Consider the following 230686-nt stretch of genomic DNA (forward strand, 5'->3'; position numbering starts at 1 on the left):
CGTCCGGTCCGCAGGGACCGGACGACCCTTTCGCAATTCGAAGAACTCATGAGGATATAGACTGACGAACGCACGTCACCCCTCACCACCGAGCCACACCAAGGAGCACAGCAGTGTCGGACACCATTCATCTCGACGGAGCCGATCACCCGTTCGAGGAGGGGATGACCGGCGCTGACGTCTTCGCTGACCGGCCTGAAGTGATCGCCATCGAGCTCAACGGAGAGCCGGCGGACCTCGATCGGCAGCTGGCGGCCGGCGATGCCGTGTCGGCGATCACGCTGCAGGACCAGGCGGGGCTCGACATCCTGCGCCACTCGACCGGCCACGTCGTCGCGCAGGCCGTGCAGGAGCTGTTCCCGGGCACCAAGCTCGGGATCGGGCCCTACATCACCGACGGCTTCTACTTCGACTTCAAGGTGGCGGAGCCGTTCACCCCGGACGACCTCAAGGCCATCGAGAAGAAGGCCCAGCGGATCGTCAAGGAGGGGCAGACTTTCCACCGGGTAGTGGTCTCCGATGACGAGGCCCGGGAGCGCATGGGAGCTGAGCCCTTCAAACTCGAGCTCATCTCAGACAAGGGCAGCGCCGGTGATGACGCCGAGGCCTCCGTCGAGGTCGGGGCCGGTGAGCTCACTGTCTACGAGAACCGCAATCGCAAGGGCGACGTTGTCTGGCAGGACCTGTGCCGGGGCCCCCATCTGCCGAGCACCAAGCTGATCGGCAACGGCTTCGCCGTGACCAAGTCTTCAGCCGCGTACTGGCGCGGCGACCAGGCGCGGGACACCCTGCAGCGGGTGTACGGCACCGCGTGGGCGACCAAGGACGATCTCAAGGCCTACCAGCACCGCCTGGCCGAGGCGGAGAAGCGCGACCACCGCAAGCTCGGCATCGAACTGGATCTCTTCTCCTTCCCGGACGAGATCGGCTCAGGCCTGCCGGTGTTCCATCCCAAGGGCGGGATCGTCAAGCGGGAGATGGAGGACTACGTCCGGCAGCGGCATGTGGAGGAGGGCTTCGAGTACGTCGGGACTCCCCACATCTCGAAGGAGGGCCTCTTCCACACCTCGGGCCACCTTCCCTACTACGCCGACACGATGTTCCCGCCGATGAATGTCGATGAGGTCGTCGACGCCGACGGCGAGGTCGTCAAGCAGGGCATGCCGTACTACCTCAAGGCGATGAACTGCCCGATGCACAACCTCATCTACCGCTCGCGGGGGCGTTCGTACCGAGAGCTGCCGATGCGCCTGTTCGAGTTCGGACATGTCTACCGGTACGAGAAGTCGGGTGTCATCCACGGGCTGACCCGGGTTCGCGGGTTCGCGCAGGATGACTCCCACTCCTACGTCACCGAGGAGCAGGCGCCGGCCGAGATCCGGCACCTGCTCAACTTCATCCTCGATCTGCTGCGCGACTTCGGTCTCGACGACTTCTACCTCGAGCTGTCGACGCGTGATGACAGCGACAAGTTCATCGGCTCCGAAGAGCAGTGGGAGAAGGCCACCGCCGTGCTCGCCGAGGTGTGCGCCGAGACCGGGCTCGAGCTCGTCCCCGATCCGGGCGGCGCCGCCTACTACGGGCCCAAGGTCTCCGTGCAGGCCCGGGACGCGATCGGCCGGACCTGGCAGATGTCGACGATCCAGTACGACTTCAACCAGCCGGAGAGGTTCGGGCTCGAGTACCAGGCCGCCGACGGCTCTCGGAAGCAGCCGGTGATGATCCACTCCGCCAAGTTCGGCTCCATCGAACGCTTCATGGGTGTGCTCGTGGAGCACTACGCGGGTGCATTCCCGGTGTGGCTTGCACCGGTCCAGGTGGTGGGAGTGCCCGTCGCGGAGCCCTTCGTGCCCTATCTCCGGGAGATCGCCGATCAGCTGCGCACCGCCGGAGTCCGGGTCGAGATCGACGACTCCGATGAGCGGATGCCGAAGAAGATCCGCACCGCCACCAAGCAGAAGGTGCCCTTCATCCTGATCGCCGGCGGGGAGGATCAGGACGCCGGCGCGGTGTCCTTCCGCTACCGTGACGGACGGCAGGAGAACGGAGTGCCGATCGCCGAGGCGATCTCCAAGATCACCGAGGCGATTGCGGCGAAGGCTCAGGTGTGAGCGTGCACGAGATCCCCGAGCCGGAGTCCGCTGCCGGTTTTCCGGGCGAGCCGGACGGCCTGCAGCGGCTGTGGACTCCGCACCGGATGGTCTACATCGGGGGAGAGGACAGGCCGAAGGACGCCTCCGCGGCCGAGTGCCCGTTCTGCGCCGCTCCCCAGAAGACGGATGAGGAGGGCCTCATCGTCGCGCGCGGCGAGAAGGTCTACGCCGTTCTCAACCTCTACCCCTACAACCCGGGCCACCTGCTGATCTGCCCCTATCGGCACGTCGCCGACTTCACCGACCTGACTCTGGAGGAGGTGTCGGAGCTGTCCGCGTTCACCAAGCAGGCGATGCGCGTCGTGCGGGCAGTCTCGAACGCCGACGGCTTCAACATCGGCATGAACCAGGGCGCTGTCGCAGGCGCCGGCATCGCCGCCCACCTGCACCAGCACGTCGTGCCCCGCTGGAGCGGAGACGCCAACTTCCTGCCGATCATCGCCCGCACGAAGGCGCTGCCACAGGTCCACGGGCAGATTCAGGAGCTCTACTCCGAGGCCTGGAAGACCGAATGAGGCACGCGGAACGCCGCAGGGCCTCAGAGGTCCTCGCTGAGATGGCTGTCCCTTCCGCCCCTGACGCTGCTTTCGAGCGCGGCCGGGGGCGGCGCTGAGTCATGCTCAACAGCATCGCCCGGGTTGCATTCACCCGCCTGTTCACGCCGCTGGGCAGATTTCTGCTGCGCCTCGGCCTGACCCCTGATGCCGTCACCGTCATCGGCACGCTGGGAGTGTGTGCCGGCGCACTGATCGGCTATCCGCTCGGTCACCTGTTCTGGGGAACCGTCGTCATCACCTTCTTCGTGTTCGGCGACATGCTCGACGGGATCATGGCCCGCCTGATCGGGCGGAAGTCGACCTGGGGAGCATTCCTCGACTCGACTCTCGACCGAGTCGCCGATTCGGCGGTGTTCGTCGGCCTGGCCCTCTGGTACTTCCTGGGCGCCGATGATCCCCTCACCGCCCTGCTGGCGCTCGGCTGCCTGGTCACAGGATCGATCGTGTCCTATGTCCGCGCCCGGGCCGAAGGACTCGGGGTCCACGCGGAGGGGGGCATCGCCGAGCGTGCCGATCGCCTGCTCGTGACCTTGGTCGTCACGGGCCTGGTCGGACTCGGAGTCCCCGACATCGCCCTCACGATAGCGCTGGCCGCGCTGGTGGTGGCATGCTGTGTCACGATCGCCCAGCGCGTCGTCGCCGTCTATCGCCAGCTCAGAGCGCAGGAGGAACTGTGAAGGTCAGAACAGCGGCGCGGGTCGTCCTGCTGAACGGCTCGGGCGAGGTGTTCCTGCTGCATGCCCGGGACCTGCACGACGAATCCCGGCATTGGTGGCTGACCTGCGGCGGGGGAGCCGAGCTGGGAGAGACCCCGCAGCAGACGGCAGCCCGCGAACTCGCAGAGGAGACCGGCCTGGTGTGCGAGCCGGACGAGCTGCTCGGCCCGCTTGCGACCAGGCGCGCGGTCATGGAATTCACGGAGAAGACCCTGCACCAGGACGAGGTGTACTTCGGACTGGTGTCGGAGGACGAGTTCGACCTGGCCGACGCCGTCTGGACCGAGGTCGAGAAGCGCTCGATCGTCGAAGGCCGGTGGTGGTCGAAGGACGACATCCTCGCGACCGATGCCACCGTCTATCCCCGGAGTCTGCCGCTGCTGATGGACATCGTCTGGTCCGGACGAGTGCCGGAGACTCCGCTCGAGCTCGACTGATATCGCTAGACTGGTCCTCTGTACTCGGAACCGATTCGACAGGAGCGTGACGTGGCAGGCCACTCCAAATGGGCCACAACCAAGCACAAGAAGGCGGCCATCGACGCCAAGCGGGGCAAGCTGTTCGCCAAGCTCGTCAAGAACATCGAGGTCGCCGCGCGCAACGGCGGCGCCGATGTCGACGGCAACCCCACGCTGTACGACGCGATCCAGAAGGCCAAGAAGTCCTCGGTGCCCAACGACAACATCGATCGCGCCGTCAAGCGCGGCGCCGGACTCGACGGCGGGGGAGTGGACTATCAGACGATCATGTACGAGGGCTACGGCCCGGGCGGTGTCGCCCTGCTGATCGAATGCCTCACCGACAACAGGAACCGCGCTGCCTCCGAGGTGCGTGTCGCCGTCACCCGCAATGGCGGCTCGATGGCCGATCCCGGCTCGGTGATGTACAACTTCGGCATGAAGGGCGTCGTCGAAGTGCCCGCGGAGGGGACCGATGAGGACGCGGTTCTGGAAGCCACTCTCGACGCCGGTGCCGAGGAGGTCAAGGACAACGGCCCATCCCTCGAAGTGATCTCCGAGCCCACCGACCTGGTCGAGGTGCGGACTGCCCTGCAGGAGGCCGGCATCGACTACGACAGCGCCGAAACGTCCTACGTGCCCAATCTCGAGGTTCCTCTCGATGCTGATACCGCGCGCAAGGTCTTCTCCCTCATCGACGCCCTCGAAGACCTTGACGACGTGCAGAACGTGTACTCGAATGCCGACGTCACCGACGAGGTGCTCGCACAGCTCGACGAGGGCTGATGCGCATCCTCGGCGTCGACCCCGGTCTCACGAGGTGCGGTCTCGGAGTCATCGATTCCGGTCCGGCACGGACCGCCTCGCTGGTCGCGGTGGATGTGCTCCGCACGCCCTCTGCCGACTCCGTCGACGTCCGCCTCGGGGCGCTCGCCGAGGCGTTCGACCAGTGGCTCGACACCTATCGCCCCGATGTCGTCAGCATCGAGCGGGTCTTCGCCCGCAACGATGTCTCGACCATCATGGGCACCGCGCAGGTCTCGGGCCTGACGATGGGACTGGCCGCGCGGCGGGGGCTGCCCGTGGCGATGCACACCCCATCGGAGGTCAAGGCAGCGGTCACCGGCAGCGGACGCGCCGACAAGAAGCAGATGACCCACATGGTCACCCGCATCCTCCGCCTCCAGTCCCCGCCGAAGCCGGCTGACGCCGCCGACGCGCTGGCCCTGGCCATCTGCCACCTGTGGCGCGGTGCCGGAGCGGCCACTTCCACCCCGGGTCCGAGCAAGGACCTGCTGGCGAGGCAGGCGACGACCCGCCAGGGGTCGGGGCTCACCCGGGCCCAGCAGCAATGGGCGGCGGCCCTGCGCGGCGCTCGGAAGTGACGAACCCAGCGGCCGAGCGTGCAGTCGCAGTCGTGGGCGACGCGGCCGTGAGGGCGCGGCCGCAGTCGCGCCGACACCGCCGTGAGTGCGCGGCCGCAAGCGCGCGGAAGTCGGGACCGAGGGGGCGAGCGGGTCGGCAGCGACGGCGGGACTCGCCGAACCGGATGCGGACACGGATGAGTGTCTGCGGGTCCGGCTAGGATGCTATTAGTACATTCGTTCCCACAGGAGCAGTTCCCACAGGAGTTCGTGTGATCACCCTTCTCTCCGGCCGCGTGCACAGTGCGCGCGCGGACAGCCTTGTCGTCATCACCGGCGGGATCGGCCGCAAGGTCTTCGTCACCCCTGCCGCTGCGGCCGAAGCGCGGTCGGGACAGGACGTCGAGCTCCACACCGTGCTCGTGGTCCGGGAGGATTCGCTCACGCTCTACGGCTTCGCCTCCGAGGACGAGCGGGATCTGTTCGAGACTCTTCAGACGATCTCGGGAATCGGTCCGCGGCTGGCGCTCGCCGTGCTCAGCGTCCTCACTCCTGGTGAGCTGCGCAGTGCAGTCGCCGGCAATGACCAGGCCGTGCTGACCCGGGTGCCGGGAGTGGGCAAGAAGGTTGCCGCCCGCCTGATGCTCGAACTCGCCGGCAAGCTCGACAGCATTCCCGCTCCTGCCGACAGCACCTCGGCCGCGCCGGCGCAGCGGTCCGCCGCGACAGTTCAGGTCGTCGAGGCGCTCACCGGTCTGGGCTGGCGTGAGGCCCAGGCCGAACGCGCAGTCGAGGACACGTTGGAGCAGCTGGAGGACCCGAGTGTGCCCGAACTCCTCAAGGCCACGCTGCGCGGTCTGGGGGCCCGCACATGACAGAGCGCAGCTTCGAGGTCGAGTTCGGGTCGGACGAGCCCACCGGTGCAGAGCTGGAGCGGCTCACCCGCTCGACCGCCGACGACGTCGAGCGTGCGGCCGAAGCCGCGCTGCGTCCCAAGGGCCTGGCGGATTTCGTCGGCCAGCCGCAGGTCCGGGAGCAGCTCTCACTGGTGCTCGACGCAGCCGCGGCACGCAACCGCGCGCCGGACCACGTGCTGCTGTCCGGACCACCGGGACTCGGGAAGACGACGCTGGCGATGATCATCGCCCATGAGATGAACAGCCAGATCCGCGTCACTTCCGGTCCGGCCGTCCAGCACGCCGGGGATCTGGCTGCGATCCTGTCTTCACTGGAGGACGGTGAGGTTCTCTTCATCGACGAGATCCATCGGATGGCTCGGGCTGCGGAGGAGATGCTCTATCTGGCGATGGAGGACTACCGCGTGGACGTCATCGTCGGGAAGGGCCCCGGCGCGACCGCGATTCCGCTCGAGCTGCCGCCCTTCACCCTGGTCGGGGCGACCACGCGATCCGGACTGCTGCCGGCGCCCCTGCGCGATCGCTTCGGCTTCACGGGCCACCTCGACTTCTATTCGATCGAGGATCTGCAGATCGTGCTCCGCCGGTCCGTCAGGATGCTCGGCATGGAGGCCACCGAAACGGGCCTCCGAGAGATCGCCGGACGTTCGCGCGGCACACCCCGCATCGCGAACCGACTGCTGCGCCGGGTCAGGGACTGGGCACAGGTCCGCGGCAGCGGGATCGTCGACCTGACCGCGGCACGGGCGGCGCTGGAAGTGTACGAAGTCGACGAGAAGGGGCTCGACCGCCTCGACCGCTCCGTGCTCGAGATGCTGTGCCGCCGTTTCAACGGCGGCCCGGTCGGTCTCAACACCCTGGCCGTCTCTGTCGCGGAGGAGCCCGAGACCGTCGAGGAGGTCGCCGAACCGTTCCTCGTCCGCGAGGGCCTGATGTCGCGCACACCGCGCGGGCGCATCGCCACCCGGGACGCATGGCTGCACCTCGGACTGACGCCGGTCGACGAGGACCGCGGCCTGTTCTGACTGCGACCGCCCTCCCGCCCGGAGTCGGATGGGTGCGATTGGGATGATCAGGAATCGCGACTACACTGGGCTAGCGGTCCCCTCATCGGTGGGCCCCGTACACGCTCGCAGCGCGAAAGGCTGGCTCTCTCAGTGGACATCATTCTTCTCGTCGCACTCGGTGCGCTCCTGATCTTCTTCATGTTCAATTCGCGGAAGAAGCAGAAGGCCCGGATGCAGGAGATCTCGGACAACCTCGTGCCCGGTGCCAAGGTCATGACCAGCTTCGGTGTGTACGGCACCGTGCTCGCGGTCGACCAGGAGAACCTTGAGGTCACCCTGGAGAGCGGACCCGGCACTGTGCTGCGAGTGCACCGGCAGGCGATCGGACAGATCCAGACACCAGCGGTCGAATCGGCGGCGGAGCTCACCGATCCCGCCCTGGGCACCGGCGTCGACCCGATCACCGGCACCGAACCGGTCGTGGATCGCGCTGATCCGGTCGACGACGGCGCTGTGCCGGAGGCAGATCGCAGTGAGCCGCTGGTTGACGAGAGCGACGAGGGCCGGATCACCGACGCGGAGCTGGACGCGATCAACGAGGCCAGACGCGCGCAGGATGCCGACGGCGGCGGAGCTGAGGCGGCGTCGGCCGAGGGGCCGGCTGACTCCGAGGACCCGTCAACCCGGGATGACAAGCGCTGAGTAGGCCCTTCATCTTCTGATTCGAACTGGAAGTCAATCTGTGTCAGCACCCGTGAACAAACCACGCCCGGGACTGCGCTTCACCTGGCTGGGGATCCTCACGGCCTTTCTGGTGGCGCTGATCGCCGGCGGGACGATCTGGTCCTCCGCGACGTGGGCGCCCAAGCTCGCCCTCGATCTCGAGGGGGGCACCTCGATCATCCTCGAACCTCAGGTCGAGGACGCCGCGATCACCCAGGAGCAGCTGCAGCAGGCGGTTGCGATCATCCGCCAGCGCGTGGATGCCACCGGTGTCTCCGAAGCGGAGATCACCACGCAGGGCAACCGCAACATCGTGGTGAACCTGCCCGGCAACCCCGACGAGGAGACCCGCGATCTGGTGCGCTCCTCGGCGCAGCTGACCTTCCGGCGTGTGGCAGCCGTGTCGGGTCCTGAACCGCAGTCGGAGCAGGAGCCCACGCAGGAGGAGACTCCCGCCGGCCCGGAGCTGTCGGAAGAGGACCAGCAACGGCTCGATGAGCTGCTGGGCGGCGGCGACGAAGCGCCGCCGGCGGAACAGCCTCCCGCGGACGGCGAGGCGCCGCCGGCGGGTCAGGCCCCTGCAGGCGATGACCCTGCCCAAGGGGGAGAGGACGCCGCGAACGCGGGCGGCGCTGTTGCAGGTCCGACGGTTCCGGGCCCGGCCGGTCAGAACGGCGAGCAGCAGCAGGAGGACGCCGAGGCGCCGGCTGAGGACGGCGAGGCGCCGGCTGAGGACGGCGAGGCGCCCGCCGAAGACGCGTCGGAGACGGAGACCTTCCCGCGCTTCGATCCGATGACCGACATGTCCTGGATGACCGAAGAGCTCATCACCGCATTCGCCGAGCTCGACTGCACGGATCCGGAGAACCGGACCGGTGGCGATTCCGGTCCCGACGACGAGCCGATCGTGGCCTGTGCCCAGGACGGTTCGGCGAAGTTCGTGCTCGGACCGGTCGAGCTCGACGGCTCGCACGTCACGGACGCCAGCTTCGGCTACGAGATGTCCTCGACGGGCACGCAGACCAACAACATGGCAGTCACACTGGAGTTCGACGACTACGGCGCAGACGTGTTCGGCCAGATCACCGGTGCGATCACCGGTCAGCAGCCTCCGTACAACCAGTTCGCGATCGTGCTCGACGGTCTGGTGCTCTCGGCTCCGCAGTCGCAGACACCGGTGACCGACGGCAAGGCGCAGATCACCGGTGATTTCACGCAGGAAGAGGCCGAGACGCTGGCCAACCAGCTCAAGAACGGCGCACTTCCGATCAGCTTCCAGGTGCAGAGCGAGCAGCAGATCTCGCCGACCCTCGGCTCCGACTACCTCGCGATGGGCCTTCTCGCGGGCGGCATCGGTCTGCTCCTGGTGGTGGTCTACTCGCTGATCCAGTACCGGGCGCTGGGCCTGGTCACCGTCTCCGGTCTCCTCGTCGTCGGGGTGCTGACGTATCTGCTGCTGCTGCTGGTGTCGTGGCGCTACGGCTACCGGCTGTCCCTGGCCGGCGTCGCCGGCATCATCATCGGCATCGGAATGGCCGCGGACTCCAACATCGTGTACTTCGAGCGCGTGCGCGACGAGCTGCGCTCCGGACGGAAGCTGGTATCCGCGGTGGAGATCGGCTGGCAGCGAGCTCGGCGCACGATCTTCGCCTCGAAGGCAGTGAATATGCTCGCCGCTGTCATCCTTTACGTCCTTGCCGTCGGCAGCGTTCGCGGATTCGCGTTCACGCTCGGCCTGACGGTGATCGTCGACCTCCTGATGATCGTGCTGTTCGTGCATCCCATGCTCCAGGTTCTCGCCCGCACCCGGTTCTTCGGCCACGGGCACCCGATGTCGGGGATGGACCCGAGGCAGCTCGGAGTCAAACCCGAGGCATACCGGGGAGCTCTCGGGCTCGATCTGGAGAAGGCCAAGGAGAAGTCGGCCAAGCGCGGATCCTTCAAGGAGGCGAAGAAGCGGCAGGCGGTCGCGGAGCGCAGATCGGCGGCCCAGTCGGGCACTTCGATCGCCGAGCGCAAGGCTGCGCGAACCGCAGCGGGAAGCACCTCCACGGCGGTGCTCGAAGTCGACGATGCTCTCGACTCGGAGAGCGTCCCCGGGAACAGCGAATCCGGTAACAGCGCAGCGGCGACCGACGGTCCATCATCGGACGTCGCGGGAGCCGAGCACGGCGGGGTTCGCTCGTCCGGGGACCATGAGGAGCGGGAGCTGTCGCTTGCGGAGCGCAAGGCCCGCCGCAGGAGAGGGCAGCAGCAGACGGAGACCGGGGGAGTGGACGAGTCGTGAAGAGGTTCTTTTCCTGGGGAAATGACCTGCACAGCGGGAAGACATCGATCCCGTTCGTCGGCAGGGCCAAGCTGTGGCTGCTCATCGCCGGTGGTTTCGTCATCGTCTCCCTGCTGATTCCTGTGTTCAACGGCTTCAACCTCGGAATCGCATTCACCGGCGGGTCGGAGTTCCAGGTCACGAACACCGAGGACGTCAGCAAGAGCACCGGTGTCGAGGCAGTCACAGAAGTCGTCCCGACAGCGGAGCCGTCGGTGGTGCCGACATCGGACACCTCGGTGCGGGTCTCCACAGCCCAGCTCACGGATGAGCAGATGCAGCTGGTCCGCGAGGCGCTCATCGGTGCCTACGGAGTGTCGAACGAGGACGTGACGTCGACGTTCATCGGGCCGACCTGGGGCCAGGACGTCACGGAGAAGATGCTGCGCGCGCTGGTGATCTTCGTGGCGATCGCCATGGTCGTGATGGCGCTCTACTTCAGAACCTGGAAGATGTCGCTGGCCGCCATCGTCGGGCTGTTCGTCGTGATGATCGTGACGATGGGCATCTACGCGGCGACGGGCTTCGAGGTGACGCCGGAGGCGATCATCGGATTCCTCACAGTGTTGAGCTTCTCGCTCTACGACACGGTGGTGGTCTTCGACAAGATTCGGGAGAACACGGAGAACTTCCAGGAGAATCGGCGCATGAAGTTCTCCGAACTCGTCAACCTCGGCATCAACCAGACGGTGGTGCGATCGATCAACACCTCGATCATCTCGGTGCTTCCGATCGCCGCGATCCTCTTCATCGCCGTCTTCCTGCTCGGAGCGGGCACGCTGCTGGACATCTCGCTGGCACTCTTCGTCGGCACGATCGTCGCCGCGGTTTCGACGCTGTTCGTCGCTTCACCCATGTACGCGCTGCTGCGCGGCCGCGAGCCCGACGTGCAGGAGCAGGAGGCCGCCGTCGAGGAGTATCGCTCCAGCCACGGGCTGCCCGATCGCGCCCCGGTGCTGTTCGAAGAGTTCGAGCCCGGGAAGGTCTGACCGGCGAGTACGATGGTCTGACCGAGCAGAGGGGGAAGGAGATCCGCCATGGCGCAATCGGTCGATGACACCGCCGGACCGGCGAAGAAGTCCCGCGGTTTCTCTCGCCTGGCCTGGTGGACCGCGCGGAGTCAGCAGACACCGCAGTATCCGAAGACGCTCGCACCCCTGCTGCAGGCCGTCGAGCACAATCACCCGAAGGCGGACGTCGACGTCATCCTCCGCGCGTACCGCGTGGCGGAGAAGGCGCATCAGGGGCAGATGCGCAAGAGCGGCGACCCGTACATCACGCATCCCGTCGCCGTGGCGACGATCCTCGCCGAGATCGGCATGACGCCGACCACGCTGGCCGCAGCGCTGCTTCACGACACCGTCGAGGACACCGAATACGGGCTGGAACAGCTCCGCTCCGAGTTCGGCGACGAGATCGCCCAGATGGTCGATGGGGTCACCAAGCTCGACAAGATCGAATACGGAGCCGCCGCCCAGTCGGAGACCGTGCGCAAGATGATCGTGGCGATGTCGCGCGACATCCGGGTGCTCGTCATCAAACTCGCCGATCGGCTCCACAATGCGCGGACATGGAAGTACGTTCCTCCCGCCTCGAGCCGCAAGAAGGCGACCGAGACGCTGGAGATCTTCGCGCCGCTGGCTCACCGCCTCGGCATGAACACCATCAAGTGGGAGCTGGAGGATCTGTCCTTCCAGGTGCTCTATCCCAAGGTGTACTCCGAGATCGTCCGGCTGGTCGCTGAGCGGGCGCCCGAGCGGGAGAAGTATCTCGCGATCGTTTCGAAGGAGCTCGCCGAAGGTCTCAAGGAATCGAAGATCGACTACACGATCTCCGGACGGCCGAAGCACTACTACTCGATCTACCAGAAGATGGTCGTGCGCGGCCATGACTTCGCCGAGATCTACGACCTGGTCGGCGTCCGGGTGCTCGTGGAGACGGTCCGGGAATGCTATGCCGTGCTCGGGCTCGTGCACGCGCGGTGGTCGCCGGTCCCGGGCCGGTTCAAGGATTACATCGCAATGCCGAAGTTCAACATGTACCAGAGCCTGCACACCACTGTGATCGGGCCGTACGGCAAGCCCGTGGAGATCCAGATCCGCACCCACGAGATGCATCGGCGGGCGGAGTTCGGCGTCGCCGCGCACTGGAAGTACAAGGACCAGCGGAAGGTCGACCCGGCCGCCATCAACGCCGCCGGAGGCAGGATGGCCAAGGTCGCCGACTCCGGTGCGGTCGACCAGGTGGCATGGCTGCGGCAGCTGCTCGACTGGCAGCGCGAGACCGCCGATCCGGACGAGTTCCTCGACAATCTGAGGTTCGAGGTCAACTCGAAAGAGGTCTACGTCTTCACGCCGAAGGGCGACATCATCTCGCTTCCGGCCGGATCCACGCCCGTCGACTTCGCCTATGCGGTCCACACGGAAGTCGGGCACAAGACGATGGGCGCCCGCGTCAACGGCCGGCTCCTCGCCCTGGACTCGAAGCTGGAGAACGGCGACGTCGTGGAGATCTTCACCTCCAAGGACGAGAACGCCGGTCCGAGTCGTGATTGGCTGGCGTTCGTCACCAGCCCACGGGCGCGGAACAAGATCCGCCAGTGGTTCTCGAAGGAGCGCCGGGAGGAGGCGATCGAGAGCGGCCGGGACCAGCTGGCTCGAGCGATGCGCAGGCACCAGCTGCCGGCAGAGAAGCTCATGAGTCAGCATGCGCTCGTGGTCGTCGCCAACGAGCAGCAGCTGCCGGACGTGTCCGCGCTCTATGCGGCGATCGGCAACGGCAACATCTCCGCGGCGCATGTCGTGGACCTGCTGGCCAAGGAGGTGGGCCGCGACGACGAGGTCGAGGAGGTCCTCACCCCGACCAATCGCCGCGGCTCATCGCGCGGGCACCATTCCTCGACGGACGGGGTCCGTGTCAAGGGCGCGGACGACATCCTCGTCAAGCTCGCTCGATGTTGCACGCCTGTCCCCGGTGATGAGATCGTCGGGTTCGTGACTCGTGGGACGGGCGTCTCGGTTCACCGCTCGGACTGCGCGAACGTGGAGAACCTACGCCGAGAGCCGGACCGCATGGTCGATGTCGAATGGGCGGCCAACACCTCCGGGGTGTACCTCGTCCAGATCCAAGTCGAGGCACTGGACCGTTCCGGCCTGCTCTCCGACCTGACGCGGGTGCTGTCGGAGAATCACGTCAACATCCTCTCGGCATCCGTTGCGACCTCCAAAGCGCGGGTTGCACAGTCGCGCTTCGTGTTCGAGATGGGCGACGCCAGCCACCTTGACACCGTGCTGTCTGCGGCGCGCAAAGTCGAAGGCGTGTTCGACGCTTACCGGATCACCGGCGGCTGACCGGCCCATCCGGTGGTGGCCTGCTGCTCGATCGCCGACGGCTGATCGGGCTCGCCCGTGGTGGCCACTCCGATCACCGGCGACCGACCCGGCCGACTGGCAACGGCTCACCCGATCGTCGGCGGCTGTCGCTGCGGTGCGATCGCCGCCGCGGCGAGGCTGCGAAGGCATCTCAGGTGGGGCCGCCGGTACTGTGCTTCCAGGTACGAACAGAAGTTCTCCTTCTCTCGATCCGAGACCTGTGCAAGGATCCGGTGGAGCTGCTTCACCGCGACCGACTGATCCCCGAAGGTCTCGTGAATGAGCAGGGTCAGGTCGTAGAGCGTCCGATTGGGCGCAGTGACCGCCAGACCGGCGACGCACGCGAGATCAGGCCCTTCGACCCAGCGCTCATAGGTGATCCACGGCTGGGCTGCGCTGCGCAGCCGCCGCCGTCTGCGCGTGGTGTACTCGGGCGTCGTGGGCCCCGTGCCGACACCCCACCAGATCCAGTGCGCCGAGTGATGAGACGCGACCAGACCGGTCTGCCGGGGAGCTCCCAGGGCCCGGGCCCGCAGTTCCGCGTCGACCCGAGTGCCGACCGGCACCCAGCAGCTGTGGCTGAGCCTGAAGACCAGCCCGTCGAGCGTCAGGTCCATCAGCTCGGCGTAGCTCAGCGGTTCCCCGACGCGCAGGAGATCATCCATGATCCCATGCTCCCCGGGCGGGTGGCTCGCCGACAACGTCTGCCCGCGACCTGTGGACAGCACCACGACGGCTGCGCCGTTCCCTGTGGACGACGCAGCCGTCGACTACTCCCGCGAGCCCAATTCGCTCGCGCGGAAGCCGGACCCGCTCATGAGAGCTCCGCGGCAGTCTTCGACAGCTGCTCGTACCATGCACGGCGAGCGTCCAGGGCCGCCTGCGCCTTCTCGATCGCAGCGGCGTTCCCGCCCGCCTGCGCCGCCGCGAGCTTCGATTCGAGCTCGGCGATCGCATCCTCCAGCTGCGCCAGGGCGCCCGAGGTGCGGGCCCGGGTCTCCGGGTTCGTCCGGTCCCACTCGGCCGCCTCCGCCTCGGCAAGTGCCCGCTCGACTGCGCGCAGTCCGCCTTCCATCCGGGACACGTCGGCGCGCGGCACCTTGCCCGCGGCCTCCCATTCGTCCTGGATAGCTCGCAGCTTGTCCTTCGTCGCCTGGATATCGGTCACCGGCAGCAGGGCCTGAGCGCGCTTGAGCAGCTCCTCCTTGGCAGCGAGGTTCTCGCTGTACTCGGCATCGATGGCATCGTTGGCGTGGTTGCGGGCGGCGAAGAAGACATCCTGTGCGGCACGGAATCGAGCCCACAGCGCATCGTCCTCGCGCCGGCCGGCGCGCGGGGCCGCCTTCCACCGGTCCATCAGCTCGCGGTACTTCTGCGAGGTCCCGCGCCAGTCCGTCGACTCGGAGAGCGCCTCGGCCTCGGTGACGAGCTCCTCCTTAATCCGCTTGCCCTCGGCATTGCGCTTGTCGAGATCAGAGAAGAACTCCCGACGTCGCTTGTCGAAGATGTTGCGCGCCTTGGAGAATCGACCCCACAGCTCCTGATCCTGCGAACGCGGCAGCCGGGGTGAGGTCGACTGGATCTGCTTCCATTCGCCGAAGAGGTCATTGAGCCGAGCACCCGACTGCTTCCACTGCATCCGCGCCGGATCGGTTGCGGCGATCGCCTCGGCCTCCTCGACGACTGCGGTTCGGGCGGCGAGCCCGGCGGACTTGGCGGCCTCGCGCTCCTTCGCCTGCTCCGCGGCTCGCTCGGCGGCGCTGCCCTCGATCTCGCGCAGCTTCGCCTCGACGGCCGACAGGTCACCCACTGCCTTGGCCTCGCCCAGGGCCTCGCGCTGGCTGACAGCGGATGCCCGGATCGAGTCTCCCGAGGCGCCGGCGGTGAGCCGCTCCTGCAGGAGAGCTGCGGCATCCACGACTTCGAGGTACTTGCGCGCGAAGTACTCCAGCGCCTGCTCGGCGGTCGCGTCCGGGTACTGGCCGACGGGCCGCTCGCCGGCATCGGTGCGGACGTACACCGTCGAGTCCTCGGCGACGCGTCCGAATGACACGGCCTCGGCGATCTCCGCGCTGCGATCCTGCGGAGGCACAGGCGCCGGTGCCGCGGTCTTCGTCCCGGCCAGTTTCGCCGGGGAGGGTGCGCCGGCTCCGGCCGGCGGGCGTGGAACCGGCTTCGGTTTCGGCGTGGGCTGGTTCTGGGCTGCGTCGTCGGTCATTTCCGTACCTTGTCGTTGCGTCGGTCGAATCACGTGTGATCACTCGACGATGGGTTGAACGTCACCAGCATAGCGAGCACAGCCGTCGGGCACCGTGAGGCGGCGGAGGAGGACGCTCACGGATACCGGAGGAGGACGCTCACGGATACCGGAGGAGGACGCTCACGGATACCGGAGGAGGACGCTCACGGATACCGGAGGAGGCGCCTCACGGATCCCGGAGCCGGGGTCGCGCCGGTACTGCGCGGGCGCGCAGGGTCGGTCGCGCACCGGGCGTTAGACTGACCGCCATGGAGATCACCGGAGTCCGCGCAGAGCTGCTCGAGGTCAACTGCTACGCGGTCGCGGCCGAGTCCGTGCCCGGGCACGGGACGGATTCCGACGTCGGCGGCGAGCGTGAGTGCATCCTGGTCGACGCCGGATTCGACTGCGCGCCGGACCTGGAGCGGACGCTCCGGGAGTTCGGCTGGCGGCCCGTCGCGGTGCTGCTCACCCACGGTCATCCGGACCATATCCTCGGTCTGCCGAACCTGCTGGCCGCCTTCGACCTCGAGGTGTACATCGGGGCCCCCGACCTCTACCGTCTGCAGGATCCGGCAGCAACGGTCTCCGCGCAGCTGGCGGCGCTGGTCGGACCGCTCGCCGACGGCTGGCAGGCCCCCGCCGCGACGGTCGTCGACGGCACGGAGTCCCTGAGACTCGCCGGGCTCACGATCACCCCGCAGCCGGCGCCCGGGCACACCGAGGGCTCGACCCTGTGGCGGGTGAGGGATCCCGCCGGAGAGGGCGATGCCGCCGAGGTGCTGTTCACCGGTGACGTGCTGTTCGCCGGCTCCATCGGCCGCACCGACCTCGCGGGCGGGGACGCGGCGGCCATGCAGCGGACGCTCGAGCACCTGAAGACGCTGCCCGACACCCCGGTGCTGCCCGGACATGGCCCCGCGAGTCGCATCTCCCATGAGCTGCGCACCAACCCGTTCCTCTGACTCCTCCGGCGCGCGCGCCCACGACCATCCGGCACTCCGCGTCGCGGCCACTCAGCGCCTCAGCGCCGCCGAGAATCACCTGACCAGCCAGCAGTCGCTGAAGACCATCCAGCAGTCGCTGAAGACCATCCAGCAGTCTCTGAAGGAGAGCACCACCCATGGCACAAGCCGCACGTCTGTCGGGATTTCCCGAATGGCTGCCCGCAGATCGAATCGTCGAGGAGCGGGTCATCGATCTGCTCAAGCACACGTTCGAGCTCAACGGCTTTGCGGCGCTGCACACGCGCGCGGTCGAGCCGATCGCCGCGCTCGCCAAGGAAGGCGAGATCGACAAGGAGGTGTTCGCGGTCTCCCGCCTCCACGAGGAGCCCGGGGACGCGAAGACCCCACTCGGCCTGCACTTCGACCTGACCGTGCCGTTCGCCCGGTACGTGGTCGAGAACGCCGGCCACCTGGCGTTCCCGTTCAAGCGCTACCAGATCCAGCCGGTCTGGCGCGGCGAACGCCCGCAGGACGGCCGCTACCGCGAATTCATCCAGGCCGACATCGACATCGTCGCCGAGGACACGCTTCCGGACCACTTCGAGGTCGAAGTCCCGCTCGTGATGGCGCAGGCATTCGGCGAACTCGCCGAGCTGGGGGTGCCGCCGGTGCGGATCCTGGCGAACAACCGCCGACTTCTCGAAGGCTTCACCCGCGGACTCGGCCTCGAGGACGTCACCCCGGTGCTGCGCTGCATCGACAAGCTCGACAAGATCGGTCCGGACAGGGTCGGTGAGCTCCTCGCCGCCGAAGCCGGGGCCGATGCCGCCCAGCAGCGGCTGCTGCTCGACCTGGCGGCGATCGAGAGCACCACCGGGGAGTTCGCCGAGGCGGTCACCGCGCTCGGAATCACTGATCCGCTCCTCGACGAGGGCCTCGAATCGCTCACCCGGCTGCTCGATGCCGCCAATCGTCAGCAGCCCGGCATCGTCGTCGCCCAGCTCAAGATCGCCCGCGGCCTCGACTACTACACCGGCTCCGTCTACGAGACGCAGCTCGTCGGCCACGAGTCCATCGGCTCGGTCGCCTCCGGCGGCCGCTACGACGCCCTGGCGACCACCGGTAAGAAGACTTACCCCGGGGTCGGCATGTCGATCGGGGTATCGCGCCTGATGTCGCGCCTCGTGGGCAGGAATCGGATGGTGCAGGCCAGTCGCTCGGTGCCCTCGGCAGTGCTCGTCGCCGTGAGCGACGAATCTCACCGGGACGATGCGGCAGCGGTGGCCAACCTGCTCCGGCGGCGCGGCATTCCCGTCGATGTCTCCCCGTCGGCCAGCAAGTTCGGCAAGCAGATCAAGTACGCCGACCGCCGGGGCATCCCGTTCGTCTGGTTCCTCGACGGCGAGACCGGCCATGAAGTCAAGGACATCCGCTCCGGAGAGCAGATCAGCGCGGACCCGGAACTGTGGGCTCCGCCCGTCGAGGATCTGTGGCCGTCGGTGAGCAAGGTCACCGCAGCGGACTGAGCTCTATTCCATCGCGCGCAGGGGACCCGCAGGGCGCGGCTCCGGGTCGGGCGCCAGCGAGCCGTCGGGCGCGATGTGGTCGAAGATCTCGCTGACCATCGTGACCACGTGCGGGTCGTCGACCATGTAGAAGATCCTGCGGCCCTCGCGGCGGGACGACACCAGGCCCGCCAGCCGGAGCTTCGCCAAGTGCTGCGAGACCGCCTGCACACTGGCGCCCGACGCCTCGGCGAGGCCGGTGACATCCGACTCCTCGTGGACGAGGAACCACACGATGAGCAGCCGAGTGGACGAGGACAGCATGCGGAAGGTCTCCGCCGCCACCTCGATCTGCGCGGTCGTCGGAGTCTCGATTCCCGAGGGAGTGGTGTCCACAATCGTCCTTTCCGGCCCGTGAGCAGGTCCCGGTCCGTCGGCTCATCCGAGCTGCTGAGCGTTCCGGACTCGAACCGCCCAACGTCTATCATTGACGGCAGGCGTACGGCCCATTCAACCCTAAGGAGCTACCTGAAGTGCTGAGAACCCACGAGGCGGGCACCCTGCGTGTCTCGGACATCGATTCCACCGTCACCCTCACCGGCTGGGTGGACCGTCGACGAGACCATGGCGGAGTCGCCTTCATCGACCTGCGCGACGCCTCGGGGATCGTCCAGGTCGTCGTCCGCGAACAGGACGCCGATCTGCTGCGCAACGAGACCGTGGTGAAGATCGCCGGCACGGTCGCGGCCCGGCCGGAGGGCAACACCAATCCCAGTCTGCCGACCGGCGAGATCGAGATCGTCGACACCGAGGTCGAGGTGCTGGCACCTGCGGCGCCGCTGCCGTTCCAGGTGTCCGACCACGCCGAGGACTCCGGCGTGGTCGGTGAGGAGGTGCGCCTGAAGTACCGCTACCTCGATCTGCGCCGCTCGGGTCCCGCCGCGGCGCTGCGCCTGCGCTCGGAGGTCAACCGAGCTGCTCGCTCGGTGCTGGAGGACCACCGGTTCATCGAGATCGAGACGCCGACGCTGACCCGCTCGACGCCGGAGGGCGCACGCGACTTCCTGGTCCCGGCTCGGCTGCGGCCGGGCAGCTGGTACGCGCTGCCGCAGTCGCCCCAGCTGTTCAAGCAGCTGCTGCAGGTGGCGGGCATGGAACGCTACTACCAGATCGCCCGGTGCTACCGCGACGAGGACTTCCGCGCCGACCGGCAGCCGGAGTTCACGCAGCTCGACATCGAAGCCTCGTTCGTGGAGCAGGACGACGTGATCGCGCTGGCCGAGGAGATCCTGGCTGCGCTGTGGAAGCTCATCGGCCACGAGCTCGACCAGCCGATCCCGCGCATCACCTACCACGAGGCGATGGAGCGCTACGGCACGGACAAGCCCGACCTGCGCTTCGAGATCGAGCTCACCGAGCTCACCGAGTACTTCGCCGACACCCCCTTCCGCGTGTTCCAGGCCCCGTACGTCGGCGCCGTGGTCTACCCCGGCGGCGGTTCGCTTCCGCGCCGCCAGCTCGACGGCTGGCAGGAGTGGGCCAAGCAGCGCGGCGCGAAGGGGCTGGCCTACGTCCTGATCCAGGAAGACGGCACGCTGACCGGTCCGGTGGCCAAGAACATCTCCGATGCGGAGAAGGCCGGCCTGGCCGAGAAGGTCGGCGCCCGACCCGGGGACGCGGTGTTCTTCGCCGCCGACAAGCCCGGGGCTGCGCGCGGTCTGCTGGGCGCAGCCCGTAAGGAGATCGCAGTCCGCGAGGGCCTGATCGACGAGTCGGCGTGGTCGTTCGTGTGGGTGGTCGACGCGCCCCTGTTCGAATCCGCGGAAGAGGCGGCCGCCGCCGGTGAGGTGGCGGTCGGCGCCGGCTCCTGGGCCGCCGTCCACCACGCCTTCACCGCACCGAAGCCGGAGTTCCTCGACACCTTCGACACCGATCCCGGCTCCGCCCTCGCCTACGCGTACGACATCGTCTGCAACGGCAACGAGATCGGCGGCGGCTCGATCCGCATCCACCGCCCGGACGTGCAGGAGCGGGTCTTCAAGGTCATGGGCATCAGCGAGGAGGACGCGCGCGAGAAGTTCGGATTCCTGCTCGACGCCTTCAGCTACGGTGCGCCGCCGCATGGCGGCATCGCCTTCGGGTGGGACCGGATCGTGTCCCTGCTGGCGGGCGCGGACTCGATCCGCGAGGTCATCGCCTTCCCCAAGACCGGCGGCGGCTACGATCCGCTGACCGATGCGCCGGCACCGATCACCGAGCAGCAGCGCGCCGAGGCCGGAGTCGACTACACGCCCGAGGACGAGGACTGATTGCGGTTCTGCTCTGATGTCTGATCTGTTCTCGGCGGCGACCGGCCCGGGGGAGCCCGGCCCGGTCGCCGGCTCCGCGCTCGACCCGCTCGCCGTGCGGATGCGGCCGCGCACGATCGAGGAGATCGTCGGCCAGGACCACCTGACCTTCCCCGGCTCCCCGCTGCATCAGCTCGTCACCGCACAGGCCGGCGACAAGGCCGGGGCGAGCTCGATCATCCTGTGGGGCCCACCGGGGGTGGGCAAGACGACGATCGCGCACGTGGTCTCCCATGCCGAGGACCGTCGGTTCGTCGAGCTGTCGGCGATCACCGCCGGGGTCAAGGATGTGCGCCGGGTCATCGAGGATGCGCGCAACGACCGCGATCTCTACGGCCGCACCACAGTCCTGTTCCTCGATGAGATCCACCGGTTCTCCAAGGCCCAGCAGGATGCGCTGCTGCCCGCAGTGGAGAACCGGCTGGTCGTCCTCATCGCCGCCACCACGGAGAACCCCTCGTTCTCCGTGATCGCCCCGCTCGTCTCCCGGTCGCTGGTGCTCTCGCTCAGGCCGCTGGCCGATGACGACATCCGGATGCTGCTGGAGCGAGCGGTGCACGCGGATCGAGGACTGGCAGACACGTTCGAGCTCTCGGCGGAGGCCCGCGACTACATCGTCGCGGTCGCCGCTGGAGACGCCCGCCGCTCGCTCACAGTGCTCGAGGCCGCGGCCGCCAGCGCCAAGGCCACGTCGGCAGCCGCCGAGGCGCCGGTCATCACCGCCGAGCACGCCGCCGACGCTGCCGATCAGGCTGTCGTCCGCTACGACCGCAACGGCGACCAGCACTACGACGTGGTGTCGGCGTTCATCAAGTCCATCCGCGGCTCTGACCCGGATGCGGCCGTGCACTACCTCGCCCGCATGATCGAGGCAGGGGAGGACCCCCGCTTCATCTGCCGGCGGGTCGTGATCTCGGCGGCCGAGGACATCGGCATGGCCGACCCGCAGGCGCTGCAGCTGGCGGTGGCCACGCAGACCGCCGTCGAGCGGATCGGAATGCCGGAGGGTCGCATCCCGCTCGCGCAGGCGGTCGTCTACCTGGCGTGCGCCCCGAAGTCGAACGCCTCCTACAACGCGATCAACCAGGCGCTCGCCGACGTCAGGGCCGGCAAGTCGGGGGAGGTGCCGATGCACCTGCGGGATGCCCACTACCCGGGAGCGAAGGCCCTCGGTCACGGTGCCGGCTACAGGTATGCCCATGACTATCCGCACGGCGTGGCCGGTCAGCAGTATCTGCCCGATCCGCTCGTCGGCACGCGCTACTACGAGCCCACCGCCAACGGCGCCGAGCACGGGATGGCCGAGCGGCTGGCGGTGCTGCGGCGGATTCTCGACCAGCGCTGAGCAGGTTCGATCTCGGAGGAAAACCGAGGCGATCCTGGAGGAGCAGCGAGGCGACATCGGAGGAGCAGTGAGGCGCCGCAGGCGCCGATTTTGCGCCGGGGACCGTCCTCCCATAGACTTGTGTGTCGCTGTGCCTGCTCATAAAGGCGGTCGGCCGAGGACGTGCTCGCGTCCTTGAGCCCTCTTTCCCATCCGGGGAAACAGCTGTTCCGGACACGGACGAGCGCTCGCCTGCGGGGGAGCTCCGGCCGGGACAGAAGAATCGAACCGAAAGGTTGCACCGCTGATGACCGCTCCCGCACGGGATCGCCGCCAGGTCCGCCTGTCGCGCGCACTGGGTCTGCCCCTGACCCCCAAAGCAGAGAAGTACTTCGAACGCCGCCCGTACCCGCCGGGCGAGCACGGCCGCGCTCGCCGTCGCAATGACAGCGACTACTCGGTCCGACTCAAGGAGAAGCAGCGCCTGCGCGCGCAGTACGGCATCCGCGAGGCCCAGATGCTCAAGGCCTACAAGGAGGCCAAGCGGCTTCCCGGTCTGACCGGTGAGAACCTGGTCGAGCTCCTCGAGATGCGCCTGGACGCCCTCGTCCTCCGCTCCGGCTTCGCCCGCACCATCGCCCAGGCCCGCCAGTTCGTGGTGCACCGCCACATCATGGTCGACGGTCAGCGCGTGGACCGTCCGTCCTTCCGCGTCAAGGAGGGCCAGATGATCCACGTGCACCAGAAGTCGGCGCAGATGGATCCCTTCCAGGTCTCCGCGCTCGGCGCTCATCGTGACGTGCTGCCGGCCACCCCGGGCTACCTCAAGGTGGATCTGGAGGCTCTGCAGGCAACGCTGCTGCGTCGGCCCAAGCGCGAGGAAGTCCCGGTCACCTGTGACGTTCAGCTCGTGGTCGAGCACTACTCGCGCTGATCCGCTCCCGGAGCCGATCGATGTGCACACGCGCTGATCGGCTCTCGCCGACGCGATGGGCGCGCAGATCTGCTCTGCGGCATCCGCCCGGATCCTGATGGATCCGGGCGGTTCGCCATTCACTACGGGGTCGTGCGCGCAGAGGTCCACCGAGAGCCGCCCGGCTGTGCCGAACCGGCCGATCCACTACACTTGCGTGGGGCGCAGACCGCTGGGCATCACGCCTGGTCCGACGCCGGGAGACGCCGCAGCACGGCAGGTCCGGCACCATGGCGGCTCCCGCACCCCGGCAGCACCCGTAAACCGCGGCGGATGAAAGGTCACGAATGAAGACGGCAGAGATCAGACGACGGTGGCTGGATTACTTCGAGGCGAACGGCCATGTCGTCGTGCCCTCGGCCTCGGTGATCAGCTCCGATCCGTCGATCCTGTTCAACATCGCCGGCATGGTGCAGTTCATCCCGTATCTCTCCGGGCGCGAGCCGGCCCCGTTCCCGCGGGCGACCAGCGTGCAGAAGTGCGTGCGCACCGGCGACATCGAAGAGGTCGGCAAGACGACCCGGCACGGCACGTTCTTCCAGATGAACGGCAACTTCTCCTTCGGCGACTACTTCAAGGAGGACGCGATCCGCTTCGCCTGGGAGCTGCTCACCACTCCCGAGAGCGCCGGCGGTCTGGGCTTCGAACCGGACCGGCTGTGGGCCACCGTGCACGCCGAAGACGCCGAGACGATCGACCTGTGGCTGAAGAACACGGCGATTCCCGCCGAACGGATCCAGACGCGCGGCAACGAGGACAACTTCTGGCACACGGGGCAGCCCGGGCCGGGCGGCTACTGCTCGGAGATCTACTACGACCGCGGTCCGGCCTACGGCGCCGAGGGCGGGCCGATCGCGGACGAGGACCGCTACATCGAGATCTGGAATCTCGTGTTCATGGAGTTCGAGCTGTCGGCGGTCCGCTCCAAGGTCGACTTCGACATCAAGGGCGAGCTGCCGGCCAAGAACATCGACACCGGGATGGGCCTCGAGCGCGTGGCCTTCCTCAAGCAGGGTGTCGAGAACATGTACGAGATCGACGAGGTCTATCCCGTCATCGCCGCCGCCAGCGAGCTCTCCGGCCGCAGGTACGGAGCCGATGAAGGCGACGACGTGCGGATGCGCGTCGTGGCCGATCACGTCCGCTCGGCGCTCATCATCATCGGCGACGGCGTCCGTCCCGCCAACGAGGGCCGCGGCTACATCCTGCGCCGCCTGCTGCGCCGTGCCGTCCGTGCGATGCGCCTGCTCGGCGTCACCGAACCCGTGATGCCGGTGCTGCTGCCGGTGTCCATGGACGCCATGAAGGCCTCCTACCCCGAGCTGGAGACGGACTTCGACCGCATCTCCCGCATCGCCTACGCCGAGGAGCGCGCCTTCCTGCGCACTCTCGAATCCGGCACCGAGCTGCTGACCCGCGCTGTCGAGCAGGTCGGCCGAGGCGGCACGATCGGCGGCGACATCGCCTTCGCCCTCCACGACACCCACGGCTTCCCGATCGACATGACTCTGGAGATGGCTGCCGAGCAGGGTGTGGAGGTCGACGAGACCGGGTTCACCGAGCTCATGGCCGAACAGCGCCGGCGCGCCAAGGAGGACGCGAAGGCCAAGAAGGGCAGCCTGCAGGCCGATCTGTCCGCCTACTCCGCCCTGCTCGATGAAGGGGCGACCGAGTTCGTCGGCTACGACAACCTCACCGCCGACTCCAGGATCCGCGGGCTCGTCGCCGAGGGGCAGAACGTCGACGTCGCTCTCCCGGGCGAGACGGTCGATCTCGTGCTCGACGTCACCCCGTTCTACGCGGAGGCAGGCGGGCAGCAGGCCGATGTCGGAATCATCCGCGGCGACGGCTTCGTCGCGCGCGTCCTCGATGTCCAGAACGCCCTCAAGGGACTTCCCGCCCACCGGATCGAGGTCCTCGAGGGCGAGATCACCCCCGACACGAACGTCCACGCCGAAGTCGACGGGAGCCACCGGTTCGCCGCGGAGCAGGCGCACTCGGCGACCCACCTCGTCCACGCCGCGCTGCGCGAGATCCTGGGCTCCAACGCCGTGCAGGCCGGTTCGCTCAACCACCCCGGATACCTCCGCTTCGACTACTCGTTCCCCGACGCGCTCAGCGCGCAGACCCGGGCAGAGATCGAGGACGCGGCCAATGTCGCCGTCCGCGACAACCTCGAGGTCAACTACGAGCACCTGCCGTTCGACGAGGCCCGCAAGTCGGGCGCGATCGCACTGTTCGGTGAGAAGTATCCGCCCGTCGTCCGGGTCGTCGACATCGGTGGACCGTGGTCGCGCGAGCTGTGCGGCGGCACCCACGTGGAGCGCACCACCGAGGTCGGGCCGATCTCCGTGATCTCCGAGGCGTCGATCGGCTCCGGCACTCGGCGCATCGAGGCCGCCGTCGGACTCTCGGCGTTCCGTTCGCTCGCCAAGGAGCGCACCATCGTGCAGGCGGTGTCCGACCTGCTCAAGGTGCCCGGCGAGAACGTGCCGGAAAGGGTGGCCGCGCTGCTGGCCCGGATCAAGGAGGCCGAGCGCACCATCGCCGCTCTCAACCAGCAGAAGGTGCTCGCCGCCGCAGGCGAGGCGGCCTCCTCCGCGCAGCGGGTCGGCGACATCCTGTTCGCCGGAACAGCGCTCGGCGAGGTCTCGGCCGCAGGCGACGTCCGGTCCTTCGTCATGGATGTGCGCAACCGCCTCGGCAGCGAACCGGCGGTGACGGCCGCCGTCGGCATCGCCTCCGGAAAGCCCAGCGTCGTGGTCGCGGTCAACGATGCAGCCCAGCAGCAGGGCCTGCGAGCCGGGGACCTGGTCAAGACGGCCTGCCGGGAGCTCGGCGGCGGAGGCGGCGGCAAGCCTGACCTCGCGCAGGGCGGAGGCGCCGATCCCACCAAGGCCGAAGCCGCGCTGACAGCACTGCGGCAGGCGCTGGAAGACCGCTGATGGCATTCCGCCGCGGCCGACGCCTCGGAATCGATGTCGGATCGGTGCGCATCGGCATCGCCCAGTGCGATCCCGACGGCATCCTCGCAACACCGGTCGGGACGGTCTACCGACGCGACGGCGATGAGCAGGCCCTGCGCCGAATCGCCGAGATCGTCACCGAGCACGAGCCGATCGAACTCATCACCGGCCTCCCTCGGTCGCTCGACGGCACCGAGCGGGCATCGGCCGCCACCGCGCTCGACTTCACCCGGCAGATCGCGGATGCGACCGGGCTGCCCGTGCGCCTGGTCGACGAGCGCTTCAGCACCACCCAGGCGCACGCGGTGCTCCAGTCGGTGGGGAAGAGCTCACGGAAGCGGCGCGAGATCGTCGACGCGGTCGCCGCGGTCGTCATCCTGCAGAGCGCCATCGATCAGGAGAAGCAGACCGGTGCGCCCGCCGGCGAGCTGCTCGAGGACCGCGGGGAGCCCGAACCATGAGCACGCAGCACGACCTCGATCCCGCCGAGGGCTTGACCCGTGCCGAGCTGAAGGCGCGTGCCCGCCGCCGGATGATGCGCCGCCGCCGCACCACCGTCATCACCCTCGTCGCGATCCTCGTGCTCGGGGGAGGCGGACTGCTCGCCGTGAACACGATCGGCGGCGCCGTGGGCGAAGTCCTCGGTGAGAGCGGCGACTACGAGGGCGAGGGCGGCGAAGAGGTCGTGGTGACGGTGCTGCCGGGCTCCTCGGCGACGCAGGTCGCCAACCAGCTGGTGGAGGAGGACGTCATCAAGTCGACCGGCCCCTTCCTCGACGAGATCGAGCGCCAAGGGGCGACGATCAACGCCGGTGACTTCACGATGCGCCGCCAGATGAGCGCTGCCGCGGCAGTCGAGGCGCTCGTCGACCCGGCAGCGTCGCAGCGCCTCACCATTCCCGAGGGCTTCCGCCTCGACCAGATCCAGGCCCGCATGATCGAGCTGGGCATGAGTGAGGAGGAGACGCTCAAGGCCATCGAGGACAAGACCCCGCGGGACTACGGGCTCGACGTCGATGCGCCGAGCCTGGAGGGCTACCTCTACCCGGCCACCTACGAGATCAAGCCCGGCATCACCGCCGAGGCGATGGTCCAGGAGATGGTCGACCGCACGCAGACCGAGATCGATGACCTCGGGATCGCGCTGGAGGAGGTGCACGAGGTCTTCACGCTCGCCAGCCTCGTCGAGATCGAGGCGCCCGGCGATGAGGAGGTGCGGCGGAAAGTCGCGCGGGTCTTCATCAACCGGATCGGGGAGGAGTCGAGGACGAACAACCTCCTGCAGTCGGACGCCACCGTGCACTACATCCACGGCTCCCGACCCGACGCCAGCACGACCGCCGAGGAGCGCGCCAGCGACAACCCCTACAACACCTACAAGCACCCCGGCCTGCCGCCCGGCCCGATCAACTCACCCAGCCGGAGCTCGGTCGACGCCGCGCAGGACCCGGCGGACGGAGACTGGCAGTACTTCGTGGCCGTCAACCCGGAATCCGGCGAGACCCTGTTCGCCGAGAGCTATGACGAACACCTCGAGAACGTCGAGAAGTACCGCGAGTGGCTGCGGAACCAGGAGGACTGAACCGTGCCCGCCTTTGCCGTTCTCGGCTCCCCGATCGACCATTCCCTCTCACCTGTCCTGCATGCCGCGGGCTACGCGGCCCTCGGGCTCAGCGACTTCCACTATGAGCGCTTCGAGGTCCCGGCCGGTGCGCTGGCCTCCTTCCTGGAAGCCCATCCCGATCACCTGGGCTTCTCCGTCACGATGCCGCTCAAGGCCGAGCTCATCGAGCTGGCCGCCGCCCACGGGTGGCCCGTCGACCGCACCGCCGCTCTGACCGGTTCCGGGAACACCCTCGTGCGGTCGCGGGAGCGGGCCGCGCGAGTGCTCAACACCGATGTCGCAGGCATCGTGGCCGCGCTGTCGGAAGCCCGTCCCGAGGCGCCCCGCACGGGAGCCGTCCTGGGCAACGGGGCGACTGCCGCCTCGGCGGTGGTGGCACTGAGCGAGCTCGGAGTCGGCAGCGTCGACTTCGCGGTCCGCCGCCCGGAGCGGGCTGCCGAGGTGGTGGCGCTGGCCCAGCGCCTGGAGCTGGACACCTCCGTCACGCGGCTGGCGGAGTGGCGCCCCGGCGGGCACGATCTCACGGTCTCGACGCTGCCGGCGGGTTCCCTCGACGGACGTCCCCTCAGCTGGCCGCAGACCTTCGCAGGCCGGCCGGTGGTGCTCGACGCCGCCTACGCCCCGGCAGAGGTCGACCTCCTCCATGAGTTCGCGGTCCGGGGCGGAGTCGGCGTGCCCGGCGTGAGGATGCTCGTGCACCAGGCGGTCGAGCAGTTCCTGGCGTTCGCCGCGACCGCCGGCGTCGCACTCGACGCCGACGCCCCGCGCGCCGTGGAGCAGGCGATGACGGCGGCGGTGGCTGCGCACGGATGAGGCGGCCGGCGAACTCGGCCGGGCCCGCGAGGGGCGTCCCGGTCGCCGCCAGCGGTTAGGCTGAGACCGAAGCTGAACCGACAGGAGGAACAGTGACCGACCAGATGCCGCTCGGAGTCAGCCTGGGCGTGACCGTGCTCGCATCGCTGGTGGTCAGCGCCTGGATCTGGTGGCGATTCGCCCGGCTCATCGACGACGAGGCGGGCATGCGCCTGCTTCCCGGACTGGCCGGCAGCGGCAGGCCCAGCGGGTTCGTCACCTCGGTGCTCACGTCAGCAGGGGCGGTGCTGGCCTGGCTGGCCGCCTTCGTGACCCCCGCGCTGCTGAGCCGCACGTGGGCCGACCTGCCGGTGATGATCGCCTTCGGCCTGGTCGCCGGTGCCACCGGCTGGCTGTTCTGGATCGACACCTCGATCCACCGGCTGCCCAACCGCATCGTCCTGCCGATCACCGGTGCGGTGGTGCTGCTGTTCCTCGTCGGGGTCGTCGTCGGCGTCTTCCAGGAGAACTCCGCGACCGATCACCAGTGGGCAGGCGCTGGGACCACCGCGCTCAACGGCCTGATCGGCGGACTTGTGCTGCTGCTGGTCTTCCTGGTGCTCAACGTGCTCGGCGCGGTGCTCGGGCGCAGGGGGATGGGCGGCGGTGATGTGAAGCTCGCCGTGGTCGTCGGCATGCTGCCGGCCGCGCTCAGTCCATTCGGGTTGGTCGTCGCGCTCGTCGTCATGAACCTCTCCGCCCTCGCCCAGGTGCTGTACGCGGTGGCCGGACAGGGCCGGGGAATGCGGGAGGCGATCGCGTACGGGCCGCACATGCTGGTCGGCACGTGGACCGCCGTCATCATCGGGCCGGTCTTTTTGTAGACTCTGAAGAATGTTGAGATGGCTTACTGCAGGCGAGTCCCATGGTGAGGCGCTCGTCGGCATCCTCGAAGGTCTGCCGGCCCACGTCCCGCTGACCCGCGCGAACATATCGGCGGCGCTGGCACGAAGGCGCCTCGGCTACGGCCGGGGCGCGCGCATGAAGTTCGAAGCCGACGAGGTGAGGATCCTCGGCGGGGTCCGGCACGGGCGCACCCTCGGGTCGCCGATCGCCATCGAGGTCGGCAACTCCGAGTGGCCCAAGTGGGAGTCGGTGATGAATGCGGATCCGGTGGATCCCGAGGTGCTCGCCGACCAGGCGCGCAACGCCCCGCTGACCCGTCCCCGGCCGGGCCACGCCGACTTCGTCGGGATGCAGAAGTACGACTGGGACGAGGCGCGGCCGATCCTCGAGCGCGCCTCGGCCCGGGAGACCGCGACCCGGGTGGCGCTCGGGGCGGTCGCCGCGAACTTCCTCGCCGAGCTGGGGATCACGGTGCTCTCGCACACCGTGGCGATCGGCCCGGTCAAGGGCACCGGCGAGGAGGCGCTGCCCTCGATCGAGGACGTTCCCGCACTCGATGCCGACCCGATGAGGTGCTTCGATCGTGACCTCTCGGCGCGGATGGTCGAGGAGGTCGACGACGCCAGGAAGTCCGGCGACACGCTGGGCGGAGTCGTCGAGGTCATCGTCGACAGCGTCCCGCCCGGGCTGGGCTCGCACGTGCACTGGGACCGCCGGCTCGATTCGCGCCTGGCGGGCGCGCTCATGGGCATCCAGGCGATCAAAGGCGTTGAGGTCGGTGACGGGTTCCTCACCGCAGAGCGCCGCGGTTCGGCCGCCCACGACGAGATCGAGCGCGTCGAGGGCTCCGTGCGCCGCCGCAGCAACCGCGCCGGCGGCACCGAAGGCGGCATGTCGACGGGTGAGGCGCTCCGCGTGCGCGCCGCGATGAAGCCGATCGCGACGGTGCCGCGCGCACTGGCCACCATCGACGTCTCCACCGGCGAGGCGGCGAAGGCCCATCACCAGCGTTCGGACGTCTGCGCGGTCCCGGCTGCCGGGGTGGTCGCCGAGGCGATGGTCACCCTGGTGGTGGCCCAGGCAGTCCTCGAGAAGTTCGGCGGGGATTCCGTCGCTGAGACGAAGCGCAATCTGGAGTCCTACCTCGAGGCGATCCCGGCGGCGCTCCGCTCGGGACGATGAACCCGCCGGACCAGCCGCTGCCCAGACCTGTTCCGCCGCTCGACCCGGTGCCGGCTGCCGGCGCACGAGTCGTCCTCATCGGACCTCCCGCTGCGGGCAAGTCGACGATCGGACGGCTGCTCGCCGACCGCCTCGGCCTGCCGCTGACGGACACCGATGCGCTCATCGTCAACGACAACGGCCCGATCTCGGAGATCTTCGCCGACCGCGGAGAGGCCCGGTTCCGGGAGATCGAGCGGGCTGTGGTGAGACGCAGCCTGCGGCGACTGCTGGATCGACCGGGAGTGGTGTCCCTGGGCGGGGGAGCGATCCTGAACTCGGGCACCCGGGCTCAGCTCAAGCACCCCGCGATCAAGGTCATCAACATCGAGATCGACGAGGAGACGGCCGGCAGGCGCCTCCACGGATCGCATCGGCCGCTGCTGGCCGGCGACGAGGATCCGATCACCCGGTGGTCGGCGCTGCTCGAGGAGCGCAGAGCGCTGTACGAGTCGGTGGCGACGATCTCCGTGTCGGCGTCCAACGCGCCGCCGTCGACGATCGTCAATCGCATCGTCGACATCCTGACGGGTCTCCAGCGAGCCGAGGAGTACGCCAGATTCTGGCACTCGGAAGCCGACGGCGAGGACGAGCACGGAGAGCGGACCGAAGACTGATTCGGGTGGTGCTCGGTCCGCCTCGGTAGAGTCAGCAGTGATATGAGCGAAGAAAGCAGGCACGCATTGAATGAGACCACCCGCATCGACGTCAGCGCCGGAGGCGACTACCCCGTTCTCGTCGGGACCGGTCTGCTGTCTCATCTGCCGGAGCTGATCGGGCCGCGCGCGCAGAAGGTCCTCGTCATCCATCCGCGGGCGCTGCGCGCCACGGGGGAGGCGGTGCGCGAGGACCTGCTGTCAGCCGGCTATGAGGCGCTGGCAGCGGAGATCCCCGATGCCGAGGAGGCCAAGCACGTGCAGGTCGCCGCGTTCTGCTGGCAGATCCTGGGCCAGAGCGACTTCACCCGATCCGACGCGATCGTGGCAGTGGGCGGGGGAGCGGTGACGGATCTGGCCGGCTTCGTCGCCGCGACCTGGCTGCGCGGGATCCGCTTCGTCAACATCCCCACCACCGTGCTCGGCATGGTGGATGCGGCGATCGGCGGCAAGACCGGGATCAACACTGCCGAGGGGAAGAACCTCGTGGGCGCGTTCCATGCACCCGCCGGAGTCCTGGTGGACACCGACTCCTTGGCGACGCTTCCCGAGAACGAGCTGTTCACCGGCCTGGCCGAGTCCGTGAAATGCGGGTTCATCGCCGACGAGCAGATCGTCTCCCTCATCGAGAACACCCCCAAGAGCGAGCTCGCCCAGCACGACTCGCCCGCGCTGCGGGAGATCATCGAGCGGTCCATCAGGGTCAAGGCGGATGTCGTCAGCGCGGACTTCACGGAGTCGGGCCGGCGGGAGATCCTCAACTACGGCCATACGCTCGGCCACGCCATCGAGCGCACCGAGCGGTACCAGTGGCGCCATGGGGCTGCAGTGGCGGTCGGGATGATGTTCGCGGCGGAGCTGTCGGTGATGACGAAGAACCTGCCGATCGATGTCGCCGAACGACAGCGGAGCGTGCTGGAGCACCTGGGCCTGCCCACCGGATACCGCGGAGACAAGTGGCCGCAGCTGCTCGACACCATGAAGCGGGACAAGAAGGCCCGCGGATCGCTCATGCGCTTCATCGTGCTCGAGGACATGTGCCGGCCGGTCGTGCTGGAAGGGGCGGAGAGCGCGCTGCTCTACACGGCCTATCAGGAGATCGCCGTCGAGTCGCCGACGAAGACGCTCTGAACACACCCAGCAGGAAGCCGGACGAACCGCGATGATGCCACGCGCCGGCTGTGGCAGTTGAGCGGCGTGGGCGCACCGGCTCGCGCTCCATGCCGCGCTGACGGGAGTGCTGGGCAGGCACGCTGATAGAATCGATCCTCGGCGCGCCGGACCGGGCGCGATTTTGACCCGAGCTGAAGGGAACCACGTGGCAACGACCAACGATCTCAAGAACGGCATGGTCCTCGTACTCGAAGGCCAGCTGTGGCAGGTTCTCGAGTTCCAGCATGTGAAGCCGGGCAAGGGACCGGCCTTCGTCCGCACCAAGATCAAGAACGTCCTGAGCGGGAAGATCATCGACAAGACCTTCAACGCCGGCACCAAGGTGGAGACCGCGACCGTCGATCGACGCGACATGCAGTACCTGTACAACGACGGCACGGACTACGTGTTCATGGACTCCGCCGACTACGACCAGGTCACCATCAGCCCCGAGCTGGTGGGCGATGCGGCCAACTTCATGCTGGAGAACCAGGACGTGCAGATCGCGTTCCACGAGGGCACCGCGCTCTACATCGAGCTCCCTGCGAGCGTCGAGCTGGTGATCGCCCATACCGAGCCGGGGCTGCAGGGCGACCGCTCGACCGGTGGTTCGAAGCCGGCCACACTTGAGACCGGCTACGAGATCCAGGTTCCGCTCTTCCTCGAAGAAGGCACGCGGGTCAAGGTCGACACCCGGTCCGGCGATTACCTCGGCCGCGTCAAGGAGTGAGCTCCCGCACCCGCGCGCGGCGGCGCGCACTGGAGATCCTGTTCGAGGCCGAGCAGCGGCAGCTGTCCGAGAGCGAACTGCTCACCATGCGCTCGGGCGACCCCGAATACCCGATGAAGCCGTACGCGGTGGAGATCGTCAACGGTGTCATCTCGCATCGGGAGGAGATCGACGAGCTCATCGAGACCTACGCCCGCGGCTGGGCGCTCAACCGGATGCCCGCAGTCGACCGCGCGCTGCTGCGGATCTCGATCTGGGAGATCCTGCACAACTCGGAGGTCGACGATCCGGTCGCCATCGCCGAGGTGCTCGACTTGGCCCGGAAGTACTCCACCGATGATTCGCCCAAGTTCATCAACGGCGTGCTCGACCAGATCCGGAAGATCAAGCCGACTCTGAGCTGACGGGCCGGGCGCTCGCGCCCGCGCCTGCGTCGCGCTGACTCTCCCTCCAACTGGCCCCGCGCTTCAACTGGCCCCGCAGCGGACCGGTTGCCTCTCCCCTTCTGCTGCTCCGCCGGGAGCCGTCACGCCTTCCGCTGTTCCCTGAACCTGCGTCGGGAGGCTGCGGGAACGCATGGGCTCTTCCCGCGGTTGGGCTTCGAGCCTCCTGGTCGGAAAGGCGCGTCCGGCGCGATCTGCAGGTCGGTGAAGTCCGCTCCGACGCCTGTTCTCACATTTCTGTGATCAGCAGATCCATGTCGCTGGAACCGTTCCGACCCCCGGACCATGACGTGCGAGGACGCTCTCCTGATCGCGGTCCCGCATTGGGTCTTGACGGCGCGTGATCTCTGACACATACTCAAGTCGTAACCTGAACCGGGTTTCAGGTGGCCGTTCGGACACCGCTGTCCCTGAGGCCACCTGCCCGGCGGGAGCACGACCCCGCACCTCCTCACATGACCGCATCTCGGATCCTCAAGGGAAAGGCCGAAGTTGTGAAGAACCCAGCCCGTATCACCGCCGCCGGCATGCTCGTCGCCGGACTTGCCCTCACTGCCTGTGCCCCCACCGTCGAGTCCGGCAGTGCTGCCGAATCTCCGGACAGCGTCGACGTCGGGATCGTCTACTCGAAGACCGGTCCGCTCGCGGCCTACGGCGAAGAGTACTTCGCCGGCCTGCAGGCCGGAATCGACTACGCCACCGACGGCACCGGGGCGGTCGGGGAGACTCAGATCAATCTCACCTATCACGACGACGGAGGCGACCCCGACAAGGGCGTGTCGATCGCCAAGCAGCTCATCGGCGAGGGCTACCAGATCCTCGCCGGCACCACCGTCTCCGGCATCGCCCTGAAGCTGGCCGAGCAGGCCGAGCAGAACAAGGTCCTCTACATCTCCGGTCCCGCGGCGACCGATGCCGTCACCGGCATCAACGACTACACCTTCCGCTCCGGTCGGCAGTCCGTGCAGGACGTCGCCACGGCCGGCCAGTTCGTCGATGACCTGGACGGCTCCAAGGTCACGGTCTTCGCGCAGGACAACGCCTTCGGACAGGGGAACGTCGCCGCAGTCGAGGCGGTCCTCGGCGCCGAAGGGGCGGAGGTCTCCGAGATCCTGGTGCCCGAGGACGTCACCGAGTTCACCCCGTTCGCGCGCCAGGTCGTCGACGCCGACCCCGACCTGGTCTTCGTCGCCTGGGCGGGTGCCAACGCCGGCTCCATGTGGCAGGCACTCAACCAGCAGGGCGCTTTCGACGCCGCACCGATCGTGACAGGACTGGCGAACGAATCGACCTTCGGCGCCTATGGCGCTGCCGGTGAGAAGATCTCCTTCCTGTCGCACTACTTCCCGGGGGCCGGCCAGAACGACGTCGAGAATTTCATGATGGACCACGTCGAGGAGCAGGGTGCTTCACCCGACCTGTTCACTCCGGACGGCTTCGTTGCCGGGCAGATGATCGTGCAGGCCGTCGGGGAAGGCGGCGGCACCGATGTCGACGCGATGATCGACGCGCTCGAGGGCTGGGAGTTCGAGGGGCCGAAGGGCACGACTGCGGTGCGCGCCGAGGATCACGCGCTGATCCAGGACATGTACCAGGCCAAACTCGTCCAGGACGGCGACGAGTGGAAGCCGGAGCTGGTCAAGACCGTGGACGCCGCCGACGCCGCCCCGCCGGTGCAGGGTCAGTGAGCGGACCATGACGACCAATGGAACGCCGGCCCTCGCAATCCGTGACGTCGGCATGCAGATCGGCGGAGCCCGCATCCTCGAGAACATCGACCTGGAGGTCGCCGCCGGTGAGATGGTCGGGGTGATCGGCCCCAACGGCGCCGGCAAGACCACGCTGTTCAACCTGGTGTCGGGTCTGCTTCGTCCTACGGAAGGCAGCATCTCCATGAATGGCGTGGACATCACGCGCATGCCGGTGGACAGAAGGGCGCGGTCCGGACTGGGCCGGACGTTCCAGACCTCCTCCCTGTTCCCGGGCCTGAGCGTGCTGGAGAACGTCCGGCTAGCGGCCCAGGCCAAGCGGGGCGGCTCGCTCTCGCTGTTCCGCTTCCCCCGCTCGGCCGACGCGGCGACCACCACGGCGCGCGGGTGCCTCGAGCAGGTGGGGCTGCAGGACCGCGCAGGAGCCGCCGCCGGGGGACTGTCACATGGTGACAAGCGCAAGGTCGAGATCGCCATGATCCTGGCGACCGATCCGGAGCTCATCCTGCTCGACGAGCCCATGGCGGGCGTCGGCTCCGGCGACGTCCCCGGTCTGGTCGAGACCATCCGGCGCATCCACCTCGAGTCCGGCCGCACCATCATGATGGTCGAGCACCACATGGATGTCGTGCTCGGTCTGGCGGAGCGGGTCGCCGTGATGCATCACGGCACACTCCTCGCCGTCGACGAACCCGAGACGATCATGGCCGATCCCGAGGTCCAGGCGGCATACCTCGGCACAACCGGAAAGGCTGCCTGAGCGATGAGCACCGCACCCGAACCCACCACCGCGACCGGCGCCGACACCGAGGTGCCCGTCCTCGCGGTCAGCCGACTGCGGGCCTCGATCGACGGCCAGCAAGTCGTGGAGGATGTGTCCTTCGCCGTGCCCGCCATGGGTATCACGGCCCTGCTGGGTCGCAACGGCGTGGGAAAGACATCCTCCATCAAAGCGATCCTCGGTCTGATCCGACGCGACGGGGGCACCGTGGAACTGGGCGGCGAGCCCATCCACGGCCTCCCCACTCACCGGATCGTCCAGCGCGGGATCGGCTATGTCCCGGAGGACCGTGAGGTCTTCGCCGGGCTCAGCGTGGCGGAGAACCTGAGGCTGGCCGAACGGGACGACTCCCCACGGCGCGAACTCGTCGAATCCCTGTTCCCCGACCTCGTCAAGCGCGCACACCAGGCCGCCGGCACCCTGTCCGGAGGTCAGCAGCAGATGGTCTCCCTGGCGCGCGCGCTGCTCAACGACAATCGGGTGCTGCTGGTGGACGAGCCGACGAAGGGACTCGCGCCGAAGATCGTCTCCGAGGTCGCCGAAGCCCTTGCCGAAGCCGCCACGACGGTGCCGATCCTGCTGGTCGAGCAGAATCTCTCCGTCGTGCGCCGGCTTGCGGCCGGCGCCATCATCCTGTCCGACGGCAAGGTCGTCCACACTGCGGAATCCGCGGAATCGTTCCTGGACGACGAGGATCTCGTCACCCGCCACCTCGGCGTCGGCACAGAAGGAGGGCGCGCCTCATGAGCACGGTCGTGCTGCTGCTGGTGACCGGACTCGGCCTCGGAGCCGTGTACTTCCTGGTGTCCTCCGGGCTGTCCCTCATCTACGGCCTGATGGGTGTGCTGAACTTCGCTCACGGAGCATTCCTCACCCTCGGCGCCCTGATCGGCTGGCAGACCGCGAGTCTGATCGGAGCCGGCACCTGGGCCGGCTTCCTGCTCTCCCTGCTGATCGGCTGCCTCGTCGGCGCCCTGCTGGCATCGCTGACGGAATTCGTCCTCATCCGTCCCCTGTACGAGCGTCACATCGAGCAGGTCCTCGTGACGGTGGGCCTGAACCTCGCCGCGATCGCCCTGTTCGAGGGCATCTGGGGCACCGATCCCGTCTACATCGACGGGCCGGCCTGGATGGGCATGACCACCGACATCCTCGGTGCCCAGACCCCGAACCACCTGTTCATCACGATCCTGATCGCTGTGCTGGTGCTCGTCGGCATGGTCGTCTTCCTCAAGAAGACCCGCTACGGCATGATCATCCGCGCCGGCGTGGAGAACCGGTCCATGGTCACCGCCCTGGGCATCGACGTTCGCCGGGCATTCACGCTGGTGTTCATGATCGGTGGTGCCGCGGCGGGGCTGGGCGGCGTCCTCGCCAGCCACTACTTCGGCTATGTGTCGCCCATGCTCGGCGGCTCGCTGCTGATCTTCGCCTTCATCGTGACTGTCATCGGAGGCCTGGGTTCACTGCCCGGTGCGGCCGTGGCCTCCCTCTTGGTCGGGGTCCTCCAGCAGTTCACCAACTACTACTGGGGCTTCGGCGACTTCGTGGTCATCATCCTGCTTGCCGTCGTGCTGCTGACCCGACCTGCCGGACTCCTGGGACGAAAGGCGGTGGCCACCGCATGAGCACCACGGCTTCGAAACGACAGGAACAGCTCAACACGCGGGAGCGGGTGAAGGCTTCCTTCGCTCCGCCGCCTGCGGGCACGGGCCCGTCTGCCGGCCGGTCTTCCGCCGATCGCACCGGCACCGGACGACGCGAGCTGCTCGGCGGAGCGCTCGCCGTCGCCGGCGTGATCCTGCTGGCCCTGCTCCCGCTGCTGAATATCCACCTGCCGGGCGTCCTGCCCAGCCCCACCTACGAACCCGGCGCCCTTCAGCTCATGGCACTGTGCCTGCTCATGGGCGCGGCTGCTCTGACGTACCACCTCCTCATCGGAGTCGTCGGCCTGCTGTCCTTCGGGCATGCGCTGTACGTCGGCGCCGGTGCGTACGTCCTGGGAATCCTGCTGGAGCGCACCGGCATGGGCCTGCTCCCGGCCATGCTCGTCACGCTCGCAGTCGTCGTCATCCTTGCCAACCTCACCGGCGCAGTAGCGCTCAGGGTCAGCGGCATTCCGTTCGCGATGGTGACCCTGGCCTTCGCGCAGGCCGGGTCCGTCCTGGTCCGCCGCAATCCCCGGGGCGCCACCGGCGGCGAGGAAGGCCTCAGCCTGAACACAGATCAGGTTCCCGCGCTCCTCGTGGGAGTGTCGAACAGCCGCAACCTCTACTGGCTGGCACTCGCCGTGCTCGTCGTCATCTACTTGGTGGTGCGCTGGATCCAGAGCTCCAGGGCCGGTCACCTCGCCGCAGCCGTCCGCGAGAACGAGAATCGCGTCAGAGTGCTCGGGCTGAAGCCCTACCTGGCGAAGCTGCTGATCTTTGTGGTCAGCGGCACGCTGGCCGGCTGCGTGGGCATGGCCCACCTGCTGCTGCAGTCCGGCGCCGTGCCGAAGACCGTCTCCGCCGACTTCACCATCTCTCTGCTCGTCATGGTCGTGCTGGGCGGTGTCGGCTCCCGGTGGGGCGCCGTGCTCGGCGGTGTCCTCTACACCCTGCTCGATCAGCGACTCACCGTGCTCGCCCAGTCCGAGGTGATCGGCGCCCTGCCCGCCGTCCTGCGGGTGCCGCTGTCCGAACCGCTCTTCATCCTCGGAACGCTCTTCGTGCTGGTGGTGCTCTTCATGCCCGGCGGATTGGCGGGCTGGGTCAGACGGCTGTCGACCCGGTTCGGGAGCGGCAGGGGCCGGACCGAGGACCCCGTCAGAGTGCTGGAGCAGGCGGCATGAAGGACGGGCTGCATACGCTGGGACGCTGGACCACTGATCGGGCGGTCGCAACCCCGGGACGCACTGCGATCCTCGACGCCGGGGTCGCACTGACCTACCGCGACCTCGAGGACCGAGCCGCCGGGCTCGCCGCGCGCTTCGTCGCCGCCGGCTACCGGCCCGGGGACAGGATCGCCACACTGACCGGCAACAGCTCGGACCACGTGGTGCTGTTCTTCGCGTGCGCCAAAGCCGGGCTGGTGCTGACTCCTCTGTCGTGGCGCCTGCGCCCTGCGGAGGTCGCCGCTCAGCTCGGTACCGCCGATCCTGCGCTGCTCGTGGTCGAAGAGGGGTTCGGGTCGCTGGCAGTCGAAGCCTGTGCCCTGCTGGCCGAACCCCCGCAGCGCATCGCGCCGGGGCGGGACGGCATCGAGCAGGAGGTCCCCGCACCGCTCCGCTCGCCGGCTGTCGACCCCGTCGGGAGCCTGGACCCCGCTGGGAGCCGCGACCGCGTCGATCGCCTCGGTCCCGCTGGGAACCGCGCCGGACAGCGGATGCCCGGCAGTCCCGTGCTCGACGACGACCCGGTCCTGATGCCGTTCACCTCCGGAACAGCCGGCGTCGCCAAGGCCGTGGTGCTCACGCACGCCAACTGCTTCTGGAACAACCTGGCTCTGTCGCGGACCCTGGAGGTCACCTCGTCGGATGTCGTGCTGGCGGTGCTGCCGCAGTTCCACACCGGGGGCTGGAACATCCAACCGCTGCTGGCCTGGTGGACGGGCGCCACGGTGGTGATGGAGCGCAGCTTCGATGCCGGCCGGGTGCTGTCCCTCATCGAGGACCGGCGGATCACCACGCTCATGGCAGTGCCGGCGCAGTATCTGATGCTCGCCGAGCATCCCGACTTCGAGTCCACCGACCTGTCGAGCCTGCGCCTGGCAGTCGTGGGCGGGGCAGCGATGCCGCCGGCCCTCCTGCGGACGTGGCACGCGCGGGATGTTCCCCTCGTCCAGGGGTACGGGCTGACCGAGGCCGGACCCAACGTCCTCTCGCTGCCTGCCGAGGACGCCCGGGAATGCGTCGGCTGGATGGGGCTGCCCTACCCGCATGTCGACGTCGCTGTCGCCGACCCGGTGACCGGCCAGCTGCTGGACGGTCCGGCCACCGGCGAGCTGCTCGTGTCCGGGCCCAGCGTCTTCGCCGGGTACTTCCGGGATCCCGAGGCGACCGCCCGAGCGCTCATCGGTGGCTGGCTGCACACCGGGGACTTGGTGGAACGCGACGCCGGGGGGTGCTTCCGGATCGTTGACCGACTGAAGGACATCTTCATCTCCGGCGGCGAGAACGTCGTCCCCGCCGAGGTCGAGCAGGTCCTGACGTCCCATCCCGGAGTCGCGGCGGCGGCTGTCGTCGGTGTTCCCCACGACCGCTGGGGCGAGACGGGTCACGCGTACGTGGTCCGACGACGCGGCGTCCCGGTCGACGAGACTTCCCTGCGCGAGCACTGCAGCGCGCTGCTTGCGGGCTACAAGCAACCCACCGTCTACACCTTCGTGCAGGACCTGCCTCGGACAGGACTGGACAAGATCGCGCGCGGCCGCCTCAGGCACGGCGAGCGAGAGAGGAACCACCATGGCGATTGAGCCGCTGCATTCGGACTCCACGGCCTTCGGGGGCGGCGAGGCACCGACGACCACCAAGGGCACGGTCCTGAGCGCGCGAGGTCTGCGGACCCGCCGCCGGCTGCTCGACGCGGCGGAGAAGGTCTTCGCCGAGCTGGGCTACCCGACTGCCTCGATCGTCAAGATCACGGAGGAGGCCGGCTGCGGTCTGGGAACCTTCTACCTCTACTTCGAGGGCAAGCAGGAGATCTTCAACGAGGTCGTCGTCGACCTCAATCGCCGCGTCCGCCACGCCATGACTGAAGCCGCCCGGGCGAAGGCGGCGGAAGGACGAATCGCCTCCGAGCGGGCGGGTTTCAAGGCGTTCTTCCGGTTCACCGCGGAGCACCCCGCGCTGTATCGGATCATCCGCCAGGCGGAGTCCGCATCGCCGGAGGCCCTGCGCCTGCATTACTCGCGGATCGTGGACGGGTACGTCGCAGGCCTCGAACAGGGGCAGCAGGCAGGCGAGGTCCACCGAATGGACCCCGAGGTCATCGCCTGGGCTCTGATGGGCATCGGGGAGATCATCGGCATGCGGTGGGTGCTGTGGCCGGATGAGCAGGCGTGGGACGGACACCTGGCGAGCAGTGCTGACGTGCCTTCCGGACGTGACTCGGACCGCGCTGCGGCAGGCATTCCTGCCGGAGGTGATCCCACCCGGGCGCCCGTCGGCGTCCCCGATCACGTCTTCGATACCATGATGGAGTTCATCGAACGGGCGCTTGCACCGGACCCCAGGACCGGGCAGGCATCGGAGAGGACCGAACCATGACGCAGCTGGATCCGCAGAATCCCTCAGTCCCCGTAGTCGAGACTGCTGGGCAGAACCGGCTCCTCTTGGACGCCCACCGTCGCAGCGATCTCGGTCCGGGTCACCGTCAGACGACTGTCGCGGTCCGCGGCGGTGCGATGACCGTCGGGATCTGGGGGCCGGAGGAGAACTCCGCCCCCACCGTCCTGGCGATCCACGGCGTCTCGGCCTCCCACCGGTGCTTCGGCCTGCTGGCCGCGGCGCTGCCCGGCGTGCGCATCATCGCCCCGGACCTGCGCGGGCGGGGCCGCTCCAGCGTCCTGCCGGGCCCGTACGGAATGCCGGCGCATGCCGAGGACCTCGCCGCTGTCCTGGCTGTCCTGGCGGCCGGTCCCGTGGATGTCGTGGGGCACTCGATGGGCGCGTTCGTCGCCGTGGTGCTCGCCCACCGGCATCCCGAGCTCGTGCGTTCGCTCGTGCTGGTGGACGGCGGGATCCCGCTCCGGGTCCCAGCAGGCTTGTCAGCGGACGAGGTGGTGCAGGCAGTCCTCGGCCCTGTCACCGAACGGCTGGAGATGCGCTTCGGCTCCGTCGACGACTATCGGCGGTACTGGCAGCGGCACCCCGCTTTCGCCGGCGCCTGGACGGACCCGGGCGGCACTGCGGCACTGCTCGAGGACTACATCGCCTACGATCTGGAACCCGGTGCCGACGGGCTGCGGCCGGCCACCCGGTACGAGGCGATTGCGCAGGACACCGCTGACCTGCATGGGGGAGAGGCCCTGCCGGCGGCCATCGACGGCCTGTCCGTGTCGGCCCACCTGCTGTGGACGCGGCAGGGACTGCAGGGCGAGGAACCGGGCCTGTTCGAGCGGGAGTACATCGCTGAGTGGCAGTCGCGGGTGCCCGCCCTGGAATCGCAGCTGACCGTCCGGGAGATCCCGGAGACGAACCACTACACGATCCTGATGTCCCCGACCGGCGCGGCCGCCGTTGCCGGTTGCATCAGCGCGCCAGGCCGAGCGACCGCAGCCAGCGGCTGAGCACGGCCACGAGCTCGGCCGGCTTCTCCTGCGCCACCCAGTGGCCCGCATCGACGACCGCCTCGTCGAGATCGTCGGCCGCCCGACGCATCGGCTCGGGCAGGGACGTCGTGAGGGTGGTGCACACGATGTCGTAGCGCGCATGCACGAACAGCGCCGGCACCGTGAGACGTCCGCCGGTGGCGTTCGCGGCAGCGTACTCGGCATTGGCCCGATTGTTGCGGTACCAGGCGTTCGCCGCCGCGAAGCCGGTGTGCTGCAGGGACGCGACGAGCGCCTCGTACTCGGTGTCGTCGAGCACTCGGGGATCGGGCTCCCTGCGCGGCGGTCCGTCCGGGAACCAGCCGCCGCGCGAGCGCACCGAGGCGTTCGGCGCCCGCCGCTCCAGGTGCCTGGGCGAGCCGGCTCGCATGATCGAGGCGATGACTCCGGGCACATCGGCGTCGAACTCCTCGGCGATCTTCTCGGCCAGCGACAGGTGGGCGATGAGGTAGTCCCATTGGCCGTACGGGTACTCGGCGGCCGGATAGAGCTCGCGATCGATGTGGTCCGTCAGCGCGGCCCCGGGCGGCATGTACGGCACGCACACTCCTGCGACTCCGGCGAGCAGCTCCGGGTGGTGGGTGGCGATGTTCCACGCGATCGGCGCTCCGTGGTCATGGCCGACCACCACGCAGCGCGACTGCTCCGAGACTCCGAGGTGCGCGAGCAGCTCGATCATGTCGGTGACGATCTCCTCGGTCGAATAGTCGCCGACCTGCGGATGCACGGTGGAGGTGCCGTAGCCGCGCATGTCCGGCGCGACCACGTGGAAGCCGGCCGACGCCAGCGGCTCGAGCACCCGGACCCAGCTGCGCGCGAACTCGGGCCAGCCGTGGATGAGGAGGAGGACAGGGTCCCCCGATCGTCCGGCGCTCAGGTAGCCGGTCGTGTGCCGGGCGGTGGAGAACGTCCCCGTCCCGACTCCGGAGGGAAGACCTGCGTGCAGCTCGGGCGGGAATGCGGACCCGACGGGCGGGGTGTCAACGGGTGCGGCGGTGGCGTCCATTCTGCTCCTTTGCCGGTGGACGGCGATCCCGGTCCGATCCGGCGATCTTCCGCACAATCTACTGGGCGGGTGAGCCCGGCGCCAGGATCAGGTAAGTCGACCGCCGGGTGGGTCCCGCGCCAGGATCAGGTGAGTCGGGGGCCGGGTGGGTCCGGCGCCAGGATCAGCGCAGTGTCTGCCACATCACGCCGGGGCCGCGCGCCTGCGCTGCTGCCGGGGAGTATGCTTGCCAAGGCACATTCGCCTCCGGAGGGCCACCGCTGCGCCGGAAGCACATTCACTCCTTTAACAGGCCGTCCAGTGAGGCGGAGAAGGAGAAGGGAACCAGATTGAGACATCGCACCGTACTCGACTCGGCAGAGATCTCACGGGCGATCTCGCGGATCGCCCACGAGGTCATCGAGAGCAACAAGGGCGCACAGGGTCTCGTGATCCTCGGAATTCCCACTCGCGGCGTCCCGCTGGCCCGCCGCCTGGCGGAGAAGATCGCGCAGATCGAGCCGGACGCAGATGCAGACGCGATCACCGGCAGCCTCGACATCACCATGTATCGGGATGATCTCCGCCGTGGCAAGCTCCGCTCTCCCGAACCCACTCGCATTCCGCCGACTGGCATCGACGGGAGGACCGTCGTGCTCGTCGACGATGTCCTCTTCTCCGGCCGCACGATCCGCGCGGCTCTCGACGCGCTGGCCGACATCGGCCGCCCCGACGCCGTGCGCCTGGCAGTCCTCGTCGACCGGGGACACCGCAGCCTGCCGATCCGAGCTGACCACGTCGGCAAGAACCTGCCCACCGCGATCGACGAACGCGTCTCGGTCACCGTGGCGGAGATCGACGGTGAGGACGCCGTGACGATCTCCGCTCCCGAGGCGGCATGATGCGCCACCTGCTGTCCACCACGGACCTCACCCGCGACGACGCCGTCGATCTCCTCGACGTGGCCGAGGAGATGGCTCAGGTCTCCGAGCGCGAGGTCAAGAAGCTGCCGGTGCTGCGCGGCCGCACCGTCGTCAACCTCTTCTTCGAGGACTCCACCCGCACCCGACTCTCCTTCGAAGCCGCCGCCAAGCGCCTCTCGGCCGACGTCATCAACTTCTCCGCCAAGGGCTCGAGCGTGTCCAAGGGCGAGAGCCTGCAGGACACGATGCAGACCCTGGCAGCGATGGGCGCAGACGCCGTCGTGGTCCGCCACGCCGGCTCCGGCACGCCTCACCGGCTTGCCACCAGCGGGTGGATCGATGTGCCGATCCTCAACGCCGGCGACGGAACCCACGAGCATCCCACCCAGGCCCTGCTGGACTCCTTCACCCTGCGCCGGGTGCGCGGCGGCCTGCCCGCCTCGGGCCCGGCCGAAGGCGCGCGCGGCACCGACCTGGCCGGCTCCACCGTGGCGATCGTGGGTGACATCCTCCACTCCCGGGTCGCCCGCTCCAACGTCCACCTCCTCAACACCCTCGGCGCGCAGGTCGTGCTCATCGGCCCTCCGACGCTCATGCCGTGGGGTGTGGAAGAGTGGCCCGCAGAGGTGTTCTACGACTACGACGACGCATTGGCCGCCCACGAGTTCGACGCGGTCATGATGCTGCGGGTGCAATTGGAGCGCATGCACCAGTCGTTCTTCCCGAATCCTCGGGAGTACACCCGGCTCTGGGGCCTCACTCCGCAGCGCTACCGCGCCCTGCCCGGACACACCGCGATCATGCACCCCGGACCGATGAACCGCGGCTTCGAGATCTGCGCCGAGGCCGCCGACTCGCCGCGCGCCGTCGTCCTCAGCCAGGTCGCCAATGGAGTGGCCGTGCGGATGGCCGCCCTGTACCGACTGCTCATGGGAACCGAATCGGAAGGACGCTCGTGACCTCACTGCTCATCAGGAACGCCTCGGTGCTCGGCGGGGAGGTGCGCGACCTCGCGATCGCCGACGGCCGCTTCGTCGAGGTCGAGGCGCTGGCCGATCCGGGCCGGGTGATCGACGCGGAGGGGCTGATCGCGCTGCCCGGCTTCGTCGATCTGCACACGCACCTGCGCGAACCCGGCCGGGAGGATGCCGAGACCGTGCTCACCGGCTCGCAGTCAGCAGCGCGCGGCGGCTACACTGCCGTCCACGCGATGGCCAACACCGCCCCGGTCGCCGACACCGCCGGAGTCGTCGAACAGGTGTGGAACCTGGGCCGCGAAGCCGGGTGGACGGAGGTCGTGCCGATCGGCGCCGTGACCGTCGGCCAGCAGGGCGAGCAGCTCGCCGAACTCGGTGCCATGGCGCGCAGCGCCGCCGACGTGCGGATCTTCTCCGACGACGGCCACTGTGTCGCCGATCCGCTGCTCATGCGGAGGGCGCTGGAGTATGTCAAGACCTTCGACGGCATCATCGCTCAGCACTCGCAGGAGCCCCGACTCACCGAAGGCGCCCAGATGAACGAGGGCATCGTCTCCTCGGAGCTCGGCCTGCCCGGCTGGCCGGCGGTGGCGGAGGAGGCCATCATCGCCCGCGACATCCTGCTGGCCGAGCACGTCGGCTCACGCCTGCACGTCTGCCATCTGTCCACCCGCGGCAGCGTCGAGCTCGTGCGCTGGGCGAAGAGCCGGGGCGTGGCCGTGACCGCCGAGGTCACCCCGCACCATCTCATGCTCACCGACGAGCTCGTGCGCAGCTACGACCCGCTCTACAAGGTCAACCCGCCGCTGCGCACCCGGGCCGACGTCGACGCCGTGCGCGCCGGGCTCGCCGACGGCACCATCGACGTGATCGGCACCGACCACGCACCCCACACCGCCGAGCACAAGTGCTGCGAGTGGACGGCCGCGGCGATGGGCATGGTCGGCATGGAGACCGCCCTGGCCATCGTCGTCGAGGCGATGCGCGACCACGACTTCGGCTGGTCCGACGTCGCCCGCGTCATGAGCTCGCGCCCTGCCGAGATCTCCGGCCTGCCCGAGCAGGGCAGCCTGGCACCCGGCCGTGGCGCCAACCTCGTGCTCGTCGACCCGGACGCCGCGGTGCGCGTGGATCCGAACGAGCACGCAACGCTCGGCCGGAACAATCCCTTCGCCGGGTTCGAGGTGTCGACCCGGATCGTCCACACCGTCCTCTACGGCCACCAGGTCGTCGCCGACGGCAGCCTGACCACCGCCCATCCGATCACGGAAGGCGGCTCATGGATCGTCTGATGCCCACTCTGCTGACGGTCGCCATCGTCATCGGCGTCTTCGCGCTGCTGTGGTGGGGCTGGCGGTCCCGGCGGGACTCCCAGGCCGCGGTGCTGCCCCGGCCCGCTCGCCCGGCCGAAGGCACCACCGTGATCGGCGATCCGATCGACGGCACGTACGTGGTGACCACCCTGTCCGGCCAGCATCTGGAGCGCGTCGCCGCCCACGGCCTGGGGATCCGCACGTCGGCGCGGCTGTCCTTCAGCGACGCGGGCGTCATCCTCGACCGGGACGGCGGCGACGACCTGCTGATCCCCGTCGACGCGATCCTCGACGTCTCGACCACCTCCGGCATGATCGGCAAGTTCGTCGAGCGGGACGGGATCGTGGTGATCACCTGGAAGCTCGGTGACACTCCCGTCGACACCGGCTTCCGCACCCGGGCCGCAGCCGACCGGCAGCCCACCATCGACCATATCCGCCAGCTCATCGGGGAGGCCTCGTGAACCTGCTGAATCAAACACCTGCCGTGCTCGTCCTGGAGGACGGCCGCACCCTGCGCGGGAACGCCTACGCCGCCACCGGACAGACCGTCGGCGAAGCCGTCTTCGTCACCGCCATGACCGGCTACCAGGAGACGCTGACCGACCCGTCCTACCACCGTCAGATCGTCGTCCAGACGGCGCCCCACATCGGCAACACCGGCGTCAACGACACCGACGACGAATCGCTGAAGTACTGGATCGCGGGCTACGTCGTGCGCGACGCGTCCCGCGTCTCCTCGAACTGGCGCGCCACCGAAGACCTCGAGGACCGACTGTCCCGCCTCGGAGTCGTCGGCATCAAGGACGTCGACACCCGTGCGCTCACCCGGCATCTGCGCGATCGCGGAGCGATGCGGATGGGCATCTTCTCCGGGGACGCCGCCGACCGGCCGGAGTCCGAGCTGGTCGCCGAGGTCAACGCCGCCCCGGAGATGACCGGCCTGCAGCTCGCCGACGAGGTCACCACCGAGAAGGCCTATGTCGTGCCCGCACAGGGAGAGAAGAAGTTCACCGTCGCCGCCTACGACCTCGGCATCAAGTCGATGACTCCGGAGCAGCTGGCCGCCCGCGGCATCGAAGTCCACGTGGTGCCGGCCTCGACGACCTTCGACGAGGTCCGGGAGCTCGGCGTCGACGGCGTCTTCTACTCCAACGGACCCGGCGATCCCGCCGCGGCCGACCACCAGGTGGACGTGCTGCGCCAGGTGCTCGCGGCCCGGATCCCGTTCTTCGGCATCTGCTTCGGCAACCAGCTCCTCGGGCGGGCCCTCGGCTTCGGCACCTACAAGCTCAAGTTCGGCCACCGCGGGATGAACCAGCCGGTGCTCGACAAGTCCACCGGACGCGTCGAGATCACGTCGCAGAATCACGGCTTCGCCGTCGACGCGCCGCTCGAAGGGGTCGTCACCGCTCCCGCCGACGCCTCCTTCGGGCGCGTCGAGGTCAGTCATATCGGGCTCAACGATCAGGTCGTGGAAGGCATCCGCTGCCTGGACATCCCGGCCTACTCCGTGCAGTTCCATCCGGAATCGGCTGCCGGACCGCACGACTCCAGAGGCCTGTTCGACCGCTTCGCCGAGCTCATGACCGCCAACCGCTCCGCCGAAAACTGAGGAGAGACACCACAGTGCCCATCAGACAAGACCTGTCCTCCGTCCTGGTCATCGGCTCCGGCCCCATCGTGATCGGCCAGGCCAGCGAGTTCGACTACTCCGGCACCCAGGCCTGCCGCGTGCTCAAGGAGGAGGGCCTGCGGGTCATCCTCGTCAACTCCAACCCGGCGACGATCATGACCGATCCCGAGGTCGCCGACGCCACCTACGTGGAGCCGATCGAGCCGGGCATCATCGAGACCATCATCGCCAAGGAGAGGCCCGATGCGCTGCTGCCCACCCTGGGCGGGCAGACGGCGCTCAACGCGGCGATCAACCTGGACGAATCCGGCGTGCTCGACAAGTACGGCGTCGAGCTCATCGGCGCCAGCGTCGAGGCCATCCAGCGCGGCGAGGACCGCCTGCAGTTCAAGCAGGTCGTCGAACGCTGCGGAGCCGGCGTCGCCCGGTCCGCGATCGCGCACTCGATCGAGGACTGCCTGGCCGCCGCCGAGGAGCTCGGCTACCCGATGGTCGTGCGCCCGTCCTTCACCATGGGCGGACTCGGCTCCGGCATGGCCTTCAACGAGCAGGACCTGCGCCGGATCGCCGGCGCCGGCCTGCAGGACTCCCTCACCACCGAGGTGCTGCTCGAGGAGAGCATCCTGGGCTGGAAGGAGTACGAGCTCGAGCTCATGCGGGATCGCAACGACAACGTCGTGGTGATCTGCTCGATCGAGAACATCGACCCGGTCGGGGTCCACACCGGCGACTCCATTACGGTGGCGCCTGCGATGACGCTGACCGACGTCGAATACCAGAACCTGCGCAACATCGGCATCGACGTGATCCGTGCGGTCGGCGTGGAGACCGGCGGTTGCAACATCCAGTTCGCGATCGACCCGGATGACGGTCGGGTCGTCGTCATCGAGATGAATCCCCGCGTGTCGCGGTCCTCGGCGCTGGCATCGAAGGCGACCGGATTCCCGATCGCGAAGATCGCCGCGAAACTCGCGATCGGCTACACCCTCGATGAGATCCCCAACGACATCACCGGGGTCACCCCCGCCTCGTTCGAGCCGGCGCTCGACTACGTGGCCGTGAAGATCCCGCGCTTCGCGTTCGAGAAGTTCCCGGCCGCCGACCCGACGCTGACGACCACCATGAAGTCCGTCGGCGAGGTGATGGCCCTCGGGCGCAACTTCACCACCGCCCTCCAGAAGGCCATGCGCTCCCTGGAGCAGAGGGACTCGGCCTTCTCCTGGACCGAGCGCTACGACCTCTCCGATTCCGAGGTCAGGCAGGACGTGCTGGCCCGGATCGGGCACGCCACCGCGGACCGGCTCCACACCGTGCAGCGGGGACTGGCGTCGGGCCTGACCGTCGAGGAGGTGCACGACGCCTGCGACATCGACCCGTGGTACCTCGACCAGATCGCGCTCATCAACGAGGTCGCCCGGCTCGTCGCCGACGCGCCTGAGCTGTCGGCTCGGATCTTCGAGCTCGCCAAGCGCCACGGCTTCTCCGACGCGCAGATCGGCGAGCTGCGCCATCTGGACGAGCAGGTCGTCACCGGCGTCCGCCACGCCCTGGGCATCCGCCCGGTGTTCAAGACCGTCGACACCTGTGCCGGCGAGTTCGCCGCCCGCACCCCCTACCACTACTCGAGCTATGACGACGAGACCGAGGTCATGCCGCGGGAGCGCGAAGCGGTCATCATCCTCGGCTCCGGGCCCAACCGGATCGGGCAGGGCATCGAATTCGACTACTCCTGCGTGCACGCCACGCTGGCACTGTCGGAGGCCGGCTACGAGACCGTGATGATCAACTGCAATCCGGAGACCGTCTCCACCGACTACGACACCGCCGACCGCCTGTACTTCGAGCCGCTGAGCTTCGAGGACGTGATGGAGGTCTACCGCGCGGAGCTGGCCGCCGGGCCCGTCGCCGGGGTCGTGTGCACGCTCGGCGGCCAGACCCCGCTGGGACTGGCCGACCGCCTCAAGGCCGCAGGAGTTCCCGTGCTCGGCACCCAGCCCGAGGCGATCGACCTCGCCGAGGACCGCGGCGAATTCGGCCGGGTGCTCGCCCAGGCCGGCCTGCTGGCACCCAAGCACGGCACCGCCACAACCTACGCCGAGGCGAAGACGATCGCCACCGAGATCGGCTACCCGGTGCTGGTCCGCCCCTCCTATGTGCTCGGCGGCCGCGGCATGCAGATCGTGTACGACACCGAGCAGCTGTTCGACTACATGGCGACCGCGACCGAGGTCTCGATCGACCGGCCGGTGCTCGTCGACCGGTTCCTCGAGGATGCCGTCGAGATCGATGTCGACGCGCTCTACGACGGCGAGGAGATCTACCTCGGCGGGATCATGGAGCACATCGAGGAGGCGGGCATCCACTCCGGCGACTCCGCCTGCGTGCTGCCGTCGATCACCCTGGGCGAGAACGTGCTGCAGCGAGTCCGCGAGGCGACCCTGCAGATCGCCCGCGGCACCAACGTGCGCGGCCTGCTCAACATCCAGTTCGCGATCGCCGCCGATGTCCTCTACGTCATCGAGGCCAATCCGCGTGCCTCCCGCACGGTCCCGTTCGTGTCGAAGGCCACGGGCCACCCGCTGGCCAAGGCTGCCGCGCTGATCGCGGTCGGCCGGACCATCAAGGACCTGCGCGGCTCGCTCCTGGCCGCCGAGTCCGACGGCTCCCACCTCGGGCTCGAGCACCCGATCGCGGTCAAGGAGGCGGTGCTGCCGTTCCGCCGCTTCCGGACGGTCGACGGGAAGATCGTCGACTCGATCCTCGGCCCCGAGATGCGCTCGACCGGCGAGGTCATGGGCATCGATGTGAACTTCCCCATCGCCTTCGGCAAGGCCGAGCTCGGGGCGGGAGCCGCTCTGCCCACCTCGGGCACGGTGTTCGTCTCCGTGGCCGACCGGGAGAAGCGCTCCTCGGTGCTGCCGGTCAAGCAGCTGGCCGACATGGGGTTCGAGATCCTGGCAACGGCCGGCACCGCCTCGGTGCTCGCCCGCTACGGCATCGAGGCGACGCAGCTGCCCAAGCACTACGAGACCGCCGAGGACGAGCGCACCATCCTCGACGACATCACCGAAGGCCGCATCGATCTCGTCATCAACGTGCCGTCCGGCCGCCAGGAGCGCGCCGACGGCTACGAGATCCGCGCCTCGGCCGTGGCCGCCGGGGTGCCCCTGATGACCACGGTCGCGGAGTTCGCCGCCGCGGTGACTGCGATCGAGTCGATCCGGAACCAGCCCTACGGGGTCCGGTCCCTGCAGGACTGGGCATGAGGGACTACAGCCGCAGCTGGGTGGCGGCGGCGCGCACCTCGGCCCTGGTCGTGGGCATCGACCCCAGCGCCGGAATGCTCCACCACTGGGGTCTGCCCGACACCGCCGCCGGCGCCCGCGAGCTGTCCCTGCGGGTGCTCGAGGCGGCGGCCGGCCGGGTGGGCACCGTCAAGCCGCAGTCGGCATTCTTCGAGCGCTTCGGCTCCGCCGGGATCGCGGTGCTCGAAGAGGTGCTGGCCGAGGCCCGGCAGACCGGACTGCTGACGATCCTCGACATCAAGCGCGGGGACATCGGATCCACGATGGCCGGCTACGCCGACGCGTACATGAATCCCTCCTCCCCGCTGTGCGCCGACGCCGTCACGCTGTCGCCCTACCTGGGCTTCGGGTCATTGGCACCCGCGCTGGAGGCCGCCCGCAGGTGGGGGACGGGCTGCTTCGTGCTGGCCCTGACCTCCAATCCGGAGGGGGCACAGGTCCAGCACGCCACCACCTCCGGTGGCAGTGCGGTGGCCGCCGAGGTGGTCGCCGGGGTCGAGGCCTTCAACGCCGAGGTCGGCTCGCCGCTGGCCGGGGTCGTCATCGGCGCCACGGCCGGGGAGACAGCCAAGTACCTCGGCATGGATCCCGCCGGCCTGCAGTGCCCCATCCTGGCGCCCGGCTTCGGTGCGCAGGGCGCCACCGTGGACGATCTCGAACGGGTGTTCGGCGACTCGTTCCGGTCGGGTCGAGTGCTGGTGAACGCTTCGCGCTCCGTGCTCTCCCACGGGCCGGATCGAACTGCGCTCCAGGTCACGATGGATGAAATCAGCCGTGTGCTCGGTCAGCGGTTGCGTCTAGACTGAGGAGAACTTCCCAGGACAGAGCGCACTTTCTTGATGAGGAGACGACGTGGCACTCGAACCATTGACGCCTGAGCAGAGGTCCGCCGCCTTGGACAAGGCCTTCAAGGCCCGGCAGGCACGGGCAGAGGTCAAGACCGCACTGAAGTCGGGGCGGACCACGCTGTCCCAGGTGCTCTCGGACGCCGCCGAGGACGAGGCACTGAGCAAGATGAAGGTGCACGACCTGCTGCGTTCGCTGCCCGGAGTCGGCGACCGCCGCGCCACTGCGCTCATGGAGGAGATCGGAATCGCCTCCTCCCGCAGGCTCAAGGGACTGGGAGTCCATCAGACCGCCGCATTGCTGGAGAAGTTCGACGCCAAGTGAATACCCTGACTGTACTGGCCGGCCCCACCGCTGTCGGAAAGGGCACGGTCAGTGCCTACATCCGCGAGCACTTCCCTGCGATCTGGTTCTCCGTGTCGGCGACGACGCGCCCGCCGCGACCCGGCGAGATCGACGGGGTGCATTACCTGTTCACCTCGGAGGAGGAGTTCGATCGGATGCTCGCCGCCGGCGAGCTGCTCGAGAGCGCCACCGTGCACGGTCGGTTCCGCTACGGGACTCCCGCCCTGCCGGTGCGCCACGCGCTGGCGGCGGGGAAGCCCGCGCTGCTGGAGATCGACCTGCAGGGAGCACGACAGGTCAAGGAGCGGATGCCCGAGGCGCGATTCGTCTTCCTCGCCCCTCCCACCTGGGAGGAGCTCGTCCGGCGGCTGATCGGCCGCGGCACGGAGACGCCCGAGGAGCAGGAGCGCCGGCTGGAGACCGCAAAGCTCGAACTGGCCGCGGAGTCCGAGTTCGACCACACCGTCGTCAACAGCGACGTTCGAACTGCCGCGCAAGACCTAGTACGATTGATGGGGCTGTCGGTCGACAGCACCGAAACTGATTGATGGAGTCTGAGTGTCAGTACAACCCGAAGGCATCACCTATCCGCCGATCGACGACCTGCTGGCGGTGACGGACTCGAAGTACGAGCTCGTCATCGAGTCCTCGCGTCGTGCCCGGCAGATCAACGCCTACTACGCGCAGCTGCAGGAGGGACTGCTGGAGAACGTCGGCCCGCTGGTCACGCCTGAGCCGAACGAGAAGCCGCTGTCGATCGCGCTGCGCGAGATCAACGAGGGCAAGATCCTCATCCGCGAGCCGCGCGAATCCGACTTCGGCCAGCCGATCGCCGAGGACTTCGGCGTCGCCGACGAGGAGTTCCCCGAGCAGTGAACGTCGTCCTCGGGGTCGCGGGCGGCATCGCGGCTTACAAAGCCTGTCATGTGGTCCGCGAACTGAGGGAACTCGGACACAGCGTCCGCGTCGTGCCCACCCGCGCCGCGCTGGAGTTCGTCGGCGCGGCCACCTGGGAGGCGCTCAGCGGTCAACCCGTGTCGACGTCGGTGTTCACGCGCATCGACGAGGTCGAGCACGTCAATATCGGCCAGCACGCAGACCTCGTGATCATCGCTCCGGCCACCGCGGACCTGCTGGCCCGCGCCCGAGCGGGGATCGCCGATGATCTGCTCACCGCCACGCTGCTCACGGCGACCGCCCCGGTGGTGATGGCGCCGGCCATGCACACCGAGATGTGGCACCACCCGGCGACGGTCGACAACGTGGAGACGCTGCGCGACCGCGGCGTCCACGTCATCGAACCCGATTCCGGCCGCCTCACCGGCGCCGACTCGGGTCCCGGCAGGTTGCCGGAACCCGATCGTATCGTCTCCGCCGCGCTGGAGTTCGCCGCCGGCGCCGCGCCCGGAGGCGCCCTCGCCGGAAACCGCATCCTCGTCACCGCGGGAGGGACCCGGGAACCGCTGGATCCCGTGCGCTACCTGGGCAACCGATCCTCCGGCAAGCAGGGCACCGCCCTCGCCCGGGCCGCCGCCGCGGCGGGCGGCAGCGTCCACCTCGTGGCCGCGAATGTGGGCGCCGAGGTGCTCGCCGGATTGCCGCCGACGGTGACCGTGACCGAGGTGGAGACCACCGCCGAGCTCGCCGAGGCGTGCGCAGCCGCGCAGCCGGAGTCGGACGTCATCATCATGAGCGCGGCGGTGTCCGACTACCGGGCTGCCGAGACCGCCGCCCACAAGATGAAGAAGTCCGGGGACGAGGGGCTGCGCATCGAGCTCGTGCAGAACCCGGACATCCTCGCCGGACTGGTCAGGACCCGAGCAGGGGACCAGCTCATCGTCGGGTTCGCCGCGGAGACGGGTTCACCGGAGGCCGGACCCGAGCAGCTGGCGCGCGAGAAGCTGCTCCGCAAGGGCTGCGACCTGCTGGTGCTCAACGACGTCTCCGCCGGGAAGGCCTTCGGCACCGACACCAACGCGATCGTCCTCTACGCCCGGGACGGCGACGCCGTCTCGGAGGTCCTGCGGACCGAGGGGACCAAGGACGAGGTGTCCGAGAAGGTCGTCGCCGGAGTGGCGTCCGTCCTTCATGGTTAGGATGGTCGGGTGACTTCTTCGAATCTGCGCCATTTCACGTCCGAATCCGTGACCGAGGGCCACCCCGACAAGATCTGCGATCAGATCAGCGACGCGGTCCTCGACTCCCTGCTCGCCCAGGACCCGACGGCCCGGGTCGCGGTGGAGACACTCGTGACCACCGGCCTCGTCCACGTCGCCGGTGAGGTGACCACCAGCGGGTACTCGAACATCGCCGACATCGTCCGCAAGACGATCATCGGGATCGGCTACGACTCCTCGGAGAAGGGCTTCGACGGTCACTCCTGCGGTGTGTCAGTGTCGATCGGCTCGCAGTCGGAGAACATCAGCACCGGCGTCACCACCTCGCTGGAGCGCCGCTCCGGAGACCACGACGACGAGGACTTCGGCAGCTCCCTGGGCGCTGGCGACCAGGGGCTGATGTTCGGCTACGCCGACAGCTCCACCGACGTGCTCATGCCGCTGCCGATCTTCCTGGCCCACCGCCTGTCGGAGCGGCTCACCGAGGTCCGCAAGACCGGACTGCTCGACTACCTGCGGCCGGACGGCAAGACCCAGGTCACCATCGGCTATGACGGCGACACCCCCGTGACCATCGAGGCGATCGTGCTGTCCACCCAGCACGATGCCGCAGTCGGACTGCACCAGCTCGAGGCCGAGATCAAGGAGACCGTGATCGCCCCGGTCCTCGCTGACCGCGGGCTGGACATGTCGGCCACCACCTACTACATCAACCCCGCCGGCAAGTTCGTCGTCGGGGGACCGATGGGTGACGCCGGTCTGACCGGACGCAAGATCATCGTCGACACCTACGGCGGTTTCGCACGCCATGGCGGCGGCGCCTTCTCCGGCAAGGACCCGTCGAAGGTCGACCGCTCCGGCGCCTACGCGATGCGGTTGGTCGCCAAGAACGTGGTGGCAGCCGGACTCGCGGACCGGGTGGAGGTGCAGGTCGCCTACGCCATCGGCTCGAGCCGGCCCGTCGGCCTCTACCTGGAGACCTTCGGCACGGAGAAGGTCGACCCCGCACGGATCACCGCCGCGATCAACGAGGTCTTCGACCTCCGCCCCGCGATGATCATCCGGGACCTCGACCTGCAGCGCCCGATCTTCCAGGACACCGCGAGCTACGGGCACTTCGGCCGCACTGGAGCCAACTTCACCTGGGAGAACACCGAGCGCGCGAACGAGCTGGCCCGGCTGGTGAGCTGAGCCGACGGCATGGTGGTCCAGCCCAGTCTGCTCGGGGACGAGCCCGGGGACGAGGACCATGGGACGACGGCGGGCGGACTCCGCGTCCGGGGCGGCGTGGCCCCCGCCGCGGAAGACCCGGTCGCCGTCGTCCTCGTCGAGACCCAGCTGCCGCACCTGGCCCGCCCCTTCGACTACGCGGTCCCGGCGACGATGGACGCGGACGCACGTCCCGGCGTCCGCGTCCGCGTGCGGTTCGCCGGGCGTCTGACGTCCGGCTTCATCCTTGAGCGCAGATCAGACACCGAGCATGTGGGCGAGCTGTCGACACTGTCGCGGGTCGTCTCCCCGCTGCCGGTGCTGACACCGCAGCTGCTGAGACTGTGTCGGAGCGTCGCCGACCGCTATGCGGGGACCCTGCCCGACGTGCTGCGGCTGGCCATTCCGCCGCGCCACGCGCGGGCGGAGAAGGCCGTCCTGGCCTCGCCTTCGGCTCGGATGTCCGAGGTCGCGCTGCAGCAGGCTGCGGCGGAGCTCGACCCCGCACCGGATGAACCGGCCGACTTCACCTCCTTCCTGACCGCCCTGCGGTCCTGGGCGGACAACGTCGGAGAAGCACATCCGGCGACCGGCACAGCGCCGCCGGCGGAGGAGGCCGCACTCCCGGAACAGCTGCCGGCCCCCGGCCCGGCGCCTGTTCCACGGGGCCCGCGGGCAGCCCTCGGGGTGCTGCCGGGACAGGATCCGGGTACCGGCTGGATCCACCTCGGGATGAGGGCAGCCGCACAGGCGCTGGAAGCGGGTCGCTCGGTGCTGTGGCTGGTGCCCGACTACCGTGAGATCGCCGCAGTCGAGGCGCGCCTCGGCGACCTGGAGCCGGCGAGTGCGCGCCTGTCGGCGGACCAGGGTCAGGAGGAGCGGTGGGCCGCCTGGGTCTCGGTGCTCACCGGACGGGCGCGGCTGGTCATCGGGACGCGGGCCGCTGCGTTCGCCCCGCTGTCCGAGCCCGCTCTGGTGATCTGCTTCGACGACGACAACGACAGCTACCTCGAGCAGCGGGCACCCTACCCCCATGCCCGTCAGGTGCTCCTCAATCGCGTCCAGCAGAGCGGATCGGCGCTGCTGCTGCTCGGGTACGACCGCAGCGTGGAGGTCCAGCACCTGGTGGCGACGGGATGGGTCGGCGAGATCACGATCCCGCGGGAGTCCCGCCGGGCCGCCTCGCCCCTCGTCTTCGTCCCCGACCCGGACGGGGACCCTGCACAGGCCGGCAGGCTGCCGCCTCGGGCCTTCGAGCTGGTGCGCGAGGCGCTGGGCCGGACGCGGAAGCCCACGGCCACCGGCCCCGTGCTCGTCCAAGTGCCCCGCAGCGGTTACCTGCCGGTGATCGCGTGCGCCCGCTGCCGGACCGTGGTGCGCTGCCCGCAGTGCGAATCGAAGGTCTCCGCCGCCTCGATCCTCGGGCCCTTCGCATGCAGGACCTGCGGATACCGCGCCGACAGCATGAGCTGCCGTGAGTGCGGCGCCACGTCGGTGCGCTCGGTGGTCAGCGGGGTCGACAAGGTGTACGAGGAGCTCGGGCGTGCTTTCCCCGGCACCCGCGTGATCCGCTCCGGCGGTGACCGCGTCCTGCTCGACGTGGACAGCGAACCGAGCATCGTGGTGGCGACGACCGGTGCGGAGCCTTATACGCAAGGCGGCTACGCAGTGGCACTGCTGCTGGACACCCTGTGGCCCGGGCCCGGGATGAGGGGAACGGATCACGCGATCTCCCGCCGGCTGCGGGCCGCCTCGCTGGTCCGCTCCCGGGAGCACGGGGGGCGGATCCTCCTGCTCGACGAGGACGAATCCGTGCGCCGGGTCCTGACCCGCTTCGAACCGGTGCCGTGGGCCGCTGAGCAGTGGGCCGACCGGGTGGGGCTCGGGCTGCCTCCCGGCGCGCGGACGATCACCCTGGACGGTCCCCGCTCGGCGGTCGATGAGGTGCTCCAGGTGCTGCGCGAGGTCGCCGAGGTGCGGGTCCTCCTCGAGGAGGACGATCCGCACCGCGTGGTCGCCGCGTGCGACATCCCGGCCGGCCGGGCCGTGACGACCCGGTTGGCCGCAGAGATCGCGTCGCGGTCCATGCGCGGCGCCGAGCAGGTGTCCGCGCGCGTCGACGACCCGGCGGCGCTGTGAGGGCCATTCCGGATACCCCGTAGACTGGTCGACCGTGAGACTGCTCTTCGCCGGCACCCCGGAGGTCGCCGTACCCTCCCTCGACGCGCTGCTGTCCTCGGATCACGAGGTGGTCGCGGTGCTCACGCGACCCGACGCGCCGGTGGGACGCAAGCGCCGACTCACCCCCAGTCCTGTGAAGGCCAGGGCCCAGGAGTCCGAGCTGCCCGTGCTCGAGGCGGACCGCCTGCGCGGCGAGATCCTCGACCGGATCGAAGCCCTCGACATCGATGCCGTGGCGGTCGTCGCCTACGGCGCGCTGGCCGGCCCGCGCGCTCTGGCCGCCGCCCGCCACGGCTGGTTCAACCTCCACTTCTCCCTGCTGCCGCAGTGGCGCGGTGCCGCACCCGTCCAGCGCGCCGTGATGGCGGGCCAGGCCGAATCGGGTGTGACCGTCTTCCGGCTCGACACGGGGATGGACACCGGTGACATCGTCACCGCGCTGCCGCTGGCGCTGCCCGAGCTCGACGCCGGCGAGATCCTCGACTCCTACGCCCACCGCGGCGCCCCCGTGCTCGTGGAGGCCCTCGCCGCCGTCGCCGCCGGCACCGCCGAATTCCGGCCGCAGTCCGGTGAGGCCTGCCACGCGGCGAAGATCACCCCGGAGGAGGCGCGCATCGACTTCCGGGTCCCGGCCGCCGAGGTGTCCGCCCGTGCCCGCGGTGTGTCGCCGCAGCCCGGAGCCTGGGCGACGATCGACGGAGCGCGGACCAAGATCTTCGGCACGCGCACCGCCGCGCACCTGCCGGCACCCGCACCCGGACAGCTCCGGCTGGTGGACGGGCACGCCGTGATCGGCACCGGATCGGGCGCGGTGACGATCGCGGCGATCCAGCCGTTCGGCAAGCAGCGCATGAGCGCACTGGACTACCTGCGCGGCCATGGCGGCGCGGACTTCGACCTGGAGGAGAGCTGATGGCCGACGACCGATCCGACGACAGGCACCACGGCCGGAGCCACGGCGGCGGCAGGGGACGGCAGCACGGCCAGGACTCGCAGCGTCATGACTCGCGGGGTGGGCGAGGGGAAACTCCGGGCCGGCACCTGCAGCAGGGGGGCCGGCACCCGCAGCACCGGGACCGGGACTCGCAGCCGCGGGGCCGGGACTCCGGGCGGCGGGCGCCGCGGGCCAATCTGCCCCGCACACTCGCCTGGGAGGTGCTGCGCGATGTCGAGGTCAACGACGCCTACGCCAACCTGCTGCTGCCCAGCAAGCTCGCTCGCACCCACCTGAACGGGCTCGACGCAGGGCTCGCGACGGAGCTGACCTACGGCACGCTGCGCGGCATCGGCTTCTACGACGCCGTGATCGACGCCGCCGCCCAGCGTCCCGCCGCAGAGATCGACCCCCCAGTGCTCGCCGCTCTGCGGATGGGCGCCCATCAGCTCCTGTCCATGCGGGTGGCCGACCATGCCGCCGTGTCCGAGACCGTCGGGGTCATCAAAGCCCATCACGAGCAGCGGGTGGGCGGATTCGTCAACGCCGTCCTCCGGCGGATCTCCGAACGCTCACGGGACGAATGGGTCGAACTCGTCGTCGGCGACGCCGACGAGGCGCGGCGCCTGGAGATCACCACCTCCCACCCGGGCTGGATCATCCGGGCCCTGCGCCAGGCCCTCGTCGCCCACGGCCGGAGTGCCGAGGAGCTGCCGCAGCTCCTCGACGCCGACAACACCCCCGCTGCCGTGTGCCTGAGCGTGCTGCCGGGCCTCGCCGACCGCGAGGCCGTCGCCGCCGACTGGGGAACCCCCACGCCGCTGTCGCCGCTCGGGGTGCACCTCGACCACGGCTCCCCGCTCGAAGTCCCCGAGGTCCGCGCCGGCACCGCCCGGGTGCAGGACGAGGGCTCCCAGCTGGTCGCCCTGGCGCTCACCGCTGTCGAGGCGCCCGCCGGGGCATGGCTCGACATGTGCGCCGGCCCGGGCGGGAAGACCGCGGTCCTCGGCGCCCGCGCCCGGCAGACCGGCGACCGGGTGATAGCCGCCGACGTCTCCGACCATCGAGCCGACCTCGTCGAGGACTCGACCCGGCAGCTCGCCGACGTCGTCGAGGTGTTCACCGCCGACGGCCGGGAGTTCGGCCACCAGCACGCCGAGCAGTTCTCCCGCGTGCTCGTCGACGCGCCCTGCTCCGGGCTCGGGGCGCTGCGCCGCCGTCCGGAGGCCCGGTGGCGGCGCCGCCCGAGCGACGTCAACGAGCTCGGGCCGGTGCAGCGCGAACTGCTCGCCTCGGCGATCGCCGCGGTGATGCCCGGCGGCGTCGTGGCCTACACCACCTGCTCTCCGCACCACGCGGAGACGCTCCTCGTCGTCGAGGACGCGCTGCGCGCGGCCGGCATCGGCGTGGAGCTGCTCGACGCCGCGGCCGTGCTGGCGGAGATCGCCGGGCGGGAGGCGGAGCACTTCGCCTCGGCCGAGGTGGCCGGCGGCCGGTGCGCTCAGCTGTGGCCCGACGTGCACGGCACCGATGGCATGTTCCTGGCGCTGCTGCGGAAGAAGCCGACGGACGACGCAGACCCGGCGCAGCACGCCGGAGCGAGCCAGCACGCAGGAGCGGGCGAGGGCACGGACACAGGTGAGGCCGCAGGACCGGGCCAGGACGCAGGAGCAGGGGAAGACGTAGGATCAGCTTCGTGAGCATCCACATCAATCCGAGCATCCTGTCCTGCGATTTCGCGGACCTGCGCGGCGAGCTCGCCGCCATCGCGAATGCCGACATGGCCCACGTCGACGTGATGGACAACCATTTCGTCCCGAACCTCACCTTCGGGCCCCCGGTCGTCGAGCGGATCCGGGACGTGTCCCCGATCCCGCTGGACGCCCACCTGATGATCGCCGACGCGGACCGCCACGCTCCCGTCTACGCGGAGCTCGGCTGCGCCTCGGTGTCCTTCCACGTCGAGGCCTCGGCCGCGCCCGTGCGGCTGGCCCGCGAGATCCGCCGGCTCGGCGCCAGGGCCAGCCTCGCGCTGCGCCCGGCCACCCCGATCGAGCCCTACATCGACCTGCTCGGTGAGTTCGACCAGATCCTCATCATGACGGTGGAGCCGGGATTCGGCGGCCAGTCCTTCCTCGACGTGTGCCTGCCCAAGATCACCCGCACCCGGAAGGCGATCAGCGCCTCGGGGCTGGACATCCAGCTGCAGGTCGACGGGGGAGTGTCGGCCAAGACCGTCGAACGCGTCGTCGAGGCGGGCGCGAACGTGCTCGTCGCCGGCTCGGCCGTCTACGGCGCGGAGAGCCCGGGTGCTGCGATCGACGAGCTGCGCGCACTGGCCACGGCCCACACCCACTGAGTCGGACGATGACCGGACGCACCGCCTGAGCGGGGTGTGTACTAACCTTGGAGACCGTGAAGACCTTCGATGAGCTGTTCGCAGAACTGACCGAGAAAGCCCGCTCCCGCCCGGAGGGATCGGGGACCGTGGCTCAGCTGGACGCGGGAGTCCACGCGATCGGGAAGAAGGTCGTCGAGGAAGCGGCCGAGGTCTGGATGGCAGCCGAATACCAGTCCGACGAGGAGCTGGCCGAGGAGATCTCGCAGGCGCTCTACCACCTGCAGGTCATGATGATCGCCCGAGGACTGACCCTCGAGGACGTCTACCGCAAGCTCTAGCCCGCCACCCGGATCCGAAGACCTTCGGGAGCCCGGAACACTCGAAAGGACATCATGCTCCGTGTCGCCGTGCCCAACAAGGGCGCACTGTCGGAATCGGCCACCACCATGCTGCGCGAGGCCGGCTACTCGCTGCGGTCGAGCACGAAGACACTCGTGCACCGCGACCCGGAGAACGAGATCGAGTTCTTCTACCTCCGGCCCCGCGACATCGCCGTCTACATCGGCCGCGGCATCCTCGACATCGGAATCACCGGCCGGGATCTGCTGCTCGAATCCGAGGCGCCGGCCACCGAGATCCTGCCGCTGGGCTTCGGCCGCTCGCGCTTCCACTACGCCGGAGTGATCGGCGCGTTCTCCGATCCCGCGGAGCTCGCCGGCAAGACGATCGCGACCAGCTACCCGGTGCTCGTCGACGCGGACCTGCGCAAACGGGGCATCGAGGCGACGACCGTCAAGCTCGACGGCGCCGTGGAGGTCTCGATCGAACTCGGGGTGGCCGACGCGATCGCCGATGTCGTGGAGACCGGCACGACCCTGCGGATGGCCGGCCTGGAGACCTTCGGCGAGCCGATCATCCACTCCGAGGGCGTGCTGATCGCCCGGGACGAGGCGGCCGTGCCCGGCGCCGACGTGTTCCTGCGCCGCGTGCAGTCGGTGATGGTCGCCCGCGACTACGTCCTGATCGACTACGACATCCACTCCGACGATCTCGACGCCGCCGTCGAGCTGACCCCCGGCTTCGCCAGCCCCACGGTGTCGACGCTGCGGGATCCCGAATGGTTCGCGGTGCGGGCGATGGTCGCCGCGCAGGACTCCCACCGCATCATGGACCGGCTCTACGACGTCGGTGCTCGCGCGATTCTGGTGACTCCCATTGGCGCCTGCCGAATGTGAGACCTTCCGGCCGTACGTGCTGCGCCCGCTCACCCAGGTGTCGGCGGTCGCGGTGCTGGTCGGGTTCGCCGTGCTGTCCTATGCGCTCACGGCAGGCGACTGGCGGGCGTGGCACCCCCTCGACGCGATCTGGATGAACCTCATCGGCGTGCTGCTGGCGCTGGGGTTCTGGCGCCTCGGCGCGGTCGCCGCCTTCGCCGCACCCGACGGACTGACGGTGCGCAACGTGGTGCACACTCGGAAGTTCGAGTGGGCCGAGATCGTCGGTGTGACCTTCTCCCCGCGCGGTGACCAGGCCTGGCCGCTGCTGGACCTCTCGGACGGGGAGACCTACGCCGTGATGGCGATCCAGTCCGCCGACGGCAAGCGCGGATTCGCCGCCTGTGAGCGATTGCGTAGACTCGTGGACATCCACGGAACACCAGACGTCGACGACCGCTGAGCACACGCGCGCCGACGTGGAGAGGAGCAGCCAATGAGCCGTCCCACGGAGAATCCCCGCGCAGCAGGGCCGCTGGCGGGTTACACCGTCGTCGACCTGTCCCGGGCGCTGGCCGGACCCCATGCCGGGCAGATGCTCGGCGATCTCGGGGCTCGGGTGATCAAGGTCGAGAACCCGGTCTCCGGTGACGACTCCCGCTCGTGGGGACCGCCGTTCGTCGGCCCCGAGGACAATCCGCAGGCCACCTACTTCTTCTCCTGCAACCGCAACAAGGAGTCCATCGGCCTCGACCTCAAGAGCGATGACGGCAGGGCCACGCTCGAGGCGCTGATCACGCGCGCCGACGTGCTGGTGGAGAACTTCCGCGGCGGCGTCCTCGACCGCCTCGGCTTCTCCACGTCCACCTGCCTGGAGCTCAACCCGCGGCTGGTGATCCTGTCGATCACCGGCTTCGGCCACGACGGGCCCGAGGCCTCGCGCGCCGGCTACGACCAGATCGCCCAGGGCGAGGCGGGCCTGATGTCGCTGACCGGCTCCGGCCCGGACGACCTGCAGAAGGTGGGCGTGCCGATCGCGGACCTGCTCGCCGGGATGTACGGCTCCTACGGAGTGCTCGCCGCCCTGCTGGAGCGCGAGCGCACCGGCCGGGGCAAGGTCGTGCGGACCTCGCTCATCGCTGGCGTCGTCGGGGTCCACGCCTTCCAGGGCACGCGCACGACTGTCGCCGGCCAGGATCCGGTGCCGGGCGGCAACCACCACCCGTCCCTGTCCCCGTACGGCCTCTTCCACTGCAGGAACGGCGCGGTGCAGATCTCGGTGGGCAACGAGAACCTGTGGCAGAAGTTCTGTGCGGCCTTCGGCCTGGACCCGGCCGCACCCGGCATGGCGACCAACGCCGAGCGCGTCGACAACCGGCCGGCGGTGACCGCCGCTGTCGAGGACGCCTTCGCCGCCTATGAGCCCGACGAGCTGCTCGAGAAGCTGTCGAGTGCCGGCATCCCGTCGGGCATCGTGCGCACCCTGCAGGAGGTCTACGAGTGGGAGCAGGCGCTGTCGCAGGGCCTCAAGGTCGCAGTCGATCACCCGGTGGTCGGCCGGATGGAGCTGCCCGGCCCGCCGCTGCGCTTCTTCGACGTCGACGCGGACGGGGAGACGGAGACGACTGTCACCGAGCACACCGCCCCGCCGCTGCTCGGCGAGCACGAGGCGACCATCCGCGCCTGGCTCGAGGACTGAGCCATGGCTTCTCGGCTCGACTCGCGCGGCCTCATCGACCTCGTCATCGATGACAGCACATTCGTCTCCTGGGACACCGCTCCCGTGACCCCTGCCGGCGGCATCTCCGAGGACTATGCCGCCGAGCTCGCCGCAGCCCGGGAGAAGTCCGGCGTCGACGAGGCGGTGATCACCGGCGAGGGCCTGGTGCGTGGCCGCCGGGTCGCCATCGTCGCCTGCGAGTTCCGCTTCCTCGCCGGCTCCATCGGCGTCGCCGCCGCCGAGCGGCTGGTCAACGCGATCGAGCGTGCGACCGCGGAAGGCCTGCCGCTGCTGGCCGGACCGGCTTCCGGCGGCACCCGGATGCAGGAGGGGACCGTCGCGTTCCTCTCGATGGTCAAGATCACCGCCGCGGTGATGGCCCACCGCAGGGCCGGGCTGCCGTTCCTCGTCTACCTGCGCCACCCCACCACCGGCGGCGTCTTCGCCTCCTGGGGCTCGCTCGGCCACTTCACCGTGGCCGAACCGGGCGCGCTCATCGGCTTCCTCGGGCCCCGGGTGTACGAGCAGCTCTACGGCACCGAGTTCCCGTCCGGGGTGCAGACGGGGGAGAACCTCCACCGCCTCGGCATCATCGACGCCGTGATCGGCCCGGAGCGGATCGCGGAGACGGTGTGCAAGGTGCTCGACGTGCTCATGGGCGCCCGTGAGGTGCCCGCGCCGGTCGCGAATCCGGCCACCGAACCGGACCCGCTGCCCACCGGCACGCGGGCCTGGGACATCATCGAGGCCTCGCGCAACCCTGCTCGCCCCGGTGTGCGTGAGCTGCTGCGCCACGGCGCGACCCACGTGCTGCCGCTCAACGGCACCGGGCAGGGGGAGAAGGACCCCGGACTGCTGCTGGCGATCGCCCGCTTCGGCACCGCGCCGTGCATCGTCCTCGGCCAGGACCGCTACCGCCAGCGCACCCACGAGCTGGGCCCGGCCGCGCTGCGGGAGGCCCGCCGCGGCATGGCTCTGGCCGACGAGCTGCGGATCCCGCTGGTCACCGTCATTGACACCCCCGGCGCGGCACTGTCGAAGTCCGCGGAGGAGGGTGGCCTGGCCGGGGAGATCGCGCGCAGCCTCGCCGACCTCATCACCCTCAAGGCCCCGACCGTTTCACTGATCCTGGGGGAGGGCTCGGGCGGCGGGGCGCTGGCGCTGATCCCGGCCGACCGCGTGCTGAGTGCGGCCAACGGGTGGCTGTCGCCGCTGCCGCCGGAGGGCGCCTCGGCGATCGTGCACCGCGACGTCGACCACGCCCCGGAGATGGCGCAGGCCCAGGAGGTGCAGGCGGAGAAGCTCGCAGCGAACGGGATCGTCGACCGGATCATCGACGAGCAGCCCGACGCCGCGCTGGAGCCGGAGGCATTCGTCGCCCGGGTGTCCGCTACTCTCGAATACGAAATCATCACGCTCATGCGCAAGCCCGCCGACAGGCGCAGGCACCAGCGGATCGAGCGCTACCGGAACCTCGGACTCTGAGGTCCGTACGCGGCCCGGCCGGGAGGCCGTGACCGCACGCGGAGCCGCAGGAGTCGGGACTGTGAGGAGAACATGGCAGTAGCCGTACGCGTCATCCCGTGCCTGGATGTCGACGCGGGCCGCGTCGTCAAGGGCGTGAAGTTCGAAGGCCTGCGCGACGCCGGCGATCCGGTGGAGCTGGCCCACCGCTACGACGCCGAGGGCGCCGACGAGCTGACCTTCCTCGATGTCACCGCCTCCAGCGGCGACCGGGAGACCACCTACGAGGTGGTCCGCACCTGCGCCGAGCAGGTGTTCATCCCGCTCACGGTCGGTGGGGGAATCCGCACCGTGGCCGACGTCGACCGGCTGCTGCGCGCCGGCGCGGACAAGGTCAGCATCAACACCGCCGCGGTCGCCCGACCGGAGCTGATCGCGGAGATCGCCCGCACCTTCGGCAATCAGGTCCTCGTGCTCTCCCTCGATGCCCGGCGCGTTCCTGCCGGCCGGCCGCCCACCGCCTCGGGCTTCGAGGTCACCACCCACGGCGGCCGTGAGGGCACCGGGATCGATGCGATCGAGTGGATCATCCGCGCGGCCGAGCTCGGCGCCGGGGAGATCCTGCTCAACAGCATGGACGCCGACGGCACGAAGGAGGGCTTCGACCTCGAGCTCATCGCCGCCGCCCGGAAGGCGGTGTCGGTGCCGCTCATCGCCTCCGGCGGTGCCGGCCGGGTCGAGCACTTCGCGCCCGCCGTGCGCGCCGGTGCCGACGCCGTGCTCGCGGCCAGCGTGTTCCACTTCGGCGAGCTCACCGTCGGGGCTGTCAAGGACGCGCTGCGTGCCGAGGGGATCGAGGTCCGCTGATGCTCGACCCCGCAGTCGCGGACCGGCTCCGGACCAATGCCGACGGCCTGCTGCCGGTCGTCGTCCAGGAGCACACCACCCGTGAGGTGCTCATGCTCGCCTGGATGAATGCCGAGGCGCTCGGGCGCACCCTCGACACCGGTCGTGCCACGTACTGGTCCCGCTCGCGCAACGAGTACTGGGTCAAGGGCGAGACCTCCGGCCACGTCCAGCACGTCCGGCGGGTCTCCCTCGACTGCGACGGGGACACCGTGCTGCTCGAGGTCGACCAGACCGGACCCGCCTGCCACACGAACACGGAGACCTGCTTCACCGGGAGGGAGATCCATGCCCGTCACCCCCAGCCGTGAGGAGTTCCGGGCGCTCGGCTCCGGCCGCCGCCTGGTGCCGGTCTTCACCACCGTGCTCGCCGACTCGGAGACGCCGCTGAGCATCTACCGCCGCCTGGCCGCGGGCACCCCCGGGGGGTTCCTGCTGGAGTCGGCGTCCGGAGGCGCATGGTCGCGCTACTCCTTCATCGGTCGCAGTCCGGTGGCCACCCTCACGGAACGTGACGGCGAGGTCGCCTGGCTCGGCACCCCGCCGGCCGGGCTTCCCACCTCGGGGGACCCGCTCGCAGCCGTCCAGGCGACCCTCGACCTGCTGGCGATCGACGCGCCGCACCCCGGGCTGCCGCCCATGATCTCGTCGCTGGTGGGATACCTGGGCTGGGATGTCGTGCGGCGCTTCGAGCGCCTCGGGCACGGGCCCCTGCCGGAGGACGCCGTCCCGGAGCTCAGCCTGTCGATCCCCGGTGACGTGGCGATCTACGACCACTACACCTCGCAGCTGACCCTGGTCGCCAATGTCGTCAACGTCAACGGGCTGGAATCCGGCATCGACGGGGCCTATGACGACGGCCTCGCGCGGCTCGATCGGATGATCGCCGATCTGCGCGCTCCCGCGGAGTCGACCGTCGCGGTGCGGTCGCATGCGGAGCCGGTGATCAAAGCGCGCACCCCGCGCGAGGAGTACCTCGAAGCGGTGCGGACTGCCAAGGAGCTGATCGTCGAGGGGGAGATCTTCCAGGTGGTGCTCGGGCAGCGCTTCGACTCGCCGTGCGATGCCAGCCCCCTGGATGTCTATCGGATGCTGCGGACCACCAACCCCAGCCCGTACATGTACCTGCTCGACATCCCGACCTTCGACGGTCGTCCGATGGCCGTCGTCGGCTCCTCGCCCGAGGCGCTGGTCACCGTCAAGCAGGGGGAGGTCGTCACCCATCCGATCGCCGGCTCGCGTCCGCGCGGCGCCACCCCGGAGGAGGACCAGGAGCTCGGCCGGGAGCTGCTGGCCGACCAGAAGGAGCGGTCCGAGCACCTGATGCTCGTCGACCTCGCGCGCAACGATCTGGCCAAGATCTGCCGGCCGGGCAGCGTCGACGTCGTCGAATTCATGGAGATCGAGCGCTACAGCCACATCATGCACATCGTGTCCACGGTGACCGGCGATCTCGACCCGGCATTCGACGGGATCGACGTGCTGCGGGCGACCTTCCCCGCCGGGACCCTGTCCGGGGCTCCCAAGCCGCGCGCGCTGCAGATCATCGACAGGCTGGAGCCGGTCGCCCGCGGGGTCTACGGTGGAGTGGTCGGCTACCTGTCCTTCACCGGAGACCTCGACATGGCGATCGCGATCCGCACCGGCATCATGCGCCCGGGCACCATCAGCGTGTCCGCCGGCGCCGGCATCGTCGCCGACTCGGTCCCGGAGACCGAATACATCGAGACCCAGAACAAGGCGGCTGCAGTGCTGCGCGCGGCGGCAGCCGCCCATACCCTGCAGGTGCCCGCGGTCGAGCGATGACCGCGGATGCGGCAATGATCACGGGGTGCGAGTCGTGACGACGGAGGCCGAGCTCATGGAGGCCCGAAAATGACGAAGGCGCGCTTCATCTTCTCGCTGCTGCTGGCGGCGGGGGTGCTGTGGATCATCGGCAATCAGCCGTGGGCGAGCGCCGCCGGGGATCCGACCGCGACCGTGCCCGGTGTCGCGGAGACTGCGGCCGAGGCGCCCGCCGGCTCGCCGCTGCTCGTCGCCTGTGCTGCGGTGGTGGCGGTGTGTGCACTGCTGCTGGCGCTGCTGGGCCGGGGCGGGCGCTGGGTCGTCAGCGTCGTCGCGGCGCTGGCGGCGCTCGGCTATGCGGCCAACGGCATCGTGGTCCTGCTGTCCGACCGCGAGAGCAGCCACTGGCCCCTCATCGGCCTGCTCGCCGGCCTGCTCACGGCCGCGCTGGCCGCGTGGACGGCGGTGGCCTCCGGCACCTGGACGACATCGTCCCGCTTCGACAGGGATGCCGCCGACGAGGGCGAATCCGACGACGCCCTCGACCCGACGCAGGCGTGGGACCGACTGTCCCGCGGCGAGGACATCGGCTGAGGGGTCGTCACCTCGGCTGATCCGGTCCTGCGAGGTGAGTCGGTTGAACCGGCACCCGCAGGACATGAGACAATGACAGCACAACAGACCGCAGTGAGGAGCAGCATGTCCAAGATTGTCGCCCGCAACGGAGCCATCGACCTCGACAAGTCGGCCATCGACTACGAGACGGTGCAGGATCCCGGCCACGGCAACACGCTCGCCGCCTGGATGACCGTGTTCATCATGCTGCTCGGCGCCGTGGTCGCCACGGTCGGCAACATCTTCGGCAGCTGGATGATCTTCTGGGTCGGCATCGTGATCGCACTCATTGTCGGGCCGGGCGTCGGCCTCGTGCTGCGTGCGATGGGCAAGGGCAAGCCCAAGGACTCGGGTCGCAGCAAGTGAGCGTGCTCGACGAGATCGTCGCCGGAGTGCTGGAGGACCTCGCCCCGCGGCAGTCGTCGACCCCGCTGGCGGAGATGCGCTCTCGGGCGGCGGACGCCGCCCCGGCGATTCCGCTGCTGCCCCGCCCCGCCGGCGACTTCGGTCTCATCGCGGAGGTCAAGCGCTCGTCCCCGTCCAAGGGGGCGCTGTCGGACATTCCCGACCCCGCCGAACTCGCCGCCGCCTATCAGGCAGGCGGTGCCGCGGCGATCAGCGTGCTGACCGAGGGACGCCGGTTCAACGGCAGCCTCGCAGATCTCGATGCGGTCCGCGCGGCTGTGAGCATTCCGGTCCTGCGCAAGGACTTCGTGGTCACCGAGTACCAGATCCACGAGGCACGAGCGCATGGCGCGGACATCGTGCTGCTGATCGTGGCGTCGCTGAGTGCCGGGCAGCTCGCGGAATTCCACGGACTGGTCACCGAACTGGGCATGACCGCTCTGGTCGAGGCGCACACTGCGGAGGAGATCGCCGCCGCCGCTGCCATCAGCGCCCAGCTGATCGGCGTCAACACCCGCAACCTCAAGGATCTCTCGGTCGACCTCGCCCGCTTCGGCCCGCTGTCGGAGCTGTGCCCCGACGACGCCGTGCTGGTCGGGGAGTCCGGCGTCCGCAACGCCCAGGATGTCGCCGACTACGCCCGGCAGGGCGCCGATCTGGCGCTCGTGGGCGAAGCGCTGGTCACCGGCGGCAGGCCGCAGGAGGCCGTGGGCGAATTCGTCGCCGCCGGCCGCGCGGCCAAGCCGTGATTCCCGCATTACTCTCGAAGGAACTCCATGGACAGTGAGCTTTTCTCGTCCCCTGCCGCCGAGCTGCCGCAGGGGCCTTATTTCGGTCGCTTCGGGGGCCGGTTCATCCCGGAAGCGCTGGTCGCCGCACTCGACGAGATCGAGGAGGCCTTCGGCAAGGCGGTGGTCGATCCCGAGTTCACCGCGGATCTCCAGCGCCTGCACCGGGAGTACACCGGGCGGCCGAGCCTGCTGACGGAGGCTCCGCGATTCGCCGAGCATGCCGGGGGCGCCCGGGTGTTCCTCAAGCGCGAGGATCTCAACCACACCGGCAGCCACAAGATCAACAACGTCCTCGGCCAGGCCCTGCTGACCAAGCGCATGGGCAAGACCCGGGTGATCGCAGAGACCGGCGCCGGACAGCACGGGGTGGCCACCGCCACGGCCGCCGCCCTCATGGGCCTCGAGTGCACCGTGTACATGGGTGCCGAGGACACCGAGCGCCAGTCACTCAACGTCGCCCGGATGCGGCTGCTCGGGGCCGAGGTGGTCGCCGTCGACGCCGGTACCCGTACCCTCAAGGACGCGATCAACGAGGCCTTCCGCGACTGGGTCGCCTCGGTCGACTCGACCCACTACATGTTCGGCACGGTCGCCGGGCCGCACCCCTTCCCGATGCTCGTGCGCGAGCTCCAGCGCATTATCGGCCTCGAGTCGCGCGAGCAGATCCAGCAGCGGATCGGACGCCTGCCCGACGTCGTCACCGCCTGCGTCGGGGGCGGTTCGAACGCGATCGGCATGTTCCACGCCTTCATCCCGGACTCCGAGGTCCGCCTCGTCGGCTGCGAGGCCGGGGGAGTCGGCGCTGATTCGAACCTCCATGCCGCGTCCCTGACCAAGGGCACGCTCGGAGTCCTGCACGGCGCACGCTCGCTCATGCTGCAGGACGAGGACGGCCAGACGGTGGCGAGCCACTCGATCTCCGCCGGGCTCGACTACCCGGGCGTCGGTCCCGAGCACGCCTGGCTGCACGACACCGGGCGCGCCGAGTACCGCGCGGTCACCGACGCGGAGGCGATGGAAGCCTTCCGGATCCTGTGCCGCACTGAGGGCATCATCCCCGCGATCGAGAGCTCGCACGCCCTGGCCGGCGCCCTGCAGCTCGGCCGCGAGCTCGGCCCGGAGGCAGTCATCCTTGTGTCCCTGTCCGGACGCGGGGACAAGGACGTGACCACCGCCGGCACCTATTTCGGCTACCTCGACGCGAACGCCCAGGAGGCCTGATGAGCACTGCGACTGTCCTGTCCTCCTGCGCGGCGGAGAACCGCTCCGCCTTCATCGGCTATCTGCCCGTGGGATTCCCCGACGTGGCCCGGTCCGTGGACGCCATGCGTGCGCTCGTGGCCGGCGGCGCCGACATCGTCGAGGTGGGCATGCCGTACTCGGACCCCACCATGGACGGTCCGACGATCCAAGCCGCGGGCGTCCAGGCCCTGGCCGGTGGCGTGCGCACCCGCGACATCTTCACCGCCGTCGAGGCGGTGGCAGAGGCGGGAGCGACGCCGGTGGTGATGAGCTACTGGAATATCGTCGAGCAGTATGGGGTGGACGCCTTCGCCCGCGACCTGGCCGGCGTCGGCGGAGTCGGCGTCGTCACGCCGGATCTGATCCCCGACGAGGCCGCCGAGTGGATCGCGGCCTCCGACGCCCACGGACTCGATCGGATCTTCCTGGTCGCCCCGTCGTCCACACCGGAGCGCCTGGCCTACGTCGCGGCGAGCACGCGCGGCTTCGTCTACGCGGCATCCACGATGGGCGTGACCGGCACCCGGACGCAGGTCGGGGACGCTGCCGAGCAGCTCGTCGCCGACACCCGCGCGGCCGGAGCGGAGCACGTGTGCGTCGGGCTGGGTGTGTCCACCCGTGAGCAGGCCTCCGAGGTCGGCGCCTACGCGGACGGCGTGATCGTCGGCTCAGCGCTGGTCAACGCGCTCGACAGCGGAGGTCCCAGCGCGCTCGAGGCACGGGTAGCGGAGTTCTCGGCGGGTGTCCGCGATCGTGGCTGACATCCTCGCAGCGATCCCGTCGCCCGGCTGGCGGGGATTCGACCTCGGCCCGGTGACGATCCACGCCTACGCCCTGTGCATCCTGCTGGGCATCGTGCTGGCGCTGTGGGTGACCAACCGGCGCTGGGCGGCACGGGGCGGGTCGGAGGACGACCTGTGGAACATCGCGATCTGGGCGATTCCCGCCGGCATCATCGGCGGGCGGCTCTACCACATCTTCTCCACCCCTGATCCGTACTTCGGGCCCGGCGGGAACCCGGTCGCCGCCCTCTACATCTGGAACGGCGGGCTGGGGATCTGGGGCGCCGTCGCCCTGGGCGTGCTCACCGTCTTCCTGGTCTGCCGCTATTACGGGATCCGCTTCACCGCGTTCCTCGACGCCGCCGCGCCAGGGCTCATCCTCGCGCAGGCGGTGGGCCGGTGGGGCAACTGGTTCAATCAGGAGCTGTTCGGCTCTCCCACGACTCTGCCGTGGGGACTGCAGATCGACAAGACCATCGGCGGGGCGCCCAACCCCAACTGGCCCGATCCCGCGCTGCCTGCCGACACCCTGTTCCACCCCACATTCCTCTACGAGTCGATCTGGAACTTCATCGGCTTCGCACTCCTGATCTGGGCGGGCCGGGCGTTCCGGCTGGGATACGGCCAGGTGTTCTTCCTCTATATCTGCTATTACACCGCCGGTCGGGTGTGGATCGAAGCGCTGCGCATCGACACCGCCGAGCTCATCTTCGGGGTCCGCCTCAACGTCTGGGTGTCGATCCTGATCTTCCTGCTCGGCGCAGTCCTGTTCATCGTGTCCCGATCCCGGCACAAGACGCCCGAGCCGGAGATCTACACCGAACGCCATCGGCGCTTCGAGAGCGAGGCTTCCGGCAGCGGTGAAGGCTCCGGTCCCGGCTCCGCGGAAGACTCCGGCTCCGGTGATTCAGGGGCAGGTCATCCCGGCGCCGGCAAGTTAGGCGGCGAAGCCTCGTCAGCCGCAACCGGGTCCTCCGCAGACCGCTCCGCAGCTCCGAGGAAGCGAGGTGCGGAACCCGACTCCGACGCGCTGAATGGCGACGGGCAGGACAGCGGCGATGACCAGGGGCCGAGCAGCTCCATGACCAAGCGCAGCTTCGGCTTCTTCGGCGCGGTCACCTCGGCGATCTCGATCGTTCCGCAGGTCGGTCCGCGTGCGCGGGCCGAGCGGCGGCGCGCCCGGGACTGAGTCCGAGGCACCGCGCCCAGGACTGAGTCCGAGGCGGCACGCCCAGGACTGAGCCCGAGCCAGTCCGACCAGTTCGACCCGGTATCCGCCCGACCGCGGGGATGATGCGCACTCCGCGCAGCATCCCCGCTGCTGTCGATTCCTTCGCGCACTCCTCATCGTGTACACTGCAAACCCGCGATCCGTGACTCGGATCACGGGGTGTGGTGTACGCGGTGCTGCCGCGTCTTCCCCTCACAGTGCTGACAGCGCCGTCTGCACGCAGGAATGTTGTCCGATTCGACGCGAAGGACGGTGCCATGAGCCCATCCCGCATGTCCATGAACCACGTGCCTTTCAGCGCGCGTCCGGCCGAGTACGCCCTGTACGACCCCGGATCGGAACATGATGCATGCGGTCTGGCGATGATCGTCCGGTACCGGGGCGAGGCCGATCACGACATCGTGGTCCAGGCGCTCACCGCGCTGCGGAACATGGAGCACCGGGGCGCGGTCGGCGGTGACGAGGGAACCGGGGACGGCGCCGGGATCACAGTTCAGGTGCCCGACCGCTTCTTCCGCGAGGTTGTGGACTTCACCCTGCCGGAGCCCGGTGCCTATGCCGTCGGCACCGCTTTCCTCGACCCGGCTGATCCGGCCGCCGGGCAGCGGATCGTCGGCGAGCTCGCCGCCGAGGAGGGGCTGCGCGTCCTCGGTTGGCGGGGCGTCCCGGTGGTGCCCGATGTGGTCGGCAGCTCCGCGCGGGCGGTGATGCCGCAGTTCTGCCAGGTGTTCCTGGCCCTTGACTCGCAGATCCCGGTGGAGGCCGACGAGACCGGCCGACCGCTGCAGGTCGAGCTCGAGCGCCGCGCCTTCGCGACCCGCAAGCGCAGTGAGCACGCGGGCGTCTACTTCCCGTCGCTGTCGTCCCGGACGCTCGTCTACAAGGGAATGCTGACCACGGCGCAGCTGGAGCCCTTCTATCCCGATCTGCAGGACGAGCGCTTCGCCTCGCGGATCGCGCTGGTCCACTCCCGCTTCTCGACGAACACGTTCCCGTCCTGGCCGCTGGCACAGCCGTTCAGGCTGATCGCCCACAACGGGGAGATCAACACCGTGCGCGGCAATCGCAACTGGATGCGGGCGCGCGAGAGCCGGCTGGCGGCCGGAGAGCTCGCCTCGCCGTGGGCCGACGGATCGACCCGTGATCTCAGCCGTCTGTTCCCGATCAACACGCCGGGCGCCTCGGATTCGGCGTCCTTCGACGAAGTGCTCGAGCTGCTCGTGATGAGCGGGCGGACCCTGCCCCACGCGGTGATGATGATGATCCCGGAGGCGTGGCAGAACGACACGCAGATGGATCCTCAGCTGCGAGCCTTCTACGAGTACCACTCGCTGCTCATGGAACCGTGGGACGGGCCGGCCTGCGTCTCCTTCACCGACGGCACGCTGGCCGGTGCGGTGCTCGACCGCAACGGGCTGCGGCCGGCGCGCTACGTCATGACCGACGACACGGTCGTCCTCGCCAGTGAGGTCGGCGTGATCGACCTGCCGGCAGAGCGGATCATCCGCCGGGGCCGGCTCAAGCCCGGGCGGATGCTCCTCGTGGACACCGCGGGCGGGCGCATCGTGCCCGACTCCGAGGTCAAGGCGGAGCTGGCGACCGCCCAGCCGTACCTCGAGTGGCTGCAGGAGGAGACGGTCCGCTTCGAGGACCTGCCCGAGCGCGAGCACGTGGTGCACCCGCAGTCGTCCGTCGACCGGCGCCAGCGGACCTTCGGCTACAACGACGAGGACCTGCTGTTCATCATCGGACCGATGGCGCAGACCGGCCAGGAGCCGATCGGCGCGATGGGCTCCGACACCGCGATCGCCGCCTACTCGCAGCAGTCGCGCATGCTCTTCGACTACTTCGCACAGAGCTTCGCCCAGGTCACCAATCCGCCGTTGGACGCGATCCGGGAGCAGCTCGTGACGAGCCTGAGCACGGGGATCGGCAGCGAGGCCAATCTGCTCGCCGCCGGGCCCGAGCACGCGCGCCAGATCATGCTGCCGCACCCGGTGATCGACAATGACGACCTGGCCAAGCTCGTCAACCTGTCCGGGCGACGGCTGGGAACCCCCGGACGCAGGCCCGCGCATGTGCTGCGGGGCCTCTACCGCCTCGAAGGCGGAGGGGTGAGCATGGCCCGCCGGATCGAGCAGCTGTGCACCGAGGCCGACGAGGCGATCGCCGCCGGAGCCGGTCTGCTGGTGATCTCCGACCGCGATTCGACCGCAGAGCTCGCGCCGATCCCCTCCCTGCTGCTGACCTCGGCAGTGCACCACCACCTGATCCGGGAGAAGACCCGCACCCGGGTGTCGATCCTGGTCGAGGCCGGCGACGTCCGCGAGGTGCATCACGTCGCGACGCTGGTGGCCTACGGCGCCTCGGCGGTCAACCCCTATCTCGCGATGGAGACCGCCGAGCTCATGGTCCGGGAGGGCCGGATTCCCGGCGCCAGCGAGGAGCAGGCGGTGCAGAACCTGCTGCTCGCGCTGAACAAGGGCCTGCTCAAGATCATGTCGAAGATGGGGATCTCGACCGTGCAGTCCTATCACGGTGCGCAGACCTTCGAGGCGCTCGGCCTGGAGCGCGGGTTCGTCGACCGGTACTTCACCGGCACCGCATCCCGGCTGCAGGGGATCGGCATCGAGGGCGTGGCCGCCGAGGTGGCCGTCCGCCACGCCAACGCCTATCCGACCGACCATCCGCCGCTGCCGCACCGCCGACTCGAGATCGGCGGCGAGTACCAGTGGCGGCGCGAAGGACCGCCGCACTTGTTCAATCCGGAGACCGTGTTCAAGCTCCAGCACTCGACCCGGACGCGCCGCTTCGACATCTTCCGGCAGTACACGAAGCTCGTCGACGATCAGGCCGAGCAGCTCATGACGCTGCGCGGGCTGTTCGACCTCACGCCGCTGCCGAGCGGTCCGGTGCCGCTGGCCGAGGTCGAGCCGGTCAGTGCGATCGTCAAGCGCTTCTCCACGGGCGCGATGAGCTACGGCTCGCTGTCGCAGGAGGCGCACGAGACGCTGGCGATCGCGATGAACCGGCTGGGCGCGAAATCCAACACCGGCGAGGGCGGTGAGGACGTCGACCGGCTGCTCGACCCCGAGCGCAGGTCGGCGATCAAGCAGGTCGCCAGCGGCCGCTTCGGCGTCACCAGCCTGTACCTCACGCAGGCTGATGACATCCAGATCAAGATGGCCCAGGGAGCCAAGCCCGGCGAGGGCGGTCAGCTGCCGCCCTCGAAGGTCTACCCGTGGGTGGCCAGGACCCGGCACTCGACGCCCGGCGTCGGTCTGATCTCCCCGCCGCCGCACCACGACATCTACTCGATCGAGGACCTCGCCCAGCTGATCCACGATCTCAAGCGCGCGAACCCGGACGCCCGCGTTCACGTCAAGCTCGTGGCCGGGATGGGCATCGGGACGGTCGCCTCGGGGGCGGCGAAGGCCAGCGCCGACGTGGTGCTGGTGTCCGGACACGACGGCGGAACGGGCGCCAGCCCGCTCAACTCGCTCAAGCACGCAGGCGCACCGTGGGAGCTGGGACTGGCCGAGACCCAGCAGACCCTGCTGCTCAACAATCTGCGCGAGCGGATCAGCGTGCAGGTCGACGGGCAGCTCAAGACCGGCCGCGATGTCGTGATCGCCGCGCTCCTGGGCGCCGAGGAGTTCGGCTTCGCCACCGCCCCGCTGGTGGTCTCCGGCTGCGTGATGATGCGGGTGTGCCACAAGGACACATGCCCGGTCGGCGTCGCGACGCAGAACCCGGAGCTGCGCCGGCGGTTCACCGGGAAGCCGGAGTTCGTCGTCAACTTCTTCGAATTCATCGCCCAGGAGGTGCGGGAGCACCTGGCCGAGCTCGGCTTCCGCAGCCTGGACGAGGCGATCGGGCAGGTCGAGCGCATCGACACCCGCAAGGCCGTGGGCCACTGGAAGGCGCAGGGCCTGGACGTCAGCCCGATCCTGGCCGTTCCCCGGCTCGCCGACGGTTCCACCGCCCAGGTCCGGAAGCGAACCACCCACCAGCAGCACGGGATCGAGCAGCACTTCGACCAGCGACTCATCACCAGGGCGCGATCCGCGCTCGAGGAGCGCACTCCGGTCACCGTCGAAGCGGCCGTCACGAACGTCGATCGCAGCGTCGGCACGCTGCTCGGCCACACTGTGACCAAGACCTTCGGCGCCGAGGAGCTGCCCGTCGACACCATCCGGGTGCAGCTCACCGGCACCGCCGGACAGTCGCTCGGAGCGTTCCTGCCCGCCGGCGTCAGCATCCACCTGCGCGGTGACGCCAACGACTACGTGGGCAAGGGGCTGTCCGGGGGGCGCATCTCGGTCCGGACCGCCGACGGAGTCGGGGGCCGCCCGGAGGACAACGTCATCGCCGGCAATGTGATCGGTTACGGTGCCACCGGCGGGGAGCTCTTCATCTCCGGCCAGGTGGGCGAGCGGTTCCTGGTCCGCAACTCCGGAGCACGCGCGGTCGTCGAGGGGATCGGCGACCACGGACTGGAGTACATGACCGGGGGAGTGGCGGTGATCCTCGGACCGGTCGGCCGGAACTTCGCCGCCGGCATGTCGGGCGGCACCGCCCATCTCCTCGACTTCGACGCGACGCGCGTGAACCAGGCCGAGCTGCAAGCCGGTCGTTTCGTGCTCGGCACTCTGACTCCCGCCGACTTCGCCGAGCTCCACGATCTGCTGTCGGCCCATGTCGAGCACACGGGCTCGCCGCTGGCGGCCGAACTCATCACCGGGCTCAGGCACGGCACCGACGTGCTCGCCCGATTCACCAAGCTCACGCCCGCGGACTATGCCGCGGTGCTCGAGATCCAGGCACTGTGCAGCGATTCCGGGATCGATCCGGACGGCGACGAGGCCTGGACCAGGATTCTGGAGGCTACCCATGGCTGATCCGCGCGGATTCCTCAAGGTCCGGCAGCGGGAGCTGCCGCCCAAGCGCCCCGTCCCCGTCCGTCTCCTCGACTACCGCGAGATCGGCACCCGGATGGACAAGGACGCGTTCATCAAGCAGGCGGGACGCTGCATGGACTGCGGCATCCCGTTCTGCCACCAGGGATGCCCGCTGGGCAACTACATCCCGGAGTGGAACGACGCGATGTGGCGCGACGAGCTCGAGCGCGCCGTCGAGCTGCTGCACAGCACCAACAACTTCCCCGAGTTCACCGGGCGGGTGTGCCCGGCGCCCTGCGAGAGCGCCTGCGTGCTCGGTATCAGCCAGCCGGCCGTGACCATCAAGAACATCGAGGTCACGATCATCGACCGGGCCTTCGACGAGGGCCTGGTGCAGCCCTTCGTGCCGGAGCGGATCTCGGGCAGAACGGTGGCGGTCGTCGGGTCCGGGCCCGCGGGCCTGGCCGCTGCCCAGCAGCTCACCCGGGCCGGGCACACGACAGTGGTCTACGAGCGGGAGGACAGGATCGGCGGTCTGCTCCGCTACGGCATCCCCGACTTCAAGCTCGAGAAGCACCACATCGATCGCCGCCTGGCGCAGATGCGCACCGAGGGCACCCGGTTCCGCACCGGCGTCGAGGTGGGCGTCGACATCGGCTGGGCGGAGCTGCGGGAGCGCTTCGATGCCGTGATCGTCTGCACCGGGGCCGAGGCGCCTCGGGACCTGCCGATACCCGGCCGAGAGTTCGAGGGTGTGGAGTTCGCGATGGACTACCTGGTGGCCGTGAACCGGCAGCAGGCCGGCGATGATGTCGAACCCATCGACGCCGCCGGCAGGCACGTCGTCATCATCGGCGGCGGCGACACCGGCTCCGACTGCCTCGGCACGGCGCTGCGGCAGAATGCCGCCTCGGTGACGACGCTTGCGATCGGGAAGCGGCCTCCGGTCGACCGTCCCGCCGACGGACCCTGGCCGACGGTGCCGCGCATCTTCGAGGTGTCGACCAGCCATGAGGAGGGCGGAGAGCGGGCATTCCTCGCCTCGACGGTGGAATTCGTCGGGGACGACTCCGGCCGCGTCCGGGCGCTGAAGGTGGCGGACACCGGATTCGTCGACGGAACGCGCGTGCCGCTGCCGGGCACCGAGCGGGAGATGCCGGCCGACCTGGTGCTCATCGCACTCGGCTTCACCGGTCCGCACGCCGCCGGGCTGGAGGACTGGGGCCTCGGCTTCAGCCGGGGCCGCCTGGAACGGCGCAGCGACTACTCCACGGACCTGCCCGGCGTCTACGTCGCAGGCGACGCCGGGCGCGGGCAGTCGCTCATCGTCTGGGCGATCGCCGAGGGCAGGGCCGCGGCTGCCCGGATCGACGCCGATCTCACCGGCTCCACGCTCCTGCCGAGCCCGGTGAAGGCCAGTGATGTCGCGCTGAGCGTGTGAGCCGGAACGCACCGCAGAGTGAGCGGGAGCTTGCGGGTGCCTGAATTCTCGCACTCGAAGGGGAACCGGGCACCCGCAGTGACTAGGGTGGACGTTATGAGGCATGCAAAGATCGTGGCCACTCTCGGTCCAGCACAGAGCACCTACGACGACATCAGGGCGCTGATCGAGGAAGGTGTGGACGTCGCCAGGTTCAACCTCAGCCATGGCGACCGGCGTCAGCACGAGGAGAAGTACGAGTGGGTGCGGCAGGCGGCCCAGGACACAGGCAGGGCCGTCGGCGTGCTCATCGATCTGCAGGGTCCCAAGATCCGGGTGGGAGAGTTCGCCGACGGGCTCCGCCCGGAGCTGAACAAGGGCGATCGATTCATCATCACCACGCGTGACGTCGTCGGCTCGGCGACCGAGGTGGGCACGACCTACCCCGGCCTGCCGCGCGACGTCGAGGTGGGAGATCCCCTGCTCGTCGACGACGGCCGGATCCGCCTGCGCGCCGTCGAGGTGACCGACACGGATGTCACCTGTGAGGTGGAGGTCGGCGGCGTGATCTCGGACCACAAGGGCATCAACCTGCCCGGCGTGCCGGTGTCCGTGCCGGCGATGTCGGACAAGGACATCGCCGATCTGCGATGGGGCCTGCACCTCGGCGCCGACTGGGTCGCGCTGTCGTTCGTGCGTGAGCCGGAGGACGCCGAGCTCGTCCGCGAGGTCATGCGCGAGGAGGGGATCCTCATCCCCGTGCTGGCGAAGCTGGAGAAGCCACAGGCCGTCGAGTCGCTCACGGAGATCGTGCGCGCCTTCGACGGGATCATGGTCGCGCGCGGCGACCTCGGCGTCGAACTGCCGTTGGAGCAGGTGCCCATCGTCCAGAAGCGCGCCGTCGAACTGTGCCGCCGCCAGGCCAAGCCCGTCATCGTGGCGACCCAGATGCTCGAGTCGATGATCGAGGAGCCCAGGCCCACCCGCGCCGAGGTTAGCGACTGCGCCAACGCGGTGATCGACGGCGCCGACGCGCTGATGCTCTCGGGGGAGACCTCGGTGGGCAAGCACTGGCTCGAGTCGGTGCGGACGATGAGCCGCATCATCAAGTCCACCGAGGAGCACGGTCTGGACCGGATCCCGCCGCTCGGCACCGATCCGCACACCCGCGGCGGCGCGATCACCGCGGCTGCCGTGCGGATCGCGGATCAGCTCGACATCAAGCTGCTGTGCACCTTCTCCCAGTCGGGTGATTCGGTGCGGCGGATGTCGCGGCTCCGCACCGAATCACCGGTCCTGGCATTCACGCCCGATCCGAAGGTCCGCCACCAGCTGACGCTGACCTGGGGGGCGCAGATGTTCCTCGTCAAGGAGGTGCGCCACACCGATCAGATGGCCCGGCAGGTCGACGCGGTGCTCCTGGGCAATGGAATGGCGCAGGAAGGCGAGCTGTGCATCATCGTGGCCGGCTCCCCTCCGGGAATCGCCGGATCGACGAATGCCCTGCGGGTGCACCGCATCGGCGATGCGGCGAAAGGCCTGGCGGCCGCCTACCGCGACGAATCGGATGACGGGGAGGACCCGCTGGCCGGCTACGGCGAGATCCGCGACTACAGCTGACTGTCATGGCCGCGTCAGTCGCGCCGACCGGCTGTGATGTCGGCGACAGCAGGGCGGCGCCGGCCGCGTCGGTCGGCCGACCGAGCCGGCCGCTCAGTCGCGCTGACGTTCGGCGCGGTCCGGGAGCAGCGTCTCCGCCACTGCGGAGACGACGGTGACGATGATCGCGGCGAGCAGGGCCGTCCAGAAGAACGTGTCGATCTGCAGGACGATGGGCGTGAACCCGCTGAGCCACGCCGTGAGCAGGAGCATCGCCGCGTTGATCACGAATCCGAACAGCCCCAGCGTCAGGCAGGTGATGGGTATCGAGACGAATGCGACGATCGGGCGGACCACGGCGTTGACCAGTCCGAAGATCAGGCCGATGACGAGGTAGGCGACCACCGCCGAGCCCGTCTCCCCGAGAGACCCGGCCAGCCATTCGCTGCCGGTGATCGTCATGCCGGGCAGGAGCCAGACTGCGATCCAGATGGCGAGCGCGTTGATGATGATGCGCAGCAGGAAGTTCATGGCGTCATTGTGCCCGAGCCCGGTGAACGGCGGATGAGAGCAGCGTCTCTGACGCAGGACCCATGAGAGAAGTACCGGATGCGGGACTCGAACCCGCACGTCTTTCGACAGCGCATTTTGAGTGCGCCGCGTCTACCAATTCCGCCAATCCGGCATACCAGACACATCGTAGAGCACCCGGCCTCGGATCCGCACCCCAGGGCCGGGGAGCCCCAAACGTGGGCAATCCCACGCCGCCCGACAGCTTTCGAGGCGCGGTCGGGATGATTCCGGCTCCGCCTGCGGTCTAAGATTGTCGCGTGCCTACTTCAGACAATTCCACCACCGACCAGGGTCCCGTTCGTCGCGTCGTCGTTGCCGAGGACGAAGCGGTCATCCGACTCGACATCGTCGAGATGCTTCGCGAGATCGGCTATGACGTCGTCGGCGAAGCCGCGGACGGCGAGTCGGCGATCCGCCTGGCGGAAGAGCTGCGCCCGGATCTCGTGGTCATGGACATCAAGATGCCCGTCCTCGATGGGATATCCGCCGCCGAGCGGATCGCCCGCGCCCGGATCGCGCCGGTCGTGCTGCTGACGGCCTTCTCGCAGAAGGAGCTGGTGGAGCGAGCACGCGACGCCGGCGCGATGGCCTACGTCGTCAAGCCCTTCTCCGCCGCCGACCTCGGTCCGGCGCTGGAGATCGCGCTGTCGCGGCACTCCGAGATCGCGGCGCTCGAGACGGAGATCGCCGATCTCACCGATCGCTTCGAGACCCGCAAGCTCGTCGAGCGCGCCAAGAGCCTCCTGATCTCCAACATGGGCCTGACCGAGCCCGAGGCGTTCCGCTGGATTCAGAAGACCTCCATGGATCGTCGCCTGACGATGCGCGAGGTCGCTGAGACCGTGCTCAGCCAGATCGGCAACAAGTAGGGATCGGAACGAAGCAGAGCAGGATCCGATCGGGAGCGGATCCCACCCGCCCGTGCGCCCTCCGGCGCACGGGCGCTGTGCTGCCTGCCGTCAGTCCTGGCTGCGCTGGGCGAGGATGAAGTTCGTGATTCTCACGATCGACAGCAGTCGTCCCTCGCCGTCGGTCATCTTGACCTCGTGGCTGATGAGGGTGCGTCCGTGGTGCAGCACCTCGGCCCGACCGTGCACCCAGCCCTCCCGGATCGGGCGCAGGTGAGTCGCGTTGAGGTCGACTCCGACCACATTGTGACCATTCGCCAGCAGGAACGCGTGCATCGACCCTAGGGTCTCCGCCATGACGACATGAGCGCCGCCGTGGAACAGTCCGGCCGGCTGCTTGTTGCCCTCCACCGGCATCCGGGCCTCGAACCAGTCGTAGCCCATCCGGAGGAACTCGATCCCGCATCGCTCGACCAGCGTGCCGACCGTCCGACCCTGGTTGTAGTGCATGAGCTGCGTGTACTGCTCCTGGCTGAGGCCGGGTTCCATCCGCGGCAGATCCTGTCGTCTCATCTGAGTGTCCTTTCCTGCTGACCTCCACGACAATAGCCGAGCACAGGCGACGCTCGGGGGCCGCCCGCCGACGGCTCCCGAGCAGCGACCGCAGCGCCCGCGAGCAGGCCGCGCTCCGCCCTCGGCTGGGCAGGGAATGTCCGGTTCGCGCTAGGCTTGCGGGGTGAGCACCGATACCCAGAGACTGCTGCTGATCGACGGCCATTCCCTTGCCTACCGCGCGTTCTACGCTCTGCCGGCCGAGAACTTCTCGACGAGCACGGGCCAGACGACGAACGCCGTCTACGGCTTCGTGTCGATGCTCATCAACGTGCTGGCGGACGAGGAGCCCACTCACATCGCCGTGGCATTCGACCTCGGGCGGCAGACCTTCCGGTTGGCGGAGTACCCCGAGTACAAGGCGGGCCGGGCGAAGACTCCCGACGAATTCCATGGCCAGGTCGAGCTCATCAAGGACGTGCTGAAGGCGCTGGCGATCCCGGTGGTCGTCAAGGAGGGCTTCGAAGCCGACGACGTCCTGGCCACGCTCGCGTGCCAGGGTGCCGCTGCCGGCATGGAGGCCGGCATCGTGACAGGAGACAAGGACGCCTATCAGCTGGCCTCCGACTCCATCACGATCCTGTATCCGAAGCGCGGGGTCAGCGACCTCACGCGGATGACGCCCGCCGCCGTCGAGGAGAAGTACGGCGTGACCCCGGCCAACTACCGCGGCATCGCCGCCCTGGTGGGGGAGAAGGCGGACAACCTGCCGGGAGTGCCCGGAGTGGGGGAGAAGACCGCCGCGAAGTGGCTCACGAAGTACGGCGACCTGCCGAACGTGATCGAAGCGGCCGACGAGATCGGCGGCAAGGTCGGCGGCAGTCTGCGTGAGCACCTCGGCGAGGTGGAGCGCAACTACCGCCTCAATCAGCTCATCACCGATCTCGAACTCGACGTCTCGGTCGCGGACACCCGCCGCGGTGAGGTCGACCGCGAGGCGCTCGACGACCTCTTCGACCAGCTGGAGTTCCAGGTGCTGGGCCGCCGCCTCGAGGCGCTGCTGGGCTCGACCACCGAGGAGCGGCCGTCGGCCGACATCCCGGAACCGCGGCTCCTCTCCGCTGCGGAATTCACGTCCTGGCTGCAGGCGGTGGACGCCGAGGCGCCCGTCGGCATCGCCACCGACGCTCAGTTCGCGCTGGGGCTGGGAACTGTCGACAGCATCGGTCTGGCCCAGCACGACGACGTGGTGGCGACCGACCTCAGCCGCCTCGACGAGTCCGGCGTGGACGCGCTGAGCCGACTGCTGGCCGAGCATGCGCATCTGACCTTCCACGGCGCCAAGGCGCAGCTCAAGGCGCTGGTGCAGGCGGGTTACCCGATGCCGTGGCTGGAGACGGACACCGAGATCGCCGCCTACCTCGTGGTGCCCGATCAGCGCGCCTATGAGCTGACCGACCTGTGCACCCGCTACTGCGGATTCTCACCCGGTCAGACGGAGCCGGAGGAGGGCACCCTCGATCTCGCGCTGGGCGGGGCAGACGCGGCACTGCGCGCGCTGGGGCGGAACGCATGGTCGACGGTGCAGCTGGCGGCAGCGCTGCGCGCGATCCTGGCAGACGCGAAGATGGTCGGGGTGCTCGACGAGATCGACATGCCGATGGTGACGATCCTCGCGCAGATGGAGCTTTCCGGCATCGCGGTGGACCTCACCGCGCTGCAGGGGCTCATCGACGAGTTCGGTGCGCAGGCCGCCGACAGCGCCGAGGCCGCATACGCGGCGATCGGCCACGAGGTCAACCTCGGCTCTCCGAAGCAGCTCCAGGCAGTGCTGTTCGACGAGCTGCAGATGCCGAAGACCAAGCGGACGAAGACGGGCTACACGACGGATGCAGACGCGCTGGCAGATCTGCTCGTCAAGACCGGTCATCCGTTCCTCGAGCACCTGCTGGCCCACCGGGACTCGATCAAGCTCAAGCAGACGGTCGTCGGCCTGCACCGCATGGTCGCCGACGACGGGCGCATCCACACGTCCTACCTGCAGACAGTCGCCGCCACCGGGCGGCTGTCCTCGGTCGATCCGAATCTGCAGAACATCCCGGTGCGCACCGACGCAGGCCGGCGCATCCGCGACGTGTTCGTCCCCGAGCAGGGGGCGGGGTTCAGTGAGCTGCTGACGGCTGACTACTCGCAGATCGAGATGCGGATCATGGCCCATCTGTCCGGAGACGAGAGCCTGATCGCTGCGTTCCGCGCCGGCGAGGATCTGCACTCCTATGTCGGCGCCCGGGTATTCGGCGTCGGCGTGGACGAGGTGACCGCGGAGATGCGGTCCAAGGTCAAGGCGATGTCCTACGGCCTGGTCTACGGACTGTCGGCCTACGGCCTGTCGCGCCAGCTCCAGATCGGCGTCGATGAGGCACGCGAGCTCATGGACGGCTACTTCGAGCGCTTCGGCGCTGTCAAGGCGTACCTGGACTCCAGCGTCGAGAACGCCCGCAGCGTGGGCTACACGGAGACGATGTACGGTCGCCGCCGCTACCTGCCGCAGCTCACCAGCGACCGACGTCAGGTTCGGGAGATGGCCGAGCGGGCGGCTCTCAATGCCCCGATCCAGGGCTCTGCCGCCGACATCATGAAGATCGCGATGATCCGGGTCGACGCCGCGCTGCGAGAAGCGCAGCTGAAGAGCCGGGTGCTGCTCCAGGTGCACGACGAGATCGTCGTCGAGCTCGCCGCGGAGGAATACGCGCAGGTGGCGGCGCTGATCCGCTCGACGATGGGCGGAGCCGCGGCGCTCTCGGTGCCGCTGGACGTCAACATCGGCCACGGCCCGACCTGGCAGCAGGCCGGGCACTGAACCGTCCGGTTGCCGAGGCGCTGGCGTTCCGTGAGCCTGCCGTCCGGTGGCCCCGCCCGCGCGAGCTGGGACGCGGGCAGCGCCTCGGCGGCGGTCAGTCGGGGAGGCGGGTGGAGAAGATCGCGGTGCCCGGCATGAGCTGTCCGCGCAGGGGCGACCAGCCGCCCCATGCCGTCCGATTGTGCTCCGGCCACTCGGGCTCGGTGAGGCCGGTGATGATGAAGCCGGCGGCGACGAGCAGCGAGATCCAGTCGCTCATCGTGCGGTGATGCTCGGCGTACACGGGATTGCCGTCGCCGTCGAGCTCCACGTAGGGCGTCCGGTCGAAGTAGGAGTACTCCACGGTGAGACCGGCCTCACCCGGGACGTCGGGGAACATCCAGCGCACCGGGTGCGTGACCGAGAAGACCCAGCGACCTCCGGGACGCAGGGCCCGGGCGACCTCGGCCAGCACGATGTCGGCGTCCTTGACGAACGGCAGCGCACCATAGGACGAGAAGGCGATGTCGAAGCTGTTCGATGCGAAGGGCAGGTCGCGCGCATCGGCCTGCAGGAACGTGGGAGGAGTCGCGTCCGGATCGAGCGGGTGCTCGCGCTGCAGTCGGGATGCCTCCTCCAGCATGCCGGAGGACACGTCGACCCCGGTCGCCAGCGCGCCCTGCTCGGCCAGCCACCGCGAGCACTGGCCGGCCCCGCACCCGACCTCGAGGATCTGCCTGCGGCCGACATCCCCGAGGAGGCGCACATCGGATTCGTGGATCCCCTCGGGACACCAGATGAACTCGCTGGCACCCAGGAAGCTGCCGTGCTCGGCCAGGTACTCCTTCGCGGAGTTGTCCCAGTAGCTGCGATTGGCCCTGACCGACGCTTCCTCATCGATGGCGAAATACCCGCCGCTGATGATCTCGGGGGAGTAGTCGCTTTCGCTCATCGGTCTTCTCCGTTCCGGCGCCGCCGAACAGCTTCGGAATCCGGCGTGCGCGAGGGTGTCCTGTGGTGTTACGATTGACAACTGTATGCGCATTGTGCGTGCGGCCAGCCCGTGCCATCTGTGGTACCACGGCACAGGATCACGGCAGTCATGCGAACTCTGCGCAATCGCACCATAGCAATTGTCCATCAAGCATACCGAGACCGGCCGTCCCTGCGGCCGGGCATCAGTCCATTACGGAGTCCCTACCTTTATGACCACAACCACGCCGGGCACGGCGCAGAACGAGCAGATCGCTGTCAACGACATCGGATCTGCAGACGATTTCCTTGCGGCAGTCGATGAGACCATCAAGTACTTCAACGACGGAGACATTGTCGAAGGTACCGTGGTCAAGGTTGATCGCGACGAAGTTCTGGTCGACATCGGATACAAGACGGAAGGCGTCATCCTTTCGCGCGAGCTGTCGATCAAGCACGACGTAGACCCCGCCGAGGTCGTAGAGGTCGGAGACGACATCGAAGCCCTGGTCCTCACCAAGGAGGACAAGGACGGCCGGCTGATGCTGTCGAAGAAGCGCGCGCAGTACGAGCGCGCTTGGGGCGACATCGAGAAGATCAAGGACGAAGAGGGCGTCGTCACCGGCACCGTCATCGAGGTCGTCAAGGGCGGCCTCATCGTCGACATCGGACTGCGCGGCTTCCTGCCGGCGTCCCTGGTCGAGATGCGCCGCGTCCGCGACCTCGCCCCGTACATCGGGCAGCAGGTCGAGGCCAAGATCATCGAGCTCGACAAGAACCGCAACAACGTGGTGCTGTCGCGCCGCGCATGGCTCGAGGAGACCCAGTCCGCGGTCCGCCACGACTTCCTGCAGACCCTGCAGAAGGGCCAGGTCCGCCCCGGTGTGGTCTCGTCCATCGTCAACTTCGGTGCATTCGTGGACCTCGGCGGAGTCGACGGCCTCGTGCACGTCTCCGAGCTGTCCTGGAAGCACATCGACCACCCGAGCGAGGTCGTCTCGGTGGGCGACGAGGTCACCGTCGAGGTGCTCGACGTCGACATGGACCGCGAGCGCGTGTCCCTGTCGCTCAAGGCGACCCAGGAGGATCCGTGGCAGCACTTCGCCCGGACCCACGTCATCGGACAGATCGTGCCCGGCCGCGTCACCAAGCTCGTGCCCTTCGGTGCATTCGTCCGCGTCGAGGACGGCATCGAGGGTCTGGTGCACATCTCGGAGCTGGCGGTTCGGCACATCGATCTGCCGGAGCAGGTCGTCAATGTCGAAGACGTCATCTACGTCAAGGTCATCGACATCGACCTCGACCGTCGTCGGATCTCGCTGTCCCTCAAGCAGGCCAATGAGGGCGTGGACCCGGAGGCTGAGGAGTTCCTCGACCCCGCGCTCTACGGCATGACCCAGGAGTACGACGAAGAGGGCAACTACAAGTACCCCGAGGGCTTCGATCCGGAGACCCAGGAGTGGATGGAAGGCTACGAGACCCAGCGCGAGGAATGGGAGCAGCAGTACGCCGCCGCCCAGGCTCGCTGGGAGGAGCACAAGAAGCAGGTCGCACGCGCGATCGCCGCGGACGCAGAGGCCGGCTCGGAGCCGGTTGCGGACGTGCCCTCGCAGCCGTCCTACAGCTCGGACGACCGCGCCGACGAAGGCACACTCGCGAGCGACGAGGCCCTCGCCGCGCTGCGGGAGAAGCTGGCCGGCAACTGAGTCGGGCAACACTGTCCCCGAAGGGCTCCCGGACCGCGGTCCGGGAGCCCTTCGGCCGTGTGCTGTCCGTTCCGCGAGGTCCGCGACGGGCATGGTCGGGCTATCTGCTCGTCCTGGTGCTGGCCAGCCTCATCGTGTTCGGCGGCCTCATCGCACACCCCGGAACCCGCGTCTTCGCCGAGAACGACGACACCTCGCTCTTCATCTGGTGGTTCGCACACGCCGCCGATGTGGTGGCCGGCTGGTTCGGACTGGGGTCGGGGGAGCGGAACCTCCTGTACTCGACCTCGATGAACCATCCCGGGGGCGTCAACGGAGCGTGGAACACCTCGGTGCTGGGGCTGGCCCTGCCGATGGTTCCGGTCACCTGGCTGGCCGGTCCCGTCGTCGCCTACAACCTGTGCATCATCGCGGCTCCCGTGGTCTCCGCACTGGCGGCGGCCCGGTTCATCCGATCCTTCCTGCCGCGGCCGCCCGCGTTCCTCGGGGGCTTCGCCTATGGCTTCTCCACCTATCTGATCTCCCAGGCCGCCGGACACCTGAATCTCGCCTTCGCGCCGTTCCCGCCGCTGGTGGCGCTCGGCATCGTCCAGCTGCTGCGCTCCGAGGGACGGGGCGCGACCCTGCGCACGGCCGTGTGGCTCGGCCTCGTCATCGGCTGGCAGTTCTACGTCTCGACGGAGCTGCTGGCCGGCACCTTCCTGGCGGCGGTCACGCTGGTGCTGTGCTGGGCGCTGCTCTCATGGCGGACCTTTCGCTCCGGTCTGCCCTCGCTGGTCGGCGGCGGCGTGATGGCCAGCGCGCTCGGGCTGCTCATCGGCACCCCGCTGCTGGCGGCGATGTTCGGTCTGCCCGGGGCCCCACGCGCTGCGATCCGGCCGCACGGGGTCTGGAACAACGACGTCTTCGACCCCGTGGTGCCGGGTCCCTTCACTCTGCTCGGGGGCGGTCCCTCGCCGATCCCTCGCCGGGTGCCGATCGACCCCTCCGAGGTCGGGGGCTACGTGGGCATCGTGTGGCTGCTGTTCGCGGCTGCTGTCGTGATCTGCCACTGGCGGTCGGCCCGGTACGGGCGGATGGTCCGCGTCGCCGCGACGACGGGCATCCTGGTGTGGCTCCTGTCGATGGGATCGCCCTGGTACTTCTGGGGCCGCGAATTCGTCGCGTCGACGCCGTTCCGAATCGTCGAGAGCATGCCGGTGCTGGCGAATGTTCTTCCGATGCGGCTTGCGGTGCACTCGACTCTCGTGCTGTCGCTGCTGCTGGCGCTCGGCGCCTGGACCGGGCTGCGCAGCCGGCGGTTCGCGGTGCGGCGGGGAACGATCCTCGCCGTGATCGCCTCGCTGATCCTCGTGACGCCCGGAGCGGTCCACACCCGACCGATCATCATTCCCGAGTTCTACCAGGGTGCATACGCCGAAGCCATCGAACCGGGGGCGGTCGTGAAGACGCTGCCGCGGCCGATCGCGCTGGCCAGTCCCCACGCGGACGAGGCGATGACCTGGCAGGCTCTCACCGGGATGCACTATCGAGAGACCGGTGGCTACTTCATCGGCTCCACCGACATCAGCCCAGTGATCTACTCGGCGCCCCAGGACGAGCTCGATCGGCTGCTCCAGGACTATGCGGGCAGGTCACTTCCGAGGGGATCCTCCGCAGCCGGGACAGCGGTCGCCGAGGATCTGCAGGAACGGGGAATCGACCACGTCGTCATCGCCCTCGACGGCCGGCACCTGTCGCATTCGCCGTCCGAGATCGCCCGATTCGTCTCCGGGGCCACCGGGGCGCCGTACCTGGAGAACGGCGGGGTGTACATCATCGATCTGCCGTAACCTGAGGTCATGCTTCGCATCGGACTCACCGGCGGAATCGGCGCCGGCAAATCGACAGTGGCTCAGCTGTTCCGCGACCACGGGGCGGCGGTGATCGACGCCGACGTGATCGCCCGTGAAGTCGTGGAACCGGGATCGCCGGCTCTGTCCCAGCTTGCCGAGGCGTTCGGCGTCGACGTGGTCGCACCCGACGGCACCCTCCAGCGCACCAGACTCGCCGAGATCGCCTTCGCGGACCCGGATTCGACCGCTCGGCTCAACGGGATCATGCATCCCGCCATCCGGCAGCGCACGGAGTACTGGTACGAGCGCTATGCCGACCGTCAGGTGGTGGTTCACGATGTTCCGCTGCTGGTCGAGAACGGGATGAGCCGCATCTATCATCTCGCCGTCCTCGTCGACGTCTCCGCCGAGACCCGGATCGAGCGCCTGACCACCAGCAGAGGGATGGACGAGGCCGACGCGCGGCGCCGCATCGCTGCGCAGGCCTCGGACCAGCAGCGCTACGAGGCCTGCGACGTCGTGCTCGACAACCACGGGTCGCCGGCAGACCTGGCGGCGGCATTCGAGCAGGTGTGGAGCGGCCGCATCTCCCCCTTCGCCGAGAACCTGGACGGCCGGTGCCCGGCAGCAGCGGGCGGATGCGGTCTGCCCGAGCACCCCGTCTCCGCCGTGCATCGAGCCGGCCGGACGCGGGAGCGCATCGAGACCTGGCTGCGGCTCGGCGGCTGCGAGCAGGTGCCCGTCGAGCTGCTCCCCGCCGCGCCCGCGCCCGACCGCTCGGTTCGGGGATCCGCTGAGCCGACCGGAGCGGAGCAGGCACCGGGTGCCGAGGCGCCGACGGTGATCTGCGTCAGAGCCGAACGGGACCAGCTGCCCGCCGTGCAGGGCGCGCTGAGCGCTGCCGGGTTTCCGGCTGCCGACCGCTCCGCATCCGGAGCGGATCCTGCGCCCGGGGATTCCGGACACCGGGCCGAGGGGGCGGAGCACCGGTCGGCGGACCCGTGCAATCCCGCTCGAGTGCTGGTCACCGTGGGCTGAACCTCGGTCCGCGGCCGGTCCCTGTCCCGTGTCCGCGCTCGGGAGTATGGTGCTCGTATGACTGCTCAGGACCTGACCACCCCGGACGACACGAGCCCGCAGGACCCGCCGGTCAGACCTGTTCCCAAGGTCGGCCATCGTCCCGAGGTGATCCGCTCGGTCGCGCCGTTCGAGGTGGTCAGCGAGTACCAGCCCGCCGGTGACCAGCCGGCGGCGATCGCGGATATCACCCGTCGTCTGCACGCGGGAGAGAAGGACATCGTGCTGCTCGGCGCCACCGGCACCGGCAAGTCGGCCACCACGGCCTGGCTCATCGAGCAGGTGCAGAGACCGACACTGGTGATGGCCCCCAACAAGACCCTGGCCGCGCAGCTGGCCAACGAGTTCCGCCAGCTGCTCCCGAACAACGCAGTCGAGTACTTCGTCTCCTACTACGACTACTACCAGCCGGAAGCCTACGTCCCGCAGACTGACACCTTCATCGAGAAGGACTCGTCGATCAACGACGAAGTCGAACGGCTCAGACACTCCGCGACCAACTCGCTGCTGACCCGCCGCGATGTCGTGGTGGTCTCGACCGTTTCGTGCATCTACGGCCTCGGAACCCCGGAGGAGTACGTCGACCGCATGGTCTCGTTGGAGGTCGGGGAGGAGTGCGACCGTGACGAGCTGCTCAAGCGGTTCGTCTCCATGCAGTACGCCCGCAACGACCTCGCATTCACTCGCGGCACCTTCAGAGTCCGCGGTGACACCGTGGAGATCATCCCGCAGTACGAGGAGCTCGCCCTGCGGATCGAGTTCTTCGGCGATGAGATCGAGGCCCTGTACACCCTCCACCCGCTGACGGGTGAGATCGTGCGGGAGGAGGAGGTCATCCACATCTTCCCGGCCAGCCACTACGTCGCCGGTGAGAGCCGGATGAGCAGGGCGGTCGCGGACATCGAGGACGAACTCCAGCAGCGCCTGGCAGAACTGGAGTCGCAGAACAAGATGCTGGAGGCGCAGCGACTCAAGATGCGCACCAGCTACGACCTCGAGATGATGCAGTCCATGGGGTTCACCTCGGGAATCGAGAACTACTCGCGGCATATCGATGGCAGAGCACCCGGCTCGGCGCCCAACTGCCTGCTCGACTACTTCCCCGAGGACTTCCTGCTCGTGATCGACGAGAGCCACGTGACCGTGCCGCAGATCGGCGGGATGTACGAGGGAGACATGTCACGGAAGCGCACCCTCGTCGAGCACGGCTTCCGGCTTCCCAGCGCGCTCGACAACCGCCCGCTGAGGTTCTCGGAGTTCCGCGACCGCGTCGGCCAGACCGTGTACCTGTCGGCCACCCCGGGCGACTTCGAGCTCGAACGAGCCAGCGGTGTGGTCGAGCAGATCATCCGACCCACCGGCCTCGTCGATCCGCAGGTCCACGTGAAGCCCACGAAGGGCCAGATCGACGACCTGCTGGGCGAGATCCGGGACCGCGTGGACCGCAATGAGCGCGTCCTCGTCACCACGCTGACCAAGAAGATGGCCGAAGACCTCACCGACTATCTCCTCGATCACGAGGTGGCAGTGCGCTACCTGCACTCGGACGTGGACACCCTGCGGCGCGTCGAGCTGCTGACAGAGCTGCGCGCCGGCGAGTTCGACGTCCTCGTCGGCATCAACCTGCTTCGCGAGGGGCTGGACCTGCCCGAGGTCTCCCTGGTGTCCATCCTCGACGCAGACAAGGAAGGGTTCCTGCGGTCGGGCACATCACTCATCCAGACGATCGGCCGTGCCGCCCGCAACATCAGCGGCGAGGTCCACATGTACGCGGACACCATCACCCCTTCGATGAGGTACGCCATCGACGAGACCAACCGCAGGCGCGAGATCCAGGTCGCCTACAACGCCGAGCACGGAATCGATCCGAAGCCCCTGGTCAAGAAGATCGCCGACATCACCGAAAGACTGCAGCGCGAAGACGAGGACACCCGCGAGCTGCTCACCCAGTTCGACTACGGAAAGGGGAAGCGCGGCTACAACGCGACGATCACCGAGGACCAGAAGGCCGCAGCGGCCACCGGCGGCAGCGCGCTGCGGCCGCCGGCCGCGGATCTCGCGGAGCTCATCGCGGGCCTGACCGACCAGATGCACACCGCTGCGGCCGAGCTGCAGTTCGAACTTGCGGCCCGCCTCCGCGACGAGCTCGCCGACCTCAAGAAGGAGCTGCGCCAGATGCAGCGGGAGGGACACGCCTGAGCGGCGGGACGGAAATCGCGTTAGTATGACCTGTCAGCGAAGGGGAGTATCCCTCACGCTCCTCGACCGTCATCACGATGACGTGGCGTTGATACGCCTGATCGTCCGGTCGCGGAGGCACGGCGAGTCGCCGTGCGGGAGAGACTTTCGATCGATGCCCTGCCCGGACCTGCTCCCGGGACAATGACGAAAGGCTGCAATGGATACCGCTCTGCCCGTGTGGTTCGAAATCGGATCGCTCGTAGTCCTCGTGGCGATCCTGATCTTCGACCTCCTGCTGGTGATCAGACGCCCTCACGTTCCCTCCATGAAGGAGTCGAGCCTGTGGGTCGGCTTCTACGTGGCGCTGGCGCTGATCTTCGCCGCGATCATGTTCATCTTCGGCGACGCTCAGCACGGGACGGAGTTCCTCGCCGGCTGGGTCACCGAGTACTCGCTGAGCATCGACAACCTGTTCGTGTTCGTCATCATCATGACCCGCTTCAAGGTGCCACGCGAACAGCAGCAGAAGGTGCTGATGATCGGCATCATCATCGCCCTGGTCGCACGCGGCATCTTCATCCTCCTGGGCGCCGCCCTGATCCAGAACTTCTCCTGGGTCTTCTACATCTTCGGCGCCTTCCTGCTCTACACAGCGTGGACGCAGGCTTTCGGCGGCGAGGAGGACACCTCCGAGGAGAACTTCGTCACCCGGATGCTGAAGAAGCGGGTGAACCTCACCGACCAGTGGGACGGCAGCAAGTTCAGGACGACCATCGAGGGCCAGCGGTTCTTCACCCCGATGCTGCTCGTGGTGCTGGCACTGGGCACCACCGACGTGATGTTCGCCCTCGACTCGATCCCTGCGATCTTCGGCATCACGCAGAGCCCGTTCATCGTGTTCACGGCGAATATCTTCGCGCTCATGGGTCTGCGCCAGCTGTACTTCATGCTCGGTGGTCTGCTTGACCGCCTCGTCTACCTCAAGTACGGGATCGCCGCGATTCTCGCCTTCATCGGTGTGAAGCTCTTCTTCCACGCCATGCACGAGAATGAGCTTCCCTTCATCAACGGCGGGGAGCCGATCGAGTGGGCACCGGAGATCTCCACCTGGACCTCGCTCGGCGTCATCGTCGCCTGCATGGTGGTCGCCACCGTCGCCAGCCTCGTCAAGATGCGCCGAGGCCCCGCTGACGCGCCGCTCGGTCCCATCGAGCACCAGACCTCGGCCCGCGAGTTCTCGGCTGACTCACCGGCCGCTGCCGAGGAGAAGAACCGGAACGGCTCCGCAGGTCATGACCCGGAGGACAGTGACGGCGGCGACAGCGCTCGCGGCAGCAGTGTGCGCTGAGTTCGCACTCATCTCACAGCCGGACCCGCCTGGATCGAGCCAGATCAGGCGGGCGGGTTCGGTAGACTGCCTCGGGTAGGGGAGTATCCGAAACACTGCGCCCGTCAGCACGCTGACCAGAAGTCAGCCGGACGCAGGGCTCGGCCGGTTCAGCCGGCGGGCGGAGAGACTTGCGAGTCTCATTCCCCTACCCGGAAGGCAGCAGCGTGACCGTTTCTCCGCTCATCTGGACCATCACCGTCGTCGCGATCGCGGCGCTTCTGTTGTTCGACTACATCTTCCACGTTCGCAAGGCCCATATACCGACACTCAAAGAGGCCGCTGTCTGGTCCGGTCTCTACGTGGGCATCGCGCTGCTCTTCGGCGTCCTGGTGCTCGTCTTCGGAGGCATGCAGGCGGGAACCGAGTACTTCGCCGGCTACATCACTGAGAAGGCGCTGTCGGTCGACAACCTCTTCGTCTTCCTGATCATCATCTCCAGCTTCAGGGTCCCGCGCGAGAACCAGCAGAAGGTCCTGCTGTTCGGCATCACCTTCTCCCTCATCGCCCGCACCGCGCTGATCTTCGTGGGTGCCGGCCTGATCAACCAGTTCGCCTGGGTCTTCTACATCTTCGGTCTGATCCTCATCATCACCGCCGGCAACATGCTGAAGCCGGAGAGCACGGACAAGGGCGAGGCCGACAACTTCATCGTCCGGATCACCAAGAAGATCCTGCCCACATCGGAGCACTACGACGGTGACAAGATGACGACCACCGTGGACGGCAAGCGGATGGTGACTCCGATGCTCCTGGTGATGATCGCCATTGCGGGAACAGATCTGCTGTTCGCGCTCGACTCGATCCCAGCGATCTTCGGCCTGACGCAGGACGTCTACCTCGTCTTCACCGCCACCGCATTCTCACTGCTGGGGCTGCGCCAGCTCTACTTCCTGCTCGACGGACTGCTCGATCGCCTTGTCTACCTCTCCTACGGGCTGTCGGCGATCCTGGCCTTCATCGGCATCAAGCTCATCCTCCACGCTCTGCACGAGAACAACCTGCCGTTCATCAACGACGGGGAACCCGTGCCGGTGATCGAGATCAGCACCGGCACCTCGCTGCTCGTGATCGTCGGAGTTCTCGTCATCACGGTCTTCGCATCGATTCGCAGCCCGCGGGGCCGCGCGCAGGCAGCCATCTCCGGCGCCCGACGCGATGCCAGGAACTATCTGGAGCTGGATTACACCGCGGATGATGCCGAACGCCGGCGGGTCTATCAGGAGATGGTCGAGAACGAGCGGACCGTCTCCGAACTCCCGGGGAAGTACCGAGCGATGATCAAGGAGGAGTACAAGTTCCGGGATCTGCTCTCGCGCGCCCACGCTCGCTATGCGGAAGTGTCGGAAGAGCCGTCGGCGAGGTGAGCGGCCAGTCAGCTCAGCCGGTATTCGGCCCACGGGCCGAATACCGGGTTCCACTGCCGGATCGTCGTGGCCGTGATGACCCCTTCGGCCGCGTAGGGATCCTGCGCCAGGATATCCTCGATGTTGGACCGCTCGTCCGCTTGGAGGATGAGCAGTCCGCCGGGGACTCCTGCGTCCTCCAGCGGACCTGACGAGAGCAGGACTCCGGTCTCGTTCAGATGAGCCTGCCATTTCCGGTGGGCGGGTCGTGCGGCCATGCGCCGCTCGGTGTCGGGTCCGTACTCGTAGGTGACAGCGAAGATGGCCATGACGCTCCTTCGATTGCAGGGGGAATAAACCGGCCGGATACCCGGTTATCCTCCGGGTGCCCGAAAAGACCAGTCTAGATCCAGTGCGAAAGGAACAATACGTGCCACGCCTGCCGGAGATTCCCGAGGAGTTCGCGGATCCCGACACCGTGTTCGAAGCCTTCGCCGACTACTGCGCCGAACTCGGCATCTCGCTGTACCCAGCTCAGGAGGAGGCGGTGCTGGCGATCCTGACCGGTGACAACACCATCGTGGCCACGCCGACGGGATCGGGCAAGAGCATGGTGGCGCTGGCCGCTCTCTTCGCGGGAATCAGCACGGGCAGGCGCTCCTTCTATACCGCCCCCATCAAGGCTCTGGTCAGCGAGAAGTTCTTCGCGCTCACCGATGCGCTCGGCCCCGAGCGCGTCGGCATGGTGACCGGCGACTCCGCCGTCAACCCGGACGCGCCGATCATCTGCGCGACAGCCGAGATCCTGGCCAACCAGGCGCTCCGGGAGGGCGGGCTGCTGGACGTCGGCATGGTGGTGATGGATGAATTCCACTACTTCGCCGACCCGCAGCGCGGGTGGGCGTGGCAGGTGCCGCTGCTGTCGATGCCGCAGGCGCAGTTCGTCCTGATGTCAGCGACTCTGGGCGATGTCTCACGGATCACGGAAGATCTCGAGGAGCTCACCGGCCGCCCGACGACCGAGGTGACCTCCGTGGATCGACCCGTGCCGCTGGAGTTCGCCTACTCCGAGGAGCCGCTGCACGAGCAGCTGGCCGCTCTCGTGCGGAAGGACCGGGCCCCGGTGTACGTGGTCTCGTTCGCGCAGGCTCAGGCGATCGAGCTGGCTTCGTCGATCACCAGCGCGAACCTCACCACGCGCGAAGAACGCGAGGCGATCGCGGCCGCGATCGCCGGATTCCGGTTCGGCAAGGGATTCGGCGCCGTTCTCAAACGCCTGCTCAATCATGGGGTCGGAGTGCACCATGCGGGCATGCTTCCCAAGTACCGGCGCCTCGTCGAGCAGCTGGCAGGGGCGGGCCTGCTCAAGGTGATCTCCGGCACCGACACCCTCGGGGTGGGGATCAACGTGCCGATTCGGACGGTGCTGTTCACCGCGCTGACGAAGTTCGATGGCCGACGCGTGCGCCGCCTGCAGGTGCGCGAGTTCCAGCAGATCGCCGGACGCGCAGGCAGAGCCGGCTACGATTCCGTCGGCTACGTCGTCGTCCAGGCTCCCGAGCACGTGATCGAGAACAAGAAGGCGCTGGCGAAGGCCGGCGACGACCCGAAGAAGCGCCGCAAGGTGTCCAAGAAGCAGCCGCCCACGGGTTTCGTCTCCTGGTCGGAGAAGACCTTCGAGCACCTGACAGGAAGCCGGCCCGAAGAGCTGACGTCACGGATGAGGATCACCCATTCCACGGTCATCAATCTGCTGTCGCGGCCTGGAGCAGGCGTGCACACGGTGCGCGCGTTCATCGACTCCACGCATGAGTCGGAGGCGGCGAAGCTCGACATGTACCTGCGGGCTCTGCACATCGGGCGAGCTCTGCTGACCGCCGGGGTGATCGAACGGATCGAGGAGTCCGACGGTGCTGTGCGCTATCGGCCCAAGACCGACCTCGGCCCCCACTTCGCGCTGAATCAGCCGCTGTCGCCGTTCGTGCTCGCCGCCCTCGAGCTGTTCGATCCCGAATCGGAGTCCTACGCCCGGGACCTGCTCAGCATCGTCGAAGCCGCGACTCCCGTGCAGTTCGCCGTGCTCAAGGGTCAGCTCGACAGGATCAAGCGCGACGAGCTCGGTGCTCTCAAAGCCGAGGGAGTCGAATACGAGGAGCGGATGGCTGTGCTCGACGAGCTCAGCTACCCGCAGCCCAATGCGGAGATCCTCGAGGAGGCATTCGCCGCCTACGCTTCGGGTGCGCCGTGGGTCCGTGAGATCGGGCTCGAACCCAAGTCGGTGGTCGGGGACATGCTCGACCAGGCCATGAACTTCTCGCAGTTCGTCGCCTACTACGGTCTCGCCAGAGTCGAGGGAGGTCTGCTGCGCTACCTCACCGACGTCTACCGCACGCTGGTCCAGACCATTCCGATCGAGGCGATGAACTCGGAGCTCGAGCAGATCGTCGCGTGGTTGGGCGACCTCATCGCTCGCGTCGACTCGAGCCTGATCGAGGAGTGGGAAGCTCTGCGCAATCCGCAGGACGATGATGAGGAGAGCCTGCTGCCGCCCGTCGATACCCGTCTCAGCGCAGACCGCAGGCGGTTCACCGCGCTCATCCGGAACACCATGTTCCATCGTGTGCTGCTGGCGGAGCGGGCCGATTACTCCCGCCTCGGCGAGCTCGACGGCGATTCCGGCTGGGGCGAGCGCGCCTGGGAGAACGCGATCGAGGAATTCTATGAGGAGTACGGCGAACTCGGAATCGATGCCGACGCCCGCAGCAGCGCGTTCATCAGCATCGAGCCGGGCACCGACTATTGGTCGGTGCGGCAGGTGCTCGACGATCCGCGAGGCGACCGCGACTGGGCGATCAGGGCTCGGGTGGACGTCGCGGCCAGTGACGAGTCGGAAGAGGTCGTCGTCGAGATCCTCGGCGTCGGTCCGATGAACGCCCGATGAGCGGTCCTGCACCTGTGCCCGAGGAGAGGACCGGCGGTGAAAGGGGGAGCGGGGTCGACGCGCTCCCTGCACCCGTGTCCGTGGAGAGGAATAGAGTGTTCGACGTGACGTCAGAACAGACAGCAGTCGCCGCCAGGCGCGGGGTGTCCCACCTGGACACCGTCCTGGTCAAGGGCGCGCGAGCGCACAACCTCAAGAACATCGACATCACGATCCCGCGGGATTCGCTTGTGGTGTTCACAGGGCTGTCCGGCTCGGGCAAGTCCTCGCTGGCCTTCGACACGATCTTCGCCGAGGGGCAGCGCCGCTATGTGGAATCGCTGTCCTCCTACGCGCGCATGTTCCTGGGGCAGATGGACAAGCCGGACGTCGATCTCATCGAGGGCCTGTCGCCGGCGGTGTCGATCGACCAGAAGTCGACCTCGCGCAACCCGCGCTCGACAGTCGGAACCATCACCGAGGTCTACGACTTCCTGCGCCTGCTCTGGGCCCGGGTCGGTGTGCCGTACTGCCCCGTCTGCGGTGAGCACATCACCCGGCAGACTCCGCAGCAGATCGTCGACCAGCTGCTGGAGCTCCCCGAACGGTCGAAGTTCATCGTGCTCGCCCCCCTGGTGCGCGGCCGGAAGGGCGAGTTCGCGGATCTGTTCGGAGAGCTGCAGTCCAAGGGCTTCTCCCGCGCGATGGTCGACGGCGAGCAGATCCAGCTGACCGACCCTCCCGCACTTGCCAAGCAGGTCAAGCACCACATCTCGGTCGTGGTCGACCGCCTCGTCGTCAAGGAGGGAATGCGGCAGCGGCTGACGGACTCCGTGGAGACCGGCCTCGCGCTGGCGGACGGTCGTCTCGACATCCAATTCGTCGACGACGGCAGCATCCGGACCTTTTCGGAGCACATGTCCTGTCCCAACGAGCATCCGCTGACCATCGACGAGATCGAACCGCGGACCTTCTCGTTCAACTCGCCGTTCGGCGCCTGCCCCACCTGCGACGGCATCGGATCCAAGCTGCAGGTCGACGAGACCCTCGTGGTGCCCGATGACGACCTCACCCTGGAGGAGGGTGCGATCGCGCCGTGGTCGACGGGCAAGAGCACCGCCACCTACTTCAACCGGCTGCTCAGGGGACTCGGCGATGAGCTCGGCTTCGACCTCGGGACGCCCTGGGGCAAGCTGACCGCCGCTCAGCGCTCGGCGATTCTCAAGGGCAAGGACTACAAGGTCCATGTCAAGTACAAGAACAGGTTCGGCCGCGAACGGACCTACTCCACGGGTTTCGAAGGCGTGTTCCAGTACGTCCTGCGCAAGCACGGGGAGACGGAATCCGACCAGGCCAGGGAGCGGTACGAGTCCTACATGCGACAGGTGCCCTGTGCTGCGTGCAAGGGCACCCGCCTCAAGCCGGAGGCACTGAGCGTGCGCGTGGGGGAGAAGTCGATCGCCGAGGTGTCGGCCCTGCCGCTCGACGAGGCCGCGGACTTCCTGCGCGGACTTCAGCTCAGCAGCCGTGACGCGGCCGTCGCCAATCAGGTGATGAAGGAGATCCGGGCGCGCCTCGGATTCCTTCTCGACGTCGGGCTGGAATACCTCAGCCTCGATCGGACGGCCGGCACGCTGTCCGGCGGCGAAGCGCAGCGCATCAGGCTCGCAACCCAGATCGGGTCCGGCCTGGTCGGCGTGCTCTATGTGCTCGACGAGCCCTCGATCGGGCTGCACCAGCGGGACAACCGACGCCTCATCGAGACGCTGCTCAAGCTGCGCGACCTGGGCAACACCCTGATCGTGGTGGAGCATGACGAGGAGACCATCGAATCGGCCGACTGGATCGTGGACATCGGCCCGGGAGCCGGCGAGCACGGGGGAGAGGTCATCTACTCGGGTCCGCCGGCCGGACTCGCCGAGGCGGACCGCTCCGTCACCGGCGCATATCTCAGCGGTCGGCGCAGCATCGAGATCCCCTCCGTGCGACGACCCCTGGACCCCGATCGGATGCTCACCGTCGAGCGCGCCCGTGAGAACAACCTGCGCGATGTCACGGTGAAGTTCCCGCTCGGCGTCCTCACCGCTGTCACCGGAGTCTCCGGATCCGGCAAGTCGACCCTGGTCAACGACATCCTGTACACGGAGATGGCCAACAAGCTCAACAACGCCAAGCGGGTACCGGGTCGGCACAAGCGGGTGACCGGCCTGGAGCACCTCGACAAGGTCATCCACGTCGACCAGAGCCCCATCGGCCGCACCCCACGGTCCAATCCCGCCACCTACTCCGGCGTCTTCGATCACATCCGACGCCTGTTCTCGGAGACGGAGGTCTCCAAGATCCGCGGATACCTGCCGGGCCGCTTCTCATTCAACGTCAAGGGCGGTCGCTGCGAGAACTGCCATGGTGACGGCACGATCAAGATCGAGATGAATTTCCTGCCCGACGTCTATGTGCCGTGCGAGGTGTGCCAGGGAGCGCGCTACAACCGGGAGACACTGGAGGCGCGCTTCAAGGGCAAGAACATCGCCGAGGTGCTCGACATGCCGATCGAGGAGGCGTCGGACTTCTTCGCCGCAGTGCCGGCGATCGCCCGGCACTTGAATACTCTTGTCGAAGTCGGCCTCGGGTATGTTCGCCTCGGTCAGCCCGCCACCACCCTGTCCGGTGGCGAAGCCCAGCGCGTCAAGCTCGCGGCAGAGCTGCAGAAGCGGTCGAAGGGACGGACGATCTACGTGCTCGACGAGCCGACCACCGGTCTGCACTTCGAGGACATCCGGAAACTGCTGGACGTGCTCCAAGGCCTCGTCGACAAGGGCAACAGCGTGGTGGTGATCGAGCACAACCTCGACGTCATCGCCTCGGCGGACCACATCATCGATATGGGACCGGAAGGCGGCCGCGGCGGCGGGACCGTCGTCGCGGAGGGCACCCCGGAGGAGGTCGCCGACGACCCCGACTCCTATACCGGGCGCTTCCTGGCGTCGCTCCTGAGCAGACGGAAGATTCTCAGTGGATCCCAGTGAGTATCGGCCCGCGGCCGGTGAGATCCCCACCGATCCGGGCGTGTACAAGTTCCGCGACGCCGACCGCCGCGTCATCTACGTCGGCAAGGCGAAGAACCTCCGGGCACGACTGAACTCGTACTTCACCAATCCGGCCGGCCTCCACCCGCGGACGTTCACGATGGTGCACACCGGAGCCTCGGTGGAGTGGACGGTCGTCAACAACGAGGTGGAGGCGCTCCAGCTCGAGTGGACGTGGATCAACGAGTTCAACCCGCGATTCAACGTCATGTTCCGGGACGACAAGTCCTACCCCTATCTCGCGCTGACTCTCAAGGACGAGTTCCCGCGGGCATTCGTCACCCGCGGCAAGCGCAAGCCGGGCGTCAAGTACTTCGGCCCCTTCGCGCAGGTCTGGGCGATCCGGGAGACACTCGACCTGCTCCTCAAGGCCTTCCCGGTCCGCACCTGCTCCACAGGAGTGTTCCGGCGCGCCGAGCAGTCGGGCCGGCCGTGCCTGCTCGGCTACATCGACAAGTGCGCCGCGCCGTGCGTCGGCTGGATCTCCCCGGAGGACCACAAGGCACTCGCGCGCAATGTCGCCGACTTCATGAGCGGCAACACCGGCCGATTCATCTCCGCGCGCAAGGAGGCGATGGCCGCGGCGGCCGGCGAGCTCGACTACGAGCGCGCAGCGAAGCTGCGCGATGAGATCGCGGCCCTGGAGAAGGCCCTGAGCAAGAGCACGGTCGTGCTCTCGGTCAGCGCCGACGTCGACATCTTCGCCATGGTGACGGAGGAGCTCGAGGCTTCGGTCCAGGTGTTCCATGTGCGCGGCGGCAGGATCCGGGGCCAGCGGGGCTGGATCATCGAGCGCATGCAGGAGCTGGACGCGCCGGAGCTCACCGCCGACTACCTGCGCCAGGCCTACAGCGGCGTCGACCCGGAGGCGGTGCCGCGCGAGGTGCTCGTCGACACCCTGCCGGAGGACGTGGAGACCGTCACCGAGTGGCTCTCGGGAATCCGCGGGTCCCGCGTCACCATCAGAATTCCGCAGCGGGGCGAGAAGAAGGCGGCCCTGGAGACCGTGGCCAAGAACGCGCAGCAGGCTCTTGACCTCCACAAGACCCGCCGCGCGTCCGACCTCACCACCCGCAGCGCCGCGCTCAACGAGATCCAGCAGGCGCTGCAGCTGCCCGAGCCGCCGCTGCGGATCGAGTGCATCGACAACTCGCACACGGGCGGCAGGAACGTCGTCGGCTCGCTCGTGGTGTTCGAGGACGGACTGCCCAAGAAGCGCGACTACCGGCACTTCGCGGTCAACGGGGACGCCGCCCGTGACGACACCTCGGCGATGTACGACGTCGTCTCCCGCCGATTCTCCCGCTACCTGGAGAGTCTGGCCGGCGACGAGCCCGACGAGCGGTTCGGCTACCGCCCGTCCCTGCTCGTCGTCGACGGCGCGCTGCCCCAGGTCAGCGCCGCCGTGCAGGCGCTTCAGGACCTCGGCATCACCGACATCTCCGTGGTCGGCCTGGCCAAGCGCCTCGAGGAGGTCTGGGTGCCCTGGGACGAGTTCCCGGTGATCCTCCCGCGCAATTCCGAGGGCCTGTTCATGCTGCAGCGCATCCGCGATGAGGCCCACCGATTCGCGATCACCTACCACCGGAAGAAGCGCGGCGCGAGCATGAGGACCTCGGTCCTCGACGGGATCGAGGGCCTCGGAGCCGCCAAGCGGACTGCGGTGCTCAAGCACTTCGGCTCCGTGAAGCGGATGCGGGAGGCGAGCCCCGAACAGCTGGCCGAGGTCAAGGGGATCGGACCGGCGCTGGCCGCCCGGATCCACGCCGCTCTGGGCGGCAGCGGGGCATCGGATACCGTAGGGGAAGACCTGGAACCAGGGGAAGGACTGCCAGATGACCGAGCTGACCGAGCCGAGCACCGGTAGCACGTCGACCGCTCTCGAAGTCCTGGTGCTCACCGGGATGTCCGGGGCCGGACGATCGACGGCGGCCAACGCGCTGGAGGACATGGACTGGTACGTCGTCGACAACCTGCCGCCGCAGATGATCCCGCCGCTGGTCGAGCTCGTCGCCCGTGCCGACGGCTCGCTGCCCAAGGTCGCCGTCGTCGCGGACGTCCGAGCTCGCTCGATGTTCTCGGAGCTGGAGCAGGTCATCGGCGACTACATGGACCAGGGAATGGGCATCAAGGTGCTCTACCTCGACGCCTCCGACGAAGTCCTCGTCCGGAGGTTCGAATCCGTTCGCCGTCCCCACCCGCTGCAGGGCGACGGCACGCTGATCGATGGCATCGAGGCGGAACGGCGGGCGCTCGGCCCACTGCGCAATCGCGCCGACATCATCATCGACACCTCCGACCTCAATGTGCACCAGCTCAGCGCTGAAGTCCGCGCGGCCTTCGGTCACGAAGGCTCGTCCGCGCTCAAGCTGACGGTCATGAGCTTCGGATTCAAGTACGGCACCCCGAAGGACGCGGATCACCTGGTCGACGTCCGCTTCCTGCCCAACCCGCACTGGATTCCGCACCTGCGCGGGCATACCGGGCTGGAGGCGCCGGTCTCCGACTTCGTGCTCTCCCAGCCGGGGGCGCTGACCTTCGTCGACCGCTACCTCAGCATGCTCGACATCGTGATCGAGGGCTACCGGAGCGAGAACCGCTCCTTCGCCACCGTGGCCATCGGATGCACGGGCGGCAAGCACCGGTCCGTGGCCATCGCGGAGCAGCTGTCCCGGAGGCTTGCCGACAGGACCGAGGCGACGGTGAGCGTCCGCCATCGAGACCTCGGACGTGAGTGAGATGCCGGCGCCGCGGATCGGGATCCGCACCGACGAGCTGCCCCTGTACCTCACCCACGCCACTCCGCACCGAGGCGGTGGACCGCGCATCGTGTCCTTCGGCGGCGGACACGGGCTCTATGCGGCGCTGCGCGCTTTCCGGCTGCTGACCGAGAACCTCACCGCGGTCGTGACCGTCGCTGACGACGGCGGCTCCTCCGGACGGCTGCGGGAGGAGCTCGGGGGACTGCCGCCGGGAGATCTCCGGATGGCGCTGGCCGCGCTGTGCGACGACGGCGAGTGGGGCCGCATCTGGCGCGACGTGATCCAGCATCGGTTCCACTCGAAAGGCCCCCTCGACCAGCACTCGGTCGGCAATCTGCTGATCTCCGCGCTCTGGCAGCTGCTGGGCGACCCGGTCGAGGGACTGGACTGGATGGCCCGCCTGCTGCGCGCCCATGGCAGGGTGCTGCCGATGTCCTCGGTGCCATTGACCATCGAGGCCGACGTCGAGCTGCGTCCGGGAGGCCCCACCACGGTGATCCGCGGACAGTCGCTGCTGGCCAGCACCCCGGGCCGCGTGGGCGAGGTCCGTCTGGCTCCCTCCGGCCCCCCGGCGCGGCAGGAGACCATCGAAGCCGTCGCCGAGGCCGAAGTGCTCAACCTCGGACCCGGCTCCTGGTACACGTCGGTGATGCCGCACCTGCTCGTCCCCGATCTCGCCGCCGCGATCATCGACTCCGACGCGCTGCGCTGCCTGACCCTCAACCTGCCCGGCGCCAAGGCGGAGACCGCCGATCTCAGCCTTGTCGACCACCTGGAGTCCCTGCACGCCCATTCGCCGCGGCTGCGCTTCGACTACGTCCTCGTCGACAGCGAGGCCGCTGCCGCGGAGCCGGATCTGGAGCGGATCGCCGGCAGCCTCTTCGAGGCCCGGCTGTGGACCCGTCCGCTGGTCTCGCGGCGTCCGCGTCAGCACGACAGCCTGAAGCTGGCCTCGTGCTACCGTGACATGTTGCTCGACGCCGGGATCTCGGTCGATGAGCAGTGGTGAGAAGGGACCGGTTGAATGGCACTGACAGCACAGGTGAAGGACGAGCTCGCTCGTCTGCAGATCACGCGCACATCGGCCCGGAAAGCCGAGGTGTCGGCCATCCTGCGCTTCGCCGGTGCGCTCCACATCGTCGCCGGCTCGATCGTCATCGAGGCGGAGCTCGACACGGGCGCGGTGGCCAGGCGCCTGCGCTCGGAGATCAAGGCCCTCTTCGGTCACACGGCTGAGGTCGTCGTGGTCGGCGCCTCAGGACTCCGCAAGGGCAACCGGTACATCGTGCGGGTGAGCGAGGACGGGCCGGCGCTGGCCCGGCAGACGGGCCTGATCGACGGCCGCGGTCGCCCCGTGCGTGGGCTGCCGGCCGCGATCGTCAACGGCTCGCTCGCGGACTCCAAGGCCGCCTGGCGAGGCGCCTTCGCCGCGCACGGTTCTCTCACCGAACCCGGACGGTCGGCGGCGCTCGAGATCACCTGCCCGGGCCCGGAGGCAGCTCTGGCGCTGGTCGGCGCCGCCCGGCGCCTCGGGATCTCAGCCAAGGCTCGGGAGGTGCGCGGTGTCGATCGCGTCGTCATCCGCGACGGCGAAGCCATCGGGGACATGCTGACGAACATGGGTGCCGAAGGCACCCGCCTCGTGTGGGAGGAGCGCAGGCTGCGCCGCGAGGTGCGCGCGACCGCCAATCGGCTCGCGAATTTCGATGATGCGAACCTCCGCCGCTCGGCGCGGGCGGCAGTCGCCGCCGGGGCGCGCGTGGAGCGGGCTCTGGAGATCCTCGGCGATGAGGTGCCGGAGCATCTGCGGTATGCAGGTCTGCTGCGCCTGCAGCACAAGCAGTCCTCCCTCGAAGAACTGGGCCAGCTCGCGGATCCGCCGATGACGAAGGATGCCATCGCCGGCCGGATCCGGCGGCTGCTCGCCACCGCCGACAAGCGTGCCGAAGAGCTGGGCGTGCCGAACACCGAGGCCAGTCTCACCCAGGAGATGATCGAGGACTCCTGAGACGGCAGGGAATCCTGTCAGTATTCATGTGATCTTCACGCGGATTCGGCCCTGCCCTCGTACTGCCTTCGGCGAGCTGACTAGGATGGATCACGGAAGCGCCCCAACCGATTTTCAGGAGGCACTGGCATGACCATTCGCGTGGGAATCAACGGGTTCGGCCGCATCGGCCGTTCGTTCTTCCGGCAGGCCGACGAGGTCGAGACCGACGTCCGGATCGTGGCGATCAACGATCTGACCGACAACGAGCATCTGGCTCATCTGCTCAAATACGACTCCGTGTGGCGGAAGTTCGACGGCGACATCCAGTGCGATGACGAATCGCTCACCGTGCGCGGTCAGCGCATCCGGGCGACAGCCGTCGCGGACCCGAAGGACCTCGACTGGGCCGACCTCGACGTCGACATCGTGGTCGAGGCGACCGGCAAGTTCCGTTCCCGCGAAGACGCTGCCGCCCACCTCGAAGCCGGCGCGAAGAAGGTCGTGCTCTCGGCGCCGGGCAAGGGCATCGACGGGTCGTTCGTGATGGGCGTCAACGACCACGAGTACGACCCGGCGCAGCAGCACATCATCTCGAATGCCTCCTGCACCACCAACTGCCTCGCCCCGCTGGCAAAAGTGCTCGACGAGGCGTTCGGCATCGAGTCCGGTCTGATGACGACGATCCACGCCTACACCGGCGACCAGAACCTCGTCGACGGTCCTCACAAGGACCTCCGCCGGGCACGTGCGGCGGCCATCAACCTGGTTCCGACCACCACGGGCGCGGCAAAGGCCGTTGCGCAGGTGCTGCCGCAGCTTGAGGGCCGCCTCGACGGCTATGCGGTCCGCGCACCCGTTCCCACCGGCTCGCTGGTCGATCTGACGTTCACCCCCAAGCGCTCGGTCACCGCGGACGAGGTCAACGCTGCGGTCCGGGAGGCCGCTGAGGGCGATCTCAAGGGCATCATCGGCTACACCGAGGATCCGATCGTGTCCTCGGATATCGTCATGAGCGAATACTCCGCGATCTTCGACTCGCTGCTGACCAAGGTGATCGGCAACCAGGTCAAGGTCGTGGCCTGGTATGACAATGAGTGGGGATACTCGCAGCGGCTGTTCGACATGGTCGAGTTCGTCGGCCGGAAGCTGTGACACCCGGTCGACGGTCCGACTGCGCGTGGTCGGGCCGCGGGCAGATTCCCACTCACCGACGCGCGACTCGATGAAAGGCGCCAGATGAAGACACTCGACACCCCTTCCCGGTTCGCCGGCCGCCGTGTGCTGGTCCGCAGCGATCTGAACGTCCCGATGGACGGCACCACGATCAGCGACACCGGTCGCATCGTCGCCTCGGCGCCCACCCTCCGGGCATTGGCGGAGGCAGGGGCGAAGGTCATCGTGATGGCCCACCTCGGACGTCCGAAGGGCAAGCGGGACGAGAGCCTCTCACTGGCGCCGGTCGTGCCCGCCCTCGCCGAGGCCGTCGGCCGCGACGTCGCGTTCGCGGCGGACACGGTGGGTGAGGATGCGCAGGCCAAGGTCGCCCAGTTGGAGGACGGCCAGATCCTGCTGCTCGAGAACCTGCGCTTCAACCCGGGGGAGACGTCCAAGGACGATGACGAGCGGCGCGCCTTCGCCGAACAGCTCGCGGCCCTCGCGGACGCGTTCGTCTCCGATGGGTTCGGCGTGGTCCATCGCAAGCAGGCGAGCGTCTACGACATTGCCACCATGCTGCCGTCCTACGGCGGGCGCCTGGTGACATCCGAAGTCGAGGTGTGCGACCGGCTGCTCCACGACCCGGCCCGGCCGTACGTGGTCGTGCTCGGCGGTTCGAAGGTCTCCGACAAGCTCGGCGTCATCGCCTCGCTGCTGGAGCGCGCCGACACCCTCGTGATCGGCGGTGGCATGGTCTTCACCTTCCTGGCGGCGCAGGGCCACGGGGTGGGCGCCAGCCTGCTGGAAGAGGATCAGATCGACACCGTGAAGAAGTATCTCAGCGACGCGGACGAGCGGGGAGTGGAGATCGTGCTTCCCACCGACATCGTGATGGCGGAGTCCTTCGCCGCCGACGCCGAGCACTGGGTCAGGCCGGTGGCCGAGCTGGAGACGACTCCGGCCGGTGATCGTGCCCTCGGCCTCGACATCGGTCCGGACAGCGCGCAGGAGTATGCCCGGCGGATCGCAGCCGCACGCACCGTGTTCTGGAACGGCCCGATGGGTGTCTTCGAATTCCCGGCGTTCGCCGCCGGCACGAAGGCGGTGGCGCAGGCTCTCACGGACGAGCACGGGGGAGTGGCCGACGGTCGTCTCACCGTCGTCGGCGGGGGCGACTCCGCCTCGGCCGTGCGCAACCTCGGCTTCGCCGACGAGCAGTTCGGTCACATCTCGACCGGTGGTGGCGCCAGCCTCGAGTACCTGGAGGGAAAGACCCTGCCCGGGTTGGCAGTCCTCGATTCCTGATCCGCTTTCCGCCCGGCCTGGTGCCGGGCGGATCCCTATTCACAAGGAGCTGTTGTGGCCCCCACTCGAACCCTGCTGCTGGCAGGCAACTGGAAGATGAACCTCGACCATCTGGAGGCGATCTCCGCGGTGCAGAAGCTCGCGTGGGCGCTGCGGGACGCGAAGGTCGACGCGGAGGCCTGCGAAGTCGTGGTGCTGCCGCCGTTCACCGATATCCGCTCGGTGCAGACGCTGGTCCAGGGCGACAAGCTCGCCATCGGCTACGGCGCGCAGGACCTGTCCGCCCACGACGATGGCGCGTACACGGGAGAGGTCTCAGGACGCTTCCTGGCCAAGCTCGGGTGCTCCTACGCAGTCGTCGGCCACAGCGAGCGGCGCGAGCACCACGGGGAGACGGACGAGCTCGTCCGAGCCAAGGTGGCCGCGGCTCTGCGGCATGAGCTGACGCCGCTGCTGTGTGTCGGCGAATCGCTAGAAGCGCGGGAGGCGGGGAGCCACGTTGACACCGTGCTCGGACAGCTCGCGGCCGCGCTCGAGGGGTTCAGCGCCGAAGAGCTGACGAGCCTGGTGATCGCCTACGAGCCCGTCTGGGCGATCGGGACCGGCAGGACTGCGACTGCGGATGACGCAGCCGAGATGTGCTCGGCGATCCGGGGGAAGCTCAAGGAGCTGGTGGGTGCACCGGTCGCCGAGTCGACCCGGGTGCTGTACGGCGGCAGCGTGAAGGTCGACAACGTCGCCGAGATCGTGGCCCGCCCCGATGTCGACGGCGCCCTCGTGGGCGGCGCAAGCCTCGACCCGGAGGGCTTCGCGGCTTTGTGCCGTGAAGCGGCCGCCCAGTAGACTCGCCCGTGACCCGATTCGTGATCTGTTAGGCTGAACTTCGTGCAAATTCTGACCTGGACCCTGCTGGGCGTCCTCATCCTGACCAGTGTCTTCCTGACCCTCCTGATCCTGCTCCACAAGGGCAAGGGCGGCGGCATGTCGGATATGTTCGGCGGCGGCATGAGCTCGAACCTGGGATCCTCCGGTGTCGCGGAGCGGAACCTCAACCGCTTCACCGCGCTCGTCGCGATCATCTGGGTGGCCGCCATCATTCTGCTCGGACTGATCGTGCGCTTCCAGTAGCCGGTCACCGGCCATCAGCCGCTGACGACGCCGAGGCCCGGTTCCCACAGGGGAACCGGGCCTTTGCCGATCGAGGAACCGGGGATTCGTCTGATCGGAACCGTCTACTGCCCCAGTCGGGCCTGGAAGTGTCCGATCGGCCGTGGCGAGGTCCGGTTGGCCCCGGAGTTGTCCGATCAGCCATGGCAAGGTCCGGCCAGGCCAGGGCTGATCGGACGCCGCTGATCTCAGTCGACTCGGAAGCCGAAGGCCTCCAGGAGCTGTGAGATGCCTCGGGCACGATCATGCAGATGAACGCGCAGCACCGGGCGGTTCCGTTCCAGCAGCACCTGCGCGTCGCCGGCTGCCTGGGCGCGCTGCAGCTGACCGAAGGAGAACCCGAGTCCCGGAATCAGCAGATCCGTCCGGTTGTCGCCGGTGATCTGGAGGAACACTCCGTTGGGATGGCCGCCCTTGTGGTACTGGCCGGTCGAGTGCAGGTATCGCGGCCCGAATCCGAAAGTGGTCTGCAGTCCCGTGCGAAGAGCTCCCGCCTGGCGGAGCAGCGCTGCGCGAGTGTCGGCATTGCGGTCGAGGTAGGCCTGGATCGCCAGATAGCCGTACTCGTCAGCGGCATCGGCCAAGGCTCGCAGCGCCGCCTCGAGGGAACGCGCCCCTGCCAGCAGCGACTCCTGGCCGTACACCTCGACGCCATCCTCCACGAACGCCGGCTCCTCCGCGGCAGCGGTGAGGTCTCCGGAGAGCAGCCTGCGGGTGTTGGCCTTGGCGGCCTCGACGTCCGGCTGGTCGAAGGGGTTGATGCCGATGCTGTAGCCGGTGATCGCAGTCGCGTACTCCCACAGCAGGAACTGGGCGCCCAGGGGCAGGTCGACGGCGCACGCGAATCCGGAGGCCGGCTGGTGGTCACCCTCGGCGCGGCCGAGGAAGAGCAGCATGGCGTCGGCGCGCGCGTCCCCGAATCCGGGTGCTGCGACGCCTTCGACCACGACGGGCAGGATTCCCTCCCCGTCCTTGCCGGTGGATTCGGCGATGAGCTGCTCCAGCCACGCGCCGAGGCCGACGACCGCTGTCGTGGTCTCGGCGATCACGAGCTTCTCGGTGTCGCGGGCGTGGGCGACGCCGAGGAACGCTCCGAGCTGGAGCGCGGGGTTGGTGGGGGAGTCCGCTGTCAGCTGGGGCGAGAACTCCCGCGCCTCCGCGAGCAGCCGGGCGATGTCGGCGCCGGCGAGCCCCGAGGGCACCAGTCCGAAGGCGCTGAGTGCGCTGTACCGTCCGCCGACCGCCGGGTTGGCGAGGAACACCCGCCGGTACCCCTCGTCCTCGGCCAGACGCTGCAGCGGGGAGCCCGGGTCGGTGACGACGATGATGCGGGATGCGGGATCGATGCCTGCCGCCTCGAACGCCGCGGCGAACGCGCGTCGGTGGGAATCAGTCTCCACCGTGGAACCCGACTTGGACGCGACCACGAGCACCGTCCGGGACAGGTCGGTGCCGATCGCCTCGGCGACCTGCCCGGCGTCGGAGGTGTCGAGGACTTCGAGTTCGACGCCGGCGGTGGCGCAGATGACCTCGGGCGCCAGGGACGAACCGCCCATGCCCGCCAGCGTCACGATGTCGACGCCCTCGGCGAGCAGCTCCTGACGCAGGCTCAGGATGTCGTCGACGAGCGCCTCGGATTCGACGGGCAGGTCGACCCACCCGAGCCGCTGTGCAGCCTCGGACGCTGCGGCCTCGCCCCAGAGCATGCTGTCACCGGCGGTGATCCTCGACGCGACCCGTGCCGCGACGAGGTCCTGGACCTCGTCATCGAACTCGGCGGGGGAGGGGTATCCGAAGTCGATCGGGCTCATGCTCCAGCACCTTTCAGCTGCGTTCCGACAGTCGCCACCAGCTCGGCCCAGCTCGCGTCGAATTTCTGCAGGCCCTCTGCCTCGAGCCGCTCCATCACCTCGGCGTAGTCCAGGCCGAGCACCGCCAGCGAATCGAAGACCTCGTCCGCTGCGTCGTAGCGGCCGGCGATCGTGTCGCCGGCGACCTCGCCGTGGTCGGCGAATGCCTGCAACGTCGCCTCGGGCATCGTGTTGACGCATCCCTCGGCGACCAGCTCGCTGACGTACAGCGTGTCCGGGTATTCCGGGTTCTTCGTTCCGGTCGAGGCCCACAGCGGCCGCTGCCGGTTCGCGCCGGCGGCCTCGAGCACCTCGAACCGCTCGCTCGAGAACAGCTGCTCGGCGATCTGGTAGGCCAGCCGGCAGTTGGCCAGGCCCGCAGTGCCGCGCAGTCGGAGCGCCTCCGGGGTGCCGATCTCGTCGAGTCTACGATCGACCTCGGAGTCCACGCGGGAGACGAAGATCGAGGCGACGGAGTGGATCCCGGACAGGTCGATCCCCGCCTCACGGGCCCGCTCTAGGCCGCTGAGGTAGGCCTCGACGACCTTGCGATAGCGGCCGAGGGCGAAGATCAGGGTCACGTTGACGCTGATTCCGGCTGCGACGACCTGGGTGATCGCCGGCAGGCCCTCCAGCGTGGCCGGGATCTTGATCATGATGTTGGGACGGTCGATCATCGCCCACAGCTGCTTGGCATAGGCCACGGTCGCCTCGGTGTCGCGCGCGACATTCGGCGGCACCTCGATCGACACGCGGCCGTCGTAGCCGCGGGTCGCCTCGTACACCGGGGCCAGCACGTCCGCCGCCTGGGCGACGTCACGGGTGGTCAGCGCATCGATCGCCGCGTCCACGGAGGCGCCGGCACGCGCGAGCTCAGCCACCTGGTCGGCGTACGCGTCGCTGTCGGACAGCGCCTTGGCGAAGATCGTCGGATTGGTGGTCACGCCCACCACCCCCAGGTCTGCCGCGAGGGAGGCGAGATTCCCCGAGGAGATCCGGGACCTGGATAGGTCATCGAGCCAGACGGAGACCCCGGCCTTCGACAGCTGGGCGAGTCGCTCGTTCATCACTGTCCTTTCGCTGCGGCGAGTGACTCACCGGCGGCCGTCACGACGGCGTCTGCGGTGATTCCGAACTCTGAGTAGAGGCGCTTGTAATCCGCCGAGGCACCGAAGTGCTCGAGGGACACCGCGCGCCCGTGGGTGCCGAGGTAGCGGTGCCAGCTCATCGCCGAGCCCGCCTCGATGCTCACCCGCGCCGCCACGGAGGCCGGCAGCACGGATTCCCGGTACTCGGCAGGCTGCTGCTCGAACCACTCGTGGCTGGGCATCGAGACGACCCGCGCCGCGGTTCCCTGCTTGGTCAGCGTCTCCGCCGCCGCCAGCGCGATCGCGACTTCCGAGCCGCTGGCCATGACGATCACCTCGGGGGCCCCCGCGGGCTCCTTGAGGACGTAGCCGCCGCGCGCCGCCTCCGAGGCGGGAGCGAGTTCGGTCCGATCCAGGACCGGAACCGCCTGCCGGGTCAGCACCAGGCCGGTCGGGCCGTCGGTCCGGTCGAGGACCTTCCGCCAGACGACTGCGGTCTCATTGGCGTCCGCCGGCCGGACCACATCCAGGCCGGGGATGGCCCGCAGCGAGCTCAGGTGCTCGACCGGCTGGTGCGTGGGTCCGTCCTCGCCGAGGCCGATCGAGTCGTGGGTCCAGACGAACACGCTCGGCACCTGCTGGAGGGCGGCCAGCCGGACGGCTGCCCGCTGGTAGTCGCTGAAGACCAGGAAGGTCCCGTTGTAGGGGCGGGTCGGGCCGTGCAGCGCGATGCCGTTGCAGATCAGTCCGGCGGCGAACTCGCGCACGCCGAAGTGGATGTTGCGCCCGTAGGGATCGCCGGAGAACATCGCGGAGCTGCGTTCGGTCGGCAGGAAGGACGGCTCACCCTTGATCAGCGTGTTGTTGGATCCGGCGAGATCGGCGGATCCGCCCCAGAGCTCGGGCAGCAGCGGTGCCACTGCGTTGAGCACCTGCCCCGATGCGGCGCGGGTGGCGATCCCCTTCGCGGAGGGTTCGAAGGTGGGGATCGCCTCGTCGAGGCCTGCGGGCAGCTCGCGGGCACGCAGGCGGTCGAGCAGCGCCGCCCGTTCGGGATCGGCCTCGCGCCACGCGCGGTATGCGGTGTCCCACTCCGCGCGGGCTCGGGAGCCGCGATCCCGGATCCGGCGGGCGTGAGCGAGGACCGCGTCATCGACGAAGAAGGTCTCGGCCGGGTCGAAGCCGAGGATCTCCTTGGTCTGGGCGATCTCCTCGTCGCCGAGGGCGGCGCCGTGGGAGGCGCCCGTGCCCTGCGCGGTCGGTGCGGGCCAGGCGATGATCGTCGACAGCCGGATGAAGGAGGGCCGGGAGTCGGCCTTGGCGGCGTCGATCGCGGCGGCGAACGCGGCGATGTCCTCGGAGTACCCGGCTCCGCCGTTGGTGAAGTCGACGTGCTGGACGTGCCAGCCGTAGGCCTCGTACCGGGCCGCGGTGTCCTCGCTGAAGGCGATCGAGGTGTCATCCTCGATCGAGATCCGGTTGTCGTCCCAGATCACGATCAGGCTGCCCAGCTGCTGAGTCCCCGCCAGGGACGAGGCCTCCGAGGACACGCCCTCCTGCAGATCGCCGTCGGAGGCGAGGACGAAGACGTGATGGTCGAAGATGGATTCGCCCGGCGCGGCGTCGGGGTCGAGGAGTCCGCGCTCGCGCCGGGCGGCCATCGCCATGCCGACAGCCGAGGCGAGACCCGATCCCAGCGGACCGGTGGTGATCTCGACACCGGGAGTGTGGCCGACCTCGGGGTGGCCCGGCGTCAGCGATCCCCAGGTGCGCAGCGACTTGAGGTCCTCGAGCTCCAGGCCGTAGCCGGAGAGGTAGAGCTGCACATACTGCGTGAGGCTGGAGTGGCCGCACGAGAGGACGAAGCGGTCGCGGCCGAGCCATGTCGGGTCGGCGGGATCGTGGGCCATCGCATGCTGATACAGGTAGTACGCGACCGGCGCCAGGCTCATCGCGGTGCCGGGGTGTCCGTTGCCGGCCTTCTGCACGGCGTCCGCTGCCAGCAGACGCGCGGTATCCACAGCCTTGGAGTCCAATTCGGACCAGGTCGCATGGCTCATGAGACGATATACATCCTTCTGCTCGTTGCGTTTCGGGTACGACTCTACCGGCTGTCGGCGATCGGGCGGTACCGACGAGTGCGGAAGTGGAAATACCGTCTACGGGTAGTAGAATGATGGGAAACACCATGAAGTTGCCCGAAGATCTGCCGTGCCCGACGCACCTGTGAAGCAGATGAGGGAACGCGCGTCCAGAGGAAGTGAACTCACTCACGTGACTGCTGAACAGCACAACGCGGCCTCCCAGGTGGAGAAGCCGCTGCGGCGGGCCATCGACGAATCCAAGCTCGCCGCCCGGCGTGCAGGCAAGCCCCGCAGCAAGTTCATGGCCTATGTGGCGCTGACGAAGCCGCGGGTCATCGAGCTCCTCCTCGTCACCACCGCGCCGGTGATGTTCCTGGCGGCGCAGGGGATGCCGAGCCTCTGGCTGGTGCTCGCCACACTCGTGGGCGGCTCTGCCGCTGCCGCCTCGGCGTCGGTGTTCAACTGCTTCTTCGATCGCGACATCGATGCGAAGATGCACCGGACCGAGAATCGTCCCCTGGTCACGGGTGAGATCACGCCGCGTGAGGCGCTGGTCTTCGCGTTCGTCCTGGGCATCGGCTCGGTGTTCTGGATGGGCGGCTTCACGAACTGGGTGGCGGCGGGCCTGACGGCTGCGGCGATCCTGCTCTACGTGGTCTTCTACACCCTGATCCTCAAGCGCCACACCACGCAGAACATCGTGTGGGGCGGGGCTGCCGGATGCATGCCGGTGCTCATCGGCTGGTCGGCCGTGACCGGCGGGCTCGCCTGGGAGCCGCTGATCCTCTTCCTCGTCGTGTTCTTCTGGACGCCGCCGCACTACTGGCCGCTGGCCATCAAGTACAAGGCGGACTACGACGCCGCCGGTGTGCCGATGCTGCCCTCGAAGGTGCCGCCGACCACCGTCGGCCGCCAGATCCTGGTCTACGGCTGGCTGATGGTCGCAGCGAGCCTGGCTCTCATCCCGGTCGCCCCGATGGGCCCGATCTACATCATCACGGCGCTGGTCGCCGGTGCCTGGTTCATGTACCAGTGCTATGCCCTCGTCAGCCGCGCCAAGCAGGGCTTCAGCGGCACGCAGCTGCGAGCCATGAGGGTGTTCCACGGATCGATCACCTACCTGTCGGTGGTGTTCCTGGCGATCGCGATCGATCCGTTCTTCAACCCATTCTTCGGCTGACGGTCGGCTGCCCCGCTCGACCGGGTGCGATGCGCAGGGCTCCACCGGTTCGCCGGTGGGGCCCTGCGCATCCGCTGTGAAGTTGTCCGACCCGCACCGAGTGGCGAATGTGAGCCTGATCTCGCGGCAAGTAGGATCGCGACATGGACTATTCGACCAAGGACTTCTGGGAAGACCGGCTCGCCTCCGACTGGACGGAGACCGGGGTCGGCTATCGCTCGCTCGGCAAGGCGTTCAATGTCTGGATGTACCGGGTCCGGCGCTTCGTCTTCCTCCGCGAACTCCAAGAGGCCGGCGTCGAGGTGGCCGGCACCTCGGTGTTCGACATCGGCACCGGCACCGGCTTCTATGTGGGCCTGTGGAAGGAGCTGGGAGCCGGCACCGTGACCGGTTCGGACATCACCTCCTCGGCGGTGAGCAACCTGCGCGAGCGATTCCCGGACTCGGAGTTCCACGTTTTCGACGTCTCCCGACCCGGGCTGCCCGTCCCCGCGGGGTCGTTCGACTTCGTCTCCGCGATGGACATGCTGTTCCACATCACCGATGACGCCGGCCACGCTCAGGCGTTCCGCAACGCCGCCGCGCTGCTGCGGCCCGGTGGTCACTTCGTGTTCTCGGAGAACTTCCTGTTCGGTCCCGAGCAGCGCGGACCCCGCCAGGTCAATCGCAGCATGCACACGATCGAGCGCGAACTCGCGGCGGCGGGACTGGAGCCGGTGCGCCATTCGCCGATGTTCGTCCTGATGAATTCGCAGGTGGACGCTCCCTGGCTCCAGCGGCGCGGCTGGGCCGCGATCATGAGGAGCGCGACCGCCCTCGGGCTGGGCGAACCGCTCGGCCGAGCGCTGTATCCGCTGGAGAAGCGCCTGGTGCAGACACGTTCGGAGGGACCGAGCACAGAGATGATGATCTGCCGGAAGGTCTGAAGCGGCGGCGCTGCTCAGGGTTCGAGGCACTCCTCACGCCCTCAGCGGGGCTCCTCAGGCCTCGACATCGTCGAGTGAGCCGCCGGCGGCCAGCTGCGCGGCGTGCAGCTCTGCGTAGACCCCGCCGTGCGCCAGCAGCTCCTCATGGGCTCCCTGCTCGACGATGTCCCCGTGGTCCATCACCAATATCGTGTCGGCGTCGCGGATGGTCGACAGGCGGTGCGCGATGACGAAGCTCGTGCGCCCGGACCGCAGCCGCTGCATGGCGCTCTGCAGCAGCAGCTCCGTGCGGGTGTCCACCGAGGAGGTCGCTTCGTCGAGGATGAGAACCGTCGGCCGTGTGAGGAACGCCCGGGCGATGGTGATGAGCTGCCGTTCGCCCTGGGACAGGTTCCCTCCGTCATTGGCGATCAGGGTGTCGTAACCCTGGGGGAGGGTGCGGACGAAGTGGTCCACATAGCAGGTCTCCGCCGCGGCGATCACTTCGTCGCGGGTGGCGCCGGGCTTGCCGTAGGCGATGTTCTCCTCGATGGTCCCGCCGAACAGCCACGTGTCCTGCAGGACCATGCCCATGTGGGAGCGGAGGTCTTCACGAGTCAGCAGAGACGTGTCGACACCGTCGAACAGGATCTGCCCGGAATCGATCTCGTAGAACCTCATGAGCAGATTGACGAGCGTGGTCTTCCCGGCCCCGGTGTGCCCGACGATCGCGGTGGTCGTGCCCGGTTCCGCTCGAAGATTGAGATCGGTGATGAGCGGGGTGTCGGGGGAGTAGCCGAACGCCACGTGCCGGAATTCGATCTCTCCGCGCGGTTCGTCCGGCAGCGTCGCCCGCGCGTGCTCGACGGGCTCCTCGGGATAGCCCAGAAGCTCGAACACCCGCTCCGCGCAGGCTGCCGCGGACTGGAGCTGTGCGGCCATTCCGCCGAGCTGCGCGAGCGGCTGCGAGAACTGCCGCGAGTACTGGATGAATGCCTGCACGGTGCCCAGCCGCAGCTGACCGTTCGCGACCTGCAGCGCACCGACCAGCGCGATCCCCACGTAGACGAGGTTGCCGATGAACTGCATCGCCGGCATCATCAGGCCCGCCAGCAGCTGCGCGCGGAAGGATGAGCGGAAGACCTCGTCGTTCTCGGCGTCGAAGGCGTCCTTGGTGCTGTCTCCCCGGCCGTAGACGGTGATCAGGTTGTGGCCGCTGATCGATTCCTCGACCCGGGTGTTGAGCACGCCGGTCGACTTCCACTGGGTGGTGAACTCGCGCTGGGAGCGTACGCCGATGAGCCCGATCACGACAGCGGTCAGCGGCACCGTCAGGAGGGTCACGAGCGTCAGCTGCCACGACAGGGCGAACATCACCGCGAGCACCCCGACGACGGTGAGCACGCTCCGGATGATCTGCCCCATCGACTCGCTGAGCACCTGGTTGAGATTGTCCAGGTCGTTGGTCAGCCGGGACAGCACATCCCCGCGCCGCATCCGGTCGAAGTGGGCAAGCGGCAGCGCGTGGATCTTGCGTTCGACGTCCTCGCGCAGGCGGTACATCACCCGCTGCACGCCGAAGTTGAGCATGCGGTTGGCGATCCACTCGACGCCGGAGGCGAGGATGTAGACCCCGATCGCCAGCAGGAGCACGGCGCCGAGCGCGGCGAAGTCGATGCCTGCGCCCGGAACGATGACCATCGCCGCGACCATGTCCGCCATCGTGTCGTCGCCGGCGGCGCGCAGTTCGGCGACCACCTGCTCCTGGGTCTGACCGGCGCTCATCCGGCTCGAGACCCAGCCCTCGAAGACGAGGTTGGTGGCGTGTCCCAGGATGAGCGGACCGATCAGCGTGAATCCGACGGACAGCGCCACGAGCACGACCGCCGCGGACATGACCAGCCGGACCGGTCTGAACCGCCCCAGCAGGCGCTTCATCGTGGGCAGGAACTCCTTCGCCCTGGCATTCGGCTCCGGCTCAGTCGCCACGTGTCACCTCCCCGGCGTGATGGGCGCCGGACTGGGATTCGATGATCTCCCGGTACACCTCGTTGGTGCCCGCGAGCTCCTCGTGAGAGCCGAGTCCGACGATCCTGCCGTGATCGATGACCAGGATCCGGTCGGCGTCCTGTGCCGTGGCTATCCGCTGGGCGATGATGACGAGTGTGGCGTCGACCTGTTCGGCGAGCGCTGCGCGCAGGGCCTTGTCGGTCGCGGTGTCGAGCGCGGAGAAGGAATCGTCGAAGACGAGGACCTCGGGCCGACCCACCAGGGCGCGGGCGATGGCCATCCGCTGGCGCTGGCCGCCGGAGAGGTTCGTGCCGCCCTGGTTGATCTGGTGGTCGAGACCGTCCGCGAGATCGTCCACGAAGTCCGCCTGCGCCACCTGCAGCGCCCAGCGCATGTCGGCCTCGGAGGCTCCGGGTGCCGCGAAGCGGAGGTTGTCGGCGATCGAGCCGGAGAACAGGAACGCCTGCTGCGGCACGAAGCCGACCGTCCTCGTCAGGGTCTCCGGCGCGAGGTCGCGGACATCGACGCCGCCGATGCACACGGCTCCGGTGTCCGCTTCGACCAGGCGCACGAGCAGCGAGGCGATGGTGGACTTGCCGGACCCGGTCGCGCCCACGATCGCGAGGCTGGTGCCGGCCGGGACGGTGAAGTCGAGACCGGAGACGACCGGCGCCTCGGCTCCGGGATAGCGGTACTCGACATCGGAGAACTCGACAGTGCCGGGCGTGGGGAGTGCAGAAGTCGAACCCGAGGCGTCGATCGCGATCGGGTGATCGACGACTTCGAGGATGCGTCGGGCGGAGACCGCGGCGCGCGGGAGCATCATGGCCATGAAGGAGGCGATCATGACTCCCATCAGGATCTGGAGGAGGTACTGGATGAAGGCCATCATCGTGCCCACCCCCAGAGTGCCCGCCTCGACCTCGAACGCGGCGAACCAGATGACGGCCGCGGAGGCGGCCTGGATGATGAACATGACCAGCGGGAACATCAGGGCGAACAGGCGTCCGACCCGGAGGTTCGCCTCGGTCACTCCCTCGTTGGCCGTTGCGAACCGCTGGGATTCGGCGTGCTCACGCACGAAGGCGCGGATCACGCGGATGCCGGTGAGCTGCTGGCGGGTCACGGAGTTGAGCGCATCGATCCGCTCCTGCATGACAGTGAAGGACGGGACCATCCGGGCGACGATGACGCCCATCGCGATCGCGAGGACGACGACGGTGACGACCACGATCCACGACAGCTCGACGCTCTCGTACAGGGCCATGACGATGCCGCCCAGGGACATCAGCGGTGCCATCACGAGCATCGTGGCGCTGAGCACGATGAACTGCTGCACCTGGCGGATGTCGTTGGTGTTGCGGGTGATGAGTCCTGCGGCGGTGAACGCGGACACCTCCTGCTGCCCCATGTCGATGACATGGTGGAAGATGTCGCGCCGCAGGTCGCGGCCGGCCGACATCGCGCAGCGGGATCCGAAGTAGATCGCCAGCGCGTTGCACAGGAGCTGGCCGACAGCGACGAGGGTCATCCAGCCGCCGACCCGCCATACCGTGTCGACGTCGCCGACCGCGACGCCTTCGTCGATCATCCGGGCGTTGAGCGTGGGCAGGAACAGCATGCCGAAGGTCTGCAGCGCCTGGAAGACGACCACTCCGACCAGCATGCCGCGGTAGTCGAACAGGTACCGCCGCAGCAGAGTGAGGAGTCTCATCCCTGCGGGAGCGGATCGCGTTGATAGTTGGCATCGACGACGACCGTGGCCGCGGCGATGGTGGCGCACGCGCCGACCAGGTGCAGGGCGACGAGCACGATCGGCAGGCCGGAGAAGTACTGGACGTAGCCGATGACTCCCTGCAGGAGCTCGACGACGAGCAGCACGTCGAGTGCGCGGGCGAGCTGGGGGAGGCGTTCGCGGGCGGCGAGCGCGCGGGCGATCACCGTGGTGATCACGAGCAGCCACACGGGGATCGCGTGGAGGCGCGAGATGAGCAGCGTGTCGAAGCCGTTGCGGGCCGAGAGCTCGTCTCCGGCGTGGGGACCGGCGCCGGTCGTCAGGACCCCCAGCACCACCACGACGACCATCAGACCGCCGATGACCCACGACAGTGCCCGCAGGGCCGAGGAGCTGACGGCCCGCGGGTTGCGGCCCGAGTCATAGGTGCGCCGGACGAAGTACGCGGACACGCCCACTGCGACCGCCGAGGGCACGAAATGGGCGGCGACGATCCACGGGTTGAGCTCGGTGAGCACGGAGATGCCACCGATCACGGCCTGGAGGGGCACGACCGCGGTCAGTCCCACGGCGAGCCAGAACAGATCGGGACGGCTCCGGCGCAGCCGCCACAGCAGGATGATCGTGGCCACCCCGAGCACGCCCAGGCCGACGCCGAGGAGTCGGTTGCCGAATTCGATGATGCCGTGCACACCCATCTCCGGGGTGTTGACCAGAGACTCGTCCGTGCACTTCGGCCAGGTCGGGCAGCCGAGGCCGGAGCCCGTCAGCCGGACCACTGCTCCGGTGAGCACGATGGCCGACTGGGCGATGAGCATCGCCCAGGCGGCCAACCGGACCAGCGGGGTCACCCCGGTGGGGAGCCGTCCGCCGTCGGAGCCGCGCGAAGCGGACTTGGAGGTCGCGATAGCCATAGCAGGTATTGTCTCATTTCCCGTCGAAGTCGAACCACCGGCGTGCCAGCAGCACGCCGAGCACGGTCCAGGCGGCCATCACCAGCAGGGCGAAGGGGTCCCAGCTGCCTGCGACGACCGCGGCCCGCATCCCGTTGCCGAGCGCCCCGAACGGCGTCCAGGCCAGAATCGCGCCCCACAGCCCTGCGTGGGCGAACAGGATGCCGCCGACCGAGGCCATGAGCACCCACACGAGGTTCGCCAGGGCCAGGGTCGCCTCGGCCCGCAGCGTGCCCGCCATGAGCAGCCCCCACGTCAGCATCACCGCGGTGCCGAGCACCGCCGTGGCGGCGAGGGCGCCGAATGCGACCGGCGCCGCGAAGCCGAGCAGTGCTGCGAGGGTGCCGATGACGGCGAACTGCACTGCCACGACGACGACCACCGCGATGAGCTTGCCCCAGAGCAGACCGGTGGTGCCGAGGGGAGTGGTGGCCAGCTGCCGCAGGACGCCGTAGCGCCGGTCGAAGCCGGTGGCGATGGCCTGCCCGGTGAAGGCGGTCGAGGCCAGCGCCAGCCCCAGGACTCCCGCCGTCGCGACCGCGATGCGCGAGTCCGCGTCCACCGGTGTGCCGATCGCCTCGAGCACTCCGGTCAGAGACAGACCGAACAGCACGATGACGGGCAGGATCAGTGAGAGCAGCAGCTGCTCGCCGTTGCGCAGGATCGCCCGAGCCTCGAATGAGGCCTGCGCGAGCACGCGCCGGACTGCCGGCGCCGCCTGCGACCGGACGGCCGGCGCCGCGTGCGACCGGACGGCAGGCGCGCCCGCCGCTTCCCCCCGCTGCGTCATCGCGGCGTCCTCCCGGTGGGTCATCGCAGCTCCCTCCCGGTGAGGTCGAGGAATACGTCATTGAGAGTCCGTCCGTGGAGGGCGAACTCGAGGACCGAGGCGTCGTGCTCGGCGAGCGCGGCGGTGACAGCCGCCAGCTCGCGCGGACCGAAGTTGCCGATGATGGTCGTCTCCTCGCCGCTGATCGAGACCGCGCCGAACCGCGCGAGGCGGCGCAGCAGCTCCGGCGAGGGGGTGCGGCAGGACCGCAGGCACAGCGTCTGGGAGCCCTCCTCGGCGTCCATCAGCCCGGCCGGTGTGCCGGCGGCGATGACCACGCCGTGATCGATGATGGTGACGTGGTCGGCCAGCTGCTGGGCGTCGTCGATGTCGTGGGTCGTGAGCACCACTGCGACGCCGTCAGCGCGCAGCTCCCCGATCACCTCACGGACGACGAGGGATGCCTGCGGGTCCAGTCCGGCAGTCGGCTCGTCGAGGAACACCAGGCGGGGCCGTCCGATCAGTGCGGCCGCCAGTCCGACGCGCTGGCGCTGTCCGCCGGAGAGCCGCCGGATGGTGCGCCGGGAGAAGCCGGTGATCCCGAGGCGCTCGGCGATCTCGCCGACCGGCAGCGGGTCGCGGTACATCCTTGCGAGGTGCTCGAGGGCCTGGAGGGGCCGTGAGGCCATGGGCAGGCCGCCGTCCTGGAGCATCACCCCGGTCACACCCGCCGTGCAGGTGTGATCACTCACCGGGTCGGCGCCGAAGATCCTGACGGTGCCGCGATCGGGTCGCAGCAGCCCGACCGCGCACGCGATCGTCGTGGACTTCCCGGCCCCGTTGGGGCCGAGGACGGCGTGGACGGTTCCGGGCCGAGCGGAGAGGCTGACATCACGGATCGCCTCGTGCCTGCCGTAGGAGTAGCCGAGCTCGGAGATCTCCAACGGCGGCGCCTGCATCTGCTTCACAGCCCTCGACCGCCCCTCATCACGATCGACCATTCTAGCCGGGTGCACTCGTGGGAGAGAACTGGCTTAGCCTGGCCTTTCTTTACAACGGAATAAATAAGGACACAATTGTCTTGTATAAGGTCGGGAGCACATGTGTGGGGAGGAGAGTTCGTGTCAGTCAGACAGGCAGTCGGACAGACTGCAGGACGCGAAGAGGTCCGAACCCGGCAGAAGGTGCTGGCCGCCGTCCTCGACCTCGGACCGGTGAGCGCCTCCGGCGTGGCCAAGGAGATGAAGCTGACCGCGGCTGCGATCCGCCGCCATCTCGACGCACTGGAGGAGGAGGGCCTCATCGAGGTCCGCACTCTGGCGGGAGTCCGTGCCGGGCGCGGCCGTCCGGCACGGCAGTACGTGGTGACACCGGAGGGCCATTCGGCGATCAGCCACACCTATGACGACCTGGCCGTGGAGGCCATCGGCTTCGTCGAGCGCCGGGCCGGCCGCGATGCGGTCGCGGACTTCGCCTCCGAGTATGTCTCGGACCTGCGTGCACGGCTGCAGGCGCGAATCGACCGCCGGGCGCCGACTGTCGCCGGCAGAGCCCGTGATCTCGCCGGTGCGCTGTCGTCCGAAGGGTTCGCCGCCTCGGCATCGCCGGTGGCGGTCGGGACTCCGCTGGAGGCCATTCAGCTGTGCCAGGGCCACTGCCCCATTCAGCGGGTGGCCCGCGAATACCCCGAGTTCTGCGAGGCCGAGCTCGACATGTTCGCCGACTACCTCGGCGTCGATGTGCGCCGCCTGTCGACGCTTGCCAACGACGACCACGTGTGCACGACGCACATTCCGACCTCGGTCCTCAACCGCCCGTTGATCGACCAGACAGACCGCAACCAAGGAGGCTCAAGGTGACAGATATCGCCGAGACCAATCCGATCATTGAGGCCAACCCGGAGCTCAAGGACATCGGACAGTACGCCTACGGCTGGCACGACGAGAACGACGCCGGTGCCGGCGCCGTGCGCGGGCTGAGCGAGGACGTGGTGCGGAACATCTCCGCGCTGAAGGAAGAGCCCGAGTGGATGTTGCAGCGCCGGCTCAAGGCACTGAAGCTGTTCGAGAAGAAGCCGATGCCGAACTGGGGCGCCGACCTCACGGGGATCGACTTCGACGACATCAAGTACTTCGTCCGCTCCACCGAGGGACAGGTCCAGTCGTGGGAGGACCTCCCGGAGGACATCAAGAACACCTACGACCGCCTCGGCATCCCGGAGGCCGAGAAGCAGCGCCTGGTGGCAGGCGTGGCCGCTCAGTACGAGTCCGAGGTCGTCTACCACAAGATCAATGAGGAGCTGGAGCGCCAGGGCGTCATCTTCCTCGACACCGACACCGCGCTGCGCGAGCACCCGGAGATCTTCGAGGAGTACTTCGGAACGGTCATCCCGGCAGGCGACAACAAGTTCTCCGCGCTCAACACCGCGGTCTGGTCCGGCGGCTCGTTCGTCTACGTCCCCAAGGGCGTGCACGTCGAGATCCCGCTCCAGGCCTACTTCCGCATCAACACCGAGAACATGGGCCAGTTCGAGCGCACGCTGATCATCGCCGACGAGGGTTCCTATGTGCACTACGTGGAAGGCTGCACCGCCCCGATCTACAAGTCGGACTCGCTGCACTCCGCCGTCGTGGAGATCATCGCCAAGAAGGACGCCCGCGTCCGCTACACGACCATCCAGAACTGGTCGAACAACGTCTACAACCTGGTGACCAAGCGGGCGATCGCCGAATCGGGCGCCACCATGGAGTGGGTCGACGGCAACATCGGCTCCAAGGTCACCATGAAGTACCCGGCGATCTGGATGACCGGCGAGCACGCCCGGGGTGAGACCCTGTCGGTGGCCTTCGCCGGCGCCGGCCAGCACCAGGACACCGGTGCGAAGATGGTCCACGCCGCCCCGAACACCCACTCGTCGATCGTGTCGAAGTCGGTGGCCCGCGGCGGCGGCCGCGCCGGATACCGCGGCCTCGTGCACGTCCATCCCGGCGCCAAGGGCTCGTCGAACACCGTGCTGTGCGACGCGCTGCTGGTCGACAACGTCTCGCGCTCGGACACCTACCCCTACATCGACATCCGTGAGGACGATGTGGCGCTGGGCCACGAGGCGACGGTGTCGAAGGTGAGCGCCGACCAGCTGTTCTACCTCATGAGTCGCGGGCTCGACGAGAGCGAGGCGATGGCGATGATCGTGCGCGGCTTCATCGAGCCGATCTCGCGCGAGCTGCCGATGGAATACGCACTCGAGCTCAACCGCCTCATCGAGCTGCAGATGGAAGGCGCGGTGGGCTGAGGCCCACCCGCGGATTAGGAGAGACTTCTACATGACAGACACATTGCCCAGCGCCGACGTCCAGGTGCCCGTCTCCTCGCGGAGCGAGCGCACCCGCAGCTTCGCCACCGCCGACTTCCCCGAGGTCAACGGCCGCGAGGAGGAGTGGCGGTTCACTCCCGTCCGGCAGCTCGCCGAGCTGTTCGAGGACCGGAGAGCCGATGGCACCCTCGCCCTCGAGCAGAGACTCCCGGAGGCCGTGACCTTCGAGACGATCGACCTTGCCGCCGCCCAGCAGCTGGGGATCCCCGAGCCCGAGGACCGGCTGGCGGCGATCGCTGCGGCGAACGCCCCGGGTGTACTCCACTACAGCGTGCCTGCCGAAACCGAGATCGACGACGCGATCGTCATCCATGCCGACGGCACCGACTCGATGGTGCACAGCCACATCCTCGTCACCGTGGGCGCGAACGCCCGCGCGACGATCGTCGTCGAGCACGAGGGGCTCGGCAGGCTCTCCGAGCTCGTCTCCGTGATCGTCGGCGACGGCGCGCAGCTGACCTTCGTCACGCTGCAGATGTGGGAGGACGGCTCCCAGCACGTCGGCCAGCACGACGCGGTCGTCGGCAGGGATGCGCAGTACAAGCACATTGCCATCTCCCTCGGCGGGGACATCGTGCGTCTGAACTCGAACGTCCGGTACGCCGGGCCCGGTGGCGAGGCCATCATGCTCGGCCTCTACTTCGCCGACGCCGGCCAGCACCTCGAGCACCGCACCTACGTCGACCACAACACCCCGCACGCGATCTCCGACGTGATGTACAAGGGCGCCCTGCAGGGCACCGACGCACGCAGCGTGTGGATCGGTGACGTGCTCATCCGCCCCGAGGCGATCGGCATCAACACCTATGAGCTCAACCGGAACCTGGTGCTGACGGAAGGCGCCCGCGCCGACTCCGTGCCGAACCTGGAGATCGAGACCGGCGACATCGAGGGCGCGGGTCACGCCTCCTCGACCGGCCGCTTCGACGAGGAGCACCTCTTCTACCTGATGAGCCGCGGAATCCCCGAGGTCGAGGCCCGACGTCTGGTCGTCCGCGGATTCTTCAACGAGGTCATCCAGCAGATCCGGGTGCCCGAGATCGAGGAAGTCCTCAACACGAAGATCGAGGAAGAGCTGTCGCGGAGCATGATGTGAGCATGCTCGAGGCCTGCTCCTCGACCGCCGTCGCACCCGGCGAGGCGATCCGCGTCGTGCTCGACAAGCGCGAGGTGTGCATCGCCCGCACCGAGGACGGCACGGTCCACGCCATCGACGATCTGTGCACGCACGGCGAAGTCTCCCTCGCGGAGGGCGAGGTCTCCGGCTGCTCGATCGAATGCTGGCTGCACGGCTCGGCCTTCGATCTCACCAGCGGCCAGCCGCTGACTCCGCCGGCCTTCGAACCGGTCGACGTCTTCGTCTGCGAAGAGCGTGACGGCTCCATCTTCGTCGACACCACCACCAGTCCTGAACAGTGAGGAATCCCATGTCCATTCTTTCCATCCGTGACCTGCACGTCAGCGTCGAGACCGACACCGGAGCCAAGGAGATCCTCCGCGGCATCAACCTCGACATCAACTCCAACGAGACCCACGCCGTGATGGGACCCAACGGTTCCGGCAAGTCGACCCTGGCCTACGCATTGGCCGGGCACCCCACCTACACCATCACCTCGGGCTCCGCCTCCATCGACGGCGAGGACCTGCTGGGGATGAGCGTCGACGAGCGCGCCAAGGCCGGGCTGTTCCTGGCCATGCAGTACCCGGTCGAGGTCCCGGGTGTGACCGTGACGAACTTCCTGCGCACCGCCAAGACCGCCATCGACGGCGAGGCTCCCAAGCTGCGGACCTGGACCAAGGAGCTCTCGCAGGCCATGAAGGACCTGCGCGTGGACCCCGAGTTCGCCTCGCGCAACGTCAATGAGGGCTTCTCCGGCGGCGAGAAGAAGCGCCACGAGATCCTCCAGATGGAGCTGCTCAAGCCCCGCTTCGCCATCCTCGACGAGACCGACTCCGGCCTCGACGTCGACGCCCTGCGCATCGTGTCGGAGGGCGTGAACCGGGTGAAGTCGCAGTCGGACGTCGGAATTCTGCTCATCACCCACTACACCCGGATCCTCCGCTACATCAAGCCCGACTACGTCCACGTGATCATCAACGGCCGCGTGGCCGAAGAGGGCGGCGCCGAGCTGGCCGAGCGCCTGGAGAACGAGGGCTACGACCGATTCCAGGTCGTGGACGCCTGATGCTGACCGACGCCGAGGTCTCGCGGATCCGCAACGACTTCCCGATCCTGGGGCAGGAAGTCAACGGACATCGCCTGGCCTACCTGGATTCCGGGGCCACCTCGCAGAAGCCGCAGTGCGTCATCGACGCCGAGGTCGACTTCTACAGTGCCCGGAACTCAGCTGTCCACCGCGGGGCCCACAGCCTCGCGGTGGCGGCGACCGACGCCTACGAAGCGGGGCGTGCCGACACCGCGCGCTTCGTCGGCGCCGCCACGAACGAGATCGTGTGGACGAAGAACGCCACCGAGGCGCTCAACGTCGTGGCCTACGGCCTCGCCAACGCGTCCGCGGGCCTCGGCGGTGCCGAGGCCGAGCGCTTCCGCCTCGGGCCCGGTGACTCGATCGTCGCCACCCAGATGGAGCACCACGCCAATCTCATCCCCTGGCAGCAGCTCGCCCGGCTGACCGGCGCCGAGTTCCGCTACCTGCCGCTGGCCGATGACGGACGCCTGGAGCTGGACGGTCTTGAATCGATCGTCGACTCGAGCACCAAGGTGCTGGCGTTCACCCACGTCTCGAACGTGCTGGGCACGATCAACCCGGTGGCGCGACTGGTCGCCCGCGCCCGGCAGGTCGGTGCGCTGGCCGTGCTGGACGCCTGCCAGTCCGTGCCGCACATGCCCGTGGACTTCCACGCGCTCGACGTCGACTTCGCGGCCTTCTCCGGACACAAGATGCTCGGACCCACGGGCATCGGTGCGCTCTACGGCAGGGCCGAGCTGCTCGATGCCCTGCCGCCGGTGCTCACCGGCGGCTCGATGATCACGACAGTCGACATGGACAGTGTCGAATTCATGCCCGCACCGCAGCGCTTCGAAGCCGGCACGCAGCCGGTGGCGCAGGTCGTCGGCCTGGGCTCGGCGGTCGGGTATCTGACGGAGCTCGGGATGGACAACGTCGCGGCCCATGAGGCGGAACTCGCCGAATACCTGGTCGCCGGTGTGGACAGGGTGCCCGGGGTCCGTCGGATCGGCCCGGATGCGGCTGGGGAGCGGATCGCCTCGGTGGCGTTCGAGGTCGAGGGCGTGCACGCGCACGACGTCGGCCAGTACCTGGACGCCCAGGGAGTCGCCGTGCGGGTGGGGCACCACTGCGCGCAGCCGCTCCACCGCCGTTACCGCATCGCCGCCACGACACGGGCCAGCGCCGCCGTCTACACGACGCAGGAGGACTGTGACCAGTTCCTCGGCGCGCTGGCAGATGTCAGGAAGTTCTTCGGAGTGTCATGAGCGATCTGGAACAGCTCTACCAGCAGATCATCCTCGACCACGCCAAGGAGCGCTACGGCAACAAGCCGCTGATCGGGGACACGGGCCAGGGGCGGTCGCCGCTGTTCGGGTCCTCGCACCAGGTCAACCCGACCTGTGGGGACGAGATCACGATGGAGGTCGAGATCGACCCGGACACGGGCCGGCTCGCCGTCCGCTGGGACGGTCAGGGATGCTCGATCTCGATGGCCTCGGCCTCAGTGCTGTCCGAGCTGGCCGAAGATCTCGACGCCGCAGAATTCGAAGAGGTGCGTGAGGCGTTCCACGAGCTCATGCACTCCCGGGGAAAGGTCGAGGCGGACGAGGAGCTGCTCGGCGATGCAGCGGCCTTCCAGGGAGTGTCGAAATTCCCAGCCCGCATCAAATGCGCTCTGCTGTCATGGATGGCACTGAAGGATTCGCTCGCGCAAGCTCGGACCGCAGGAGGTTCCCAATGACCGAAGTCATCGACAAGCCAAGCAACGCCAGCACCGAAGAGGTGCTGGAGGCTCTGATGGACGTCGTCGACCCCGAGCTGGGGGTCAACATCGTCGATCTGGGCCTGGTCTACGGCGTGGCCGTGGAAGAGGACGGCACCGCTGTGATCGAGATGACGCTCACGAGCGCGGCCTGCCCGCTCACCGACGTCATCGAGGACCAGACGGCGCAGAGCCTGGAGGGCATCGTCCCCGCCTACCGTCTCAACTGGGTGTGGATGCCGCCATGGGGTCCGGAGAAGATCACCGAGGACGGCCGCGAGCAGATGCGGGCGCTCGGCTTCAACATCTGAGCGCCAACCGCCAACCGCCAACCGCCATCCGCCGACCGCTGATCCGACCGGTTCGGGGGGGAGCAGCCGGGGCCGATGCCCCGGCTGCTGCCGTCTGCGGCGTCACCGACTCTCTCAGACGCGGGCGACCGAGAAGGTGTCGCATGCGGTCGGCCGCCCATCTCGGTATCCGCGCAGGAACCAGGTCATCCGCTGCTCGGACGAGCCGTGGGTGAAGTTCTCGGGAATCACCCGAGTCCCGGCGGTCTCCATGATCGTGTCGTCGCCGATCGCCTCGGCGGCGGACAGCGCGTCGGAGATGTCCTCGGTGGTCAGCGGCTGCAGGTAGGGCTGTCCCGTGGTCGGATCCGGCACGACGGCCGCATTGGCGGCCCACACGCCGGCGTAGCAGTCGGCCTGCAGCTCGAGGCGGACGGCGTTCGACTGCGGGCCGGTCTGGCCGTCCCGCGTGCGGGTGATGTGCCCGGTCAGTGTCTGGATGTGGTGCCCCCATTCGTGGGCGACGACGTATTCCTCCGGCAGCGGTCCCTGCTCGGCGCCGAACTGCCGCCGGAGCTGCTCGAAGAAGGCGACGTCGAAATAGGCGGTCTCGTCCGCCGGGCAGTAGAAGGGCCCCATGTTCGAGTTGCCCAACCCGCACGCCGTCTGCCATTGACCGCTCGTGAGCACGGCGTCCGGTCGGCGGTAGCCCACGCCGAGCTCCCCGGCGCCCTGCTCCCAGTACTGGTTGAGGCTGTTGACAGTGCCGACCACCCGGCATTCGACGTCGGCGTTGGCATCCTCGCCGGTCCTGCACTTGCTCGCCAGGTCCTGCCCCTCGGTGCGCTGGTCGACCTGGCCGTACTCGCTGAAGCTCGGCTGCCCGCTCAGCACCTCGGGGCCGAAGAAGAGCGCCAGCAGCACCATGACCGCCAGGCCCCCCAGACCGCCCCCGATCTTGAGGCCCGGACCGCCGGTTCCGCCGCCCCCGGCCCGCTTGGTGACCTGGGAGGCATCGAGGTTGGAACCCGGGTTGAATGTCATGGGAATAGCATAGGGTGGTCCGGGCGTCCGATAACGCGGACAGCTCCCTCTCATCCTCCTCCGGAAAGGACTCTGCGTGACGACGACGGCCGCTGTGGACGGTTCGGCTCTGGGCAACCCGGGACCGGCCGGCTGGGCCTGGTACATCGACGAATCCAACTGGGACGCCGGTGGGTGGCCCTCGTCGACGAACAATCGCGGAGAGCTGCAGGCGGTGATCGAGCTGCTGCGCGCCACCGCCGGCACCGATGAGAGCCTGCACATCCTGTGCGACAGCAAGTACGTCATCAACTCGGTGACCAAATGGATGCCGGTGTGGAAGCTCAAGGGCTGGAAGAAGGCCAACGGCAAGGACGTGCTCAACCGCGACCTGATGCAGGACCTCGACGAGGCCCTGCAGGGGCGCACCGTGAAGTTCGAATGGGTCAAGGGCCACAGCAACCACCGACTCAACGATGCGGCCGACCAGCGCGCCCGTGCCGCCGCCGAGGCGTTCCGCACCGGAGGTTCGGTCCCGGCCGGTCCCGGCCGGGTCGGCTCAGGCAGCGCTTCCGTCGCGGCCGGCTCTCCTGATTCGGCCGCCTCTCCTGACGGGGCCGCCTCGGCGGGGGAGGCAGGATTCGTCTCGGCAGGTGCGCCTGCGGAGGCAGCTGCGCGCGCCTCGGCGACGGCGGTTGAGGTCGCGGCTGCTGACGCGGCCTGGGAGGCGGAGCGAGGCCCGGTCGTGGTCTCGTGCCCGCTGCGGGCGGACCTCGCCGATGACATCGTGCGGCGTGCTCAGGCAGGCGGCCGCACACCCCAGGAGGAGCTCGCCGAGCTCATCGTCCTGGGCCACGAACAGAAGTACGGAGAATCATGATCGCAGTCTCGGACCTGGAAGTCGTCGTCGGCTCCCGGACACTCATGACGGACGTGTCCTTCCGCGTCGACACCGGCGACCGGGTCGGACTGGTGGGACGAAACGGCGCCGGCAAGACGACGCTGACCAAGGTCCTGATGGACGAGTTCGCGCCAGCCGGAGGAACCGTGACCCGCTCCGGCTCCGTCGGCTACCTTCCCCAGGACCCCCGAACCGGCGACCCGAAGGCGAGCGGCAAGGAGCGGATCCTCGGCGCCCGGGAACTGGACGTGCTGGTGCGACGGATGCGCAAGGCCGAGGACCAGATGTCCGACCCCGACCCCAAGATCATGACGAAGGCGATCGACAGGTATCCCCGGATCGAAGCCGAGTTCGTCGCAGCCGGCGGCTATGCCGCGGAGTCGGAGGCGCTGGCGATCGCGGCCAACCTCGGGCTCGACGAGGACATCCTGAATCGTGAGCTGCAGACGCTGTCGGGCGGACAGCGGCGACGCGTCGAGCTGGCTCGGATCCTGTTCGCGGCACCCGATGTCATGATCCTCGACGAGCCCACCAACCACCTCGACGCGGAATCGGTGCTGTGGCTGCGCGACCACCTCAAGACCTATTCCGGGGGACTCATCATCATCTCCCACGATCTCGACCTCATCGAGGAAGTCGTCAACAAGGTGTTCTTCCTCGATGCGAACCGGCAGTGCATCGACATCTACTCGATGAGCTACCGTCAGTACCTCCGGCAGCGCGAGGCCGACGAGCGCCGCCGCCGCCGCGAACGGTCCAATGTCGAGAAGAAGGCTGCAGTGCTGAGCGCCCAGGCCGACAAGATGCGCGCCAAGGCGACCAAGGCCGTCGCGGCCCAGAACATGGCCCGGCGCGCGGAGCAGATGCTCTCCGGGCTGGAGGCCGAGCGCGCCGCGGACAAGGTCGCCCACCTCCGGTTCCCCGCACCCGCCCCGTGCGGTCGCGTGCCGCTGACCGCCGCCGGCTTGAGCAAGTCCTACGGGTCGACCGAGGTGTTCACCGGCGTCGACCTCGCAATCGACAAGGGCTCCCGAGTCGTGGTGCTGGGATACAACGGCGCAGGCAAGACGACGCTGCTCAAGATGCTGTCCGGGCTGGAGGCGCCGGACACGGGAGAGGTCATCCCGGGTCACGGACTCAAGCTCGGGTACTACGCGCAGGAGCACGAGACGCTCGACACCGGACGGACGGTGCTGGAGAACATGCGCAGCTCGTCGCCGCACCTGGACGACACCGCGGTGCGCACCGTGCTCGGATCATTCCTGTTCTCCGGCGACGACGTCCACAAGCCCGCAGGTGTGCTCTCGGGGGGCGAGAAGACGCGTCTGGCGCTGGCCACCCTCGTGGTCTCGAGTGCGAATGTGCTGCTGCTCGACGAGCCGACGAACAACCTGGACCCGGCCAGCCGCGAGGAGATCCTGTCGGCGATCCGCCGCTACGAGGGCGCGATAGTGCTCGTCACCCACGACGAGGGAGCGGTGTCCGCGCTCGATCCCGATCGTGTGCTCCTGCTGCCCGACGGTGACGAGGATCTGTGGAACGACAGCTACCTCGACCTCGTGACGTTGGCGTGAGGCGCAGCCGCCGCTCGACCTGAAGCCCAGGCACGGGGACCTGCAACCCAGCCGCGGGTCGTCGCGCCGTGAGCCTCACCAGCCCTGCGCGTCGAGCAGTGAGTCCTCGAGCTCCTCTTCGGTCGGCTTCCGGCGGCGGCTGGGCCGAGCCGTCGGCCCTGTGCCGTAGCGGGAGGCGGTCGAGCCGGTCCGCGCGGCCGTCTTCCCGCCCTGCTTGAGCACATCCTTGTCGACGACGACGTATTCGACCGGCTCCGGCCGGGTGCCCTGCTCGCGGGCGGCTTGGGCGTCATAGGCCTTCTTCTCGCGGCGCGCGGCGTAGACCACGCCGCCGAGGATCATGATGCCGAAGACGATCCACTGGAAGGTGTACGAGAGGTGGGACCCGGGGTCGGTGCTCGGCGGGAGGATCGCCGTGATCTCCTCGGCCGCCTCTGGATCCTCCGCGGCCAGCTGGCCGTAGACCTCGGTGAACGGCTGCTCCATGCCGGGGATGACGGCCGGGTCGATCGCACGGATGAGGCCGGGCGGATTGTCGTCGCCGCTGCCGTCCTGCTTGGGCCGCAGCCACATCTCGACGGTCGTCCTGCCGGGCGGCGGGGAGGGGATCGCCGAGGCGCCGGGCACCGTGCCGGTGTCGGACGTGGGGATCCAGCCCCGCGCAACGGCGATGGTGGCGCCGGAATCGGTGACGAAGGGCACCACGACATAGAATCCGGCTTGGTCACGCTGGGTGCGGTTGCGCGCCAGGACGGTCGCGTCCTCATCGTAGGAGCCCGTCATGCTCACGCGAGTCCACTCGCTGTCGGCGTCGAGCTCGTCGGTCGGTGAGTCCAGCACGCTGTCCAGCGGCTGCACGTCGCCGTAGTAGTTGGTCTCGATGCGCTCGATCTCCGCATTCCGCTGCGCCCGACGCCGGTCCTGCCAGTCGGCGAGGAGCAGGCAGACGGCGGTGGCCAGGATCGCCAGCGCGATGTAGCGCAGCCAGCGCGCCGAGAAGATGAAGCGGTATCCGCCGCCGGCCATCAGCCTGCTCCTTCCGGGATCTCCGCCACGGCCACGTCGTCCTTGAGGAAGCCGCGCAGCGCGAGGTACTCGTGGAGGTAGCTGCGGTGGTCCGGACATGCCAGCCAGACTTTGCGACGTTCCGGCCGGTGGATTCGGGGATTGTTCCACAGCAGGGCGAATTCAGCTGCCCGAGCACAGTCCCGAGCAGAGCACACCATGTCAGCCATTCTTCCTTTCGCCATCGGCATCGAGCTCGCCGATGATGATCTCCGGCCCCTCGCCGTCAGGGCCATTGTCCTCCCTGCCCGATCCACGGGCAGAATCCAGGTCGGGTTCGATGATCTCCTCGTCGGCTCCGCTGTCGGCCCCGTCGGCTTCGCTGCCAGTCGCCGAGTCCCGGGGGTTCGAGGCGCCTGTGGCCCTTCCCGAGGTGTCTGCGGCTGTTCCCGAGGCATCGCCGGCAGCTGCTCCCGAGGGGCCTGCCGCGGCCGCCGGGGCACCGGGATCCGCAGATCGCCCGGGTCCGAGAGCGATGTTCGGCGCGTGCTCGATCACCGACGTCTCATCCGGTGGGCCGTGCTCCTTGCCGGCGTTGGCGATCAGCACCGCCACCCACGGCAACACGATCGCCCCGATCGCGAACCCCCAGCGCCACGGACTCGGAGTGATCACTGCGAGCACGAAGCAGGCCATCCTGATCGACATCGACACGAGGTACCGGACGGTCCTGTCGTGGACATCCTGCGCATGGGACATCCCGGCTTCGGTGATGTTCCTGACTGCGTGCTTCCTCGACATGACCTTCCAGCGCTCGTGCTCCCGGCTACAAAAGCATACTCCCCATTTGTGAGCGGTATACCCATCGGCTCCGCGCGTGGGTTAGGTTGGGAAAAGCTGTCCGCCGATGCTCGGCATCGTCGCCCGCCGATCACCATCTTCCACCTGCAGAGGAGTCGTCAGTGCCGGATTCACGCGTAGTGCTCATCACCGGAGGGAACCGGGGGATCGGCCGCAAGATCGCCGAGGAGTTCCTGGCGAACGGGGACCGCGTCGCCGTGACATCCCGCAACGGTGACGCCCCGGAGGGAGCGCTGGCGGTGTCCGCCGATGTCACCGACTCCGACTCGGTCGACGCCGCCTTCACTGAGATCGAGGAGAAGCTCGGTCCCGTCGAGGTGATCGTCGCCAACGCCGGCATCACGAGGGACAATCTGCTGATGCGCATGAGCGAGGACGACTTCTCCGATGTCATCGACACGAACCTCGGGGGCGCCTTCCGCACCGTGAGGCGGGGCATCACCTCGATGATCCGCGCGAAGAAGGGCCGCATCGTCCTGATCTCCTCGGTCTCGGGCCTCTACGGGGTGCCCGGCCAGGCGAACTACTCGTCGTCGAAGGCGGGACTGGTCGGCCTGGCCCGGTCCATCACCCGCGAGCTCGGTTCCCGCGGGATCACCGCCAATGTCGTGGCCCCCGGCTACGTCCGCACCGAGATGACCGACGCCCTGCCGGAGAAGCAGCAGCAGGACTACCAGGCGGCGATCCCGGCGAAGCGGTTCGCCGAGCCCGAGGAGGTCGCCCGCGTCGTCCGCTGGATCGCCTCGGACGAGGCCGCCTACATCTCCGGGGCCGTCATCCCCGTCGACGGCGGCCTCGGCATGGGACACTGAGACCGGACTTCCACGTCATTCAACTGAGAGGAATCAAACATGGGAATTCTTGAGGGCAAGCGCATTCTCGTCACCGGAGTGCTCACCGAGGCGTCGATCGCCTTCGCCGCCGCACGCCTCGCTCAGGAGCAGGGCGCCGAAGTCGTGCTGTCGTCGTTCGGGCGCCAGATGAAGATCACCTCGGTCATCGCCGAGCGGCTGCCCGAGCCGGCGGAGGTCATCGAGCTCGATGCCACCAACGAGGACGACCTGGCAGCGCTGCCGGAGCGCCTCGGCGGCAGGATCGACGGGATCGTTCACGCCATCGCCTTCGCTCCCAAGGATGCCCTCGGCGGAGTCTTCCTCGACACCCCGTTCGAGTCGGTGTCCAATGCGATGCACGTCTCGGCGTACTCGCTCAAGTCGATCACCGTGGCGGCGCGGCCGTCGCTCAACCCGGGAGCCGGGGTCGTCGGCCTGACCTTCGACGCCACCATCGCGTGGCCCGCCTACGACTGGATGGGGGTGGCCAAGGCCGCGCTCGAGTCGACTTCGCGCTACCTCGCGAAGTACCTCGGCCCGGAGGGTGTGCGGGTCAACCTCGTCTCCGCCGGCCCGCTGAAGACCACCGCCGCGAAGTCGATCCCCGGCTTCGACGCATTCGAGGACGTCTGGAGCGACCGCGCTCCGCTCGGCTGGGACCAGACCGACACCGAGCCCGCAGGCAAGGCGATCGTCGCACTGCTCTCCGACTGGTTCCCCGCGACCACCGGCGAGATGGTGCATGTCGACGGCGGACTGCACGCCACCGGCGCCTGACGCCTGCGCACCACCGAAGCTGAGAGGTCATCAATGCCCTTCCTGGTTCTCGCTCGTCATGCGAAAGCCGCCCGTCCGCCGGTCGCGGACTTCGATCGTCCGCTCACGGAGGAGGGATTCGCCGAGGCGCGTGCGGCCGGGGAGTTCCTCACCCGGTATCCGCTGGAGCACTTCTACTCGTCAGCGGCGCTGCGCACCGTGCAGACGGGACAGGGCGTCGTGGACGCCTTCGCGGCCGCCGGCACACAGGTCGAACTCCACACCGACCGAGCCCTGTACGACTCCGATGTCGACGACTGGCTGGAGGTCATCGCGAACATCCCGGCGGACTCCACCGGCGCCTACATCGTGGGACACGAGCCGATCGTCTCCCAGGTCATCGGCGTGCTGAGCCCGGAGTTCGGCGTTCCGGCGAAGTTCCGCCCCAGCTCGGTGGCGGTGTTCGAGCTCACCTCGTGGGGACTGGAGGTGGGGCGATTCCCCACCCCGGAGATCAGCTGCTTCCGCTGACGACCTTCGCGGTGTGGCCGGTGATGGCCGCCCACACCGCGTCCATCCGTCGGACGGTCAGCGAGGCATCGGCGACCTCGACGAGAGCCGGCTTGGCGCAGAATGCCACACCGAATCCTGCCGCCGTGATCATATCCGCGTCATTGGCGCCGTCGCCGATGGCGACGGTGTAGCGGATATCGACACCGTACTTGCCGCACAGCGACTCCAGCTGCGCGGCCTTCGCTGCCCTGTCCACGATCGGTCCGTCCACCCGGCCCGTGAGCCTGCCGTCGACCACCTCGAGGCGGTTGGCGAGGACTTCGTCGATTCCCAGTCGCGCAGCGATCGGGACGACGACCTCGGCGAATCCGCCTGAGACCAGCCCGACCACTCCGCCGGCCTCCTGCACCGACGCCACGAACGCCTCCACTCCGGCGGTCAGCGTCACCGCCTCCCGCACCTCGTCGAGCACGCTGCTCGGCAGACCGGCCAGTGCCGCGACGCGCTCGCGCAGGCTGGCGGCGAAGTCGAGCTCTCCGCGCATCGCCCGGTCGGTCACCGCGGCGACCTCGTCGCGGACGCCCGCGTGCTCGGCGATGAGTTCGATGACCTCCTCGTTGAGGAAGGTCGAGTCGACATCCATCACCACCAGCTTCGGGGCGATCCGGCTCAGCGGCTCAGGGATGACGAAGATGTCGCCTTCGGGGGCGAGCTCGGCAGCGGACCGGCGCTCCTTGTCGACATGTTCGGGATTGACGAGTTTGGTGGCCACCGAATAGTCGGCCCCGACCGGGCGGACGATGCTGATCCTCTGCATGCTCCCAGTCTACGAAACGTGGGATCGGGCGGACCCGCCGCTGTCCACGGACCGCTGACCCGGGTCAGCCGATGCCGTTGTCGCGGCTGACGGCAGTCACGACCGCGGCGGCGGCGGCGTGGAGGCGGGACAGCAGGCTGCCCAGCTCGGGAGGCTGCACGGCGGCCGGTGCCAGGATCGGGGACATGGCGTGGTGGATGTCGAGCGCGGCGTGCAGCAGCGGGGCCTGCGCAGGATGCCGGAGCAGGGCCGTGAGCTCCGAGCGCTGCGCCTCGGCGCTCATATCGGCCTGCCAATCGCGCCACTGCAGGTTCCGGATCTCGGCGGGAACCGCGGTGCCCATGCCCTCGATGAGCTCGAGGCCGGCGATGACGACTTCGCGGAGGGCGCGGGCCGACTCCGGCACGGAGATCACATCGAGCGTCGCATAGGGCACGGGGGCACAGGAGAAGATGCCGACGTTGGCCTCACCGTCCAGGGTGAGGATCGAATGCGAGGTGTGCGCCACCTCGGCGATCGCCACCGCGGTGCTGCGCGCGATCCGCCGCCGTGCCGCCTTGTCGACGCGCGGCACGGTGAACGGCAGCGAGGGATGGATCAGCGCGATCCGCAGCCGGTCGACACCGGCGGACCGCAGGGCGGGAATGAACAGGAGCAGCCCGGTCGGCGGATCGGAGGCGTAGACCTCGTCCTCGATCACCAGCGGCACCGGATGTCCGGCGTCGAGGAACACCTGCGCGCAGGCGTCCGGGGACAGTCGACGATCGAGGGCGGCGTTGACGGCCAGGGTCGTCAGGAGCGTGGCCAGAGCGGTGTCCATCGGCCACAATCTACCCGACCCGCCGGCCGCACAGGGGGTGATGCCCCCTGGCCCTGAGGTGCTGCATCCGAACCTCGTCGGTCTCCGGTCCGGGAGCGTGCGTGCGATAGAGTCAGCGCTATGAGCGATGTCCTGGAATTTGCAGACGTAAGCGTCCGGCGGGGAACGAACTTCCTGTTGGAAGGCCTGTCGGTGACCGTCTCCGAGGGACAGCACTGGGTGGTGCTCGGCCCCAACGGAGCCGGCAAGACCACCTTCCTCGAACTCGCCTCGGGCCGCATGCATCCGACCAGCGGGCGGATCCACATCCTCGGGGAGACGCTGGGACGGGTGGACGTCTTCGAGCTCCGCCCGCGCATCGGCTACACCTCCTCCGCGCTGGCTGCTCGCATCCCCCTGTCGGAGAAGGTCACCGACATCATCCTCACCGCCGCGTACGGCGTGCTCGGCCGGTGGCGCGAGGAGTACGACGAGATCGACATCGCGCGCGCCCATGATCTGCTGGCGGCGTTCAACGTCGAGCGCTTCGCCGACCGTCCCTTCGGAAGCCTGTCGGAGGGCGAGCGCAAACGGGTCCAGATCGCACGGTCCCTGATGACCGACCCGGAGCTGCTGCTGCTCGACGAACCGGCGTCAGGACTCGACCTCGGCGGGCGGGAGGAGCTGCTCCAGGCACTCACGGAGATCTTCAGCGGCCGCTACGCTCCGACGACCCTGATGGTCACCCACCACGTGGAGGAGATCCCGCAGGGCATCACGCACGCCCTCCTGCTCAAGGACGGCGGGGCCGTGGCCGCGGGACCGATCGAATCGACCCTCACCACCGAGAACCTCAATCAGACCTTCGGCGTCGACCTGGTGCTCGGCGTGGAGAACAGCAGGTACTACGCTCGGGCCCGCGCCTGAATGTCCCCGCTCGAAATCGTCCTCGTCCTCCTTGCCGGGCTGGGAGCGGGGACGATCAACGCCATCGTCGGCTCCGGCACGCTCATCACCTTCCCGACGCTCGTGGCCTTCGGAGTGCCTCCGGTGACGGCGACGATGAGCAACGCCGTCGGGCTGATCCCCGGCAATATCGCCTCCTCGTTCGGCTACCGGGAGGAGCTGCGCGGCCAGGGCAGGAAGATCCTGCAGCTGCTGCCGGCCTCACTGCTCGGCTCTGTGGTCGGCGCCTTCCTGCTGCTGTCCCTGCCGGAGAACGCCTTCGAGACCATCGTGCCGGTCCTCATCGTGCTGGCGATCATCCTCGTCGTGGGCCAGCCTGCACTGCAGAGGTATCTGCGCGAGCGGAAGGCCGCCCGGGGCGAGGGGAGGCCGGCGTCGGAGCAGAGCGGCGGCGCCGGATCAGCCGACGCCCAGCCGGCCGCCGTCGGACCGGACGATCACGGCGGGGCGGTCACCGCCTCGGGCTCCCATCCCGCCGGCGGTCCACCGTTGTCGACCGGCCGATTCATCGCGGTGCTCGCCGCGGTGTTCTTCACCGCGGTCTACGGCGGGTACTTCGCCGCCGCTCAGGGCATCATCCTGATCGCGCTCCTCGGCCTGCTGGTGCCGGAGTCGCTGCAGCGCATCAACGGGGCCAAGAACGTTCTCGTGCTCGTCGTGAACTCTGTGGCCGCCGCCGTCTACATCGCGATCGGCTTCGACCGGATCAACTGGCAGGCAGTCCTGCTCATCGCGATCGGCTCGCTGATCGGCGGGTATCTCGGGGCGCGGGTCGGACGCAGGCTGAACCCGGTGCTGCTGCGCTCCGTCATCGTGGTGCTGAGCCTGGTCGCGCTCTGGCGCATCCTGCAGATGTGAGCCGCCGCCAATGAATACCCCGCGCAAGGCTGTGCTCAGCGATGCCGATCTGCTCGAGCTGGCGGGCTCCGCCGGCATCGCGGAGTCCCGGATCCGGCTGCTCGGCTCCGCGGACGATCCCGCTGTCGCCGACTACACCCAGCTCACCGATGTCCGGCTCCGGACCCTGACCGAACCGGAGCGGGGGCTGTTCATCGCCGAGAGCTCGAAGATCATCCGGCGTGCCGTCGCCGCCGGTCACGCTCCGCGCTCCTTCCTCATGAACCGCAAGTGGTTCCCCTCGCTGCTCGACCTCCTCGCTGTGGTCGACTGCCCGATCTTCATCGGCGAGGACGACGTGGTGGAGTCGTTGACCGGCTACCACCTCCACCGTGGAGCACTGGCCGCGATGCACCGTCCGGTCCTGCCGTCGCTGTCCGCCGTGCTCGAATCGGCCCGCCGCGTGGTCGTCGTCGAGGACGTGGTCGACCACACCAACCTGGGGGCGATCTTCCGCTCGGCGGCCGGCCTGGGAGTCGACGCGGTGCTCATCACCCCGCGCAGCGCCGACCCGCTCTACCGGCGGTCGATCCGGGTCTCGATGGGGACGGTGTTCCAGATTCCCTGGACCCGTCTGGAGTCCTGGCCGCAGGACATCGAGGCGCTTCACGAGCTCGGATTCCATACGGTGGCGCTGGCGCTGGAGGAGGACTCCGTGCCCCTGCAGGAGTTCGCGCTCCGAGCGCCGGACCGGACGGCTGTGATCATGGGAACCGAGGGCGACGGGCTGCAGCGCCGGACCATCGCCGGTGCGCGGACCACGGTGCTGATCCCGATGAGCAACGGCGTCGACTCGCTCAACGTCGCGGCCGCCACCGCAGTCGCGTGCTTCGCACTGCAGCCGCCTCCGGGCTCCGCGGACGATGCGCCGCACCAGAATCCACCCGAGTCGGAAGGATCCCAGTGACCCAGGACCTCGAACAGCTCGCCGCCCAGTTGGATGCGGCCCGGATCACCGGCGACGTGGGAACGCCGCGCGAGGGCAATCTGGCCCACATCCAGCGCTTCCTCGATCAGGAGACCCACTTCCACTTCGGGGTCGAATTGCGGCGTGCCTGGGACTTCGACAGCGTCTTCGATCTCATGGTCGAGAAGGTGGGCATCAGTCCGGACCGGTCGCACCTCAGGGGCCAGGACACGATCTCCGCGCAGAAGTGCATCGCTGCCGCGGCTCGCTTCGCCGATGCGCTCGGCGAGGTCGCCCGCGGCGGTGGGCGGATCCTCTTCGGCTCCGGACATCCGGCCGGAATGGTGCCCGTGCACCAGGCCTTCGCCCACGTGGCGGAGGCAGCCGGTGCCGAGGTGGTCCGGGCGGCAGGTCCCATTCGCGTGGCGACCGACGGGGGAGACGTGCGTCATCTGCACGGAGTGTGGATCTGGCACCAGCACGGCGGAATTCCCCACACCCACTCACCGGAACCCGTCGCCCACCTCCTCGCCGAGCTCCGGCGCCGAGGCGAGGCCGCACCGGATCTCGTCGTCGCCGACCACGGGTGGGCCGGGCATCCGGGCAGTCAGGGCATCCGCACGATCGGATTCGCGGACTGCAACGACCCGGCGCTGTTCGTCGCCGAGGCACAGGGCCAGGTCGAGGCGGCCGTGCCGCTCGACGACGACATCGAGCCGCAGCTCTACCGGCCGCTCGTCGAGTTCGTCCTCGACCGGGCGGGCCTGCCCGGCGACGACATCGCCTTCTGAAGCGGCTTCTTCTGAGGCGGCGACGACATCGCCTTCTGAGTCAGCCGGGCGGTGCGCTGGGCCCCCGCGCCGAATCGCCTCACAGCCGCAACTCCGATACACTGGGACGTCGGTTCGGAACCGGACCGGACGAATTTGAACACTGGCGGGCGAACGGCTGTTCGCATCAGGGGTTCACAGGAATTCAAACGAAGGACATTCATGAAGAAGGACATCCACCCGGAGTACCGCCCGGTCGTGTTCAACGATCTGGCCTCCGGCACCAAGTTCCTCATCCGCTCCACGGTGACGAGCGACAAGACGGTCGAGTGGGAGGACGGCAACAGCTACCCGCTCATCGACGTCGAGATCTCCTCGGCCTCGCACCCGTTCTACACGGGCAAGCAGCGCATCCTCGACTCCGCCGGCCGCGTGGAGAAGTTCAAGGACCGCTACAAGGGCTTCGGCAAGCGCAAGTAAGCGCACACGGTTTTCGTCGCAGGGCTCCGGGATGATTCCCGGAGCCCTGCGTCATGTCCGCGCTCGATGCGGCTGACTGTCGGCTGCACGGCTCGTCGGCTGTCGGCCGGCGCCGCTCGCCGGCTGTCCGCGCGGTCGGGTCAGCGCTGCTGAGCTCGGGGCAGCCGGTGGAGGGTCACATCGGCGATGCCCTGATCCAGCAGGACGCTCTGATAGGTGCAGTGCGGCTGTCGGCGGCGATCGGTCGGCGACCCCGGATTGAGCAGGCGCATGCCGGAGGGCGCCACCGTGTCCCACGGGATGTGGCTGTGCCCGAACACCAGCAGGTCGGTGTCCGGGAACCGTTCGTCACAGCGCTTCTCCCGGTTCTTCCTGTCACCGGTCTCGTGCACGACCGCGATCCGGACTCCGTCCAGCTCGACCCGCGCCACCTCGGGCAGCCGCTCCCGCAGCTGCGGACCGTCGTTGTTGCCGTGCACCCCGATCAGGCGCCGGGCTCGGGCTGCCAGCTCGTCGAGCGCGTCGACGCTGACCCAGTCGCCCGCGTGGATCACGACATCTGCCCTGTCCACCGCCTCCCACACCTCGGCCGGCAGTGCACGTGCCCGGACCGGCAGATGCGTGTCCGCGATGAGCAGCAGCGACGTGCTCACCGGCGGTCAGCCCTGGCTGACGGAGACTGCCTCGTGCGGGAAGCAGCGCACAGCCGGGTGCAGCAGCGAGCGCACCCCGGTGGCATTCTCGATGCCACGGGCGATGCCGTGGGCGACGGTCTCCTTGGCCTTGAGGGTCGCCTCGGTCATCGACAGCCCGGTCGCCAGCCCGGCGGCGATCGCCGAGGCGAAGGAGCAGCCGGCTCCGTTGACGAGCTGATCATGGACCTTGGCGGTGCGGAACGTGGTGACGGCGTCACCGTCGAAGAGCACGTCGATCGCTTCGTCGCCGGCCAGGCGCGCCCCGCCCTTGACGATGACGTTCTTCGCGCCCATCGCGTGGATCGCCCGCGCGGCCTCGATCATGTCCTCGGTCGAGGTCAGCTCCGAGGCGCCGGTGAGTGTGGCGGCCTCCTCGAGATTGGGGGTGATGACGGTGGCCACCGGAACGAGGTTCTCGACGAACAGGTCCTTGAGATCGACCATCGTGCCCGCGCCCTTGCAGACGAGGACCGGATCGAACACGTACGGCAGGTGGTTGCTGCGCAGGCGGTCGGCGAGCACGAGTGCGGACTCCACGGAGCCGAGCATGCCGGACTTGATGACGTCGAAGTCGTGGACCGCCAGCGTCGAGTCGAGCTGGCGATTGACGACCTCGGGCTCCATGAAGTCGATGTGGTGCTCGAAGTTCTTGTCCGGGTCGAACGTCACGATGCAGGTGACCACGGCTGCGCCGAAGACGCCGTACTCCTCGAAGATCTTGAGGTCGGCGCCGAGTCCGGCACCACCGGAGACGTCATTGCCGGCAACGGTGAGGACGCGAGAGGTCATAACGGATTCCTTCTGATTCGGATCGACGGCTGGGGCGGCGGGCCGCGGATCGCCCGAGCCGCCGCAGGAATGCCGCTGCGGGGCGCGGTCCGCGGGAGACCGGCGAGTCCACTCTACTCCCGGGTCAGGCTACCCCCGAGTCAGGTGCCTCCGGGATAGCCGAGCTGGCGCCACGCCTCGTAGACGGCGACCGAGGCGGAGTTGGCGAGGTTGAGCGAGCGCCGCGACGGGAGCATGGGGATGCGGACGCGGAGGTCGACGTGGTCGTCGGCGAGCACCTCGGGCGGCAGCCCGACCGACTCCCGGCCGAACAGGAGCACATCGTCGGCGGCATACTCGACCTCGGTGAAGCGGGTCTCCGAATGCGAGGTGAACGCGATCACCCGGCGATCGCCGAGTGCGTCCCACAGGTGTTCGAGGCGGGGATGGACGGTCACGTTCGCGAGGTCGTGATAGTCCAGTCCGGCCCGACGGAGCTTGGCGTCGGACAGGTCGAATCCCAGGGGTTCGATGAGGTGCAGATGGGCGCCGGTGACGGCGGCCAGGCGGATGGCGTTGCCAGTGTTGCCGGGGATCTCGGGAGTGTGGAAGACGATGCTCAGGTTCACAGGGGCAAGCGTAGTCGTCCCGGCTCCGGTGGGCTGTGCATTCGCATGGGATGTGCCACTCCCACTTGCTTGAATAGAACGGGTGTTCGATACTGGATGCATGTCCGCCGAAGCCGTGCACTCGACCAGTGCACTCACCGAACAGCTCAGTCGCCTGCCGGGAGTCCGGACGGCGACGGAGCTGTTCGCCGGTTACCCGCCGCACCCGGTGGACCGGCCCCTGCAGCCGCTGTTCCGCCGCGGCGGCCTGCCCCGGGGAGAAGCCACCCAGCTCACCGGCGCTCATGCATTCGCTCTCGCCCTGGCCGCCTGCGCGGCCGCCACCCGGGAGCAGCAGTGGTGCGCCGTCCTCGGACTGGGGGAGCCCGCGGTGGCGGGCATCGCGGACTTCGGAATCGAACTGGACCGCTTCGTCAGCCTCCGCACCCCACCGCAGGACTGGCTGCGGGTGACCTCCATCTTGGTGGAGGCCTTCGACATCCTCATCGTGCGTCCCGGCTTCGCCCTGTCGCCGGGGGAGCGGAACCGCCTGCTGGCGAAGGTCCGTGAGCGGCGGATGAGCCTCATCGTGCTCGGCGAGCTCCCCGGCAGCGGCGAACAGCTCGCGGTGCGCAGCACCCGCTGGTCGGGCACCCGTCGCGGCGTCGGCCGTCTCGAGCAGTGCACCGTGCAGGTCCACAGCCCGCGCACCGGCACCCACTCACTCCTCCTGCCGGCCGCCTCGGGTGGGGCGGCTCCGGTGCCGGCCTCGAATGGCAGTGCATCGTCCGCCTCGGGCGGGCTCGCGCCTGCTGCCGCCTCGGGCGGGGTCGCGCCGGTCCCCGTCGCCTCGGGCAGGCTCGCGCCGGTCCCTGCCACCTCGGACGAGGTCGAACGGATGATCCGCAGTGTCGACTGAGACCGCCCATCGAACCGTCGTGCTCGCGGTTCCCGACTGGCCTGCCGTCGCCGCCGGCATCGCACGCGGATTCGGCCCGGGCGTGCCGGTGGGAATCCTGCGCGCGGGTCGCATCCTGTCATGCAATGCCACTGCCCGGACCTCCGGGGTGGAGACCGGCCTCAACAAGCGAGCAGCGCAGCTGCGCTGTCCGCAGCTGGAGGTCATCCCCTGGGATCCGGACGTCGACCACCGGGTGTTCGCCGCCGGCATCAGCGTCCTGGAGGAGCTCGTCGCCCGCTTCACGCTCCTGTCCCCGGGGGTGGTCGGCATTCCCGCCTCATCCCTGCAGCGCGCCTATGCGGATGAGGAGTCCGCCGTCGAGGCGCTCCTCACCGGGCTCACCGACGCCACCGGCTGGGAGTTCTTCCCCGGCATCGCCGACACCGCGTTCGCCGCGCTGCTGGCCTCCCGCACCGCCACTCGGGTGCCGCCGGGGGCCACCGCGGAATTCCTCGCACCGCTGCCGGCGTCCTCCCTCACCGTGGCGGACGCCCGCACCTACGGCGAGCTCGTCCCCCTGCTCGGCAGGCTCGGCCTCACCACCCTGGGCCGCTTCGCCGAGCTCGCACCGGCTGACGTCCACGCGCGCTTCGGCACTGTGGGCGAGCGCGCCCACCGGCTGGCCCGCGGACTCGAGGACCGGATACCCGTCGACCACGTCCGGGCGCGGGAGCACCGGGTCGCCGCCGCGCTGGAGCCGCCGAGCGGTCGCGGCGACGTCCTGTCCTTCCACGCCCGCAGGCTCGCCGGCGAGCTCCTCGGCTCGGTGCGCGCCGCCGGGCTGGTCTGCACCCAGGTGAGCATCACGCTGACCTCCACCACCGGAGAGCTCAGCCGGCGCACCTGGCGGATCCTCGACATGGACGAGTCCGCGGTCGCCGACCGGCTCCGCTGGCAGGCGGAGGGCTGGCTGGCCTCAGCAGGCCCGCAGCAGGTGCCGGGCACCGGTGAGCCGCCGGCCGGGTCGAGGGCGGGAGTGGACGCGGAGGACCCGGGGGCGAACGGCAGCGGGTTCGACCCCACCGAGATCGGCGCCGAGGACGGCATCAGCGCCATCCAGCTCGAGGCCGCGGAACTCCTCAGCCCCCTGGGCACCCAGCAGAGCCTGTTCGATCAGCACCCCGGACGCATCGCCCACACCCTGGAGCGGATCCAGGGCCTGTTCGGCCCCGACACCGTCCTCGTCCCCGGCCTGCAGGGCGGTCGGGAGCCGGCGGAGACGAACCTGTGGACCCCCTGGCAGCAGCAGCCGCAGCCGGACCGGGATCCGGAAGCGCCGTGGCCGGGCGCCCTGCCCGCCCCGCGGCCGACCCTCGTGGAGCACACGCCGGTGGATCTGCTCGACGAGCGCGGAGCCACCGTCGTCGCCCGTCCCTCCGGGCTCGACAACACTCCGGCGGTGCTGCGGGTTCCCGGCGGCGGCAGCTTCGCGATCGTCGAGCATTCCGCATCCTGGCCCGTGGAGGCGGGCTGGTGGGACCCGAGCATCGCGCAGTACCGGGTCCGTCTGCAGGTCGTCACCGCCGAAGGCCTGGCCTACCTGCTGAGCAAGGAGAGCGGCCGCTGGCACATCACGGGACGGTACGCGTGAGCCGCTTCTTCAATCCGCGCACTCCCTGGTCTGAGCTGGAGCGGAGGCTCTCCGCCCGGCCGCCGGCCGGGCCTCGTCCGGATCCGGACACCGAGGCGCCCGTCGGAGATCCCGAGGCGGCAGTCGGGAACCCCGAGGCGCCCGTCGGAGATCCCGAGGCGGCAGTCGGGAACCCCGAGGCGACTGGACCGGTGCCGGGGGTGCCGGTGTCCGTGGGGCCGGGGGGCTCGGACGGGCCCGGCCGCTATATCCGCTCGCCGGGCTCAACGGTGTCACCGGGCTCAGCGGCGTCGGGAGGCTCGGGTCCTGCCCTGCTGCAGACCCGCATCCCCTGGGCGGAACTCCACGTGCACTCGGACTTCAGCTTCCTCGACGGCGCCTCGGAGCCGGAGGAGCTCGTCGCGGCCGGCTCGCAAGCGGGTCTGAGCGCCATGGCGCTCACCGATCACAACGGCCTCTACGGGGTCGTCCGCTTCGCCAAGGCCGCCGCCGAGGTGTCTCTGCCCACCGTGTTCGGCGCAGAGATCTCCGTGGGCCTGACGGAGAAGATCCCCGGCCAGGTCGACCCGCAGGCCGAGCACCTCCTCGTGCTCGCCGGCGGAGTCGAGGGCTATCGCTGCCTGTCAGCCGCTCTCACCGCCGGTGCGATGGCGGGGGAGAAGACCCGACCGGTGTTCGACATCGAGCAGCTCGCCGCCGCAGCCCACGATTGGACGATCCTCACCGGCTGCCGGAAGGGGCCGCTGCTGCGTCACCTCGACGACCCCGACGGGGGCCTGGGCGCCCTGCAGCGCCTCATCGGGCTGTTCGGGCGGGACCGGGTGGTCGTCGAGCTCACCCGGCATGGACTGCCCGATGACGATGCCCGGATCGCGCACCTGTGCGAGCTCGCCGAGCGGTGCCGGGTTCCGGTGGCCGCCACCAACGCCGTCCACTACGCCACCCGCGTACACTTCCCTGCCGCCCAGGTGCGCGCCGCGGTCCGCTCCCACCGCTCCCTCGACGAGGTGGCCGGCTGGCTGCCGCCCACCGCCACCGCCCGGATCCACACCGGCGAGGAGATGCTCGCGCGGTTCCCGCGCGCTGCCGTGGAGAACGCCGCCCGGATCGGTCTCGAATCCGCCTTCGAGCTCCAGACCGCCCGCGCGGGCCTGCCGACCGCTCCGATGCCCGCCGGCGTCACCGAACAGGAGCAGCTGCGCCGACTCGTCGAGCAGGGTGCGCTCCGCCGCTACGGCACTCGCCGGGAGAGCCCGCGGGCCTGGACGCAGATCGACCGCGAGCTCGCCACGATCGAGGCGATGGGGTTCTGCGGCTACTTCCTCATCGTCTATGACATCGCCCGGTTCTGCCATGACCACGACATCTTCTGCCAGGGCCGGGGCTCGGCGGCCAATTCCGCCGTGTGCTACGTCCTCGGGATCACCGCGGTGGACGCAGTGGAGTTCCGACTCCTCTTCGACCGGTTCCTCGCCCCTGAGCGGGAGGGCTACCCGGACATCGACATCGACATCGAGTCCGGCAGGCGCGAAGAGGTCATCCAGTACGTCTACCGGCACTACGGCAGGCAGCGTGCAGCGCAGGTGGCCAACGTCATCACCTATCGCGCCAAGTCCGCCGTCCGGGACGCCGCATCCGCCCTCGGCTATGATCCCGGCCAGCAGGACGCCTTCTCCAAGAGCATCCACCGGTGGCGCTCGCTGCCGGAGCCGGAGGAGACCTGGGTGCCCGCCCCCGTGCTGGCTGTGGCCGAGGACCTGCTGGGCACGCCCAGACACCTCGGGATCCATTCCGGCGGCATGATCCTGGCGGACCGGCCGATCGGTGAGGTGGTCCCCATCGAGCCGGCGACCATGGACGACCGCACGGTCGTCCAGTGGGACAAGGACGACTGCGCGGCCATGGACCTCGTCAAGTTCGACCTGCTGGGCCTGGGCATGCTCTCGGCCCTGCACGAGATGGTCGACCTCGTCGCCCGTCACACCGGTGAGCACATCGACCGGGCGGAGATCCCGCAGGACCCGCGGGTATACGACATGCTGTGCGACGGCGACGCGGTGGGGGTGTTCCAGGTCGAGTCGCGGGCGCAGCTGGCGACCCTGCCCCGCCTGCGTCCGCGCACCTTCTACGATCTTGCAGTCCAGGTCGCTCTCATCCGGCCCGGTCCCATCCAGGGCGGTTCGGTGCATCCCTACATCCGCCGGCGACAGGGACTGGAGCCCGTGGACTATCTGCATCCCATGCTGGAGAACTCGCTGGGCAAGACGCTGGGGGTCCCCCTGTTCCAGGAGCAGCTCATGCAGATGGCCATCGACGTCGCCGGCTTCACCGGAGCCGACGCCGACGAGCTCCGTCGTGCCATGGGCGCACGCCGGTCCAAGGAGCGGATGCGGCAGCTCTCCGAGCGCTTCCACGCCGGCTGCGCCGACCGCGGAGTGGACGCGGCCACCGCGCAGGTGATCTTCGACAAGATCGCCGCCTTCGCCAACTATGGATTCCCGGAGAGCCACGCGATCAGCTTCGCCAACCTCGTGTACGACTCCGCGTGGTTCAAGTGCCACCACCATGCCGCCTTCACCGCGGGGCTGCTGCGCTCCCAGCCCATGGGGTTCTACTCCCCGCAGTCGCTCATCGCCGACGCCCGTCGGCACGGGGTGGGCATCAGGGGAGTGGACATCAACGCCTCGCAGGAGCAGGCCGACCTGGAGCCGGATGCCGAGTCGGCCGGCGGCTTCGCCATCCGGGTCGGGCTGGAGTCCGTCCGCGAGGTGGGCGACGCCGCAGAGCACATCATCGCCGAGCGGACGGCGGCGGGCCCCTACACCTCGGTCTCCGATCTGGCCCACCGCACCGGAGTCGACGTCCGGGTGCTGGAGGGACTGGCCACAGCCGGAGCGTTCTCCGGCTTCGGGCTCGACCGGCGGCAGGCGCTGTGGCTGGCCGGCTCCCTGGCCGGAGCAGGACCGGATGTCCTGCCGGACACCTCGCCGGTCACCGCAGCTCCCGCACTCCCGATCATGAGCGCCTTCGACGTGACCCTCTCCGAACTCTTCGCCACCGGCCTGACAGTGGACGGATACCCCACTGAGCAGCTGCGCGAATCGCTCGACGCACGCGGCTGCGCCTCCACGGCCGCCGCGCGGGCGGCCGCGGACGGGTCGCGGATCACGGTGGCCGGGATCGTGACGCATCGGCAGCGGCCGGGGACCGCCTCGGGAATCACCTTCCTCAACCTCGAGGACGAGTTCGGGATGCTCAATGTGGTCTGCACCCCCGGGCTCATGAAGCGCTTCGCCCCGGTCTCCTACAGCCGCAACACCCTGGTGGTCACCGGACAGATCCAGCGGGCGGGGCAGGTGGTGAGCCTCTATGCCCACAAGCTGATCCCGCTGGACATCCAGCTGCCCACGCGGGCCCGCAACTTCCGCTGATCGCCGGCGTGTCCGACGAGCTGAGCCGCGCAGCTGCGGCTTCTGCTTTGCCGAGCTGAGCTGAGCTGCGCAGCTGCGGCTTCCGCTCCGTCGAGCCGGTCCCTGCCCCATCGATTGTGACAGAAGATGACGAAAAAAGACGGATACATGACATTCGCCGTCAGGGGCGAGCGCGAACTCGGCCATGGTAGTCACAGCGCAATTCACCGACCCCGGAAACCCGGCGAGCATGAGGAGCATCATGAGCGAACTGTCCTTCGAGACCCGGCAGGTGCACGCCGGGCAGACCCCGGACTCCGCCACCGGAGCCCGGGCGCTGCCCATCTACCAGACCACCTCCTACGTCTTCGACTCCACGGAGACTGCCGCCAATCGGTTCGCGCTCACCGACCTCGGACCCATCTACACCCGGATCGGCAACCCCACGGTCTCGGTGGTCGAGGAACGGATCGCCAGCCTCGAAGGCGGTGTGCAGGCGCTGCTGCTGTCCTCGGGACAGTCCGCGGAATTCCTCTCGATCATCAACGTCGCAGAAGCCGGCGACCACGTCGTCGCCAGCCCCAGCCTCTATGGCGGCACCTACAACCTCCTCGACATCACTCTGCGCAAGTTCGGCATCGAGACGACCTTCGTCGACGATCCGACGAACCTGGAGGGCTGGAAGGCCGCGGTCCAGCCGAACACCAAGGCGTTCTTCGCGGAGAGCGTCTCCAACCCGCGCTCGGATGTCCTCGACATCACCGGCGTGGCCGACATCGCTCATGCGGCCGGGGTGCCGCTGATCGTCGACAACACCCTGGCCACCCCGTACCTGGTGCGGCCGATCGAGCACGGTGCCGACATCGTCGTCCACTCCGCGACCAAGTACCTCGGAGGCCACGGCACTTCGATGGCCGGCGTCATCGTCGACGCAGGCAGCTTCGACTTCTCGCGCGATCCCGAGAAGTTCCCCGGGTTCAACACCCCGGACACCTCCTACAACGACATGGTCTATGCGCGCGACCTCGGCCCCGACTCGGCCTTCGGCGCCAATGTGTCCTTCGGGATCAAGGCCCGAGTGCAGCTGCTGCGCGACCTCGGCCCCGCCGCCTCTCCATTCAACGCCTTCCTCATCGCCCAGGGGCTGGAGACCCTCAGCCTCCGCATCGAGCGCCATGTCGCCAACGCGCAGCGGGTCGCCGAGTGGCTCGAAGCCCATGACCAGGTCGAGAAGGTGGCCTTCGCCGGCCTGCCCTCGAGCCCGTGGTACGAGCTGGGCAGGAAGTACCTGCCCAAGGGCGTGGGCTCGGTGCTCGCCTTCGACATCGCAGGGGGCTACGACGCCGCAGTGAAGTTCGTCAACGCGCTCGAGCTGCATTCGCATGTGGCCAACATCGGCGACGTGCGGTCGCTGGTCATCCACCCGGCCTCCACCACGCACTCGCAGCTCGACGAGGCCGCGCAGGCGGGTGCCGGCGTCAACCCCGCGCTCGTGAGATTGGCGGTCGGGATCGAAGGAGTGGACGACATCATCGCCGATCTCGAGAAGGGATTCACCGCGGCCCGCGGATGACCTCGATGACTGTTGCCGGACGGACGGGACTGGCCGGATTCGCGGATTTCACCCTCGAATCCGGCTACGTGTTCCCGGAGATGCACATCGCCTACGAGACCTTCGGGCGGCTCAACAGCGACCGCTCGAACGCGATCCTCATCGAGCACGCGCTCACCGGGGATGCCCACGTCACCTCGGGAGTCGATGAGCCCGCGACCGCCGAGCACCCGCGCTCCTTCGCGCCGGGCTGGTGGGAGGAGGTCGTCGGCGCCGGCAGGGCGATCGACACCGACGAGTTCTTCGTCGTGTGCGCCAATGCGATCGGCGGCTGCAACGGGTCGACGGGACCGACGAGCACCCACTCGGATGGCCTGCCGTTCGGCTCGCGCTTTCCGCGCGTCACGATCCGCGACCTCGTGCAGGCGGAGCTGGCGCTCAGCGATGAGCTGGGCATCGACCGGTGGCATGCGGTGATCGGCGGGTCGATGGGCGGAGCGCGCGCACTGGAGTTCGCTCTCATGGCCCCGCACCGGGTGGAGAAGACCAGTGTGCTGGCGGCGCCTGCCTTCTCCGAGGCTGATCAGATCGCCTGGGCCCATGCGCAGATCCAGGCGATCGAACTGGACCCCGACTACTGCGGCGGGGACTACGCCGCGCTCGGCCGCTTCCCTGCGGCCGGGCTGGGGCTGGCGCGCCAGATCGCGCACCTGACCTACCGGGCCGACGCCGAGCTCAACGCCCGGTTCACCAACGCCATGCAGGACCCGCAGCCCAGCGGAGCGGCGGAGGGCTACTACGCGATCGAGAGCTACCTCGACTACCAGGCCCGGAAGCTGGTCAACCGCTTCGATGCCGAGTCCTATCGCATCCTGACGGTGGCCCTCCGCGACCACGATGTGCGCCGGGGGCGCAGCCAGAACCTCGCCGAGGCGCTGGCCCCGGCGACCTCCGAGTTCCAGGTGCTCAGCATCTCCTCGGACCGGCTCTACACCCCGGCACAGGTGGACGTCCTCGCCCAGGCGCTGCCGGGCACCGTGTCCCACAGGACGATCACCTCCGGGGCCGGCCACGACGGCTTCCTCACCGAGGGAACCGTCGTGGGTCGGCTGATCCGGGACTTCATCACCTAGCAGAGCTCTCCTGTCGGCTCTGCTGTCGCTTCTGCTGGTACAGGACCTTCTCGTCGACGGGGTAGTCGGCACGCGCCCGAGCCTGCCGGTAGTGCTCTCGGGCCTCGTCCTGGCGCTGCTGCTCGATCCCCTCGGCGATCGTTGCCCGGCGCTGCTCGGGACCGTATCCGAAGGCGGCGACGAGCTCTCCGGCGTTGCCGGCCAGCTTGGCGCACAGCCGGTTGATCGTCGGCCCCACCTGGCGGGCCCGATTCATCGACAGCCGCCCGTACATGATGTGCCACCCGATGTTCCGCTCGATGAGCGTCAGTCCGTAGAGGTCGCGGATCCTGCGCAGCGTCTTGGCCTCGTCGGCGTGCTCGGGGCGGTCGTCGAAAGTGTGCATCGCCTGGTTGAGCGCTTCCCACTTGAGCAGCTCGATGTAGGCGCGGGCGGCGTTGACGAGCTCGTGCTGCTGCTCGTTGAACAGCTCCGCTGCCGCAGCCTGCGACATCTTGGCGGCAGGCCGGAGTCGACCGGCCAGGTCGGCGACCATCGCATCCACGCGGGAGCTCAGCAGGACCTGCTGCAGCTTGCCGGATCGAATCCGCTTCTCGTTGAGCGCCGGGGTCAGGAGCTCCCCGATCGTCCGTCCGACGTTGGCGAGCCCTGATCTGTACAGGGAGTGCTCTGCGGCCTGCGTCCCGAGGAAGCGGGCGACGCCGCCGAAGTCGATGTTCTTGAACTCGGCGGAGTAGTCCTGCAGCAGGCGCTTGCCCACGAGCTGCAGGAGCACGGTGTTGTCGCCCTCGAAGGTGACATAGACGTCCAGGTCGCCTCGCAGCCCGGTGAGCCGGTTCTCCGACATGAATCCGGCACCTCCGCACGCCTCCCGGCACTCCTGGAGGATGTCGAGTGCGGCCCAGGTCGTGGTCGCCTTGAAGCCCGCCGCCTGCGTCTCCAGCACCTGGCGGGCCTCATCCGAGTCGTCCTCGCCGGAGAAGACCCGCTGGAACGACTCGAGCAGCACCTCGTGTGCGAGGGCATTGGCGTAGGTCTCGGCGATGAGCGGCATCAGCCGCCGCTGGTGCTGCTGGTAGTCCATGAGCACGACCTCATCGGTGTCCGAGGCGCCGGTGAACTGGCGCCGCTGCAGCCCATAGCGCACTGCGATGTCCAGGCCCAGCTTGGAGGCGACGACTGCCGCTCCGTCGAGGGACACCCGACCCTGGACGAGGGTGCCGAGCATGGTGAAGAACCGGCGTCCGGGGGAGTCGATCGGCGAGCTGTAGGTGCCGTCGGCGGCGACATCGCCGTAGCGGTTGAGGAGATGGGTGCGGGGGATGCGCACACCGTCGAAGGACAGTCGTCCGTTGTCGACGCCGAGCAGCCCGCCCTTGCGCCCGTCGTCCTCGATGGTGATCCCCGGCAGCGGCCGGCCCGACTCGTCCCTGATCGGGACGAAGAAGGCGTGCACCCCGTGATCGACCCCGGCGGTGACGAGCTGGGCGAACACGATCGCGGCCCGCCCGTGAGCGGCGGCGTTGCCGATGTACTCCTTGGCGGCGGCCGGGAACGGGGTCCGGATGACGAATTCCTCCGCGGCCGGGTCGTACACGGCGGTGGTCCCCAGGGAGGCGACGTCGGAGCCGTGGCCGATCTCGGTCATCGCGAAGCAGCCCAGCAGAGCGCCGCTCTGGGCAGGCTCCAGCCACTGGGCGTGCTGCTCGGCATTGCCGAGGTGCTGGATCGCCCCGCCGAACAGACCGAACTGGACACCAGCCTTGACCTGCAGGCTCGGCGAGGCCACGACGGTCTCCTCGAAGCCGGCGACGTAGCCGGCGTGGTCGTTGCGTCCGCCCCGGGACTCGGGCAGCGCCAGGCGGGTGGAGCCGCTGGCGGCCAGCGCCTTCACCCCGCTCAGCGTCGCCTCGCGCAGCTCGCCGAGGTCGCCGGTGTCCGGCGGAACCGTAGCCGGGTCCGCGGCCAGCGCACGCGCTCTCCGACGCTGTGCGGCCCACCGGCCGTCGAGCAGCTCGCCGAGGACTTCGGGATCGATCGTGAGCGGCGCCTTCGTGCGGGTCATCGTCTGTTCTCCTCCGATAGGGCCTGGCTGGAAGCCCAGAGCCAGGCGGTGAGTCTGTCGTTGAAATCATTCCGGTCGGTCGGCGTGCGCAGCCACTGCTCGGTGCAGGCCCGGACGAAGCCGACCGCGCCGTAGGCCCACAGCACCTCGAAGTCCCGTACCAGCCCCATGCGATCACACAGCAGACCGGTGACATCGGCGAAGAAGCCGCGGGCCGCTCCGGTCGACTGGGTGTCGACCGCGGCGTCGCAGAAGCGATAGACGTGCGGCGCGCTGCCGGCGAGCTCGGTGAAGGCGGAGATCATCGCACCGAGCGCGGCGCGGGAGTCGCCGACCGGTGCCTGCGCCGCGGCCAGTGACCTGCGGATCACCGCCATCGCCCATTCGCCCATCGCCCGCTGGAGCCCTGCGCGGTCACCGAAATAGCGGTAGAGCACTGTCTTCGACGTGCCGGTGTACGCGGAGATCTGATCCATCGAGATGTCTGCGCCGTGCTCGTCGATCACGTGCCGCACGCTGCGCAGCAGTTCGCGGTGACGCGTGCGCCGATGCTCCTCCCAGCGCGCGGACCGGCCGTCCTGTGTCGCGGGTTTCATGGGACAGACGGTATCAGGTACTGTCGGTACCGGTTAAATATTCAGCTTTCCCGGGAGGAAACCATGACAACCCGGCGTGCCGCCATCCTCGGCGGCAATCGCATTCCCTTCGCCCGTTCGAATCGCGAATACGCACGCGCATCCAACCAGGACATGCTCACGAGTGCTCTGGACGGGCTCGTCGCGCGCTTCGGCCTGGCCGACCGACGCCTCGGCGAGGTCGCAGCCGGAGCGGTGCTCAAGCACTCCAAGGACATCAACCTCACCCGCGAAGCCGTGCTCGGATCGGCGCTGAGCCCGGAGACTCCGGCGATGGACCTGAGCCAGGCGTGCGCGACGGGCTTGGAGACCGTGGTCGCGATCTCCAACAAGATCCGCCTCGGCCAGCTCGATTCGGGGATCGCCGGCGGTGTCGACTCGGCGTCGGACGCGCCGATCGCGGTGAGCGAAGAGTTGCGCGGGGTGCTGCTGGAGGTGTCCCGGGCAACATCCGTGCCGCAGCGGCTCAAGGCGCTGTCCCGCCTCCGGCCGGCCGACCTGGCCCCGCAGGCGCCGACCACCGGCGAGGCGCGCACCGGGCTGTCCATGGGAGAGCACCAAGCGCTCAGCACGGCGAAGTGGGGGATCTCGCGGCGCGCGCAGGATGAGCTCGCCGCCGCCTCCCACCAGAACCTCGCCGCTGCCTGGGATCGCGGGTTCTTCGACGATCTGGTGACGCCGTTCCTCGGTGTCTCCCGCGACACCAACCTGCGTCCCGACTCCACCGCGGAGACACTGGCCGGGCTCACGACGGTGTTCGGCAACTCCCTGCCGACCGAGGCGACGATGACCGCCGGCAACTCGACACCGCTGACCGACGGCGCGTCCGCGGTGCTGCTGGGCAGCGAGGACTGGGCCGCCGAACAGGGCTTCGAGCCGCTGGCCTACCTGATCGACGCCGAGGCGGCGGCAGTCGACTTCGTGAATGGCCGGGAGGGCCTCCTGATGGCTCCCGCCTACGCGGTGCCGCGGCTGCTCGCCCGCAACGGGCTGTCCTTCGCCGACTTCGACGTCTTCGAGATCCACGAGGCCTTCGCCGCGACGGTGCTGTGCCACCTCGCCGCGTGGGAGAGCGAGGAGTTCTGCCGCACCCGGCTCGGGCTGCAGGAGCCACTGGGAACCATCGACCGGGCCAAACTCAACCCGCTCGGCTCCTCACTGGCAGCAGGTCACCCCTTCGCCGCCACCGGCGGGCGGATCATCGCCACGACGGCCAAGCACCTCCGGGAGACCGGTCAGAAGCGCGCCCTGGTGTCGATCTGCGCGGCGGGCGGCCAGGGACTGGCGGCGATCGTGGAGGCTGCGGAATGAGCGACAGATACATCTCCTTGGCCAACGGGCCGCTGAAAGCCGTCGTCAAGTCCCTCGGACTGCCGGCGCCCGCGCGCCTGCGCCGGTTCGACGCCGCCGACCCCAAGGGCGGCTTTCTGACCGATCCGATCCTGGTCGTCGGCGCGACTCCCGGCGGCGACGAGCTCTCCACGCTGCTGCTCGCCAACGGCTTCGAAGTCGTCCGGGCAGTCACTCCCGGTCACCGCTACGCCGCCCTGATCGGCGCCTACGACGGACTCGACGATCCGGCGCAGCTCGGCGAGGTCACCCTCGGAATCGGGAAGGGCATCAAGCAGCTGAGCCCCGGCGGCCGCATCATCACGATCTCTCGCGCCGCCACGATCTTCCCCCACACCACCGGGTCGCTGACTCCTGCCGCCAACGCCGCCCGCAACGCCGTCACCGGCATCACGCGCTCGCTGGCGCACGAGATGCGCGGCGGGGCCACCGCCAACGGCATCGTCCTCGACGGGGTGCCGATGTCGGCGCCGTCCGCGGTGGCTGCGCTGTGGTTCCTGCTCTCGGCCAAGTCGGCCTACGTCTCCGGTCAATTCCTCACCGTCTCCTCGGACCGGGGCACGCCAGTCGGCTCCGAGGAGTTCGCCGCGACCGGTGCTGATCCGCGCGCGCCGCTGACCGGCCGCCTCGCGGTGGTGACCGGGGCCGCTCGCGGGATCGGGGCGGCGATCGCCCGCACGCTGCACCGGGACGGGGCGCAGGTCTTCGGCGTCGACGTGCCCGCGGCGGGCGAGGCGCTGGCGCGGACGATGAATGAGATCGGGGGAGTGGCGATCCAGCTCGACATCACCGCCCCGGACGCGGGAGCCGCCATCGCCGCCCAGGTCGGCAGGCCGATCGACATCCTGATCCACAACGCCGGCATCACCCGCGACAGGCTGCTGGCGAATATGGACCGGCAGCAGTGGGATTCTGTGCTCGACGTCAACATCAGCGCCCAGCTGCGCATCAATGCCGCCCTCTCGGAGCTCGAGGCGTGGGGAGACCACCCTCACGTCGTGTCTCTGGCCTCCACCTCGGGAATCGCCGGCAACCGCGGGCAGGCGAACTATGCCGCATCGAAGGCCGCCGTGATCGGAATGGCCGCGGCCGGTGCCGAGGAGTTCGCCGCGCGCGGAGGCACCATCAACGCCATCGCCCCGGGATTCATCGAGACGGAGATGACGGCGAGGATGCCCACCGTGACCCGCGAGCTGGCCCGCCGGATCTCCAGCCTGCAGCAGGGCGGCCTGCCCCAGGACGTCGCCGAGGCAGTATCCTTCCTCGCAGGAGAGTCCGCCGGGGGCATCAACGGAAAGGTGCTCCGCGTCTGCGGCCAGAACATGGTGGGAGCCTGAACATGACACCCTTCGAACCGCAGCTGTCGAATTCGATGCTGCCGGTCTACGGACGAGCGATGCTCGGAATGCTGCCCATGCGCAGGAAGAGCTCTGCGCATGTGCCGTCCCGGCAGCTGACCTCGACCGCGGTCATCGATCCGCAGGACGTCGCGGAGTTCGCCCGGGCAGTCGGATCCCGAGTCGAGAACACGGTATCGCCCGCCTACCTCCACGTCCTCGGGTTTCCGCTGAGCATGCGGCTGATGACTGACCCGGGATTCCCGCTGCCGGTCATGGGGATGGTCCACGTGCGCAACGTCTTCACCCAGTACCGTCCGGTGCTGGTCGGGGAGGAGGTGACCGTCGCGGTGCGCGTCGCGGCACCTCGGGAGCATTCCAAGGGCACCGCCATCGACCTGCAGACGACCGGGCGGGTCGACGGTCGACACGCGTTCGCGGAGACATCGACCTACCTGGCGAAGGGGCAGTCCCTGCCGGGGGCAGCGCCTGCCCGAGAGACCGACCGCACACCCTTCACCGCGCCTGTGCCGACCGCGCTCTGGAGCCTCAAGAAGAACATCGGGCTGCAGTACGCACGGGTGTCCGGCGATTACAATCCGATCCATCTGAACGCCCTGGCAGGGAAGGCCTTCGGCTTCCCGAGCTCGATCGCCCACGGGATGTACACCGCGGCGCGCGCACTCGCGGCCGCCGACGTCCGGCTGCCCGCCTTCGAATGGACCGTGGAGTTCGCCACGCCCATCGTGCTGCCGGCCGACGTCGCGTTCCGCGTGACGAGCGACGTGCCGGGAGGGGCCAGGGAATTCGCGGTGTGGAATCCGCGGACGGGCAAGCCGCATGTGCTGTCATCGGTCAGACCGGTCGAGGCGGCCGAGGACGAGTACGACATCTGAGGTGCGCAAGGGCGCAGGCTATGGATTCTGTCACACCCGCCGAGATCGGTTTTGCGTTCGCCGAGGCAGAAGGTAGAGTTCTATCTGTTGCCCGCGCGGGTGGCGGAATTGGTAGACGCGCTAGCTTGAGGTGCTAGTGCCCTAATATTGGGCGTGGGGGTTCAAGTCCCCCTCCGCGCACAGCACTCACAGCAGGCCCCGGAGAGATCCGGGGCCTGCTGCATTTCCCGGATCGGATGCCTCTTCGCATGCGAACAGCGCGCAGTCGTGGCATAGGCTCTGACTGCGGACCCCGGTCCGAGCCGCACTCACCGTCGTCGATGAGGACATGCCATGACCTCCAGCAGCCCTGCCGCCAGGGGACACCAGCCCGTTGACAGCGCCGTCGAAGACACTCACGCGTTTTCGGCGGAGCTGATCGCCGCCGGCGTCCATTACCTCTACGCGCTCAGCCATGACGTGACTGCAGCGGAGCCGGGTGCGCAGGTGCCCTCCCGCAGCAGCACGGAGGTCAGCGATGTGCTGCGCCGCCAGGGCGCCTCGGGTCCGGAGATCGAACGCGTACTGCAGCTGATCGGCACGGGGATGGCGGCAGTCTCGCAGGGCGGGGCCCGGATCTTCACGAAGGATGCCTATGACGCGGCTCGGGATCGGGCGGTCGCCGGGCTCGAGCACTCCGGTGACGCCGGGCACCGGCTGTGGCCGCCGACCAGTCAGACTGTCCGCAAGCGACTTGGCTCGAACTACTGGAACGAGGCGCTCAGCGCTCTCGGCTATCCCGTGTCGGGCCGCGGCCGAGCGCGCGGGGCCGCGCGCTATTCCCCGGACGACTTCGTGACCGCCGTGGCCGACTTCCTCGCCGCTGCCGCCCGGGACGGTTCGTCGACGAGCTTCGTCGCGTACGAGGCGTGGAACCGCGACCAGCGGCGAGAGTCGCGCATCCGACCTTCCGGGGCTGCCGTGAGATCGCACTTCGGCGGCTGGCAGGCCGCCAAGGATGCGGCGGAAGGGATCAGCGGGCCCGAGGCATCGGACGGCCCAGCATCCTGATCCGCCACGCGGGCTCGATGTGCCCGCTCCAGTGCCGCTCGACCGCGAGCTCGTAGAAGCCGACCAGCGCCTCGGTCGCCGCCTTCCAGCTGAACTGCTGAGTGCGGGCCCTGCCCTGCTCGCCGAGGCGCCCGCGCAGCTGGCCGTCGCACACCAGCCGGTTGACCTTGGCCGACATGTCTGCGGCATCATCGGGCTCGAAGAGCAGACCGCCGACCCCGTCCTCGACCGCGAATGGAATGCCGCCGGCGTTCGCGCCGACCACGGGCACGCCCGAGGCCATCGACTCGAGGGCGACGAGGCCGAGGGTCTCCGTGGTCGAGGGGAACACGAATACGTCGGCCGAGGCGTAGGCCGCGGCCAGCTCGGAACCGCCCAGGTAGCCCGTGAAGACGGTGGGAGTGCCTGCGAACTCCCGCTGCAGCTGGTCCCGGTGCGGGCCTGAGCCGACGAAGGCCAGGCGGGTGCCCTCCGGAGCCCGGTGGAGCACCTCGCGGAGAATCCCGAGGTCCTTCTCCTTGGACAGCCGGCCGACGTAGATCAGCAGCGGAGCCTCCGGATGGCCGTCGGTGAGTCGGATCCGCATCGCGTGCGATCTGTTCGCAGGGGTGTAGGCGACGGTGTCGACGGCTCGGGGCCACAGGTCGAGGTTCTGGATCCCGGCCGCACCCGCCTGATCGATCATCTGCTGGGACGTGCACAGGTTGACCTCGGCGAGGTTGTGCAGCCAGGTGATCCAGCGTGAAGTCGTGTCGGTGATCCACTCCAGCCCGAGGCGCTGCGTGTACTGGGGGACGTCGGTGTGGAACGACGCCAGCATCGGCAGGTCGCGGCGTTTGGCCGACATCGTCCCGTACGCGGCCAGCCACACGGGGTTGACCGCGTGGACGACATGCGGATGGAACCGCTCCATGGTCCGCGCGATGCTCGCAGTCGGCAGCCCCACCCGCAGCTCCGGGTACCACGGCTTGAAGGCCAGGGACCGCACCCGCTGCACGCGGAAGCCTGCATACCTGGCCGGGGGGCTGCCGGGCGCGAAGACCACGACCTCGTGCCCGAGCTCGGCGAGCTGATCGAGGGTGCCCATCAGCCGGGTGACGACACCGTCGATCTTGGGCAGGAAGACCTCGGTGAAGATCGCGATCCGCATGCGCGCTCAGCCCGCGGTCGCCGCCGCAGGCTGGTCGCCGCCGGTCTGCACCAGCGACGGCGGGACTCCCTCATGCGTGGTGCGGTTCCACAGCGAGCGGGCCGGGATCTTCGACATGTCCGCCCGGTCCCGATACCGCTTGGCGGTCTCCTCGACCTCCAGCAGCAGACCCTCCGACAGCGTGGTCGGCTGCAGGCCGAGGTCGAGGAAGGTGTCGTTGGTGACGTGCAGGTCGTTCTCCGGGGACTCCTGCCGCGGATTGGGGACCAGCTCCATCCGCGCGCCGGTGATCGAGCAGATCAGCTCGGCGAGATCGCGAACGCGATGAGTCTCCGTCATCTGGTTGAAGATCTTGACCCGGTCGCCGGCCTGAGGAGGGTTCTGCAGGGCGATCTCCACACACCGGACCATGTCCTGGATGTGGATGAAGGCTCGCGTCTGGCCGCCGGTGCCGTGCACGGTCAGCGGATAGCCCACTGCCGCCTGCATGAGGAAGCGGTTGAGCACCGTGCCGTAGTCGCCGTCGTAGTCGAAGCGGTTGACGAGCCGCTCGTCGAGCTTGGTCTCGGCGGTGTTCGTGCCCCAGATGATTCCCTGGTGGAGGTCCGTGATGCGCAGCCTGTCATTCTTGGCGTAGAACGCGAACAGAGTCTGGTCGAGCACCTTCGTCATGTGGTAGATCGAGCCGGGGTTGGTCGGGTACAGGATCTGCTGTTCGACCGGATGCGGCTCGACCTGGTTGCCCTGCTCGTCCTCGCTCGCCATCACCTGGACGTCCAGATAGCCCTCGGGGATCTTCATTCCTGCAGTGCCGTAGCCGTATACCCCCATCGTCCCCAGATGCACCAGGTGGATGTCCTGACCGGATTCGACGACTGCCGCGAGCACATTGTTGGTCGCATTGGTGTTGTTGTCGACAGTGTAGCGCTTGTGGGCGGAGGATTTCATCGAGTACGGCGCGGCCCGCTGCTCGGCGAAATGCACCATGCTGTCCGGCCGGTACTCGCCGATGAGCTTGAGCAGCGCCTCGTAGTCCTGTGCGATGTCGATCCGGGCGAAGTCGATCCGCTTGCCGCTGATCTCCTCCCATGCGGCGATCCGCTCCTCGATCGAGCGGATCGGAGTCAGGGATTCGGCGCCGAGCTCCTCGTCGATGGCCCGGCGGGAGAGGTTGTCGACGATGACGATGTCATGCCCCCGCGCGGACAGGTGCAGTGCTGTGGGCCAGCCGCAGAAGCCGTCCCCTCCGAAGACGATGGTCTTCACTCGGATCTCCTCCATCATGATGCTTTCCGGACAGCGGCCTCGCGTTCCGGGCGAATCCGGACGCGAAACCGTATACAGCACACTAGCCTCTCCCGCAGGGAACTCCCGACCGCCGGGGCTGCCGCCGAGAGCGAAGACACGGAGCGTTCACCGCCTGTTCGCCCCCGTCCCCGCGTGCGCGACCGATCGGTATCCTGAGGGTGATCAGCGCCACTGCTCACGGCGGGCGGAAACCCCCGTTGCCGCGATCCGCAGGACGCGGAGCCGGTCGGAAGGACGGACGGACATGACTGCACTGCCATTGCTCCCCGAGGACTTCGATTCGGCGCTGGTGGTGATGGCCCACCCGGACGACCCCGAGTACGGCGTCGCCGCCGCGGTCGCGCGCTGGACGGCCGCGGGCAAGCGCGTGGGCTACGTGCTCGCCAGCAGGGGAGAGGCCGGAATCGCCGGCATCGACCCCAAGACCAGTGCTCGGGTGCGTGAGGCCGAGCAGCGCGCCGCGTGCGCCGAGGTCGGGGTGGAGGATCTCGTGTTCCTCGGCTTTCCCGACGGCCGCATCATGTACTCCGGCGAGCTGCGGGACGCGATCGCCGCAGAGATCCGGCGGTTCCGACCCGAACTCGTGCTCGTGTCGAACTACCACGAGACCTGGTTCGGGACGTATCTCAACACCGCGGACCACCGCCACGTCGGACTGGCCGCCGTCGACGCGGTCTCCGACGCCGGAAACGAATGGATCGTGGCGGGGGAGCGGTACGAAGGAGTCAGGTACATCGTCGAGGCGGGCGTGGCCCCGAGTCATGTCGTCCCGGTCGGCGACCACGTGGAAGCCGCCGTGCGCAGCCTGTGCTGCCACGAGGAATACCTCCGCGCTCTCTCCGACGACCCGATCGCCGACCAGGCTCGGGCCCAGGTCGATATGTCCACCGCCGTCGAAGGCCACGACGGCCCGCACGTGGGGTTCCGCCTGTACCTGGCGTGAGCTGAGAGAATGACCACCATGACTTCTCTGTTCGCCGCCGCCGAGGCGGAGGTCCCCACGCTCTGCCGTGACCTGATCCGGATCGACACCCAGAACTGGGGCGACAACACCGCGAATCCCGAACGGCCGGCGGCCGAGCTCATCGCAGCCTGGCTCGCCGAGGTCGGACTTGAGTCGACCATCCTCGAGTCCGCGCCCGGACGGGCGAATCTGGTGGCCCGGATCCCCGGCCGGGACCCCAGCCTGCCGGCCCTCGTGGTCCACGGCCACACCGATGTGGTGCCCGCCGACGCCTCGGAGTGGACCGTGGATCCGTTCGCCGGGGAATTCCGCGACGGCCTGCTCTGGGGTCGGGGCGCGGTCGACATGAAGAACATGAACGCGATGATCGTGGCGGTGGTGCGCACCCTGCTGCGCGACGGGCTCGTGCCGCGGCGGGATCTCATCATCGCCTTCTTCGCGGACGAGGAGGCGGGAGGCGTGTACGGCGCGCGCTGGATGGTGCAGCACCACCCTCACCTCTTCGCAGACGCCTCTGAGGCCGTCTCCGAGGTGGGTGGCTATTCCGTCGACATCCGCGGGCAGCGGGTCTATCTGGTGCAGACCGCGGAGAAGGGAATGGCCTGGCTGCGGCTGATCGCCCGCGGGACAGCGGGCCACGGTTCCCAGCTCAACCCGGACAATCCGGTGACGAGACTCGCCGCCGCAGTGGCCCGGATCGGTGCGCACGAGTGGCCGCAGGAGCTGCCGGAGGCCACCCGGGACCTGCTCCGCGGAGTCTCCGATCTCACCGGCGTGCCGTTCTCCGCCGAGACCTATCCGCAGCTGCTGGCCGAGCTCGGGTCGGTCGCGAAGTTCGTCGGGGCGACCCTGTCCAACACCTCCAACCCGACTCTGCTGTCGGCCGGATACAAGCACAACGTCATCCCCTCGACCGCGGAGGCGGTCGTGGACTGCCGCACCCTGCCGGGTGAGCACGAGAATCTCATGGCCACGATCCGCGAGCTGGCCGGAGACGGCATCGAGGTGCGGCCTGAGATCGCCTCGGACGCGGTGGAGTCACCGTTCTCCGGGCGTCTGGTCGACACCATGTCCGCGTCCCTGCTGGCCGAGGACCCGGGCGCGCGCATCCTGCCGTACACCCTCTCCGGAGGCACGGACAACAAGTCCCTGGCCGCGCTGGGGATCGCCGGATACGGGTTCGCGCCGCTGCGGCTGACCGGCGACCTCGACTTCCCCGCGATGTTCCACGGAGTCGACGAGCGGGTGCCCGTCTCAGCGCTGAAGTTCGGGACCAGAGTCCTCGGGCGGTTCCTCATCGAGGCGTAGCCGGTGCACCTGGCGCGGCCGCCTTCCCGGGAGCGAGGCGATGCTGACCCCCAGCAGCACGAGCGCCATGGCGAGGTAGGTCGCCCAGGTGATGGGCGCCTCGGCGGTGGGGAACGCGAGGTCGATGATCAGCGAGCCCAGCAGGTTGCCGAACAGCGAGGTCAGGCTCAGGATGAGCACGCCCAGGTGCTCGACGGTGATCGTGGTGACTCCGATGAAGAGGACGCCGAGCACTCCGCCGATCAGCGTCCACCACTGGCCGGGCAGCTCCGGCGCAGCCGTGACGCCGCTGCCGGCGAGCGCCAGGGCGGCCGAGCACGCGACGAGGAAGACCGAGCCGACGAAGAAGTTGAGGAAGGTCGCGGCCCCGGCCGAGTTCGTCGCGAGCTTGAACCGGCCATTGAAGGCCTGCTGGAAGGCGGTCATGGTGCCGGCGGCGAAGGGCAGGATCGGTGCCCACCAGCTGACTCCGTGCTGCAGCGCACCCGCCGAGGATACGACCACTCCGCCGAGCACGACGAGCACGCCCAGAATTCGCTGGAACGACAGCGGCTTCCGGCCGCCGGGCGGCAGCGACGTGTTGTCGACGACGAGGGCTCCGGTGAGCTGGCCCGAGACGAAGGCCATGGTGAACATCGCGACCCCGAACAGGGGCACCGTGAAGGACTGGGCGATGACGACCGACGCGCCGGCGAGTCCGCCCAGGGTCATCCACCAGGGGAACTGACCGGTGCGGATGAGGCCCCACCCGTGACGCAGGGCCGAGCGGGTGCGGGGAGAGCAGGCGGCGACGCCGAGCACGACGATCATGCCGCCGAGGAATGAGCCGGTGGCCGCGTGGATTCCGCTGCCGACGATCCCTGCAAGAGCGCCGTTTGCGGTGCCCTGGACCGCCATTCCGGCACCGGCCAGAGCGGTCGCCAGGGCGCTGACGAGGAGGGTGGCGCGCACCTCGTCAGGCGGTGCGCTGGACGCGGATGATGCGGCGCCGCAGCCAGACCGTTCGTGAGCCGCCCATGCCGAGCCGGGTGCGGGCAAGCTCCCAGCGACCGTACTCGGCCTCGTCGGTGAGCAGCTGACGGGCTTCGGAGCGCGAGGTGTCGCGGTGGAAGCTGATGGTCCGGAACTCGTATTCGACGTCTGGGCGCCTGTGCTTCATCCACACCCTCCTGTGCGCGACTTCGCGCAACTGTATCACCGCGGGTCCCGCTGCCTGGGATAGCCTGGAGCACATGGTGCACATCGTCCTCGTCCGCCACGGCGAGAGCCACGCGAACGCCGCCGGCATCCTCGCCGGTCGCCTCCCCGACATCGCGCTGACCAGCGGCGGCGCCGAGCAGATCCGGCGGCTGATCGAGGTGCTCCCGTGGCAGCGCGTCACCGAGGTCCGCCATTCCACGGTGCAGCGCTGCGAGGAGACGACCGAGGTCCTGCTCGAGGGGATCGAGGCCGGTGCGGTCCGGCCGGCTCCGGAGTTCGTCGAGGTCGACTACGGGGAGTGGTCCGGACGCCGGCTCGAGGACCTCAAGGCGCTTCCCGAGTGGCGCGAGGTCGCGCAGCGTCCCTCCGCGATGGTCTTCCCCGGTGGTGAGACTCTCGCCGCCGCCGCCGAACGGGCGGTGGGAGGCGTGCGTTCCTTCGTGTGCGATCTGCGTGCGCAGGCGGACCCGGACGCGCCTCCGGAGTCGGCGCCCGTGGGAATCGTCGTCGCCCACGGCGACATCATCAAAGCGGTGCTGGCCGCTGCCCTCGGCATGCCCCTCGACGACTTCCAGCGGATTGCGGTAGCGCCCGGGTCCTACAGTGTGATCACATATCCGCGGGAGGGCCACCCGACGGTGACGGCGATGTCGGTGACGGCACGCGGCCGAACCGGCCAGCCGGGCATGCTCGGCGGGGGAGCCTGAACCGGAGTCAGAGCGGGGACAGCACTCCGGTGCCGAGCAGGACGAACACGAGCAGCCCCAGCGCCACGCGGTACCACACGAACACCGCGAAGGACTTCGTCTGGATGAACTTCAGGAATCCGACGATCACGACGTAGCCGACGAGGAACGCGATGATCGTCGCCAGGATCGTCGGGCCCCAGCCCAGCACCATCGGCTCGCCGATGCTCTGGAAGAGACCGTAGAACCCGGAGGCCATGACTGCCGGCACCGCCAGCAGGAAGGAGTAGCGGGCGGCCGACTCACGGGTGAAGCCCATCAGCCGGCCGGCGATGATGGTGCCGCCCGAGCGGGACACTCCGGGGATCAGCGCCATCGCCTGGGCCAGGCCGTAGAGGATGCCCTGCCGCCAGGTCATGTCCTCCAGTCCCCGCTCGCGCGGTCCGATCCTGTCGGCGACACCGAGGATGATGCCGAACACGATGAGCATCGTGCCGGTGATCCACAGATTTCGCAGGAACGAGTCGATGGCGTCCTGGAACAGCAGGCCGAGCACGCCGATCGGGATCGAGCCGAGGATGATGAACCACCCGAGGCGGGCCTGCGGATCGTTCCGCTCCCGCTTCCCGGTGAGCGAGGCGAACCATGCGCTGATGATTCCGACGATGTCGCGCCAGAAGTAGACGACCACAGCGGTCTCCGTGCCGATCTGCACGATCGCAGTGAAGAAGGCACCTGGATCCTGGCCCGGGAGCATGAACTCGCCGACGATGCGCAGGTGCGCCGAGGATGAGATCGGAAGGAACTCCGTCAGTCCCTGAACGACGCCCAGAATCGCAGCGATCAGCCAGTCCATCAATACCCTCTTTCGCACAGCACAGCCCACCTGGTGGTGGGCCCCGACCAGGTTACCCTCCTTTCGGGTAACCTCGGTGAGTATGCGATTCAACCGTGTGGGAGCGTCCGGTCTCGAGGTCTCCGAACTCGGTCTGGGCACCTTCGAGTGGGGCCACCGAGTGAGTCCCGAGACGGCCCAGGCCCTCGTCGAGGCGTACTGCTCGGCGGGCGGAACCATCGTGGAGATCTCGTCCTTCGCCTCGCCGGCGGCCGAGATCGTGGGATCGCTGGACCTTCCCCCGGAGCTCGCCCTGATCGGGCGCGTCGGAGTCGCAGTGCGCGGGGGAGCCGCACGGCTGTCGGCCGGGCGCGCGACGATCCTGCGTCAGGTGCGCGAGCTGCTGTGCCGCACCAGCAGGGATCGGATCGACGTGCTGGTGCTGGACGGATTCGATGCGCAGACTCCCCTCGAGGAGACCGCCTCGGCGCTGTGCACCCTCATCGAGAGCGGTCAGGTCGTCCACGTCGGAGCGGCGCATCACACGGGGTGGCAGCTGGCCGCGCTCAGAGGCGCGGGCATCCCGGTCGTCGCCGCGCTCAATGAGCTCTCGCTGCTCGATCGCAGCGCCGAGGCCGAGGTGCTCCCGGCCGCCGACTACCTCGGGGTCGGGGTGCTCGCCGGTGCTGCCCTCGGGCGCGGCATCCTCACCGGCAAGTACGCCCGGGGAGTCCCGCGGGACTCGCGAGCATCCGGCGGAAATCGGGACTGGGTGGTCGAACTGCTCACCGACTCCGCTCGGCACACGGTCGCCGGGATCAGCAAAGCCGCGGCCGGGCTGGGGGTCGAGCCGCTCGACGTGGCGCTGGCCTGGAACCGCGCGCTGCCGGTGGCGAGCTCGCTGGTGGCCCCGCGGACTGTCGCTCAGCTGGAGCAGATCCTGCGCAGCGACCTGGTCCTCGAGCCGGAGATCCGCGATGCACTGGATCAGATCTCCGACCCGTACGTGTCCGCTCGCTGATCTGATCGGCACGTGACCGCTCCCTGAATGGAGAAGCGCCCGTCGCCACCGATTGCAGTCCTCTTGAAACGACACGATCGTCGCAACCTCTCGATGAGAGTGTTGCGGCGATCATGTGAACCCGCCCCGGGGAGACGGGGGCTGTGCAGCGGGGCGGCTCAGCGGTCGCGGTCGTCCTCGTCCGAGTCGTCGGAGTCATCGTCGTCGTCCGATTCATCGTCGTCGTCATCGTCGGAATCGTCGTCGTCCGAGACCAGGACCTCGAACTCGTCGTCGTCCTCGAACTCATCGAAGTCGTCATCCTCGTTGTCCTTGGCGTCCTCGACATCGTCGAAGAGCTCGAACGGGGTGACCTCGTCGAAAGCGGTGTAGAGCGCGTCCTCATAGATCTCGAACGCGTCGGCCAGAGCCATGTAGCTGGCTTCCACTCGGGGATCGGTGTCGGAAGTGCGATGCGCAGCAGCGGCGTAGTGCTCGCGGACAGCGGAGAGGAACTCTTCGAGTGCCACCTGAGGATCAAGACTCATACGTCCAAATGTAGCCCACCGGATGACCCCCTGAAACCCTCCCCCTCGGGATGACCTCGAACGACGCATACCGATGTTCTCCCGGGTCGGAAGTGGAATAGTGTGGGGATATGGCAGCGCAGGTCTTCGATCATCCGAACCCCGATCGCTTCGTCGTCGGCACCGTCGGTCTGCCCGGGGAGCGCACGTTCTTCCTGCAGGCTCGCACCGACTCCAGGATCACCACGGTGACTTTGGAGAAGGAACAGGTCGAACTCCTGGGCGAGCGCATGAACGAGCTGCTGGACATGGTTCGATCCAAGTCGACGAACCCGCAGTCGATTCCCCTGGCGCCCCTGGAGTCGCATGTCGACAATGCCGGCCTGAGCATGCCGATCGAAGCGGAGTTCCGGGTCGGCACCATGAGTCTCGGCTGGGACACCGTTGCGGAGCATATGCTCGTCGAGTGCTTCGAGCTCACCCAGCGGGACGCGGAGTCGGGTACCAGCGCCGATCCCGAGGACGATTCGGAATCGCGTGACCGCCTCCGGGTCATCCTCACCGCGGCGCAGGCACGCGAGTTCGCCCGGCGCGCCGATCAGGTCGTCAATGCCGGTCGCGAGGACTGCCCGTTCTGCTCGCTGCCCCTCGATTCGGGCGGCCACATGTGCCCCCGAGCCAACGGGATCCCGCGCTGATGCTCAACGAGCAGGATGTCTGCCGGCTCCTGCAGCACGGCGTCGTCGTCGAGCTCGGCCGCATCCCTGAGGCATCGAACGACACTCGCCTCGTCACCGTCGATCAGGACGGGGTCACCGTCCGAGCAGTCTACAAGCCACTGGCGGGTGAGCGACCCCTGCGCGATTTCGCCCACCGCTCCCTCGGCGGGCGGGAGGTGGCGTCGTACCTGTTGAGCAGACGTCTGGGCCTCGACATCGTGCCACCCACCGTGATGCGGGCAGGCCTTCCCAGCGGACCGGGTTCGCTGCAGGCCTACGTGGAGAGTGCTGACGACGCCGAGCCTCTCCTCCAGCTGTTCGCACCCGCCGCGGTGCCCGCGAACTGGTCTGCGATCTTCAACGCCGTCACCGGCTCCGACGAAGAAGTGGTGTTCGCGCATGCGCTCGACGAGCGACTGCGCCGACAGGCGTTCTTCGACGTCGTGACCAACAACGCCGACCGGAAGGCCTCGCACATCCTCTTCGGGCACTACCTGTTCGACGGGCGTCCGCCGACGCTGTTCGGCATCGACAACGGCCTGACCTTCCATGCCGCTCCGAAGCTGCGCACGGTGCTGTGGGGATTCGCCGGCTCGGCGCTGCTCGAGTCGGAGACGGTCGTGCTGCAGAAGCTGCTCGACGACAGAACCGCGGTTGCCGCCGAACTCGGGGCCGTGATCTCCGATCGCGAATCCACTGCGCTGTTCGACCGCGCCGAAGCGGTGCTGCGGTCCGGATCCCTGCCGGGTCTGCCGCTGAGCCGCACTCCCATCCCGTGGCCTCCGCTCTAGCCGCCGCGGTCTCCGCCGCAGTTGCCGCAGCCCCTATTCAGGTGCGCCGCGGGCAGTCGGCCGCGCCTGCGGGCATGCGCCGAGGCGCTTCTTTGATCGCTTCCCGTTCCATGCTTATGGTTGTCTGGTGAAAACTTGGTCTGCACCCGAGATTCCCCAGCTGCCCACGGCAGGACAGAATCCCGTGGTGTTCTGCTCCTCAGCCCGTGGTCCCGTTGCCGTTCCGCGCAAGCGGCAGGACGTCCGCCTGTACGTCTGCGGCATCACCCCGTACGATGCGACCCACCTCGGGCACGCAGCGACCTACGTGACATTCGACACCCTGATCCGAGTGTGGCGGGACGCGGGAATCAGCGTCAACTACGTCCAGAACACCACCGACATCGACGATCCGCTGCTCGAGCGGGCAGCCGCCACAGGAGTGGACTGGCAGGAGCTCGCCTGCTCTCAGATCGCGCTGTTCTTCCAGGATATGGAGGCGCTGCGCGTCATCCCGCCGGACTCCTACATCGGAGCGGTCGAGTCGATGGACCTCATCGTCGAAGCCGTCCAGGGACTGCAGGACAAGGGCTTCGCCTACACACTCGAGACCGGTGATGTCTACTACCGGGTCGACAGTGCCATCACGCCGCCGTTCGGCTCCGTGTCCCATTTCGACCGCAAGGCGATGACCGAGGTGTTCGGCGAACGCGGGGGAGATCCTGATACTCCGGGCAAGGAGAACCCGCTCGATGCGCTTCTGTGGCGCGCGGAGCGGGAAGGAGAGCCGAGCTGGGACGGCGGCCGCCTGGGACGCGGCCGGCCGGGATGGCACATCGAGTGCACCGCAATCGCGCAGCGCTATGCAGGTCTGCCGCTGACGGTGCAGGGCGGGGGCAGCGACCTGGTGTTCCCCCACCATGAGATGTGCGCAGCGCACGCCACCGCGCTCACCGGCGAGCCCTTCGCCCGCGCGTACATGCACACCGGAATGGTCGGCCTGGACGGGGAGAAGATGAGCAAGTCCCGGGGCAACCTGGTGTTCGTCTCCAAGCTGCTCGAGGACGGCGTCGACCCGATGGTCATCCGGCTGGTCCTGCTGTCGCACCACTACCGCAGTGACTGGAGCTTCCACGAATCCGATCTGGCCGAGGCGGAACAGCGCCTGGAGCTGTGGCGGGCGGCGGCGAAACTCGGGTCCTCGCTCGGGGCCGAGGTCGTGGTCGCGAATCTGCGTCAGGAACTCTCGGATGATCTCGACACCCCTGCTGCGCTGGGGGTCATCGACGATTGGGCCAGCGCCGCACTCAGCGAGACCGCGGGCGCAGAGACCGACGAGATCGTCGCTGCCGTGGACGCGCTGCTGGGCGTCCGGCTCTGACCGCCGCCGCCGGCGCTGCGATCAGCTCTCCCAGCGCCTGCGGTTGAGGTACCGTTCGAACTCTCGCGCGATGGCGTCTCCGGATGCCTCGGGCAGCTCGGCGGCGTCGGTCATGCCCTCGATCCGCTCCACGTGCTCCGCGAGGTCCTCGTCGGATTCGACGAGGGCATCGGTCCCGAGCTCCCACGCTCGCGCATCCTCGACGAGCTCGTGCTGCGGCACCACGAGTCCGGTGAGGTCCTCGAACGCTCCGAGCAGTGCGAGCACTGCCTTCGGCGAAGGACTCGACGCGGCATAGACCGGCACCGCGACCCACTGCGATACCACGGCCACGCCCCGGTCGAACAGTGCCGTCGCCAGGGCCCCGATGATGCCGGTGGGTCCCTCGTATTCTGCGGGCTCCACGTCGAATCGTTCAGCCAGCTCGGCGCTGTCTGCGGTCGTGGACACCGGCAGCGGCCGGGTGTGGGCGACATCGGCCAAGAGCGCGCCGAGCAGCACGACGTGATCCTCATCGCCGATGTGCTCCATCAGCATCGCCATGTAGTCCTGCCAGCGGTAGGACGGCTCCATGCCGATCAGCACCTCCACTCGAATGGCGGTGCCGGTCACGGTGCCGGAGTGCTTCGTGCAGCGCGGCCAGTCGATCTCCGGTCCGGACTCGGTCCGGCGGATCGTCGGCCGGATGAAGGTCATGTCGTAGAACTCGTCTCCCACGAGGGTGGCGGTTGGACGCAGTCCCCACTGGGCGATGAGGTGGCGGGCGGAGTCGACAGCGGCTTCGCCGGCGTCGTTCCATCCTTCGAAGGCGATGACGACGAGTCGCCCGTTCGCACTGGGCAGGAAATTCATACATCCAGATTACGCTGGCGGCATGGAGAACTACTCAGCAGTCCTGTGGGACATGGACGGCACCCTCGTCGACACCGAACCGTACTGGATGAGCGCAGAGATCGAACTCATGCACTCCCACGGTCTCGACTGGGACGAGGAGAAGGGGCTCCTCATGGTCGGCAACGACCTCCTCACCTCGGCCCGCATCCTCATCGACCACGGTCTGCGGATGAAGGATGCGGACATCGTCGACACCCTCCTCGACGGCGTCGTCGCCCGTGTTCGCCGTCGCGTCCCGTTCCGCCCCGGTGCCCGCGAGCTGCTCGCAGCGCTCGGCGAGGCCGGCATTCCCTGCGCGCTGGTGACCATGTCGTATCGCCGGCTCGCCGAGGCGGTGGTCGATGCCTGCCCGGCAGGCAGCTTCCGCTCGCTCGTCACCGGCGACGAGGTGCCGGCCGGCAAACCCGACCCTGCGCCCTATCGCATCGGGGCCGAGGCGGTGGGCCTCGAGCCGGGGGACTGCATCGCCCTGGAGGACTCCGTGCCGGGCCTGGCGAGCGCCGAGGCCGCCGGCACGCTGGCGATCGGGATTCCTCATCTGGTGCCGCTGCAGGAGACGCCGCATCGCACGCTGCTGCCCACGCTGGCCGGCATCTCCCCGGCAGACCTCGACGAGCTCGCCGCGAGCATCCGGGCCTCCCGGCAGATCGCCGAGCCCACCACGGGCGGCTGAGCGCTGCCGCCCGCCCGGTCAGGCGGGAGCGACCTCCGTCCCAGCGATCCGGGTGATCTCCGGGGCAGCTGGGGCCTGGTTGCCCCACGCCGGACACAGCTCCTTGAAGGAGCACCAATCGCACAGCTTCGACTTCTGAGGACGCCAATTGCCGGTGCGCGCACAGCTGGTGATCTCGTCCCAGATCCCGCGCACCTCGGCCTCCGTGCGCTCGATGTCGGCAAGTGTGGGCCGGTAGCTCTTGATGGAGCCGCTTCCCAGGTACATCAGCTGCAGAGTGTGGACGAGCACGCCGTCGCGTCGATACCGCAGCAACGCGTAGAACCGCATCTGGAAGTCCGCCTCCCGACCGTACTGCGGTCGGGGCTGCTTGCCCGTCTTGTAGTCCACGAGTCGGACCTGACCGCCGGGGGCGACGTCCACGCGATCGATGAATCCGCGCAGCTCGAGACCCGAGTCGAGGGTGACGGTGACGAACGACTCACGCTCCGCGGGCTCCAACCGATCCGGCAGTTCCAAGCCGAAGTAGGCGCGCAGCAGCGCGGCGGCTTCGCCCAGCAGGGTCCGCACTGCCTGCTCGTCGGGGTACATCTCCGCGAGCTCCGGGGTGGCGGAGGTGAGCTGCTCGTAGCAGCCGGGGAGCAGGGCGAGCGCGGTCTCGTAGGTGCGGCGCTCCGATTCCGCATCGAACAGCTGCTCGAGCACGGCATGGACCAGGGTGCCCTTGAACGCCGCCGGTGAAGGAGGCTCCGGCAGCCGGTCCACCGACCGGAACCGGAACTTGAGCGGGCACTGCAGGAAGTCGTTGGCACGGGAGGGTGACAGGGCTGTGAGTTCGGCCATGGCGACACTCTAGCCGGGGGCACGGACACGCCTTCGGCGCGGTTAGGATTGAACCCATGTCTGAAACCACTTCCTCGCGCCGTCGCACAGGCGCCTCCAGAGGACTGGTGCTCGGCACCGTCCTCGGTGCGCCGGTGATGCTGGCATGGTCGTGGTTCCTTGCCGCCATCGTCATCACCGCCCTGTTCGCGCCCTGGCTGTCCCGGGTCCGCCCCGATCTGGGCTGGGGCGCCTGGCTCGTCGCGTTCGCCTATGCGGTGCTGCTGTTCGCCTCGGTGTTCCTCCACGAGCTGGCCCACGCGGTGGCCGGCCGGCTGACCGGGCAGAAGGTGGCAGCGATCGAGCTCAACATCTGGGGCGGCCTGACCCGCTTCGAGCCGCGGATCGACGAGGACTCGAAGCGCTCGGCCATGACCAGCTTCGTCATCTCGGTCGTCGGGCCGATCGTCAACCTGGTGCTCGCAGCCATCGGCTGGGCGGTGCTGCAGTTCGCAGAGCCGTGGTCGGTCACCTGGCTGATCCTGCTCGCCATGACGGTCGCCAACGGGGCGCTGGGCGTCATCAACCTGCTCCCCGGCATTCCGCTCGACGGCGGCTGGGCCCTGCAGGCGCTGGTATGGCGCCTGACCGCCAGCCAGTACCTCGCCACCATCGTCGCCAGCTGGGTGGGACGCCTGATCGCGGTCGGCTTCATCGTGTGGTCGGTCGTGGTCCCGCTCCTCGCCGGCGGCAGGCCGGAGCTCGTGACCGTGCTGTGGATGTCGGCGATCGCGTTCATGCTGTGGCTGTCCGCCGGCGAGGCCGCCACCCACGCCAAGCGTGCCCGTCGGATGGAGACCTACGACCTCTCCCGAGTGATCCAGCCGGCCATCGCCGCCACCTGGGATGCCGAGGTGGGTCCGACACTGGACTACGCGGATTCGGTGTCTCAGGGGCAGACGCTCGTCGTGGTGCTGGACCGGGAGGGCCTGCCCTACGGGCTGCTCGACCGCCACGCCGCGTCGCAGGTGCACCTCGGAGCCGCCGGCACCTCCCAGGTCAGGGACTTCGCTCGGCCATTGGGGGCGTGGATCGGCGTGCCCGAGGACATCACCGCTCCGCATCTGCTCGAATCGCTCACCCATCGTCCCAAGGCACAGTTCTGCCTCGTGCTCAGCGGCAGCACGCTGACCGGCATCATCGACCTGCAGGAGTTCTTCGACGAGCTCCTGGCGAGCTGATCTCCGCTCCTTCGGCCCAGGTCGGGCCGACCAGCAGACGACTCGCCGACTAGAGTGGAGACGATGAAGACGAACACCTCTGGCGCCGCCGACCACCGGGGGCCCCTGCGGATCGGCGAGAAGGTCCAGCTGACCGATCCCAAGGGCCGGCTCCACACGATCGTCCTGGAGCCGGGGCGGGAGTTCCACACCCACAAGGGCTACCTGGCCCACAGCGCCCTGATCGGCGCGAGCGAGGGCACCGTCGTGCACACCACCGGCGGAGTGCCGTACCAGGTGATGCGCCCGCTGCTCGAGGACTTCGTGATGTCGATGCCGCGCGGTGCCGCGGTGGTGTATCCGAAGGACGCCGCGCTCATTGTCACCTTCGGCGACATCTTCCCCGGCGCCACCGTCGTCGAGGCGGGTGTCGGGTCGGGCGCGCTCACCCTCTCCCTGCTGCGGGCGGTGGGGGAGAAGGGGACGGTCCACTCCTTCGAGCGACGGGAGGAGTTCGCCCGGATCGCAGCCGGCAACATCGAGGACTTCTTCGGTGGAGCGCACCCGGCCTGGCAGCTTACGATCGGCGATCTCTCGGAGGCGCTTCCCGAGGCGTACGGCCCCGGCGAGGTCGACCGCGTGGTGCTCGATATGCTCACGCCGTGGGAGTGCCTGCCGGCGGTGACCCGGGCGCTGGCGCCCGGTGGCGTGCTGACCTGCTACGTCGCCACGGTTCCGCAGTTGTCGCGGATGGCGGAGGCGATCAGGGAATCCGCCGCATACACCGAGCCGAGGCCGATGGAGGCCATGGTCCGAGAATGGCACCTCGATGGCCTGGCCGTGCGGCCGGACCATCGGATGATCGCCCACACCGGCTTCCTGCTGTTCGCCCGTCGGCTGTCCGATGACACGACCCCGCTGGAGCTCCACCGCCGTCCCCAGGGCAGCGAGCCGAGCGCCGTCGACCGGGAAGCCTGGGAGGGCGGCGAGATCACCAACGAGGCGATCGGCGTTCGCGAGGCCACCGGCAAGAAGCTGCGGCGCGTGGCGCGCGAGGCAGGCAGGCGCAGTCGCGTCGAGCAGGCCGCGGCAGACGAGAACCACACCCGGACCACTGAGGAGGAGCAATGACCGAATCCCGGGCCGATGAGCTCACCGCACTGCGGAAGGACGCCGCTCAGCTCCGCCAGCAGCTGTTCAATGCGGGCAAGCGCAACGAGGCCCTGAGCGCGACTCTGCGCACCGCGCGCGATGAGCTCACGCGCATCAGGGCGGAGGCGGAGCGCCTCTCCGAGCCGCCGAACTCCTACGGCACAGTCATCGACGTGATCGCGAACCCCGACGGGACGCACCAGCTCGACGTCTTCGTCGCCGGCCGCCGGATGCGGGTCGCGGTGTCCCCGGAGATGCCCGTCGAGACTCTGGTGCCCGGCGAGGACGTGCGGCTGTCCGAGGGACTCGTGGCTCTGGAGTCCGCCGGCTTCACCTCGTTCGGCAGCGTCGTCGTGATCCGTGACGTGCTGCCCGGCGATCGAGTGCTGATCGGCGCTCCCGGGGATGACGAGCAGGTGTACAGCCTGTCGGGACCGCTGCTGGAGTCCGGCGTCAGGCCCGGCGACGCGGTGCTGGTCGACTCCCGCACCCACTTCGCGCTCGAAGTCATCGAGAAGCCGGAGGCCACCTCGCTGCTGCTGGAGGAAGTGCCCGACATCACCTACAGCGACATCGGCGGACTCGAGGACCAGATCGACATGATCCAGGACGCCGTGGAGATGCCGTTCGAGCACCCTGAGCTGTACGCGGAGCACGGGCTCACGCCGCCCAAGGGCATCCTGCTGTACGGCCCACCCGGGTGCGGGAAGACGCTCATCGCCAAGGCCGTGGCGAATTCGCTCGCGCAGCGTCGCGGCGGGGCAAGCACCCGCTCCTATTTCCTCAACATCAAAGGCCCTGAGCTGCTCGACAAGTATGTCGGCGAGACCGAGCGCCAGCTGCGGCTGATCTTCTCCCGAGCGCGCGAGAAGGCGACTGCGGGGTCACCGGTCGTGGTCTTCTTCGACGAGATGGAAGCACTGTTCCGCACCCGCGGCACGGGCAAGTCCTCCGATGTGGAGACGACGATCGTGCCGCAGCTGCTGTCCGAGATCGACGGGGTGGAGCGTCTTGACAACGTCATCGTCATCGGCGCCTCCAACCGGGAGGACCTCATCGACCCGGCGATCCTGCGGCCGGGACGCCTGGACGTCAAGATCCGGGTCGAGCGCCCCGACCTCACCGCCGCCAAGGACATCTTCTCCAAGTACCTGACCGTCGACCTGCCGCTGCACGACTCCGTGCTGGAGGCGGCGGCCGGATCGCGCACCCGGGCAGTGGAGCAGCTCATCGTCGACAGTGCGTCCCGGATGTACTCGGAGTCCCCGGAGAACCGCTTCGTCGAGGTCACCTACGCGACCGGGGAGAAGGAGATGCTCTACTTCTCCGACTTCGCCTCCGGCGCGATGATCAGCAACATCATCGACCGGGCCAAGAAGCACGCGATCAAGTCGCTGCTGGCCGACGGCGAGCGCGGGATCAGCTGGGCTCACCTGGAGCGGGCGATCCGCGAGGAGTTCTCCGAGCACGAGGATCTCCCGAACACCACGAACCCGGACGAGTGGGCGCGCATCAGCGGCAAGAAGGGGGAGCGGGTGACGCACCTGCGGATGGTGCAGCACGACGCCCGTGTCGAGGCGCAGCAGGCCGGCAGGGCCGGGAACCCGGTGCGGACCATCGAGGCCGATCCGGAGCTGCTCTGAGTCGACTCCTGCCGGCGCCGCGCGGTCTCACTTCCCGGTGCGCCCGGCGACCGCTGCGGCGATCGTCCGCCAGCCCACCAGCGTCAGGAAGTTCAGCGAGGCGGCGACCACGATGAAGGGCCCGGCCGTGCCGTCGCCGAGCAGCGCCCGGATCACCAATCCGAGGAGCACAGTGGTCGCCCAGACGCCGACTCCTGTCCGCAGCGGCGCGAGCGGCGCCGTCCACACGCTGTTGAGCAGCCACGCGACCAGCAGACCGATGAGGAACGGCAACGCGGTGTCGATGATGCCGTTCGGGTCGAAGTTCTGCGCGTGGGTGTAGTAGCCGACGATCGAGAACAGCACCACCAGCACCAGATCGACCAGCAGTGCGGTGAGCAGATGAGAGGATTTCTTGGCAGCCACGCCTAGAGTGTAGTCGTGGGCGGCTGGAGTTCGTCCGCAGTCAGCGGCAAGTCGAGAGGACACGATGCTCAGCGTCAAGAGGATCATGGGAGCCGAGACGGAGTTCGGGATCTCCCAGCCGGGCAATCCCTACGCCAACCCGATGCGCGACTCCGCGCGCGTCGTCGACGCCTACGCTGGACCGCGCGGTCTGAAGTCGAGCCAGGATTTCTGGGACTTCGAGACGGAGACACCCCTCGCCGACGCCCGCGGCTTCCTCATGAGCACCGCGGACGCGCACTTCTCGCAGCTCACACACCTGCCGCAGACCCAGCCCGAGGCCCAGTACCTGGCGAACGTGGTGCTGGAGAACGGGGCTCGGCTCTACGTCGACCACGCCCACCCCGAGTACTCCTCCCCGGAGACGCTGACCCCCCGCGACGTGGTCCGCTGGGACCGCGCCGGGGACATCGTCGCCCTGCGCTCGGTCGAGGCGCTGGCGGGCACCTCGGAGCCGGTCAACCTGTACAAGAACAACACCGATTCCAAGGGCTCCTCCTACGGCGCCCACGAGAACTACCTGGTCGACCGCGCGATCGACTTCGACGACATCGTCGCCGGCATCACGCCGTTCTTCGTCACCCGCCAGATCCTGTGCGGCGCCGGTCGGGTCGGCATCGGCGTCCACGGGGAGACGCCGGGCTATCAGATCTCCTCGCGCGCGGACTTCTTCGAGGCCGAGGTGGGCCTGGAGACCACGCTGCGCCGCCCGATCGTCAACACCCGGGATGAGCCGCATGCCGATCCGAGCCTCTACCGTCGACTCCACGTCATCCTCGGTGACGCCACGCTCGCAGAACCGGCCACCCTGGTCCGCTTCGGGTCGACCTCGCTGGTGCTGGGCCTGATCGAGGCCGGGCACCCGCCCGAGATCGCCCTCGCCGATCCGCTCCAGGCACTGTGGACGGTGTCCCACGATCTCTCGCTCAGCGCGCAGCTCCCGCTTGCCGACGGCACCTCGGCCACCGCCATCGAGATCCAGCAGCGCTACCTCGACGCCTGCCGCAGTGCCGCCGGGCCGGCGCCGGATGCGGACACGGCCGAAGTCCTCCGCCTGTGGCAGGAGTTCCTTGACGCCCTTGCCCGCGACCCCTTCGAGCTCGCCGACTCCATCGACTGGATCGCGAAGTGGGCGCTGCTGGAGCAGTATCGGCGCCGGGAGGACCTGGCCTGGGATCATCCGAAGCTGGCCCTCATCGACGTCCAGTACCACGACGTGCGGCCCGGTCGCGGCCTGTTCCACAAGCTTGAGCAGGCCGGCCGGATCCGACGGCTCACCAGCCCGGAGGAGGTTGAGGCGGCGGTGACCTCGCCCCCGGAGGACACTCGCGCCTGGCTGCGCGGCTCCGTGGTCGCGAAGTTCACCGAGGACCTCGTGGCGGCCAGCTGGGACTCACTGATCCTGGCGACCGGCGAGGAGTCGCTCATCCGGGTGCCGATGAAGTACCCCCTCAAGGGCACCCGCGCGCTCGTCGGAGATGTCGTCGAGAGCTCGGAGACGGTGACAGACCTGCTTGCGGCGCTCGGGGTCACTAGACTTGATCAGACAGCACACCGAGACGACAGCGAGGTTTGAGATGAGCGGCCAGGAGCAGATCCGCAGCAATCGCAAGGACGGCGCCGACCCGGTCGACCCGGTCGACCCGCCCGTCGCGGGTCAGGCGCAGCAGCAGGTGAACACGGAAGCCGTGGACTCGATCCTCGACGACATCGACACCGTGCTCGAATCGAACGCGGAGGAGTTCGTCCGCAACTTCGTCCAGAAGGGCGGACAGTGACCGCCGGCTTCGATTCCCACTACCTGAGCTCGACGACGAACTCCTTCCTCACCTTCGCCCAGCAGGCGGCTCCGGAAGTCCTCCCGCGGCCGACCGCTGGGATCGCCCAAGTGCCGCAGGCGCCGGAGGGCACGACGATCGTGTCCTTCAAGACGGGCCACGGGGTCCTGATGGCCGGTGACCGGCGGGCCACCATGGGCAACGTCATCGCCAGCCACACCATCGAGAAGGTGCATGCAGCGGACTCCAGGTCGGTGATCGGGATCGCCGGGGCGGCCGGTCTCGCCCTCGAGCTCATCCGCCTCTTCCAGCTCGAGCTCGAGCACTACGAGAAGATCGAGGGCACGCCGCTGTCCCTCGACGGCAAGGCCAACCGACTGGCGGCCATGCTTCGGGCCAATCTGGGACTGGCGATGCAGGGGCTGGCGGTGGTCCCGCTGTTCGCCGGTGTGGAGCCCGGCAGCGAGGCGGGTCGCCTCTTCAGCTTCGACGTCACCGGGGGCAAGTACGAAGAGGTGAACTTCCACTCCATCGGATCCGGCTCCGGGTTCGCCCGCGGCTCCCTCAAGAAGCTGTGGCACCCGCAGCTGGAGGACGGCGCCGCGGTCCGAGTGGCGATCGAGGCGCTCATCGACGCGGCCGACGACGACTCCGCCACCGGCGGTCCCGACTTCATGCGTTCGATCGCCCCCGTCGTGCACCTTGCCGACGCCTCGGGCGTGCGCAGAGTGCCCGAATCCGAGGTGCTCGACATCGCCTCCGCCGTCGTCGCGGCACGTGCCGAAGGAGACCGATCATGAGCACCCCGTTCTATGTCTCTCCCGAGCAGCTGATGAAGGACCGGGCGGAGTTCGCCCGGAAGGGGATCGCACGGGGTCGGTCCGTGCTCGTGCTGCGCTACCAGGACGGCATCATCCTGCTGGCAGAGAACCCCTCCTCGACGCTGCACAAGATCGCCGAGATCTACGACCGGATCGGATTCGCCGCCGTCGGCAAGTACAACGAGTTCGAAACGCTGCGGCAGGCGGGAGTCCGGTACGCCGACCTGCGCGGCTACTCCTATGACCGGGCGGACGTGACCGCGCGGGGACTCACCAACGCGTACGCGCAGACGCTCGCCGCGGTGTTCACGACGGAGTCGAAGCCCTTCGAGGTCGAGATCGTCGTCGCCGAGCTCGGCCGGGTCGCGGCCGACGACCGCCTCTACCGACTCTCCTACGACGGCTCCGTCGCGGACGAGAACGATCACGTCGCCATCGGAGGGCAGGCGGAGGCGATCTCCCAGCAGCTGGCCGCTGTCTCCACCGCGGACAAGCCGCTGGCCGAGGCGTTCGCGATCGGTGTGCGGGCGCTGTCGCCGACCGGCGGTCCACTGCTGCCGGTGGCGAACCTCGAAGCCGCAGCGCTCGACCGGACCACCGGCAGCCACCGCACCTTCCGCCGGCTCAGCGACCCGGCGATGGCCGAACTCCTCACGACCGCCCAGCCCGGCGACGGCGACCGGCAGCAGCCCGCCGAGGGCGGCGGGCAGCCAGGTGGTCCTGTCGAGCAGCCGGGGAAGCCGGGGAAGCCGGGGCCTGCGGACGGCAGAGCAGACTCGGCCGGCGCTGATTCATGAAGCGGATCTTCGGCATCGAGACCGAGTACGGGATCGCCTTCACCCAGGGCGAGCAGCGCAGGCTGGGACCGGAGGAGATCGCCCGCTTCCTCTTCCGGCCCGTGGTCGACTGGGGACGATCGTCGAACGTGTTCCTGCCCAACGGAGCACGCCTCTACCTGGACGTCGGCTCCCACCCCGAATACGCCACCGCTGAGTGCGATGCGCTTCCGGACCTCATCGCGCAGGACGCCGCGGGCGACGTGCTCATGACGGATCTGCTGGCGCGTGCTCAGCAGGCGCTCGAGGCGGACGGCTTGGACGGACGTGCCCATCTGGTCAAGAACAATACGGATTCCGCCGGCAACTCCTACGGCGCGCACGAGAACTTCCTCGTCCGCCGCACGATGGACTTCACGCACCTGACCTCGGTGCTGCTGCCCTTCCTCGTCACCCGCCAGCTGCTGGTCGGCGCGGGGGCGATCATCCCGCAGGGGATCGCTGCCGACCTGCGCCCCGCCGAATCGAACCGCGCCATCCCGCACGGAGCACAGACCACCGCGCCGCCGCGGCCCGGAGGCCTCGTCTACGGGCTGTCGTCCCGATCGGATGTGATGTGGGAAGGCGTGTCCTCGGCGACCACCCGGTCCCGGCCGATCATCAATGCGCGCGACGAACCGCACGCGGATGCGGAGAAGTACCGCCGGCTGCACGTCATCGTGGGCGACTCCTCGATGGCCCAGACCACGACGGAGCTCAAGGTGGGGTCGGCCGCCCTCGTGCTCGACCTCATCGAGACCGGAGTCCCGATCGAGGACCTGAGCCTGCAGAACCCGATCCGCGACATCCGGGCGGTGGCCCGCGATCTGACGGGACAGCACCGGCTCACGCTCGCCTCGGGCCGGTCGCTGACCGTGATCGAACTCCTCGGGATCTACCTGGAGCATGCCGCCCGGGTGGTCGACGCCGGTGATCACTGCCTCGGCGACGACGACTCCGCCGCCCGCGTCATCGACCTGTGGACCCGGATGCTGCAGGCCGTGGAGAGCGGTGATCTCTCCGCCGTCGACACAGAGATCGACTGGGTCATCAAGAAGAAGCTCGTCGACCGGTACCTGCAGCGCTCCGAGGCCGGATTGGCCGACCCGCGCATCGCCCGCCTCGACTTCGCCTTCCATGACCTGACTCCGGAGACCGGTATGTTCCCCAAGCTCCAGGCCGCGGGCCTGGCCCGGCGGGTGTGCACGCCGGAGGAGGTCAGCTCCGCGGTCGAGAATCCGCCCGCGACCACCCGCGCCGCGATCCGCGGACGGTTCGTCGCCGCGGCCCACGAGGCCGGCCGCGATTTCACCGTCGACTGGGTGCACCTGCGGCTCAACGACCAGATGCAGCGTGCAGTGGTCCTCAGGGACCCGTTCGCATCGGAGAACGAGCAGGCCGAGGCGCTCATCGCCGGCTTGGACCGGCCGCCGAGCCCCTACTCAGCTTGATTCGCTACGATCGCAACGTTTGCTTTTACCGAGAGGACGCCTTTTGCGTAGATCCCTGCTCAGCGCACTGACGATCGCTGTGCTCGCCCTGACCGGGTGTGGCGGCTCCGAGCCCGAACCGCCCGCGGAGACGGGCGCGGTCACGACCGAGGACGCCAAGACGACCTCCCTCGACGAGGTCACCGTGGAAGGTGAGCTCGAGGCCAAGCCCGAGGTGAGCTTCGAAGCGCCGCTCGTCATCGCCGAGTCCGCGCACAAGGTGCTCTCCGAAGGCGACGGCGCGGCTGTGGAGGACGGCCAGCAGGTGACCGCGCACATGACCATGGTGTCCGGCACCAGCGGTGAAGTCCTGGAATCCAGCTACGACGCCGAGTCGCCCTCGGGGTTCCCCATGGACACCACGCAGATCAACCAGGCTCTGTACGACTCGATCCTCGATGTGCCGGTCGGCTCGCGCGTGCTGCTGAGCCTCAACGGCAGCCCGCAGGCCGGACAGCCATCCCAGACGCTCGTCTACGTGGTGGACGTCATCGGAGCCGAGAACATCCCGGAGCCGCTCGAGCGCGCCGAGGGCACCGAGGTCGAGCCCCAGGAGGGCCTCCCGGAGGTCACCCGTGACGACACCGGCAAGCCGAGCATCTCGCAGCCGGAGGGCGAGGCACCGACCGAGCTCGTCGTCTCGCCCACCATCGAGGGCGAGGGCCCGGAGGTCGAGGAGGGCCAGAAGGTCAACGTCCACTACACCGGCTGGCTGTGGGACGACGCGTCCGAGCCCTTCGACTCCAGCTGGGACCGCGGCGAGCCCTTCGCCGTCGAGGGTGTGGGCACCGCACCTGTCATCGAAGGATGGAACGAGGCGCTGATCGACCAGCCCGTGGGCTCGCAGCTCATCGTCGTCATCCCGCCGGAGAAGGGATACGGCGAGGCCGGCTCCCCGCCGTCCATTCCCGGCAACGCCACGCTCGTGTTCGTCATCGACATCCTCTCCGCCGTCGGCTGAGGACCCGCAGGTCGGACCCCGGGCTCCCGGCCGCGCCGGCCCGGAGCAGCAGCACTCGAAATCACCGTCTACCGAAGGACCACACCATGGCAAAGTCCAAGCCCGAGATCGACTTCCCCGGCGAGCAGCCGCCGACCGAGCTCGAGATCATCGACAACGAAGTGGGCACCGGTCCCGAGGCGAAGGCCGGCGACACCGTCGCCGTCCACTATGTCGGGGTCGCCCATTCGACCGGCGAGGAATTCGACTCCTCCTACAATCGCGGCACCCCCCTCGAGTTCAAGCTCGGGGTCGGCATGGTGATCGCCGGCTGGGACCAGGGAGTCCAGGGCATGCGCGTCGGCGGTCGCCGCACCCTCCGCATCCCCGCGCACCTCGCATACGGCGACCGCGGAGCCGGGGGAGTGATCGCGCCGGGTGAGAGCCTGATCTTCGTGTGCGATCTCGAAGGCGTGCGCTGACCGACGTCGAAGCGGCGCGCTGAGCACCGGCTGAATCCGCGTGGGCGGTGTCCTGGACCAACCGGTCCGGGACACCGCCCACGGTGCGTGGTGCCTTCACCGGTCGCCGAGCTTCCAGCACTGCGCGGCGAACTGCGCGGCGCTTCTCAGACCCGCCGGACCGCCTGAGCGGCGCAGCGACCGGCGGCCGCAGCGGCGAGGAAAGCCGCCGCGTCGGCGTAGAGCCCCCGACCCATGGTCGACAGGCGGACAGGGGCGGACTCGAGCGCCGGGAACAGTCCCTCCAGCCCGATGTGCCGGATGTCATGAGCGGCGAGCTCGGCGGTCTGGGCGCCCACCGCCTCGGCGACGGTGCGCGGATCGGGATCGCAGCGCGCGACCTCCTCCTCGCTCAGCGTCGACAGGTCCGGCAGCGGGATGATGCAACCGGGGGCGGCGCCTCGGCCGACGGCGGTACGGGTGTGATGGGAAATGCCGAAGTGGCGTCCGCGGGCATCCGCATTCGACATCCGCGCGAGCGCGATCGGCAGCCCGCCGAGCATCGCCGCCGCCCGCAGGTGATCGCCGACCACCATGCCGGAGAAGCCGTATGGAGTGCCCGTCCCCAGATTGCCGGGCCCCTGGGAGACGATGGCGATGTCGGCGCGGCAGACGACGCGGGCGGCCAGCAGTGCCGAGTGCACGGTCACCGCCTCGAAGTCACCGCCCCAGGCCTGCCCCACCGAGATCGTCGGGCCGAGCCAGCCGGCGGCCTGCAGGCCGGCGACCGTCTGCGAGAACGGCAGGGGCAGCGCGGCACCGTCCGTCATGAGGTAGGCGATGCGCAGATCCGGATCGGCAGCCCGGATCCCGGCGATCGCCGCCGGCAGCGCCGAGTGCAGGTCAGCCACGATCACCGGCAGGGAGTCGAGGTCGTGCGCCTCCGACAGCACCGCGTAATGCTCGGATTCCTGATCGTCGACGCCGAGCACCATCGTCTGGAGCGGAGAGTACCGGTCCTTGACCAGATGGCCGGGTCCCTGCTGCGGGTCCGCGGGCAGCGCCTCGGGCAGAGCGACCACGAGAGCGAAGCCGCCGGTGCCCAGTCCTCGTGCGAGCGCCGACACGTTGAGCAGCACCGCGTCGCCGGGCTCGGGCACTCCGACGAGCTCCGTGTAGGCGACTGCCCGCACCTGGCGGGGCCCGGAGCCGTCAGGCAGCGGCCCGGGGCCACCGGGCAGCGGCTCGGTCAGGTCCACGAGGAGTTCACGGACTCCCGGCCATTCCCTCTGCACCGCCCGCACACGTGCGTGTCGCCAATGGATCATGTGCCCACCGTACCGGCTGGGAACGTAGTAGCGTGGAGGGCGTGAACGACGCGGAGAAGAAGGTCCGGGAGCAGACCGAGCGCATCCTCAATCTGCTCATCGCGCTGCGCGCCACCGCCGGCTGGACCGACCGCGACACGCTGAAGTCCTGCATCGACGAGTACGCGGGCCTGAGCGATTCCGCATTCGATCGAGCGTTCTCCCGTGACAAGTCCCTGCTGCGGACCATGGGCATCGAGATCAGCACCACATCGTGGAAGGACGCCCATACCGGCGCCAACGGCTACGGCTACCGGATCACGCAGGACGACTACGCGCTGCCGGAGATCGACCTCACCCCGGAAGAAGCCGCGGTGCTGTCGGTGGCGAGCCGGTTCTGGCAGGATTCGGCGCTCGGGATTCACACCGGCCGGGCGCTCAACAAGCTGCGGGGACTCGGCATCGACCTGCACGCGAGCGCCGAGGACGGCGCTCCCGAGGCACCGTTCGACACCGAGTCGTTCTCCGTCGCGCTGTCGGCGGTCAACGCCCGCCGGGCAGTGGAATTCGACTACCGCAAGCCCGGGGGACCGGTGTCGCACCGGCGGCTGGAGCCGTACACCCTGCTGACCCGCGGCGACCGCGTCTACCTCATCGGCCGGGACATCGACAAGGACGACATCCGGACCTTCCGACTGGCGCGCGTCGAGGGACGGATCAGTCCCGTCCGACGCCGCAAGGACGGCGACTACGAGATCCCGGACGACTTCCGCGTGAGCGACTGGTTCCGACCGGACCGAGCGTCCGGACCGGCGCACACCGCCCGGGTGCGGGTCCGCCCCGGCCGTGCCGACCCGGTGCGGCGCATCGGCACGCCGGTCGGTGCCGAGGACGGCTGGGACGTGCTCGAGATCAGCTGCGAGGACCCCGAGGAGCTCGCCGCGAGCCTGCTCGGCTACGGGGCGGCCGTGCGGCCCGCAGCACCACCGGAGCTCGTCGCGGCCCACGAGGAGATGCTGCGCCGGACGCGGGACGCGCTCGCGCAGGTGCTCGACGGAAAGGCGGTGGGCCGATGAGGAACGCGGCTGACCGGCTCTCCCGACTCCTCGGCCTGGTGCCCTACCTGCTGGAGAATCCCGGCGCGGAGCTCGAGCACACGGCCGCGCTGTTCGATGTGTCGCCGGATGTGCTCATCGACGACCTGCAGCTGCTCTTCGTCACCGGCAGACCTGGCCGGATGCCCGATGACCTCATCGAGGCCAGCTGGGAGGACGGACGCATCTATGTCGGCAACGCCGACGAGGTCTCAGTGCCCGTCCGGCTCACCCGCGATGAGGCCACGAGCCTGCTCATCGCCCTCGACTACCTGTCCTCGCTCGATCCCGAGCGCAGCGCGACGGTCGACGCGGTGCGGCGCAAGGTGCGGGCGGCGACAGGCCTGGACGACGCCGACTCCACTGTGCAGGTGGAGCTGCCGCCGCTCGACGAGGACGTCGCCGCGACGATCCGCGCCGCTGCCGCCGAGGGCAGCGGGCTGGCGCTCGAATACTACGTGCCGGCCCGCGACGAGCTGACCGAGCGGACCGTGACGCCGCGCGCCCTGCGCCTGGCCGGCCAGTGGTACATGGACGCCTGGTGTCACACGTCGAACGGGGAGCGGTCCTTCGCCGTCGCGAACATCCGCACCCTCGCCCCGGCCGAGGCGCCGCCGGCACCCGAACCTGCACCGGCGGGCGGGCAGGAGAGGCAGGCGGCAGAAGCGCGGACCGTGCGCCTCGTGGTGGCGCCGCCGGCAGCCTGGATCGCCGATGAGCTGGACCCGCTCGAGGTGGACCACGACACGCACGGGCCGGGAACCGTCATGATGACTCTGCAGGTGTTCTCGCAGACCTGGCTCACGCGGCTGCTCCTGCAGCACGGCAGGCACATCCTCGACGTCGCTCCGCCGGACCTGGCGCGGGACGCGCTGCGCGAGGTGACTGCGGCTCTCGGGCCGGCCTCGGAAGATGATTCTCCCTCAGCGAGGGACTAGAATGAGCTGACGTCGTAACAGCGAAGGAGATCGAATGCGCCCCGAGCCGATCCACATCATCATTCTCATCATCGTCATCCTGCTCGTCTTCGGCGCGCCCAAACTCCCGATGATCGCCAAGAACCTCGGCAAGTCGATGAAGATCTTCAAGTCCGAGGTCAAGGACCTGCGCAACGACGATTCCAACACCACCGCCTCGCACGAGATCACCGACGCCTCCCAGTCCACTGCGCAGGCACCCACCGCGCAGGCCCCGTCGGAAGCCCCGCACGCCGAGGCGCCCGTGCGGGATCAGACCGACGAGAAGCACCGTCAACAGTAAGCGGTGGCCGGTCCTCAGCGTCGGCGGAGTCGCAAGTCCAACCCCGAGAAGCGCATGCCGCTGGCTGCGCACCTCATCGAGCTCCGCAACCGACTCATCATCTGCATCATCGCGCTGGCGCTCGCTGCGATCGGCGGATGGTTCCTCTACGACCCCGTCCTCATGCTGCTGCAGGCGCCGATCATGGACGTCGCCGCACAGGAGGGCCGCGTTGCCGAGGTGAACTTCGCAGGCGTCGCCTCGCCGTTCGACATGAAGGTCAAGGTCTCGCTGTTCATCGGGTTCTTCATCAGCTCGCCCGTATGGCTGTATCAGCTCTGGGCATTCGTGGTCCCGGGCCTGACGAAGAACGAGAAGCGCTACAGCGTGGGCTTCCTGGCGGCGGCGATCCCGCTGTTCCTCGCGGGGGCCTTCCTGGCGTCGTACGCGCTCCCGAACGCGGTGCGCACCCTCACCGCGTTCACTCCGGAGGGCGCGACGAACATCATTCCCGCGCAGGACTACCTGAGCTTCGTCATGCTCATCGTCGTCGTCTTCGGACTCGCATTCGTGCTCCCCGTCCTCATGGTCGGACTCAACCTGATCGGCATCCTCTCGGCCGACACCATCCGCAGGTCGTGGCGCTGGATCGTTGTCATCGTCTTCGCCTTCGCCGCGATCGCCACTCCTACGCCTGACGGGATCTCGATGTTCTTCCTCGTCATCCCCATGCTGCTGCTGTTCGTGCTGGCGTGGGTCCTGTGCTGGCTGGGGGACCGGCGGCGGAAGCGGAAGATGATCGCCGAGGGCACGTGGGTCGACCCCGCCGAGGTCGACGACTGAGACGCGAGCCGAGCGAGTGACGCGGTAGAGTCGTCCTATGGACGACCGCCTCTCACCGGCACAGGCCTATGCCGCATACAGGGCCCGGGCAGCGGAGTCCGACACCCCGCTCGGACGCTTCCGCACCAGCCTCGAGTACGAGCTCGATCCGTTCCAGGAAGAGGCGTGCGCGGCGCTGCAGGACGGCAGGTCGGTGCTGGTCGCAGCTCCCACCGGTGCGGGCAAGACCGTCGTCGCCCAGTTCGCGGTGATGCTCGGCAGCGAGCAGAACGTCCGAGTCTTCTACACCGCCCCCATCAAAGCGCTGAGCAATCAGAAGTACGCCGAGCTGTGCGGCGAGTACGGCGAATCCCGAGTCGGTCTGCTCACCGGCGACATCTCGATCAACCGGGACGCGCAGATCGTGGTGATGACCACCGAGGTGCTGCGCAACATGATCTACTCCGGCACCGATCTGCGGAGCCTGGGGTACGTGGTGCTCGACGAAGTCCACTATCTGGGGGACAAGTTCCGCGGCCCCGTGTGGGAGGAGGTGATCATCCACCTGCCGGCCCACGTGTCCCTTGTCAGCCTGTCGGCGACGGTGTCGAACGCCGAGGAGTTCGGCGCCTGGCTGCGCGAGGTCCGCGGCCACACCGAGGTCATCGTCTCGGAGCACCGACCGGTGCCGCTGTACAACCACGTGGCGGTCGGCACGGACCTGCACCCGCTGTTCCAGCCCGGCGGCAAGGAGACCGGGCAGCTCAACCGCGACCTCGAGCATGCGGTGCGACCGTTCCTGGGGCGGGGCAGCCGACGCGATCGGAAGCGGACCGTGAACATGCGCTTCCGGCGCCCCTCCCGGACGGCGATCATCCGTGAGCTCGCCCATGCGGATCTGCTGCCCGCGATCTTCTTCATCTTCTCGCGCAATGCCTGCGATGACGCCGTCGAGCAGGTGCTGGCCGCCGGTCTCGACCTCACCGACCGGACGGAGAAGCAGCACATCCTGTCCCGGCTCGACGAGCTGCAGGACCAGCTGGGTGCCGAGGACCTGTCGGTGCTCGGCTACCACACCTTCGCCGCAGGCCTGGTCAACGGCTTCGGGGCCCATCACGCCGGTCTCATCCCGCAGTTCAAGGAGCTCGTCGAGGAGTTGTTCCTGGAGGGCTATCTCCGCACGGTCTTCGCCACGGAGACGCTGGCGCTGGGCGTCAACATGCCTGCACGCACCGTGGTGCTGGAGAAGCTCACCAAGTTCAACGGGGAGTCCCACGTGCAGATCACGCCGGGGGAGTACACCCAGCTGACGGGACGGGCCGGCCGCCGCGGCATCGACGTCGAGGGACATGCGGTCGTCGTGTGGCATCCGAGCATCGAGCTCGCCGACATCGCCTCCCTGGCCTCGAAGCGCACCTACGCCCTGCAGAGCCAGTTCACCCCGACTTACAACATGGCGGCCAACCTCCTGGCGCGCATGACGAAGGAGGACGCCGAGAAGGTCCTGGAGACGTCCTTCGCGCAGTTCCAGGCCGACAAGGGTGTGGTGGGGCTGGCACGGCGCGTGCGCCGCAACGAGGAGGCGCTGGCGGGCTACCGCACGTCGATGGCATGCGAGCGCGGCGATTTCACCGAGTACGCCCAGCTGCGCCGGACGCTGTCGGAGATGGAGAAGCGGGCCGGACGCACGCGCAGCAAGCTCAAGCAGCGCGACACCGTCGAATCGCTCGGGACGCTGCGCTACGGAGACGTCATCGTGCTGCCGTCCAAGCACAACACCGGCCCGTCCGTCGTGCTCAACCCCATGCACAACCGGGACGGTGAAACCCGGCTGCCCACCATCCTGACGGAGCAGGGCAAGGTCTGGCACCTCCGACCGCACGAGGTCACGGAACCGGCTGTCCGCCTCGGCCGGATCAAGATGCCCAAGAAGTTCAACCACCGGCAGGTGAAGGAGCGGCGCAATCTGCTGGCGTCGCTGCAGGACGCGCTGACGGACGGTCGGATCGCGCATCCCTCCGACGTGTCCACAGCGCCGACCAAGGGGCCGAAGGTGCAGACGGAGGAGATCGCGCTGCTGCGCGACCAGATCCGGGACCATCCCTGTCACAGCTGCCCGGATCGCGAGCACCACGCCCGCTGGGCGGATCGCGCGTTCAAGCTGATCCAGGAGAATCGCTCGCTGACCAAGCAGATCGAGGGTCGCACCTCGTCGATCGCCGAGGTGTTCGACCGCGTGTGCAACGTCCTCACGACGCTGCGGTTCCTGCCCGACGACAGCCGGATCCTGCGGCGGATCTACGGCGAGCGGGACCTGCTCACCGCGCTCAGCGTCCGGGCGGGACTGTGGGATGCGCTGTCGGAGCCCGAAGCGGCCGCTTTCGCGTCGAGCCTGGTGTACCAGGCGCGACGAACCGACTCCTACTTCGATCCGCGAGTGCCGACGGCATCACTGGAGGCCGGGCTCGTCGAGTTGCGGGGGATGTGGCAGAACCTGTACCGACTTGAGACCGACGCGCGCCTGCCGGTGACACCGGAGCCGGAGTTCGGGCTGGTGGTGCCGATCTTCCGCTGGACCGAGGGCAAGTCGCTGTCGCGTGCCCTGGCCGGCTCCGACATCGCCGCCGGCGACTTCGTGAGATGGGCCAAGCAGACGCTCGACCTGCTCGGGCAGGTCGCCGACGTGTGCGCACCGGCCACGGCCGTCGTGGTCCGGCGGGCCGCCGAGGCGATCCGCCGCGGGGTCGTCGCCGACTGATCCTGTCGGCGGCTCAGCGGCCGATCTTCTTGACGATGGTCTCGATATCGGAGCCGAACACCGTCTCCGTCGACAGATAGGTCCACGTGGACGACGGCCGCTTGAGCCCGTAGGCCGGCAGGTCGATCCCGTCCTCGGTGAACTCGGCGTCTTCGAGGACTTCGGTGGAATCGGCGACGACGTCGTCCCAGAAGGTCGAGAATGCGCGGATGGATTCCGCGTTGAACGCCTCATGCGGCTTCTCGCGGGCCAGGGTGCGCAGGTGGATGCCTTCGCGCAGGCTGTTGAGGAAGGCCAGGTGGTCCACCCACCGGCTGTCGATCGTGAACAGCAGGACTTCGGTGATGGCGGCGTCGACGGTGGCGGCATCGAACTCTTCGCTGAGCTCCTCGGCGCGATCACCCAGCCGCCTGCGCACTTCGTCGGCGCCGGCATTCTCGTCCCGCACCTCGCGCCGCCTGGCCAGCACGAGCTCGCGCTGCTTGGCCATCAGCTCGTTGAAGCGCCAGGTGTCACGGTGCACTGCCGTGTTCTCGCCCTCGGCCATCCGCTGGGCATGCTCGACGAGCTGAGCCGCCCGCTTGGAGGCGATGAACCCGTGCTCGTCACCCTCCTCCACGAACCGCTGGATCTCCGGGACCCGGCTGAGCAGCTCATCCTCGAGGCTGATGAAGAACACCGACGTGCCGGGGTCTCCCTGGCGGCCCGCGCGTCCTCGGAGCTGGTCGTCGAGGCGTGAGGACTGGTAGCGGCCGGCGCCGATCACCAGCAGGCCGCCGGCTTCTGCGACACCGTCGTCCGCCAGTCGGATGTCGGTGCCCCGCCCGGCCATCTGGGTCGAGACTGTCACCGCGCCCGAGCGGCCGGCCTGGGCGATGATCTGCGCCTCGGCGGAATCGTCCTTGGCGTTGAGGACCTCGCAGGCGATGCCGCGTGTGCGCAGCCGCTCGGCGAGGCTCTCGCTCTCCGCCACCGAGCGGGTGCCGATGAGCACTGGCCGCCCTGCCGCGTGCTGCTCGGCGACTTCGCCGACGATGGCCCGCTCCTTCGACTCCTGCCGGGTGTAGAGCCGGTCCGGCTCGTCGACGCGGATGACCTCCAGGTGCGGGTCGACCGGCACGATCTCGAGGCCGTAGAACTCGCGCAGGTCATCGCCGACCGCCAGCGCAGTTCCGGTCATCCCGCAGATCGTCGAGTAGCCGTGGATGAGCTCCTCCACCGTCATCTGGTCGAGGATCTCCCCGCTCTCCGTCGTCGCGAGCCGCTCCTTGACCTCGACGGCAGCCTGCAGCCCGTCAGGCCAGCGCTGCAGTTCCGCGACGCGTCCGCGCGAGTCCGAGATCAGCTTGACCCTGCCGTCGACAACCAGGTAATCGACGTCTCTGTGGACGAGTGCCTTCGCGTAGAGCGCCAGGCTGACGGCCGCGAGGGTGGCGGAGTCATCGCCGAACAGGTCGGCGTCGAGCCGCTCCTCGACCAGATCGATTCCCTCATTGGTCAGCGACACGGCCTTCCGGTCCTGGCTCACCTCGTAGTGCTCGCCGGGAACCAGCTCCTCGACCAGGGCAGCGATCGCCGAGTCCGCATCCTCCTTCGACGTCGAGCCGGCCAGCACCAGCGGCACCCGGGCCTCATCGATGAGGACGGAATCGGCTTCGTCGACGATCACGACGTCGCGCGAGCCGACCCGGATGTGCGCGTCGTCGAGCACGAACCGGTCGCGCAGCACGTCGAACCCGACTTCGGTGACCGAGGCGTAGACGATCTCCGCACGATAGGCCTTCCGCCGTGCCTCCTCCGAGTCGGCTCCTGACACGGATGCCGACTCCACACCCAGCAGATCGAACAGCGGCTTCATCCAGTTGCGATCGCGGACTGCCAGGTAGTCGTTGACGCTCACCAGGTGGACCTGGCGCCCCTGCAGGGCGTACCCGGCCGCGGCCATCGCGCCGACCAGCGTCTTGCCCTCACCGGTGAGCAGCTGCACGACGGCGCCGTCGAGCAGTCCCAGCAGACCGGTGATCTGGGTGTCATAGGGCCGTTCGTCGAGAGCGCGCTCGGCCGCTTCACGGGCGAGCGCAGCGTACTTGGTGAGCTGGGCCCGCCGATCGCCCGATTCGAAGATCTCCGCGGCCGTCTTCGCGATCTCCTCGTCCTGAAGCTCCGCGTAGCTCCTGCCGAGCCGCTCGATCTCCGGACGGGCCTTCTCCAGCCAGCCGAGCTTCTTCTCAGCCTGAGCGCCGGGCCGGTTGAGCAGTCGGGCAAGAAATCCCATCGCGTGAGTCCTCCACAGATTCGGTGTGCTCCGCACAGTCTACGTGCGCCGCGGCCGTCCGGTTGCTTCTCCAGGCCTGCCGCCTGCTGACGCTTCCTGTCAGTCGGGGCAGCGGGGGAATGAGCTCCGAGGCTGTCGGGGTCATCGCACGGCTTCCAAGGCCGAGAGCAGGTGCTGAGCGCTGCGCTCGACGGAATGCTCAGCAGCGAGCGCGGCCACCTGGGCGGTGTCCGCTTGAGAGCCGGCGGCGGCGATGAAATCCGCGACCTCCAGGTCCTCCAGGCACGTCATCACTCGATGATTCCGCTCGACGGCATCCCGGGCGTGCAGCAGCGCTGTCCGACGCTTCTCCGAAAGCCCGTGGCCCTCGGCGCCGGCGCCGGCGGCCGCGAAGAGATCCTCCAGGGTGCCGTAGCCGCCGAGCAGCTTGGCCGCCGTCTTCTCCCCGATGCCGGGAACACCCGCCAGCCCGTCAGCCGGGTCTCCGCGCAAGGCCGCGAGCTGTCGGTACTGGGATCCCTCGGCGACGCCGTAGAGCTCCTGCAGCTCGGGAAGGCGGAGGGTCTCCCACTCCCCGCCCTTGCGCGGCCGCATGATCGCGACATCCCGATCCGGCCGGAGCAGGGCGAGCAGGTCCCGGTCGGAGGAGACGACGATCACCGAATCCGACGTCTGGGCCGTGATCGAGGCGATGACATCATCCGCTTCCGTGCCCGGCACCTCGGCGATCGGGATGCCGGCCGCGGCGAGCAGCTCGTTGAGCAGCGGCAGCTGCACGGCCAGATCCTCCGGCATCTCCGTGCCCGCCTGCTCGTCCTTGACCCGCTGGGCTTTGTACTCCGGCGCCACCGCAGTGCGGAAGGCCGGTCTCCAGTCCGCATCCATCGCTGCGACGACCCGGGGTGTGCCGACGGCTGTGACGAGCGCGGCAACGGTGTCCAGGACACCGCGCACCGCGTTGACCGGCATCCCAGCCGAATTCGTGATGGAGTCCGGCAGCGCGTGGTACGAGCGGTAGTAGAGCGTCGGAGTGTCGAGGGCGACGAGTGGTCGGTTCACGCGCTCACCCTATCCCGGGCCACGGACACGAGGGCGGGAACGGCGTGAAACAATGTCGTCGTGATTTCAAGGACAGTTCTGCACAACGGTGATGTATACAGCAGCGCGGATCCCTTCGCGACCGCGATCGCGTTCGAGGGCGAGACCGTCACGTGGGTCGGCTCGGACGAAGCGGCCGGCGAATTCGAGGGCGAGCACGTCGATCTGGAGCAGGACTTCGTGACGCCGGGTCTCGTATCCGCGGCAGTGGACCTGCGCTCCGCCGAGGTTTCGCCGGCTGACCTGCTCGCTGCCGGCATCACCTCTGCCCACCTCATCGGGGAATCGAGCACCGTGGAGAATTTCGCGGCCGCAGCTCCGACCGAGCTCGACATCGTCGCCTACCCTCTGGGCCGTACTGACGCCACTGGGGCCTTTCCCGGATCCGACCTGGCGCGGGGAGCGCTTCCGGACCATCAGCAGTTCGCCCTCGTTGATTCCCAGGCGGACCTCGACGCGGTGCTGCTGATGGTGAAGGACGACGAGCTGCGCACCCACGCACAGCGCTACGGCTTCCGAGTCCTCCTGTCGATTCCCCTGCCGGAGGCGGCAGTAGAACCGCTGTCCCGCTGCGGTCTGGCCGTGACGCTGGACCCCCTGCAGCACGATCAGCCCCTGGCTGCGCTGCTGGCCGCCGGCGCACAGCTGAGCTTCGCCCTCGACCCCGTCCAGCCGTGGAGATCGCTGGCCGCTGCCGTCTACTCCGTGTCGGACGGGATCTCGGCACGGGCGGCCTTCAACTGCGCCACCCGGTTCGGCTTCCGCGCCGTCGGCCGCTTCGAGGCAGGAGTGCTGGCTCCGGGCGCTGTCGCCACTGGCGTTCGCTGGGAGGTCGACGACCTCGTGGTGCAGGCGGCCGATTCGCGGGTCGCCTCGTGGAGCACGGATCCGAGGTCCGGTACACCCGGGCTGCCCGACCTCTCGGGTGCCGAGGCGCTCCCGCGCCTGCGGGCGGTCTGGGTCCGGGGGCGCCGGGTGCCGACGCAGGTGAGCTCGGGCTGACTCGGGATTCGCTCCCGGGTTGATGCGGACCCGCCGATGCCGGGGCGACACGCCGTGCCTCGGAAATTTTTCCCGCAGTCTGTGCGGCTCCCCGAGCCCCACGTCACCTGGAGCGATGACTGTCAGCGCTGGTCAGGAGAGTTTTGCCGATCGTACGTGCTTCGGTACATTCGAAAGAGTCATCCCTTCGGGGGTGCGATCCGGTGCCGGCCGGCAATAGAAAACGCAAGCTCGAGCTCGCGGTCCGAAGTCGGTCGGCACCGGGTCCCAGGCCTATCTGTCGGGTGCCGTCCACGCAGCCGGCCGAGGCCTGCGGGGTTGGCCGTCGATCGCGCGGACCGGGTCCCGCGATGGCGCGACCGAGTCGTCTAGGCTTGATCGGGTGCCTATGAATACTCTCGTTATCATCCCCACGTACAACGAACGCGACTCCCTTCCGAAGACGATCGAAGCCGTCCACCGGTGGACGGCGCACGCCCACATCCTCGTCGTCGACGATTCCTCGCCGGACGGAACCGGGGAGTGGGCCGCCGAGCTCGCAGCTCGGGACGAGCGGGTCTTCGTGCTCCACCGCACAGCGAAGAACGGGCTCGGCGCGGCCTACGTGGCCGGATTCGGCTGGGCCCTCGGACGGGACTACACGATCATCTGCGAGATGGATGCGGACGGTTCTCACCGCGGCCGAGATCTTCCTCAGCTGCTTGCCGCGGTCGAGGAGGGCGCCGACCTCGCCATCGGCTCGCGGTGGATCTCCGGCGGGGCAGTCGTCAACTGGCCGCGCAACCGGCATCTGCTGTCGAGGGGCGCGAACGTCTACGTCAGCGCCGCGCTGGGTCTGGGTGTCAAGGACGCCACCGCGGGCTTCCGGGCCTACCGGCGGGAAGCTCTGGCCGCCATCGACCTGGACGACATCGAGTCGCTCGGATACTGCTTCCAGATCGACATGACGAAGCGGATCCTCGACGCCGGGTTCTCGATTGCGGAGGTGCCCATCACGTTCGTCGAGCGTGAGCTGGGGGAGTCGAAGATGAGCGGCCGGATCATCAAGGAGGCGATGATGCGCGTCACGTCCTGGGGACTCGAGCACCGCGCCCAGCAGGTGCGCTCTCTGGTCGGTCGGGGCTGACGACACAGAGAACCCCGGGAGGCGAGCTCGAAGCGCTCGTTCCTCCCGGGGTTCTCTGCTCTCGGCCGGTCCGAGTCCTGCACCAGGATCCTCCGTGCAGCCGGCCCGGCCGATCCTGGTGCGCACGTCGCTCAGACCTGCGGTGGGATCTCCCCGCGACGAACCGCCAAACGCTCATCGAGCAGTGCCTGCAGCTCCTCGAAGGAGCGGCGCTCCAGCAGCATGTCCCAGTGTGTCCGGACGTGCTTCTCCGGCGTCTCCTCGGGCTCTTCGCCGCCGACGCGCTTGCCGATGCCATGCGTGCCGGAGTCCCAGGTCGCGGGAACGTCGGCTTCGACGGAGAACGGCACCGAGAACGTGTGGCCGTCTTCGGTCGCGTACTCGACCATCTGCCGGGGAGCCGGCTCGACTCCGACATCGGATTCGAGACTCCGCGACCCCAACTGGGTCCCGCGCAGACTGCGTTCGCTCATCCTGTTTCACCTTCCGGTCGTACACACTCGGTCCAGATCAGTTCAACAGTCTAGTCGCCGGGTTCATTCCCGACTCGGCGCAGGGCCCGCTGCGCGAGCTCCGGGTAGTCGGTGACGATCGCGTCGACGTGAAGTCCGGCGAGCGCGCGCATGATGCTCGGGTCGTTGATCGTCCAGACGTGAACGGCCAGCCCCGCCCGGTGCGCTCCTCTCACGAATCGCGTCGTGACCACCGGGAGCGGACCACGTCGCAGCGGAACCTGCAAACTGTCGAGACCGGGGTCGAATCGCGCTGTGGCCGCGGCGCCTGCGAGCATGAACTGCGCGACTTCCGCCGTGCCGGCCGAGCTGCGGACTCCCGGCAGCGCCGATCGCAGTCGAGCGAGCCGCCGCGTGGAGAACGACGCGAGTCGAATGCGCGGCCCGACCTGCATCCGCCGCACCAGGCGGACCATCGGAGCCGTTGCGCGGTCACTCTTGACATCCACGTTGAAGCAGGTGTCCGGCAGCTCCTCGAGGATCGTCGACAGGCGGGGGATGCGACCTCCGGACACCAGCTCGACCGCATCGATCTCGACTGCCGGAAGATCTCGGATCCGCTCCGGGCGGCCCGCCAACCTGCGGAGATCGGCATCGTGACATGCGTAGACCACGTTGTCGCGGGAGGTGCGGACGTCGGTTTCGATCCAGCGGAGGCCGAGATCTGCCGACCGGCGGAAGCTCTCGAGAGTGTTCTCGCCGACGTCCTCCCACAGCCCGCCACGGTGGGCGATGACCTCCGGCAGCTCCATGGTGTTCACCCTAACCTCGGCGGCTCTGACAGTTTGCCTGAAGTTCCGCCGCGAGCACCCGTGGGATGATTGACCTGACCACACCGTGACGGGAGTATTGATCCATGACGAAGCAGCATGAACCCATCGAACCGACCGAAGTCTACGACTCGACGCGCAGGAGCACCTCGGACCGGCTCCGGTCAGCAGCAGGTCAGGTGATCGCCGGAGGCACCAGGATCAAGGACACGGTCACGACCTCGATGCAATCGGGGGCGGAATCAGCACGTACGACTGCCGGTGATCTCGCCGACCAGCCCGCGGCCAAGCTCCGTGAGTACTCCGACAGGGCTCGCTCGGAAGGCGCCCGGCTCGGCGACCGTGCGCGCACACGTGCAGGCCGTGCCGCCGCTCCCGGTGGAGCGGTTGACTGGACCGAGGAGAAGCTCAACGGGCTCCTTGCGGGAATCGGGCACCGGATCGACGACGCAGTCCGGGCCGGCAAGATCGACCGCGCGTTCCAATTCGCCCAGGAGGGCGTGTCGAAGGGCGCCGGCCAGGCGCGCCGACTGCTGCGTCGCTGACAGCCGAATCGACGATGGCGGCAGCGATATCGCTGCCGCCATCGTCGATTCGTCGACCGTTGCCGACCCGATCGGGCGTCGGCCGTCGACCGCAGGGAGTTATTCGGCGACACCGATCCCCGGGGTGCGTGACCCCAGCTGGCTGTCCATCCGCAGCAGGCCGGCCCCGTCGTCGCCGATCAGCTTGAGTCGGCCCACGATCTCGCCGACGGTGGCCTCTTCCTCGACCTGTTCGTCGACGAACCAGTTGAGCAGGGGAAAGATGTCGATGTCGCTTTCCTCCTGAGCGGTGCGGTAGAGCTGCCTGATCGCCTCGGAGACCTTCTCCTCATGTGCGAGAGCGGCTTCGAAGAGCTCGACGGGTGACCTGCCGGTGAACTGCGGCGCGTCGATGCTCCCGATCTGGGGAGCGATCCCGCGGTCGATCGCGTGCGCGATGAACTTCGCGGCATGGACCTGCTCCTCCTCGGCCTGGGCGCGCATCCACGTGCCCATCCCGGTGAGGTCCTGATTCTCCAGCTCGATGGCCAGCTGGAGATACACGATGGAGGCAGTGAGCTCCAGTGTCACCTGCCTGCTGACCGCCTCGGCCATAGTGGGGGACAAGCGCATCGGAATTCCTCTCGGGTGGGCGTCAGGGGCTGAGCTGCATTGCTTCGACTGTAGTGGTCCTGCCGCGAATCCGACAGACTCTCTAGACTGCTGATCATGAAGGCTTCGGACCGGCCGATGGCAGCCGACTCCCATGATACGATCCGCGTTCTCGGCGCCCGCGAGAACAATCTTCGAGGCATCAGCATCGAGATCCCGAAGCGACGGCTGACCGTCTTCACAGGCGTATCCGGATCGGGCAAGAGCTCGCTGGTGTTCAACACCATCGCCGCCGAGTCACAGCGGCTGATCAACGAGACCTACAGCGCGTTCGTGCAGGGGTTCATGCCGACACTGGCCCGTCCGGACGTGGACGTCCTCGACGGCCTCACGACCGCCATCACCGTCGACCAGCAGCGCATGGGCGCTGACCCGCGGTCGACTGTGGGAACCGCCACCGACGCCTACGCGATGCTGCGCATCCTATTCAGCCGCCTCGGCGACCCGCACATCGGCTCCGCGCAGGCATTCTCGTTCAACGTCGCCTCGATCAGCGGGGCCGGCGCGGTGACCTTCGAGAAGGCGGGCAGGAAGGTCAAGGAGCGCAGGGACTTCTCGATCGTCGGCGGCATGTGCCCACGCTGCGAGGGCAGGGGAGAGGTCAGTGATTTCGACCTCAGCCAACTCTACGACGATTCGAAGTCGCTGTCGGAAGGGCCTTTCACCATCCCGGGCTGGGGTGCGGAGGGGTGGTACGGCAGGATCTACAGCGGCACCGACTTCCTTGATCCGAACAGGCCGATCAGGGACTTCACGGAAGAAGAGCTCAACGATCTGCTGTACAAGGAGCCGACGAAGATCAAGGTCGACGGGATCAATCTGACTTACGAGGGGATCATCCCGAAGATCCGGAAGTCGTTCCTGTCGAAGGACCGCGAGGCGATGCAGCCCCATATCCGAGCCTTCGTCGATCGAGCCATCGTGTTCCGGGTGTGCCCGGACTGCAGAGGAACCCGGCTCAGCGACCTCGCCCGATCCTCGAAGATCAGCGGCATGAGCATTGCTGATCTGACCACCATGCAGATCAGCGAACTCGCGGACTGGCTTCGCGAGCTCGACGCGCCCGCGGTGGCTCCGCTGTTGGACAGCCTGCAGCACACGCTCGATTCGTTCGTGCGGATCGGGCTCGGATACCTGTCCCTGAATCGGCCGGCGGGCACGCTGTCCGGTGGCGAGGCGCAGCGAACCAGGATGATCCGCCACCTCGGGTCGTCGCTGACCGATGTCACGTACGTGTTCGACGAACCCACCACGGGCCTGCACGCGCACGACATCGAGCGGATGAACGAGCTGCTGCTGGAACTGCGGGACAAGGGCAACACCGTGCTGGTCGTGGAGCACAAGCCCGAGGTGATCGACATCGCTGATCATGTCATCGACCTGGGCCCGGGCGCGGGCGCGGCCGGGGGAGAGGTGTGCTTCCAGGGGACGGTCGACGGGCTGCGCAGCAGCGCCACCGTCACCGGTCGCCGTCTTGACGACCGCGCAGCGCTCAAGGACAGCGTGCGTGCTCCCTCCGGGGTCCTCGAGATCCGCGGTGCCTCGCTGCACAATCTGCGCGAGGTCGACGTCGATGTGCCACTCGGAGTCCTGGTCGTCCTGACCGGCGTCGCGGGGTCGGGGAAGAGCTCGCTCGTGACCAGCTCGATGGCCGGGCGCGACGGCGTCGTCGTCGTCGACCAGAGCGCGATCAAAGGCTCGCGCCGCAGCAACCCCGCAACGTACACCGGCCTTCTCGATCCGATCCGCAAGGCCTTCGCGAAGGCCACCGGGGTCAAACCGGCGCTCTTCAGCGCGAACTCCGAGGGCGCCTGTCCGGCGTGCAAGGGCGCCGGAGTGATCTACACCGACCTGGGCATCATGGCGGACATGGCCGTACCCTGCGAGGAATGCGAAGGTCGCAGATTTCGGCCGAGTGTTCTCGGGTACACCTTCGGGGGACGCAGCATCGTCGATGTCCTGGAGATGTCGGTCACCGAGGCAGGGGAGTTCTTCGCCGCTGGGGAGTCGCGGATTCCGGCAGCCCACAGGATCCTCCGACGCCTGGCGGACGTCGGTCTGGGCTATCTGCGGATCGGCCAGCCGTTGACGACTCTGTCCGGGGGAGAGCGCCAGCGGCTCAAGCTTGCCACGCAGATGGCCGAGAAGGGCGAGATGTACGTTCTCGACGAGCCGACCGCCGGGCTCCACCTGGCCGATGTCGGGCAGCTGCTGGCGCTGCTGGACCGACTCGTCGACGACGGCAGGTCCGTAGTGGTCATCGAGCACCACCAGGCAGTCATGGCCCATGCCGACTGGATCATCGATCTGGGACCGGGAGCCGGGCATGACGGCGGCCGAGTGGTGTTCGCCGGCCTGCCCGGCGACCTGGTCGCCGAGCGTTCCACGCTCACCGGTCGCCACCTCGCTGACTACGTGGGAGCGGAGTCGCCCAGTCATCAGTGACGGGCCGCTGATCGAACTCCCAGACGCGGGGGAGTCGCTCCGGTTTCGCAATCGAAGCATTTCCGTTACCGTCGGTAACGGCTTGATAACAGCCCGCTCGGGGAGTACCGGGTGAGGCGGTGTCGCTGCCAGCGGCGCTGTCACCGACAGAACACGCTGCGCCGATCGGAGCCGCCCTCGGGGCGACACGGCGTTCAGCGCACGCAACCCACCGAAGCGCACGACGGCAGGTGTCCGGGCGCTCAGCCCGCGACCGGCAGAGTCGTCTCATCGCCGTGTGCGGCCAAGGAGAAGATTCACTGTGAACATCGTTGGAACCAGCTTTCGCGCCCTCGGACTGATCGGCGGCGCCGGCGCACTGGCGGCGGCCGGCCTGCTGAGCACCGGAGCCCCGGCACAGGCGGAGACGGTCTGGGATCGAGTCGCCGAGTGCGAGTCCGGGGGAGACTGGAGCATCAACACCGGCAACGGCTACTACGGCGGGCTCCAGTTCTCACCGAGCACCTGGGAGGCGTTCGGCGGAGAGGGCATGCCGCACGAAGCCAGCAAGGCGGAGCAGATCCGCGTGGCGCAGAACACGCTGGAGGGACAGGGTCCGGGTGCGTGGCCGGTGTGCAGCGGTGAGGCCGGACTCACGAAGGACAACGGCGCGGCCGAAGGCGCCGGTGCCGAGACCGGATCAGAGGACGGCGCGGCGATCGGCGGCTCGGACGGCACGGAGTCGGGCGACAGTGCCGACAGCGGCGCCTCGGGCATTTCCGCAGCCGACCCGGCATCCACGATCACCGTGGAGGCCGGTGACACTCTGTACCGGATCGCCGTCGACAATGGCATCGAATGGGAGGACCTCTACGAGGCCAACAAGGACGAACTGGCCAATCCCGAGACCATCTCGGTCGGTCAGGAGCTGAAGCTTCCGAACTGACTGCGGTGGGAGTGCTGCAAGATATTGCAGGCGCAGCAGGCGTGGAGTCACCGACATCTCCACGCCTGCTGCGCGGCCGGCATGCCACTCGTGTCGGGTCATGCCAGATGTCTCCGCGAAGCCCCGAATGCTCTTGGCGATCGGTGAGAACCAGACTTCGAAGGAAAGCCGATAATATACATTATGTTAACTTGACCGCGGGAAGCGGCAGGAAGGGCCCGAACCGTGCTTGCCCACCGCTTCTCAGAGAGCCTCCCGCCTCCGCGCTAGGAGTGCGCGACCGGCCTTTCTGCGAAGCATCACGCGCTGCGAAGGATCACATGAAGAACCCGCCCTGCCGGTGTCGACAGAACGGGTTCTCAGCTGGTGCTGGGATGTCAGGAGTTCCGCAGCTCCCGGAGTTCCTCTTCGGTGTAGGCCGACTTGCGGTCGGCCGACGGCAGCAGAACGATCGCCAGCACCGGAGCGAACATCATGCCCGCAACGATGAGGAACGAGATCAGCTGGTCAATCATCATAGGCTTCACCTTCCACAGAGAACATTCCGTGCCATCCTAGCTCAGTGAATCGGTCCCGGTCGGATGGCCGGGCCGACTCCTGCCGTCCGACTGATCCGCTGTCGAGGCGGCCGTCGAGGAGTCAGTCCGAGCCGGGCACTGCGCAGCCGTCCGGACCACACGCCTGGGCGTCCTGCTGCCCGGCGAAGGTCTTGAGCTTCGGACCCGCATGGTTCTCCTGCCACACCTGCTCCAGCGCCTGCGAGAAGAGCTCGCTCGGCTGCGCGCCGGAGATCCCGTACTGCTGGTCGAGCACGAAGAACGGCACGCCGCTGATGCCCATCTGGGCAGCGGCGTCCCGATCGGCCTGCACAGCCCGCGCCACGGTCGGGTCCGTCAGCGCGGTGCGCACCTCGTCGGCGTCCAAGCCCACGGCCGCACCGGTCGCAGCCAGGAAATCCTCGTCGGAGATGACTTCACCGGCTGAGAAGTGCGCCTCGAACAGCGCGTCCTCGAGGGCACCGACATCGGCGCCCTTCGCCTCCGCGAATTTCAGCAGGGCGTGCGCCTTGAGTGATGACGCCGGGACCACGGCGGCGAAGTCGAAGTGGAGCCCCTCCCCTGCGCCCTGCTCGGCGACATGGCTGGTCATCGCCAGCACCTGCTCGCGTGGCATCCCCTTGCGCTCGGAGAGGTAGTCGATCTCGTTGCCCTCGAAGCGCTCCGGGAGATCCGGGTCGAGCACATAGGAGTGCCACACCACGTCGACGTCGTCCCGGTGGGCGAAGCCCGCCAGCGCCGTGTCGAACCGGGCCTTGCCGATGCGGCACCAGGGGCAGGCGATATCGGACCAGATGTCTACGCGCAGAGTCATGCAGCCAGTCTAGTGCTCGCCGTTAGGCGCAGTGCTCGGCCCTGCGTGCATCGGGAGTTCACCTGGCTCACATGTCGGGGCGGTACCTTCTGGCCATGCTCGGAATCGACTTCGGCACCACCCGCACTGTCGTCGCCTTTCCCGACCGCGGAAGCTATCCGGTGGTCGGCTTCGAGACCGACGACGGCGACGTGTTCGACGGGATCCCCAGCCTCGTGGCGCTCGCCGGCGGCGAGCTCGTGTACGGATTCTCCGCTGCCGAGGCGGCCGCCGCGGGAGCGCCGGTGCTCCGGTCCCTCAAACGCCGGCTCTCCAGGCCCGAGTTGGCCCCGGACGACGTCGTCGAGCTCGGCGGGCAGGAGTACCGGCTCGTCGATCTGCTCACCGGGTTCCTCACGGAGGTGCGCCGCCTGCTGGCAGTGTCGTCGACGCTGCCGGAAGCTCTCGTCGGCGACTGGGTGGCCGCGGTCGCGATTCCCGCCCACTCGCTGAGCACCGCACGGTTTCTGACGCTGGAGGCCTTCACCGGGGCGGGCTTCGACGTCCGCCGTGTGCTGCACGAGCCCTCCGCGGCCGGATTCGAGTACAGCCATCGGTACGCTCGCACCCTGTCCTCGCGCCGGCACGAGGTGCTCGTGTACGACCTCGGCGGCGGCACGTTCGACGCTTCGCTCATCGATGTCGACGACACCCACCACTCCGTCCGTGCGACTTCCGGTGACCCGCACCTCGGCGGCGACTGCTTCGATGATGTCCTGGTCGAACTGGTCCTGGATCAGGCAGAGCTGGCACGGGCGGACCTGTCCCCTGCCGAGCTCGACCGTCTGACCGAGGACGCTCGGCTGGCAAAGGAGCAGCTCCACCCCAACTCCCGGCGGCTGCTGCTCCACCTGCGCGACGTGGATCACACCCTGGAGGTCGCCGACTTCTATGCGGCCTGCGCTCCCCTGCTCGACCGTGCGCTCGCCGCTGCGGCTCCCCTGGTGCGCGGGCTCTCCAGCGGCGAGTCCCGCGACTCCTCCGTCGCCGGTCTGCATCTGGTGGGCGGCGCGAGCAGGCTGCCGATCGTCGCCCGGTCGCTGCGCGAGTCCTTCGGCCGGCGGGTGCACCGCGCCCCGCAGCCCCATGCCTCCACGGCCATCGGTCTGGCGATCGCCCTCGATCCCGACCGCGGCTTCTCCCTCGAGGAGACCCTGGGGCACGGCCTCGGCGTCTATCGGGAGGAGGCGGCGGGGGCGGACATCGTCTTCGACGTCATCGTCCCGTCCGACTCCCCGGCTTCCGCCGCCTTGGCGGCACCGATCGTCCGACGGTATCGCGCCCAGCACACCGTCGGGGTCTACCGCCTCGTGGAATTCTCCCGCCTCGACGAGCAGGGCTTTCCGATCGGCACCTATCAGACCCTGGCCACGATTCGATTTCCGCTCGATCCCGCCCTGACAGTCGCCGAGGCGCAGGATGCGCCGGTGCGGCAGGCCGGACCGGGAGCCGAGATCACGGAGAGCTACCGGCTCGAACCCGACGGCTCCTTCGCCGTCACCCTGCGCAACGAGGAGTCCGGGGCCGAACTCCTCGAGCGCTTCTCCCCCACCGCGCTGTCCGATTCCCGCCGGGAGCCGCCGCAGAGCTGAGCGCGCCTCAGGCGAGGAGCCGGAATCCGATCGCCAGCACCGGCGGCAGCAGCACCAGCGAGGCCAGCGTCTGCAGGGCGATGATCGCCGCCATCAGCGGGGCGTTGCCGCCCAGCTGCCGCGACATCACGTACGCACTGCTGGCAGTGGCGATCGACTGGAATACCAGCCCGACCATCGCGGGCTCGCCGGTGATCCCGAACAGCCGCAGCGAGACCACGGTCACGGCGGGCAGGACCACGAGCTTGACCGCCGAGGAGACCGCCAGTCCCCGACCGTGAGCGCCGATCGAGATCGGCCGCAGCCCGGCTCCCACACACAGCAGCCCGATCGGCAGCGCTGCCGCCGCCAGCGGATCGAGGACTCCCGAGGCGAGCTCGGGCATTCCGCCGGCCACCAGGCTCCAGGCGACACCGGCAGCACACCCGAGCACCAGTGGATTGAGGACCACAGATCTGAGCAGCGCCAACCAGGAGTGCTTGTCGACGAGGAAGTACTCGAAGACCAGCGCCGAGGCGATGTTGACCACCGGCACCAGGATCGCGCCGACGATCGCGGCCAGCGCCGCGCCGGATTCGCCGAACAGCGTCGCGGCAACTGACAGCCCGATGTAGGTGTTGAAGCGGATCGAACCCTGGAACACCGACGTGAACGCGCGCGCATCCGGTGCCGTGGCCCTGTGCGCCGCGATGAGCAGGAGAGACACCGCCAGGGTGGGGAGCACCAGGGCCGCTGCGAGTGGGCCGATCGAGATCTGCGTCAGATCCACGGTGGCGACATTCCGGAACAGCAGCGTCGGCAGGAGGACGAAGTAGGCGAGCCGCTCAGCACCCGTCCAGAAGTCCTGGTTGCTGAACAGCGGGGTGCGCTTGAGCCCGAAGCCGAAGGCCAGAAGCGCGGCGACCGGCACCAGTGCCAGCCCGATCTCGGAGAAACCCATGACTCCCAGCTTAGGAGGCGCGACGGATCACCCGAACGCGGCCCGACTTCGCCCTGCCGTGGCGGCGGAGACACTCGGAGTTCGCTCGGTGAGGATTGCGCAGCCCGGATTGGGGAATATACTGAGACTTGAGTGTGTTCGACTCAATGTACCGCAGCATCCAATCGAAAGGACAGCAGCATGGCTACTCGATTCGACCCCCTCCGCGATCTCGACCGTTTCTTCTCCGAGGTGACTCGCACTCCGAACACCGCGGCCCTCCCCATGGACCTCCATCGTGAGGGCGAGGCGTTCGTCGCCCGCATCGATATGCCCGGTGTGGACCCGGCCAGCATCGACGTCGACGTCGAGGATCGCACCCTGACGGTTCGTGCGGAGCGGTCCGCCACCACCTCCTCGCAGGAGGTTCAGTGGTTGACTCGGGAACGTCCCACCGGGACCTTCGCCCGGCAGCTCACTCTCGGCAACCGGATCGCCCTCGACCAGATCAGCGCGGAGTACGTCGACGGCGTGCTGGAGCTGAGGATCCCAGTGGCGGAGGAAGCGCGCCCGCGCAAGATCTCGGTGTCGCACAAGCAGACGAGCAGCGGTCAGTCACCGACAAGCGGCGAGACCGTCGACTCCTCGGTCGACTCGCCGGAGGAGCCCGGTTCGCAGGTCTGACGCGCCGCCTCTCGCAGCCGCCGCCTCTCGCGGAGCAGCCCTCCACGTAGCAGCCCTCCGCGGAGTCGGCGTCAGCCGGGACACGTCTGAGCAGGAAGCAGGGGCGCCATCTAGGTGGCGCCCCTGCTTCGCTGTCCGTGCCACGCCTGCTCGGTTCAGGCGGTCGAAAGCACGATCTTCCCGAAGCGCTGATTGGCGTCGAGCTGTGAATGCGCCTCGGCGACTTCGTCGAGCGGATAGACGGAGTCGATGACCGGGTCGATGTCGCCGTCCGCGACCATGTCCAGGAAGCCCGCGAAATCGGTCGGCGAGCCCATCGCCGTGCCGAGGATCCGCTTGTGCTTGAGATAGAGGGTCCTGATGTCGAAGCCGTCGACGATGCCCCCGGCACCGGTTCCGCCCATCGACAGCACCGCTCCGCCGGGTCTGAGCAGCATGACCGATTCCTGGAGAGTCGAGCCCACCGAATCGAGCACGAGGTCGGCCTCCCCGATCTCGTCGCGCAGGTGCAGCTCCCAGTCGGGCTGCGTGTAGTCGACCCCGGCAACGGCTCCCAGCTCCTGCGCGAGGTTCAGCTTGTCCTGGCTGGAGGAGGTGACTGCGACCCGTGCTCCGACCTTGACCGCCAGCTGCAGCGCGATCAGGGAGACACCCGAGCCGGCTCCCAGGATCACCACGGTCTGACCTGCGCGCAGATCGCCGACCGTGAACAGTGCTCGGTAGGCGGTCAGCCCCGACAGCGAGAGCGCGCCGGCCTCCGCCCATGCCAGGTGCTTGGGCTTGGGATAGAGATTCTCCTCCGGCAGCGCCACCAGTTCCGCATAGGTCCCCCCGTCGGGCCCGCCTCCGAGCACTGCGAAGGAGTCCGAGGCGCAGCGCTGCGAGTCTCCCCACCGCAGCGAGGGCAGGACGATGACCTCCTCCCCCGTGTCGCGCCGGATCCCGGCTCCGTCGGAGCCGAGGATGACGGGAAGTCGGGGCCGGTACCCGGGGCCGATGCCCTCGCGGATGAGAGCATCGCGGCGATTGATCCCCGCGGTGCGCAGCTCGACGAGCACCTTCCCGGTGGTCTCCGGTTCGGGGATCTCCGCGGCGGCGAGCACCTCGGGCCCGCCGTGCTCTGTCAACAGCACTCCCTGCATGGTGCGAACCTCCTGGATCGTGGTTCCCTCATCCTCGCACGAAACGCAGGACGGTCAGAGGCGCTGAGCCTCGCTGAGACGAACCGCTCGATAGTGCAGACACAGGTAGGGAAGGTCGATGACGGCACCTTCGGCCACCGGATGCTCGTGCTCGAAATACCAGCGGATGTTGGCCTCCACCCGCTGCCGAATGCGGTCTGGGGAGCGCAGCCAGTACGAGCGGGTCGCCGCCAGCCCCACGATGTCCTCGACCGTCACCGCTGCGGAGAATGCCCTCTCCCCCGCCTCCACCGGCGTGAAGGCCGAGGGCAGCATCGGTCGCCACTCGGGTCGGTAGACGTCACCGGCGTGCATGATCCGACTCAGCCGCAGCACCCAGTCCACTCGCACGTCGAGCTGGTTGATGAGGATCCAGAGCCGCCCGCCCGGCCGCAGCACCCGGACGATCTCCGCCGAGGCGTCGGCCGGGTCCATCCAGTGCCAGGCCTGGGCGACGAAGATCGCGTGCTGGCTGGCATCGCCCAGCGGGATCCGCTCCCCCGAGCCGAGCACAGAGCTCGCCGGGTTCCTGCTCAGCGATGCGGGATCGGGATCGACCGCGACGACATCGAGCCCGCGCTCGAGCAGCGCCGAGGAGAGCTTTCCCGTACCCGCACCGAGGTCGCACACCTGCCGGCCGGGAAGGTCGGCGACGATCGCGTCGACCACCGCGGCGGGATAGCCGGGCCGGACGGCATCGTACAGCTCGGCGGTGTCGCCGAATCGGCGGCCGTGGTGCCGCCGGGAGTCAGGGTGGATGCGCGGTCCGGTCATGCGGCCGTCGACCAGACCGTGTCGGACGAGCCTGCGTTGTCGGACCAGCGCCGCGCGCGGTGGAGCGGCCGCTGCTGTGGGAGGGAGGGCATCACGCCACTAGGATAAGTGTGACCTTGCTTCTCCCGGAAAGGGTGACTTCTGTGGCACTGAAAGACCTTTCGACCGCCGAGCTCGAAACCCAGCTGACAGACGCGCGCGACGCCTATGCGAAATTCGCCAACCGAGGCCTCCTGCTGGACATCACCCGCGGGAAGCCATCGCCCGAGCAGCTGGATCTGTCGGCCGATCTGCTCACTGCGGTCACGAATGACGACTGCATCTCCCCGTCCGGCGTCGACGTCCGCAACTACGGCGGGCTCGAGGGGCTGAGGGAGCTCCGGGAGATCTTCGGTGAGCTGTTCCGAGTTCCCGTCGACCAGATCCTCGCTCAGGGCAACGCCTCGCTGACGTTGATGCAGCAGGCACTGACCTTCGCGCTGCTGCACGGCACACCCGAGCTCGATACTCCGTGGGCGACGCATTCAAGGCGCATCGTGTGCCCCGTGCCCGGCTACGATCGGCACTTCGCGCTCGCCGAGGAACTCGGCTTCGAGCTCATCACAGTGCCGATGGACGATGAGGGTCCGGACGTCAGTGCGGTCCGCGAGCTCGTCGCCACCGACCCGACCATCAAGGGCATCTGGGTCGTGCCGATGTACTCGAATCCCACCGGCGCCACCATCAGCGAGGAGCGAGCGCGGCTGCTGCTCGACATGCCGACCGCAGCTCCGGACTTCCGAGTGCTGTGGGACAACGCCTACGGCCTCCACCATCTGCGCGAGCCCCACGGGCAGATGCTCGACGTGCTGGCCCTCGCGGAGGAGGCCGGCAATCCCAACCGAGTGCTGCAGTTCGCCTCCACCTCGAAGATCACCCATGCCGGGGCGGGGGTGTCCTTCATCGCGGCCTCGCCGGAGAACATCTCCTGGTTCCTCAAGCATCTCGGTGCGGGGTCGATCGGTCCCGACAAGATCAACCAGCTGCGCCACCTGCGATTCTTCGGCGACGCCGCCGGAGTGGTCGCGCACATGGCCAAGCACGCGGAGCTGATCCGTCCGAAGTTCGATGCCGTGATCTCCACGCTGGAGGCTCAGCTGGCCGGCTCCGGCATCGCCGGCTGGACGAACCCGGACGGCGGCTACTTCATCACGCTCACGGTGCTGCCCGGGACCGCCGACCGGGTCGTCAAGCTCGCCGCCGAGGCGGGAGTCAAGCTCACTCCCGCCGGCGCCACCCACCCCTACGGCCTGGATCCGGACAATGCCGTCATCCGGATCGCGCCGACCATGCCGTCGCTGGAGGACGTCTCGGCAGCGGCGGAGGGGCTGGCAGCCTGCGTGCGCCTCGCCGCTCTGGAGAAGCTACTCGCCGAGGACTGATCGAAAGGGCAGAGCACAGTAGCCCGGGACCGTGAGGTCCCGGGCTACTGTGTTTCGGTGGTGCCCGCGGGCACCACCCAGTGGCGCCTCAGCTGTAGTCGTAGAACCCGCGTCCGGATTTCACTCCGAGCCGACCGGCGTCGACCATCCTGCTCAGCAGCAGCGGGGGCTTGTTCGCGGGATCCCCGGTCTCCTCGTAGATGCTCTGGCCCACGTACAAGCAGGTGTCCAGACCCACGCGGTCGGCGAGGCGGATCGGCCCCATCGGATGGGCGCAGCCGTTGACCATGCCGGTGTCGATCGCCTCCTTGGTGGCGTGACCGGCCTCGAGCATGCGGATGGCCGAGAACAGGAACGGGATGAGAAGGGCGTTGACGATGAAGCCCGGACGATCATCCGATCGAATCGTGACCTTGCCCAGGACTTCGGTGGCGAATGCGTCGACCTCGTCGGCCACCGACGGATCCGTCAGCAGCGAGGGGATGATCTCGACGAGCGGCTGGACGGGAGCCGGATTGAAGAAGTGCATTCCCACGACCCGCTCGGGCCTGCTCGTCGCCTGGGCAAAGCGGACGATCGGCATCGACGAGGTGTTCGATGCCAGGATGGCGCTCTCGTCGGTCACGATCGAATCGAGCTCGCCGAAGAGCTTCTTCTTGATCTCCTCGTTCTCGCTGGCCGCCTCGATGACCAGCTGCCGGTCGGCCATCCGACCGAGATCCGTGGTGAACTCGATCCGGCCGAGCGCCTCATCACGCTCGGACGCTGTCATCTTGCCGCGCTCCACTCCCTTCGCGAAGGACTGCTCCACGCGCTGCCTGCCGGCAGCCACCGTATCCTCGCTGATGTCGCGCACCACGACATTCAGACCCTTGCGGGCCAGCACCTCGGCGATGCCCGAGCCCATCAGACCGCACCCGATCACACCTGCACGTTCGATTGTCATGTGTACTCCTCGGAGTCGTTGTTGTCGTGACTGCGCAGTCGTGATTGCGCAGTCGTGATTGCGCAGTCGTGGCTGCGCAGTCGTGGCGCTGATGCCGCGACTGCTGAGTCAGAACCAGTCGGACTCGCGCACGGCCCGCAGCGCCGTGCGGCGATGCACCCTGCTCAGCCGATCGAGATAGACGAAGCCGTCCAGGTGGTCGACTTCGTGCTGCAGCATCTGTGCCATCAGCCCTTCGCCTTCGACGACGATCGGATTGTTGTCCCAGTCCACGCCCCTGACGACGGCGCGCTCCCAGCGCGGGGTCGGGAAGGACAGCCCCGGAACCGAGAGGCAACCCTCGCCGATCTCGCGCAGCTCTCCACCCGTCTCGACGACGGTGGGATTGATGACGTACCCGAGCTGCCCCTCGACGTGGTAGCCGAACACGCGGCGGGTCGAGCCGATCTGATTGGCCGCGACACCGGCCCGACCCTCCATGTTCGTCGTGTCGAGGAGATCGCGCACGAGGTCCTTGAGCTTGCCGTCGAAGACGGTGACCGGCTCGGTCACCGTCTTCAGCACCGGGTCGCCGAAGAGGCGGATCTGCCTCTCAGGCATCGATCACTGCGACGAGGTCGCCGCCCTCGAGCTGCTGCACGGCCCCGATCGCGACACGGGAGATCGTGCCCTCGATGGTGGCGGTGATGGCCGCTTCCATCTTCATCGCCTCGATGGTCGCGACGGTGTCGCCGACCTTGACCTGGTCTCCGGCCTTGACCTGCATCGTCACGACGCCGGCGAACGGGCAGGCGACATGGCCGGGATTCGCCTGATCGGCCCGCTCTGCGTTGATGACGTCGACGTCGACCGACCGGTCGCGCACGGAGACGGGCCGCAGCTGGCCGTTGAGCGTGCACATGACGGTCCGCATTCCCCGCTCGTCCGCCGGCCCGACTGCCTGGAGACCGACCAGCAGCTCCTTGCCCTTCTCGATCTCGATGGCGTGCTCTTCGCCTTCGCGCAACCCGTACAGGTAGTCGGGAGTTTCGAGCACGGACAGGTCGCCGTAGGTCTCCCGCATGTGGTTGAACTCGCGGGTCGGGGCGTCGAAGAGCAATCGGTTCAGAGTCTCCTGCCGAACCCGTCCGGGTTCGCGGATCAGCTCGGAGTCGTGCTCGGCCAGGTGCTCGACCGGAGCGGTGTACTTGCGGCCCTGCAGCGCGCGGCTGCGGAACGGCTCGGGCCAGCCGGCCGGTGGGTCGCCCAGGTCACCGTTGAGGAAGCCGATCACCGAGTCGGGGATGTCGAACTTCTGCGGGTTCTCCGCGAACTCCTGCGGGTCGGCGCCCACCGCGACGAGATGGAGAGCCAGGTCGCCGACGACCTTGGACGAGGGCGTCACCTTGACGAGGTGGCCGAGGATGTCGTCGGCAGCCTCGTACATGGCCTCGATCTCCTCGAACTTCTCCCCCAGCCCGAGCGCTACCGCCTGCTGCCGGAGGTTCGACAGCTGGCCTCCCGGGATCTCGTGGCGGTACACGCGACCGGTCGGTCCGGGCAGTCCGGATTCGAAGGGCCGGTAGACGTTGCGCACTGCCTCCCAGTACGGCTCCAGATCGGAGACGTTCCGGAGGCACAGGCCGGTGTCGCGCTCGGTGTGCTCCAGCGCCGCGACCAGCGCCGACATCGCGGGCTGGCTCGTGGTGCCGGCCATCGAGGCGCTGGCGACGTCGACGGCGTCCGCTCCTGCAGCCGAGGCGGCCAGCAGGGTGGCGAGCTGCCCGCCCGCGGTGTCATGGGTGTGCACGTGGACCGGCAGGTCGAAGCTGCTGCGCAGCGCCGTCACCAGCTTGGTCGCGGCCGCCGGGCGCAGCAGGCCGGCCATGTCCTTGATTGCGAGCACGTGGGCGCCGGCCTCGACGATCTTCTCTGCCAGGCCGAGGTAGTAGTCGAGCGTGTACAGCTCCTCGTTCGGATCATTGAGGTCGGAGGTGTAGCACAAGGCGACCTCGGCGACGGCGGAGTCGGTGGCGAGCACGGACTCGATGGCCGGACGCATCTGCTCGACGTCGTTGAGCGCATCGAAGATGCGGAAGATGTCGACCCCGACCCGCGTGGCCTCGTCGACGAAGGCGTCCGTCACCTCGGTGGGATACGGGGTGTAGCCGACCGTGTTGCGGCCGCGCAGCAGCATCTGCAGGTTGATGTTCGGGATCGCCTCGCGCAGCTTGCCGAGCCGCTCCCACGGATCCTCGCCGAGGAACCGGAGCGCGACGTCATAGGTGGCGCCGCCCCAGCACTCGACGCTCAGCAGCTCCGGCGTCAGGCGGGCGACGTGCGGGGCGACTGCGAGGAGATCCTTGGCGCGGACGCGGGTGGCCAGCAGCGACTGATGCGCATCGCGGAAGGTGGTGTCGGTGACCGCGAGCGCAGTGCGCTCGCGCAGCGACCGCGCGAACCCGGCAGGGCCCAGCTCGTGCAGCTGCTGCCGCGAACCGGCCGGCGATTCGCCGTGGGCATCGAGCTCCGGCAGCTTCTCGCGCGGATGCAGCGCGACCGGCGATGTGCCATGGGGCTGGTTCACCGTGACGTCGGCGAGGAACTCGAGCAGCTTCGAACCGCGGTCGGCGCCCACCTTGGCGGCGAGCAGGTGCGGGCGCTCCTCGATGAAGGTGGTGGCGATATCACCACGGATGAAGGCGGGGTCGTCGAGCACAGCGCGGAGGAACCCGATGTTCGTCGCCACGCCCCGGATCCGGAACTCGGCCAGTGCCCGGCGAGCACGGTTGACCGCCTGCTCGAAGTCGCGACCGCGGGTCGTGCACTTGACGAGCATCGAGTCGAAGTGCGCAGACACCTCTGCTCCCGCGTGAACCGTGCCGCCGTCGAGGCGGACGCCGGCGCCGCCGGCCGACCGGTAGGCGGTGATGATGCCGGTGTCGGGCCGGAACGAGTTGGCGGGATCCTCGGTCGTGATGCGGCACTGCAGCGCCGCGCCCTTGATCGCGATGGTGTCCTGGCTCAGTTCCAGGTCGGCAAGGGACTCCCCCGAGGCGATCCGCATCTGGGCCTGCACGAGATCGACGTCGGTGATCTCCTCGGTGACGGTGTGCTCGACCTGGATGCGGGGGTTCATCTCGATGAAAGCGTGCTGGCCGGCGCGCGGGCCCGCCGTCTCCAGCAGGAACTCGACGGTACCGGCGTTCTGATACTGCAGCGCCGTGGCGAACTTCAGGGCGTCGTTGCGCAGCGCCTCGGCGATCTCGGGATCCAGGTGAGGTGCCGGAGCGATCTCGATGACCTTCTGGTGGCGCCGCTGGATCGAGCAATCGCGCTCGAAGAGATGGACCGCGTTGGAGCCGTTGTCGGCCAGCACCTGGACCTCGATGTGGCGCGGACGCTGGACAGCCTGCTCGATGAACACGGTCGGATCGCCGAAAGCGCCCTCCGCCTCGCGCATCGCAGCCTTGAGCGCCTCGACGAGCTCGGTCTTGCTGCCGACGCGGCGCATTCCGCGCCCGCCGCCACCGGCGACGGCCTTGACGAACAGCGGATACTCCATGGTCTCGGCGTCGGCCAGAAGCTGGTCGAGATCAGCCGACGGCCGTGTCGAGGCCAGGGTCGGGATCCCGGCCTTGCGCGCGGCCTCCAGTGCATGCACCTTGTTGCCGGCCATCTCCAGCACGTCAGCCTGCGGCCCGATGAAGGTGATCCCGTTGTCGGCGCAGGCGCGAGCCAGATCCGGATTCTCGGAGAGGAAGCCGTAGCCCGGGTAGATCGCGTCCGCACCCGACTCCAGCGCGACCCGGATGATCTCCTCGACGTCGAGGTACGCCCTGACCGGGTGCCCTTTCGTGCCGATCTGGTAGGCCTCATCCGCCTTGAGCCGGTGTTCGGAGTTGCGGTCCTCGTAGGGGAACACTGCAACGGTCGATGCGCCTAGTTCATAGGCGGCGCGAAAGGCGCGGACAGCGATTTCTCCGCGGTTGGCCACGAGGACTTTTGAGAACATCTGTGTTGCTCGCTTCATCTCGACGCCGACGTGTGATCGGCGTGGGGTCCATTGTCAGGGTTCACTCTACAGACGCCGAGGAACGCCCCGTCGGCGGGGCGCTGGTTCGCGAATCCGGTCTCCGACTCCGACTGTGGTCGCCGGACCCGACCGTGTCCGCACCATTGGCTAGCCTGACCCCATGCGCATCCTCCACACCTCGGACTGGCACCTTGGGCGGACCTTCTTCGGCGTCGATCAGCACGCGAATCAGTCGCGGTTCCTCGACTTCCTCGTCGACACCGCGACCGACCGACAGGTCGACGCCGTCCTGGTCTCCGGCGACGTCTACGACCGGGCGATCCCGAACCCGGAGGCCATGGAGCTGTTCGACGACGCGGTCGGGCGACTCCTGGCAGCCGGCGTCCGCCTCGTCGTCAGCAGCGGCAACCATGACTCGTTCGTGCGGCTGGGTGTCGGGCGCCGGCAATTCGATTCGGTCGGACTCCATATCCGCACCCGACTCTCCGACATCACCTGGCCCGTACCGCTGCCCTCCGCGGAGCTTCCGGAGATCGTCGTCTACGGAATCCCCTATCTGGAACCGGGGCTGGTCCACTCCCGCTTCGGGGTGGAGCGAACCCATACAGCCGTGCTCGGGTGGGCGATGGAGCAGGTCCGCCACCATGCCGGAACCCACTTCCCCGGCCTTCCCCTCGTCGTGATGGCCCACGCGTTCGTCGGCGGCGGTGAGGGAAGCGAGTCGGAGAGAGACATCGGCATCGGCGGTGTCGGCATCGCGCCGGCATCGGTGTTCGCCGGCACCGCATACACCGCGCTCGGACACCTCCACAAGCCTCAGGCGATCACCCCGACGGTCAGATACTCCGGCTCTCCGGTGCCCTACTCCTTCTCGGAGGCGACCGTGGACAAGATGATGTTCCTGGTCGACTTCCTCGGCGCGGTGCCTGTCGTGGACACCATCGCCATCCCCCGCTTCACCCGGGTGGAGACGGTGCGCGGTCCGATCGCTGACGTGCTCGCGCGCGCGGTCGACTACGCCGACGCCCTGACGGCAGTCGAGCTCACCGACGAGCAGCGCACGGAGAACGCTCTCGGGAAGCTGAAGGAGGCGTACCCGGGCCTGCTGCGGCTGACCTATTCCAACGCCCCCTCGCTCGGTCCGATCCGTCAGAGCACTCCCGCCCAGCTCGCCGCACGCACCGACTCCGAGGTGTTCACCGAGTTCATCGCCGATGTCACCGGCCGTCCCGCCGAACCGGGTCAGGTCGCGCGCTTCGAATCGGCACTCGCCGCGGCCCGTCGGGAGAACGCATGAGACTCCACTCGCTCGAACTGACCGCGTTCGGGCCGTTCCCGGGAACGGTCAGCATCGATTTCGACCTCCTGGCCGGTGACGGTCTGTTCCTCATCAACGGGCCTACCGGCTCCGGAAAGACCACGATCCTGGACGCCATCACCTTCGCGCTCTACGGCCGGGTGCCCGGAGCCCGCAACGATGCCGCCCAGCTGCGCTCACAGTTCGCCTCTCCCGGTGTGCGCACTGTCGTCACCCTCGTATTCACCGCCGGCGACAGGCGCTGGAAGATCGAGCGGAACCCCGCCTACGACAGGCCGAGCAGACGAGGCTCGACCACCGTGCAGGAGCGTCCCAAGGCCCTGCTGTCCCAATGGGACGGAACGGACTGGGCGGGACGCGGCCGCACCATGAACGAGGTGCAGGCCTACATCAATCGCGCTGTCGGGCTCAACGCAGAGCAGTTCACCAAGATCGTGCTCCTGCCGCAGGGCGATTTCGCTGCTTTCCTGCGCGCAGATCCGAAAGACCGGGAGCCGGTTCTGCGCAAGCTGTTCGACACGGAGCACTTCACCGAGGTCGAACGGCTGCTCAGTGAACGTGCTCGGCAGGCGCGTTCGGAGATCCAGCAGACATCCGAACAGCGCTCGTTCCTCATGGCGCAGGTCCAGCAGATCCACGGGGAGCCGGTCCCGGGACGGGAGTCGGAGCATCCATCGACCAGCGATGTCGACGTGGTCCTCGGAGCCGGTGAGGCGATCTGTCGAGAACGCGCCGAAGTCGCGGCCCAACGGGAGGCCCTGGCGCGCGGCGAACAGCAGCAGGCGGAGTCCGTCGCACGCGTGGCCGCGGACAGACAGACTGCGCGTCGCCAGCTGAAGGAGCTGCGGCAGCTCGAAGCCGACTATGGCGAACAGGCCGAGCAGCGCAGCCGGACCGCGCGCGAGCACGAGCTCGTCAGCCATGCCTCGCGCCTGGAGCCGCTGCACAGGGAGCTCGTGCGGGCGCGGAGCCGCAGTGCCGCCAAGTCCGCGCAGCAGATCGAAGCGGAACGGCGGCTGGACTCGGTGCTCTGCCGCCTGCCCGGCGAAGTCCGCGAACTCGACATGCCCGACCTCGCTGAGGCGGGAAGAGAGCTCTGTGGTGCAGCCAAGACGATCGCGAAGGGGTTCCAGCGGCAGACCGCGGTCAGCGCGCGCATCTCCGAATTGGCCGCCGAACAGCTCGAGCTCACTCGAACGCGAGATGAACTGCGCGCGGCGGATGCGAGGACACGCACGCGCATCAGTGAGCTCCGCGGCGCCCTCGACGGTGAAGCGAGCCTGGTCACCCGGATCCACCATCAGCGCCAGCGGCTCGAAGTCGTCCAGCGGGAACTGTCCGCATCCCAGGAGCTCGCCCGGCTGGAGACCGAATCCGCGCGGGCCGAGGAACTCGTTCGGCTGCGGCAGGAGGACCAGGGCGCGGCCCGGATCGCCTTCGAGACCAGGCGGAACCAGCGAATCGCGGGGATCGCGGCAGAGCTGGCCGCTTCGCTCTCCCCCGAATCTCCCTGCCCGGTCTGTGGCTCGACCTCGCACCCGGCCGCGGCGGAACCATCCGCCGACTCCGTGACACGTGAAGACGAGGAACAGGCCCATGCGGTGTGGGAAGCGCGTCAAGCTGCGACCGCCGCCGCGCAGGAGAACCTCACTCGGGTGCGCGAGCAGCTGCGGGTCGCGCTCGAAGCGTCCGGCGGGCAGAGCGTGGAGGATGCCGCCGAACGGCACCGAGAAGCCGTCGAGGAGCTCCGAACGCTCAACGACAGGCATGCGACGCTGACCGGGATGAGAGCCGAGTTGGCAGCTTCGGAGGATCAGGCGGGGAAGCACGAAACCCGCATGCTGGAACTCAACGACGCGCTGAGAAGAGCTCAGGAGACGCGAGCCGGCTTCGAGGGCCAGCTCGAGCAGCTGAGGACGGTGCGCGAAGCACATGCGGAGGACAGCATCGCACGACTAGGACAGCAGGCCCCGAGAACTGCCGCTGACGCCGTGGCTCTGGAGCGGCTCGGCACCGAAGTCACCTCCCTCGCCGTTGCAGCGGCGGAGGCCGCGGCGGCGGCGCAGTCTGCAGCGGACGAGCTTGCAGAGCGTGCAGGTCAGTTCCGCAGCCGGCTCGCGGAATCCCCGTTCGTCTCCGAGGATGCGTACGTCCAGGCGCGGTCTCTCGATGCGGCGGCGATAGCGGCGCAGTTGAAGCGCCACGAGGAGATGGCGAGTCGAATCGCCTTCCTCCGCGAATCCGCATGGTTCGATCGAGCCTCCGACGATCACGCCGCGGATGACGAGATCACCCGGCAGGCTGAGGAGGCAGACCTCCGCCTCACCCAATCCTGTGCCCGAACGGACTCGGCAGTCCAGGACCGTGCCGTCGCTCGCGAACGCCTCGAGAACGTGCGCCGGCTCCGCCGGGAATTTCTGGACGGCGCTCAGCACACGGAGGAGCGCCTGGACGACCTGCGCGCAGACGTCACTCTCGCCGGTGTGGTGCAGGCCACATCGCCCGACAATCTGCGCAGGATGCCCCTGTCGTCCTACGCGCTCGTGGCCCTGTTTGCCGACGTCGCAGCCAATGCCTCCGAGCGGCTGGAGAAGATGAGCAGGGGCCGCTACAGCCTCATTCACGACGACGCGCTGCGCCGGCGTGAGAAGCGCGCGGGCCTCGGGCTCCAGGTTGTCGACCGCTTCACACAGGAGAAGCGCGACACGCGGACCCTGTCGGGCGGTGAAAGCTTCATGGCGGCTCTTGCGCTGGCACTGGGGCTCGCCGACACAGTGAGAGCGGCGGCGGGCGGAATCCAACTCGATTCGCTATTCATCGACGAGGGATTCGGCTCGCTCGACCCGGATTCGCTCGCCGAAGTCCTCGGCATCCTCGACGAGCTCCGCGAAGGTGGCCGTACCATCGGCGTCATCTCTCACGTGCAGGGAATGCAGCAGGCGATCCCCAACCACGTGACGGTGCGGTCGTCGCCGACCGGCTCTTCAATCAGCGTCGATATCGACGCTGAAGTCACTCCCCGCGATATCGCCCGAGCGTCGGTTCGTGAACCCAGCCCCCTGATCGGCTAACGTTGTACCGTGCTCGTCCTCAGTATCTCAAGTCTCAAAGGCGGGGTCGGAAAGACCTCGGTCACGCTCGGTCTGGCTTCAGCGGCGTACAGCCGCGGCATTCCGACGCTCGTCGTCGATGTCGACCCGCAGGCTGACGCCTCCACCGGGTTGGACGTGCCCGTCACCACTGAAGTCGACATCGCTGACGTCCTGGCGGCGCCCAAGTCGCGCATCCTCGACAAAGCAGTTGTCCCCAGCGGGTGGGTGGGCGACAAGCCCGGACACGTCGACGTGATTCCGGGCTCACCGAGGTCGGCCGAATTCGACCGGCCGTCGTTGTCCGACCGCTACCTGCGGCGACTCAAGGAAGCGCTTGCCAAGGTCGCCACGGGGTACCGCCTGGTGCTCATCGACTGTCCTCCCTCGCTCAACGGTCTGACGCGAGCAGCGTGGACCGCGAGTGACCGAGTCCTCATCGTCACCGAGCCGGGGCTGTTCTCAGTGGCGGCCGCTGACCGAGCACTGCGGGCCACCGACGAGCTGCGCAAGCGCAGCGCGCACGACCTGCAGCCTCTCGGCATCGTCGTGAATCGGGTGCGACCCAACTCACGTGAGCACGCCTACCGGTACTCCGAGCTCAAAGAGATGTTCGGACCTCTCGTCATGTCTCCCCCGCTTCCGGAGCGCACCGTCCTCCAGCAGGCCCAAGGCTCTGCTCGGCCCATCCACTCGTGGCCGGGCAAGCCTGCCGCTGACCTGGCTTCGTCCTTCGACAGGATCCTCGATCGGGCACTTCGGAGCGAGAACCTCAAGCGCTCGAACCGGTCAGCCGGCCGCGTCGGCGAGCCGGGGCAGGACGCTGCGCAGCAATCCGGCAGCCGAACCGTGAACGCGGGGGTCCGGCCGGGTGCCGAAACCGCTGAGACGAACCCAGACGGCGCTTCTTCAGCCGATCCGGCGGAGATGGGGAGTCTGCGCGACAAGCCGGTGAGCCACGGCAGCACCGCGCGCTAGCAGCCGTGTCCACCGCGCGGTCACACGATCTGCAATGCTGCTCGACCAGTGGCTCGCTTCAACGCACCGTGCTGCTCCCCCCTTTTCGATCCGAATTCGATGCGATTCTCGCAGCCGATCCTGAAACAGGGCTCCTGCGCCCATGACAAAGGCCACGACCAACGTCGTGGCCTTCATAGGGCTTGGCTGCGTGTCAGGTTCCGAACGATTCCCTCCCGGGCGGCTGAGGCTTCCCCGACTCAGCTCGACTTGCGGCGGGCCCTGCGTTCGGCCAATTCGTCGAGCGGTTGGAGCTCGCCGTCAGGACGCTCGCTGGGCAGTTCCGAAAGCGTTCCCTCGACCTCTCGCCACACTCGGCCGACAGCGATGCCGAAGACACCCTGGCCGCCCTGCACGAGGTCGATCACCTGATCGGCGGAAGTGCATTCGAACACGCTCGCACCATCGCTCATGAGCGTGATCTGCGACAGGTCTTCGATCCCCCGCTCGCGGAGGTGACCGACCGCAACTCGGATCTGGTTGAGCGCAACGCCGGTGTCCAGTAGCCGCTTGACGATCTTGAGGACGAGGATATCCCGGAAGCTGTAGAGCCGCTGAGACCCTGAGCCGGTGGCTGTCCTGATCGACGGAACGACGAGATCCGTCCGGGCCCAGTAGTCGAGCTGTCGGTAAGTGATGCCGACGACGCGGCACACTGTGGGTCCGCGATATCCGGCTTCTTCATCGAGCTGCGGCAGGTCATCGTCGAACAGCAGCCCTTGCGCTGCCGGCGGCACTGACTTGGAACGAGCAGGTTCCTGACTTGAGCGGTTCACACCGACTCCTCCTTTTCACCCCTGGGGGAAGCAGGGCCTGACGAGCACCGTTTGGAGAATTACCTGATTCTACCGCACACGCAGCGTCTGAGCCTGGGGGAACTTACAACAATGAACTTATGGCTTCCCGGGCAGTCGGACAACGAAGCGCCGGATAACGATTCCAGCGTGTCGTCGTTACCCGAGTAATCGAACGACTGCCGGCGCTCAGGATTCCGGCTCCCCGGCCTCGATCTCCGCCGTGAGCTTCTTCGCCGAGAGCAGCCGCGTCTTCACCGTCGAAGCGTAGCTGTCGACGTATTCCTGTCCGGAGAGCCGCAGGATCTCGTACATGATCTCGTCGGTGATCGAGCGCAGGAGGAACCGCTCCTGCTGCAAGCCCGCGTACTTGCTGAAGTCCATGGCTTTGCCGAATACCACCCCGACACGGCGGAGACGGGGAACCTTGCGTCCCTGCGGCTGCACCTTGTCCGTCCCGATGAGTGCGACCGGAACGACGGGCACACCGGCCTCGAGCACCAGTCGGGCCACCCCGGTTCGGCCCCGGTAGAGGCGGCCATCGGGGCTTCGAGTTCCCTCCGGGTAGATGCCGAGCAGATTCCCGCTCTGCAGAACCTTCAAACCGGAGTGCAGCGAGGCTTCCGATGCGGAACCGCCGGAGCGGTCCATGGGCAGCTGATTGGTCAGCTTGAAGAACCAGCGGGTGAGCATCCCCTTGACGCCCCGTCCGGTGAAGTAGTCCTTCTTCGCCAGGTACACCACTGGGCGGGGCGCCACCAGCGGCACGAAGATCGAATCGAGAAACGACAGATGATTGCCGGCAATGATCGCGCCGCCTGACTCAGGGATGTTCTCCAGACCGCGTGTCCACGGGCGGAACAGCATTCGCAGGATGGGCCCGACGAAGATCCTCTTGAGCAGCCAGTAGAACACGCTCTTCCTCTCACATCGGGCGGCGGACGATCCGACACTACTATACGGTCGGGGCCCCTTCCTTCTGTGTCGCAAGGAGCCCGGAGCTGCACTGCTGATGACGCCTCCCGAATTCGTCGCAGCAGAGACGTTTCCTGCTGTCCGAGCCTCCTTGATGCCGCTTCTGCGCACCCGACCGCACTCCGAGACCCTGTGGCATTCTGGTCTCATGGACGACGACTCTCTCAGCTCACCTGCGGGCCTCGCGGCGATCGAACCGTTGTCCTCCGACTCGGACACCGCTGACGTCGCAGTGCTCTTCCTCCACGGGATCACCGGATCACCTGCGGCGTGGAGACCGCTCGCTCGTGCGATTGCCTCCGAGGGGTACGCGGTCCGCGTTCCCCTCCTGCCCGGGCACGGGACCAATTGGCAGCAGCTGAACTCGAGTCGCTGGGAGGACTGGCGAGACTCCGCTGCGGCCGAGCTCGAATCGCTCGCGGAAAGGTATTCCTCGGTGGTGGTGGTCGGACTGTCCATGGGAGGAGCACTCGCTCTGGACATCGCGGCATCCGATGCTCCCGTCGGGGGGCTTGTCCTCGTCAATCCGGCTCTGAGGATCGACAGCGCCGTCGCCCCGCTGCTGCCGGTGCTCAAATACGCCGTCCGGAGCGTGACGGCCATCGGGAACGACATCGCCCGCCCGGGAGAGGATGAGCACGCGTATCCAAGGACTCCGCTGCGAGCGGTGGCCTCCCTGCAGCGAGGACAGCGCCGCTTGCTTCAGCGCTTGTGGAAGGTCCGCGTTCCGACCACCGTCTGCGTCTCCGCCGGTGACCACGTCGTCGGCCCGTGGTCCCTGAGGCAGCTGCGGGCGCGGCTCCGCTGCCCGCTCAAGGTCGTGACTCTGCGCAGCAGCTACCACGTTGCGACCTTGGACTACGACGACCACCTCATCCTGCAGGAGATCCGGAACATGTGCGAAAGGGTGCGGCGCGATGCGGCAGACGGCGCGGATGCGCGCGCCGAGGACGCTCGATGAACGATCCGCGCGATGAGGGTCCCGGCTCCGAAGATGTTCCCGACTGGGAGCGGATTCCGGAGCAGGACCGCGTTCCCGATGCGGACTGGGAAGAGCTGGTGGCCGGTCTGAACTCGGAGGCCGGATTCGTCCCTGAGATGTCCGCGGAGGAGATTCGGGAGCGCCTGGCGGAGGACGAGGAGTGGCACGCGCCCGAACCTGAGCAGGTCGGCTGGCGCAAGGCTCCGCCCCTGTTCGTCCTCGCAGTCGTCGGGGTCCTCGGTGGAATCGGAACGCTGCTCGTGTGTGCGATCTTCTTCCGTCCGATACCCGGGTACCTGGTGCTGGTCCTGCTCGCCGTCATCCTGGTGAGCGGACTGCTGCTGTTCCTCAACCTTCCGGACGAGCGCGGCACCGAGGGCGACGGCGCCCGGGTCTGATGCCCGGCGGCATCAGCCCGCCCGGTGCATGATCGGTGACCAGGGAACGTAGTCGACATCAGCGTCCACGATGTCCGGAGCGACGATCTGCGGGACGAGGCCGAAGTCGCCGAGAACCGCCAGCGCCTCCACTTCGGAATGGTCCAGGCGACCGGGCGAGCTGAGGATCCACTCCGGCGGCGTGGGCGGCAGTCGGTCCATGGGATCCGGCAGGGCATGCGAAGCGGCGACGAGGCATTCAGGGTCTCCGCAGACGATGTTTCCCGTCCGCGCGTCGATTCGGTGCTCCGGGTTCGTGCATTCGATGAACATGGCATCTCCGATCGTGGATCGCTCTTGTGGGTGCGGTCTGCACTCGTGACCGTCATCCTCGACAGTAGGACGACCCGCGGACACGGCCTCCGGACGTGTCCGAAGGTCGTGCAACCATTGGGGCCATGGCACTTCAGCATCCGACTGCCCTGTTCGACGTTCACGTCCCGCGCTCTGCCGGCCAGCTCACGCTTCAGGATCTGGGCACACCGCTCGCGGACGTGACGTTCGTCGTGGTTGATCTGGAGACCACCGGTTCAACGGACATCACGGAGATCGGCGCAGTGAAGACCCGCGGCGGTGAGGTGATCGGGGAATTCGCCACGCTCGTGCGACCGGAGAACAGCGTCATCTCCCCCTTTGTGGAACGTCTGACCGGAATCACCAACGGCATGGTTGCTCAGGCACCGTCTCTGTCGGCAGTTCTCCCGTCTTTTCTGGAGTTCAGCCGCGGCGCTGTGCTGGTTGCCCACAATGCCGGGTTCGACATCGGATTCCTCAGGTCAGCGTGCGAATCGCTCGATTACACCTGGCCGGATCCGCCGGTTCTCGACACGGTCAAGCTCTCGCGCCAAGTTGTGCCGCGCGGCGAGGTCGCCAACCACAAGCTCAGCACCCTGGCCGCTCACTTCGGCACTGCGGTCGAGCCCAATCACCGCGCTCTGGCAGACGCCCGGGCAACATCGGAGATCCTGCACCATGTGTTCGACAGGTTCGGGTCGTTCGGCATCACGACGTTGGAGGAGCTGTCCCGGCTCAAGCCGGCCGGCTGGCAGAAGCGCAGAACGAAAGTGCATCTGGCCAAGGATGTGCCGGCGGTGCCGGGCGTGTACATGTTCCTCGACGGTTCGCGCCGTGTGCTGTACGTCGGAGTCAGCGCGAACATGCGCACGAGAGTCCGGAACTACTTCACCGCGGGAGAGACGCGGGGCCGCATGGCGGAGATGATCACCGCGGCTCAGGAAGTCAGTGCCATCCCCTGCGACACTGTCGTCGAAGCCCGGATTCGCGAGGTTCGCCTCATCGCTGAGCTCGCGCCGCCGTACAACCGCCGGTCGAAGCACCCCGAGCGCCGAACGTGGGTGCGCTTGACGGACGAGCCGTTCGCTCGGCTGTCGCTCACTCGATCCGACCCTGGTCCTGATGCAGGCAACGGGCGGCGCCTCGGGCCCTTCCGCTCGCATCGCGCGGCTGCCGAGGTCAAGCTGCTGCTGGAACGGCTGTATCCGCTCAAGCAGTGTACGCAGAAGACGGGGTCCAGCAGATTCACCCCATGCGTCTCCGGGGAGCTCGGGCGCTGCGGTGGACCGTGTTCAGGAGACTGGGACGGTGAAGCCTATCTCGCGGCACTGACGGGGGTGACCGATCTGCTTCATGGCCTCCCGTCGGATGTGCTGGGCAGGTGCCGTGAGCGAATGACGGAGCTCACCGTCGATCAGCGCTACGAGGAGGCGGCAGGGGTCCGCGACGCGATGATGGCGCTGTTCGGAGCACAGGCTTCAGCAGAAAAGCGTGCCGCGCTGGCCCGGGTCGAAGAACTTGTCGCCGCAGCGCCGAGATCAACGGGCGGATGGGAGATCGCGGTCATCCGATGGGGGCGGCTGGCAGGAAGCTGCGCAGTCGCGGCCGACGTCAATCCTTATCCTGCCATCGAGGCTCTGTGCCGGACCGCCGAGTTCGTCGAGCGCCCCTCTCCAGGACTGACTGCGGCACTCGACGAGGAAACCGGGCTCCTCCATGCATGGCTGGGAGACGGCTCCACTCGGCTGGTGCGCACATCCGACAGCCTGTGCGAACCGCGGCTCGGGCACGCACAGGCGCTCGGGTCGCTGTCCTCAGTCCGCAGAGCTCCAGCGGTGTGAAGCTTCGATGAGCTCGCGCAGCTTTCGCTCGGCCGCACCGGAATCGAGTACTCGCGCAGCGTTCTCGACCTGCGCCGCCAATCGTTCACCCAGGTCCCCGTCGGCGGACGGGGCCGCTGCCACCAGCGCGGCGGCCGCGTTGAGCAGCACGACGTCGCGGACAGGAGAGTGCTCTCCTGCCAGCACGTTCTCCATGACCCGCGCGTTGTGCTGGGGATCGCCGCCTCGGAGATCGTCCTTCGTGACCCGGGGGAATCCGAGATCAGTCGCGTCGAAGGTGCTGTGCCGCACGTCGCCGTCGCGCACTTCCCAGACGTCGTTGACAGCGGTATTGCTGAGTTCGTCGAGACCGTCGCCGGACCTGAACACCAGAGCCGAATCCCCTCGCCGAGCCAGCACCCCCGCCACCAGTGCAGCCATGGACCTGTCGGCGACTCCGATCGCAGTGGCTCTGGTCCGCGCCGGATTGGTCAGCGGACCAAGGATGTTGAAGGCCGATGGCACCTTGATCGCCTTGCGAACCGGCGCGATGAAACGCATCGCCGGATGGTAGACGTTGGCGAAGCAGAACGCCATTCCGACCTCCTTGGCCAGCGCAGTGGTCTGCTCAGGAGTCAGGTCGAGCGTCAGACCGAGCGCTTCGAGCACGTCGGCCGAGCCGGAGGCGGAGGACGTAGCGCGGTTGCCGTGCTTGACGAGTGGCTGACCGGATGCGGCGATGATGAACGATGCGGTCGAGGAGATGTTCACCGTCTTGGCGCGATCTCCTCCGGTGCCGACGATGTCCACGGCATCGCTGAGACCCTCGAGGGTGACGGCGTGCGACATCATTGCGTCGACGAGGCCGGTGATCTCCTCGACGGTCTCCCCCTTGCTGTGATGCAGCACCAGGAAGGCAGCCATCGTGACGTCGGGGACCGTGCCGGACATGATCTCGTCCATCGCCCATGCGGCGGTGGCGCCGTCGAGGTCCTT

206 protein-coding genes and 2 tRNA genes (1 of these 208 cut by a window edge) are annotated in these 230686 nt (G+C 68.5%); 153 read left to right on the plus strand and 55 right to left on the minus strand.

The features are described from left to right. Positions 1–164: 164 nt before the first annotated feature. From thrS to LXN01_RS03720, 12 genes are all read left to right on the plus strand, one after another. Positions 165–2111 carry a threonine--tRNA ligase gene (gene thrS / locus LXN01_RS03665; RefSeq protein WP_272902191.1) on the plus strand — a complete coding sequence of 649 codons (1947 nt, stop codon included), beginning with the start codon at positions 165–167 and terminating at the stop codon, positions 2109–2111. 2 nt (positions 2112–2113) lie between these two features. Further along, positions 2114–2668, plus strand: a complete 555-nt coding sequence (locus tag LXN01_RS03670) for an HIT family protein (protein ID WP_236863220.1) — start codon at positions 2114–2116, stop codon at positions 2666–2668. 101 nt (positions 2669–2769) lie between these two features. After that, positions 2770–3387: a phosphatidylinositol phosphate synthase gene (pgsA, locus tag LXN01_RS03675; protein WP_236863221.1), complete on the plus strand. Its 618-nt coding sequence runs from the start codon at positions 2770–2772 to the stop codon at positions 3385–3387. Then, complete coding sequence (locus tag LXN01_RS03680) at positions 3384–3863, plus strand: NUDIX hydrolase (RefSeq protein WP_236863222.1); 480 nt, start codon at positions 3384–3386, stop codon at positions 3861–3863. The genes pgsA and LXN01_RS03680 overlap by 4 nt, the downstream gene beginning before the upstream one ends. Positions 3864–3914: 51 nt before the next feature. Next, entirely contained in the window at positions 3915–4670 is a 756-nt protein-coding gene (locus LXN01_RS03685) for a YebC/PmpR family DNA-binding transcriptional regulator (protein WP_236863223.1), read from the plus strand. After that, on the plus strand, positions 4670–5269 hold the full coding sequence (ruvC, locus tag LXN01_RS03690) for a crossover junction endodeoxyribonuclease RuvC (protein WP_236863224.1): 600 nt from the start codon (positions 4670–4672) through the stop codon (positions 5267–5269). The genes LXN01_RS03685 and ruvC overlap by 1 nt, the downstream gene beginning before the upstream one ends. A gap of 251 nt (positions 5270–5520) precedes the next feature. Further along, positions 5521–6123: a Holliday junction branch migration protein RuvA gene (gene ruvA / locus LXN01_RS03695; protein ID WP_236863225.1), complete on the plus strand. Its 603-nt coding sequence runs from the start codon at positions 5521–5523 to the stop codon at positions 6121–6123. Then, positions 6120–7190, plus strand: coding sequence for a Holliday junction branch migration DNA helicase RuvB (ruvB, locus tag LXN01_RS03700; protein WP_236863226.1), 1071 nt, complete (start codon positions 6120–6122; stop codon positions 7188–7190). The genes ruvA and ruvB overlap by 4 nt, the downstream gene beginning before the upstream one ends. Positions 7191–7322: 132 nt before the next feature. Then, positions 7323–7874 carry a preprotein translocase subunit YajC gene (gene yajC / locus LXN01_RS03705; protein ID WP_236863227.1) on the plus strand — a complete coding sequence of 184 codons (552 nt, stop codon included), beginning with the start codon at positions 7323–7325 and terminating at the stop codon, positions 7872–7874. A gap of 52 nt (positions 7875–7926) precedes the next feature. After that, positions 7927–10182: a protein translocase subunit SecD gene (gene secD, locus LXN01_RS03710; protein WP_236863228.1), complete on the plus strand. Its 2256-nt coding sequence runs from the start codon at positions 7927–7929 to the stop codon at positions 10180–10182. Next, entirely contained in the window at positions 10179–11210 is a 1032-nt protein-coding gene (gene secF, locus LXN01_RS03715) for a protein translocase subunit SecF (RefSeq protein ID WP_236863229.1), read from the plus strand. The genes secD and secF overlap by 4 nt, the downstream gene beginning before the upstream one ends. A 48-nt stretch (positions 11211–11258) precedes the next feature. Then, a complete protein-coding gene (locus LXN01_RS03720; RefSeq protein ID WP_236863230.1) occupies positions 11259–13571 on the plus strand; it encodes a RelA/SpoT family protein in 2313 nt (770 codons plus the stop codon). Between the two features lie 107 nt (positions 13572–13678). On the opposite strand, the gene LXN01_RS03725 is transcribed toward LXN01_RS03720, so the two are convergent. Both LXN01_RS03725 and LXN01_RS03730 read right to left on the minus strand, forming a co-directional pair. After that, on the minus strand, positions 13679–14257 hold the full coding sequence (locus LXN01_RS03725) for a hypothetical protein (protein WP_236863231.1): 579 nt from the start codon (positions 14255–14257) through the stop codon (positions 13679–13681). A gap of 149 nt (positions 14258–14406) precedes the next feature. After that, entirely contained in the window at positions 14407–15810 is a 1404-nt protein-coding gene (locus LXN01_RS03730; RefSeq protein WP_236863232.1) for a DUF349 domain-containing protein, read from the minus strand. A gap of 290 nt (positions 15811–16100) precedes the next feature. On the opposite strand from LXN01_RS03730, the gene LXN01_RS03735 reads away from it, so the two are divergent. Next, positions 16101–16796 carry an MBL fold metallo-hydrolase gene (locus LXN01_RS03735; RefSeq protein WP_236863233.1) on the plus strand — a complete coding sequence of 232 codons (696 nt, stop codon included), beginning with the start codon at positions 16101–16103 and terminating at the stop codon, positions 16794–16796. 158 nt (positions 16797–16954) lie between these two features. Continuing rightward, positions 16955–18304 (plus strand): histidine--tRNA ligase, encoded by a 1350-nt coding sequence (hisS, locus tag LXN01_RS03740; RefSeq protein ID WP_236863234.1) that lies wholly within the window; start codon positions 16955–16957, stop codon positions 18302–18304. 3 nt (positions 18305–18307) lie between these two features. On the opposite strand, the gene LXN01_RS03745 is transcribed toward hisS, so the two are convergent. After that, entirely contained in the window at positions 18308–18679 is a 372-nt protein-coding gene (locus LXN01_RS03745) for an ArsR/SmtB family transcription factor (protein WP_236863235.1), read from the minus strand. A gap of 137 nt (positions 18680–18816) precedes the next feature. Here LXN01_RS03745 and aspS point away from each other — a divergent pair, with 137 nt between their 5' ends. The 21 genes from aspS to LXN01_RS03850 all read left to right on the plus strand — a co-directional run bounded on the left by aspS (position 18817) and on the right by LXN01_RS03850 (position 42178). Further along, complete coding sequence (gene aspS / locus LXN01_RS03750) at positions 18817–20592, plus strand: aspartate--tRNA ligase (RefSeq protein WP_236863236.1); 1776 nt, start codon at positions 18817–18819, stop codon at positions 20590–20592. 16 nt (positions 20593–20608) lie between these two features. Continuing rightward, on the plus strand, positions 20609–21976 hold the full coding sequence (locus LXN01_RS03755) for a replication-associated recombination protein A (protein ID WP_236863237.1): 1368 nt from the start codon (positions 20609–20611) through the stop codon (positions 21974–21976). Positions 21977–22262: 286 nt separating this feature from the next. Continuing rightward, the gene (gene rpsD / locus LXN01_RS03760) at positions 22263–22889 is read left to right on the plus strand and encodes a 30S ribosomal protein S4 (RefSeq protein WP_236863238.1); all 627 of its coding nucleotides are present in this window, start codon (positions 22263–22265) and stop codon (positions 22887–22889) included. 326 nt (positions 22890–23215) lie between these two features. After that, positions 23216–25873, plus strand: a complete 2658-nt coding sequence (gene alaS, locus LXN01_RS03765) for an alanine--tRNA ligase (protein ID WP_236863239.1) — start codon at positions 23216–23218, stop codon at positions 25871–25873. Further along, a complete protein-coding gene (ruvX, locus tag LXN01_RS03770) occupies positions 25870–26355 on the plus strand; it encodes a Holliday junction resolvase RuvX (protein ID WP_236863441.1) in 486 nt (161 codons plus the stop codon). Before alaS ends, ruvX begins: the two co-directional genes overlap by 4 nt. Beyond that, a complete protein-coding gene (mltG, locus tag LXN01_RS03775; RefSeq protein WP_236863240.1) occupies positions 26352–27476 on the plus strand; it encodes an endolytic transglycosylase MltG in 1125 nt (374 codons plus the stop codon). Before ruvX ends, mltG begins: the two co-directional genes overlap by 4 nt. Positions 27477–27479: 3 nt before the next feature. After that, a complete protein-coding gene (locus LXN01_RS03780; protein ID WP_236863241.1) occupies positions 27480–28331 on the plus strand; it encodes a shikimate dehydrogenase family protein in 852 nt (283 codons plus the stop codon). A 92-nt stretch (positions 28332–28423) separates the two neighbouring features. After that, positions 28424–29194, plus strand: a complete 771-nt coding sequence (locus LXN01_RS03785) for a prepilin peptidase (RefSeq protein WP_236863242.1) — start codon at positions 28424–28426, stop codon at positions 29192–29194. Positions 29195–29204: 10 nt separating this feature from the next. After that, on the plus strand, positions 29205–30398 hold the full coding sequence (gene aroC, locus LXN01_RS03790) for a chorismate synthase (protein WP_236863243.1): 1194 nt from the start codon (positions 29205–29207) through the stop codon (positions 30396–30398). Then, positions 30395–31054: a shikimate kinase gene (locus LXN01_RS03795; RefSeq protein ID WP_236863244.1), complete on the plus strand. Its 660-nt coding sequence runs from the start codon at positions 30395–30397 to the stop codon at positions 31052–31054. The genes aroC and LXN01_RS03795 overlap by 4 nt, the downstream gene beginning before the upstream one ends. A 42-nt stretch (positions 31055–31096) precedes the next feature. Then, positions 31097–32224, plus strand: a complete 1128-nt coding sequence (gene aroB / locus LXN01_RS03800; protein WP_425547683.1) for a 3-dehydroquinate synthase — start codon at positions 31097–31099, stop codon at positions 32222–32224. A 187-nt stretch (positions 32225–32411) separates the two neighbouring features. Next, positions 32412–32975 (plus strand): elongation factor P, encoded by a 564-nt coding sequence (gene efp / locus LXN01_RS03805; RefSeq protein ID WP_236863246.1) that lies wholly within the window; start codon positions 32412–32414, stop codon positions 32973–32975. Then, positions 32972–33379: a transcription antitermination factor NusB gene (nusB, locus tag LXN01_RS03810; protein WP_236863247.1), complete on the plus strand. Its 408-nt coding sequence runs from the start codon at positions 32972–32974 to the stop codon at positions 33377–33379. The genes efp and nusB overlap by 4 nt, the downstream gene beginning before the upstream one ends. Before the next feature lie 566 nt (positions 33380–33945). Then, complete coding sequence (locus LXN01_RS03815) at positions 33946–35106, plus strand: substrate-binding domain-containing protein (protein ID WP_236863442.1); 1161 nt, start codon at positions 33946–33948, stop codon at positions 35104–35106. Between the two features lie 7 nt (positions 35107–35113). Next, positions 35114–35887 (plus strand): ABC transporter ATP-binding protein, encoded by a 774-nt coding sequence (locus LXN01_RS03820; RefSeq protein ID WP_236863248.1) that lies wholly within the window; start codon positions 35114–35116, stop codon positions 35885–35887. 3 nt (positions 35888–35890) lie between these two features. After that, entirely contained in the window at positions 35891–36655 is a 765-nt protein-coding gene (locus LXN01_RS03825; RefSeq protein ID WP_236863249.1) for an ABC transporter ATP-binding protein, read from the plus strand. After that, on the plus strand, positions 36652–37536 hold the full coding sequence (locus LXN01_RS03830; protein ID WP_236863250.1) for a branched-chain amino acid ABC transporter permease: 885 nt from the start codon (positions 36652–36654) through the stop codon (positions 37534–37536). Before LXN01_RS03825 ends, LXN01_RS03830 begins: the two co-directional genes overlap by 4 nt. Further along, positions 37533–38741 carry a branched-chain amino acid ABC transporter permease gene (locus tag LXN01_RS03835; RefSeq protein ID WP_236863251.1) on the plus strand — a complete coding sequence of 403 codons (1209 nt, stop codon included), beginning with the start codon at positions 37533–37535 and terminating at the stop codon, positions 38739–38741. Before LXN01_RS03830 ends, LXN01_RS03835 begins: the two co-directional genes overlap by 4 nt. Next, on the plus strand, positions 38738–40363 hold the full coding sequence (locus LXN01_RS03840) for a class I adenylate-forming enzyme family protein (RefSeq protein ID WP_236863252.1): 1626 nt from the start codon (positions 38738–38740) through the stop codon (positions 40361–40363). The genes LXN01_RS03835 and LXN01_RS03840 overlap by 4 nt, the downstream gene beginning before the upstream one ends. Beyond that, positions 40353–41156, plus strand: coding sequence for a TetR/AcrR family transcriptional regulator (locus tag LXN01_RS03845; protein ID WP_236863253.1), 804 nt, complete (start codon positions 40353–40355; stop codon positions 41154–41156). Before LXN01_RS03840 ends, LXN01_RS03845 begins: the two co-directional genes overlap by 11 nt. Beyond that, positions 41153–42178 carry an alpha/beta hydrolase gene (locus LXN01_RS03850; protein ID WP_236863254.1) on the plus strand — a complete coding sequence of 342 codons (1026 nt, stop codon included), beginning with the start codon at positions 41153–41155 and terminating at the stop codon, positions 42176–42178. Before LXN01_RS03845 ends, LXN01_RS03850 begins: the two co-directional genes overlap by 4 nt. On the opposite strand, the gene LXN01_RS03855 is transcribed toward LXN01_RS03850, so the two are convergent. Next, a complete protein-coding gene (locus tag LXN01_RS03855) occupies positions 42141–43226 on the minus strand; it encodes an alpha/beta fold hydrolase (protein ID WP_236863255.1) in 1086 nt (361 codons plus the stop codon). The genes LXN01_RS03850 and LXN01_RS03855 overlap by 38 nt on opposite strands. Positions 43227–43501: 275 nt before the next feature. Between LXN01_RS03855 and pyrR the strand changes: the two genes are divergently transcribed. The 33 genes from pyrR to pyk all read left to right on the plus strand — a co-directional run bounded on the left by pyrR (position 43502) and on the right by pyk (position 81428). Next, entirely contained in the window at positions 43502–44107 is a 606-nt protein-coding gene (gene pyrR / locus LXN01_RS03860; protein ID WP_336885231.1) for a bifunctional pyr operon transcriptional regulator/uracil phosphoribosyltransferase PyrR, read from the plus strand. Beyond that, on the plus strand, positions 44107–45087 hold the full coding sequence (locus LXN01_RS03865) for an aspartate carbamoyltransferase catalytic subunit (RefSeq protein ID WP_236863443.1): 981 nt from the start codon (positions 44107–44109) through the stop codon (positions 45085–45087). The genes pyrR and LXN01_RS03865 overlap by 1 nt, the downstream gene beginning before the upstream one ends. Further along, positions 45084–46397, plus strand: a complete 1314-nt coding sequence (locus LXN01_RS03870) for a dihydroorotase (protein WP_236863257.1) — start codon at positions 45084–45086, stop codon at positions 46395–46397. Before LXN01_RS03865 ends, LXN01_RS03870 begins: the two co-directional genes overlap by 4 nt. Continuing rightward, positions 46397–46882: a PH-like domain-containing protein gene (locus LXN01_RS03875; protein ID WP_236863258.1), complete on the plus strand. Its 486-nt coding sequence runs from the start codon at positions 46397–46399 to the stop codon at positions 46880–46882. The genes LXN01_RS03870 and LXN01_RS03875 overlap by 1 nt, the downstream gene beginning before the upstream one ends. Then, entirely contained in the window at positions 46879–48033 is a 1155-nt protein-coding gene (gene carA, locus LXN01_RS03880; RefSeq protein WP_236863259.1) for a glutamine-hydrolyzing carbamoyl-phosphate synthase small subunit, read from the plus strand. Before LXN01_RS03875 ends, carA begins: the two co-directional genes overlap by 4 nt. A gap of 14 nt (positions 48034–48047) precedes the next feature. Further along, positions 48048–51320 (plus strand): carbamoyl-phosphate synthase large subunit, encoded by a 3273-nt coding sequence (gene carB, locus LXN01_RS03885; protein WP_236863260.1) that lies wholly within the window; start codon positions 48048–48050, stop codon positions 51318–51320. Next, complete coding sequence (pyrF, locus tag LXN01_RS03890; protein WP_236863261.1) at positions 51317–52165, plus strand: orotidine-5'-phosphate decarboxylase; 849 nt, start codon at positions 51317–51319, stop codon at positions 52163–52165. The genes carB and pyrF overlap by 4 nt, the downstream gene beginning before the upstream one ends. A gap of 46 nt (positions 52166–52211) precedes the next feature. Next, positions 52212–52529 (plus strand): integration host factor, actinobacterial type, encoded by a 318-nt coding sequence (mihF, locus tag LXN01_RS03895; protein WP_236863262.1) that lies wholly within the window; start codon positions 52212–52214, stop codon positions 52527–52529. Beyond that, positions 52526–53098 (plus strand): guanylate kinase, encoded by a 573-nt coding sequence (gmk, locus tag LXN01_RS03900; protein ID WP_236863263.1) that lies wholly within the window; start codon positions 52526–52528, stop codon positions 53096–53098. The genes mihF and gmk overlap by 4 nt, the downstream gene beginning before the upstream one ends. A 10-nt stretch (positions 53099–53108) precedes the next feature. Next, on the plus strand, positions 53109–53426 hold the full coding sequence (gene rpoZ, locus LXN01_RS03905) for a DNA-directed RNA polymerase subunit omega (protein WP_236863264.1): 318 nt from the start codon (positions 53109–53111) through the stop codon (positions 53424–53426). Beyond that, positions 53423–54646 carry a bifunctional phosphopantothenoylcysteine decarboxylase/phosphopantothenate--cysteine ligase CoaBC gene (gene coaBC, locus LXN01_RS03910; RefSeq protein ID WP_236863265.1) on the plus strand — a complete coding sequence of 408 codons (1224 nt, stop codon included), beginning with the start codon at positions 53423–53425 and terminating at the stop codon, positions 54644–54646. Before rpoZ ends, coaBC begins: the two co-directional genes overlap by 4 nt. A gap of 9 nt (positions 54647–54655) precedes the next feature. Beyond that, a complete protein-coding gene (metK, locus tag LXN01_RS03915) occupies positions 54656–55858 on the plus strand; it encodes a methionine adenosyltransferase (protein WP_236863266.1) in 1203 nt (400 codons plus the stop codon). Between the two features lie 9 nt (positions 55859–55867). Further along, positions 55868–58015, plus strand: a complete 2148-nt coding sequence (locus tag LXN01_RS03920) for a primosomal protein N' family DNA-binding protein (RefSeq protein WP_236863267.1) — start codon at positions 55868–55870, stop codon at positions 58013–58015. A 34-nt stretch (positions 58016–58049) separates the two neighbouring features. Continuing rightward, positions 58050–58970, plus strand: coding sequence for a methionyl-tRNA formyltransferase (gene fmt, locus LXN01_RS03925; protein ID WP_236863268.1), 921 nt, complete (start codon positions 58050–58052; stop codon positions 58968–58970). Further along, positions 58970–60691: an RsmB/NOP family class I SAM-dependent RNA methyltransferase gene (locus LXN01_RS03930; protein ID WP_236863269.1), complete on the plus strand. Its 1722-nt coding sequence runs from the start codon at positions 58970–58972 to the stop codon at positions 60689–60691. The genes fmt and LXN01_RS03930 overlap by 1 nt, the downstream gene beginning before the upstream one ends. Then, positions 60688–61350 (plus strand): ribulose-phosphate 3-epimerase, encoded by a 663-nt coding sequence (rpe, locus tag LXN01_RS03935; RefSeq protein ID WP_236863270.1) that lies wholly within the window; start codon positions 60688–60690, stop codon positions 61348–61350. Before LXN01_RS03930 ends, rpe begins: the two co-directional genes overlap by 4 nt. 56 nt (positions 61351–61406) lie before the next feature. Beyond that, positions 61407–61670 carry a phosphoribosyl-ATP diphosphatase gene (locus LXN01_RS03940; protein WP_236863271.1) on the plus strand — a complete coding sequence of 88 codons (264 nt, stop codon included), beginning with the start codon at positions 61407–61409 and terminating at the stop codon, positions 61668–61670. 54 nt (positions 61671–61724) lie between these two features. Beyond that, on the plus strand, positions 61725–62567 hold the full coding sequence (gene hisG, locus LXN01_RS03945) for an ATP phosphoribosyltransferase (protein WP_236863272.1): 843 nt from the start codon (positions 61725–61727) through the stop codon (positions 62565–62567). After that, a complete protein-coding gene (locus LXN01_RS03950) occupies positions 62548–63009 on the plus strand; it encodes a PH domain-containing protein (protein ID WP_236863273.1) in 462 nt (153 codons plus the stop codon). Before hisG ends, LXN01_RS03950 begins: the two co-directional genes overlap by 20 nt. A gap of 33 nt (positions 63010–63042) precedes the next feature. Continuing rightward, complete coding sequence (locus tag LXN01_RS03955) at positions 63043–64245, plus strand: CaiB/BaiF CoA transferase family protein (protein ID WP_236863274.1); 1203 nt, start codon at positions 63043–63045, stop codon at positions 64243–64245. Positions 64246–64248: 3 nt separating this feature from the next. Continuing rightward, positions 64249–65751 (plus strand): carboxyl transferase domain-containing protein, encoded by a 1503-nt coding sequence (locus LXN01_RS03960; protein WP_236863275.1) that lies wholly within the window; start codon positions 64249–64251, stop codon positions 65749–65751. A gap of 72 nt (positions 65752–65823) precedes the next feature. Beyond that, positions 65824–66597, plus strand: coding sequence for an imidazole glycerol phosphate synthase subunit HisF (hisF, locus tag LXN01_RS03965; protein WP_236863276.1), 774 nt, complete (start codon positions 65824–65826; stop codon positions 66595–66597). Then, positions 66597–66947: a phosphoribosyl-AMP cyclohydrolase gene (gene hisI, locus LXN01_RS03970; RefSeq protein WP_236863277.1), complete on the plus strand. Its 351-nt coding sequence runs from the start codon at positions 66597–66599 to the stop codon at positions 66945–66947. The genes hisF and hisI overlap by 1 nt, the downstream gene beginning before the upstream one ends. Beyond that, a complete protein-coding gene (locus tag LXN01_RS03975) occupies positions 66925–68442 on the plus strand; it encodes an anthranilate synthase component I (protein WP_236863278.1) in 1518 nt (505 codons plus the stop codon). The genes hisI and LXN01_RS03975 overlap by 23 nt, the downstream gene beginning before the upstream one ends. 69 nt (positions 68443–68511) lie before the next feature. Further along, positions 68512–69015 (plus strand): Trp biosynthesis-associated membrane protein, encoded by a 504-nt coding sequence (locus LXN01_RS03980; protein WP_236863279.1) that lies wholly within the window; start codon positions 68512–68514, stop codon positions 69013–69015. A 105-nt stretch (positions 69016–69120) separates the two neighbouring features. Further along, positions 69121–69402 (plus strand): HGxxPAAW family protein, encoded by a 282-nt coding sequence (locus LXN01_RS03985; RefSeq protein WP_236863280.1) that lies wholly within the window; start codon positions 69121–69123, stop codon positions 69400–69402. Next, the gene (trpC, locus tag LXN01_RS03990; RefSeq protein ID WP_236863281.1) at positions 69399–70190 is read left to right on the plus strand and encodes an indole-3-glycerol phosphate synthase TrpC; all 792 of its coding nucleotides are present in this window, start codon (positions 69399–69401) and stop codon (positions 70188–70190) included. The genes LXN01_RS03985 and trpC overlap by 4 nt, the downstream gene beginning before the upstream one ends. Before the next feature lie 27 nt (positions 70191–70217). Further along, positions 70218–71453 (plus strand): tryptophan synthase subunit beta, encoded by a 1236-nt coding sequence (trpB, locus tag LXN01_RS03995; RefSeq protein ID WP_236863282.1) that lies wholly within the window; start codon positions 70218–70220, stop codon positions 71451–71453. Then, on the plus strand, positions 71453–72235 hold the full coding sequence (trpA, locus tag LXN01_RS04000; RefSeq protein ID WP_236863283.1) for a tryptophan synthase subunit alpha: 783 nt from the start codon (positions 71453–71455) through the stop codon (positions 72233–72235). Before trpB ends, trpA begins: the two co-directional genes overlap by 1 nt. Further along, the gene (gene lgt / locus LXN01_RS04005) at positions 72228–73445 is read left to right on the plus strand and encodes a prolipoprotein diacylglyceryl transferase (protein WP_236863284.1); all 1218 of its coding nucleotides are present in this window, start codon (positions 72228–72230) and stop codon (positions 73443–73445) included. The genes trpA and lgt overlap by 8 nt, the downstream gene beginning before the upstream one ends. 299 nt (positions 73446–73744) lie before the next feature. After that, on the plus strand, positions 73745–78388 hold the full coding sequence (gene gltB, locus LXN01_RS04010; RefSeq protein ID WP_425547684.1) for a glutamate synthase large subunit: 4644 nt from the start codon (positions 73745–73747) through the stop codon (positions 78386–78388). Further along, positions 78381–79829: a glutamate synthase subunit beta gene (locus LXN01_RS04015; protein WP_236863285.1), complete on the plus strand. Its 1449-nt coding sequence runs from the start codon at positions 78381–78383 to the stop codon at positions 79827–79829. The genes gltB and LXN01_RS04015 overlap by 8 nt, the downstream gene beginning before the upstream one ends. A gap of 96 nt (positions 79830–79925) precedes the next feature. After that, on the plus strand, positions 79926–81428 hold the full coding sequence (gene pyk, locus LXN01_RS04020; protein WP_236863286.1) for a pyruvate kinase: 1503 nt from the start codon (positions 79926–79928) through the stop codon (positions 81426–81428). A gap of 93 nt (positions 81429–81521) precedes the next feature. Here the strand turns inward: pyk and LXN01_RS04025 are convergent, their stop codons facing one another. Then, on the minus strand, positions 81522–81938 hold the full coding sequence (locus tag LXN01_RS04025; RefSeq protein WP_236863287.1) for a phage holin family protein: 417 nt from the start codon (positions 81936–81938) through the stop codon (positions 81522–81524). 72 nt (positions 81939–82010) lie between these two features. After that, a tRNA-Leu gene (locus LXN01_RS04030) sits at positions 82011–82092 on the minus strand. Positions 82093–82237: 145 nt separating this feature from the next. Between LXN01_RS04030 and LXN01_RS04035 the strand changes: the two genes are divergently transcribed. Continuing rightward, positions 82238–82849 (plus strand): ANTAR domain-containing response regulator, encoded by a 612-nt coding sequence (locus LXN01_RS04035; RefSeq protein ID WP_236863288.1) that lies wholly within the window; start codon positions 82238–82240, stop codon positions 82847–82849. Between the two features lie 90 nt (positions 82850–82939). On the opposite strand, the gene LXN01_RS04040 is transcribed toward LXN01_RS04035, so the two are convergent. Further along, entirely contained in the window at positions 82940–83401 is a 462-nt protein-coding gene (locus LXN01_RS04040; RefSeq protein WP_236863289.1) for a PaaI family thioesterase, read from the minus strand. Between the two features lie 163 nt (positions 83402–83564). Between LXN01_RS04040 and polA the strand changes: the two genes are divergently transcribed. Then, positions 83565–86240, plus strand: a complete 2676-nt coding sequence (gene polA, locus LXN01_RS04045; RefSeq protein WP_236863290.1) for a DNA polymerase I — start codon at positions 83565–83567, stop codon at positions 86238–86240. A gap of 94 nt (positions 86241–86334) precedes the next feature. Here the strand turns inward: polA and LXN01_RS04050 are convergent, their stop codons facing one another. Further along, positions 86335–87171, minus strand: a complete 837-nt coding sequence (locus tag LXN01_RS04050) for a class I SAM-dependent methyltransferase (RefSeq protein WP_236863291.1) — start codon at positions 87169–87171, stop codon at positions 86335–86337. Positions 87172–87424: 253 nt separating this feature from the next. Here LXN01_RS04050 and rpsA point away from each other — a divergent pair, with 253 nt between their 5' ends. The 6 genes from rpsA (at position 87425) to LXN01_RS04080 (ending at position 96744) form a co-directional block, all read left to right on the plus strand. Continuing rightward, on the plus strand, positions 87425–88897 hold the full coding sequence (gene rpsA / locus LXN01_RS04055) for a 30S ribosomal protein S1 (protein ID WP_236863292.1): 1473 nt from the start codon (positions 87425–87427) through the stop codon (positions 88895–88897). A gap of 59 nt (positions 88898–88956) precedes the next feature. Continuing rightward, positions 88957–90729, plus strand: a complete 1773-nt coding sequence (locus tag LXN01_RS04060; RefSeq protein ID WP_236863293.1) for a glycosyltransferase family protein — start codon at positions 88957–88959, stop codon at positions 90727–90729. A gap of 9 nt (positions 90730–90738) precedes the next feature. After that, positions 90739–91770, plus strand: a complete 1032-nt coding sequence (coaE, locus tag LXN01_RS04065) for a dephospho-CoA kinase (RefSeq protein ID WP_236863294.1) — start codon at positions 90739–90741, stop codon at positions 91768–91770. A 57-nt stretch (positions 91771–91827) separates the two neighbouring features. Then, a complete protein-coding gene (uvrB, locus tag LXN01_RS04070) occupies positions 91828–94008 on the plus strand; it encodes an excinuclease ABC subunit UvrB (RefSeq protein ID WP_236863295.1) in 2181 nt (726 codons plus the stop codon). 199 nt (positions 94009–94207) lie between these two features. Further along, the gene (locus LXN01_RS04075; protein ID WP_236863296.1) at positions 94208–95338 is read left to right on the plus strand and encodes a TerC family protein; all 1131 of its coding nucleotides are present in this window, start codon (positions 94208–94210) and stop codon (positions 95336–95338) included. A 206-nt stretch (positions 95339–95544) separates the two neighbouring features. Beyond that, positions 95545–96744, plus strand: coding sequence for a TerC family protein (locus tag LXN01_RS04080; RefSeq protein WP_236863297.1), 1200 nt, complete (start codon positions 95545–95547; stop codon positions 96742–96744). Positions 96745–96752: 8 nt separating this feature from the next. Here the strand turns inward: LXN01_RS04080 and LXN01_RS04085 are convergent, their stop codons facing one another. Then, positions 96753–97052 (minus strand): YciI family protein, encoded by a 300-nt coding sequence (locus tag LXN01_RS04085; RefSeq protein WP_236863298.1) that lies wholly within the window; start codon positions 97050–97052, stop codon positions 96753–96755. 101 nt (positions 97053–97153) lie between these two features. On the opposite strand from LXN01_RS04085, the gene LXN01_RS04090 reads away from it, so the two are divergent. From LXN01_RS04090 to secG, 10 genes are all read left to right on the plus strand, one after another. Next, on the plus strand, positions 97154–99664 hold the full coding sequence (locus LXN01_RS04090; RefSeq protein ID WP_236863299.1) for a DEAD/DEAH box helicase: 2511 nt from the start codon (positions 97154–97156) through the stop codon (positions 99662–99664). A 143-nt stretch (positions 99665–99807) separates the two neighbouring features. Continuing rightward, positions 99808–102669, plus strand: coding sequence for an excinuclease ABC subunit UvrA (gene uvrA / locus LXN01_RS04095; protein ID WP_425547688.1), 2862 nt, complete (start codon positions 99808–99810; stop codon positions 102667–102669). Next, positions 102656–104596, plus strand: coding sequence for an excinuclease ABC subunit UvrC (gene uvrC / locus LXN01_RS04100; protein WP_236863301.1), 1941 nt, complete (start codon positions 102656–102658; stop codon positions 104594–104596). The genes uvrA and uvrC overlap by 14 nt, the downstream gene beginning before the upstream one ends. Next, entirely contained in the window at positions 104565–105467 is a 903-nt protein-coding gene (gene rapZ, locus LXN01_RS04105) for an RNase adapter RapZ (RefSeq protein WP_236863302.1), read from the plus strand. Before uvrC ends, rapZ begins: the two co-directional genes overlap by 32 nt. A 1-nt stretch (position 105468) precedes the next feature. Further along, entirely contained in the window at positions 105469–106500 is a 1032-nt protein-coding gene (locus tag LXN01_RS04110) for a gluconeogenesis factor YvcK family protein (RefSeq protein ID WP_236863445.1), read from the plus strand. Positions 106501–106515: 15 nt separating this feature from the next. Continuing rightward, positions 106516–107499 (plus strand): DNA-binding protein WhiA, encoded by a 984-nt coding sequence (gene whiA, locus LXN01_RS04115; protein WP_236863303.1) that lies wholly within the window; start codon positions 106516–106518, stop codon positions 107497–107499. A gap of 129 nt (positions 107500–107628) precedes the next feature. Next, the gene (gene gap, locus LXN01_RS04120; protein ID WP_236863304.1) at positions 107629–108633 is read left to right on the plus strand and encodes a type I glyceraldehyde-3-phosphate dehydrogenase; all 1005 of its coding nucleotides are present in this window, start codon (positions 107629–107631) and stop codon (positions 108631–108633) included. A gap of 84 nt (positions 108634–108717) precedes the next feature. Beyond that, positions 108718–109941, plus strand: a complete 1224-nt coding sequence (locus LXN01_RS04125; RefSeq protein ID WP_236863305.1) for a phosphoglycerate kinase — start codon at positions 108718–108720, stop codon at positions 109939–109941. A gap of 54 nt (positions 109942–109995) precedes the next feature. After that, positions 109996–110784 (plus strand): triose-phosphate isomerase, encoded by a 789-nt coding sequence (gene tpiA, locus LXN01_RS04130; RefSeq protein ID WP_336885225.1) that lies wholly within the window; start codon positions 109996–109998, stop codon positions 110782–110784. A 42-nt stretch (positions 110785–110826) separates the two neighbouring features. Continuing rightward, positions 110827–111069 carry a preprotein translocase subunit SecG gene (gene secG, locus LXN01_RS04135; RefSeq protein WP_236863306.1) on the plus strand — a complete coding sequence of 81 codons (243 nt, stop codon included), beginning with the start codon at positions 110827–110829 and terminating at the stop codon, positions 111067–111069. 227 nt (positions 111070–111296) lie between these two features. Here the strand turns inward: secG and LXN01_RS04140 are convergent, their stop codons facing one another. From LXN01_RS04140 to tkt, 3 genes are read right to left on the minus strand one after another with little or no spacing between them, the layout of a single operon-like run. Further along, a complete protein-coding gene (locus LXN01_RS04140; RefSeq protein WP_236863307.1) occupies positions 111297–112919 on the minus strand; it encodes a phosphoglucose isomerase-related protein in 1623 nt (540 codons plus the stop codon). Then, on the minus strand, positions 112916–114025 hold the full coding sequence (gene tal, locus LXN01_RS04145) for a transaldolase (protein ID WP_236863308.1): 1110 nt from the start codon (positions 114023–114025) through the stop codon (positions 112916–112918). The genes LXN01_RS04140 and tal overlap by 4 nt, the downstream gene beginning before the upstream one ends. Continuing rightward, positions 114025–116106 (minus strand): transketolase, encoded by a 2082-nt coding sequence (gene tkt, locus LXN01_RS04150; RefSeq protein WP_236863309.1) that lies wholly within the window; start codon positions 116104–116106, stop codon positions 114025–114027. The genes tal and tkt overlap by 1 nt, the downstream gene beginning before the upstream one ends. A 214-nt stretch (positions 116107–116320) precedes the next feature. Between tkt and LXN01_RS04155 the strand changes: the two genes are divergently transcribed. Both LXN01_RS04155 and LXN01_RS04160 read left to right on the plus strand, forming a co-directional pair. Next, complete coding sequence (locus LXN01_RS04155) at positions 116321–117310, plus strand: heme o synthase (protein WP_236863310.1); 990 nt, start codon at positions 116321–116323, stop codon at positions 117308–117310. A 143-nt stretch (positions 117311–117453) separates the two neighbouring features. Further along, entirely contained in the window at positions 117454–118236 is a 783-nt protein-coding gene (locus tag LXN01_RS04160) for a class I SAM-dependent methyltransferase (RefSeq protein WP_236863311.1), read from the plus strand. A gap of 54 nt (positions 118237–118290) precedes the next feature. Here the strand turns inward: LXN01_RS04160 and LXN01_RS04165 are convergent, their stop codons facing one another. From LXN01_RS04165 to LXN01_RS04185, 5 genes are read right to left on the minus strand one after another with little or no spacing between them, the layout of a single operon-like run. Continuing rightward, positions 118291–120204 (minus strand): ABC transporter ATP-binding protein, encoded by a 1914-nt coding sequence (locus tag LXN01_RS04165; RefSeq protein ID WP_236863312.1) that lies wholly within the window; start codon positions 120202–120204, stop codon positions 118291–118293. Continuing rightward, complete coding sequence (locus LXN01_RS04170) at positions 120194–121939, minus strand: ABC transporter ATP-binding protein (protein WP_236863313.1); 1746 nt, start codon at positions 121937–121939, stop codon at positions 120194–120196. The genes LXN01_RS04165 and LXN01_RS04170 overlap by 11 nt, the downstream gene beginning before the upstream one ends. Further along, positions 121936–122874 carry a COX15/CtaA family protein gene (locus tag LXN01_RS04175; protein WP_236863314.1) on the minus strand — a complete coding sequence of 313 codons (939 nt, stop codon included), beginning with the start codon at positions 122872–122874 and terminating at the stop codon, positions 121936–121938. Before LXN01_RS04175 ends, LXN01_RS04170 begins: the two co-directional genes overlap by 4 nt. Positions 122875–122887: 13 nt before the next feature. Beyond that, the gene (locus tag LXN01_RS04180) at positions 122888–123727 is read right to left on the minus strand and encodes an ABC-2 transporter permease (RefSeq protein WP_236863315.1); all 840 of its coding nucleotides are present in this window, start codon (positions 123725–123727) and stop codon (positions 122888–122890) included. Continuing rightward, positions 123724–124641: an ABC transporter ATP-binding protein gene (locus LXN01_RS04185; protein ID WP_236863447.1), complete on the minus strand. Its 918-nt coding sequence runs from the start codon at positions 124639–124641 to the stop codon at positions 123724–123726. Before LXN01_RS04185 ends, LXN01_RS04180 begins: the two co-directional genes overlap by 4 nt. Positions 124642–124803: 162 nt before the next feature. Here LXN01_RS04185 and LXN01_RS04190 point away from each other — a divergent pair, with 162 nt between their 5' ends. The 8 genes from LXN01_RS04190 to LXN01_RS04225 are packed head-to-tail and all read left to right on the plus strand — an operon-like array spanning position 124804 to position 131320. Continuing rightward, positions 124804–125541, plus strand: a complete 738-nt coding sequence (locus LXN01_RS04190; RefSeq protein WP_236863316.1) for a helix-turn-helix transcriptional regulator — start codon at positions 124804–124806, stop codon at positions 125539–125541. Beyond that, positions 125538–126974: a Fe-S cluster assembly protein SufB gene (sufB, locus tag LXN01_RS04195; protein WP_336885226.1), complete on the plus strand. Its 1437-nt coding sequence runs from the start codon at positions 125538–125540 to the stop codon at positions 126972–126974. Before LXN01_RS04190 ends, sufB begins: the two co-directional genes overlap by 4 nt. A gap of 31 nt (positions 126975–127005) precedes the next feature. Continuing rightward, entirely contained in the window at positions 127006–128151 is a 1146-nt protein-coding gene (sufD, locus tag LXN01_RS04200; protein WP_236863317.1) for a Fe-S cluster assembly protein SufD, read from the plus strand. A 2-nt stretch (positions 128152–128153) separates the two neighbouring features. Continuing rightward, positions 128154–128474, plus strand: coding sequence for a non-heme iron oxygenase ferredoxin subunit (locus LXN01_RS04205; protein ID WP_236863449.1), 321 nt, complete (start codon positions 128154–128156; stop codon positions 128472–128474). 8 nt (positions 128475–128482) lie between these two features. Continuing rightward, positions 128483–129241 (plus strand): Fe-S cluster assembly ATPase SufC, encoded by a 759-nt coding sequence (sufC, locus tag LXN01_RS04210; protein ID WP_236863318.1) that lies wholly within the window; start codon positions 128483–128485, stop codon positions 129239–129241. Beyond that, entirely contained in the window at positions 129241–130512 is a 1272-nt protein-coding gene (locus tag LXN01_RS04215; protein WP_236863319.1) for a cysteine desulfurase, read from the plus strand. Before sufC ends, LXN01_RS04215 begins: the two co-directional genes overlap by 1 nt. Beyond that, positions 130509–130988, plus strand: coding sequence for a Fe-S cluster assembly sulfur transfer protein SufU (gene sufU / locus LXN01_RS04220; protein ID WP_236863320.1), 480 nt, complete (start codon positions 130509–130511; stop codon positions 130986–130988). The genes LXN01_RS04215 and sufU overlap by 4 nt, the downstream gene beginning before the upstream one ends. Beyond that, on the plus strand, positions 130985–131320 hold the full coding sequence (locus tag LXN01_RS04225; RefSeq protein ID WP_236863321.1) for a metal-sulfur cluster assembly factor: 336 nt from the start codon (positions 130985–130987) through the stop codon (positions 131318–131320). The genes sufU and LXN01_RS04225 overlap by 4 nt, the downstream gene beginning before the upstream one ends. A 114-nt stretch (positions 131321–131434) precedes the next feature. Here LXN01_RS04225 and ypfJ read toward each other — a convergent pair whose 3' ends face one another. Continuing rightward, entirely contained in the window at positions 131435–132343 is a 909-nt protein-coding gene (gene ypfJ, locus LXN01_RS04230) for a KPN_02809 family neutral zinc metallopeptidase (RefSeq protein WP_236863322.1), read from the minus strand. Positions 132344–132419: 76 nt separating this feature from the next. Here ypfJ and LXN01_RS04235 point away from each other — a divergent pair, with 76 nt between their 5' ends. Together LXN01_RS04235 and abc-f are read left to right on the plus strand one after the other, a co-directional pair. Beyond that, a complete protein-coding gene (locus tag LXN01_RS04235; protein ID WP_236863323.1) occupies positions 132420–133202 on the plus strand; it encodes a ribonuclease H family protein in 783 nt (260 codons plus the stop codon). Next, a complete protein-coding gene (gene abc-f, locus LXN01_RS04240) occupies positions 133199–134797 on the plus strand; it encodes a ribosomal protection-like ABC-F family protein (protein WP_236863324.1) in 1599 nt (532 codons plus the stop codon). The genes LXN01_RS04235 and abc-f overlap by 4 nt, the downstream gene beginning before the upstream one ends. Positions 134798–134872: 75 nt before the next feature. Here the strand turns inward: abc-f and LXN01_RS04245 are convergent, their stop codons facing one another. The 3 genes from LXN01_RS04245 to LXN01_RS04255 are packed head-to-tail and all read right to left on the minus strand — an operon-like array spanning position 134873 to position 136603. Continuing rightward, the gene (locus LXN01_RS04245) at positions 134873–135823 is read right to left on the minus strand and encodes an SURF1 family cytochrome oxidase biogenesis protein (protein WP_236863325.1); all 951 of its coding nucleotides are present in this window, start codon (positions 135821–135823) and stop codon (positions 134873–134875) included. After that, the gene (locus LXN01_RS04250; RefSeq protein ID WP_236863326.1) at positions 135823–136032 is read right to left on the minus strand and encodes a hypothetical protein; all 210 of its coding nucleotides are present in this window, start codon (positions 136030–136032) and stop codon (positions 135823–135825) included. The genes LXN01_RS04245 and LXN01_RS04250 overlap by 1 nt, the downstream gene beginning before the upstream one ends. After that, on the minus strand, positions 136025–136603 hold the full coding sequence (locus tag LXN01_RS04255) for a DUF3099 domain-containing protein (RefSeq protein ID WP_236863327.1): 579 nt from the start codon (positions 136601–136603) through the stop codon (positions 136025–136027). The genes LXN01_RS04250 and LXN01_RS04255 overlap by 8 nt, the downstream gene beginning before the upstream one ends. A gap of 161 nt (positions 136604–136764) precedes the next feature. Between LXN01_RS04255 and LXN01_RS04260 the strand changes: the two genes are divergently transcribed. From LXN01_RS04260 to LXN01_RS04270, 3 genes are read left to right on the plus strand one after another with little or no spacing between them, the layout of a single operon-like run. Then, positions 136765–137475, plus strand: coding sequence for a beta-ketoacyl-ACP reductase (locus tag LXN01_RS04260; protein WP_236863328.1), 711 nt, complete (start codon positions 136765–136767; stop codon positions 137473–137475). A 39-nt stretch (positions 137476–137514) separates the two neighbouring features. Next, the gene (gene fabI / locus LXN01_RS04265) at positions 137515–138273 is read left to right on the plus strand and encodes an enoyl-ACP reductase FabI (protein WP_236863329.1); all 759 of its coding nucleotides are present in this window, start codon (positions 137515–137517) and stop codon (positions 138271–138273) included. A gap of 33 nt (positions 138274–138306) precedes the next feature. Further along, the gene (locus LXN01_RS04270; protein WP_236863330.1) at positions 138307–138783 is read left to right on the plus strand and encodes a SixA phosphatase family protein; all 477 of its coding nucleotides are present in this window, start codon (positions 138307–138309) and stop codon (positions 138781–138783) included. Here LXN01_RS04270 and serB read toward each other — a convergent pair. Both serB and LXN01_RS04280 read right to left on the minus strand, forming a co-directional pair. Beyond that, positions 138767–139582: a phosphoserine phosphatase SerB gene (serB, locus tag LXN01_RS04275; RefSeq protein WP_236863331.1), complete on the minus strand. Its 816-nt coding sequence runs from the start codon at positions 139580–139582 to the stop codon at positions 138767–138769. The genes LXN01_RS04270 and serB overlap by 17 nt on opposite strands. Before the next feature lie 64 nt (positions 139583–139646). After that, positions 139647–140402 carry a hypothetical protein gene (locus LXN01_RS04280; protein WP_236863332.1) on the minus strand — a complete coding sequence of 252 codons (756 nt, stop codon included), beginning with the start codon at positions 140400–140402 and terminating at the stop codon, positions 139647–139649. 120 nt (positions 140403–140522) lie between these two features. On the opposite strand from LXN01_RS04280, the gene LXN01_RS04285 reads away from it, so the two are divergent. From LXN01_RS04285 to LXN01_RS04305, 5 genes are all read left to right on the plus strand, one after another. Continuing rightward, positions 140523–141308 (plus strand): ABC transporter ATP-binding protein, encoded by a 786-nt coding sequence (locus LXN01_RS04285; protein WP_236863333.1) that lies wholly within the window; start codon positions 140523–140525, stop codon positions 141306–141308. Beyond that, positions 141309–142205: a sulfite exporter TauE/SafE family protein gene (locus LXN01_RS04290; RefSeq protein ID WP_236863334.1), complete on the plus strand. Its 897-nt coding sequence runs from the start codon at positions 141309–141311 to the stop codon at positions 142203–142205. A gap of 10 nt (positions 142206–142215) precedes the next feature. Beyond that, positions 142216–143151, plus strand: a complete 936-nt coding sequence (locus LXN01_RS04295; RefSeq protein WP_236863335.1) for a TrmH family RNA methyltransferase — start codon at positions 142216–142218, stop codon at positions 143149–143151. Then, the gene (locus LXN01_RS04300) at positions 143148–143942 is read left to right on the plus strand and encodes a phosphatase (protein WP_236863336.1); all 795 of its coding nucleotides are present in this window, start codon (positions 143148–143150) and stop codon (positions 143940–143942) included. The genes LXN01_RS04295 and LXN01_RS04300 overlap by 4 nt, the downstream gene beginning before the upstream one ends. 201 nt (positions 143943–144143) lie before the next feature. Then, complete coding sequence (locus tag LXN01_RS04305; RefSeq protein ID WP_236863337.1) at positions 144144–144401, plus strand: type B 50S ribosomal protein L31; 258 nt, start codon at positions 144144–144146, stop codon at positions 144399–144401. Between the two features lie 140 nt (positions 144402–144541). On the opposite strand, the gene LXN01_RS04310 is transcribed toward LXN01_RS04305, so the two are convergent. The 3 genes from LXN01_RS04310 to LXN01_RS04320 form a co-directional block, all read right to left on the minus strand. After that, positions 144542–145054 (minus strand): metallophosphoesterase family protein, encoded by a 513-nt coding sequence (locus LXN01_RS04310; protein ID WP_236863338.1) that lies wholly within the window; start codon positions 145052–145054, stop codon positions 144542–144544. Positions 145055–145060: 6 nt separating this feature from the next. Next, on the minus strand, positions 145061–145885 hold the full coding sequence (gene thiD, locus LXN01_RS04315; protein WP_236863339.1) for a bifunctional hydroxymethylpyrimidine kinase/phosphomethylpyrimidine kinase: 825 nt from the start codon (positions 145883–145885) through the stop codon (positions 145061–145063). 140 nt (positions 145886–146025) lie between these two features. Beyond that, on the minus strand, positions 146026–146493 hold the full coding sequence (locus LXN01_RS04320) for a tRNA (cytidine(34)-2'-O)-methyltransferase (protein ID WP_236863340.1): 468 nt from the start codon (positions 146491–146493) through the stop codon (positions 146026–146028). Between the two features lie 100 nt (positions 146494–146593). On the opposite strand from LXN01_RS04320, the gene imuA' reads away from it, so the two are divergent. The 5 genes from imuA' (at position 146594) to metX (ending at position 155119) form a co-directional block, all read left to right on the plus strand. Beyond that, positions 146594–147391, plus strand: a complete 798-nt coding sequence (gene imuA' / locus LXN01_RS04325; RefSeq protein ID WP_236863341.1) for a DnaE2-dependent mutagenesis accessory factor ImuA' — start codon at positions 146594–146596, stop codon at positions 147389–147391. After that, positions 147381–149024 (plus strand): DNA polymerase Y family protein, encoded by a 1644-nt coding sequence (locus tag LXN01_RS04330; RefSeq protein ID WP_236863342.1) that lies wholly within the window; start codon positions 147381–147383, stop codon positions 149022–149024. Before imuA' ends, LXN01_RS04330 begins: the two co-directional genes overlap by 11 nt. Continuing rightward, entirely contained in the window at positions 149021–152455 is a 3435-nt protein-coding gene (locus LXN01_RS04335; protein ID WP_236863343.1) for an error-prone DNA polymerase, read from the plus strand. The genes LXN01_RS04330 and LXN01_RS04335 overlap by 4 nt, the downstream gene beginning before the upstream one ends. Positions 152456–152696: 241 nt before the next feature. Further along, positions 152697–154007, plus strand: a complete 1311-nt coding sequence (locus LXN01_RS04340; protein WP_236863344.1) for a bifunctional o-acetylhomoserine/o-acetylserine sulfhydrylase — start codon at positions 152697–152699, stop codon at positions 154005–154007. Between the two features lie 5 nt (positions 154008–154012). Next, on the plus strand, positions 154013–155119 hold the full coding sequence (metX, locus tag LXN01_RS04345; protein WP_236863345.1) for a homoserine O-acetyltransferase MetX: 1107 nt from the start codon (positions 154013–154015) through the stop codon (positions 155117–155119). Here the strand turns inward: metX and LXN01_RS04350 are convergent. Then, positions 155112–157184: an acyl-CoA dehydrogenase family protein gene (locus LXN01_RS04350; protein WP_236863346.1), complete on the minus strand. Its 2073-nt coding sequence runs from the start codon at positions 157182–157184 to the stop codon at positions 155112–155114. The two genes, metX and LXN01_RS04350, sit on opposite strands and share 8 nt — an antisense overlap. Next, positions 157181–157780 (minus strand): TetR/AcrR family transcriptional regulator, encoded by a 600-nt coding sequence (locus LXN01_RS04355; RefSeq protein ID WP_236863347.1) that lies wholly within the window; start codon positions 157778–157780, stop codon positions 157181–157183. The genes LXN01_RS04350 and LXN01_RS04355 overlap by 4 nt, the downstream gene beginning before the upstream one ends. Before the next feature lie 63 nt (positions 157781–157843). Between LXN01_RS04355 and LXN01_RS04360 the strand changes: the two genes are divergently transcribed. The 5 genes from LXN01_RS04360 to LXN01_RS04380 all read left to right on the plus strand — a co-directional run bounded on the left by LXN01_RS04360 (position 157844) and on the right by LXN01_RS04380 (position 162452). Beyond that, the gene (locus LXN01_RS04360; RefSeq protein ID WP_236863348.1) at positions 157844–159130 is read left to right on the plus strand and encodes an acetyl-CoA C-acetyltransferase; all 1287 of its coding nucleotides are present in this window, start codon (positions 157844–157846) and stop codon (positions 159128–159130) included. Continuing rightward, positions 159127–160506: a 3-oxoacyl-ACP reductase gene (locus LXN01_RS04365; protein ID WP_236863349.1), complete on the plus strand. Its 1380-nt coding sequence runs from the start codon at positions 159127–159129 to the stop codon at positions 160504–160506. The genes LXN01_RS04360 and LXN01_RS04365 overlap by 4 nt, the downstream gene beginning before the upstream one ends. A gap of 2 nt (positions 160507–160508) precedes the next feature. After that, positions 160509–161402, plus strand: a complete 894-nt coding sequence (locus LXN01_RS04370; protein WP_236863350.1) for a MaoC/PaaZ C-terminal domain-containing protein — start codon at positions 160509–160511, stop codon at positions 161400–161402. A 93-nt stretch (positions 161403–161495) separates the two neighbouring features. Further along, a tRNA-Leu gene (locus LXN01_RS04375) sits at positions 161496–161582 on the plus strand. Between the two features lie 153 nt (positions 161583–161735). Then, positions 161736–162452: a hypothetical protein gene (locus LXN01_RS04380; protein WP_236863351.1), complete on the plus strand. Its 717-nt coding sequence runs from the start codon at positions 161736–161738 to the stop codon at positions 162450–162452. Here the strand turns inward: LXN01_RS04380 and LXN01_RS04385 are convergent. Beyond that, the gene (locus LXN01_RS04385; protein ID WP_236863352.1) at positions 162415–163602 is read right to left on the minus strand and encodes a glycosyltransferase family 4 protein; all 1188 of its coding nucleotides are present in this window, start codon (positions 163600–163602) and stop codon (positions 162415–162417) included. The two genes, LXN01_RS04380 and LXN01_RS04385, sit on opposite strands and share 38 nt — an antisense overlap. 6 nt (positions 163603–163608) lie before the next feature. Continuing rightward, positions 163609–164868, minus strand: coding sequence for an NAD-dependent epimerase/dehydratase family protein (locus LXN01_RS04390; RefSeq protein ID WP_236863353.1), 1260 nt, complete (start codon positions 164866–164868; stop codon positions 163609–163611). A gap of 286 nt (positions 164869–165154) precedes the next feature. Here LXN01_RS04390 and LXN01_RS04395 point away from each other — a divergent pair, with 286 nt between their 5' ends. Both LXN01_RS04395 and LXN01_RS04400 read left to right on the plus strand, forming a co-directional pair. Beyond that, positions 165155–165853 carry a PIG-L deacetylase family protein gene (locus tag LXN01_RS04395; RefSeq protein WP_236863354.1) on the plus strand — a complete coding sequence of 233 codons (699 nt, stop codon included), beginning with the start codon at positions 165155–165157 and terminating at the stop codon, positions 165851–165853. 9 nt (positions 165854–165862) lie between these two features. Continuing rightward, the gene (locus tag LXN01_RS04400; RefSeq protein WP_425547685.1) at positions 165863–167182 is read left to right on the plus strand and encodes a M20/M25/M40 family metallo-hydrolase; all 1320 of its coding nucleotides are present in this window, start codon (positions 165863–165865) and stop codon (positions 167180–167182) included. Here LXN01_RS04400 and LXN01_RS04405 read toward each other — a convergent pair. Together LXN01_RS04405 and LXN01_RS04410 are read right to left on the minus strand one after the other, a co-directional pair. Continuing rightward, the gene (locus LXN01_RS04405; RefSeq protein WP_236863356.1) at positions 167129–168133 is read right to left on the minus strand and encodes a DMT family transporter; all 1005 of its coding nucleotides are present in this window, start codon (positions 168131–168133) and stop codon (positions 167129–167131) included. The two genes, LXN01_RS04400 and LXN01_RS04405, sit on opposite strands and share 54 nt — an antisense overlap. 4 nt (positions 168134–168137) lie before the next feature. Continuing rightward, positions 168138–168341, minus strand: a complete 204-nt coding sequence (locus LXN01_RS04410; RefSeq protein ID WP_236863357.1) for a DUF5703 family protein — start codon at positions 168339–168341, stop codon at positions 168138–168140. Between the two features lie 73 nt (positions 168342–168414). Here LXN01_RS04410 and LXN01_RS04415 point away from each other — a divergent pair, with 73 nt between their 5' ends. Continuing rightward, entirely contained in the window at positions 168415–169089 is a 675-nt protein-coding gene (locus LXN01_RS04415; protein WP_236863358.1) for a histidine phosphatase family protein, read from the plus strand. Positions 169090–169096: 7 nt separating this feature from the next. Here the strand turns inward: LXN01_RS04415 and LXN01_RS04420 are convergent, their stop codons facing one another. Continuing rightward, complete coding sequence (locus tag LXN01_RS04420) at positions 169097–169924, minus strand: undecaprenyl-diphosphate phosphatase (protein ID WP_236863359.1); 828 nt, start codon at positions 169922–169924, stop codon at positions 169097–169099. A gap of 82 nt (positions 169925–170006) precedes the next feature. On the opposite strand from LXN01_RS04420, the gene LXN01_RS04425 reads away from it, so the two are divergent. After that, entirely contained in the window at positions 170007–170924 is a 918-nt protein-coding gene (locus LXN01_RS04425) for an aldo/keto reductase (RefSeq protein WP_236863360.1), read from the plus strand. A 158-nt stretch (positions 170925–171082) separates the two neighbouring features. Here the strand turns inward: LXN01_RS04425 and LXN01_RS04430 are convergent, their stop codons facing one another. Further along, positions 171083–171451 (minus strand): hypothetical protein, encoded by a 369-nt coding sequence (locus tag LXN01_RS04430; protein ID WP_236863361.1) that lies wholly within the window; start codon positions 171449–171451, stop codon positions 171083–171085. A gap of 110 nt (positions 171452–171561) precedes the next feature. Between LXN01_RS04430 and LXN01_RS04435 the strand changes: the two genes are divergently transcribed. From LXN01_RS04435 to mshC, 3 genes are all read left to right on the plus strand, one after another. Then, complete coding sequence (locus tag LXN01_RS04435; protein ID WP_236863362.1) at positions 171562–172128, plus strand: DUF3090 domain-containing protein; 567 nt, start codon at positions 171562–171564, stop codon at positions 172126–172128. Further along, complete coding sequence (locus LXN01_RS04440; protein WP_236863363.1) at positions 172128–172940, plus strand: SCO1664 family protein; 813 nt, start codon at positions 172128–172130, stop codon at positions 172938–172940. The genes LXN01_RS04435 and LXN01_RS04440 overlap by 1 nt, the downstream gene beginning before the upstream one ends. Positions 172941–173067: 127 nt before the next feature. Next, positions 173068–174300: a cysteine--1-D-myo-inosityl 2-amino-2-deoxy-alpha-D-glucopyranoside ligase gene (gene mshC / locus LXN01_RS04445; protein WP_236863364.1), complete on the plus strand. Its 1233-nt coding sequence runs from the start codon at positions 173068–173070 to the stop codon at positions 174298–174300. A 21-nt stretch (positions 174301–174321) separates the two neighbouring features. On the opposite strand, the gene LXN01_RS04450 is transcribed toward mshC, so the two are convergent. Further along, positions 174322–175152 carry a proteasome assembly chaperone family protein gene (locus LXN01_RS04450; protein WP_236863365.1) on the minus strand — a complete coding sequence of 277 codons (831 nt, stop codon included), beginning with the start codon at positions 175150–175152 and terminating at the stop codon, positions 174322–174324. A gap of 22 nt (positions 175153–175174) precedes the next feature. Between LXN01_RS04450 and LXN01_RS04455 the strand changes: the two genes are divergently transcribed. Further along, positions 175175–175867: an HAD family hydrolase gene (locus LXN01_RS04455; protein ID WP_236863366.1), complete on the plus strand. Its 693-nt coding sequence runs from the start codon at positions 175175–175177 to the stop codon at positions 175865–175867. A gap of 18 nt (positions 175868–175885) precedes the next feature. Here LXN01_RS04455 and LXN01_RS04460 read toward each other — a convergent pair whose 3' ends face one another. Next, complete coding sequence (locus LXN01_RS04460; RefSeq protein ID WP_236863367.1) at positions 175886–176710, minus strand: RecB family exonuclease; 825 nt, start codon at positions 176708–176710, stop codon at positions 175886–175888. A 56-nt stretch (positions 176711–176766) separates the two neighbouring features. Here LXN01_RS04460 and LXN01_RS04465 point away from each other — a divergent pair, with 56 nt between their 5' ends. From LXN01_RS04465 to arc, 3 genes are all read left to right on the plus strand, one after another. Continuing rightward, a complete protein-coding gene (locus LXN01_RS04465) occupies positions 176767–177930 on the plus strand; it encodes a site-2 protease family protein (protein WP_236863368.1) in 1164 nt (387 codons plus the stop codon). Between the two features lie 63 nt (positions 177931–177993). Beyond that, positions 177994–179040, plus strand: a complete 1047-nt coding sequence (locus LXN01_RS04470) for a tRNA (adenine-N1)-methyltransferase (RefSeq protein ID WP_236863369.1) — start codon at positions 177994–177996, stop codon at positions 179038–179040. After that, a complete protein-coding gene (arc, locus tag LXN01_RS04475; protein ID WP_236863370.1) occupies positions 179037–180704 on the plus strand; it encodes a proteasome ATPase in 1668 nt (555 codons plus the stop codon). The genes LXN01_RS04470 and arc overlap by 4 nt, the downstream gene beginning before the upstream one ends. 27 nt (positions 180705–180731) lie before the next feature. Here the strand turns inward: arc and LXN01_RS04480 are convergent, their stop codons facing one another. Beyond that, positions 180732–181109 (minus strand): DUF3054 domain-containing protein, encoded by a 378-nt coding sequence (locus tag LXN01_RS04480; RefSeq protein ID WP_236863371.1) that lies wholly within the window; start codon positions 181107–181109, stop codon positions 180732–180734. 64 nt (positions 181110–181173) lie between these two features. Between LXN01_RS04480 and dop the strand changes: the two genes are divergently transcribed. The 7 genes from dop (at position 181174) to LXN01_RS04515 (ending at position 187474) form a co-directional block, all read left to right on the plus strand. Continuing rightward, positions 181174–182724, plus strand: coding sequence for a depupylase/deamidase Dop (gene dop / locus LXN01_RS04485; RefSeq protein ID WP_236863372.1), 1551 nt, complete (start codon positions 181174–181176; stop codon positions 182722–182724). Between the two features lies 1 nt (position 182725). Then, positions 182726–182926: a ubiquitin-like protein Pup gene (locus LXN01_RS04490; protein WP_236863373.1), complete on the plus strand. Its 201-nt coding sequence runs from the start codon at positions 182726–182728 to the stop codon at positions 182924–182926. Continuing rightward, positions 182923–183726 (plus strand): proteasome subunit beta, encoded by an 804-nt coding sequence (gene prcB, locus LXN01_RS04495; protein ID WP_236863374.1) that lies wholly within the window; start codon positions 182923–182925, stop codon positions 183724–183726. The genes LXN01_RS04490 and prcB overlap by 4 nt, the downstream gene beginning before the upstream one ends. Next, positions 183723–184544 (plus strand): proteasome subunit alpha, encoded by an 822-nt coding sequence (gene prcA, locus LXN01_RS04500; RefSeq protein ID WP_236863375.1) that lies wholly within the window; start codon positions 183723–183725, stop codon positions 184542–184544. Before prcB ends, prcA begins: the two co-directional genes overlap by 4 nt. Further along, entirely contained in the window at positions 184541–186013 is a 1473-nt protein-coding gene (gene pafA / locus LXN01_RS04505; RefSeq protein WP_236863376.1) for a Pup--protein ligase, read from the plus strand. Before prcA ends, pafA begins: the two co-directional genes overlap by 4 nt. Before the next feature lie 43 nt (positions 186014–186056). After that, a complete protein-coding gene (locus LXN01_RS04510) occupies positions 186057–187013 on the plus strand; it encodes an FKBP-type peptidyl-prolyl cis-trans isomerase (RefSeq protein ID WP_236863377.1) in 957 nt (318 codons plus the stop codon). Between the two features lie 86 nt (positions 187014–187099). Further along, positions 187100–187474: an FKBP-type peptidyl-prolyl cis-trans isomerase gene (locus tag LXN01_RS04515; RefSeq protein WP_236863378.1), complete on the plus strand. Its 375-nt coding sequence runs from the start codon at positions 187100–187102 to the stop codon at positions 187472–187474. A gap of 146 nt (positions 187475–187620) precedes the next feature. On the opposite strand, the gene LXN01_RS04520 is transcribed toward LXN01_RS04515, so the two are convergent. Continuing rightward, complete coding sequence (locus tag LXN01_RS04520) at positions 187621–188781, minus strand: DUF3866 family protein (protein WP_236863379.1); 1161 nt, start codon at positions 188779–188781, stop codon at positions 187621–187623. A 41-nt stretch (positions 188782–188822) separates the two neighbouring features. Here LXN01_RS04520 and LXN01_RS04525 point away from each other — a divergent pair, with 41 nt between their 5' ends. From LXN01_RS04525 to LXN01_RS04545, 5 genes are read left to right on the plus strand one after another with little or no spacing between them, the layout of a single operon-like run. Then, positions 188823–189836, plus strand: coding sequence for a helix-turn-helix transcriptional regulator (locus LXN01_RS04525; protein WP_236863380.1), 1014 nt, complete (start codon positions 188823–188825; stop codon positions 189834–189836). Next, entirely contained in the window at positions 189833–190792 is a 960-nt protein-coding gene (locus tag LXN01_RS04530; protein ID WP_236863381.1) for a WYL domain-containing transcriptional regulator, read from the plus strand. The genes LXN01_RS04525 and LXN01_RS04530 overlap by 4 nt, the downstream gene beginning before the upstream one ends. Positions 190793–190826: 34 nt before the next feature. After that, a complete protein-coding gene (tatA, locus tag LXN01_RS04535) occupies positions 190827–191114 on the plus strand; it encodes a Sec-independent protein translocase subunit TatA (RefSeq protein ID WP_236863382.1) in 288 nt (95 codons plus the stop codon). A 54-nt stretch (positions 191115–191168) separates the two neighbouring features. Then, a complete protein-coding gene (tatC, locus tag LXN01_RS04540; RefSeq protein WP_236863383.1) occupies positions 191169–191936 on the plus strand; it encodes a twin-arginine translocase subunit TatC in 768 nt (255 codons plus the stop codon). Positions 191937–191973: 37 nt separating this feature from the next. Next, entirely contained in the window at positions 191974–194673 is a 2700-nt protein-coding gene (locus LXN01_RS04545) for a DEAD/DEAH box helicase (RefSeq protein ID WP_236863384.1), read from the plus strand. A gap of 13 nt (positions 194674–194686) precedes the next feature. On the opposite strand, the gene secA2 is transcribed toward LXN01_RS04545, so the two are convergent. Further along, entirely contained in the window at positions 194687–196948 is a 2262-nt protein-coding gene (gene secA2 / locus LXN01_RS04550; protein WP_236863385.1) for an accessory Sec system translocase SecA2, read from the minus strand. Between the two features lie 141 nt (positions 196949–197089). Next, positions 197090–198007: a 5'-3' exonuclease gene (locus LXN01_RS16295; protein WP_236863386.1), complete on the minus strand. Its 918-nt coding sequence runs from the start codon at positions 198005–198007 to the stop codon at positions 197090–197092. A 60-nt stretch (positions 198008–198067) separates the two neighbouring features. Here LXN01_RS16295 and LXN01_RS04560 point away from each other — a divergent pair, with 60 nt between their 5' ends. Next, positions 198068–199048 carry a metal-dependent hydrolase gene (locus tag LXN01_RS04560; RefSeq protein WP_236863387.1) on the plus strand — a complete coding sequence of 327 codons (981 nt, stop codon included), beginning with the start codon at positions 198068–198070 and terminating at the stop codon, positions 199046–199048. Positions 199049–199436: 388 nt separating this feature from the next. Then, a complete protein-coding gene (locus tag LXN01_RS04565) occupies positions 199437–200174 on the plus strand; it encodes a polyprenol monophosphomannose synthase (protein ID WP_236863388.1) in 738 nt (245 codons plus the stop codon). Between the two features lie 131 nt (positions 200175–200305). Here the strand turns inward: LXN01_RS04565 and LXN01_RS04570 are convergent, their stop codons facing one another. Beyond that, positions 200306–200647, minus strand: coding sequence for an RNA polymerase-binding protein RbpA (locus LXN01_RS04570; protein ID WP_236863389.1), 342 nt, complete (start codon positions 200645–200647; stop codon positions 200306–200308). A gap of 50 nt (positions 200648–200697) precedes the next feature. Further along, positions 200698–201438, minus strand: coding sequence for a glycerophosphodiester phosphodiesterase family protein (locus tag LXN01_RS04575; protein WP_236863390.1), 741 nt, complete (start codon positions 201436–201438; stop codon positions 200698–200700). 104 nt (positions 201439–201542) lie between these two features. On the opposite strand from LXN01_RS04575, the gene LXN01_RS04580 reads away from it, so the two are divergent. Then, positions 201543–202001: a hypothetical protein gene (locus LXN01_RS04580; RefSeq protein WP_236863391.1), complete on the plus strand. Its 459-nt coding sequence runs from the start codon at positions 201543–201545 to the stop codon at positions 201999–202001. A 99-nt stretch (positions 202002–202100) separates the two neighbouring features. Here the strand turns inward: LXN01_RS04580 and LXN01_RS04585 are convergent, their stop codons facing one another. Next, entirely contained in the window at positions 202101–202613 is a 513-nt protein-coding gene (locus tag LXN01_RS04585) for a ferritin (protein ID WP_236863392.1), read from the minus strand. Between the two features lie 96 nt (positions 202614–202709). Here LXN01_RS04585 and LXN01_RS04590 point away from each other — a divergent pair, with 96 nt between their 5' ends. Both LXN01_RS04590 and LXN01_RS16095 read left to right on the plus strand, forming a co-directional pair. Then, positions 202710–205097, plus strand: a complete 2388-nt coding sequence (locus LXN01_RS04590; RefSeq protein WP_236863393.1) for an ATP-binding cassette domain-containing protein — start codon at positions 202710–202712, stop codon at positions 205095–205097. A gap of 301 nt (positions 205098–205398) precedes the next feature. After that, complete coding sequence (locus LXN01_RS16095; protein WP_336885227.1) at positions 205399–206022, plus strand: transglycosylase family protein; 624 nt, start codon at positions 205399–205401, stop codon at positions 206020–206022. A gap of 377 nt (positions 206023–206399) precedes the next feature. Here the strand turns inward: LXN01_RS16095 and LXN01_RS04605 are convergent, their stop codons facing one another. Together LXN01_RS04605 and LXN01_RS04610 are read right to left on the minus strand one after the other, a co-directional pair. Further along, complete coding sequence (locus LXN01_RS04605; protein ID WP_236863394.1) at positions 206400–206540, minus strand: hypothetical protein; 141 nt, start codon at positions 206538–206540, stop codon at positions 206400–206402. A 121-nt stretch (positions 206541–206661) separates the two neighbouring features. Beyond that, complete coding sequence (locus tag LXN01_RS04610) at positions 206662–207393, minus strand: DsbA family oxidoreductase (RefSeq protein ID WP_336885228.1); 732 nt, start codon at positions 207391–207393, stop codon at positions 206662–206664. 95 nt (positions 207394–207488) lie between these two features. Between LXN01_RS04610 and LXN01_RS04615 the strand changes: the two genes are divergently transcribed. Continuing rightward, the gene (locus LXN01_RS04615; protein WP_236863395.1) at positions 207489–209024 is read left to right on the plus strand and encodes an Hsp70 family protein; all 1536 of its coding nucleotides are present in this window, start codon (positions 207489–207491) and stop codon (positions 209022–209024) included. A gap of 7 nt (positions 209025–209031) precedes the next feature. On the opposite strand, the gene LXN01_RS04620 is transcribed toward LXN01_RS04615, so the two are convergent. Then, positions 209032–209964 (minus strand): AEC family transporter, encoded by a 933-nt coding sequence (locus LXN01_RS04620; RefSeq protein WP_236863396.1) that lies wholly within the window; start codon positions 209962–209964, stop codon positions 209032–209034. A gap of 180 nt (positions 209965–210144) precedes the next feature. Between LXN01_RS04620 and LXN01_RS04625 the strand changes: the two genes are divergently transcribed. Beyond that, positions 210145–210627, plus strand: coding sequence for an Hsp20/alpha crystallin family protein (locus LXN01_RS04625; protein ID WP_236863397.1), 483 nt, complete (start codon positions 210145–210147; stop codon positions 210625–210627). 155 nt (positions 210628–210782) lie between these two features. Here the strand turns inward: LXN01_RS04625 and LXN01_RS04630 are convergent, their stop codons facing one another. Further along, on the minus strand, positions 210783–211754 hold the full coding sequence (locus LXN01_RS04630; RefSeq protein WP_236863398.1) for a quinone oxidoreductase family protein: 972 nt from the start codon (positions 211752–211754) through the stop codon (positions 210783–210785). 69 nt (positions 211755–211823) lie between these two features. Further along, on the minus strand, positions 211824–212582 hold the full coding sequence (locus LXN01_RS04635; RefSeq protein WP_236863399.1) for a class I SAM-dependent methyltransferase: 759 nt from the start codon (positions 212580–212582) through the stop codon (positions 211824–211826). 143 nt (positions 212583–212725) lie between these two features. Here LXN01_RS04635 and LXN01_RS04640 point away from each other — a divergent pair, with 143 nt between their 5' ends. Beyond that, a complete protein-coding gene (locus tag LXN01_RS04640; protein WP_236863400.1) occupies positions 212726–214003 on the plus strand; it encodes an aspartate aminotransferase type Ic in 1278 nt (425 codons plus the stop codon). 88 nt (positions 214004–214091) lie between these two features. Here LXN01_RS04640 and LXN01_RS04645 read toward each other — a convergent pair whose 3' ends face one another. From LXN01_RS04645 to LXN01_RS04655, 3 genes are all read right to left on the minus strand, one after another. After that, positions 214092–214949 (minus strand): 3-hydroxybutyryl-CoA dehydrogenase, encoded by an 858-nt coding sequence (locus tag LXN01_RS04645; RefSeq protein WP_236863401.1) that lies wholly within the window; start codon positions 214947–214949, stop codon positions 214092–214094. Between the two features lie 108 nt (positions 214950–215057). Further along, positions 215058–215549, minus strand: a complete 492-nt coding sequence (gene def, locus LXN01_RS04650; RefSeq protein ID WP_236863402.1) for a peptide deformylase — start codon at positions 215547–215549, stop codon at positions 215058–215060. Beyond that, on the minus strand, positions 215542–218943 hold the full coding sequence (locus LXN01_RS04655) for a pyruvate carboxylase (protein WP_236863403.1): 3402 nt from the start codon (positions 218941–218943) through the stop codon (positions 215542–215544). Before LXN01_RS04655 ends, def begins: the two co-directional genes overlap by 8 nt. Positions 218944–219124: 181 nt before the next feature. Here LXN01_RS04655 and LXN01_RS04660 point away from each other — a divergent pair, with 181 nt between their 5' ends. The 3 genes from LXN01_RS04660 to LXN01_RS04670 are packed head-to-tail and all read left to right on the plus strand — an operon-like array spanning position 219125 to position 224349. After that, a complete protein-coding gene (locus LXN01_RS04660) occupies positions 219125–220261 on the plus strand; it encodes an exonuclease SbcCD subunit D (RefSeq protein WP_236863404.1) in 1137 nt (378 codons plus the stop codon). Next, on the plus strand, positions 220258–223353 hold the full coding sequence (locus LXN01_RS04665) for an AAA family ATPase (protein ID WP_236863405.1): 3096 nt from the start codon (positions 220258–220260) through the stop codon (positions 223351–223353). Before LXN01_RS04660 ends, LXN01_RS04665 begins: the two co-directional genes overlap by 4 nt. Positions 223354–223362: 9 nt before the next feature. After that, complete coding sequence (locus tag LXN01_RS04670) at positions 223363–224349, plus strand: ParA family protein (RefSeq protein ID WP_336885229.1); 987 nt, start codon at positions 223363–223365, stop codon at positions 224347–224349. Between the two features lie 239 nt (positions 224350–224588). Here the strand turns inward: LXN01_RS04670 and LXN01_RS04675 are convergent, their stop codons facing one another. Together LXN01_RS04675 and LXN01_RS04680 are read right to left on the minus strand one after the other, a co-directional pair. Further along, positions 224589–225164, minus strand: a complete 576-nt coding sequence (locus LXN01_RS04675; RefSeq protein ID WP_336885230.1) for a MerR family transcriptional regulator — start codon at positions 225162–225164, stop codon at positions 224589–224591. 207 nt (positions 225165–225371) lie between these two features. Next, positions 225372–226097, minus strand: coding sequence for a lysophospholipid acyltransferase family protein (locus tag LXN01_RS04680; RefSeq protein WP_236863406.1), 726 nt, complete (start codon positions 226095–226097; stop codon positions 225372–225374). A 208-nt stretch (positions 226098–226305) separates the two neighbouring features. Between LXN01_RS04680 and LXN01_RS04685 the strand changes: the two genes are divergently transcribed. Next, complete coding sequence (locus LXN01_RS04685; protein WP_236863407.1) at positions 226306–227118, plus strand: alpha/beta hydrolase; 813 nt, start codon at positions 226306–226308, stop codon at positions 227116–227118. Continuing rightward, positions 227115–227537 carry a hypothetical protein gene (locus LXN01_RS04690; RefSeq protein ID WP_236863408.1) on the plus strand — a complete coding sequence of 141 codons (423 nt, stop codon included), beginning with the start codon at positions 227115–227117 and terminating at the stop codon, positions 227535–227537. Before LXN01_RS04685 ends, LXN01_RS04690 begins: the two co-directional genes overlap by 4 nt. A 12-nt stretch (positions 227538–227549) precedes the next feature. Here LXN01_RS04690 and LXN01_RS04695 read toward each other — a convergent pair whose 3' ends face one another. Beyond that, positions 227550–227849, minus strand: a complete 300-nt coding sequence (locus LXN01_RS04695; protein ID WP_236863409.1) for a hypothetical protein — start codon at positions 227847–227849, stop codon at positions 227550–227552. Between the two features lie 125 nt (positions 227850–227974). On the opposite strand from LXN01_RS04695, the gene LXN01_RS04700 reads away from it, so the two are divergent. After that, positions 227975–229711: a DEDD exonuclease domain-containing protein gene (locus LXN01_RS04700; RefSeq protein WP_236863410.1), complete on the plus strand. Its 1737-nt coding sequence runs from the start codon at positions 227975–227977 to the stop codon at positions 229709–229711. Here LXN01_RS04700 and trpD read toward each other — a convergent pair. Further along, on the minus strand, positions 229685–230686 hold the 3' portion of the coding sequence (gene trpD / locus LXN01_RS04705) for an anthranilate phosphoribosyltransferase (RefSeq protein WP_236863411.1). It continues 90 nt past the right edge of the window; 1002 of the gene's 1092 nt are visible here — the last part of the coding sequence; its start codon lies beyond the right edge, outside the window; it ends in the stop codon at positions 229685–229687. The two genes, LXN01_RS04700 and trpD, sit on opposite strands and share 27 nt — an antisense overlap.

The organism is Brevibacterium daeguense (assembly GCF_021729135.1).
Lineage (GTDB): Bacteria > Actinomycetota > Actinomycetes > Actinomycetales > Brevibacteriaceae > Brevibacterium > Brevibacterium daeguense.

Coding starts and splice junctions, on each gene's coding strand:
- thrS (WP_272902191.1), top strand. CDS start 165: ATGACCGGCGCTGACGTCTTCGCTGACCGGCCTGAAGTGATCGCCATC.
- pgsA (WP_236863221.1), top strand. CDS start 2,770: ATGCTCAACAGCATCGCCCGGGTTGCATTCACCCGCCTGTTCACGCCG.
- ruvC (WP_236863224.1), top strand. CDS start 4,670: ATGCGCATCCTCGGCGTCGACCCCGGTCTCACGAGGTGCGGTCTCGGA.
- ruvB (WP_236863226.1), top strand. CDS start 6,120: ATGACAGAGCGCAGCTTCGAGGTCGAGTTCGGGTCGGACGAGCCCACC.
- LXN01_RS03720 (WP_236863230.1), top strand. CDS start 11,259: ATGGCGCAATCGGTCGATGACACCGCCGGACCGGCGAAGAAGTCCCGC.
- LXN01_RS03725 (WP_236863231.1), bottom strand. CDS start 14,257: ATGGATGATCTCCTGCGCGTCGGGGAACCGCTGAGCTACGCCGAGCTG.
- LXN01_RS03730 (WP_236863232.1), bottom strand. CDS start 15,810: ATGACCGACGACGCAGCCCAGAACCAGCCCACGCCGAAACCGAAGCCG.
- LXN01_RS03735 (WP_236863233.1), top strand. CDS start 16,101: ATGGAGATCACCGGAGTCCGCGCAGAGCTGCTCGAGGTCAACTGCTAC.
- hisS (WP_236863234.1), top strand. CDS start 16,955: ATGGCACAAGCCGCACGTCTGTCGGGATTTCCCGAATGGCTGCCCGCA.
- LXN01_RS03755 (WP_236863237.1), top strand. CDS start 20,609: ATGTCTGATCTGTTCTCGGCGGCGACCGGCCCGGGGGAGCCCGGCCCG.
- rpsD (WP_236863238.1), top strand. CDS start 22,263: ATGACCGCTCCCGCACGGGATCGCCGCCAGGTCCGCCTGTCGCGCGCA.
- alaS (WP_236863239.1), top strand. CDS start 23,216: ATGAAGACGGCAGAGATCAGACGACGGTGGCTGGATTACTTCGAGGCG.
- mltG (WP_236863240.1), top strand. CDS start 26,352: ATGAGCACGCAGCACGACCTCGATCCCGCCGAGGGCTTGACCCGTGCC.
- aroC (WP_236863243.1), top strand. CDS start 29,205: ATGTTGAGATGGCTTACTGCAGGCGAGTCCCATGGTGAGGCGCTCGTC.
- LXN01_RS03795 (WP_236863244.1), top strand. CDS start 30,395: ATGAACCCGCCGGACCAGCCGCTGCCCAGACCTGTTCCGCCGCTCGAC.
- aroB (WP_425547683.1), top strand. CDS start 31,097: ATGAGCGAAGAAAGCAGGCACGCATTGAATGAGACCACCCGCATCGAC.
- LXN01_RS03815 (WP_236863442.1), top strand. CDS start 33,946: ATGCTCGTCGCCGGACTTGCCCTCACTGCCTGTGCCCCCACCGTCGAG.
- LXN01_RS03820 (WP_236863248.1), top strand. CDS start 35,114: ATGACGACCAATGGAACGCCGGCCCTCGCAATCCGTGACGTCGGCATG.
- LXN01_RS03825 (WP_236863249.1), top strand. CDS start 35,891: ATGAGCACCGCACCCGAACCCACCACCGCGACCGGCGCCGACACCGAG.
- LXN01_RS03830 (WP_236863250.1), top strand. CDS start 36,652: ATGAGCACGGTCGTGCTGCTGCTGGTGACCGGACTCGGCCTCGGAGCC.
- LXN01_RS03835 (WP_236863251.1), top strand. CDS start 37,533: ATGAGCACCACGGCTTCGAAACGACAGGAACAGCTCAACACGCGGGAG.
- LXN01_RS03840 (WP_236863252.1), top strand. CDS start 38,738: ATGAAGGACGGGCTGCATACGCTGGGACGCTGGACCACTGATCGGGCG.
- LXN01_RS03845 (WP_236863253.1), top strand. CDS start 40,353: ATGGCGATTGAGCCGCTGCATTCGGACTCCACGGCCTTCGGGGGCGGC.
- LXN01_RS03850 (WP_236863254.1), top strand. CDS start 41,153: ATGACGCAGCTGGATCCGCAGAATCCCTCAGTCCCCGTAGTCGAGACT.
- LXN01_RS03855 (WP_236863255.1), bottom strand. CDS start 43,226: ATGGACGCCACCGCCGCACCCGTTGACACCCCGCCCGTCGGGTCCGCA.
- LXN01_RS03865 (WP_236863443.1), top strand. CDS start 44,107: ATGCGCCACCTGCTGTCCACCACGGACCTCACCCGCGACGACGCCGTC.
- LXN01_RS03875 (WP_236863258.1), top strand. CDS start 46,397: ATGCCCACTCTGCTGACGGTCGCCATCGTCATCGGCGTCTTCGCGCTG.
- pyrF (WP_236863261.1), top strand. CDS start 51,317: ATGAGGGACTACAGCCGCAGCTGGGTGGCGGCGGCGCGCACCTCGGCC.
- LXN01_RS03920 (WP_236863267.1), top strand. CDS start 55,868: ATGGTGGTCCAGCCCAGTCTGCTCGGGGACGAGCCCGGGGACGAGGAC.
- LXN01_RS03930 (WP_236863269.1), top strand. CDS start 58,970: ATGGCCGACGACCGATCCGACGACAGGCACCACGGCCGGAGCCACGGC.
- hisG (WP_236863272.1), top strand. CDS start 61,725: ATGCTCCGTGTCGCCGTGCCCAACAAGGGCGCACTGTCGGAATCGGCC.
- LXN01_RS03955 (WP_236863274.1), top strand. CDS start 63,043: ATGAGCCGTCCCACGGAGAATCCCCGCGCAGCAGGGCCGCTGGCGGGT.
- LXN01_RS03960 (WP_236863275.1), top strand. CDS start 64,249: ATGGCTTCTCGGCTCGACTCGCGCGGCCTCATCGACCTCGTCATCGAT.
- hisF (WP_236863276.1), top strand. CDS start 65,824: ATGGCAGTAGCCGTACGCGTCATCCCGTGCCTGGATGTCGACGCGGGC.
- hisI (WP_236863277.1), top strand. CDS start 66,597: ATGCTCGACCCCGCAGTCGCGGACCGGCTCCGGACCAATGCCGACGGC.
- LXN01_RS03975 (WP_236863278.1), top strand. CDS start 66,925: ATGCCCGTCACCCCCAGCCGTGAGGAGTTCCGGGCGCTCGGCTCCGGC.
- LXN01_RS03980 (WP_236863279.1), top strand. CDS start 68,512: ATGACGAAGGCGCGCTTCATCTTCTCGCTGCTGCTGGCGGCGGGGGTG.
- LXN01_RS03985 (WP_236863280.1), top strand. CDS start 69,121: ATGTCCAAGATTGTCGCCCGCAACGGAGCCATCGACCTCGACAAGTCG.
- trpB (WP_236863282.1), top strand. CDS start 70,218: ATGGACAGTGAGCTTTTCTCGTCCCCTGCCGCCGAGCTGCCGCAGGGG.
- trpA (WP_236863283.1), top strand. CDS start 71,453: ATGAGCACTGCGACTGTCCTGTCCTCCTGCGCGGCGGAGAACCGCTCC.
- gltB (WP_425547684.1), top strand. CDS start 73,745: ATGAGCCCATCCCGCATGTCCATGAACCACGTGCCTTTCAGCGCGCGT.
- LXN01_RS04015 (WP_236863285.1), top strand. CDS start 78,381: ATGGCTGATCCGCGCGGATTCCTCAAGGTCCGGCAGCGGGAGCTGCCG.
- pyk (WP_236863286.1), top strand. CDS start 79,926: ATGAGGCATGCAAAGATCGTGGCCACTCTCGGTCCAGCACAGAGCACC.
- LXN01_RS04025 (WP_236863287.1), bottom strand. CDS start 81,938: ATGAACTTCCTGCTGCGCATCATCATCAACGCGCTCGCCATCTGGATC.
- LXN01_RS04040 (WP_236863289.1), bottom strand. CDS start 83,401: ATGAGACGACAGGATCTGCCGCGGATGGAACCCGGCCTCAGCCAGGAG.
- LXN01_RS04050 (WP_236863291.1), bottom strand. CDS start 87,171: ATGAGCGAAAGCGACTACTCCCCCGAGATCATCAGCGGCGGGTATTTC.
- rpsA (WP_236863292.1), top strand. CDS start 87,425: ATGACCACAACCACGCCGGGCACGGCGCAGAACGAGCAGATCGCTGTC.
- coaE (WP_236863294.1), top strand. CDS start 90,739: ATGCTTCGCATCGGACTCACCGGCGGAATCGGCGCCGGCAAATCGACA.
- uvrB (WP_236863295.1), top strand. CDS start 91,828: ATGACTGCTCAGGACCTGACCACCCCGGACGACACGAGCCCGCAGGAC.
- LXN01_RS04075 (WP_236863296.1), top strand. CDS start 94,208: ATGGATACCGCTCTGCCCGTGTGGTTCGAAATCGGATCGCTCGTAGTC.
- LXN01_RS04085 (WP_236863298.1), bottom strand. CDS start 97,052: ATGGCCATCTTCGCTGTCACCTACGAGTACGGACCCGACACCGAGCGG.
- rapZ (WP_236863302.1), top strand. CDS start 104,565: ATGACCGAGCTGACCGAGCCGAGCACCGGTAGCACGTCGACCGCTCTC.
- LXN01_RS04110 (WP_236863445.1), top strand. CDS start 105,469: ATGCCGGCGCCGCGGATCGGGATCCGCACCGACGAGCTGCCCCTGTAC.
- whiA (WP_236863303.1), top strand. CDS start 106,516: ATGGCACTGACAGCACAGGTGAAGGACGAGCTCGCTCGTCTGCAGATC.
- gap (WP_236863304.1), top strand. CDS start 107,629: ATGACCATTCGCGTGGGAATCAACGGGTTCGGCCGCATCGGCCGTTCG.
- LXN01_RS04125 (WP_236863305.1), top strand. CDS start 108,718: ATGAAGACACTCGACACCCCTTCCCGGTTCGCCGGCCGCCGTGTGCTG.
- LXN01_RS04140 (WP_236863307.1), bottom strand. CDS start 112,919: ATGAGCCCGATCGACTTCGGATACCCCTCCCCCGCCGAGTTCGATGAC.
- tal (WP_236863308.1), bottom strand. CDS start 114,025: ATGAACGAGCGACTCGCCCAGCTGTCGAAGGCCGGGGTCTCCGTCTGG.
- tkt (WP_236863309.1), bottom strand. CDS start 116,106: ATGAGCCATGCGACCTGGTCCGAATTGGACTCCAAGGCTGTGGATACC.
- LXN01_RS04160 (WP_236863311.1), top strand. CDS start 117,454: ATGGACTATTCGACCAAGGACTTCTGGGAAGACCGGCTCGCCTCCGAC.
- LXN01_RS04170 (WP_236863313.1), bottom strand. CDS start 121,939: ATGAGACTCCTCACTCTGCTGCGGCGGTACCTGTTCGACTACCGCGGC.
- LXN01_RS04175 (WP_236863314.1), bottom strand. CDS start 122,874: ATGGCTATCGCGACCTCCAAGTCCGCTTCGCGCGGCTCCGACGGCGGA.
- LXN01_RS04180 (WP_236863315.1), bottom strand. CDS start 123,727: ATGACCCACCGGGAGGACGCCGCGATGACGCAGCGGGGGGAAGCGGCG.
- LXN01_RS04185 (WP_236863447.1), bottom strand. CDS start 124,641: ATGCAGGCGCCGCCGTTGGAGATCTCCGAGCTCGGCTACTCCTACGGC.
- sufD (WP_236863317.1), top strand. CDS start 127,006: ATGACAGACACATTGCCCAGCGCCGACGTCCAGGTGCCCGTCTCCTCG.
- LXN01_RS04205 (WP_236863449.1), top strand. CDS start 128,154: ATGCTCGAGGCCTGCTCCTCGACCGCCGTCGCACCCGGCGAGGCGATC.
- sufC (WP_236863318.1), top strand. CDS start 128,483: ATGTCCATTCTTTCCATCCGTGACCTGCACGTCAGCGTCGAGACCGAC.
- LXN01_RS04215 (WP_236863319.1), top strand. CDS start 129,241: ATGCTGACCGACGCCGAGGTCTCGCGGATCCGCAACGACTTCCCGATC.
- sufU (WP_236863320.1), top strand. CDS start 130,509: ATGAGCGATCTGGAACAGCTCTACCAGCAGATCATCCTCGACCACGCC.
- LXN01_RS04225 (WP_236863321.1), top strand. CDS start 130,985: ATGACCGAAGTCATCGACAAGCCAAGCAACGCCAGCACCGAAGAGGTG.
- ypfJ (WP_236863322.1), bottom strand. CDS start 132,343: ATGACATTCAACCCGGGTTCCAACCTCGATGCCTCCCAGGTCACCAAG.
- abc-f (WP_236863324.1), top strand. CDS start 133,199: ATGATCGCAGTCTCGGACCTGGAAGTCGTCGTCGGCTCCCGGACACTC.
- LXN01_RS04245 (WP_236863325.1), bottom strand. CDS start 135,823: ATGGCCGGCGGCGGATACCGCTTCATCTTCTCGGCGCGCTGGCTGCGC.
- LXN01_RS04250 (WP_236863326.1), bottom strand. CDS start 136,032: ATGGCTGACATGGTGTGCTCTGCTCGGGACTGTGCTCGGGCAGCTGAA.
- LXN01_RS04255 (WP_236863327.1), bottom strand. CDS start 136,603: ATGTCGAGGAAGCACGCAGTCAGGAACATCACCGAAGCCGGGATGTCC.
- fabI (WP_236863329.1), top strand. CDS start 137,515: ATGGGAATTCTTGAGGGCAAGCGCATTCTCGTCACCGGAGTGCTCACC.
- LXN01_RS04270 (WP_236863330.1), top strand. CDS start 138,307: ATGCCCTTCCTGGTTCTCGCTCGTCATGCGAAAGCCGCCCGTCCGCCG.
- serB (WP_236863331.1), bottom strand. CDS start 139,582: ATGCAGAGGATCAGCATCGTCCGCCCGGTCGGGGCCGACTATTCGGTG.
- LXN01_RS04280 (WP_236863332.1), bottom strand. CDS start 140,402: ATGGACACCGCTCTGGCCACGCTCCTGACGACCCTGGCCGTCAACGCC.
- LXN01_RS04285 (WP_236863333.1), top strand. CDS start 140,523: ATGAGCGATGTCCTGGAATTTGCAGACGTAAGCGTCCGGCGGGGAACG.
- LXN01_RS04290 (WP_236863334.1), top strand. CDS start 141,309: ATGTCCCCGCTCGAAATCGTCCTCGTCCTCCTTGCCGGGCTGGGAGCG.
- LXN01_RS04295 (WP_236863335.1), top strand. CDS start 142,216: ATGAATACCCCGCGCAAGGCTGTGCTCAGCGATGCCGATCTGCTCGAG.
- LXN01_RS04305 (WP_236863337.1), top strand. CDS start 144,144: ATGAAGAAGGACATCCACCCGGAGTACCGCCCGGTCGTGTTCAACGAT.
- thiD (WP_236863339.1), bottom strand. CDS start 145,885: ATGACCTCTCGCGTCCTCACCGTTGCCGGCAATGACGTCTCCGGTGGT.
- imuA' (WP_236863341.1), top strand. CDS start 146,594: ATGTCCGCCGAAGCCGTGCACTCGACCAGTGCACTCACCGAACAGCTC.
- LXN01_RS04340 (WP_236863344.1), top strand. CDS start 152,697: ATGAGCGAACTGTCCTTCGAGACCCGGCAGGTGCACGCCGGGCAGACC.
- metX (WP_236863345.1), top strand. CDS start 154,013: ATGACTGTTGCCGGACGGACGGGACTGGCCGGATTCGCGGATTTCACC.
- LXN01_RS04350 (WP_236863346.1), bottom strand. CDS start 157,184: ATGACCCGCACGAAGGCGCCGCTCACGATCGATCCCGAAGTCCTCGGC.
- LXN01_RS04355 (WP_236863347.1), bottom strand. CDS start 157,780: ATGAAACCCGCGACACAGGACGGCCGGTCCGCGCGCTGGGAGGAGCAT.
- LXN01_RS04360 (WP_236863348.1), top strand. CDS start 157,844: ATGACAACCCGGCGTGCCGCCATCCTCGGCGGCAATCGCATTCCCTTC.
- LXN01_RS04365 (WP_236863349.1), top strand. CDS start 159,127: ATGAGCGACAGATACATCTCCTTGGCCAACGGGCCGCTGAAAGCCGTC.
- LXN01_RS04370 (WP_236863350.1), top strand. CDS start 160,509: ATGACACCCTTCGAACCGCAGCTGTCGAATTCGATGCTGCCGGTCTAC.
- LXN01_RS04380 (WP_236863351.1), top strand. CDS start 161,736: ATGACCTCCAGCAGCCCTGCCGCCAGGGGACACCAGCCCGTTGACAGC.
- LXN01_RS04385 (WP_236863352.1), bottom strand. CDS start 163,602: ATGCGGATCGCGATCTTCACCGAGGTCTTCCTGCCCAAGATCGACGGT.
- LXN01_RS04395 (WP_236863354.1), top strand. CDS start 165,155: ATGACTGCACTGCCATTGCTCCCCGAGGACTTCGATTCGGCGCTGGTG.
- LXN01_RS04400 (WP_425547685.1), top strand. CDS start 165,863: ATGACCACCATGACTTCTCTGTTCGCCGCCGCCGAGGCGGAGGTCCCC.
- LXN01_RS04410 (WP_236863357.1), bottom strand. CDS start 168,341: ATGAAGCACAGGCGCCCAGACGTCGAATACGAGTTCCGGACCATCAGC.
- LXN01_RS04415 (WP_236863358.1), top strand. CDS start 168,415: ATGGTGCACATCGTCCTCGTCCGCCACGGCGAGAGCCACGCGAACGCC.
- LXN01_RS04420 (WP_236863359.1), bottom strand. CDS start 169,924: ATGGACTGGCTGATCGCTGCGATTCTGGGCGTCGTTCAGGGACTGACG.
- LXN01_RS04425 (WP_236863360.1), top strand. CDS start 170,007: ATGCGATTCAACCGTGTGGGAGCGTCCGGTCTCGAGGTCTCCGAACTC.
- LXN01_RS04430 (WP_236863361.1), bottom strand. CDS start 171,451: ATGAGTCTTGATCCTCAGGTGGCACTCGAAGAGTTCCTCTCCGCTGTC.
- LXN01_RS04435 (WP_236863362.1), top strand. CDS start 171,562: ATGGCAGCGCAGGTCTTCGATCATCCGAACCCCGATCGCTTCGTCGTC.
- LXN01_RS04440 (WP_236863363.1), top strand. CDS start 172,128: ATGCTCAACGAGCAGGATGTCTGCCGGCTCCTGCAGCACGGCGTCGTC.
- LXN01_RS04450 (WP_236863365.1), bottom strand. CDS start 175,152: ATGAATTTCCTGCCCAGTGCGAACGGGCGACTCGTCGTCATCGCCTTC.
- LXN01_RS04455 (WP_236863366.1), top strand. CDS start 175,175: ATGGAGAACTACTCAGCAGTCCTGTGGGACATGGACGGCACCCTCGTC.
- LXN01_RS04460 (WP_236863367.1), bottom strand. CDS start 176,710: ATGGCCGAACTCACAGCCCTGTCACCCTCCCGTGCCAACGACTTCCTG.
- LXN01_RS04465 (WP_236863368.1), top strand. CDS start 176,767: ATGTCTGAAACCACTTCCTCGCGCCGTCGCACAGGCGCCTCCAGAGGA.
- LXN01_RS04470 (WP_236863369.1), top strand. CDS start 177,994: ATGAAGACGAACACCTCTGGCGCCGCCGACCACCGGGGGCCCCTGCGG.
- arc (WP_236863370.1), top strand. CDS start 179,037: ATGACCGAATCCCGGGCCGATGAGCTCACCGCACTGCGGAAGGACGCC.
- dop (WP_236863372.1), top strand. CDS start 181,174: ATGCTCAGCGTCAAGAGGATCATGGGAGCCGAGACGGAGTTCGGGATC.
- LXN01_RS04490 (WP_236863373.1), top strand. CDS start 182,726: ATGAGCGGCCAGGAGCAGATCCGCAGCAATCGCAAGGACGGCGCCGAC.
- prcA (WP_236863375.1), top strand. CDS start 183,723: ATGAGCACCCCGTTCTATGTCTCTCCCGAGCAGCTGATGAAGGACCGG.
- pafA (WP_236863376.1), top strand. CDS start 184,541: ATGAAGCGGATCTTCGGCATCGAGACCGAGTACGGGATCGCCTTCACC.
- LXN01_RS04515 (WP_236863378.1), top strand. CDS start 187,100: ATGGCAAAGTCCAAGCCCGAGATCGACTTCCCCGGCGAGCAGCCGCCG.
- LXN01_RS04520 (WP_236863379.1), bottom strand. CDS start 188,781: ATGATCCATTGGCGACACGCACGTGTGCGGGCGGTGCAGAGGGAATGG.
- LXN01_RS04530 (WP_236863381.1), top strand. CDS start 189,833: ATGAGGAACGCGGCTGACCGGCTCTCCCGACTCCTCGGCCTGGTGCCC.
- tatA (WP_236863382.1), top strand. CDS start 190,827: ATGCGCCCCGAGCCGATCCACATCATCATTCTCATCATCGTCATCCTG.
- tatC (WP_236863383.1), top strand. CDS start 191,169: ATGCCGCTGGCTGCGCACCTCATCGAGCTCCGCAACCGACTCATCATC.
- LXN01_RS04545 (WP_236863384.1), top strand. CDS start 191,974: ATGGACGACCGCCTCTCACCGGCACAGGCCTATGCCGCATACAGGGCC.
- secA2 (WP_236863385.1), bottom strand. CDS start 196,948: ATGGGATTTCTTGCCCGACTGCTCAACCGGCCCGGCGCTCAGGCTGAG.
- LXN01_RS04565 (WP_236863388.1), top strand. CDS start 199,437: ATGAATACTCTCGTTATCATCCCCACGTACAACGAACGCGACTCCCTT.
- LXN01_RS04570 (WP_236863389.1), bottom strand. CDS start 200,647: ATGAGCGAACGCAGTCTGCGCGGGACCCAGTTGGGGTCGCGGAGTCTC.
- LXN01_RS04575 (WP_236863390.1), bottom strand. CDS start 201,438: ATGGAGCTGCCGGAGGTCATCGCCCACCGTGGCGGGCTGTGGGAGGAC.
- LXN01_RS04580 (WP_236863391.1), top strand. CDS start 201,543: ATGACGAAGCAGCATGAACCCATCGAACCGACCGAAGTCTACGACTCG.
- LXN01_RS04585 (WP_236863392.1), bottom strand. CDS start 202,613: ATGCGCTTGTCCCCCACTATGGCCGAGGCGGTCAGCAGGCAGGTGACA.
- LXN01_RS04590 (WP_236863393.1), top strand. CDS start 202,710: ATGAAGGCTTCGGACCGGCCGATGGCAGCCGACTCCCATGATACGATC.
- LXN01_RS04605 (WP_236863394.1), bottom strand. CDS start 206,540: ATGATGATTGACCAGCTGATCTCGTTCCTCATCGTTGCGGGCATGATG.
- LXN01_RS04610 (WP_336885228.1), bottom strand. CDS start 207,393: ATGACTCTGCGCGTAGACATCTGGTCCGATATCGCCTGCCCCTGGTGC.
- LXN01_RS04615 (WP_236863395.1), top strand. CDS start 207,489: ATGCTCGGAATCGACTTCGGCACCACCCGCACTGTCGTCGCCTTTCCC.
- LXN01_RS04620 (WP_236863396.1), bottom strand. CDS start 209,964: ATGGGTTTCTCCGAGATCGGGCTGGCACTGGTGCCGGTCGCCGCGCTT.
- LXN01_RS04625 (WP_236863397.1), top strand. CDS start 210,145: ATGGCTACTCGATTCGACCCCCTCCGCGATCTCGACCGTTTCTTCTCC.
- LXN01_RS04635 (WP_236863399.1), bottom strand. CDS start 212,582: ATGACCGGACCGCGCATCCACCCTGACTCCCGGCGGCACCACGGCCGC.
- LXN01_RS04645 (WP_236863401.1), bottom strand. CDS start 214,949: ATGACAATCGAACGTGCAGGTGTGATCGGGTGCGGTCTGATGGGCTCG.
- def (WP_236863402.1), bottom strand. CDS start 215,549: ATGCCTGAGAGGCAGATCCGCCTCTTCGGCGACCCGGTGCTGAAGACG.
- LXN01_RS04655 (WP_236863403.1), bottom strand. CDS start 218,943: ATGTTCTCAAAAGTCCTCGTGGCCAACCGCGGAGAAATCGCTGTCCGC.
- LXN01_RS04660 (WP_236863404.1), top strand. CDS start 219,125: ATGCGCATCCTCCACACCTCGGACTGGCACCTTGGGCGGACCTTCTTC.
- LXN01_RS04665 (WP_236863405.1), top strand. CDS start 220,258: ATGAGACTCCACTCGCTCGAACTGACCGCGTTCGGGCCGTTCCCGGGA.
- LXN01_RS04685 (WP_236863407.1), top strand. CDS start 226,306: ATGGACGACGACTCTCTCAGCTCACCTGCGGGCCTCGCGGCGATCGAA.
- LXN01_RS04690 (WP_236863408.1), top strand. CDS start 227,115: ATGAACGATCCGCGCGATGAGGGTCCCGGCTCCGAAGATGTTCCCGAC.
- LXN01_RS04695 (WP_236863409.1), bottom strand. CDS start 227,849: ATGTTCATCGAATGCACGAACCCGGAGCACCGAATCGACGCGCGGACG.
- LXN01_RS04700 (WP_236863410.1), top strand. CDS start 227,975: ATGGCACTTCAGCATCCGACTGCCCTGTTCGACGTTCACGTCCCGCGC.